Source organism: Niastella yeongjuensis, from assembly GCF_900110245.1.
Classification (GTDB): domain Bacteria; phylum Bacteroidota; class Bacteroidia; order Chitinophagales; family Chitinophagaceae; genus Niastella; species Niastella yeongjuensis.
The window spans coordinates 173,015-334,643 of the sequence record NZ_FOCZ01000009.1 but is presented as its reverse complement, the minus strand read 5'-3'; the positions used below and the strand labels follow the sequence as shown (position 1 = coordinate 334,643).

General features: G+C 42.5%; 136 protein-coding genes (1 of these 136 only partly in view). 90 read left to right on the top strand and 46 right to left on the bottom strand.

What is annotated here, in order from left to right:
• Positions 1-213: 213 nt before the first annotated feature.
• From BMX95_RS23930 to BMX95_RS23920, 3 genes are all read left to right on the top strand, one after another.
• The gene (locus tag BMX95_RS23930) at positions 214-513 is read left to right on the top strand and encodes a hypothetical protein (protein ID WP_090519588.1); all 300 of its coding nucleotides are present in this window, start codon (positions 214-216) and stop codon (positions 511-513) included.
• Entirely contained in the window at positions 510-923 is a 414-nt protein-coding gene (locus BMX95_RS23925) for a VOC family protein (RefSeq protein WP_081203020.1), read from the top strand. Before BMX95_RS23930 ends, BMX95_RS23925 begins: the two co-directional genes overlap by 4 nt.
• A gap of 72 nt (positions 924-995) precedes the next feature.
• Positions 996-2,408, top strand: coding sequence for a hypothetical protein (locus BMX95_RS23920; protein WP_081203019.1), 1,413 nt, complete (start codon positions 996-998; stop codon positions 2,406-2,408).
• A 155-nt stretch (positions 2,409-2,563) separates the two neighbouring features.
• Here BMX95_RS23920 and BMX95_RS23915 read toward each other — a convergent pair whose 3' ends face one another.
• Complete coding sequence (locus BMX95_RS23915; RefSeq protein ID WP_081203018.1) at positions 2,564-2,803, bottom strand: helix-turn-helix domain-containing protein; 240 nt, start codon at positions 2,801-2,803, stop codon at positions 2,564-2,566.
• 114 nt (positions 2,804-2,917) lie between these two features.
• Here BMX95_RS23915 and BMX95_RS23910 point away from each other — a divergent pair, with 114 nt between their 5' ends.
• Positions 2,918-3,811: a hypothetical protein gene (locus BMX95_RS23910; RefSeq protein WP_081203017.1), complete on the top strand. Its 894-nt coding sequence runs from the start codon at positions 2,918-2,920 to the stop codon at positions 3,809-3,811.
• A 100-nt stretch (positions 3,812-3,911) separates the two neighbouring features.
• Here BMX95_RS23910 and BMX95_RS23905 read toward each other — a convergent pair whose 3' ends face one another.
• Positions 3,912-4,157: a hypothetical protein gene (locus BMX95_RS23905; RefSeq protein ID WP_081203016.1), complete on the bottom strand. Its 246-nt coding sequence runs from the start codon at positions 4,155-4,157 to the stop codon at positions 3,912-3,914.
• A gap of 96 nt (positions 4,158-4,253) precedes the next feature.
• Positions 4,254-4,670 (bottom strand): YegP family protein, encoded by a 417-nt coding sequence (locus tag BMX95_RS23900; RefSeq protein ID WP_207631680.1) that lies wholly within the window; start codon positions 4,668-4,670, stop codon positions 4,254-4,256.
• A 679-nt stretch (positions 4,671-5,349) separates the two neighbouring features.
• On the opposite strand from BMX95_RS23900, the gene BMX95_RS23895 reads away from it, so the two are divergent.
• The 4 genes from BMX95_RS23895 (at position 5,350) to pdxR (ending at position 8,590) form a co-directional block, all read left to right on the top strand.
• Positions 5,350-5,793 (top strand): helix-turn-helix domain-containing protein, encoded by a 444-nt coding sequence (locus BMX95_RS23895; RefSeq protein ID WP_165759041.1) that lies wholly within the window; start codon positions 5,350-5,352, stop codon positions 5,791-5,793.
• Positions 5,794-5,801: 8 nt separating this feature from the next.
• Positions 5,802-6,230 (top strand): hypothetical protein, encoded by a 429-nt coding sequence (locus tag BMX95_RS23890; RefSeq protein ID WP_081203014.1) that lies wholly within the window; start codon positions 5,802-5,804, stop codon positions 6,228-6,230.
• A 356-nt stretch (positions 6,231-6,586) separates the two neighbouring features.
• Positions 6,587-7,039: a DoxX family protein gene (locus tag BMX95_RS23885; protein ID WP_081203013.1), complete on the top strand. Its 453-nt coding sequence runs from the start codon at positions 6,587-6,589 to the stop codon at positions 7,037-7,039.
• Positions 7,040-7,126: 87 nt separating this feature from the next.
• Positions 7,127-8,590: a MocR-like pyridoxine biosynthesis transcription factor PdxR gene (gene pdxR, locus BMX95_RS23880; RefSeq protein ID WP_165759040.1), complete on the top strand. Its 1,464-nt coding sequence runs from the start codon at positions 7,127-7,129 to the stop codon at positions 8,588-8,590.
• 7 nt (positions 8,591-8,597) lie between these two features.
• Here the strand turns inward: pdxR and BMX95_RS23875 are convergent, their stop codons facing one another.
• The 3 genes from BMX95_RS23875 to BMX95_RS23865 form a co-directional block, all read right to left on the bottom strand.
• A complete protein-coding gene (locus tag BMX95_RS23875) occupies positions 8,598-9,182 on the bottom strand; it encodes a hypothetical protein (RefSeq protein WP_090519586.1) in 585 nt (194 codons plus the stop codon).
• Positions 9,183-9,390: 208 nt separating this feature from the next.
• Positions 9,391-10,347, bottom strand: a complete 957-nt coding sequence (locus BMX95_RS23870; RefSeq protein ID WP_081203010.1) for an AraC family transcriptional regulator — start codon at positions 10,345-10,347, stop codon at positions 9,391-9,393.
• Between the two features lie 108 nt (positions 10,348-10,455).
• The gene (locus BMX95_RS23865) at positions 10,456-11,193 is read right to left on the bottom strand and encodes an SDR family oxidoreductase (RefSeq protein ID WP_081203009.1); all 738 of its coding nucleotides are present in this window, start codon (positions 11,191-11,193) and stop codon (positions 10,456-10,458) included.
• Between the two features lie 249 nt (positions 11,194-11,442).
• Between BMX95_RS23865 and BMX95_RS35535 the strand changes: the two genes are divergently transcribed.
• From BMX95_RS35535 to BMX95_RS23830, 7 genes are all read left to right on the top strand, one after another.
• A complete protein-coding gene (locus BMX95_RS35535) occupies positions 11,443-15,084 on the top strand; it encodes a sigma-54-dependent Fis family transcriptional regulator (protein WP_242673206.1) in 3,642 nt (1,213 codons plus the stop codon).
• Positions 15,085-15,221: 137 nt separating this feature from the next.
• A complete protein-coding gene (locus BMX95_RS23855) occupies positions 15,222-16,055 on the top strand; it encodes a type 1 glutamine amidotransferase domain-containing protein (RefSeq protein ID WP_081203008.1) in 834 nt (277 codons plus the stop codon).
• Positions 16,056-16,191: 136 nt separating this feature from the next.
• On the top strand, positions 16,192-16,494 hold the full coding sequence (locus BMX95_RS35340; protein ID WP_207631678.1) for an SDR family oxidoreductase: 303 nt from the start codon (positions 16,192-16,194) through the stop codon (positions 16,492-16,494).
• 10 nt (positions 16,495-16,504) lie between these two features.
• Entirely contained in the window at positions 16,505-17,485 is a 981-nt protein-coding gene (locus BMX95_RS23845) for an aldo/keto reductase (protein WP_081203007.1), read from the top strand.
• An 87-nt stretch (positions 17,486-17,572) separates the two neighbouring features.
• Entirely contained in the window at positions 17,573-18,358 is a 786-nt protein-coding gene (locus BMX95_RS23840) for a 2Fe-2S iron-sulfur cluster-binding protein (protein ID WP_081203006.1), read from the top strand.
• A 48-nt stretch (positions 18,359-18,406) separates the two neighbouring features.
• Positions 18,407-19,414: an FAD binding domain-containing protein gene (locus BMX95_RS23835; RefSeq protein WP_081203005.1), complete on the top strand. Its 1,008-nt coding sequence runs from the start codon at positions 18,407-18,409 to the stop codon at positions 19,412-19,414.
• A gap of 15 nt (positions 19,415-19,429) precedes the next feature.
• The gene (locus BMX95_RS23830; protein WP_081203004.1) at positions 19,430-21,589 is read left to right on the top strand and encodes a xanthine dehydrogenase family protein molybdopterin-binding subunit; all 2,160 of its coding nucleotides are present in this window, start codon (positions 19,430-19,432) and stop codon (positions 21,587-21,589) included.
• 169 nt (positions 21,590-21,758) lie between these two features.
• Here BMX95_RS23830 and BMX95_RS23825 read toward each other — a convergent pair whose 3' ends face one another.
• From BMX95_RS23825 to BMX95_RS23810, 4 genes are all read right to left on the bottom strand, one after another.
• Positions 21,759-22,073, bottom strand: a complete 315-nt coding sequence (locus BMX95_RS23825) for an RNA recognition motif domain-containing protein (RefSeq protein WP_081203003.1) — start codon at positions 22,071-22,073, stop codon at positions 21,759-21,761.
• Between the two features lie 196 nt (positions 22,074-22,269).
• Positions 22,270-22,521 (bottom strand): RNA recognition motif domain-containing protein, encoded by a 252-nt coding sequence (locus tag BMX95_RS23820; protein ID WP_081203001.1) that lies wholly within the window; start codon positions 22,519-22,521, stop codon positions 22,270-22,272.
• Positions 22,522-22,571: 50 nt separating this feature from the next.
• Complete coding sequence (locus BMX95_RS23815; protein WP_081203000.1) at positions 22,572-22,856, bottom strand: hypothetical protein; 285 nt, start codon at positions 22,854-22,856, stop codon at positions 22,572-22,574.
• Between the two features lie 108 nt (positions 22,857-22,964).
• Entirely contained in the window at positions 22,965-23,234 is a 270-nt protein-coding gene (locus BMX95_RS23810) for an RNA recognition motif domain-containing protein (RefSeq protein ID WP_081202999.1), read from the bottom strand.
• A 214-nt stretch (positions 23,235-23,448) separates the two neighbouring features.
• Here BMX95_RS23810 and BMX95_RS23805 point away from each other — a divergent pair, with 214 nt between their 5' ends.
• Positions 23,449-24,900, top strand: a complete 1,452-nt coding sequence (locus tag BMX95_RS23805) for a glycoside hydrolase family 130 protein (protein WP_081203002.1) — start codon at positions 23,449-23,451, stop codon at positions 24,898-24,900.
• An 18-nt stretch (positions 24,901-24,918) separates the two neighbouring features.
• On the opposite strand, the gene BMX95_RS23800 is transcribed toward BMX95_RS23805, so the two are convergent.
• From BMX95_RS23800 to BMX95_RS23785, 4 genes are all read right to left on the bottom strand, one after another.
• Complete coding sequence (locus BMX95_RS23800; RefSeq protein ID WP_081202998.1) at positions 24,919-25,938, bottom strand: glycosyltransferase family 4 protein; 1,020 nt, start codon at positions 25,936-25,938, stop codon at positions 24,919-24,921.
• A 2-nt stretch (positions 25,939-25,940) separates the two neighbouring features.
• The gene (locus tag BMX95_RS23795) at positions 25,941-27,023 is read right to left on the bottom strand and encodes a glycosyltransferase (protein WP_081202997.1); all 1,083 of its coding nucleotides are present in this window, start codon (positions 27,021-27,023) and stop codon (positions 25,941-25,943) included.
• Between the two features lie 13 nt (positions 27,024-27,036).
• Positions 27,037-28,245 carry a glycosyltransferase gene (locus BMX95_RS23790; RefSeq protein ID WP_081202996.1) on the bottom strand — a complete coding sequence of 403 codons (1,209 nt, stop codon included), beginning with the start codon at positions 28,243-28,245 and terminating at the stop codon, positions 27,037-27,039.
• Between the two features lie 527 nt (positions 28,246-28,772).
• The gene (locus tag BMX95_RS23785) at positions 28,773-28,961 is read right to left on the bottom strand and encodes a CsbD family protein (protein ID WP_081202995.1); all 189 of its coding nucleotides are present in this window, start codon (positions 28,959-28,961) and stop codon (positions 28,773-28,775) included.
• Between the two features lie 452 nt (positions 28,962-29,413).
• Here BMX95_RS23785 and BMX95_RS23780 point away from each other — a divergent pair, with 452 nt between their 5' ends.
• A complete protein-coding gene (locus tag BMX95_RS23780) occupies positions 29,414-29,713 on the top strand; it encodes an RNA recognition motif domain-containing protein (protein WP_081197982.1) in 300 nt (99 codons plus the stop codon).
• A gap of 51 nt (positions 29,714-29,764) precedes the next feature.
• Here the strand turns inward: BMX95_RS23780 and BMX95_RS23775 are convergent, their stop codons facing one another.
• Positions 29,765-30,217: a hypothetical protein gene (locus BMX95_RS23775; protein ID WP_165758827.1), complete on the bottom strand. Its 453-nt coding sequence runs from the start codon at positions 30,215-30,217 to the stop codon at positions 29,765-29,767.
• 189 nt (positions 30,218-30,406) lie between these two features.
• Here BMX95_RS23775 and BMX95_RS23770 point away from each other — a divergent pair, with 189 nt between their 5' ends.
• Both BMX95_RS23770 and BMX95_RS23765 read left to right on the top strand, forming a co-directional pair.
• Positions 30,407-31,507 carry an AI-2E family transporter gene (locus tag BMX95_RS23770; RefSeq protein WP_081197981.1) on the top strand — a complete coding sequence of 367 codons (1,101 nt, stop codon included), beginning with the start codon at positions 30,407-30,409 and terminating at the stop codon, positions 31,505-31,507.
• The gene (locus BMX95_RS23765; RefSeq protein WP_081197980.1) at positions 31,504-32,418 is read left to right on the top strand and encodes a YihY/virulence factor BrkB family protein; all 915 of its coding nucleotides are present in this window, start codon (positions 31,504-31,506) and stop codon (positions 32,416-32,418) included. The genes BMX95_RS23770 and BMX95_RS23765 overlap by 4 nt, the downstream gene beginning before the upstream one ends.
• Before the next feature lie 60 nt (positions 32,419-32,478).
• On the opposite strand, the gene BMX95_RS23760 is transcribed toward BMX95_RS23765, so the two are convergent.
• Entirely contained in the window at positions 32,479-32,778 is a 300-nt protein-coding gene (locus BMX95_RS23760; RefSeq protein WP_081197979.1) for a hypothetical protein, read from the bottom strand.
• A gap of 174 nt (positions 32,779-32,952) precedes the next feature.
• Between BMX95_RS23760 and BMX95_RS23755 the strand changes: the two genes are divergently transcribed.
• The 4 genes from BMX95_RS23755 (at position 32,953) to BMX95_RS34605 (ending at position 34,635) form a co-directional block, all read left to right on the top strand.
• Complete coding sequence (locus BMX95_RS23755) at positions 32,953-33,558, top strand: YciE/YciF ferroxidase family protein (RefSeq protein WP_081197978.1); 606 nt, start codon at positions 32,953-32,955, stop codon at positions 33,556-33,558.
• A gap of 201 nt (positions 33,559-33,759) precedes the next feature.
• Complete coding sequence (locus tag BMX95_RS23750; RefSeq protein ID WP_081197977.1) at positions 33,760-34,164, top strand: SPW repeat domain-containing protein; 405 nt, start codon at positions 33,760-33,762, stop codon at positions 34,162-34,164.
• Positions 34,165-34,202: 38 nt separating this feature from the next.
• On the top strand, positions 34,203-34,391 hold the full coding sequence (locus BMX95_RS23745) for a hypothetical protein (RefSeq protein WP_081197976.1): 189 nt from the start codon (positions 34,203-34,205) through the stop codon (positions 34,389-34,391).
• Between the two features lie 79 nt (positions 34,392-34,470).
• The gene (locus tag BMX95_RS34605) at positions 34,471-34,635 is read left to right on the top strand and encodes a lmo0937 family membrane protein (protein WP_107686013.1); all 165 of its coding nucleotides are present in this window, start codon (positions 34,471-34,473) and stop codon (positions 34,633-34,635) included.
• A gap of 12 nt (positions 34,636-34,647) precedes the next feature.
• On the opposite strand, the gene BMX95_RS23740 is transcribed toward BMX95_RS34605, so the two are convergent.
• The 3 genes from BMX95_RS23740 to BMX95_RS23735 all read right to left on the bottom strand — a co-directional run bounded on the left by BMX95_RS23740 (position 34,648) and on the right by BMX95_RS23735 (position 35,759).
• Positions 34,648-35,106: a hypothetical protein gene (locus BMX95_RS23740; protein ID WP_081197975.1), complete on the bottom strand. Its 459-nt coding sequence runs from the start codon at positions 35,104-35,106 to the stop codon at positions 34,648-34,650.
• A gap of 99 nt (positions 35,107-35,205) precedes the next feature.
• A complete protein-coding gene (locus tag BMX95_RS34600; RefSeq protein ID WP_107686012.1) occupies positions 35,206-35,361 on the bottom strand; it encodes a lmo0937 family membrane protein in 156 nt (51 codons plus the stop codon).
• 65 nt (positions 35,362-35,426) lie between these two features.
• On the bottom strand, positions 35,427-35,759 hold the full coding sequence (locus tag BMX95_RS23735; protein ID WP_081197974.1) for a hypothetical protein: 333 nt from the start codon (positions 35,757-35,759) through the stop codon (positions 35,427-35,429).
• Positions 35,760-35,916: 157 nt separating this feature from the next.
• Here BMX95_RS23735 and BMX95_RS23730 point away from each other — a divergent pair, with 157 nt between their 5' ends.
• The 4 genes from BMX95_RS23730 to BMX95_RS23715 all read left to right on the top strand — a co-directional run bounded on the left by BMX95_RS23730 (position 35,917) and on the right by BMX95_RS23715 (position 41,200).
• A complete protein-coding gene (locus tag BMX95_RS23730; protein WP_081197973.1) occupies positions 35,917-37,557 on the top strand; it encodes a Na+/H+ antiporter in 1,641 nt (546 codons plus the stop codon).
• 108 nt (positions 37,558-37,665) lie between these two features.
• Entirely contained in the window at positions 37,666-38,226 is a 561-nt protein-coding gene (locus BMX95_RS23725; protein WP_081197972.1) for a helix-turn-helix domain-containing protein, read from the top strand.
• 372 nt (positions 38,227-38,598) lie between these two features.
• The gene (locus tag BMX95_RS23720) at positions 38,599-39,672 is read left to right on the top strand and encodes a fatty acid desaturase family protein (protein WP_081197971.1); all 1,074 of its coding nucleotides are present in this window, start codon (positions 38,599-38,601) and stop codon (positions 39,670-39,672) included.
• A 1-nt stretch (position 39,673) separates the two neighbouring features.
• A complete protein-coding gene (locus BMX95_RS23715) occupies positions 39,674-41,200 on the top strand; it encodes a B12-binding domain-containing radical SAM protein (protein ID WP_081197970.1) in 1,527 nt (508 codons plus the stop codon).
• 24 nt (positions 41,201-41,224) lie between these two features.
• On the opposite strand, the gene BMX95_RS23710 is transcribed toward BMX95_RS23715, so the two are convergent.
• Complete coding sequence (locus BMX95_RS23710; protein WP_081197969.1) at positions 41,225-41,800, bottom strand: helix-turn-helix domain-containing protein; 576 nt, start codon at positions 41,798-41,800, stop codon at positions 41,225-41,227.
• 192 nt (positions 41,801-41,992) lie between these two features.
• On the opposite strand from BMX95_RS23710, the gene BMX95_RS23705 reads away from it, so the two are divergent.
• Positions 41,993-45,364 (top strand): chemotaxis protein CheB, encoded by a 3,372-nt coding sequence (locus BMX95_RS23705; RefSeq protein WP_081197968.1) that lies wholly within the window; start codon positions 41,993-41,995, stop codon positions 45,362-45,364.
• 34 nt (positions 45,365-45,398) lie between these two features.
• Positions 45,399-45,785: a response regulator gene (locus BMX95_RS23700; protein ID WP_081197967.1), complete on the top strand. Its 387-nt coding sequence runs from the start codon at positions 45,399-45,401 to the stop codon at positions 45,783-45,785.
• A gap of 110 nt (positions 45,786-45,895) precedes the next feature.
• On the opposite strand, the gene BMX95_RS23695 is transcribed toward BMX95_RS23700, so the two are convergent.
• From BMX95_RS23695 to BMX95_RS23685, 3 genes are all read right to left on the bottom strand, one after another.
• Entirely contained in the window at positions 45,896-48,229 is a 2,334-nt protein-coding gene (locus tag BMX95_RS23695; protein ID WP_081197966.1) for a T9SS type A sorting domain-containing protein, read from the bottom strand.
• A 319-nt stretch (positions 48,230-48,548) separates the two neighbouring features.
• The gene (locus tag BMX95_RS23690; protein ID WP_081197965.1) at positions 48,549-49,100 is read right to left on the bottom strand and encodes a carboxymuconolactone decarboxylase family protein; all 552 of its coding nucleotides are present in this window, start codon (positions 49,098-49,100) and stop codon (positions 48,549-48,551) included.
• Positions 49,101-49,261: 161 nt separating this feature from the next.
• Complete coding sequence (locus tag BMX95_RS23685; RefSeq protein ID WP_081197964.1) at positions 49,262-50,101, bottom strand: helix-turn-helix domain-containing protein; 840 nt, start codon at positions 50,099-50,101, stop codon at positions 49,262-49,264.
• 482 nt (positions 50,102-50,583) lie between these two features.
• Between BMX95_RS23685 and BMX95_RS23680 the strand changes: the two genes are divergently transcribed.
• From BMX95_RS23680 to BMX95_RS23610, 15 genes are all read left to right on the top strand, one after another.
• Positions 50,584-52,860, top strand: coding sequence for a fasciclin domain-containing protein (locus tag BMX95_RS23680; protein WP_081197963.1), 2,277 nt, complete (start codon positions 50,584-50,586; stop codon positions 52,858-52,860).
• A gap of 25 nt (positions 52,861-52,885) precedes the next feature.
• On the top strand, positions 52,886-56,176 hold the full coding sequence (locus tag BMX95_RS23675) for a SusC/RagA family TonB-linked outer membrane protein (protein ID WP_081197962.1): 3,291 nt from the start codon (positions 52,886-52,888) through the stop codon (positions 56,174-56,176).
• A 16-nt stretch (positions 56,177-56,192) separates the two neighbouring features.
• Entirely contained in the window at positions 56,193-57,689 is a 1,497-nt protein-coding gene (locus BMX95_RS23670) for a RagB/SusD family nutrient uptake outer membrane protein (protein ID WP_244898122.1), read from the top strand.
• A gap of 14 nt (positions 57,690-57,703) precedes the next feature.
• Positions 57,704-59,422, top strand: coding sequence for a fasciclin domain-containing protein (locus BMX95_RS23665; RefSeq protein ID WP_081197961.1), 1,719 nt, complete (start codon positions 57,704-57,706; stop codon positions 59,420-59,422).
• A 24-nt stretch (positions 59,423-59,446) separates the two neighbouring features.
• Entirely contained in the window at positions 59,447-60,988 is a 1,542-nt protein-coding gene (locus tag BMX95_RS23660) for a fasciclin domain-containing protein (RefSeq protein WP_081197960.1), read from the top strand.
• Positions 60,989-61,032: 44 nt separating this feature from the next.
• Positions 61,033-64,194 (top strand): SusC/RagA family TonB-linked outer membrane protein, encoded by a 3,162-nt coding sequence (locus BMX95_RS23655; RefSeq protein ID WP_081197959.1) that lies wholly within the window; start codon positions 61,033-61,035, stop codon positions 64,192-64,194.
• A 29-nt stretch (positions 64,195-64,223) separates the two neighbouring features.
• Positions 64,224-65,921, top strand: coding sequence for a RagB/SusD family nutrient uptake outer membrane protein (locus BMX95_RS23650; RefSeq protein ID WP_081197958.1), 1,698 nt, complete (start codon positions 64,224-64,226; stop codon positions 65,919-65,921).
• Positions 65,922-66,004: 83 nt separating this feature from the next.
• Complete coding sequence (locus BMX95_RS23645; RefSeq protein WP_081197957.1) at positions 66,005-66,787, top strand: MBL fold metallo-hydrolase; 783 nt, start codon at positions 66,005-66,007, stop codon at positions 66,785-66,787.
• 194 nt (positions 66,788-66,981) lie between these two features.
• Complete coding sequence (locus tag BMX95_RS23640; protein ID WP_090519584.1) at positions 66,982-67,779, top strand: hypothetical protein; 798 nt, start codon at positions 66,982-66,984, stop codon at positions 67,777-67,779.
• 197 nt (positions 67,780-67,976) lie between these two features.
• The gene (locus BMX95_RS23635) at positions 67,977-68,294 is read left to right on the top strand and encodes a carboxypeptidase-like regulatory domain-containing protein (protein ID WP_081197955.1); all 318 of its coding nucleotides are present in this window, start codon (positions 67,977-67,979) and stop codon (positions 68,292-68,294) included.
• Between the two features lie 58 nt (positions 68,295-68,352).
• Complete coding sequence (locus BMX95_RS23630; RefSeq protein ID WP_081197954.1) at positions 68,353-69,045, top strand: response regulator transcription factor; 693 nt, start codon at positions 68,353-68,355, stop codon at positions 69,043-69,045.
• Entirely contained in the window at positions 69,045-70,448 is a 1,404-nt protein-coding gene (locus BMX95_RS23625) for a HAMP domain-containing sensor histidine kinase (protein ID WP_081197953.1), read from the top strand. Before BMX95_RS23630 ends, BMX95_RS23625 begins: the two co-directional genes overlap by 1 nt.
• Positions 70,449-70,853: 405 nt before the next feature.
• Complete coding sequence (locus BMX95_RS23620) at positions 70,854-71,105, top strand: hypothetical protein (protein WP_133053860.1); 252 nt, start codon at positions 70,854-70,856, stop codon at positions 71,103-71,105.
• 567 nt (positions 71,106-71,672) lie between these two features.
• Positions 71,673-72,950 (top strand): polysaccharide lyase family 20 protein, encoded by a 1,278-nt coding sequence (locus BMX95_RS23615; RefSeq protein WP_081197951.1) that lies wholly within the window; start codon positions 71,673-71,675, stop codon positions 72,948-72,950.
• Positions 72,951-73,095: 145 nt separating this feature from the next.
• Positions 73,096-73,923, top strand: coding sequence for a polysaccharide lyase family 20 protein (locus BMX95_RS23610; protein WP_133053859.1), 828 nt, complete (start codon positions 73,096-73,098; stop codon positions 73,921-73,923).
• On the opposite strand, the gene BMX95_RS23605 is transcribed toward BMX95_RS23610, so the two are convergent.
• The 16 genes from BMX95_RS23605 to BMX95_RS23530 all read right to left on the bottom strand — a co-directional run bounded on the left by BMX95_RS23605 (position 73,924) and on the right by BMX95_RS23530 (position 95,635).
• Positions 73,924-77,319, bottom strand: coding sequence for a GNAT family N-acetyltransferase (locus BMX95_RS23605; RefSeq protein WP_081197949.1), 3,396 nt, complete (start codon positions 77,317-77,319; stop codon positions 73,924-73,926).
• 80 nt (positions 77,320-77,399) lie between these two features.
• Entirely contained in the window at positions 77,400-78,440 is a 1,041-nt protein-coding gene (locus BMX95_RS23600) for an NAD-dependent epimerase/dehydratase family protein (protein WP_081197948.1), read from the bottom strand.
• A 34-nt stretch (positions 78,441-78,474) separates the two neighbouring features.
• Positions 78,475-79,851 carry an exopolysaccharide biosynthesis polyprenyl glycosylphosphotransferase gene (locus BMX95_RS23595; RefSeq protein WP_081197947.1) on the bottom strand — a complete coding sequence of 459 codons (1,377 nt, stop codon included), beginning with the start codon at positions 79,849-79,851 and terminating at the stop codon, positions 78,475-78,477.
• Positions 79,852-79,887: 36 nt separating this feature from the next.
• Complete coding sequence (locus BMX95_RS23590) at positions 79,888-81,195, bottom strand: nucleotide sugar dehydrogenase (RefSeq protein WP_081197946.1); 1,308 nt, start codon at positions 81,193-81,195, stop codon at positions 79,888-79,890.
• 4 nt (positions 81,196-81,199) lie between these two features.
• On the bottom strand, positions 81,200-82,219 hold the full coding sequence (locus tag BMX95_RS23585) for a DUF354 domain-containing protein (protein WP_081197945.1): 1,020 nt from the start codon (positions 82,217-82,219) through the stop codon (positions 81,200-81,202).
• A gap of 10 nt (positions 82,220-82,229) precedes the next feature.
• On the bottom strand, positions 82,230-83,216 hold the full coding sequence (locus BMX95_RS23580; RefSeq protein WP_081197944.1) for a polysaccharide deacetylase family protein: 987 nt from the start codon (positions 83,214-83,216) through the stop codon (positions 82,230-82,232).
• A 25-nt stretch (positions 83,217-83,241) separates the two neighbouring features.
• A complete protein-coding gene (locus BMX95_RS23575) occupies positions 83,242-84,291 on the bottom strand; it encodes a glycosyltransferase family 4 protein (RefSeq protein WP_081197943.1) in 1,050 nt (349 codons plus the stop codon).
• 11 nt (positions 84,292-84,302) lie between these two features.
• Entirely contained in the window at positions 84,303-85,469 is a 1,167-nt protein-coding gene (locus BMX95_RS23570; protein WP_081197942.1) for a glycosyltransferase family 4 protein, read from the bottom strand.
• A gap of 27 nt (positions 85,470-85,496) precedes the next feature.
• The gene (locus tag BMX95_RS23565; protein ID WP_081197941.1) at positions 85,497-86,651 is read right to left on the bottom strand and encodes a glycosyltransferase; all 1,155 of its coding nucleotides are present in this window, start codon (positions 86,649-86,651) and stop codon (positions 85,497-85,499) included.
• A gap of 31 nt (positions 86,652-86,682) precedes the next feature.
• The gene (locus BMX95_RS23560) at positions 86,683-87,945 is read right to left on the bottom strand and encodes a hypothetical protein (RefSeq protein WP_081197940.1); all 1,263 of its coding nucleotides are present in this window, start codon (positions 87,943-87,945) and stop codon (positions 86,683-86,685) included.
• Between the two features lie 13 nt (positions 87,946-87,958).
• The gene (locus BMX95_RS23555) at positions 87,959-89,092 is read right to left on the bottom strand and encodes a glycosyltransferase family 4 protein (RefSeq protein ID WP_081197939.1); all 1,134 of its coding nucleotides are present in this window, start codon (positions 89,090-89,092) and stop codon (positions 87,959-87,961) included.
• 17 nt (positions 89,093-89,109) lie between these two features.
• A complete protein-coding gene (locus tag BMX95_RS23550) occupies positions 89,110-90,711 on the bottom strand; it encodes a lipopolysaccharide biosynthesis protein (RefSeq protein WP_081197938.1) in 1,602 nt (533 codons plus the stop codon).
• Positions 90,712-90,732: 21 nt separating this feature from the next.
• Positions 90,733-91,809: an NAD-dependent epimerase gene (locus tag BMX95_RS23545; protein WP_081197937.1), complete on the bottom strand. Its 1,077-nt coding sequence runs from the start codon at positions 91,807-91,809 to the stop codon at positions 90,733-90,735.
• On the bottom strand, positions 91,806-94,241 hold the full coding sequence (locus tag BMX95_RS23540) for a GumC family protein (protein ID WP_081197936.1): 2,436 nt from the start codon (positions 94,239-94,241) through the stop codon (positions 91,806-91,808). The genes BMX95_RS23545 and BMX95_RS23540 overlap by 4 nt, the downstream gene beginning before the upstream one ends.
• Before the next feature lies 1 nt (position 94,242).
• Positions 94,243-94,998 (bottom strand): polysaccharide biosynthesis/export family protein, encoded by a 756-nt coding sequence (locus BMX95_RS23535; RefSeq protein WP_242673005.1) that lies wholly within the window; start codon positions 94,996-94,998, stop codon positions 94,243-94,245.
• 133 nt (positions 94,999-95,131) lie between these two features.
• Positions 95,132-95,635, bottom strand: a complete 504-nt coding sequence (locus tag BMX95_RS23530) for a UpxY family transcription antiterminator (protein WP_081197934.1) — start codon at positions 95,633-95,635, stop codon at positions 95,132-95,134.
• A 949-nt stretch (positions 95,636-96,584) separates the two neighbouring features.
• On the opposite strand from BMX95_RS23530, the gene BMX95_RS23525 reads away from it, so the two are divergent.
• Complete coding sequence (locus tag BMX95_RS23525; protein ID WP_081197933.1) at positions 96,585-98,369, top strand: ABC transporter ATP-binding protein; 1,785 nt, start codon at positions 96,585-96,587, stop codon at positions 98,367-98,369.
• Here BMX95_RS23525 and BMX95_RS23520 read toward each other — a convergent pair.
• On the bottom strand, positions 98,363-99,553 hold the full coding sequence (locus BMX95_RS23520; RefSeq protein ID WP_081197932.1) for a gliding motility protein GldB-related protein: 1,191 nt from the start codon (positions 99,551-99,553) through the stop codon (positions 98,363-98,365). The two genes, BMX95_RS23525 and BMX95_RS23520, sit on opposite strands and share 7 nt — an antisense overlap.
• A gap of 61 nt (positions 99,554-99,614) precedes the next feature.
• On the opposite strand from BMX95_RS23520, the gene BMX95_RS23515 reads away from it, so the two are divergent.
• The 3 genes from BMX95_RS23515 to BMX95_RS23505 all read left to right on the top strand — a co-directional run bounded on the left by BMX95_RS23515 (position 99,615) and on the right by BMX95_RS23505 (position 102,446).
• Entirely contained in the window at positions 99,615-100,223 is a 609-nt protein-coding gene (locus tag BMX95_RS23515) for a TMEM175 family protein (protein ID WP_081197990.1), read from the top strand.
• Positions 100,224-100,325: 102 nt separating this feature from the next.
• Positions 100,326-101,606, top strand: a complete 1,281-nt coding sequence (locus BMX95_RS23510) for a MutS-related protein (protein WP_081197931.1) — start codon at positions 100,326-100,328, stop codon at positions 101,604-101,606.
• Between the two features lie 99 nt (positions 101,607-101,705).
• Positions 101,706-102,446, top strand: coding sequence for an alpha/beta hydrolase (locus tag BMX95_RS23505; RefSeq protein WP_081197930.1), 741 nt, complete (start codon positions 101,706-101,708; stop codon positions 102,444-102,446).
• Here the strand turns inward: BMX95_RS23505 and BMX95_RS23500 are convergent.
• The gene (locus BMX95_RS23500) at positions 102,443-103,033 is read right to left on the bottom strand and encodes an RNA polymerase sigma-70 factor (protein WP_081197929.1); all 591 of its coding nucleotides are present in this window, start codon (positions 103,031-103,033) and stop codon (positions 102,443-102,445) included. The genes BMX95_RS23505 and BMX95_RS23500 overlap by 4 nt on opposite strands.
• A 177-nt stretch (positions 103,034-103,210) precedes the next feature.
• The gene (locus BMX95_RS23495) at positions 103,211-103,912 is read right to left on the bottom strand and encodes a DUF4397 domain-containing protein (protein ID WP_081197928.1); all 702 of its coding nucleotides are present in this window, start codon (positions 103,910-103,912) and stop codon (positions 103,211-103,213) included.
• Positions 103,913-104,082: 170 nt separating this feature from the next.
• Here BMX95_RS23495 and BMX95_RS23490 point away from each other — a divergent pair, with 170 nt between their 5' ends.
• From BMX95_RS23490 to BMX95_RS35530, 6 genes are all read left to right on the top strand, one after another.
• Positions 104,083-104,664 (top strand): hypothetical protein, encoded by a 582-nt coding sequence (locus BMX95_RS23490; protein WP_081197927.1) that lies wholly within the window; start codon positions 104,083-104,085, stop codon positions 104,662-104,664.
• 22 nt (positions 104,665-104,686) lie between these two features.
• Positions 104,687-107,239: a zinc-dependent metalloprotease gene (locus BMX95_RS23485; RefSeq protein ID WP_081197926.1), complete on the top strand. Its 2,553-nt coding sequence runs from the start codon at positions 104,687-104,689 to the stop codon at positions 107,237-107,239.
• Between the two features lie 11 nt (positions 107,240-107,250).
• Positions 107,251-108,054, top strand: coding sequence for a sterol desaturase family protein (locus BMX95_RS23480; RefSeq protein ID WP_081197925.1), 804 nt, complete (start codon positions 107,251-107,253; stop codon positions 108,052-108,054).
• Between the two features lie 71 nt (positions 108,055-108,125).
• Positions 108,126-109,394 carry a FecR family protein gene (locus BMX95_RS23475; protein WP_081197924.1) on the top strand — a complete coding sequence of 423 codons (1,269 nt, stop codon included), beginning with the start codon at positions 108,126-108,128 and terminating at the stop codon, positions 109,392-109,394.
• A 68-nt stretch (positions 109,395-109,462) separates the two neighbouring features.
• Complete coding sequence (locus tag BMX95_RS23470) at positions 109,463-112,840, top strand: SusC/RagA family TonB-linked outer membrane protein (RefSeq protein WP_081197923.1); 3,378 nt, start codon at positions 109,463-109,465, stop codon at positions 112,838-112,840.
• Between the two features lie 25 nt (positions 112,841-112,865).
• Positions 112,866-114,395, top strand: coding sequence for a RagB/SusD family nutrient uptake outer membrane protein (locus BMX95_RS35530; RefSeq protein ID WP_081197922.1), 1,530 nt, complete (start codon positions 112,866-112,868; stop codon positions 114,393-114,395).
• A gap of 87 nt (positions 114,396-114,482) precedes the next feature.
• On the opposite strand, the gene BMX95_RS23460 is transcribed toward BMX95_RS35530, so the two are convergent.
• Complete coding sequence (locus BMX95_RS23460) at positions 114,483-114,869, bottom strand: LytR/AlgR family response regulator transcription factor (RefSeq protein ID WP_081197921.1); 387 nt, start codon at positions 114,867-114,869, stop codon at positions 114,483-114,485.
• 546 nt (positions 114,870-115,415) lie between these two features.
• Here BMX95_RS23460 and BMX95_RS23455 point away from each other — a divergent pair.
• The 11 genes from BMX95_RS23455 (at position 115,416) to BMX95_RS23405 (ending at position 138,455) form a co-directional block, all read left to right on the top strand.
• On the top strand, positions 115,416-115,991 hold the full coding sequence (locus tag BMX95_RS23455) for a hypothetical protein (protein WP_081197920.1): 576 nt from the start codon (positions 115,416-115,418) through the stop codon (positions 115,989-115,991).
• A 145-nt stretch (positions 115,992-116,136) separates the two neighbouring features.
• Positions 116,137-116,352, top strand: a complete 216-nt coding sequence (locus BMX95_RS23450) for a hypothetical protein (RefSeq protein WP_081197919.1) — start codon at positions 116,137-116,139, stop codon at positions 116,350-116,352.
• Positions 116,353-116,784: 432 nt separating this feature from the next.
• Positions 116,785-119,184, top strand: a complete 2,400-nt coding sequence (locus tag BMX95_RS23445) for a hypothetical protein (protein ID WP_081197918.1) — start codon at positions 116,785-116,787, stop codon at positions 119,182-119,184.
• A gap of 1 nt (position 119,185) precedes the next feature.
• Entirely contained in the window at positions 119,186-120,301 is a 1,116-nt protein-coding gene (locus BMX95_RS23440) for a hypothetical protein (RefSeq protein WP_081197917.1), read from the top strand.
• A gap of 33 nt (positions 120,302-120,334) precedes the next feature.
• On the top strand, positions 120,335-127,840 hold the full coding sequence (locus tag BMX95_RS23435) for a hypothetical protein (RefSeq protein WP_081197916.1): 7,506 nt from the start codon (positions 120,335-120,337) through the stop codon (positions 127,838-127,840).
• Positions 127,841-127,851: 11 nt separating this feature from the next.
• Positions 127,852-128,568 carry a LolA3 family protein gene (locus BMX95_RS23430; protein ID WP_081197915.1) on the top strand — a complete coding sequence of 239 codons (717 nt, stop codon included), beginning with the start codon at positions 127,852-127,854 and terminating at the stop codon, positions 128,566-128,568.
• A 10-nt stretch (positions 128,569-128,578) separates the two neighbouring features.
• Complete coding sequence (locus tag BMX95_RS23425; RefSeq protein WP_081197914.1) at positions 128,579-129,166, top strand: hypothetical protein; 588 nt, start codon at positions 128,579-128,581, stop codon at positions 129,164-129,166.
• Entirely contained in the window at positions 129,166-136,614 is a 7,449-nt protein-coding gene (locus BMX95_RS23420; protein WP_081197913.1) for an RHS repeat domain-containing protein, read from the top strand. The genes BMX95_RS23425 and BMX95_RS23420 overlap by 1 nt, the downstream gene beginning before the upstream one ends.
• Before the next feature lie 4 nt (positions 136,615-136,618).
• Positions 136,619-136,981 (top strand): hypothetical protein, encoded by a 363-nt coding sequence (locus tag BMX95_RS23415; protein ID WP_081197912.1) that lies wholly within the window; start codon positions 136,619-136,621, stop codon positions 136,979-136,981.
• A gap of 67 nt (positions 136,982-137,048) precedes the next feature.
• Positions 137,049-138,119, top strand: a complete 1,071-nt coding sequence (locus BMX95_RS23410; protein WP_081197911.1) for a hypothetical protein — start codon at positions 137,049-137,051, stop codon at positions 138,117-138,119.
• Positions 138,120-138,176: 57 nt separating this feature from the next.
• Positions 138,177-138,455 carry a DUF7660 family protein gene (locus BMX95_RS23405; RefSeq protein ID WP_242673004.1) on the top strand — a complete coding sequence of 93 codons (279 nt, stop codon included), beginning with the start codon at positions 138,177-138,179 and terminating at the stop codon, positions 138,453-138,455.
• A gap of 52 nt (positions 138,456-138,507) precedes the next feature.
• Here BMX95_RS23405 and BMX95_RS23400 read toward each other — a convergent pair whose 3' ends face one another.
• Positions 138,508-139,041: an NUMOD4 domain-containing protein gene (locus BMX95_RS23400; RefSeq protein WP_081197910.1), complete on the bottom strand. Its 534-nt coding sequence runs from the start codon at positions 139,039-139,041 to the stop codon at positions 138,508-138,510.
• 1,658 nt (positions 139,042-140,699) lie between these two features.
• Between BMX95_RS23400 and BMX95_RS23390 the strand changes: the two genes are divergently transcribed.
• The 15 genes from BMX95_RS23390 (at position 140,700) to BMX95_RS34595 (ending at position 150,472) form a co-directional block, all read left to right on the top strand.
• The gene (locus BMX95_RS23390) at positions 140,700-141,041 is read left to right on the top strand and encodes a hypothetical protein (RefSeq protein ID WP_081197908.1); all 342 of its coding nucleotides are present in this window, start codon (positions 140,700-140,702) and stop codon (positions 141,039-141,041) included.
• 31 nt (positions 141,042-141,072) lie between these two features.
• Entirely contained in the window at positions 141,073-141,306 is a 234-nt protein-coding gene (locus BMX95_RS23385) for a hypothetical protein (RefSeq protein ID WP_081197907.1), read from the top strand.
• 9 nt (positions 141,307-141,315) lie between these two features.
• Positions 141,316-142,302 (top strand): hypothetical protein, encoded by a 987-nt coding sequence (locus BMX95_RS23380; RefSeq protein WP_177193714.1) that lies wholly within the window; start codon positions 141,316-141,318, stop codon positions 142,300-142,302.
• Complete coding sequence (locus BMX95_RS35055) at positions 142,287-142,907, top strand: hypothetical protein (RefSeq protein WP_177193713.1); 621 nt, start codon at positions 142,287-142,289, stop codon at positions 142,905-142,907. Before BMX95_RS23380 ends, BMX95_RS35055 begins: the two co-directional genes overlap by 16 nt.
• Positions 142,908-142,974: 67 nt before the next feature.
• Complete coding sequence (locus BMX95_RS23375; RefSeq protein WP_242673003.1) at positions 142,975-143,556, top strand: JAB domain-containing protein; 582 nt, start codon at positions 142,975-142,977, stop codon at positions 143,554-143,556.
• A 46-nt stretch (positions 143,557-143,602) separates the two neighbouring features.
• A complete protein-coding gene (locus BMX95_RS23370) occupies positions 143,603-143,800 on the top strand; it encodes a hypothetical protein (RefSeq protein WP_081197906.1) in 198 nt (65 codons plus the stop codon).
• A 13-nt stretch (positions 143,801-143,813) separates the two neighbouring features.
• Complete coding sequence (locus BMX95_RS23365) at positions 143,814-144,512, top strand: recombinase family protein (RefSeq protein WP_081197905.1); 699 nt, start codon at positions 143,814-143,816, stop codon at positions 144,510-144,512.
• A gap of 635 nt (positions 144,513-145,147) precedes the next feature.
• Entirely contained in the window at positions 145,148-145,549 is a 402-nt protein-coding gene (locus BMX95_RS23360; RefSeq protein WP_081197904.1) for a hypothetical protein, read from the top strand.
• 27 nt (positions 145,550-145,576) lie between these two features.
• The gene (locus BMX95_RS23355; RefSeq protein WP_081197903.1) at positions 145,577-146,548 is read left to right on the top strand and encodes a tyrosine-type recombinase/integrase; all 972 of its coding nucleotides are present in this window, start codon (positions 145,577-145,579) and stop codon (positions 146,546-146,548) included.
• Positions 146,532-147,419 carry a tyrosine-type recombinase/integrase gene (locus tag BMX95_RS23350; protein ID WP_081197902.1) on the top strand — a complete coding sequence of 296 codons (888 nt, stop codon included), beginning with the start codon at positions 146,532-146,534 and terminating at the stop codon, positions 147,417-147,419. Before BMX95_RS23355 ends, BMX95_RS23350 begins: the two co-directional genes overlap by 17 nt.
• A gap of 40 nt (positions 147,420-147,459) precedes the next feature.
• On the top strand, positions 147,460-147,705 hold the full coding sequence (locus BMX95_RS23345) for a hypothetical protein (RefSeq protein WP_081197901.1): 246 nt from the start codon (positions 147,460-147,462) through the stop codon (positions 147,703-147,705).
• Complete coding sequence (locus BMX95_RS23340) at positions 147,702-147,983, top strand: type II toxin-antitoxin system RelE/ParE family toxin (RefSeq protein WP_081197900.1); 282 nt, start codon at positions 147,702-147,704, stop codon at positions 147,981-147,983. Before BMX95_RS23345 ends, BMX95_RS23340 begins: the two co-directional genes overlap by 4 nt.
• Positions 147,984-148,249: 266 nt before the next feature.
• Positions 148,250-149,371, top strand: coding sequence for an RHS repeat domain-containing protein (locus tag BMX95_RS23335; RefSeq protein ID WP_133053858.1), 1,122 nt, complete (start codon positions 148,250-148,252; stop codon positions 149,369-149,371).
• A gap of 2 nt (positions 149,372-149,373) precedes the next feature.
• Positions 149,374-149,643: a hypothetical protein gene (locus BMX95_RS23330; RefSeq protein ID WP_081197898.1), complete on the top strand. Its 270-nt coding sequence runs from the start codon at positions 149,374-149,376 to the stop codon at positions 149,641-149,643.
• A 136-nt stretch (positions 149,644-149,779) separates the two neighbouring features.
• Positions 149,780-150,472 (top strand): hypothetical protein, encoded by a 693-nt coding sequence (locus BMX95_RS34595; RefSeq protein WP_133053857.1) that lies wholly within the window; start codon positions 149,780-149,782, stop codon positions 150,470-150,472.
• Here the strand turns inward: BMX95_RS34595 and BMX95_RS35875 are convergent.
• On the bottom strand, positions 150,360-150,659 hold the full coding sequence (locus BMX95_RS35875; protein WP_081197896.1) for a tyrosine-type recombinase/integrase: 300 nt from the start codon (positions 150,657-150,659) through the stop codon (positions 150,360-150,362). The two genes, BMX95_RS34595 and BMX95_RS35875, sit on opposite strands and share 113 nt — an antisense overlap.
• Before the next feature lie 89 nt (positions 150,660-150,748).
• Here BMX95_RS35875 and BMX95_RS23315 point away from each other — a divergent pair, with 89 nt between their 5' ends.
• The 6 genes from BMX95_RS23315 to BMX95_RS23290 all read left to right on the top strand — a co-directional run bounded on the left by BMX95_RS23315 (position 150,749) and on the right by BMX95_RS23290 (position 154,936).
• Positions 150,749-151,051 carry a hypothetical protein gene (locus BMX95_RS23315; RefSeq protein WP_081197895.1) on the top strand — a complete coding sequence of 101 codons (303 nt, stop codon included), beginning with the start codon at positions 150,749-150,751 and terminating at the stop codon, positions 151,049-151,051.
• Between the two features lie 107 nt (positions 151,052-151,158).
• The gene (locus BMX95_RS23310) at positions 151,159-151,461 is read left to right on the top strand and encodes a hypothetical protein (protein WP_081197894.1); all 303 of its coding nucleotides are present in this window, start codon (positions 151,159-151,161) and stop codon (positions 151,459-151,461) included.
• A gap of 196 nt (positions 151,462-151,657) precedes the next feature.
• Positions 151,658-152,785 carry an OmpA family protein gene (locus tag BMX95_RS23305; protein ID WP_090519581.1) on the top strand — a complete coding sequence of 376 codons (1,128 nt, stop codon included), beginning with the start codon at positions 151,658-151,660 and terminating at the stop codon, positions 152,783-152,785.
• 173 nt (positions 152,786-152,958) lie between these two features.
• Positions 152,959-153,327: a hypothetical protein gene (locus BMX95_RS23300; protein WP_081197892.1), complete on the top strand. Its 369-nt coding sequence runs from the start codon at positions 152,959-152,961 to the stop codon at positions 153,325-153,327.
• Positions 153,328-153,408: 81 nt separating this feature from the next.
• Complete coding sequence (locus tag BMX95_RS23295) at positions 153,409-154,620, top strand: sialidase family protein (RefSeq protein WP_081197891.1); 1,212 nt, start codon at positions 153,409-153,411, stop codon at positions 154,618-154,620.
• A gap of 10 nt (positions 154,621-154,630) precedes the next feature.
• Positions 154,631-154,936 carry a YHS domain-containing protein gene (locus tag BMX95_RS23290; RefSeq protein ID WP_081197890.1) on the top strand — a complete coding sequence of 102 codons (306 nt, stop codon included), beginning with the start codon at positions 154,631-154,633 and terminating at the stop codon, positions 154,934-154,936.
• A gap of 153 nt (positions 154,937-155,089) precedes the next feature.
• On the opposite strand, the gene BMX95_RS23285 is transcribed toward BMX95_RS23290, so the two are convergent.
• On the bottom strand, positions 155,090-158,440 hold the full coding sequence (locus tag BMX95_RS23285) for a TonB-dependent receptor (RefSeq protein WP_081197889.1): 3,351 nt from the start codon (positions 158,438-158,440) through the stop codon (positions 155,090-155,092).
• Positions 158,441-158,837: 397 nt separating this feature from the next.
• Between BMX95_RS23285 and BMX95_RS23280 the strand changes: the two genes are divergently transcribed.
• The 4 genes from BMX95_RS23280 to BMX95_RS23265 form a co-directional block, all read left to right on the top strand.
• A complete protein-coding gene (locus BMX95_RS23280; RefSeq protein WP_081197888.1) occupies positions 158,838-159,227 on the top strand; it encodes a response regulator in 390 nt (129 codons plus the stop codon).
• Between the two features lie 119 nt (positions 159,228-159,346).
• Positions 159,347-159,937: a sigma-70 family RNA polymerase sigma factor gene (locus tag BMX95_RS23275; RefSeq protein WP_081197887.1), complete on the top strand. Its 591-nt coding sequence runs from the start codon at positions 159,347-159,349 to the stop codon at positions 159,935-159,937.
• 156 nt (positions 159,938-160,093) lie between these two features.
• Complete coding sequence (locus BMX95_RS23270; RefSeq protein ID WP_081197886.1) at positions 160,094-161,137, top strand: FecR family protein; 1,044 nt, start codon at positions 160,094-160,096, stop codon at positions 161,135-161,137.
• 76 nt (positions 161,138-161,213) lie between these two features.
• On the top strand, positions 161,214-161,629 hold the 5' end (the start) of the coding sequence (locus tag BMX95_RS23265; RefSeq protein ID WP_081197885.1) for a SusC/RagA family TonB-linked outer membrane protein. It continues 2,668 nt past the right edge of the window; 416 of the gene's 3,084 nt are visible here — the first part of the coding sequence; it begins with the start codon at positions 161,214-161,216; its stop codon lies off the right edge, out of view.

Here is a 161,629-nt window from a genome sequence, read left to right as displayed (position 1 = left end):
GTAATCGTTTTTCCAGCCATTCTTTGCAGTTGATGTTCAAAAAGCTGCAAAGCAAAACGATTACAGAAAAAGCGCCTGAAGTGGTCAGCATCGCCGGAATGGCAGACGCGTAAAGTCACGATGGTGGTCAACATTGCCGGAATGACATCTGGCAACTTTGTGCACCAGGGTGGTCAGCATCACCGGAATGATCCGGAACAAACCAACAAATAGGTGGTCAACATCACCGGAATAATCAAATCAACTTACTTAGAGAAGGGGTGGTCAGCATGGCCGGAACAAGTGGTCAGCATCATCGGTACAGGTGGTCAGGATGGATCGGATTATACAATAAATCAGTTATACAAACTTAGTAGTACAAGAAAGCTACCAGTATACTCACCAACAGGAGGAAAGATTTATTTTTTGAAAGAAGACCTCGATGAATGGGTTGTTTCTAAACGGAAAGCCACAACAAAAAGTATTCAGGCAAAAGCAATTAATTTACTGACTATAAATACAAACCGGGCATGAAAAAGGGAAAAATTAAATTTAGCGTAGTTAGCCTCTGGGTTAAGAATTTAGATGAATCAATACATTTTTACGGGAGGCTTGGTCTCTTTGAGGAAAATCGTAACGATACATCAGAATACTCCTTCTGTGATATGAAGTTATCTCCTTCTAGTGATTTTGTAGTTCGTTTAAAACAATCTAATGTAATTGGTGAACACGAAGGGAAAATATCAATCGAATTCACCGCAGACGATGATAACGGAATCACTCATGTTGATGCTTATGAAGATTTGCTTTTATATGGGTTTAAATACGTAAACGTAGAACCGCATGACATGTATAGGGGAGTAATATTTAATATCGGTGAATTAAAAGACCCGGATGGTTATTGCTTAGAACTTGTGGATTATGATGAGGACCGCTATTTGTAAAATGCTAAGGAGCCCAATGGAAGGGCTCCTTTTTCTATGAATCGAAAATTGTTTTAAACTTATTGTATTAAAATGAAATACTTTATACCGGCTAATCTTGACATTGATAGAGTGTTACAGGAGTGGCCACCAACAAATATTAAGAGTTTCAAAAAGGAGCACTTATTGTACATTATTCATCTTATCAATTGGATTCCTGCCACAAACAAAGGGCTTGAAACTAGAAGTGGATATGTGCCAATAAATTCCTCGCTATTACAACGAAAGGTACGGAATTACCGCGCTTATTTTGATTACCTGTTGATTCACAAAATTGTTGAAAGTGATAATCAGTATATAATGGGAAAGAAATCGAAGGGCTATAGATTGGTATGGACATATTGCCAGGCAATTAAGGTTGTCCATGGTAGCGACAAGGTGTTGCAGCAATCAGAAAAGAGCGAAAATAAATTAAGCGTTTCAGTAAAAAGGAAATTCAATCACTTACTAAAATGGTATAATCCTGATCTGCAGATAGACTATGACTTGGCGATGGAGTATGTAAAAGAGGATTTGCATAGGAAACTTTCGCGTCCACCTTTGCAGCGTTTACGGGCCAAACATTCTGATAAGAACCCTTGGCAACAGTATAATTGCGCAGTGATTAACATTGAAAAAATTGCCAGCGCGGCTTTTTCGATTTCTATTGATAGTAATGTATGTAGATTACACTCTGTTTTATCTAATATGTATAGTCCTATCAGAAATTGTCTTAGTTTCAATGGATTAGATCTTGTTTCTATTGATATTAATAATAGTCAACCATATCTTAGTACTATATTGCTTAATCCATCATTTTGGGTAGAGGATTGTAATGGTGTGTTAGGTGTAATGGATGTTTATCCTCTATATAAGAAGGATATATTTTCTTCTTCTTGTTCTTTACTTTCTTCTTTCATTATGTTATGCAAAGATGTGAAAACCTGCAATAGTAGTGATTTAAAACTGTATATAGAGTTAGTGAAAAGCGGCAATTTCTATGGGTATATTGAAAAAGAAATGCTCATCGGGGTTAATGGGAAAAAGGCAATAAAGGCATCTGTATTTCAGGTGCTATTTACTGATAATCGATATATTGGGCAAGCTGATGCAGAGCCTAAGCGTTTATTTAAAAAGCATTTTCCAACAGTATATAAGTTATTTAACCTGATAAAAAAACATGATAAAACCAATTTGCCCAGGCTTCTGCAAAGAATTGAAAGTTATTTAGTTCTTCAGGTTGTTACAAAACGTATTGCCAGAGAAAAAAGCAAGCTGCCTATATTTACCATTCATGATAGTATTATAACAACGAAAGGCAACGAGGGGTATGTTCAAATGATTCTTTGTGAGGAAATGGAAAGAGCTATAGGTTTTGCACCAAAGTTAAGTGTTGAACATTGGCGACCAGAGAACTTAAGCTTAAATGAGGCTCTGTTGTATAGAAATAGTCCGATTGCGGCTTAATAAGTATTTAGCGACAAATAAAATAGCTTATAAGCATTGAGAAACCTGAAATTTTCGATTGTTTGACAAAATGAATATAAATATATGGTGAAAGAGATCGTTCAAATTTCAGGAAGCTCGAGATAAATTAGCTAAACTTAAATGAACCGCTTTAATTAAAAGGGTTCTTTTGGTAAGAATTCACGAGGCGAACACTTAAAAATTTTTGCAATGGCATTCAGGTGGTTAATGTTATACTTAGCCCTATAATTCGGGCTTTCTACATTTCCTATAAATCCTTCGGAAACATCTAGCTGACGGGCAAGTTCAGCTTGTGAAATATTCAATTTCAGGCGTTTTTCCCTGATTTTGTCTATTATATATTGTTCAATTTTGCTAGTTGAAGGCTTACTCATTGTACTTATACAGGTGTAAGTACGATATTTGCCATGTTTTTATCACACATACAGGTATGAGTATTGCGTTTTTGTTGGTATTTTTAGGTTAATTAAAACCTAAACACAAATACCATGAAAAGGCATATTATAGCTCTTCTTTTAATTATCTCCTTTAGCGTTACTAACGCTCAAACTCGATTTGCTGGTTATTTGTATACAGTACAAACTGGATTCAAGGAGAAATTTGAATATTCAGCAGTTACAATTTTTTCTGATGGTGTATATAAAACAATATACCGAATCTTCAAGCCAGGGAGCAGTACGAATAGGTATACCATTACTGCTTCACATCTTAAGGATGAGAAAAAAGTTATAGTGGAAGTTAAGGATGAGAGGTATTTATTAAGCGCTATGAATGGTAAAGAGGAAACAACTTATGACTCACCATCATTGAGATTATTCGGGTTTAGGGGTAATCTTGCAGTGTTTGATAAGTCAGCACCGAATCAGCTCGCGGTTAAATTTATCAGCAGTAATTTCTCCTACGTAAAAGTAAGTAGCTTTCTTGGCTCTTATAGTGATAATACATTCCAGTTTTTTGTTTTTAATCAGAGTGATAAAATAATAGAAGCACGAACAAGTAATATTGAAAATTCTAAAAAAGGCAATACTCAATCTGGACCAAAAGCAGTGTTTAAAGGCGTAAATCCTGAGGAGGATTCAGTCAAAAGTAATTCTGGATGGTTTACTGGAACAAGGAAGTTTTGCGGTGAAGGAGATTACTGGTATTATTTAGTCAACATCAGCGATAAAAGCATTACCCTTATATCATATCCGGGTACAAAGAATGATCATTATAAAAATAAAAGCCAAGCCTTATATAAAATTAATGGTTATATACAGGGCAACAAAATTATCACAAACGATCCGCCTGAGTACAGAGCACCGCGTTTTAAATATGAAAATGGAATTCTTTATGAACTGAATAGCGAAGGTGGATACAATGATTACAAAGAATGTGAGTAGGTGGCTAGAGTTATTTCGTAGCTCAACATTACAATGCAGAAAAAGGTAAAGGCTATTAAAATGGAATAGCCTTTACTAACCTTTTAAATTCACAAGTTGATTATCGGTTCTTATCAGATTGCGACAAAATTGAAGCAGCCAGCTTCTTAGTATCTGGGTTGTATTTGCCACTATCCAGAACTTTTGATGCTAACGTTTCCATTCCCTTACCTGTTACATTTCTCGAGGTAACTTGTGAAAGTGCAGAGCCTGCCAGTTTTTTTGCAGTTTCTGATGATTGGTTATTTAATAAAACCTTAGATGCCAATGAGGCAATATTTGAAGATGTTGTTTTTTTGTTAGACATACTTTAAAATTTTTTAATTTTAATTGGTAGAACTTAGTAGTAATGTGCTGTCTATTTAGAATCAATACTCATTCAAGACAGCACATTATTATTTTTTTAGGAAAGATCCTCAGTTGGAGCAGAAGGTGCATCACGTTTAACAGCAGAAATGCCATTTTCTCGGGCTGATATTGACGTATAATTTTCGCTTCGTCCAATTCTTTCTCCGTTCGCGGCTTTTAAATTGAATGTATAATTTGAAATGCCGTCTTTTCTTTCATATCTTGAGTCAAAAGGAGCGTTTTGCTTTACCGATGCAATGGCATTTACGCAGGATTGTTTAGTTGTGTACCCCTCCCCACTCAAAATGGTTTCTCCATTAATTGATTTCAAGCGGTAATAGAACTGATTGTTAGCTGAGCTTTTAAATATCTGAAATTTAGGATTGTTCACTTGATGTAATTTTAATAATAAAAAGGTAATGTGAGAGCTGGCTTTAGCCTTTAAAGCCTTTTTGTTAAATAATGATAACATATACCAATAGGTGATAAGGTTACCATAAAAGACAATTTATGCTTTGGGTGTATTATGTACTATTACTCATGGGATGGAATAAAAGTTGAATAATTCCGCTACTCTTACCCGAGCGATTCAGGTTTTTAACAGTGAGCTTTTGAATTCATCATTTGCAAAAGGAGACTTTACTTCTTAGCAGATGAGTCTTTGACCAGAAGTGGGTTGCCAATATAGATGGAGCGAGATAGGTTGCGAGTAGTTTAAATAACTCTTATCTTTATTCCATCAATAAAAGACACCGGACATTCCGGTAAGCTTTAGCGAGCCGTCTTTGTTGTTAAAGCGTCATGAGGTCCAAGTCATGACGCTATTTTTTTAAGTATCGTTATACATAAAGGCGAATGGGTGTTTCTTTTTTGATACAATACAAAGGTATATTATAATTCGGTTATAATAGAAATAAAAATTTTGTTTTTACTGAATTTTTTTGTAGGTTAGATTATTGTAACTTTGCACGCGCTATTTTTCCAAGTCCTTGATTATCAAAGCAACTCTCATTCAATGGCATGGTTTTTTATGTTTTAACGCAAGCGGCCAGTTTTATTATTACAGAATTTTAAATGATTGTTTTATGTTACCCTTATACAGTCGCAATTCTATGGAATGCAAGGCTTCTTCGTCTGCAAGTCATATCCATATGGACTTTTCAAATAAAGCTGAGTTAATAGCACAGAAAATCGATGAACGAATTAAAGATTTAGGATTAAATAGACAAGAGTTTGCAAGATTGATGGATGTTCAGCCATCTAGTGTTACAAAATGGCTCGGAGGTAAACATAATTTTACTTTAGAAACCATATCCGAAATCGAACGAAAACTTTCTTTATCTCTTTTAGATTTGACGGCAGTCAGACATGAATCTTCAGCCGTTTATAGTATGCATGTTTCATCCTCTGATATACAATTGAATAAGCCAGGTAATATTTTAAGTCATTTAGGAAATACTAATGATGGTGTCCACATTTCAAAAGAGAGAAGTCTTCATGCAATAATTGGAAATCTTGGCGATGAAAATAGTCAGAATGATAACTCGCCTGATATTGATTATTATAGAATGGTTAAACAAGGAAAAAAGCTTTAGTAATTAGCATGGAAGAGAAAGAATCGCAAAGAGAGTATTCATTTAGTCTAAAGAGTGTTACCCTTCTGGAAAAGGCGTTGTCCTTAAAAGCTCCTGTCAATAAAGGGAATGAGTTTGATTTTAACGTATCTCTGCAAATCGAAGGAAAGCCTAAGTCAACTGAGTGTTTTCATGTAATGAACGTGCAAGTTTTAAGAAAGAATGAGAAAGATGTGTTAGGTTCAATCACATTAGGTTGTACATTTTCTATTCCTCTTTACGAAGAATACTTGCATTACAGTGAAGATCACGCATCACTTCCTGAAGAATTAATAAGTCTTTTGAATGCAGTAATAATTGGAACAATGAGAGGTGTAATGTTTAGTGAGTTTAGGGGTACATTCCTTAGTTCTGCATATTTACCTGTTTTAGATCCGCGAAAGCTTATAAAAGAATAATAGTTTATTTGAACAGATTATAACTGCTATTTAAGGAATGAGTAATTCCTATCTAATTTGATTACATTTTGATTTACGCAAAAGGGTTACGAGGTTTGTTACGCCGTTTCTAAAAACGCTGACTGCTTGTAGTTTCTTACTTTCTGTATCGGGAAGTAACCGCTTTTAATAAACAAATATTAAATCATTGCAATACGCGTATAAGCTCCATCTGTTGGGGTTTTTGTCGTTTTGGTCTCTTTGTTTACTTTCTACCCCCAGAGCCTAAGTAATGCTGGGCCGTCTGTTTTGATAGATCTGGGCTAATAAACCAGCCCAAGACCGCAATACCTTTGTTTAAAATTCATACAAAAGATATGGAAGACAAATTTAGGATCCCCCAATTGCTGCTTAGGTGCGCATTAGGCATCACTTTTTTGACACCTGTCTGTGACAGATTAGGGATTCTGGGCAAACCCGGCACCGGAAATATTGAATGGGGCAGTTGGGAAAACTTCATCAATTACACCGCCACGCTGATGCCCATATTCAACAGGCCGTTGGTCAATATCATGGGTAGCATCGCAACGGTTGCAGAACTGCTGATCGCTGTTTTTCTGATCATTGGCCTCAAAACCAAATATGCCGCGCTGGGGGCTTCTTTGGTCACACTCACTTTTATCGTATTCATGACGCTTTCCGTTGGGATACAGAAACCAATTAATTATGGGGTATTTACCGCATCTGCCGCAGGGTTGCTATTATCCTTAATGCCTAATTATAATTGGAGCCTGGACAACCTGTTCAAGGGAAGAAAAATTAAGGAGTAGTGTGACCTTCCGACGCTCAACATGGCTGCTTCTTTTGGAAAAAGGGGGCAGTTTTTCGTTTTTACATTTTTACAATACCATTCATCAATGTTGCCATACAAGACCCTGATACAGCTCAACAGAGCATCGAACGTATCGCTCTACGTGCAGTTATGTAATGGATTTATAAACCTGATTACAAGTGGTACGCTGAAACCTGGTGATGCGCTGCCCAGTAGCCGCGTTTTGTCAACACTGATCGGCGTAAATCGCAATACGGTAAAGCTGGCATATGAAGACCTTACCATTCAGGGCTGGGCAGAATCCTTGGAACGGAAAGGGGTTTTTGTACCTTCAAAACTTCCTGAGGTATCCAGACATAAAGCAGCAGGTATTGCTGCAGATCCCCCGCAACGAACTGGATCTTTTTTATGGAGCAATCCATTTGAGGGTCAACAGGAAAATGCCAATTTCCAAAAGTCTATCCTGACTATCGATGATGGTTTTCCTGATGTGCGCCTGACCCCGGTAGATCTTTTGATGCGTGAATATCGCAGCATATCAAAAAAAATCTATGGAAAGAACTTTCTAAAATACGGCTATCCGAAGGGCGCTGAAAGTCTTCGTAAAGCGCTGTGCCGCTATCTCGCTGATACTCGGGGACTGGCTCTTCACCCTGAGAATATATTGATCACAAAGGGGAGTCAGATGGGTATTTACTTAGCTACTCAGCTGCTGCTGAGCCCCAGGGACAAAATTGCGGTAGGGCTATCCAATTATCGCTCTGCCGACAAAATATTCACGTACTCCGGCGCAAGCCTGGTGCGAATTCCCGTAGACAGGTTTGGAATGGATATAGACGTTTTGGAAGATATTTTAAAATGGGAAACCATAAGAGCTGTATATATAATTCCTCATCACCATTTTCCTACTACGGTGACCATGAGCATAGACAGGAGGCTGAAGTTGTTAAAATTGGCCGCAGAATACCGTTTTGCAATAATCGAAGATGACTATGATTTTGATTTTCACTACAACAATAAACCCTATATACCACTGGCCAGCATAGACAACAATTTCAATGTGATCTATATCGGTTCAATTACCAAAACTTTTGCCCCCGCCCTTCGGATTGGATTTTTGATTGCCGAACCGAAATTTACCGATGCCTGCTCCTCACTTCGACAACTAATAGATAAACAGGGCGACTCGCTGCTGGAGGAAGCATTCTCCAGCCTGTACGACAACGGTGAAATGGAGCGGCATTTCCGTAAATCTATAAAGATCTATCAACAGCGCCGCAATCTGTTCTGTGATATCTTGCGCACTGACTTTAAGGATATCATCTCATTCGAGATACCGGAAGGCGGATTGGCTGTATGGTCTCCATTTGAAAAAAGTATAAACCTTAAAGAGTTGTCACAGCGCGCACTGAAAAAAGGATTAGCGATCGGCGATGGGTCTTTTTATGATAATGAGGTTCACAAGCCCAATGGATTGAGGTTAGGATTTGCCTCGCTAGATGAGTCGCAGATCACCCGGTCGCTGGAACTATTAAGGAATATCATTTAGCTCCTCTCTACATATGCAAACTGTACCCCACCATACACCTCGCCACTTTTTGTTCGTGATCATATGCCGGCATTATCCAAATGGTACTCTCCAATTTAGGAATGGTGTATCTGAAGTTAGGACCAAGACCATGATAACGCCAGTCCATAACCCCTAAGCTTATCTTCTCAGAAAACTGATGGAACATATTGACCTTATAGAGATAATTTTTATATCCGCTACCTAATTCTCCCAGCAGCAGAAATGTGTTTTGGTCCTGCTTCAGCCAAAAGCTGGCTGAATACCTGGGAAGATGCTGCCCATGCTCTATGCCCGCCGAAGCCGAGATACTTATATCGGGCGTTGGCATATAAGAAACTCCTATTAATGCCTGGCTCCATTTCTCGCGCACTAATCCAAAAAATGTGATCGCAAATTTCTCACTTATCTTCTTACTACCATAATAATTGATAATAGGTTCAACAGATCCGTCTGTATTGAATTTGCCATAGAGCTCAAGTTGTGCATGTGCCACCAGCGGTAACAGCATTACGAGCACAGGTGTTATAATTTTTCTGAAACTCTTGTATCGGGTAGCCTTTTTAACGTTCATGTGTCATGCGATCTATTGACACAAAATTAGCCCTACAAAAAAGTTTGTATCTCCCCCAGTTTTAAGAAAGTAGCTGACCCAGCGTAGCCTTGAAAGTAATAATCGCTAATTTCTGTGCGTGCCAATGCCGCCGAAGCAAATGCGTTCGTTAGCTTCACTCCATTTGATAGATTAGACATGTTTATCGCATTTATATTGTTACTAATAGTTAATTGCCTTTGTCAGGGGGGATTTGTTCAAGCAGTTTGTAGTTGAGTCCTTTTCGAAACACAGCCGGAGTGATGCCGGTATTTTTTTTGAAGAAAAGGTTAAAATTAGATTGTTCAGAAAATCCTATGCTGTAAGCAATATCCTGTAAATTCCAGTTGGTATGAAGCAACAGCGTTTTGGCCTCCTCTAAAAGCCTGTTGCGGATATGCACACTTACGTTTTGGCCGGTCTTTTTCTTGAGTAGTACATTCAGGTAGTTCGGATGCATATTCAGGTTGTTGGCGAACTCTTTGGCCGTTCGGATCCGGATTGGATTTGTATAGCTGATTTTTGAGGTTTCCCTTTCCAGCAGCTCAAAGAACTGGTAAATATGCGAACTTTCATAAGAGATCTCATCCGGCTCAAGAAAATGAGCTGCCTTAATACTTTCCACGATCAGCAGTTGCAGCAGCGCCTGTATTGTATCCTCCCGGTAAGCATTACTTAACCGTTCTTCAAGCTCCATCTTTTCAAAGTACTGACAGATGGAATTCACCTCGCTATCATTTAAACAAATCACACTTTTTCTCTTATTCTGGAACAGGTCGAATTTATCCAACATTGCTTTAAACTGTGGATACCTGATCACAAAGGCTTTCTTGAAAAGCGCGTAGTGGGCGCCCGGGTTCATTGAAATGTTTATCCAGGAAATAATTTCATTGGGAGGAACGAACAACATGACCGGATGTTCGATTTGATAAGTATTGCCCCCCATGATTAGCGTACCAGTGCCACTGGTGATAAGCATCATTTGATAAAAGTCCTGCCGGACCGGCGAAATAAAATTATCCGACAGCCAGCGATCGCTGTAAAATGATTTAAATGTCCATGAAGCCCAATCCCTGCGTTCTGTCAGGATAATATCGCATACATCGTGCTTTCCATGGATGAAGTTATTATTAATCGCAGGTTTCATTGTAGAGAGGTTTTAATTCAACTGAAAAATTGTCCGGAACAGGTTTATTGCAAATACTGGTTACAAGCCAGCATTGTTGTACAAGCGCCATCTGGTGATAATCGATAGTTAGTTGGCAGCGCCGCCGTTTACATGCAGATGCTGGCCGTTTACAAAGGAAGATAGGTCGCTGGCAAAAAATTCTGCCGCATTCGCAACGTCCTCCATTTCTGCCAAACGTCCCATCGGGCAACTATCCAATAACTTTTTCCCTAACTCCGGGTGGTTATCAGCTTCAGTAAAAACACCAGCGTGATCAACTGCAAAGGGAATAATGGCATTTACCGTGATACCTTTGTAGCCGATTTCTTTTGACAAAATATCGACAAGGCAGCTGGAAGCGGATTTAGTTCCACAATAAACGGTCATTCCTGTTTCGGAGAATGAAATCATCGTGGAGGCTATGTAAATGATTCGCCCGTTATCGGTCACATTTTTTGCAGCCTGCCGCATTGTAAAATAGGCTCCGGTGAAGTTGGCTCCGTTCTCCCGGCCAAACCGGTCTTCGGTAAATTCGGTTATTTCATTTTCTGCATTGGCTACAACGATATCAATTTTACCGAAAGCTTTTTTTGCCTCCGCAAATAATCGCTCAATTTCGGTCACCTTATTGACGTCGGCCTGCACTGAAATTACTTTTGCCCCCATAGCTTTTATATTGCTCACAACTTCATCAGCCAACATCTTATCACGCGAATAATGGACAATGATGTTGGCGCCTAATGCGGCATAGCGTTCTGCTATGGCTTTACCTAATCCATTTGCTGCACCTGTTATAAGGGCTACTTTGTTTGATAAGTTGTACATGGCTATCTTCTTATTGTTGTGCCTTATAGCCTTAAATCAATTTCATGCCAGTTTATAAACAACCGAATATCAACAGTTTAAAAACAGCTGTATCATTAATAAGAAACGATATACCGTTTTTTTTCGACGCCAGGATCGATATATCGTTAAACACACGCTTTTCGAATTCCATCATTTAGCAATAAAGTGTTACATTTAATTCACCAAACAGATGCTTATCCTGTCATGTAATTTTTAAAATTTAGTGACATGAGCGCTTCCGAGTCATCGCTACATACTGGAGACATAAAAGATGTGTTGTTACAGTTAAATCTGGAACTCTTAAAAATCCGATCGGCAAAACAACTTCATCAATTACTTAATAATCGCCTGAAGAACTTACTTAGCTATAGCTATTCCACCATCTTTTTATTGGAAACAAACAGCGTAGATCTGTTTAACTATTTTTCTGAATTCGTAACAGAAAATCAGCAAGGTCCGTTTTCTCGTTTGGCACGGGCAACAATGCCTGGTGAAGATGCTTACTTGTTGAACCTTGGGGACAGTGAAAAATGGAAAGTGGTGAAGCGGGATCTATATGATGGCGAAAAATTAATGGGCCGGTGGATTTTGCTGTACGGCAAGAATGAAATGGTTAATGAAGACTACCTGAACCATTTGCCCGGATTTTCTGCTTTGATAGGTGCAGCCTTAATAAATATCATGGACTATAAAGAAGTCCTGGCCCACGACATGGAAAACGATATCATCCAATCGTTGAATAATGATTTTGCAGCCATACGTGAAAAAAAGGACCTGCTAAAAATAATCCACTTAAAGCTGAAGAATTTATTCGACTTCAGCGATCAGTTTGTGGCGGTCATCAATGATGATCAATTAACATTGAGTTCCTTTTTGCAGGACACCCGATCCTGGGCGGATGAACATCCTCAATATAAACAGTCGGTTGTAGCCAGATATCCGCTCAACGACGGTATTTTCAATAAAGTGATCTTATCCAAAGAACCTCATAGTTTTGATTTGCCTCAGCAATATGCCAGGGGGAATATGCCCCAGTATTTTCAAATTTTATATGAAAGTGGTATTAAAAAGGTGTTTATGATAGGCTTGCATATGAGAGACAGGATGATAGGGCTTTGGTGCATATGCCAGACTGAAGGTCATACGATGACCAGCGATCAGCTGCAGTTAATTAAAAAGATCTCGAGCCAGCTGTCAATTGCGGTAGAAAACATAAAAGCCAATGAAGCAATAGTTGCCAGGGAAGAAGAAGGACGGCTATTGCTGAGCCTCAGCGAAGACATTGCCAACATCCGTGACAAAAATGATCTGTTTAATGCGATCAACAGGAACCTGAAAAAGTTATTCAGATTTGAGGACATTGTAATTATGGTACTCCATGAAGATCTGGCTTACCAGACTTTTTTATTCTCTTTAAGCCATCAAAGTGCAGGTTATACCCATTATCAAAAAGCTGCGTTGAAAAAGTACATCTATGAGGATTGTTGCCTTCATAAAGTGATGCGCTCAGACGGCATTGTCGTTTTGAATATGAAGCAATTGTACGATGATGAAACAGCGCCTGACTATATCAAATTTGAGTATGAAAGCGGGATAAAAGAGAAAGTAGCAATTAAGCTGAAAGACGATCAGAAAAATATTGGTGTTTTTTTCGTCAACTCGGCAACGTGCGGCTCATACACCGATCATGAGCTGGAATTAATAGAAGGCGTTTCGTATCAACTATCAATAGCGGTTTCCAACATCCTGGCAAATGAAGAAATAGCAAACAGGGAAGAGGAGAAAACCATACTTCTTGCTTTAAGTAATGAGATCGCTTCGCTAAAGAGCAGAGATGACCTGTTCCGTGTAGTTAATGACCGGATAAAAAAAATATTCTCTATCAACCAGTTGGGAATAATGAAAATTAACGAAGACCGGTTGACGCACAGTGTTTTTATGCTGGATTTCGGCGAAACCGCCAGCAATCAAAGTGACTTTGCAAGAGTAACCAGCGTAAAGTACAGTATTACAGAAAAAGTATTCAGCAGCATTATTGCTTCGGATGATCCAGTTGTTCTTGATGTAAAACAGCTTTCCAGTGAGGCGGACTGCTCCGCTTTAATAAAGTTTTGGTCAAAAATAGAATTTCAACAACTTTTATGTCTGGCATTGCGGGTTGGGGGAAATGCCGTAGGCGTAATATTTTTTAGTGTTAACACGCATAAAATAGACTACATAAAAAGCAATTTATTAAAAGCTGTATGTGCACAGTTAGCGGTAGCTATTTCAAATATCCTGGCAAATGAACAGATCGCAGACAGGGAGAGCGAAAGGGAGTTGCTTTTATCAATAAGTACGGACCTGGCAGCAGTCCGAAACCACAAGGAGTTGATCAGTGTCATTACCAGAAGGCTTAAAAATAAATTGGCCTTTAGTCATATATTTATAGGAATTGTCAATGAAGATCAATCGACGTTCAGCACTTTTGTAACTGATCCTGATTCGCAAAGCAAGGGACATCCTGAATACGACGAGGCTATAAGATCTAAATGGCCGATCAATGACGGGATTATGAATAAAGTATCTGCCAGTTCAATGCCTCTTGTATTTAACCTGGAAGAATTAAGTAAACAGCCGGATATACCTTTATATTTTAAGATCAATTATGAGAGTGGTTTAAATCAAGTCATTATCACAAGATTTTCAAAGGGCGGGAAAGTATTCGGTTTCTGGGCTATTTTTTTTGGAGGAAAAGATGTTTTGGATAAAGCAGGACATATTTTGATAGCTGGTTTGGCAAACCAGATCTCTATCACTGTTTCTAATATCATGGCCAATGAAAAGGTAATTTCCCAACTTGAAGTTATAAAACGCTATAAAAAACAATTAGAAGAAGAAAGAATATATCTGAAAGAAGAAATTGAAACATCACACAACTATTCAGAGATTATTGGTAATGGTCCTGAAATGCAAAAAGTTTTTCGCCTGGTATCAAAGGTTGCCCCTTCCGATAGTACTGTTTTAATCCTGGGTGAAACAGGCACAGGAAAGGAACTTATCGCACGTGCTATACATAATAATTCACCGAGGAAGAACAGCTTGATGGTTAAGGTCAATTGTGCGACCTTACCTGTGAACCTGATTGAAAGTGAACTTTTTGGTCATGAGCGTGGCAGCTTTACAGGGGCAACGGAAAGAAGAATCGGAAAATTTGAGTTGGCGAACAATGGCACACTTTTTTTGGATGAGATCGGTGATCTGCCTTTGGAATTGCAGGCAAAGCTGCTCAGGGCTTTGCAGGAAAAAGAGGTGGAGCGGATTGGCGGAAAGGACTCAATTAAAGTAGATGTCCGCATCATTGCAGCAACCAACCGGGACCTCGACAAAGAAACGGCTGAAGGCAGGTTCAGGAGCGACCTGTATTATCGTTTAAATATTTTCCCGATCAACCTTCCACCACTTAGATTGCGAACAGAAGATATCCCCCTGTTAGCAGCTCACTTCATTCAACGGTTTTCAAAAAAACTTGGAAGACACATTGATAAGATAAGTAACAGCGAATTGCAGGAACTCCGGCATTATAACTGGCCAGGCAATATCAGAGAGTTGGAACACCTGATTGAGAGAAGCATAATATTGACAACAGGCGATACGATAACAAACATTCCCTTGCCATCGCCCAAACCAAAGGAATTAAATCAACCTCAGCAGTATTCTTCGCTGAAGACAATTGATGAAAATGAGCGCGACCATATTCTGACCATGTTAAAATACTGCAAAGGCAAGGTCACTGGAGATGGTGGTGCAGCTCAACTATTAGGGGTTCCGAATAGCACTTTAAGCTCAAAGATGAAACGCCTTGGTATCAAAAAGGAACACTTTAAGTAAAAATTGTACAAAAGTCGAAAAGTCATATTTGATATTCATAAAAGCGTAGTTGATATTGATACTAATGGCGGGTGCCATTCTCCTTAGTTTTGTTGGAGGAAAACATCTAACGAAACTCACCTGTCAAAATTAAAATCATGAACACTTCATCTTTAAAAGCTGCCAAAGGAAAAGTTCTTCTTGTAACATCAAGTGTGGATTCTATACTTTTAAAAGACGGCGCCAACGCGGTCGCGGGTTTCTATTTAAATGAACTTACAATACCCATGGAAGCGGTTGTTGCTGCTGTTTATGATATAGTTCTCGCAACTCCCAGGGGAAACAAACCGGTGCTGGACCGCTCATCAGCTACTGCCGCACATTTTGATAACAGCGAAGAAGCACTGCAGAGGGCATTGGAATTTGTTGAGAAATATCCGGCTATGCAAAACCCCGTTACGCTTCAATCCGTTGTGGAAAACGGACTTGACGAATATATAGGTGTATTTGTGCCGGGTGGGCATCCGCCAATGGTAGACCTGATGCAAGATCCGTATCTGGGTGAAATTCTTGAACATTTCCATAACAACGCAAAACCATCCGCATTCCTTTGCCATGGCCCTATATCTATTGCATGCTCAGTGCGCGATGCCAAAGCTTTCCGTGCCGCACTCACAGAAGACAACATAGCAGCAGCGAAAAAGGCATCAGAAGATTGGCAATATGCAGGCTACCGCATGACCGTTTTTTCCAATGACGAAGAACATTATGCAGAAAAGAATGTGTTTGGTGGTCATAAGGCCCCATTCTATGTGGCCGATGCTTTGACAATAGCAGGAGGCAAGCTGGAATTTGCAGAAGGTGGGATCTTCAAACCACACGCGGTGGTAGACCGGGAACTGATCACCGGTCAAAATCCGCCCTCCGCTCCTGAGTTAGCCAGGCTTTTTGTAAAAGCCCTTAATGAAATCAGTGCCAGGGTTGAAGTGTAAAACATTAAATCCTGCATTCCTCCTGCCTACCTATGCCAGAATATTGAGCGGCCCAATGGAAGTCACCTGTATGACCACACTCTGATGAATTCAATTTGTAGCAAAGTGGATCAATGAAAAAAGAAAGGGTAAGGTAGTGTTCAAGTCTTCAATGGGTGGATTGTTTACGCCGGATGGCTATGTCATATATGTATCTACGAAGCACGCGCTGGAAGCCATTGCAGAAGCTATGTCGTCGGAATTGAAGAAGTACAACATTCAGGTGCAACAATTAATCCAGGCGCTTATCTTACCGGCTATAAAGTCGCACTCACAATTTGGAACAGCCCTATTCAATCAGCCCACCGCTCATGAGTTAGCCAGACTTTTTGTAAAAACCCTACTGAAATCAAGGTTAAGGTTGAAGTTTAAAAAAAAGGTTATAAATCAATCGTTGTAATAATAAGATCATGAAATATAGAAAATTGGGTAATACCACGGAACAACTATCCGCTATAGGGCTGGGCACCATGGGTATGAATCATGCCTACGGTGAGCCGGATGATAAAGAATCTATTGCCACCTTGAACCTAGCCATTGATCTGGGCATTAATTTTTGGGACACTGCTGACATTTATGCTAAAGGCGACAATGAGAAACTGGTCTCCGAAGTGTTGGTTCCAAACAGGGACAAAATTTTCATTGCAACAAAATTTGGGTACAGATGGGATGATAACAGGGAGAATTCGTTTGATGCATCTCCTGCTTATCTTAAAACAGCGGTAGAACAAAGCCTGAAACGTTTGCGCGTAAATTATATTGACCTGTATTATGCGCACCGGGTAGATCCGAATGTGCCCATTGAAGAAACAGTGGGTGCTATGGCTGAATTGGTTAAAGAAGGTAAGGTTAAATACCTTGGTTTATCGGAAGCCTCTGTAGCATCGATTAAAAAAGCACACGCCATACATCCGATTGCTGCGCTGCAAAGTGAATATTCGTTGTTAACAAGGAACGTAGAAGCGGAAATACTTCCTTTAACAAAAGAACTGGGTATATCATTTATCCCCTTTAGTCCATTAGCCCGGGGGCTTGTAACCAATACACTCGATGTAAGTACACTTGGGGACGACGACTTTCGCAAGAAATTGCCCCGCTACCAGGAGAAGTATGCCGAAAATAACAGAAAACTGGCGGAAGGGTTTGCTGAAATTGCAGCAGCAAAAAATGTTACACCAGCTCAAATAGGACTTGCATGGGTTTTATATCAGGGTGAAAATATAATACCTATCCCAGGTACAAAGAAAACCAAATACCTGTTGGAAAATGCCGCTGCAGTGGATGTGAACCTGACAACAGACGATCTGCAGGCTATTGATGAATTGCTTAAAAAGTACCCGGATACCGGTGCGAGATATAGCGAGCATCATGAAAAAATGGCAAATATTTAAGTGCCTGTAATCACTTTTTCATTTTGCATAATAAGGAAAGGACAATGATTGATGCGAATCTCTAAATTTTCATAATTCTTATATATTATGAAACGAAGAAACAAACGAATAGATTTAACAAAAGGTGAGAAAGAACTCTTTAAAGAATTCATGCCAGAAGATTTTATTGAGCTTTCAACGTATAGCGTGGAACGGCGGCATTTCCTGAAACTGGTGGGTTTAATGGGTGGAGGAATATTCACTATGCAATTCCTAAGTCAACATTCGATTTTTGCGCAGGACGTAAATGAGTTGACATTATATGAAATGCCCACTGACGTTGAAAATGTTGTCAAAGTAACGTTTAAGGTTAATGGTGCACAAAAAATGCTTGTCATTGATTCGAGAATGACATTACTGGATGCTTTAAGAGAGCGATTAAAACTGACCGGATCCAAAAAAGGCTGCGATCATGGACAGTGTGGCGCATGTACAGTGATTGTGGACGGCAGGCGGGTACTATCGTGCCTGACACTGGCTGCGGCATGTGATAGAATTTCGGTTAAAACAATAGAAGGCATTGGCAGAAGTGAAGAGCTTCATCCCATACAAGCTGCTTTCATTAAGCATGATGGATTTCAGTGTGGCTATTGCACACCGGGACAGATATGCTCTGCGGTAGCATTGATGCAGGAGGCAAAGAATGGTGAAGCAAGTTATATAACTAATAACATTCGTTCCAAAGCATTGCCCATACAACTTTCAGACGATGAGATCCGTGAGAGAATGTCTGGAAATATCTGCCGCTGCGGCGCCTATCCTAATATTATTGCAGCGATCCGCGAAGTACATACTGGTAAAGATGGCGCGCAACCCTGGCAATATAGCAGTTAAAAACAATTACCAATATTCAGAAATGGTAAACAAATAAAAGAGATTAACATGAGGCCATTCAAATATTCACGGGCTGAAGATGTTCATTCGGCCATACAAAAAGTGGCAGCAAATCCTAATGCCAAATTTCTCGCAGGCGGCACTAATATTCTTGATCTAATGAAGGAAGATGTCGAGCGTCCTGATGAACTAATTGATGTAACGAGACTAGACCTGGCAGGTGTTAAAATGAGCTCAATCGGCGTCAGCAAAAAAAGCATAGCCATCGGGGGACTTGGTAAAAACTCCGATACAGCAAATCATCCGCTTATACGTCAAAATTTTCCGCTGTTATCACAGGCGATCCTGTCAGGTGCCTCAGCACAGATCCGTAATATGGCCACAAATGGCGGAAATCTGAACCAGCGAACCCGCTGCTCATATTTTTATGATGTGTCAATGCCTTGCAATAAACGAGAGCCGGGTTCCGGATGCAGCGCACTTGAAGGAATCAATCGGATGCATGCAGTTTTCGGCTGGTCAAAAGATTGTGTAGCTGTTCATCCTTCCGATATGTGCGTTGCACTGGTGGCACTTGATGCCACGGTCAGGGTGCAGGGAATCGAAGGTAAGGAAAGATCCATTCCTATCATTGACTATCATCGACTGCCAGATAATATGCCACAGATAGACAACAATCTCAAACAAGGCGAACTGATCACAGCCATCGATATTCCGGAAAATAATTTTGCAGGTAACAGTTATTATTTAAAAATACGGGACCGTGCAAGCTATGCGTTCGCACTGGTTTCGGTAGCAGCCGGCCTGGAAATAAATGGAGACAGTATTCAACAAGCCAGAATTGCCATGGGGGGTGTCGCGCACAAACCCTGGCGAGCAGCAGAAGCCGAAAAATTTCTTGTTGGTAAAACACCAACACAAGAGAATTATAAAGCAGCAGCCGAAGTGGAAATGCGAAATGCGGATCCGCTTGAACATAATAAATTCAAGATCGAATTAGGCAAACGTGCTATCGTTCGCGCGCTGCAATTGGCCATAAGCAATAATATGAGTTAATTTAAAGAGTTTCAAATGCGGGAGAAACACAAAATTATCGGATCACCGGTAAGTAGAATTGAGGGCCATTTGAAAGTAACGGGAAAAGCCGCCTATGCAGCGGAATTCTCCTTCCCTCATCTGATGTATGGATTTCCTGTTCAAAGTACGATTACTGCAGGGGAAATAAAATCGATTGATGTAATAGCCGCAGAAAGATCACCGGGCGTACTGAAAATTATCACCCATCATAACGCATTAAAACTAATGCCCCGTCCGCCCGTGACACATGCTAACCGAATGACACGTTCAAATCCGGTTTTACAAAATACGAGGATCCATTGTTTTGGTCAATATATCGGACTCGTTGTTGCGGAAACTTATGAGCAGGCACGCTTTGCGGCTCGACTGGTAAAAGTCTCATACAAAACGGAAAGGCCAAAAATTGATTTCGATGAGAATCTGAAAGATGCTTACAAACCGGAGATCCTCAATGCGGGACATCCGACAGATACAAGTTGGGGTGATCTGGAAAGCGGGTTAAAACAATCTGCCGAAATACTCTCGGAAACCTATAATACCCCTATTGAACAACATAACCCGATGGAGCCTCATGCGACGATCGCATTTTTTGAAGGCGAAAGGCTCACAGTTTATGAGTCGACACAAATACTTGGTACTACAAAAGAGGCGATTGCCAATACATTCAATATTCCAAAGGAAAATATCCAGGTACTGGCACCATTTATAGGTGGAGGTTTTGGATCTAAATTGCAACCGCGGGAGCATCTTATGCTAACGGTAATGGCGGCAAAAATGTTGAATCGCCCCGTTAAAACTGCTATTACCCGACAAATGATGCAAACTAACGTCGGTTTGCGCCAGCATAATCGGCAGAAAGTTCGCATCGGCACAGAGAAGGATGGAAAACTTCTGGCTCTTTCCCATGAGATTGTTACACATACTTCCGTAGACGAAGAATTTATAGAGCAATCAGGAGCGATTTCAAGGATGATGTATGAAGTTCCGAATTCGCTGGTTACACATCGCGTTTTTACCACGAATATTCAGGTGCCACGCTGGACCCGGGCGCCCGGAGAAACACCCGGAAGTTTTGCACTTGAATCTGCTATGGATGAAATGGCCCATAGGTTAAAAATTGATCCCATTGAATTTCGAACTAAAAATGAACCGTCAGTTAATCCTGAAAACAAAAAGCCATGGGCATCGCGATCAGTTATTGAGTGTATGAGAATGGGGGCGGAAAAATTTGGCTGGAACATGCGTAATTCTGAGCCAATGAGCACCCGAAACGGCAGATGGTTAGTTGGGTATGGAATGGCGTCGGCATCCCGGGGTGCCCCTTGTCGTGAAGCCAGTGCACGGGTGAAAATAACAAATAGTAATAAAAATATAAGGGCCCGTATTGAGCTGGCCGCTACTGATATTGGAACCGGAAGTTATACAATTATTGCTCAGGTAGCTGCGGAGAGGCTTGGTTTGCCAGTTGAAAAAATAAAAGTTATAATCGGCGATTCAGATCTTCCGCCAACTCCGGGATCAGGCGGGTCCTGGGGCGCGGGAACTTATACCAACGCGGTAGATGCAGTGTGTGAAAAAGCAAAAAATGAATTGCTTGGGAAAAGCAAAATTAAGTTTGTCAACGAACCTGGCATCACCGAATTAATGAAGGCAGCAGCCTTGAACGAGTACCAGACAGAAGGATCTGTGAAGCCTTCAGAAGAATCGGAAAAATATTCCCATTTCAGTTTTGGCGCTCATTTCGCCGAAGTTTGGGTAGATGAAAGTTTGGGCATAGTGAAAATCCCTCGTTTCACATCAGCCATTGCTGCTGGAACAATTTTGAATGAAAAAACAGCACGTTCTCAAATTATTAGTGGAGTAGTATGGGGAATCGGGCAGGCTTTGACTGAAGAAAGTGTTTTAGATAAACGCTATGGAAATTATGTCACAAGAACATTCGCTGATTATCACGTGCCGGTTAACCTGGATATCGGCAATATAGAAGTATATTTTTTGCATGAAGAGGACAAAACCATCAATCGTTTAGGGGTAAAAGGAGTTGGAGAACTTGGAATCACTAGTGTAGCAGCTACAATAGCCAACGCAATTTTCAATGCAACTGGAAAGCGTATTAGGGATCTACCCATCACGCCAGATAAATTGTTGTTGTAAGAAAGTGATTCTATTTAATTCTAAAATTGTGGCACTCCTTCGTCTGGCATTGGTAATAATTTTGCCGGTAACACCCATATTACGTAAACACTAGTTTTCTTAAAATAGCAGCCAAAAAACGGTCAAAAAAAAGCCCCATGCGGGGCTTTAATATAGGCAAAAAGAATATTTAATACCTGTTTTCATTGTAGCTATTCCGGTTATTGAAACCGCTGCTGTCACCGTTCCGGGAAGACCTGTCGTCTTTCGGTTTGGCAACAGATACGCTGATCGACCTGCTTTCAACCGTTTTGCCATCCAATTCTGCGATAGCTTTTTGGGAAGCGGCTTCATCGGTCATTTCCACAAAGCCGAAGCCTCTTGATCTGCCCGTTTCCCGGTTTATAATAACTTTAGCTGAGGTAACTTCTCCGTAAGGAGCAAAAAATTCTTTTAGGTCTTCATCCTGTACGCTGAAGCTTAAATTTGATACATAAATGTTCATTCCGTGAAATTAAAATGATGAATAATTTCTGAGGAAAGCAAGAAGTAAGAAACTAACTATAATGCAGATGTACTAAGCAATGTAATTAATGAATACTAATGCGAGGCTCAAAATAACTATATGAAGGTAGTCTTTATTATCTGAAGTAACTAGTCGAATTTGTTAAAACCCTAAAACTAATCGGTTGTTGAGGTATTTACCATTTACTTTTTATCTGACTTTCTGTGACGGAAACCAGCTTGCCATCAAACATTGTTTGGTTAAGCGATACGATCGCCTGGCGGGCTTCACTGTCAGTAGTCATTTCGATTATCCCATTACGTTTTGACCGGCCGTTTAATTTGTCTTTCACTACTTCAGCCGATGTTACGTTGCCAAAGGATGAAAATAATCTTCGTAAATCACGGTCCTCGGTATGCAAACTAAGATTGAAAATCTGTATGTTCATAATGGTTATTTTTTAATGATATTATTAAGCTGCTTATATAACCTTTCTGCTCAATTGCTATAATATAAGTATATCCCGCGCAACCAGTTAAAAACAGATAGTTCGCTTTTCAATTCTAAGGGGAGTTGCGTTGAAATAAGTTCTTCGAGCTGGCAACCATCTGTAATCGTCAATTTGCCAATTGATTTGCCGAAGTGGTTAATGATAAACAGCACCTGATAACCGTTAAGCGGGTTAAAAGTACGCCGGTTGGGTTCGTTGTTTTCCTTACAATGATGATGCATCACGGCCCAATCGTAATTCTTTTTGCGTAAATGTTCTTTTAAAAATATCATATCTGAATTTAAAGAGCGGATCAATTAGCTCTCCTGTTTCCCGTTAGTATACATCTGCTGTTTGGTTAACTATTTTCTGATAGGCAAGCGTTGCTGATCATATGCAAGTTATGCGTGGCTCTTAAACCTTTTTGATTTGTTAGTCGAAATTGTCTCTTCTACACTGATGTAGTAGTTCATAAACCGGCTGTTATTGAGTTCACTAATAACAATTTGACCTGCTTTATATTCCATTTCTACCAATGCCACCCCCTCTGATAAGCCGTTTTGGGCATTCATCATTATCCTGGCAGACGATACCAACCCAAAAGGAAGCAGAAGATTTGCCAGATGGGTAGCGGTAGTGAATCTGTTTAAATTGCTGATTAATAAGCGCATACTTTTAATTTACTTAGTTAAAGGAAATGACGAGGTAAAGTGTAGGAAAGCAAAAGGTAGGAAATTACACAATAAAAGGTCAGTATTTAAAGATATGCTTATTTGCAGTAACGATCTAATTTATTATTTGTGGTGGTTTAACATGTCTTTTTAAAAGAACAGCGACAAAGGTCAAATGGCATTTGTGTTATTTATTGAACTACCTTCACTGGATATGAAATTACAGGTTAACAGGATCAATGTGCGCTTAAATCCAGATGTCAGAAAAGTAATTCCCCGTTTTTTTAATACAGGGGATGAGCGTTCCCTGACGCTAATTAACAGGGTGATGCAGTTGCCCGACAACCAGGTAAATGAATTATTGCTACAGGTTCAACATGAATTTCATAAACGCTATAGTAATATCCGGCTTGTTTTTGTAAAGCATTTTGAATTAATAAAACACTTGTTAACTGAAAAGGAGTGTCTGGCTTTATCCTTCGAAAAAAAATTGTTGATAGGTTCTTATTTTACCATGGAATATTCACTGGAACATGCAGCCTTGTTTAACCCTTCTATTGTGGAAGATCCGGACCAGTCCGATACTGCAGCAGGAGAAAAAAATGTGATCGTCAGTTTCAGAGCTACAGGGGAAGGTCATATATCATCCCTTGTATTTAAACGGGCAAAACTTGATAAAAATGCAAAGATCCATTTTGAGCCTTCAGGGAAGTATATGAACCAGGGGACGGTAACACAACAGAAAAGGAATAACAAAAAAGCATTTAAGGAGTTACTATCCCAATACCCATTTCCGGAAGGGATTTGCACAGATATTTTAAACCAGTTGAAAGATACGTTTTCTTATAAAGAGATTGAATCGGTTGTAAAAAATGCCCTGCAGCATGTAGGGACCGGTACGGCAAAGAACAAACTTAAATATGATATCCTCAGCCTGGTGAATACCAGTTATGAATTACATTTTCTTCAGGAATCTTTATTGTCAGAACGGGTTATTTTTCCGGTAACGTTTACTGAGAAGAATGGTATTGAGGATGCCAGGTTTATAAAATTTACCGCTGAAGATGGTGCTACCACTTATTTTGCTACTTATACAGCGTACGATGGCTCATTCATTTTACCACATTTAATTGAAACAAAGGATTTTTTACATTTTAAGATGTCGCCACTTCATGGAAAAGCAGCAGTTAATAAAAACCTTGCTTTATTTCCCAGAAAGATCAATGGACAATATGCCATGATCTCCCGCATTGACGGGGTTAATAACTACATAATGTTCTCTGAAGATTTGTATCTGTGGGAAACGGCCACTTTGCTGCAGCAACCGGTGTATCCATGGGAATTTGTGCAGATCGGCAATGCCGGGTCGCCCATAGAAACGGAAGAGGGATGGCTGGTAATTACCCATGGCGTTGGTCCGATGCGTAAATACTGTCTCGGCGCCAGCCTGTTTAATCTAAACGACCCAACCAAAGAACTGGGACGTTTAAAGGAACCGTTATTAATGCCGGATGAAGATGAATGGCACGGATATGTACCAAATGTGGTTTATTCCTGTGGAGCTATATTACATCAGGATTGTTTGTTTATTCCTTATGCCGTTTCTGATTATGCTACCTCATTTGCTACGGTACCTCTGGCCGCATTATTAAATGCCATGAATTAAACCAGTTGATCAGGGACGTTACAGGCTACCAGGTTGCCGGGCCACCTGTTCATACAACTGAATATAATGTCTGGCCATTACCTGACTACCGAATTGAGCCATGGCATGTTCCCGGCAAGCCTGTCTGCTGATCATTTTAATATTATTCAAAGCTGCGACCGCCTCCCCGGTATGTTGAACTATAAACCCTGTTTTTTTATCTATGATCAGTTCCTGCATGGAACCCCGGTTAAAAGCAACCACCGGTGTGCCGCACATCATTGCTTCTGCCACACTGAGGCCGAACGGCTCTTCGAAATTGATGGGGTGTAATAACGCCAGTGCATTTGCCAAAAGCTCATTGCGCAACCCCGGTCCTACATTCCCTTTGTATATTATCGATGTGTCATTGAGGTAAGGAACAATTTTTTCTCTAAAATAATTTTCATCCTGCACCAGTCCGCAAAGGATTAACTTTTTATTTGATTGAGTGGCGATCTGTATAGCTTCATAAGCTCCTTTATGCGGATGAAACCTTCCAAAATACAACAGGTAATCTCCATCACCCTGGCCAAACTGAAATTGTTCTTCATTAATACCATTGTAAACGGTATCGAGATACTGAAGTTCAGGATGGCGGTTGTTGTGGCTTATTGATACATACTGGGTTCGTTTATTATATTTTTTATACACCGGTAGAATTTCTTCAGAAGAAAAACCATGAATGGTGGTTATTACCGGGCATTTGATTAACGAAGAATAGGTCAGCGGGAGAAAATCAAAATGATTGTGTATGACATCAAATTGTGAAGCCTGCTCCATAAGATTGGAGATGTGCAGGCATTCCCAAACTTTTGCATCGGCGGGCTGCTCACCCAATGACGTTTGGCATACCCACTGTAGCTTTGCCTTCGTAACAGAATCCCCAGTGGCAAATAACGTAACATCCATTCCGTTTTTTACCAATGCTTCTGTTAAAACAGAAGCTACCTGCTCCCATGGACCGTAATGCAAAGGTGGGGTTCTCCAGATTATAGGCGCAAGTACCGCTATTTTCATGCTTATAAAGTTGAGGCTACCAACAGGTGCGAGATCCAGTACGCCAGTGTACTCTCTGCACCCTGGTTTAAATTGATTCCTTTGGTATGCAGGCCGTCTGCGCATCCTCCGTTTGAAAAATCGTACAGCGAAAGCCTCAGATCATTATCTCCCAGGAACCATTGATAGCATTTATACATGCGGGCCAGGTACAATTGTTCACCGGTAAGTCTGAACGCCTGTTGGTAATACAGTACCATTGCCATTGCGTCGATGCCCTGCTGATCGAACTGGGCTATTGGGCCGCCCTGTTTATGCCATCCTGCGTTTCCAATGGGTCTGAATGTATCATTATAAAATACCCTGGATTCCAGAAAAGCCATAGATTCAAAGGCGATCGTCAGGTATTCGTCCTGTTGCGTTACTTCAAATGCATTTAACAAAGCAAGTGGCAGCATGGCATTATCATAAGTAAGAACGGGTTCAAACCAATGCCAGTCGCTGCTTTTGCTATCCTTATACATGGCAACCATTTTATCGGCAAGGTGAATTACCATATCTCTTTTCCTGTCATCGGGATAATGGTATTTAATAAACTGGCAGATGCCTACAATGGTATTGGCAATGCCGCGCAGTGATGTAAGTTTACTGGCATGCGGATATGCTTTTATAAATATTCCCTGCGCAGTTCTGATCAATAAATGAGAACGGCCTTCGTTGATCAAATACCCAAGTGCCATCATGGTTCTTCCGAATGAATCCTCTGATCCCCGGTCTTCCGTAGCTGTCATTGTATAACTCAAAAAGTTGCGGAAATATCCATCTTCATTTTGCATGTAATGAATAAAACTCAGGTAAACCAACAAAAGGTCATGAGCAATTTGATCTTTCTTATTGTTCTTACAGGCCCAAACAGCAAAAAGCAAAGCGCGTGCATTATCATCTATGCAATAGCCTTCTTTTCTGTTAGGCATGGAAAACACAGCGTGCTGAATAATACCAGTTTTATCAGTTAAATTACTGATATGCTTGAAGTTTAAAGCCGGCATTTGTGCTTTTGTAAATAAAGCCGGTTGTGATAAAAGCATTGTGTCTTCTGTTTCCATATAAATATATTTTTTAAAATCTGGATATTAATACGTCGGTCAACTCGGTTTTAACAACCGGTTTCTGTAGAATTTTGTCAAACAGTTCCAGGTGGTTTGCGGCAACTTTTTTCCAGGCGGTGTCTTTTGTTTTTAAAGAGGCATGATGCCCCATTTGTATTCTTACGGTCTTATTCTGTAGCAGGTAGATGGCATTTTCTGCCAATGCATGTTCCTGGCCCGGTTCAATGATGATGCCGGTATGTTCATCCAGCATTTCTTTCGCCAGAGCAAATGAATTGGAAATGATGGGGCAGCCTGCGCTCATGGCATATATAAACGTACCGCTTACCGCCTGATCAGGGTCTTTTGAAGTGAATAGGTATATGTCTGTCAATGCCAGGTATTCCATTAGTATAGGGGTCGCTACATATTCATTCACCAGCCGTACATTATTCTGGAGATTATTGTCGTCGATCAATTGTTGCAGGTAATTACGGTATTGTTCACCTTCCTGTTGCAGCAGATTGGGATGCGTAAGGCCCAGAACAATGTAAATAGCCTGCGGAATTTTTTCACTGATCTCCTTCATGGCAAGTATGCCTTTTTCTATTCCTTTATTAGGGCTTAATAAGCCAAAGGTGGTTAGTACCTGGTTATGTATAAGATCATATTTAAGTTTAAGATCACTAGCTCCGATCTTACTATTAGAGGGAGTGCCATGTGGTATGATAATGATCTTTCGGGGGTCCAGCTGATAATCGGCTGTCAATAACCTGGCAGAGTTGGAAGTCATTACGATTATCTTATCAGCCAGTAATGTTATTTTCTGAACCAGTTTTAATCTTTGTTCACCAGGAGCTGGCAATACCGTGTGAAACCGGACGATGAATGGTTTTTCAAGCAGTGCCAGAAATCCCAATAAAAATTCGCCAAGGTTTCCGCCATATAAGCCAAACTCATGTTCTATGCAAACAAGTTCTATGTGCGGGTCCTTGTTAATTTTATTAGCGGTTTCAATGCAGGAGGTTAGATTATAACTATCCATGACCATTGAAACCGGGAGTGGATATGGGTGGCCGGTGTCTTTTTTATCGAGCGCACAAATGGAAATTGAAAAGTCTTCATTTAGCCCGGGAGCAATTGAAGCGGTAAGGTCTTGAGTAAAACTGGCTATGCCACATTTTACAGGCGGGAATGTACTAATAAAAAGTATTTTTGAGCGTGAATGGGAAATTGTCATGCAATTGTTTTTAGAAATGAATAATGGGACAGAACTAACTGGCACAATGCAATAAGATGTTACCTGGAGTGAGCAGGACTACAATTAATTGTTACTTACAAATCGGATGGATCAAAATGAAAGGATCTGTGGGAATATCTTCAAAAGAGTAAGTGAAGGTAGTCTATTTATTTGATTGCAACTATTAAATTACGAATAGCCGGAAAATGCGTGTATCTTTAATAAGCACCCATTTGAGTTTATTAGCACTTTGTAATTGATTGATTGTTTGCTTTCCTTTACCTCCTGCTTTTTCCTCAGATCAATTTTCAATCTTTAAAAAAGCGGAAAGCAGATTTGTTGAAAACTTGGTATCTTTTGATAGCCGATTTAAATTGTAACGTGGTAGAATGAGACCTTCAACAACTTTCCTGGATGATATTTGCTTTGACCATAAACCAACTAGCAAATAAAAAATCCGGAAGCGTTCCCGGATTTTTTCACTCGATAAAATTAAATGGATAGAGTAAGTGTAATTTGGTCATTAGCTAGGATGCATCAATAATTCGTTGCAACTCCTCTTTAGTTTTACCCAGTTTAACCTGCAGTTTTGCCATCATTTCATTCTTCCTGCCTATTTCAAAAAACAGATCCTTATCGGTAAGTGCAGGAAACTCTTTTTTTAACCTGGTCTTTTGTTCGTTCCAGTTTCCACTTGATGTTGTTTTATCTTGCATAATATTTACTTTAATTTTTAATAATAAACTATTGTACAAAAGTGAACTTGTTTTTAATAGGTATTGTTACATCATAAAATAAATAAATTACAACATTCACACTTATATAAAAATTGATAAGGGAAATATTAATTTCCCTTATCAATTACAGGGTCTGGTATCGGTAGGTAAGGTTATTTATCCCGTTTTAGACAAATAATTTTTGCAAGTATAAAGGTGAGATTCTTTTGTATTGAATTGTTATATGATTTTAGAAATGAATTATAAAATTCACACTTTGTAAGGCATTAAGTGTACATGATTAGGAATATACAATAAAGAGTACTACCTTCAGTAGGTTAATTTGAGCCTCGCATAAGTATTCATTAATTACATTGCTTATTTACCTGCATTATAGTTAGTTTCTTACTTCTTGCCTTCCTCGAAATTTATTCACCAGTTAACTTTTACAAATGAACATTTATATAGCAAACTTAAGCTTCGACGTGCACGATGATGACTTGAGAAATATTTTTGCGCCGTATGGAGAAGTTACTTCGGCAAAAGTTATTACAGACAAAGCTACTGGCAGATCAAGAGGTTTCGGATTTGTTGAAATGGCTGATGAAGCCGCTTCAACAAAAGCAATCGCTGAATTGAATGGCACTACAGTAGAAAACAGGACAATCGGCGTAACTGTTGCAAAGCCTAAAGGAGACAGACCTTCTCGTGACTTTAATAGTGGAAAAAGTTATAATGAAAACAGATACTAAAATTATTTTGATTTTTACTGCAGATCAAAGCCCCGTAAGGGGCTTTTTATATTAGTTCTGTATTCTATCGATGGTTGTGCTGTTAGGCCTTTCGTGCTTTATTTTATTTAATTTGGCCTGGTTATTTTCAATTCTATGCTTTAGAGACTGGATATCGCTATGTAATTTGTCCAGGGTTTCTGATTGTGTTATTGCATTCATGGAATCTTTCCAGGCATCATGGGCTGTATTTTTTGCCTTTCTGGCCAGTTTCTTATTATCGGGATCATCACTTAGTTCATCTGTTGCAGTTGAGTCTTTATTTGCGGAATATTGTGCCTTCTTTGAAGCATCTTGCTTTTTATTGCTCTTTTGTTCAAGCTGACTTAGTAATTTGCCTAGTTTTAATTGATTCCTATATATTTCCGATACTAACGAAAGAGAATCTTTCTTTAGCTGCTGACCTGATATTGGTATGCAAAAAAGCAACAAGCCACAAGAGATAAATAAGAACAGTTTTTGCATAATGTAAAGGTGCGATTCTTTCTGTGCTGAATTGTTATATTATTTTTGAAATTTATTATATGATTTACACTTTATAAGTGAGGCGAAGTTGTAATGGAGCGTCTAAATATTTTATTTACAACAATTGCCCACGTAATGCAGTTATTGTAAGTATACTCACTCTTCATTGATCAATATTGAATATGCCATATGAAAGAGATGCCTGTTACCATAAAACGTTCCATTGAGTTGCTGGGACTTTTTTTAATTGGGGCAATACTTGTAATTGGAAAGATTGTTATCATGCCCCTACTCATGTCCTTTTTTATAAGCATTATGCTGTTGCCGGTATACCGCCTCTTCAGAAGGCGAAAGTTTCCTGACGCATTAGCTGTTTTTTTTCCGATATTATTAATAATTATTGTGGTGGCACTCGTTGTATGGCTGTTTTACAATCAGACAAGCTTTCTCCTGCACGATTATCCTCAAATAGAAAAAAATTTAACTACACATCTTAATGCGTTGAGTTTATGGGTTAGCCAGGTGTTCAATTTTTCACCTACAGAGCAATTAAAGTTTATTAAGGACCAAAGCAATAAATTTCTCAGTTATGCAGCCGGCATTTTAAGCGGCGCGGCTGGTTCGGCTACAGGTACTTTGTTATTCTTTGGATTATTGCCCATTTATACCTATTTGTTAATAATGTATAGAAGTATTTTTATGAAGTTCATATTAATGTGTTTTGAACCAAAAGATCATAGAAATATAGAACAGGTTATGCAGCAAATTGAAAAGATGGGAAAAAAATACCTCCTAGGCTTATTAATCCAGCTCGGTTATATTACTGTTCTGTTATGGGTAATGCTGGCTATTTTCGGAATAAAACATGCACTGCTAATAGGAATTATATTTGCTTTCTTGAATCTCATTCCATATCTCGGTGCATTGTTAGGTAATATTTTAGGTGCACTGATTACCCTTGCTTCGTCGGAGAGGGTTGTTGATATCCTGTTTGTACTGGGAGCTATTACAGTGGTACAGTTCCTTGACAATAATATTTTAATGCCACGTATTGTAGGTTCACAGGTTAAGCTCAATCCGCTCATTTCCATCATAGGCATTTTTATTGCCGGGTCCATGACTGGGGTATCAGGTATGTTTCTGGCTCTGCCTATCCTGGCAGTTTTGAAAATCATATTCGACCGTACGGAACAGTTTAAAAAATGGGGGGTGCTGTTAGGAGATGATAGCGCTGCTAAAAAGCCTATGCGTTTCCCGGGGTATGCGGCGACGAAAAAAATAAGCTCATGAAATGGATCCCAACCTTTTTTGCCCGGCTATGGGTTACCTTCAGAACTACTCTTAGGACTTTTATTGCCGAAAATTACCTTCGCTATAGCGCCTCACTTTCTTACTATACAATCTTCGCGCTGGCGCCTTTACTATTTGTTACTATTTCCTTATTCGGATTTTTTTTTGGAAGACAGGCAATGGAAGGAAGAATATTTTCGGAAATAGGATCACAGGTTGGAGATGTTGCAGCAATGCAGATCCGGCAAATGATTCAGCATGTTGTTTTGGAGCATGGTTCTTTTGTGGCAAAGGTTGCGGCAATCATTGTAATAGTGCTTGGTATTACAGCCGTTTTTACAGAAGTGCAGGACGCTATCAATCACATTTGGAAGTTGAAACCAATGCCAAAACTTAACAGGAAAAAATACCTTATAAAAAGGGTGATATCTTTAGGTATATTCAGCGTCATTGGCTTCATACTCGTTTTGTCACTAGTAATCAACTTGCTGATTGATATTTTGGGTAGTTACCTGATCGACTTTTTTGCAGGCGCCGGCGTTTTTATGGCATTTGCAATTAACCGGATATCTATTATCGCTGTTGTGGCCGTATTATTTACATTCATGTTCAAATATGTGCCCGATGGAAAAGTAAAATGGAATGATGCTATAAAAGGAGCAGTCTTTACTTCCTTCTTCTTTATGGTTGGTAAGGGAGTTATAGGTTATTTTCTTAGTCATATCCATACAGCTTCCACCTATGGAGCTGCCGGAAGTCTGGTTGTTTTGCTGCTTTGGATTTACTATTCGAGCGTCATTATATACTTCGGCGCAACTTTTACAAAAGAATACGCGTATCTATATGGGGGAAAGATTATTCCCAGGTCTTACGCAGTTTATTTGGAAACGAAAGAGGTCCTGCCCGGCTAAAAATTAACTCTTCTCCAAACGGCCGCCGCCCCATTCGTTCTGGGGCGGCAGCTTTTAGTTTTATTTCTTTATTATCAATTTATCTTTTTCTATGGGTACCTTATGTCCCTTTTTATCAATCCAATAATATTTTGAATGCTTGTCAATATAAATAGTTTCACCATTGGGACCTACCTTATCCTTGTAAACCTGATCAGTAACTGCTGCTTTCCCTTTTGATGCAACTTCTGCCGTTTTGTTGCCGGCTTTTACCGCGCCGTCTTTAACATCCGTTCCTACTTTACTGGTCGTGCTTTGTGCGTTAACCTGAGAAAATCCTGCTAACAGAACCAGGATTGAAATGCCGATAAACTTTTTCATATTTTCTATTTTGATGTGTGGCTATATAAGCAACACAATGCAAAGGTGCGCCATTAAATTCCAATGACTATTATATAACAGGAGAAATAAGTTATATCATTCACATATTGAACAGGTTTATGCCTGGTCCGGGCTTTGCAACCAATAAGCTGTATTTAAAAACATAATTTACATATGGCGTATACTAAATCAACCAGCGATTCAAAGTCCCGGACCGCAGGTAAATCAAAAAATCGAACATCAGTTTCCAGAGGCGTAGGGAAGAGTAATTCAATATTACAAACGTTCTTTTACGAATCGCTGAAAGATATTTATTGGGCCGAAAAACAATTGACAAAAGCATTACCTAAAATGCAAAAAGCCGCTACAACGCCTGAATTGAAGGCCGCAATAGAGGAACATATTGCCCAAACTAAGGAACAGGTAGGGAGACTAGAGGAAGTATTTCAATTAATGGAACGTAAAGTTCAGGCAAAAAAATGTGATGCTATGGAAGGCCTTATCAAAAAAGGGGAAAGTATTATAGAAGAAACTGAAGATGGAACAATGACGAGGGATGTAGGTATTATTATGGCGGCTCAGAAAGTAGAACATTACGAAATTGCTACGTATGGTGGTTTGGTACAGATCGCCACCGTATTAGGGGAAGACGAGGTTGTTAAACTGTTGAATCAGACTCTAGAAGAAGAAAAAGAAACGGATGCGGGGCTTTCTGAAATTGCTGAAAATAAAATAAACTGGCAGGCAGAACAGGAAGGTGAAGAAAGGGAAGAAGAATAGCATTTAATTCACTGCAGTGCGTAAGTGCAGTAAAAGGGGAGATCAGTGTATGTGATCTCTCCTTTTTTATGTAATATATAAATTCACTTTAAGCCGTATTCTACCACCTGGCGCCTTGGAGCAGGATCTGTTTTAGTCATGTCTGAGTATATTGGGCTGGCATAACTTGTGATGCTTATATAATAATTAAATGTTGATATTATGAAACCAATAAGTACGAAAGTCCATGGATGTATCGATTATATAATGGGTATCTTACTCATCGCAGCACCATGGTTATTTAATTTTGCACGAAATGGCGCAGAAACATGGGTGCCCGTATATTTAGGTATAGCAATCCTTGTGTACAGTTTAATGACAAATTATGAACTGGGTTTATTCCGCCTGATTTCAATGCGCACACATCTGGCCCTTGATATGGTGGGTGGTATTTTACTGGCTGCCTCGCCCTGGCTGTTTGGCTTTGTAAATCATGTTTGGCAACCACACCTGGTATTAGGTATTATCCTGGTATTGGGGGTAGTGATGATGACAAGGCGTGACCCGGTCGAAAGACATGCACCTTTTGATGGAAATATACACAAGAGTACAGCAACCGGACTTTAACCCGATGAATCATTATTGAAGAATTAAAATCTAATTTTATGTCAGTTAAAGAATTGGTAGAATCAACCGCTGAAACGGCAGGTAGACGTATGTTTGGTAATGGACCAAATCGTGCGATTCAATCAGTGCCAAAGCAGCACAGTAAGATCAGAGGTATCTTGATGGTGGCTACCGCAATCATGCTGATCTCCTCTGGGTTAAAAATGTTAAAGAACAGAAACAACTAAAACCATTAAAAATCAAAGTAGGAAAAATCACCATGATTTTTTAATGGTGAATTTTTCCTGCTCTGTTAAAACTTAATTTATGCGTAATATAATCTATATCGTTGCCGTTATTTTTGTCATCGTTTGGCTCGTTGGTCTTATCGGATATCACATGAGGGGCGCCATTCACCTGATGCTTGTGTTTGCAGTTATTGCCGTTCTTCTAAACATTATGCAGGAAGTCTCTGTAGAAGTGAAAAATTGAGTATAACATGCGTTACAGCTGCGTACGCAGTGAATCGGAGGCTGTTCGTTTAGTGGTTCCGTTTTTTATATACTTATCTAATTTGACTTGATTGTTAGATATTCGTTTCTCCAGTTCATGGATATCCTTATTCAATTGGTCCAGGTTTCCCGATTCAATTCTTGCACTCTTCGAATCTTTCTTGGCTGCACGGGCTTCTTTCTTTGCTTTTTTGGCCAATTTCTTATTATTCGGTTGCTCACTTAATTTGTCTGCTGCAGTTGAATTTTTACTGGCAGTATTTTGTGCTTTCTCTGAAGCATCTTGTTTGTTGTTCGTCTTTTGTTCCAGCTGATTTTGCAGTTTGCCCAGTTGCAACTGGTCCTTGCTGATCGCCGACACCAACGAAAGAGAATCTGTATTCACCTGGCCGGACACTGCCATGCAAAAGAACAACAATCCACTCGAGGTTAAAAATAATAGTTTTTTCATGTTGTAAAGGTGAGCTTATTGCTACGGCTTATATTATGCATTTATAGAAAAGAATTACATGATTCACACTTGTTTGTAAGATAGACAACAAAAGAACGCTTAATGAATATTTTTTTTCGGAATCATGCTTAAGGCAACTGTAATGAATGCAAACACAAGCATCAGGTGAAAGAGGCCTCCGGCGTTAAAACCAAAAATACCTATCACCCATCCAATAATGAAAATAACACCAATTATATAGAGTAAGTTTCTCATTGGTTATTATTGTCTGATCATGCGAACCCATTGTTGTATTCGATCAAAGTTTAGCCGATAAAAAATCAACTTCTTCCCGTCAGAAGTTGTCTGCCAATGTATTCTTCAAGATCCTTTAGAAAAATGTTATTGTTGCGGCCGGATTCAAATAATGATTCCAAATGCGATGTTTTGAAAAAACCTGATGTAACCAGTCGGGTAAGTACAGGATTTGCATCAATCCAGGGTATGGGCAGGGTGTGGTTTTTTAAATAAGATATAATGATCTCAACTTTGAAATAATTAGAGGTATCTGATATCCCTGATCGTAAAGCAGCCAATTCTCTCATCGCATTGGGAAAGTTTGCAGGATAAAACTGCTCGGTGTTAATAGTGATATTGTTGGTATTGTTTGACATAAAATCTGCCGGATTGAAACATCCCTGAACTTTTTCATTGATTCCCTGTTTGAATGGAATAATTACATGAATCAGAGTACAAAACTGAATCTTTTAAATCAAATAATAGTTACATAATTGGAGAATTGATTTATATTATTCACAGATCGAAAGAAAGATGGAAAACTTTAAGATCATCATTTTTATATTAGTAGTGTTGATCAGTTTATCGGCTCTTATTGATAAACTCAGACTTCCAAATCCCGTCTTTTTGGTGTTGGTAGGGCTGATCATTGGTTTTGTACCTGTATTGCCTGATCTGGTTATGGACCCGAATGTTGTATTCCTTGTTTTTTTACCACCCTTGCTCTATGATGCCGCTTTCCGTACTTCCTGGCATGAGTTTAAAACCAATATAAAACCGATCTCAGCCTTAGGCATCAGTCTTGTTTTTATTACTACGCTCGCTATTGCCGTAACAGCCCATTATTTCATTCCCGTGTTTAGCTGGCCGCTGGCCTTTCTTTTGGGCGCTATCATTTCTCCGCCTGATGCAGTAGCTGCGACCGGTATCATTAAAGGGCTGGGATTGAACACAAAAGTCATCAGTATTCTGGAAGGGGAGAGCCTTGTTAATGACGCTTCTGCTTTAATTGCCTACCGGTATGCACTGGTGGCAAGCATTACGGGAAGTTTTCTGCTCTGGGAGGCCGGGTTACAGTTTTTGTATGTGGCGGGGGTGGGCATAATTATGGGTTTGCTGATTGGCTTTGTATTAATATTTATTCATAAAAGGATCGTGAACCAGTCTATAGTGGAGACAAGCCTCACCCTGTTGACTCCTTTTATGTCCTATTTAGCTGCTGAGCAGATCCATGCTTCCGGCATCCTGGCTGTAGTAAGTACCGGACTTTTACTGGCATGGCGTTCTCCGGAAATCTTTTCTTATCAGACAAGGATCCGGACAAGAGTGGTTTGGGATACATTGATGTTCTTGTTGAATGGCTTTGTATTTATTCTCATTGGCCTGCAATTACCCGGTATTTTAAAACAATTAACAGACTATAGCTTATCTGCGCTTATAGGTTATGGATTGATCGTTAGCGTGGTGACAATTCTGGTACGGATGATATGGGTTTTCGGGGGTGTCTATTTATTCAGGATGTTTAACCGGGATAAAGGAAATAGTAATGGTGTACCGGCAGATCAGGAACGGTTTGGCGATTGGAAAAATGTGTTAATAGTTGCCTGGACAGGAACAAGAGGAGTAATATCCATGGCGTTGGCTCTTGCACTGCCACTTAACCTGTATAATGGAAATACCTTCCTGCAAAGACACCTGATCGTATTTGTTTGCTTTGTGGTGGTTTTTGTAACGCTGGTGGTACAGGGATTTTCCCTTCCCCTGTTGATCAGGTTGCTTGATGTGAAGCCTGTTATTAGTGAGGATAAGGAGGAAAAAGAACTGCAATTGTATATAGTGAACAGCACGATGCATTTTATTGACTATGAATTTTATCCTCAGCCGCCCGAACGAACCAGGATAGAGTTAAAAAAGAAGTTCGAGCAGGTAGCGGCGAAGCTGGTCAATGAGATCAATATACATACCAGAAACGAAAGCGAGGAAGAACAGGTAGCTGTAAGAACACTTACCGACATGCAAAAAGCCCAGCTGGAGATCGGGCGGTTTCAACGGGAACTGCTGTTAAAACTTCATAAGGAAGGCCGGTTCAGCGATGCGGCAATAAGGACGGTGGAAAGGGATATGGATATAGCGGAACTGAAGCTGAATCAATCGCTTCCTAAAAAAGATGAATAAGCAAGTTTTTACGTATATTTAGAACCAAACGCCGTCATACCCCATGTTATCTTTCTGTATTGGTAATAAAAACATAATCCCGCATGAAAATTTCTTAAATATGCTCCTGTGATCCTGTATATAAAAAATATGGTATGCCTTCGCTGTAAGATGGTCGTGAAAGAGGAATTGACAAAGCTGGGCATTCATTTTACGACAGTAGAGTTAGGCGAAGCGGAAGTGGTGGAGGACATTTCAGCCGAGCAACATGATCAAATAAAGGCTGCGTTATTGAAATCAGGCCTCGAATTAATGGACGATAAAAAGAGTATTCTGATCCAGAAAATAAAAAACGTTATTATTGAATCGGTCCATTATTCACAAGAACCATTGACAGTAAATTTTTCTGAATATTTAAGCCAGAAATTGAACTACGATTATACCTACCTCGCCAATCTCTTTTCAGAAGTACAGGGTATCACCATAGAAAAATTCCTGATCGCCCACAAAATTGAACGGGTAAAAGAACTACTCGTATATAATGAGTTAAATCTAACCGAAATCGCTTACCGGATGCATTATAGCAGTGTGGCGCATCTTTCTGCTCAGTTTAAAAAAGTAACCGGTCTTACTCCTTCACATTTTAAACAATTAAAAGGCAAACGAAGGTCTATGCTGGACGAAATGTGAATCTATCATTTTATCAATGGAAATAATACCCCATATTGAACGGTTATCTAAATGTGTGAATTATGTAATGTATTTTATAAACTGTATAACAGGAAGAAAAAGGCAGCCTATATCTTTGTTATGGTTTTTCATAGGATATTGGATTAATGAGCAGGGCTGGATTTCTATCCGGGCCCTTTTTTGTTAGATAAATCAATGACAGTCAACGCCCGCCAGCGACTTAATGATGCCCGTCATGATGGACTGTTCCCTTCTTTAATAATGTGTGAATAATATAAGAGTCTCTAAGAAGCATATAACAGTTTTTCTGTGAAATTCAGGCAACTTTGATGAAAGCAGTTTTACTACTTTTTATCATAAGTCGATTTGTGTATGCCTAAAATAACATTTAACAACAGGGACCATTTGTTTTTCCGGTCTGTTAAAAATTCCGTGGAAGCTTATTTTCAAAACAACCGCCTCAAAAAAACCGGAAACTGGAAATTGTATTTAAAAGCAATAATACTGATACCAATGGGGATTACCACCTATATCTGGTTGTTGGTTGGAGATTATAGTTGGCCGGTGGGGATATTGCTTTCAGTGTTTTTTGGATTCACCCTGGTTTGCATCGCATTTAATGTGATGCACGATGCCTGTCATGGCAGCTATTCCGGTAAAAAATGGGTCAATGAATTCATGGGATTAAGCATGAATGTTTTAGGCAGCAATGCGTTTATCTGGAAGATCAAGCACAATATTATTCATCATACCTATACCAATATCGACGGGGTCGATGATGACATCGCCAATGGCCCGTTATTAAGGCAATGTATTACCCAAAAATGGATGCCTATACATCGTTACCAGTTCATCTATATGTTCCTGCTGTATTCTGTAAGCACCATTGCCTGGATGTGGGGTACTGATTTTTATAAATACTTTGCAAAGAAGATCCATACAACCGCTATTAACAAAATCGGTGCAGGGCAGCACTTCTTATTCTGGGTTAGTAAGGTACTTTATGTTTTCTTTTATGCTGTGGTACCTGTTTATTTTTTAGGATGGCAGGCATGGTTAACCGGCTTCTTAATTCTTCATGTTACAATGGGACTTGTTTTATCTGTCGTATTTCAATTGGCTCATGTGGTAGAGAAAACTTCTTTTGATGCTGTTGCAAAAAATAATAAGATAATAGCATCGGAATGGGCTGTTCATGAAGTAAGAACTACTGCCGATTTTGCCCCCCGGAATAAAGTGGTCAGCTGGTTAGTGGGCGGACTGAATTTTCAGATAGAGCATCACCTTTTTCCGCATATCAGTCATGTGCATTACCCGGCATTGAGTAGAATAATACGGAAGCAATGTGAATTATTTGGGTTGCCCTACCATTATTATCCAACCCTGCGGCAGGCCATTTACTCGCATGTACGGCTCATGAAACAATTAGGAAGAAACTATAAATAATATGCAAGCTCTTAAAATAGGAATAATTGATCTGGTATGTAAAAGTCCATCCAAATCATTATGGGGAAAGATCATGCATGCTAACCTGGCCAGTATAATGCCTCAGGTAATAGCTACGTGGTGCGAGCAGGAAGGACATACCGTCACCATGATCTGCTATACAGGTAACGAGGATTTGATCAGAGAGCTTCCAAATGACGTAGACCTTGTTTTTATCAGTTCATTTACCCAGGCGGCACTTCTGGCCTATGCCGTTAGTAACTATTTCCGTAGCCATGGTGTAATAACCGTTTTAGGTGGGCCACATGCACGGTGTTATCCGGATGATGCCACTCAATACTTTGATTACGTACTGGGTTTTACCAACCGGCAAATAATTGCGGAGCTTTTAAATAATTGTACCCGCCAACGCCCCATAGGAAAAAAAATGTGTGCCGGTAAGCAGCCGGCAATTTTATGCAGCATACAGGAACGATGGAAGTTTATTGAAGCTACTTTAAAGAAGGCGCCTTTTCTTAAGATGGTACCTATCTTGGGAAGTGTCGGTTGCCCCTATACATGCCCGTTCTGTATTGACTCAACGGTTACTTATCGGGCATTGGATTTTCAAACTATAAGTTCTGATCTTAAATTTTTACTTACAAAATATAAAAGGCCGTGGATAGGATGGCATGACCCGAATTTTGGTATCCGGTTCGACGAAACTATGCAGGCCATCGCTTCGGCAGCTCCCCCTAAAAGCTTTCATTTTATTGCGGAGAGCAGTCTGTCAGTTTTGACAGATGATCACCTGAAAAAATTAAAGGGAAATGGGTTTACTGCCCTGCTGCCAGGAGTAGAATCATGGTATGACCTGGGTAATAAATCACGGTCTTCCCATATTACCGGAGCTGAAAAAGTAAAACAGATCTCCGACCATATTAATAATGTTTTTCATTATGTGCCATACGTGCAAACAAACTTCGTGCTGGGTCTCGACAGTGATGCGGGAGCTGAACCATTCGAACTAACCAAACGGTTTATTGATAATTCCCCAAGTGCGTTCCCTGGGTTCTCTCTCCTCACTGCTTTTGGTGAGGCTGCACCATTAAATCTTGAATATCAGAAAGCGGGACGGGTTCTCCCGTTCCCTTTTCATTTCCTTAATAATCACTTGGCCATGAATGTGAAACCTAAAAATTATGATTGGGTCGACTTTTACGACAAAGTGATTGACCTCACAGAATATGCGTTTTCACCAAAGGCGATTTACCGGCGGCTTATGCATACGCGAGGTTTTAACCCCAAATGGATGAACGTGATGCGCGCTATTTCTTCTGAAGGATGGGGCCGGTTAAAATTTTACCGGCAGATAAGGCAAAACCTTATTCAGGACCGCAGCTTCAGACAATATTTTGAAGGGGAATCCCAGCAATTGCCTGAGTTCTATAAAAACATTATTGAAAAAGACCTCGGGGGGTGGTGGAAATGGCTGCCGGCCGGCGCCCTATCACATAATGCATATGCTTACCTTCAGAAAACCAGTTAATTGTTTGCGAAATGTAAGTCGCGGCTATTTGAGGTCCCGGCAAACGTTTTCAACGACTTCACGTTTATTGCCCATGTTTTGTTTGAAGTGAGTAGGGGTAAGACCCGTGACTTTTTTGAACTGGGCCGAAAGATGCGCTACACTGCTATAATGCAAATTGAAGGCTATATCCGTTAAGGAAAGCTCATCGTACATGAGTAATTCCTTAACCCGCTCAATTTTATGGCAGATATAAAATTTTTCTATGGTAATGCCCTGTACACTTGAAAACAGGTTAGCCATATAGGTATAATCATAATGCAATTGATTACTCAGGTATACAGACAGGTTTTTGATTAACGGTTCGTCTGAATGGTAGATGAGTTTAATGATGAGGGTCTTAATTTGTTGTACCAGGATCGTTTTTTTGTCTTCCAGTAACGCCAGGTCTAACGATAATAGTGCGGATCTGAGCTGAGTAAGCTGGGCCTCGGATGGGTGACCTGTTAGGTCAATCTCCCCCAGGATTACTTCATTATACTGGATCCCAAGCTTCTCCAATGCATCCTTTACAACAATGATGCAACGGCGCGTAACCATATTTTTTATATAGAGTTTCAAGTAAGTTTATTTTCAAAGCTCTCCCAGGGGTTAGGATGTTTGATCATTTGGCATGGAAATTCATTTATGCCATAATTATACCAGCTCTGCTAATGCTTCTTGCTGAAACGCTTGAATGCGATTTGTAAACATAGCGTTAATAAACGTACCTTGGAAAGGTTTTTTGATCATAATTTCAGCAAATGCTAGATCATGTCTGAATTGCATAACAAAGGTAAAAATAAGGATCATTCTGATAATCTTTTTCCGGTAGTTGGCGTGGGGGCTTCAGCAGGAGGCCTGGATGCGTTTAAAAGGCTCATCAGGGCCATACCTGAAAATTCCGGAGTGGCTTATATTCTGGTACAGCACCTGGAACCATCGCACGATAGTATGCTGGTAGAGATTCTGCAAAAGATCACGGCAATACCTGTGCAGGAGATCACCAATAACGTATGGGTTGAACCAAATCGGGTGTATGTGATCCCATCAAATAAATTGCTGACGGCAAATGATGGCCGCCTTGAATTAAGTCCCCGGGGGCCGAAAGGGGAGAAAAATATGCCCATCGATGTGTTTTTCACTTCTTTGTCTGAAGTTCACCAAAGCCAGGCGATCGGCGTGGTTTTATCCGGCACCGGTACCGATGGCACCAATGGTTTGAAGGCGATCAAGGAGCATGGGGGCTTTACTTTCGCCCAGGAACCACAATCTATTGCCTTTCCCGGAATGCCACAGAGCGCTATCGATGCAGATGCTGTGGATTTTATCCTTACACCCGAAGAGATTCCCTTGCAGCTGGCCAGGATCTCGGAGATCTTCAGAAATGGCCTGGAGGTGGACAAAGAAGAAGGTAAATCGGCCAGGGAAGAGGCTTTCCGTCAAATAATTGCGTTATTACGGCTGCGGAAAGGGAATGATTTTACCTATTACAAACAAACTACCATCCGCAGGCGTATCGTTCGCAGGATGGGCCTGAACAAGATTGAAAATATCACTGATTACCTTGCCCATTTCATAGAAAACATTAGTGAACAGGACCTGCTGTATCAGGACCTTCTTATCCCCGTAACAGGTTTTTTTCGCGATCCTAAAGTTTTTACCGCTCTTTATGAATCTGTATTCCCAAATATCTTAAAAGATAAAGATGAAACCAATCCGTTGCGCATTTGGATAGCGGGTTGTTCAACCGGGGAAGAGCCTTATTCAATTGCCATATGCCTGAGTGAATATCTGGGAAACGGGATAGTTGACTATAAGGTGCAGGTCTTTGCAACGGATATTTCTGAAAAATCAATAGCCAAAGCCCGTACAGGCATCTACGCCAAAAAGGAAATGGGCGGATTGAGCGCTCAACAGATAGAGAAATATTTTACAAAAGTAAATGGTGGCTATCATGTCAATAAGGCCATCAGGGATATGTGTGTGTTTGCCTGCCACAACTTTTTAAAAGACCCGCCCTTTGCAAAGATGAGCCTGATCAGTTGCCGGAATGTGCTGATCTATTTGGAGACATTCCTTCAAAAGAGGGCGCTGACCACCTTCCACTACGCACTAAATGAGCATGGATTTTTATTATTGGGCAATTCCGAAACTACTGCGCCTGCGGCAGAGTTATTTGCCACTTATGGTAAAAGTGAAAAGATCTATACCAGGAAAAGCGTTCCTGGCAGGTTTTTACACCTGGCTTCCGGCAGAACGGAAAATAGTCCGAAGGGAAGTGGGAACGCAGGTAAAAAGGAACCGTGGCGCGACGATTTTCAACGGAGCGCCGATGAGGTGATCCTGGCAAAATTTTCCCCTTCCGGGGTAGTGATTAATGAAGAAATGGATATTGTTCAGTTCAGAGGGGGCGTGGGCGCCTGGCTGGAACCGTCGCCGGGAAAAGCGAGCCTGAACGTGTTGAAAATGGTAAAGCCGGGGCTGGCCTTTGAACTGCGGAATGCCCTGTATAAAGCAAAAATTGATAATGTACCGGTGGTGAAAAAAGGCATTGCTGTTACGGCTCCCGGAAAACAGCAGTTGGTGACCATTGAGGTGATCCCGCTGCTGAATACAATAGAACGTTTTTACCTGGTCCTTTTTGAGGATGCAATGGCTAACCTGGACCAGGACCAGGAAGGGGTAACCAGAGAAGCCGGGAATAGAGAACTGGCAGAAAGCGAACGGAACAGTCAATTGGAATGTGAGCTGGCGCAGTTACGTGAGGATATAAGAAGTATTACAGAAGATCAGGAAGCGGTTAATGAGGAGCTGCAAAGCGCCAACGAAGAATTGTTGTCAGGCAGTGAGGAGTTGCAAAGCCTGAATGAAGAATTGGAAACCTCGAAGGAGGAAATCCAAAGCACTAATGAAGAGCTGACTACTCTTAACCAGGAATTGTTAGACCGGAATGATCAATTGAACACTGCCCGTTTATACGCCGAATCAATAATAGCTACGATCCGCGAACCACTCGTTGTGCTGGATAAGGATATGAAAGTAAGAACAGCTAACCAGTCCTATTATAAAAAGTTCAGAACATCTGAGGAAGAAACGGAAGGGAGATCCTTTTATCAACTTAGGAATGGCTTATGGAATATTCCTGCCCTCCGATCTGCCCTGGAAAATAGTTTGTTAACAGATGGCCGAATTGTTGATGTGGAGGTCAAACAACAATTCGAAGACCTTGGTGAAAGGACCTTGTTGTTAAATGCCTGCCGCATCGCCAGAAATGACAATGCCGAATTATTGATCTTACTGGCTTTTGAAGACATAACAGATACCAGAAACCGGGAAAGTGGTTTGATCAACTTTTCACGTGAATTGGAAAGTAAAGTGGAAGAACGCACCCTTTCGCTTAAAGAAGCCAATGCCTTGCTTAAACAGTCAAATGACAGCCTGGAACAATATGCAACCATTGCTTCCCATGATCTGCAGGAACCCTTGCGAAAGATCCAGACCTTCTCGGCCCTTATTAATGAACGGTTTGGTAAAGACATAACAGGTGAAGCCGCGGAACTGATCGATAAGATAAGCCTGGCTGCACAGCGGATGTCAGGGCTGATCCGCGATGTGCTACATTTTTCAAAGGTATTGGACTCCAATATTTATGAACAGGTAAACCTGAACGCTATTTTGCAGAATGTCAGGGAAGATTTTGATATGATGATCGAGCAGAAAAAAACCATTATAACACAGGATGAGCTTCCGGTTATTAAAGCGGTACCCTTACAAATGAACCAGCTTTTTTTCAATCTGCTCGGCAATGCTATAAAGTTTTCCAGACCAGATGTAACGCCGGCGGTCCATATTTCCTGTAGAATGCTAACCTCCGATGAAGTGCAAACGCATCCGGCGCTCAATAACGCCTTGTCTTATTGCGAAATTATTTTTTCAGACAATGGGATTGGGATCCATGAGGAATTTAAGGAACAGGTCTTTCACATATTCCAGCGATTAAATGCAAGGGACCGTTTTGAAGGAACAGGTATCGGCCTGGCCTTGTGTAAAAAGATCGTGTTAAATCATAAGGGGGAAATTTATGTCCGCTCAAAAGAAGGGGTAGGAACGGAGTTCCATGTGCTGCTTCCTTTAAAGGGTTAAGAGTTCATTATTCAATTACTTCAAACGAAAGCCCATGACTATTTTGCTGATCGATGATGATGAGGATGACAGGAAGTTGTTCTTTGAGGCAACTGCAGATTACGATGATACCATTAAATATGTTGCTGCGGCTGATGCGCGGGAAGCAATGGGGTATTTGAATGATGCTGCGAATGCCTTGCCGGATTTTATTTTCCTGGATTTAAGAATGCCGGGTCAGAGCGGGGAGCAATGCCTGATAGAAATTAAAAAAGACCCCCGGCTGGCAGCTATTCCGGTCATCATTTATACAACTTCAAGGGATGAAAAGGATTCTGTCAGGTTAAAAGGGCTGGGTGCGGCACATTTTATGAGCAAACCGGTTTTGCCGGACGATGTGTATTATATGGTGTCTTTTGTACTCGGCGAAAAATGGACTTGAATTATATAATCTATGTAAAATTCCGGATAATTGTGTCATTGCTGACGTCCCCGGTATATAAATCGGAAAATACAATTATTGGGGCAAGTTGTGACTCGGTTATGCTGCACTTATTGTTTTATCACATTGATGAAATACCTCTTTGTTGTTTTAATCTCTACATAATACATACCTGATGCCAGCCCTGAAAAATTCAGATCCAGGGATTGACTACCAATAGTCAATTGCTTTTCCAATACCTGCACTACTTTTCCTGCTACACTCAAAATCCTGATTTTTGCTTTATTTTCTTCGCGTTCATTTAATGTTATATGCAGAAACTGGTTTACCGGGTTAGGCCCTACCTGTATTTCATTTGTTTTTGTTAATACCGGTAGCAATATTTGCTTACTAAAGCTTTTAGAACCATTTGCACTTATGGCACTTATCCGGTAATAGTATTTCGACGCGGATGATGGGTTATGAAGGTATTCGTATGCTTGTTTATCCCGCTCATATTGAATTTTTGCTGTGTTTGAATAATAGATACCATCTTTACTAAATTCTACTTCGAAAAGTAACAGTTTATCAGTTGGTGCAACCTGCCAGGTGAGTTCATTACCTGCATTTGAAGTAGTGCCTGAAAAGGAAAGGAATTTGATTATAGGAATACTTTCTTTTACTAAAACGCCCAATGTATCCCCAAGCCAGAATGGATATCGTATACTATCATCAAAGGTTGATGAACTTCCACATTTGTTATACAGTACATCAGTTTTCGGCAAAAAATAATCAGTTGTGCTGAAAGTCCCATTCATTCTGCTTTGCAACGCCTGGACAGGCTCGGCTGAAGAACCTGATTCATATCCTGCCGCTTTAATTTTGTCTAAGTCAGATAAAGTGGGATTTGATCCCCCTCCCCATTCAATTTTTAAAGGTCGCCCACTATCTTGTTGTGTGGCATAATGATTATTTTCCGACAGGATGGTTGTTTTTGAAAATGGGTCAACAGAAAAAAAGCCAATTATCCATCCTGTATTCAGATTGGCAACCAGGTTCCTTTCCATAATTAAATTACCTCCGCCCGAATTAAAATAAACCATAAATAAATCATACGGGCAATCACAAATAATAGTATTATCTGTAATGCGCGTCAATTGAGGGGCACCTAATGCCAGTTTTGCCCCAATGTGGCTCACACCGGGCATATAAACTTTGTTATTTACAAATACAATGCTGTCCACGGCATTATCGCTTCCAATGGCAACTGCATTGTGGGCTAAAATTATATTGCTGTTCTTTAATGTAATGCTGCCGCCTAATTTGGAAGAAGCAACCAGGTTATTTATAAAAAATGCACTATCTATAAATAAGTCTTTGATCTCACCAGATACACCAACGGAAGTGTTAGCAAAAACGCCGCCTTTTACCCTGAGTGACCGATAAGGAACACCTGCTGTATGTGCATACAATCCGATAGCGCCGTATTGAAATGTATCAGTGGTATTTCTGCCGGCGATAGCAATACAATTTTTATAAAGCACATCCATCGTGTCGGCAAATTGACTATCGGTAAATGATATAAACAGTGTATTACCTCCAAATACCACAGGATCATCCGATTTCCATGCCATGCATTTTTCTGCCGTGCCTGAACCCATGAAAAAATTATGTTTAACCCCATCTTCTGCCAGTATCCCATAAACATAACAGCCATTGCCGGCCTCGAATGAACCGTTGTTACTCGCATTGCGTCTGGTATGCATATTATACACGCGGCTGTTGTCGCCAACTTGAATTCCCATGGGCCGTCTGGTAATTTCATATAGGCGGTTGTTTGAAGACGGTGCATCTGAATTGCGGCTGTGTACGGTTATAACATCTGTTCCGTCAGATTGTGAAGCTACCGGGGCATAAAAGCTTCCGGCTGTGCTCTCGCATTCACTCAAAGACCCGGCTCTCTTTAATCGCCATCCATCTTCCCATACACTGTATTGACTCACGTCCGTACCATCCCGAAAGGCATTTTGCCAGGATATTTCATATAAACTCTGATAGCCGGCTTTTTTTGTAAAGAGATTATTGTTGGCAGAATCTGCCGCATCAAACACTGGCCTGGCTCCTGTTCCATAGTCCCTGATTGTAATATTGCTTACATGTAGGTTCTTTAAATCCAGAAATTCCCGGAAAGAACTTCCTCTTGCAACCAAAATGGTATCCCCATTTTGTATACCTAAAGAAAGTAAACGTCTAACTGTTTTAACCGGAGTTTCTCTTGTGCGGCCGTCGTTAACATCATTCCCATTAACCCCATCCAGGTAAAAAGACTGATTAAGGTATAAATAGTCAATTAATAAAAAGGGAATTCGCTCAGGTGTACAATTGCTCCGATGATTTGAGCCTGCATACAGATAAAAATAACAGAAAAGGGATAAGATAAGTACAGGTAATCTATAAACATTCATAAAATGGCTTTTTGGCAGTTAGTGCAATAAGGAAAAACAGCTGTGCTATACAGCTATTAGCCCTGATTATGGGAAATTTAGCATGCCTCAATGATGCATTAATTATTCCAAATAGTTAATGCTTGTTTATTGTAGACGAATATTTGTGATATATGTGTTTTCGTGTATTTTATCTTTGTCCGATACACAATTGAGGATTGTTCTCAACACTTGTTAAGTGAAACGCTAAAAAGAAAAGGCGGCTTCACTGGTTACGGTGAAGCCGCCTTTTCTTATCCCGCCACCCCGGTTTTCTTCGGGTATATTATTGTCATCATGTTTATTGATGATGGTTTTGAATGACTTCCTGCACCGGCCAGTCAATTACTGTTTCTGCAACAATATTAATGTAGTTGGTAAAAATGTAGAAGCTCGTTTTGGCTACTATTTCAATGATCTCTGCGTCATTGAACCCTGCGGCTTTAATAGCTGCAATAGATGCATCTGAAACGTGTCCTCTTTTATCAAGGATTTCTTTAACAAATTGTAACGCGGTTTTTATTTTCGGGTCAGTGGATGTTCCCAGGCGGGCGTTGTCTATAGTGGTGTCATCCAGGCCCATTTTGGTGCTAAAGTAAACATGCGCTGCATCACAATAGTCGCAGCCGTTTTCGTTGGCTACAGCTAATGCGATCAATTCTCCCAATTTATTGTCTATCGAAGCGCTGTGTAGTGCCGTATTGAAACTCAGGTACCCATTGAGTACGGCAGGTGAATTGCCCATGATTCTCATTACGTTGGGCACCATACCCATTTTACCTTTTACCAATTCAAACAGGTCTTTTGTCTTTCCGGTTGCTTCGTCCGGATTTAAAACTTTAAAACGTGCCATAACAATTTAAATTTTTAGACTTTATTGCTTTAATACTGATGACACAAAATTGAGCGATAAAAGGCAGGCGCTGTTAGGCAGTATTTCCTGATGAGTTGGCAATTCTTCCTGTATGCTTAAGCACAGCAGGGTTATGCAATAAACTTGTTAAAATGGATTGGTTAGTTCAATGACAGGCGATTCTTTTCCCTATACCGGGCTGGTGATATGCCTTCCTTGTTTTTAAAAAACCTGCTGAAAGCCTGCACATCTTCATAACCCAGCTCGTAGGCAATTTCTTTAATCGAAAGGGTAGTGTAATTGATTTGCATGCGGGCATGAGCCATGATGCGGTCGTGGATAATGGTCAGTGGTTGGCGGGTACGTGCAATCGAAAATAGATTAGAAAGGGTTTTAGGAGATTTATTCAGCCTTGAAGCATAAAAAGCCACGTCATGATGTTCGGAGAAGTGTTCTTCAACCAGGTAATTAAACTCTCTTATCAGGTCTACCTGGCTTTTTTCAAGTTTGTATAAATTGTTTGATTTTATCAGGATCCGTACAGAAAGGATCAGTAATCTTTTTAGTATGGATTGCAGCATGTCTTTCTGAAGAATATCGCTTCGACGCATCTCATTGCTGAAAATATCCCAGGTAACCTGGAAATCTTTGGCATCGCTTTCGTCAAGCGAAATAAGAGGAATGCCGGTGGCTCCAAAAAATAACAGGCCTTTGCTTCCAATCTCATTGTCATGGTTGATGATGCAGTAAAACGCCCGGTTAAAGCGAACCATTCTGGCGGTTTCAAAATCCAGGGAGTTTATTTTTTGGTATTCGGTCAGAAAAATAATCTGGTTTTGAACCAATTGATGTGGAATATAATCAATACTTATGTTCATCTGCTTTCCTGTATTCCAGATGAAGGTCATATCTGTTTCATGAACATCGAAAACAGCGTTGCTGTTCTCTTTATTTAATTCCATTACCCGCAGGCGTTCATTTGTATTATTTTCAAAAAACATAGTAAACCTTAAAAAACTATATTCAAATATAAGAATTAAGGTTACTCTCCACTTTCAGTTGGAAATAACCATCAAATGAGTGCTTATTTTTTCTCCCTTCGATAAGTTAGGTGCAAGCACGCAAACTCACTCATTAACAACATATTCAATTTATTATACCCAGTAATACAGGTATTACCGGGAACGATTGCGTAAAAAAATGAAAATTTTCAGGACGCCTCAGGACAGTTGAGCCTACAGTCCATCTTATTTTACTATCGATTGCTTCACAACCCAAAACCAAACGACTGCCATGAATTGCCATATTTATTACCCCAATCGCGTCTACATACCAACGCTTTTTACTGTAGTCACTTACGCTGAAGATTTTACTTACACAGAAGATTTCTCCTAACATATTAACATACTGATCTGCGGTCAGGCTGTTCCTGCCGTGTTTTATCTCCAGCTTCCCTGGTGATGATATTTAACCTCCTTACATTATGAATAATAAGGTTATACCTAAGCTATTGTCTATTTGTATCCTGCTGCTTGTGATCGCGGGCTGCCGAAAAAAGGCCTGGGATGAATTTTATAACCGTCCCGATTCGCTGGCTGATCCCATCTATGCGCAGCTAAATAATAAGGGAAATTTCAAAAACCTGCTGGCCCTCATCAATAAAAGCGGTTATAAGCAGGTGCTAGCCCTCGGCGGCGGTTATTGGACCCTGTTTGCTCCCAATGACGAAGCATTCGATAAATACTTTAAGGACAAGGGCATTGAGGATGTAAGCGCCATAGATTCCGCCACCGCCCGTGCGATGGTACAATTCTGCCTGGTATATAACAGCTTTGAAAAAAGCAGGCTGGATGATTATCAGGCAACGGCAAATAACCAGGGCTGGACGCCTTCTATTGCATTCAGACGTACCACGGCCTACTATACCGGTTTTTATAAAGACACCGGATTAAATAATAAACCTATTACTGCTATTGCCAGCAACCGGAATAATACCCCGGAATCGCTTACCGGCAACTATGTATTGGGCGATGATAATAATAAGTACATCACTTATTTTACCGACGATTTCTTTAACAGTGCAGGCCTTTCCGCCAGTGATTATAATTATTTCTATCCTAATTCTACCTATACAGGATTTAATGTGGCGGAGGCCAAAGTGGTTACCAAAGACATCCCGGCTGAAAATGGCGTGATCCATGAAATAGACCGGGTGATCAGCCCACTGCAAAGCATTGACGAGTATATCCGCACGAAGCCTGAATACAGCAGTTTCAGGGCTTTACTCAACAGGATGTACGCCAATAATACGATCCAGTTTATTTACAATACAGATGCTACACACCGGTACCAGGTATTGACAGGTAAAAATGATTCTGTGTTTGTGAAAGCCTATTCGCCATTGCTTTCATTCTCGCCTAACAATGAGAATTTTTTAAAGCTGGAAGAAAACGACGGCCAGAAAGACTGCTGGACTATGTTCATTCCCAATAATGCGGCGGTAGATAATTATGTAAAGAAAGTGCTTTGTGAGTACTATCCCTCGCTCGACCAGATGCCAATAGAGATCATTGCAGATTTCCTGAACGCGCATCTATTTGCTACGGCGGTATGGCCCAGCAAGTTTGCGGTTACCCGCAATAAGTTTTCTGAGCCGGCCCGTTTCGATCCGGTTACCGATGTATTTGATAGAAAAATACTAAGCAACGGGATTGTCTACGGTACTACCAAAGTAGAGGATGCTGATGTATTCAGTACTGTATATAGCAAGGCATACCTTAACCCGGCCTATAGCCTGATGACAAGGTTACTGAATGCAACAGGATTGAGACTGATGATTGGCAGTTCGAGTGTGCCGGTGAATGTATTCCTGATATCTGACAAAGCCTTCGCAGCTGCAGGTTATAGTTTCAACGTGTCAAAAAATCAGTATGAGTATACAGCTCCCGGCAGTGCCGCCACAACAAATGGAGTGGCCGACAAGCTGAAACGCATAGCATTGACCTGTGCATTTTTTGATCCATACAAATCAGCTGTGGATGACCTTTCGGGGGCAGATATTGTAAAATCAGGTACTGCAGGTATCGAAGGCGATTTTATAAAATTCAATAACAATACCATAGTGACGGGTGGTCTTCAGGATGACGGTAAAACTGCGATTGTGGACAGTGTGAAAACGGCCAGCAACGGTAAAGTATATTTCATCAGCGATTTGCTTACCTATTCTGAAAGACTGGTAGGCTCACATATAAAAGACCTTGGTACTGCTTCCTCCTCCGAGTTTAATTATTTCTGGCAATATCTCAGTAATTCTTACATATACAATACTGCTACTACAGATATACTTGGTTTAACAGGTTTCAACACGGTATTTGTTCCAAACAATAAAGCTATAGTGGCGGCCGTGAACGATAGCTTATTACCAGGTACAGGTACTGTGCCCAATATGGTGCCCAACTTTAACCCTTCAGATCCAAAAGGTAAGGACCTGGTTCGAAAATTTATACAATTCCATATCATTTACGGCCATACGATCGTACCCGACGGTAATGTTTCGGGCAGCTTCGACACTTATCTGAAAGACACGGTAGGCAACAGCGTGAAGATCAACGTCGTCAACACCAAAGGCGCTCTGTATATACGGGATAATTCTCAAAGGCCGGACCCTAAAAATATCTCCCGTTTATTAATGCCCCAGAGCAATAATTTGTCGAACAGGTGTGTGATCCATTTGGTGGACAACTATTTTAAATATAACTGATAACTGACTATTATAACTTCTTGCTATGAGGATTCTGACCCGCCGTATAATACGACTTTGCCATGCGGTTATCTTTTCTGCCATTGTAATGGCGGCGCAGGCACAAAACCCCGTGGTAATAACGGGTAAGGTAACGGACAAGAAAAATCACCCGATTTCAGGTGTGTCTGTTACAGAAACAGATGCAGATAAGCGCATTCTGCATGGAGTAGCTACGGATGTAAATGGAAATTTTTCACTGCGCATAAGTGATTCGCGGAACCGGGTATCATTTTCTTTTATCGGGTATAAAAGCCAGGAAGACCTGGCTGTTAATTCACGCAAGGTGTTTAATATAACACTTGACCAGGCAGCCAAAGATTTTGATGAAGTGATAGTGGTAGCGCAAAAGAGAACAGACAATGGCATGCTGCCGGTGGCTGAGCGCAATTCCACCCTGGCCTATTCAAAGATCAGTGCAAAAGAGATGGAAGAAATGCAGGCTACCTCTATAGACCAGGCCCTGCAGGGCCGGATGGCAGGTGTAGACATCGCTGCCAATTCGGGCGACCCGGGTGCCGGTATGCAAATCCGGATCCGCGGTACCTCTTCAATCAACTCTTCCAACGACCCATTGGTAGTGGTAGACGGGATGCCATATGAGACCCAGATCCCTACTGATTTTAATTTCGGCACCGCCGATGACCAGGGATATGCCTCGCTGTTGAATATCGCACCCTCCGATATAAAGGATATCACCATATTAAAGGATGCGGCGGCTACCGCTTTATGGGGTTCACGCGCTGCCAATGGCGTCATTGTGATCAATACAAAAAGAGGTACAAGAGGAAAACCTACCCTGTCATATACGTTTAAGGGGTCTGTTGCCATGAAAACAAAACCCATTCCTATGCTCGATGGCGCTAAGTATTCTGATCTTATTCCCGAAGAGTATATGAACAGGAATGGGATCCCGCTTAGCCTGCAGGCCATCAATGAATTCAAGTATGACCCTAACAACCCTTATTATTATTACAACTACAGTAATAATACCGACTGGGTGGATGCAATTGCACGCACGGGCTTTACACAGGACCATAATATATCTATGACGGGTGGTGGGTCCAAAGCCAGGTATTATGCATCACTGGGCTACCTCGATCAAAAGGGTGTAACAGTGGGAACAGACCTTCGGCGCATCAGCACCCGCATCAATCTTGATTATATTGTATCAGACAGGATCAGCATCAGAACAGATCTTTCTTATTCGCATACAGGCAACAATAAGAATTATGCGGACAACGTACGCAATATTGCTTACAAGAAAATGCCGAATATGGGTATTTATGAGTACGATGAGTACGGCAATCCAACACCTAATTATTTTTCACCTGCCTACAATGTCCAGGGTTTTTTTCAGGGATTGAAAGACAACGATATCGTCGGTACGGTAAACCCTGTGGCTATGGCAAATGCCGCCAGGAACAATGTGATAACAGACAGGGTCATTCCCAAATTCAATATCCAGTATATACTCAAACCTCAGGTGCTTACTGCTACGGTAGATGTACAATTCGATATCAATAGTTTAAAGAATAAAAGTTTCCTGCCGCAGATCGCTACCGGGTTGCTGTGGACAGATAACACCGTAAACGTGGCTTACGATGGAGATAATGATGGATTTAATGTGCAAACCAAAACCTCGCTTATTTATACCCCGCAGTTAAAAGACAGCAGACATACTTTCCAGGGGCTTTTCAATGTAATGACATACGATGGCAAAAGCGTTTCTTATCAGGCAAGAACATCTAACACCCCTTCTTCTGATCTGCAGGACCCTTCTGTGCCTTCAAGGACCAATGGCGTCAATTCCGGTTTGACAGCAAGCACCGGCCAGACAAGTACCATGAGCTCATTAATTGACGGCCAGTATGGGTTCGATGATCGCTATTTTATAAATGCAAGTTTGAGAGGAGATGCTACCTCGCGTTTGTCTTCGAGCCAGCGGTATGGCTTGTTCCCGGCGATCTCGGGCCGTTGGAGAATTTCAGGCGAGAAATTCATGAGCAAACTCAATTTCAGCAAGTCGATCGATGACCTGAGTGTTCGGGGAAGCTATGGCCGCAGCGGTAATGCCCCCAAAAAGGATTATATGTACTATAACCGCTACGACAATCTTGACTGGAACTACCTGGGCGAAGCCGGCGTGTATTCAGCCAACATGGGCTTACAGAAATTAAAGTGGGAAACGGTGATCGGGACAAACCTGGGTTTTAACCTGGTAATGTTCAGAAACAGGCTGAACCTCGATGTGGAAGTGTATAAAAACAGAACGAAGGACCTTTTCTTTTATGGACTACAAATAGCTTCTGTAAGTGGTTTTAATAGTGTAGATATGAATGTGGGTACCATGGATAATCGGGGATGGGAATTAAACCTGAATGCCACGCCACTCAAATCAAAAAAATGGCAGGTTGATTTCAATTTCAACATAGCCCGCAATGAAAACATCATCCGGGAAATTTCAGAGTTTTATCCCGTTGAAAAAGGAAATATTACCACGAACGGGCAATACAAAACATACATGCAGGTAGATAACCCCTTTGGCTCTTTTTACGGGTTCAGGTACCTGGGCGTTTATAAAGACCTTGATGATACGCGGGCACGCAGTGCAGATGGTAAACCAACCGTGCGTCCCAATGGCGAGCAGGTATATATGCGGTTTAACTATCCGGCAGTGGATTACACCTTCCAGCCGGGTGACGCGAAATATGATGACATCAACCACGACGGTACTATCGATTACCGCGATATTGTTTATCTCGGCAACAGCAACCCCATGTTTACCGGAGGCTTTGGTTTCAATGTGAGTTATAACAACCAATGGCGGTTTTCTACCTTCTTCAACTTTCGTTATAAATATGATATCATCAACGGCACAGAAATGAACACCACCAATATGTATGGCGTTGACAATCAAAGTACGGCTGTATTGAGACGTTGGCGCCGGGAGGGTGATGTAACTGATATGCCAAGAGCCCTGTTTAATTCAGGATATAACTGGCTGGGTTCATCGCGGTATGTGGAAGACGGTTCGTTCCTGCGCTTCAGAACAATGACCCTGCGATACACTTTTTCAAAAGGACTTGTTGACAGGATAAAGATAAAAAACCTCAGTGCTTATGTTACGGCTGAAAACTTATTAACGTTCACCAGGTATACCGGGCAGGACCCCGAAGTAAGCGTGCGGGGTAGTGATCCTTTCAGGGTGGCTACTGATAATTCGATGACGCCTCCCGTAAGGATGATCACACTGGGTTTAACAGCTTCTTTTTAATAAAGCATGATAAAGAATGAAAATGCGCTATACATTATTACATACAATCTATTTTTTCTCATTGGTATTACTGGCGTCGTGTACTAAACGACTCGACCAAAAGCCTTCCGATGGAATTATCCGGGAAGATTACTGGAAAACAAAAGAACAGGTAAAGGCTGCCGTAATTGGTTGTTACGGGTCCATGCTGGGAGATCCTACCGGAGATGGAACTTCCTTACCCGAACTGCTTTTTCTTTGGGGAGAACTGCGTGCCGATATGGTGGCACCTTCGCTGGGCACCACTGCCGGTCAGTTTGAGATCATGAATGTAAATACTACCTCCACCAACAGTATCGTAAACTGGCGGCCGGTATACCGTACCATTAACTATTGCAATACTGTCACTGACTTTGCGCCGGGAGTTTTGCAGAACGACAAGACCTTTACCCAGGAAGCGCTGGATGCTTATGTGGCAGAAGCAAAAACAATCAGGGCATTACTCTATTTCTACCTGGCAAGAAGTTTTGGCGATGTGCCTTTAAAACTTATCTCTACTTCAAGTGATGAAGAAATAACAAATACTGCAAAAAGCTCGCAGCAGGAAGTACTTGACCAGGTTATTAAAGACCTGAATGAGGCAGAGACCGGCGCGCCGCTTACCTATGGAAGCGCTGCCGCCGACAAAGGCCGTATTACCCGCTTTACCATTAATACCATACAGGCAGACGTGTATTTGTGGATGGATAAATATGCAGAGGCCATTGCCGCCTGCGACAAGGTCATCAACTCAAAACGTTTTGGCCTCATAAGTTCAAGCGCAGCCTGGTTTACTACCCTGTATCGTACAGGCAACTCCAACGAAGGCATTTTTGAGTTACAGTATGATGCCCAAAAACTGAATACATTTTATAACCTGTTTGCCGTGCCAGGCAAACAATTCATTGCCGCTAACCGGGTAATGGACGTGGTATATACTACCGATGAGGTTAACAATCTTAAAGACGTTCGTGCAGACGGTGCTTCTGTAAGGGCTACTGACGGGCTTATCTGGAAATACGTAGGGAAAAACAGCACGGACCTTACAGCACAAAGCGATTCGTACACGCACTGGTTTGTATACCGGTATGCAGATGTATTATTAATGAAAGCAGAGGCCCTGGCCCAGTTGGACAGAGGAGCGGAAGCGCTGGTGCTTGTAAACAACATCCGTACAAGAGCGCAGGCGCTGGAGGGTACAAACATCCGCCCCGATCCGGCCAATAAAATAGAAGTTTCCCGCTTTATACTGGAAGAAAGAGCAAGGGAATTTATGTTTGAAGGCAAACGGTGGTATGACGTGCTCCGGTATGTAAAGCGGAATAATTATGCACAACTCGATTATTTGCTCGATATGGTGGCCGGCATTGTGCCTGCTAACACCCTGCGTACCACGCAGACAAAATTGAAAGATCACAACAGCCATTACTTCCCCATATTTGAGTATGAGCTGCAAACAAATAAAAACCTGGTTCAAAACCCGTTCTATAAGTAAACAATTGCGCGATCATGAAAAAATATATATTTATCCCGCTGATTGTTTTTACAGTAATTGCTGTTTTTCTCAGCAACTGTAAAAAAATGAATTTGCGTGAATCCACCACGCAGGACCCGAACATCCTGGAATATCTTCAGAAAGATTCCCTGCACCGATTTACAAAGCTGGTAGAAATTATAGATCGGGCCGGATACAGCTCAGCCATGAGTACTTACGGTACTTATACTTTGTTCGCACCAACCGATGACGCAATTGATGCCTATCTGAAGCAAAAGAATATTGCTTCCATTGACCAGATAAGCGAGACCGAAGTGCGGGAAATGATCCAGTTCCATTTGCTGGAAGAGGTAGTACAAACCGGTGAATTTAACGATGGTAAACTTCCGTCGGTAACCATGCTGGGACAATTCTTAATAACAGGCGTGGTGAATGAAGGCGGTGCTTCTTTGTTCCGGATTAACAGGCAGGCCAATGTGACCCAGCCAAACATAATAATGGGGAATGGAATTATACAGGTGATCGACAACGTGCTTACTCCTACCATATTTACAGTAGCCAAACTGGTGGAACAAAATCCTGAGTATTCTATTTTTACCCAGGCGTTGAAAGAAACAGGTTATTATGATACGTTGAACAGCGTCAAAAATGCCGATGGTACACCCAGGTGGGTTACGCTGATAGCAGAAACTGATGAGGCATTGAAAGCTGCAGGTATTGCAGATTATGCAACGCTTAAAACAAAATATAATAAAAATAATGGCAATCCTAAAGATGCAACAGATAGCCTGAACATATATGTTGCTTACCATATTCTCCCCGATGTAAAATATCTCGCAGATATTGTAATGGCTTCCTCACACGAAACAAAGGTGCCATTGGAAGTGATCACAGATAAACTGGTAGACGGTAAGAAAGTGCTTATTAATGATGATGAGTACGCCACTCTCGACAGTGTAGTGCATGAGCGGGGGGCTGAACTGGACCAGTCTAACAGCGACGTATCTGCTATCAACGGTGTATTGCATCGGGCTTTGACGCATTTTAGTGTAAAAGTGAGACAGCCCTTTGCTGTATACTGGGACCTGTGTTCAACGGTGTCTGAACTTACGAGATTGAGCAGCATATACCGGAAAAAAACTTATTTGTTTGATTACGGTGATGGTACAACCTTAAAGGATATAAAATGGGAAAAAAGTTGTCTTAAATACAGAAATGGTGTACAGGGTTACCTGGGCGATTACTGGCAAGTGGGCCTTGGCACAAGTGGCAGCAATACAGATGCCCTCGGCTCCTGCTCAGGAAATAGCTGGATTGAATTTACCACCCCTTTGCTGGTAAAAGGAAAATACAAAGTATGGTTTTGTTATTTTGAACAAAATCCTGGCAAGGCCGTCGCTGTGCAGGGATCATTCGATTCTATACCACTTACCAGCGCGCTGATACAATTTCAGGAAAAGATTTCTACTGTTGATACTGCCAAGATTGGAGAAATGGAAGCACTGGGCTGGAAATGGTGGGCTGGTGCAAAAAAGAAAGCTGGAACTACTGCGAGCCGCATGTTAGGACTAATAGATGTAAAAGTTACTGGTAGACATAAAATTCGTTTTAATCTGATATCGGGGAGCAATTCTGACTGCAATTTCGATATGATCCATTTTATTCCATTGGGAGAAAACCAGACGCGCACAAGATTTAACCCTGATGGAACTATAGAAGTAACGGATAAATAATAAACACGAAACAATTTTTGAAGCATGCGCTTAATGAAGAAATACCTGTTGCTGGCTGGTTGTCTTGCAGTCACCGGTCTTAGTTGCAAGAAATGGGATGATCATGTGGCTGTAAACGAGCAGGCACTTAACCAAAACCTGCAGGAATATATCAATACGCAACCCAATCTGAGCAAATTTAGCGAGTACCTGGTGAAAACAGGGCTCGATAAAGTGATCAGCTCATCGAAGAATTATACGGTATGGGCACCTACCAATGATGCATTGACCAGTCTGCCACAGAATGTGGTTAACGATACCGCAAAGCTAAAGAGCTGGTTGTTGAACCATATTGCCGGCCAGCTTTATTTTACCAGGATGGCAACCGATACCCTGCGGGTGGCCATGCTGAACGGAAAAAGGATCTATTTCTTTAATAATAAGTTCGACGAGGCAAGTATACAACAGGCAGATATCTATGTAAGGAATGGTGCATTACATATAATAGACAAGGCCATTGAACCCCTGCCAAGTATCTGGGAGTATATAGAAAGCACGAAAACAACCTATAATCAAAACGAGTATTTGACTTCACTAGATTACCTGGTGCAGGACTCTGCCAAGGCAGAACTGGACAGTATTAATCCGGTTAATGGCCAGCCTGTATACAAGCCCAATACAGGCGTTGTAAGGGTAAATTCTTTCCGCACCAAAGTATATGATGTAGGGAATGAAGACAGCCTGTATACTTACGTGGTGCTGACCAACGCAGCGTATGCCACGGAAACCGATAAACAGAAGATCTTTTTCAAAAGCTCAAATGCAAATCTTACCGATAGCAATTCCAAATGGAATGTAATAAGAGACCTGGCGATTAAAGGTGTTTATTCGCCCGACAAACTGCCTCCGGTGTTGGTGTCGAAGTTTAACGTGCATATTCCTATCAGCAGTACTGCTATTATAGAAACAAAAAAAGCAAGCAACGGGATCATATACGTAGTGAACGCAGCTGCGGCTCCTATTGAGGAAAAAGTACCCGTGGTAATTGTACAGAGCGATAGTCCGGTCTTATATAAGTCAAAGGAAGATAAATACATGACCAATGTTTTTCACCGGCAGCGAAAGAACCCGCTTACAGGCGAGTTGTTTAATGATCTTTATATTAACCTCGGTTCAGGGGGATCCAGTTATTTTGTTGATTTTGTAACCAGCGGACTGTATGCAACGAAATATAAAGTATACTGGGTAGCATTAAACGATAAAAGTGTATCGGGGCAGAGTGATGGCACCTATGGTACCGATTCTGCCCTGCAGCAGATCTTACAAATTTTCCCGGATACTGCTACCATGTTCCCTCCCGGGTTTTTTAATATACAGACAAAAGTGAAGCCATACGATTATACCGAAGTGTTTTTGGGCGAATATACCAACGATAGCTATAACGCACTATTGTCGGCTGCCGCCGATGACCCCAGGAACGTGTACGCCGCACGCCGCCTTCGGTTACAGGCGCCTGCTACTACACCTAATAAGGAAACTCCCTTTAACCTTACTCTGGATTATATAAAATTCGTTCCGGTGTTTTAATTATGTTATACATGTGCATACAAACAACCATACTACGCAGCATTATGAGTAAAAGGATTGTATTTGCCATTTGCCTGGGGCTGTTTTGCGGCCAGCTACATGCGCAGGATTCTACCAATGCAGTAAATGGCGATTCTATTATAACGGTTAACCCTTTCCCTAAAGGATCAGTAGATGTAAGAGGAACTATTGCCGATGCGGTAAGCCGTAAACCTTTGAGCGGCGCGAGGATCACTTATAAAAATGTGACTGCAGCCATTACTGATAGCCTGGGCAACTTCCTGTTGAAAGTACCTGGTTATAATGTCTCCATACGGGTAGAAGCAGATGGGTACCAGGCAAGGGAGCTTGCGTTGCAGGGAGCTGCGGAGGTAAAAGGGTTTTTGCATGAAGGTGATTACAGGTCCTTTTATGATGATATTACCACGCCGTTGGGAGTAGCAACGCAAAGCCAGGTCACCAATGCAGCAGTATCTGTGCACACAAAAGGCAACTGGCAGGGCGTACCCGAAACGCCGGATGCTTACCTGCAAGGCAAAGTGGCGGGGCTGAATGCCATCCGCCGTTCAGGTACTCCCAATATAGGAGCCAATCTTTTTTTACGTGGTTTTTCCTCTCTGTATGCCACTAACCAGCCATTGATAATTGTAGACGGGGTCTTCTTTGATATTGGTAATTATGGAAACCCACTGAATTCCGGTGCGTACAACAACCCACTGTCCTTTATCGACGGTAAGGATATTGACAATATTACCGTGTTAAAAGATGCCACCTCTATATACGGAGCCAAAGGAGCAAACGGCGTAATCCTTATTACTACTGCCCGTGCCAAACAGGAAGCTACCAGAATTGATGCCGCATTGTATGGCGGGATAAACTTTACGCCCACCAATATACCTGTTATGAATGCTGCTGATTACCGGGTGTATTTATCAGAAATGCTCCAGTCTAAAGGTGTTGCCGATAAAGACATGCAGGCACTTCCTTATATGAATGACGATGCCGCCAGCCTCGACTATTACCGTTTTCATTATAACAACAACTGGCAGAAAAAAGTGCTCGACAACAGTTCTATGCAAAACGGTTACCTGAAAATTACCGGTGGCGATAACATAGCAAAATATGCGTTGTCGATGGGCTTTTTAAAGAATGCAGGTGTTGTCAAAAATACGGGGCTTACCAGGTATAATATGAGATTCAATGCCGATCTTAATCTCAGCAAAAGGCTTACCGCTTCCGCTAACCTCAGTTTTCTCTATTATGAGCAGAAGTTGAAGGACATGGGACTAAGCCCTACAACGAATCCCATTTATACGGCCTTGATAAAAGCGCCCTTTTTACCGGAAAATGAGGTGGCTGATAATGGTATAGAATCGCCTTCACTGGCCGATAAAGACTCATTTAATATAAGCAACCCCGGCGCGCTTATCGGGAATATGCAGGCTCTTAATAAAAGCTACCGGTTCAATGGTACTGTAAAATTCAATTACCTCCTTACTAATAACCTGTCACTGGCCTCCACCATTGCCGTTACCATGGATAAAATGCGGGAAACCTTTTTTGTGCCTGAAATGGGGATTGTAAGCGATACACTTGATAATGCCATCGCCTTCAACCGGTCGGGCGCACAGGTAATACGCACCTTTACCGTTTTCAATGATACCCGGCTTGCCTATAACAAAACATTTAGCCATATTCACCAGTTCGATGCCCAGTTGGGCGCGCGGTATGTAAGGGTGAATGCGGAACAGGATAATGGTTTTGGCTTTAACGCTGCTACCGATCAGTTAAAAGGGGTAGGGTATGGCATTAATTCATTGCGCCAGATAGGTGGCAGCCTTGGCGAATGGGCATGGCTGAATACCTACCTGCATGCGGGTTATAACCTGGCAGGCAAGTATTATCTTGATGTAGACATGGCGGCAGATAACTCTTCGCGTTTCGGAAAAAACAGTCCTTCACTGGCCATCTTTCCTTCCGTGCGGGGCGCCTGGCTTATTTCATCTGAAAAATTTATGGCGCCAATCCATTTTGTAAACCTGTTAAAAGTAAGAGCATCCGCAGGGGTAACCGGCAACGACGATATCGGCAACTTTACGGCCCGTAAATATTATGTACCGCAAAACCTGCTGGGAGTGTCTGGCCTCGTACGTGGCAATATCGGCAATGAACAACTGCAGTGGGAAAAGGTGACAAAATTAAACACAGGGGCAGACATAGCCTTATTGAATGAGCGGGTGAATATAAGTGTAGATGCATACCGCCATACTTCCGATAAAATGATTTTATATACGCCAGCACCTTCTACGAGCGGTATGAATTATGTAGTTACCAATTCTGGTGGCATGCGTACCAATGGGTGGGAAGCAGCAGTACAGGTGTGCGTTATTGATCATAAGACCTTTAAATGGGACGCAGGGTTCAATATTGCACAATACAAATCGAAGATTACAAAATTGCCGGCCGGAACAATTCTGACTGATTTTGCCGGTGGCACCATTATCACAGCCGAAGGCAGTGCACCCAATCTGTTTTATGGTTATAAGACCGGAGGCGTATACGGCAGCGATGCAGAAGCTGCTGCTACAGGATTATATACTAAAAATGCCAATGGAGATCTTACCCCTTTTAGCGGTGGCGATGTACGTTTTGCAAATACAAACGGCAGCGATAATGTGATCGATGCAAATGACCGGCAGGTAATAGGTAACCCCAATCCTGATTTTTACGGTGCTATAAACAGCCGCCTGGTGTACGGCAACTGGTCGCTCGATGTATTGTTTACCTACAGTTATGGCAATGATATTTACAATTATACCCGCCGGCAACTGGAATCGATGAGCGGGTATGCCAACCAAACCGAAGCAGTACGCAACCGGTGGAAAACAAATGGTCAGGTAACGAATATGCCTAAAGCTACCTGGGGCGACCCAATGGGCAACAGCCGTTTTTCAGACAGGTGGATAGAGGATGGCTCTTATTTAAGATTAAGGACCCTGTCTCTTGCCTACAACATACCCATTAAACCAGGTGTAGTGAGATACATTCAGGTATATGGTACGGGCAATAACCTGTGCACGTTTACAAAATACCTGGGCTACGATCCCGAATTCAGCGCAGTCAATGGCGTATTCGGCCAGGGAGTTGATATAACGCTGGAGCCTCAATACAAAGGCGTTCAGGCAGGCGTACGAATTGGTTTATAATTTATTTACTTCAAGCAACAGAAGATATTATGCAAATAAGGGTATCAATAGTATACAGTGCTGTATGTAGTGTATTGCTGCTGGCGGCATTGGCATCTTGCAAAAAGTTAGTAGAGGTAGAACCCAAAGACGAGCTGGACGAAAAAAACATGTATAGGAACGTGTTTGATGCAGATGCAGCAGTAATAGGTGTATATGGCAAATTTATGGGCCTTGCTGAACAGTATATCGTGTTGAATGAATTGAGGGGCGACCTGACAACTGTTACCGCCACTGCAGATGCTAACCTGCAACAAATAGATGCACACAAGGTGCAGGATGGCAATCCGTATGCCAGCCCTAAGCCGTTTTACGAAGTAATACTCAATTGTAACGACGTCTTGCATAACCTGGGCATCATGCTGGCCGATAAAAAGCTGAAGGTAGAAGAATATAACATGCGCTATTCAGATATAGCCACGCTCAGGTGCTGGCTCTACCTGCAACTGGGCATTCATTTCGGGAAAGTGCCTTACGTAACCGATGATATTGCCGATGTGTCTGCGCTGGATGCAATTCGAAACCTGCCACGTTTTGAGTTTAACCAGTTATTGGATACACTCACCAGGCAAATGGAGTCGCTGCCCTATATGCAGCCATACGCATCTTCTGCCAGCCTGGTAACAACAGTAGATGGTTATGTGACCAACAAGTTCTTTATCAATAAGCAAATAATGGAGGGGCAGCTTTACCTGTGGAAAGGCGATTATCGCAAAGCTGCAATTGCTTTTAAAACCGTAATGGAAGTGGGCGGTACCGGCGATCTGAATACAAACCGGATAACCTATGGCTCAAAAGCAGATAACAACGATATTGCCGTAGGATATATCAGATTCCGCGAATGGGATGAAAATATGCTGGTAGATAACAACAGCCAGGGCTGGCGTTCCATTTTTGCCCGAAGCGAGGATAAATTGTTCAACTACGAATGGATCTGGTACCTGCCTTTTAATAAGAGCTTTAAACCGGTTGATCCTTTTATCAACCTGTTTTCCAACAAAGGCGGCAGTTACCTGTTGAAACCATCGCAATATGCCATTGATAAATGGAACAGCCAGGTGCAGAAAAATGACTTTACTTATGATGCAAGGGGAAAGGTATTTAGCTGGCGTATGCTCAACAACCAGCCGGTAATTATGAAATACCTGTACAATTACCTGGATGAAAAAAGCTTTGCACCCGTTAACGTGTTTGAAAAAAACGGAAAATGGTTCTTGTACCGGGCAGCTTCCCTACATCTCGATTTTGCGGAAGCCGCTAACCGCGATGCGCACCAATCACTCGCATATGCCCTGGTAAACCAGGGACTTCCTACTGTCGCCAATATGATACCAACTGAAGGAACCCCTTATAACTTTGATGCACGCAAAAGCGATAACCCAAAAATTGTCGGCGACTGGTGCGCAAACGCGGGTATTCGGGGAAGAGCTAATTTGTATTCACCAGCTGTTACCGGCGATAGCACCCTGTTTATTGAAGACCAGGTAATCGGCGAAGCAGGTCTTGAACTGGCTTATGAGGGCAGGCGCTGGCCCGATCTGTTGCGTATTGCATTGAGAAGAAACGATCCTGCTTTCTTAGCCGATAAAATATACAACAAATTGGTAGCAGAACATAACCCCGCAGCGGCAGACGTAAGGGCCAGGTTAATGAATAAGGAGAACTGGTACCTGCCATTTAGATGGTAAGTATTTTGTATTTGAAATAACGTAAAAGCATTCCGTCACATGACGGGATGCTTTTTTTTATGGTACCTTTAAAGTAAAAGGGTATGAAAGTTTCCTTCACACAGATCGACACCGCCTGCATGGTGATCAATCTCAATGGATTTGTCATTGTAACTGATCCTGCTTTCGACGCAGCAGGCACCGTATATGAAGGCCCCCGCACTTTGTATAAAACGGGCTCACCAAAACTGCAGCCGCAGGACATTGGCCCGGTAGACCTGGTGCTGCTCAGCCACGATCAGCATAAAGACAACCTCGATAATGCCGGCCGTGAGTTCATTAAATCTGTAAAGCAGGTTCTTTCTACGCCGGGAGCTGTTGAACGGCTGGCGCAGGGTAATGTAAGAGGTCTTTATGAATGGCAAAGCGTTGACATGGCAACCGATAAAGTACCTGGCCTGCGCATCACCGCTACACCCTGTCAGCATGCACCTACGCAGGAGCAAACAACAATCTCAGGTCATGTCATTGGTTTTATGATCGAATGGGATGGTCAGCAACAGGGTGCGCTCTGGATATCCGGAGACACTGTATACTTTGATGGCATTGAAGCCATTGCAAAACAATTTAAAGTGCATACGGCGGTGCTGCATGTAGGTAAGGCTGGTTTCCCCGAGATCAATTACATGCCGGTGACTTTTACCACAGAAATGGCTATTCAAACAGTGCGATTGATGAACGTAGAGAAATTTATTCCTACACACATCCAGGGCTGGAAGCATTTTAATGAACAACCTGAATACCTGCATGATCAGGTGAGCCATTCAGATATAAAAGAAAAATTAATTTGGTTGCAGCCAGGGGTACCAACTGACATAGATATCTAACTAAAAATCCCTCCCGGTACATCGGGAGGGATTTTTAGTTAAGGAGGTATTTTTACTGGAAGGACAAATGAGCATTGTCACCATTGTTATGGAAGTAGGGTATATAAATGCCACGGATGAATTAGCGGGAATTACAATTAATAATTGTATAACAATTGGCTGCTTATCTTAGCTGTTATTAATTCGACCCCGCTATGAAAAAATTGTACCCATTGGCTTTATTTACATTACTGATAGCAATGATTTCTTCCTGCTCCAAAACAATAACAACTGAATCCTACAAAGATGTTTACGGTTATACGGATGCGCTTACCAGCCATACCTGGGTTTACCGGGAATATTTCAGGTATTTCAATGATACGGCTGCTGCATTGGTTTACAAAGACTCCCGGCCCTGGAATTCCTTTGATCTCTCCTTGAATCAAGCCACGTATTATAAGGATGGCACCTATACCGAGATAGACAATCAGGGCAAGACTTATAATGGAACCTGGGGTTTTGTGAACAACGGCAGGGACCTTGAGGTAAAAAATAGTGCCGGTACATTTGTGTCTACTGTTCAAATGATCACCAATGAGCGGTTCGAATGGTTAGGACCTGAAAGTACCTATGGGGTTATGCTGCCTGCATACCAGGTGCCGGATCCTACCAGCACGTTACAATTACTGACTTCCAGATCGTGGGTTTACGATGAGTATTTTTTAGATTACGATTATGACGAACCCTGGCTGGTATGGAAACCTAATAAAAGCACCAGTTTTTATGATCTGTCGAGAAGTGAAATTAAATTTAATAGCGATGGAACTTATGCGGAGACCAGCGATGATGGTTCTACCGACCAGGGTAACTGGACGTTTTTGAACAATGGAACGCGGATCAGGGTTGCTACCCCCAATATAACTTTTGTTATCACAATTACGAGTCTCACCAAAGACAGGTTTGAGTGGCTGAATGTTGATGGGACCGAGTATGCAGAAATGGTTCACAAATAAGGTCATATTTTTAAATAATTATATAAAGACAGGCTTTCAAAAGGAGCCTGTCTTTTTGTTATAACTACATAGCATCTATATTAAAACCTTATTAAAATCATTTATTAATATATCATTAGAACTCGGCTACTGGTACCAGCATGGCATAGTAGTTGAAAAATGGGGGCAGATATTCTTAACCCAAAAACTGTATAAAAATGAAATTTAAATTCAATCTCCTCCCCCTGTTAATGGTCCCTGTTATTGCATTGTTTTCTTTCACCGTACATTTTGCCGGTGGTGTTAAAGGCACCATCGATCCTGCTGCAAATGCCGGTGATGTTTGGGCTATTAATGGTAATGACTCCACTAAAGTTACTCCACTTCAGGGCGTATTCCAGATCAGTGATTTGAAAGCTGGTACCTACAAAATTGTAGTGGAAGGGAAAGCTCCTTACAAAAACTTCGTAAAAGAGGGCGTAGTGGTAAAAGATAGTGAAACACTCGATCTCGGAAAAATAACATTAAACCAATAAATTTGTTGGTTTTCTACGTGAGTGATCAGGGCAATGTTCTTGCCCTGATTTTTTAATTATGAAACAAGGCAGAATTCTGATCGTCGAAGACGAAAGAAGCATGGCTGATGCGCTCCACGCCGGGTTAAAAGACGCTGGATATGAGGCGGTCTCAGCTTATTATGGTGAAAATGGTTTCGAGCTTTTTCGGCAGGAACATTTTGACCTGGTATTGCTGGATGTTAACCTGGGCGACGTGAGCGGCTTTGATCTTTGCAGACGGATACGGCTTGCCGATATTTCCGTTGGCATCATCATGCTTACCTCCCTGCATGAACTATCCAGCAAAACCATAGGTTACGATGCAGGGGCCGACGACTATATTGTAAAGCCCTTCGATTTTCAGGAACTGTTGCTGAAGATCGGCGCGCTGTTAAAACGTACCATGAAAACTGCAGCACCTGTATCCATTCTCAAATGTCTCAACCTGGAAGTAGACCTGAATAAAAAGGAAGCCAAACGCGGTGATATCAAGATCAATCTTACCGCAAAAGAATTTCACCTGTTGGAATTCCTGATGCGGAATAAAGATCGTGTGGTGTCCCGTGCAGAAATAGCCATGCATGTATGGGGTATTGATTTTAATACCAATACCAATGTCATAGATGTGTATATTAGCTACCTTCGCAACAAGATCGATCGTGACTTTAACCCTAAGCTGATACATACGCATTTTGGAATGGGGTTTATGCTTAAAGAAAAAGAAAGCTGATGCCTGTACGACTTAGAATAGCCATGCTGTTTACCCTCCTGGTATTATCCATTCTGCTTACCGTGGGGGGCGTGGTTACTTACATCTCCTATCGTAACCGGCTCGAAGCGGTAAAAATGCGCCTCACCGGCAGGGCAAATAATATTGCCAATTTCCTGCGACAGACAGAAACTTTCAGCAGCCAGCTGATCCAGAAGATCGATACCTCTACCGCCGGTTCAGGAAGAGATAAGGAAGTGCTGGTATATGATAACAACAACAAGAAGGTGTACGCCTATAGCGACCGGGTAACCGATACCCTGGTAATCGACACGTTGTTGTTAAGCAAAGCCCGCCTTAAAAAAAAGCTTTATTTTAAACGGGGGAAGAAGGAAGCCATCGCCATCTACGATAAAGAGAATGAACTGGTGATTGTTTCGGCCACCTTCGATGAACAGGGCAGAAGACAATTGGGTCAGTTGGAGATCACTTTGTGGTTCAGTTTATTGGGCGCTGCATTGATCTCCTTTGGGGGCGGGTACCTTTTTGCCGGCCGGCTGTTACGGCCTATAAAAGAAATAGCCAGCGAGGTAAATGACATCTCTGCTAAAAACCTGTTGCAACGAATTCCTACCGGTGAAGCAAAAGATGAATGGCATTACCTTTCCAGCACCCTCAATTTGCTGCTCGACCGCCTGCAGCAAACACTGGATATGCATCGCCGTTTTATTTCAAACGCCTCACATGAACTCTCTACCCCCCTTGCTTCTATCACCAGCCAGATAGCAGTGTTACTGCAACGCGACCGGGAAGCGGTTGAATACAAGAATGTATTGACAGGCGTTCATCAGGATGCCCTGCATTTAAGTAAGCTCATTCAAACCCTGCTGGAGTTTTCAAAAGCTTCGGGTAGCGAGAGCGGTCTCGAAATACAGCCTGTACGCATAGATGAAGTGTTGCTGCGATTGCCGGCTGAGCTGGCAAGAACCAATAAAGAATATGTGGTCTTGCTTGGGTTTGATGACCTGCCCGAAGATGAAGACCGGTTGTTTGTATTCGGTAATGAAGAATTGTTATTCACTGCTATCAAAAATATTGTTGTCAATGCCTGTAAATACACTACCGGCCACCGGGCTCTTGTAAGAGCAAGTACCAGGAACAATGAGATCCATGTTGAAATAATTGACAATGGACCAGGTATGCGTCCGGAAGAACTGGAGCAGATCTTTCAGCCATTTTATCGGGGTGGCACAGTAGGAACATTACCCGGTTTTGGCCTGGGGCTTCCCCTGGTTAAAAGGATCATCAACCTGCACAAAGGAAGAATACAGGTAGAGTCGGATATAAAAACAGGTACCACTTTTTTAGTGACCCTTCCCGCTGCATTTAAGAAAACAGAGCCGGAACAACTTCCCCACAGCTGATCGATCATTATAAAACGACATTTGCGACATATTTCACTAGAATGATAGAATAGAACTGGCCTTTGGTTTTTATTAAAAAAGCTGTCCCAAATTGCAATGGGGCAGCTTCTTTTTTTTTACCTTTTTCAGCTGCTATCAAACCCAATACAGACTAGCATCAATTGTATAATGAACATTAATTTTTTTGTGCTAAAAATGTAAGCGATTACCCTTATTGTATTTTATAATAAATTGACTACATCGCAGCCATTTTGATGCAATAGAGTTTCATTCAATCAAAAAGTTTGTTGCTTTGCATCATCGTACTCGTTGATCGCTATTTGATATATGTCTAATTCTTTTAAAAACTATTGATTCGAAAATTTCAGGCACCATGTTTGTGTTTGAATGGCTCAAATACTCTTTTTGAAAACATTTAATATCCTTATGATGAACACGAGCAAGAAATTCCTCAAAGATGCCACTAACATCTTCTCATCTGTACCAAAAACCGGAAAACTGATTATCCGTACTATCGCTGCAGAATGCGCACTGAAATTCAGCTACGCGCAGCTAGTATCAATCCCAACTAATCAAATCGGAAGAAGAACAGCCATCGCCAGACAAGGCGGTATGGTTTCATCAAATGTTCTTCATGATTCACATCAAATCGACTGATGGTTTAGTAGTTATTTACAAATCAGCAAGCAATAAGGAAGGATTTGTAAATAATTAAATAAACCCAACAGGGAAGGTTTGCTTAACAGTGACTCACTGCAAATGACAGGTCTGGATACGCCACTCCAGCACTGATGGCACACTGTTGTGTAAAAATCATGAAGTCATTTTTGAAGAGGAATTTCTATGGATGTATTTGAGCACGGTCTTAATTCAATTGTCCGGATCTTATTTTAAGTTAGGTTCTAATCCGTTTTCCATCACCCTTTTGTAAGCTCCTTATCTATAACCTTGTCTATATTCTCTTATCTGTACTCTATGAAATGTTGACCTTGGCTTTCCGGGTCACCGGAAATGATGCGACAGAACAAAGCTTTTGTATCTGTCTTCAGAAATGATAAGAGAGGGATCACCTGTTACATGCCGCATGGCGCGGCGTGGCAGACATGTAACGCATCGCAGGTAAAAAAAAAGTACTTGCAATGTGAATGGGGAAGTTCTATGCGTAAGCAAGACGTTACCGGCAATTGAAAACTGTTTTTTAAATCTAGTAATTAATAACCTAAAATGAAAACTCTGATGCACAAAAGAGGCAATTTGTTACGTGGAAATCAGCGCGTGCTGACCGTTTCCCTATTACTGGCTACATTAGCTGCTTGTCAAAAAAATGTTGAGAAACCAGATGCTGCTGCCAGTGAAGAACTGGTATCAACACAAGCTACCTCAGGTGGAAATATCATTTGGTCTGAAAATGCAGATGGCAGTAGTTTTTTAACTAGCGGTTTAAGTTTAAGCATTCAATATGCAACAACTTATGGTATTACTGCTTCTACCGCCGAAGCTTTCAGCGGTACAAAAGCAGCTCGTTTTGAAATAAGAGATACCGATCCTGAAAGTCATAGTGGTACAAGGGCAGAAATATCTTTCCCTACGCCTACCACCAATAATTTCTGGTATTCTTATGCATTGTATATGCCCAGCGCTCAATACAAAGACGAGACTGATGATGAAGTGATCACCCAGTGGCATGGTGGCGGCGGTATCACCCCGGCTATCTCTATGCGCGTAACAAATGGTCATCTTGTTATGAGAACACCAGATGATGCCAGAACTGACCTTGGTACTATTGAGAAAGACAAATGGCATACTTATGTATATCATATCATTCACTCTGCAGGTTCTGATGGTTTGATCGAGATCTGGAAAGACGGTCAAAAACTTGTATCACGTAAAGGAGCCAGTATGTATGCCCTTACAGGTGATTTCCACCTGCCTAACTGGAAAATGGGTATCTACAAATCTGACTGGAACGGTACTAAAACTACTTCTACCAACCAACGCGTACTGTATTTCGATGAAATTAAATACGGTAAAGCAACTGCAACTTATGATGAAATGTTGCCTGTTGGTAAAGGCGGTTCTACCACTCCAACCAACCCTGGTGATGGTTCTACTACGCAACCAACACAACCAACATCACCTGCTAATGGTTTAAGTGTTAGCTCTTTCACTCTGGTGAATGCAGCTACTGAAAAGGATGTACAAACAATTGCAGATGGCTCAACAATCAGCCTGAGCAAATTGAGCCTTAAAACTGCCAACGTTCGTGCGGTTACTGCCGGAACTGTTGCCAGCGTTAAGTTTGAATTGAGCGGCGCTCAAAGCAAATCCTACACAGATGCAGCTGCTCCATTTGCATTGCATGGTGATGATGGAAGTGGTAACTACTATTATGGTAACTGGAATCCACCAGCAGCAGGTACTTATACGCTGAAAGCTACCCCCTATGATTCAAAAGGTGTAGCTGGTACAGCAAAGACTATCAAATTTACTATCGCGAAATAACTTTGAGTAATTGATATAGATGGGTTAAAAAAGGCGCTCCGATACATCGGGGCGCCTTTTTTATTTAATTGAATAAAAGAGCCTAAATTTATAGGAATAAAATTGGGTGCAGGTGAAACCAAAAAAGCCTATCATACTAATCATCGTGTTAGTCTCTGCAATCATGCTTTATGGCTATATAAAAGTATTTCATGGCAAAGCAGACAATGCAGACAACACCGGAAATACCGGAAACGCCACCAGGGCCAGCCACACCGATGATCCCCAACCCACACATATACTTTACCAGCTGGGGTTTGAAGATAATGATCCTTTCCCTTCCTTTTTATCGAAACAGGTAGCCAGCCAATATGGAATAGAAATAGTGGAAAGTCCCGTATATCGGGGGAGGAAAGCCGCCCGTTTTGAATTAAGGTGCGGTGATGCTGAAAATAACAACGGTACCCGGGCTGAAATCTCATTTCCCCAACCTGATGACCAAAGCAACCTCGAACGCTGGTATGCATTCGCCCTTCTTTTCCCCAAAGAAGATTATGAGCCAGATAACACAGATGATGTAATAACCCAATGGCACCAGGGGGGTAAGGTTAGTCCCGCTATAAGCCTCAGAACAAAAGACGATAAACTGTACCTCCGCATTAAACCCGACGTAAAAAGTAAAGACAAAATAACGTTAGGTGATGTGGAAAGAGGCGACTGGCATTTCTATATTTTCCATATTAAACACTCATCCGGACCGGACGGCCTGATTGAAGTCTGGCGCGACGGAAAATTGATGGGCACATACAATGGCTCCAATATGTATGATTTGGACAATAAGGATTTTCATGCCCCGGCCTGGAAGCTGGGTATTTACAAATCAAACTGGAATAAAGGCAAGGTTACCAATACCACCAAAAGGGTTTTATATGTCGACGAAATAAAGTGTGGTGATGAACGGGCAACCTTTGCCGACATGATGCCGAAAAAATAACTAGGCAGTAGCAATTTGAAAACCGGCCACCTTCATAGCCTTACATACTTTCTTATCTGTTGCCAGCAATTGAACAGTACTATCTTCTTTGTTATTTCCCAGTTCGATGATCATGTTTTTCAGATAAGCCGGCAGCCATTCCTTTGCCGAGGCATGACGGTAACAGTTTTCTATTACAATCGCATCTTCTCCGTAACTCACCCAAATACAACAAACCAACCGGTCATTTTCGAGCCAGGTAAAACAATGCTGCCCTTTTTCAAGTCGGTACATGGCGTCTGACAGGAATTTCCACCTGGAGATACCAGCCTTGTCATCTGAATTAATTTCAAGCAAATGCGCCAGGTTGTTTTTCTGCCAGGTTGTTACGGTCGCTTGTTCAAGCGTGGATTTATTTATTACATACCGTTGTGGTGTCTCTTGTTTGTGTAGTTTTTTTGACAGTCTCATTAACGCTGGCGCCGGATGCCAGTGCTTTAAATCATAACGATATTTTTTAAAGTTAAGCTCCGCGGTCATTGGCCGTATGCCACGGGCAACCATTCTGGCATGCAGCCATTTTCTGAATTGTCTTTTTACGCGGAAGCCTTTGGCATTGCTGACGATCAGTTCCTGAACTTCATCCTGCTGCGTGGCCAGTTCTTCCTTATAGGCATCATATCCCGGTGACAGGTCTAAGTATTGAACGCCTTCTTCCACCAGTAGTTTCGTTAACAAAACAAAATGTATATAACCGGGTGAATTACTACGGGCATTTAAAGGGGAATGACAAACAAGACCCGATAAGTAAACCCAGTTGTTTCTTATTACACCAATTACCGCTGCAATTATTTTGTTATTGACCTTAAATACGGTTGTATGAAGCAGCTGCTGGTCATATAACGCCAACAGAAAGGCTTTTTTAGCCGGGTCTTCACTAAAAGGGTTTTTATTGAACAGGGCGCCCTGTCTGAAATCGAGCAGGGTGGCCATTTCATCCAGGCTGCTTATAAATGTTTCCCGGTCCTTTATTTTTTCAAAACATACGTCACCCGTTTTTTTGAACTTGTTCAACTTGTTATTGAAATGCTTGCCCACCTTCACGTCTGCCGGCGTATTGTAATGGATCAGTGGACGGGAATAGCTTTGTACAATACTGTTGTCGCGCCACTTCTTATCTTCCTGTACCCAGTTTAACGGGGTGCCTGGCGGAATGAAACGCAGGGAAACAGGATGTCCCGGGAATTGTTTCATCAATTCGTTCAATGCTTTTTGTATGAACACATTTCCGTCTGAAGGTGCAGTCAGCCAAACCTGGTATTCCGCTTCATAATAGCCGGCACCTGTAAGTTTACCGCCTTTCGCATGTCGGTCCTTCCGGGTTACATTTAATAATGTCATTGGCAGTATGCCTTTCAGTTTATCTTTTTTAACTGCCTTTACAAGAATGGGTAAATGATGATCCCGGTATGCGTTGTACCAGGCCGTAACAAACCGGTGACCCTGATAAACGGTGGCCCAGGGACAGGAATCAAACAACTGGTCCCAGCTTTTTTGGAAGGCGGGGTCCTGTAACAACTCAGTTACTGCTGAACCTGTTACTATTTCTATGGTGTATTCCGGATCTGTTTTTCCTTCGCCAGGTCCTTTGTTATCGGTAATTGCCTCCGTTTTGGATTTAGCTTTTTCGGTGGCCTGAAGGTCTTCAAAATACAGTTCCGGCGTTTCCACTGAGTTGAACCCGGCCTTTTCAAAAATGCGTTGGTCGTTGCTGTTATTAACGATGTAAAAGGTTTCGTAGATCGTATCGGCTGCCAGTTCTGCGGCAACTGATTGTAGAAAAACGGACAGCCTTTTACGTCCTTTCTGATGGTAGTATAACCCGGTCAGTGATATGAACCACCCTTCCGTTTTACCGGCGTCGTATTCGGCAGTAGCGTGTTTGCCGTTTGTTAGCCAGGCGCAACCCAGCAGTTTTCCGTCTTCAACCCAGCTGTAACAATGTTCACCACCTTCCTGTCTGCGCATGGCTTCTGATAAATACTCCTGTTTGCTGTACCAGGTTTCATGGCTGTCGAATTCAAGCAGGTCATGCAGATTGTCTTTTTGAATGGGCAACAGGTTGGTTGTTGGCAGGGTATTGTATTGAACGATCCAGCATTTTGATACTTCGCTGTGCCGTTTTAATTTATCGACAAAACGGGCACTCATGGCGCCTAAACCGGCAGGCGTTATGTTCCTGAGTTTTGTTTTATAAATAGAAAGATCGCGCTGTACCTTTTTTAGAGTTTGGGCTTTTATGCCAAAACCAAGCGCTTTATTTTTTAGAAATTGTTGAATGCCGTATTTCAACCGGCCCGAAAAACCATTGAAGTTGTTGCCAATACTTAACGTGGCAGCCTTGGTGTGTTCGGTAGCCAGCATATCCTTATAAGGATCAGCTCCGGGGGTAAGGTCAAATACTTTCACGCCCTCATCAGCCAGCATTTTACCCAGCATCAAAAAATGAATAATGCCGGGTGAATGCCGGGCGTAGGCCGCATCAAAGGAATTGATGCCCTGCAGATGCACCCGGTTGGGGCCCTGCATACTTACATTGGAGGCAATTATTTTGTCATTGATCTTTAATACGGTTGCATGAATGTCATTTTGCTCAAATAAGGCCAGCAGAAATTCTTTTCTTAATGGATCGTTTTTAAAAGCTATTTTATTATACATCGCCCCTTTTCTGAAATCAGACTGAACGGCCAGTTCATCAAAGATCGAAGCAAATTCATCGTAATCGTGAATGCGTTCAAATAATAAATCTCCCTGTCTGCTTAACCTGTTGATCTTTTCTTTCCTGTTTTTCTTTTTGAGCTCACTGGCGAGGTGTGTACCGTTAACGATCATCAAAGGGTGGGAGGATGTTTTTACAAAACAACGCCGGCGCCATGTTGAATCATTTTCTGTCCAGCCCAATGATACTTCAGCAGGAATGTATTTGAGCTGGATCTTTCTGCGGGGGAATGCCCGGCGTACTTCAAGGAGGGCGTTTTTAATAAACTGTTCATCATGTGCATCTGCCGTTAGCCATACCTGGTATTCTGCCTGGTTTGCCCCGGCTCCGGTTATCAGGCCATTCTTGTCTGCAGCCAGCGTTAACAATCCGGTAATCTTTCCTGCATGTACTGTCCTGATTAAAACAGGAACGAAATCCTTTCGGTAAATCCGATACCACGTGGCTACAAAAGAAGGGCTCTGAAAAACCGTAGCCCAGGGGCAGGCTTTCCATAGTTGGTTCCATTCACCCAGGAACCGGGTATCTTCTAACAGTGTAAATACTTTTTCTCCCGACAACAGCTCTATGCCTTCAATATCATGCTGAAAAAGCGATACTACTGTTTTTGATTTAGTTGGTGACGCTGTGAATGACATATGCAAATTATTTTCAGTCTTGAAATACCCGACATTCTACCAGGTAGAACGTCGGGCCTAAGTGCATGGAAGAATATAGTTTATGCTGAAAGTGCGCTGGTCAGCTGCGTGCGATGGCTCTTTTCTTCGATCTCTTTTTTACACAGGGGCAGGTACGCCCAATACCAGCTTACAGATTTTAATAAGCCATTTCGCAGGGAATAACCGGGGGTATAACCCAGCAATTTCCTGGCTTTGTCCATAAAGGATGCCGGATGCAAAGAATCGTTCAACTTATATTTCTGCGCTATTTGAACATTGTTAATGCTTATATCAAAGGCGCTCAGGTATTCCCTGAGGCAGAGGGCGAGCTGATCTAATGACGTTCTTTCATCAACCCCTATATTATATACCTGATTAACTGCCTGGGGGTTGCTGGTGAGCAGGGCCAGGATATTGGCTTGCACTACATTTTCTACATAAGTAAAATCGTGCGCATTTTCGCAGGTCCCATTGATAGCCGGCGTTTCATGCCGCATAAACTGCATCACAAATTTGGGAATATCGGCTGCATACTCGCTTTGCGGATCCTGTCGCTGGCCAAATACATTGAAATACCGCAGTCCGATGGTTTCCATTCCATAGAGCCGGGTGAAAAGCGCTGCATATTGCTCATCGATATAAGTTTCTCCTGTTTTCTTTTCTGTTTTAGGCGTCTCTTCACTCCCGTATGTGCAGAAACTTGAGGCATATACAAAACGTTTTACTTTTGCTTCATAGGCCGCTACCAGTATATTTAAAAAACCGCTTGCATCTACACTTCCGGGCGTAATGGCATCATTCATGGGTATTGTAATGGGCCCTAACGTTGCCTCCTGGATAACATAATCCATTCCCTGGCAGGCAACACGGCAGGTATCCACGTTACAGATATCCCCTTCAGCAAATTCGAAATGGGAGTGGTTGGCAAAGGGCGCCATATTTCGAAAATGTCCCGTTGACATGTTGTCAAGTACACGCACTTTACGGGCGCCGGCATTCAATAAGAACTCGGTAATATGCGACCCAATAAAGCCAGCTCCTCCTGTAACCAGATAGGTAGAGCCCGCAATTTTTTCGTATTGTGCGGCTGTCAGTTTCATAAACTACATGTTTAAAGGTTGTAAATATGGATTATCAAAAAGCAGCTTTGTGTGCTTTGGGGCTGAAGATGGTAAGAACGATAATTTTTATATCCAGGCGGAACGACCAGTTCTCGATATACCAGAGATCGTGCAGGGTGCGTTGCCGTTTTTGTTCTTCTGTATCAGTGGGTCCCCGCCAGCCGTTCACCTGTGCCCAGCCGGTTAAACCAGGCTTCACGTATTGCCGCAGCATGTAGTGATAAACATTTTCCTGTAACTGGCGATTCAAAAATCTTCTGTGTGGCCGGGGGCCTACCACGCTCATGCTTCCCCGCAGTACATTAATAAATTGAGGCAGTTCGTCGATGCTGTATTTTCTTAGTATCCTGCCCAGGCGGGTGATGCGGGGATCGTTGCATTCAGTGGAGCGGGTGCCGCCGGAGCAGTCATCATTTTCCCGCATGCTTCTAAACTTGTACACTTTAAAGGGCTTGCCGCCTTTTCCTATGCGGATGGGGCAATAGAAAACAGGACCGGCTGATTCTAATTTTATAAGGAGCGCAACAACCAGAAATATAGGCAACAGGCAAATAAGCGCTATGGCTGCAAATACTTTATCAAAACAGTTTTTAAAGAATCCGGCCATTTTTCCATCAATGGGTAACTCTCTTATATTCACTGTATCAACCTGCCCCATTCGCGTGATCTTATAATGGTTGCCAAATAATTCATGATAGTCCAGCACATATCTCACGCGGATGCCGTAATAATCGGCAATAGACAATATCTGTAGAATATTCTTTTTCTGATCATCCGGCAGGGCAATTACAATTTCATCGATGTCGTTGACCTGTAGAAATTGATTGATATTGTCCAGGTTGGTCAGCACTTTTTTACTTTCAATCACACATTCTTCCAATTGATCGCAGCTGATAAACCCTTTCAGGTGATAACTGCTGTTATGGCTGGCGCTCACCTGGTCTTCAATGATCTTTGCTTTATTACCCGTGCCGGCTACAATAACATATTTCTGGTTGGCGGCATTAACACTTATGATCTCGATGATCAGGAAGTTGATCACGAGGTCAAGGCCGTAAACACCGAGCGTAACGGAGATGAGGTGTTTATAGAAAACGGCAGGCGCCGGTAGCAGCCAAAGTATGGCACATTCAATTATGAGCAGGGTGAGATACGCCTTGAAATGGCTGGAGATACGGTCCTGAAATTTCTGGTACGAACCGGAGAACCGGTGTTTTCCCATGTATTCGATCAGGCACCACAGAAAAGCGATAACTGATAAAGTGATCCATTCGCCCTTTGAATATTTGAAATCCCTAAAAAAGTAGTGGGCGAGGGGTAAAATAAAAAAGAGTGGGAGCAGGTCTATCGCCAGATATGGGATATCCTGCTTTATTTTTTGACCAGGCATGGCCGCAAGCTTTAAATGGTTAATAAGAAAGACTGATTACCAGCAAATACCTTCATAATTGGATAAGGTCTCCAACTCATGAATTCTTGCCAGGTCTATTATTGCTGTTTTCTCCTGCAATAAGTGGCGGTAGGTTTTTGCGTCAAAATTCTTATGGCTTATGATCACCACGTCATTTTCAGAAATAGCGGATTCAAGATTATAGGTGAGGTGTTCAGATAAATGCGGCAATCGCTCATTGATGTAAGCCTTGTTGGCGCCGATCAGTTTTGACAGTCGTACATATTCATCATAAATGGTAACATGGTATCCTTTCCCAATAAGGGTTTCTGCCAGTTCAACATATGGACTGAACCGCAGGTCGTCTGTACCTTCCTTAAAACTTAAGCCTACCAGGCAAACGTTTTTCTTGCCCTTGCTGCTTACCAGTTCGAAGGCTTTTTTCTTGTGCTGTTCATTGCTGGAATTGATCATAGCCAGCACGGGTGTGTCCAGGTAATTATCGTGGCCCATGGTCACCAGTCCCTTCAGGTCTTTGGGCAGGCACGAACCGCCATAAACAAAACCCGGTTTCATATAAGCCGTTGAAATGTTCAGTCTGGTGTCTTTGCAAAACAGGTCCATCACTTTAAACGGATCGATGGTCAGCGCCTTGCAAATGGTTCCTATTTCATTGGTGAATGCGATCTTCAGCGCATGGAATGAATTGTTCACATACTTGATGATCTCTGCTACTTTAACATCGGTTATTTCAATGGGGCAATCGAGGCAGCTGTAGATTGAAGCCACTTTTTCCATGGCATAACTGTTGTCGCCGCCTATTACGGTAACTGAAGGATGATAATAGTCGTGTACTGCTGATCCTTCGCGTAAGAATTCCGGGTTAGAGACCACCGAAAAATGTTCTCCTCTTTTCTTTCCGGAAAATTCTTCCACGATCTTGCCATAGCGATAGTTGGTACCCGGTACCACAGTGCTTCGGATCACTATGGTGTGAAAGCTGTCTTTTGTTTTTAGTGCTTTGCCAATTTGCTCGGCTGTTTTGAAAATATAGGATAGGTCCAGGTGCCCGTTTGCAGAGGGGGGAGTGCCTACGCAGATAATACTTACTTCCGAATTGTTCACTGCTTCTTCAGGGCAATCGGTAGCGGAAATGCGGCCATTTTCAAAGCCATCCCGGATGATGTCGTTAATGTCTTTTTCAATGATGGTTGGTTTACCCTGGTTGATGAGGTCAACCTTGAAACTGCTTACATCCACACCTATCACTTCATGCCCGTTTTTGGCGAGACACCCAAGACTAACGCATCCTACATATCCTAGTCCAAAAATTGAGATTATCATAAACTTACATTTTATAGCGAGTGATCTGCTCTTTCATGAATGCTGTCATGTCATCCCATTGATCGAGCAATTTGTTTCGAACCCGGGTTTGGTTTTCCACATTGAATTTTATCTGTAGTGTCTTGTTTATAAAAGGCAGTGCGCTGTCAGTTGGTAAATGTTCCAGCATGCCTAGTTGTACCAACAGATCATTCGCCTTCATATGCCTGATGCCACAGTATACGCTTGGTACGCCCAGCATGCCGCCTTCCCTTGCCATGCTATCGCCCGATGATAGCACCATCCTGGAATAATAGATCAGGGAGTGAATATCGTCAACCGGCTCCTGCAAAATGGTCCAGTGTTTCGGGTACCTGCCGGCCAGGCTTTTATCTTCGAGTGATAGAATAACTTTTGTGTTGGATTGTATCCGGCCGGCAAAACTTCCGATGATCCCATCCTGCTGGTTATAATAGTTAAATGACTTATTGCTTACTTCCCTTACGAAAATGTAATCATAGGGAATGAGCCCGTGTTTCGCTGGTATAGCTTCGTTTGGCTGGAACCGTTTCGGGCTTAAATAACTCCATTCTTTCAGACAGTTAAAAACCGATACTTTATGGTTCTTTTTTACAATGGGAGGAAAGAACAACTGGGTCGACAGGCGGGCATTGATCTGGTTCACCTGTTTACGCTCGGGATCGTCGTAAAACTGAATGATGGGGATACCGGCAATTTTACAGGCCAGGGCCAGTGGTATACTGCTTGCTGCCACACAGATATTGAAATTCTCCTTTTTGATCAGATCGAGGAAAGCCAGTGTACGTTTTATATTGCCATTCCAAAGTATCGACCAGCGGGTACCGTGGCTGCTGCCTACCGGCACGAGTTGAAAATTGGGATATTCCCTTTTTATGATGTTGGGCAATTTCCCTCTTTCCAGATAACAGATGGTTACGTCCCAGTTTTCTTCCCGCAGCTCATTGGTGAGCCCTTTAAATAAATTCAGCTGGGCGGGATGTTTTATGTCGAAAAGGATTTTCATACCCCTTGTACTATAAGTCTAATTTCTGTATGCGGTCTTCGCCAAGGAACAGGTCCTTGAACCACCTTTTGTCTTTTTTCGGTTGTGCATCACCCCGGTACGTCAGTTTGCGCATCATAGGCTGCCAAACCCCTGTCATGCGGCAGATGTTTTCTGCACTGGAGGCGCCTTCTAAAAAGCCAAACCTTGGGATGGTAAAACTTTCATTCAGTAAGGCCGGGGTCAGGTATTGGGGTTGCGCAGAAAATGCCAGCCGGTAATTCAACGTTTTCAGGATCTTTATTTCGCGCCGGCTGTAGTCGCCATTGGGATAAGCAAAATAAACCACCTCTTTGCCTATCCATGATTCCAGCTTTTGCCGTGATCCCTTCAGCTCTTCGTACACCTGCATTTCCGGACAGTTGATCAGGATCGGGTGTGTTTGGGTGTGGGAGCCGATGGTCACATAAGGCGAGTTGGCCACCATTTTAACCTGATCTACCGTCATGGCATCGCGGCCGGGGTAAATCATCTGTTTAATATCCTTTAGTATTTTAAGCCGTTCTTCTTCCGGCATTTTTTTCAACGCGTGTTTTGAAAAGCTGGTCAATCCCTGGCGCTTTGCCTGGGTTACATACGACCACCAGTAGGTACCCTCTTCTGCGGGGGTGGTTGAAACAAAAATGGTAACGGGCACCTGGTTTCTGTTGGCCACTTCCACTACATTGGTCACATTGGTTTGCCAGCCATCGTCAACAGTGAGTAGTACGGCTCCTTTAGGAAAAGGTATTTCCCTGTTCATTACTCTTTCCAGATCGTGGGGGCTAATGAAATTGAACCCCTGGCTCTTTAGCCATTTGATGCTGAACTCAAATTCATCTTTTCCTGGTTTGTGATAATACAGGGAGAGGATGCATTCAGTGTCTAGCGCTTTTCTGGTAGCTTGTTTTACCCGGCCTGTCAGGATCAGTGTATTGGCCGCCAAATACCCAAGCATGTTTCTGAGATTTTTGTTCATAACAATCGTAATTAGGGGTCATAAATCAATTTTTTATTGCCATTTTCTCCGGTTTCGCCGGTTTAACATGGCTGTTAGGAATACTGGAAAACTCATAGGTGCCTGAAAGGGCTCTTTTGTATACGTCAACGATCCGCCGGGCAACTGTATCCATATCCAGTCCAAGATCAATAATGCGTTGTCTGCCGTTGGTTCTGCCATTGTTTAGTGAAACATTCAATGCCTGGTTGATCTTATTGGCGAAATCTTTGGGGTCAAAGGAGGCGATGTAACAGCCGGGAGTATTACCAAACACCCATTTAACATCACCCACATCGGTAGAAACAATGGGGCAATTACAAGCCATGGCTTCTTTAATAACATTCGGTGAACCTTCCATAAAAGAAGGGAATACCAATAGATCTGCCTCATTCATATACCAGGGTATATCTTCATGCGAAACCGGGTAGGGCGAGATCAATTCTATATGCTCCATACCTGGTTGTTGAACCGCTGCCTGCGCTAATGGGAAATTCTTTCCGGTTTTGGTTCTGCTGCCCAGGAACAACACTTTCTTTTTCCCGTTGGCAGCTAAATGGCCGTTGTTCTCATCGGCAGGCAGCGGTTTGAATTTCTGAAGGTCTACCCCGTTGGGAATGATGTACGACTTCTCTTTTTTGTACACCGATTCGGAAATATTCGACGATTTGGAAATAACCGCGCTTACGAAAGGCTGTATTAGCCAGGTAAGAAAAGACGAGATCCTGCTTTTCAACACCACTTTGTTTTTCCCTTTGTACTCGCCATTGGCATCGGTGCCCATGAGCGACAATACAACGGGTAATTTTCTTCCGGCCCCTATCAGTGCAGTCCAGCCACAATAGGTGAAGTGTGCATGTATGAGGTTGTAGCGTTTCTTATCCAGCAATTTGCGAAGTCGGAAACCGGCTTTTACATAACCCCACAAACCCTTTCCAACAACCGGGAAATAATCAACCTGTACGCCTTCGCCTTTCAATGACTCGCCCTGGTCCTTAATAAAGGGAATAATGTCGAAATCTTTATTATTGCCGCTGCAAACAAATAGCACTTTCATAAATCAAAATATCATGGTAATAAAATACTGGGTTTCCCTTCTTTTAAATCCTCTCCCGATAGAACATCCTGGTAGGTTTGCATAAATGCTTTTCCCATTCTGTTCAGGGAAAATGATGTTTCAATGATCCTTCTTCCTGCTTTCCCAAATGCGGCGCATCTTTCAGGGTCATCTATCAAACCGGTGATCAATGCGGCAATCTCTTTTTCCGTATGATCGGCAATCAGGTATCCATTCAGCTGGTCGTGTACGATCTCTTTTGTACCACCGGCATCATTTGCGATTACAGGTTTGGCCAGGCTCATGTATTCAATGATGGAGTTGGAGATCCCTTCTCCGCTTATCTTATTCGAAAAAAGCACGCCAACGGTACAGCAGTTCACCAATGCTTCTACATCACTGATCCTTCCGGTGAAGATTATCCTGGTATTGCTGGTTAACTGCCCCTCGTATCGCTCCACATCCGCCAGGTTGGTACCATCGCCCACTGCCACAAAACTGATATCGTCTCGCGTTCGGGTAATTTGTTCAGCTATGCTGAAGAATAATGGATAATCCTTTTTATCCGAGAACGAGGCCACCATTACTACGGCATAGGGAGTACTGATGCCATATTTTAGTTTTATCGATTCCAGGGCACACAGGTTTTCAAAACGGGAGAGGTTGATACCGTTATAAATTACCCGGGTTTTCCGGACCGGTGGATTGAAGGCATTCAACCCTGCCTGTGAGTTGGAGAGAACGATCTTTGAAAAGAAAAAATTGATCTGATCGATGATGCCGTTTAACGACCACCTGGTAACGTTGGATGGGGCACCGGTTATCTGACTGTTTACCAGCGGTATTCCCTGTCCTACGGCAGCCGGGATGGCGAATAGGGATTGCATTCGCCCCCAGGTATGAATGATGTGTGGTTTAAATTGTCTGCATTTTTTATAGAACTTATAAAAAACGCTCAGGTCGTTCTTTTTCCACCATTTTCGAATAACCTGGTAATTGATGTTTAGTTTGTAAAAGGAAGGATATTCAATCATGGGATCTGTCACTACCACCATTAATTCATATTCTTCTTTTTGTTTCAGATAAGTAAGCAACTCTATAAGTCGCCTTTCTTTGCCGCCCCCTTTTATACTGCCTATAAAGAAAAGTATACGGGTCTTTTGATGGTTTGGTTTCATGTAATGAAATTTTCTTTGTAAAGTATACTAGGCAGGAGCATTAAGGTAACTACTACTGGTGATGGGCTTATCCGTCTTCGATAGATAAGTAAGTAATTGCTGGGTTACTATTCTGTAACCATGATAGTGGGTTACATATTGCCGGGCATTCTCAGACATCAGCTGGTACTGTTCCTTCGTCAGGGTAGCATGTTGTCTGCTCAAATCAAATACATCGGTATACACTATGCCAAGCTGGTGATTGGAAATGATTGAATCGGGGTTAACGTTAACGGTCGACATAACAGGTGTGCCAACCGCCCACGATTCCAGAAAGGTATTGCTGAACCCTTCGAACCGGGACGTATTCAATAAAAATTTTGCTTTAGCCAAAAAAGGAAGCACCTGTGTTCTTTCTAAAAAACCTGGAAAATGTACATTCGGTAACTTCTTTAGTTTTTCCAGATAGGTGGTGGTTTCTTCATCACTGTTTGAACCGGCCTTTCCTGCAATCCAAAACTGTTCTTTTTTTAAAAGGCTGGCAACCTGAAATAACAGCTTAAGGTTTTTGGGATACCTGTACAAGCCAAGCCACGCGATATAACCTGAAGCGTGTTCATTGGCGGGTAGCTCCTGATGGTCTAAGTAATGGGGATTTAAAATCTTTATGGCCGATTTGTTCGGAAACTTCTTTTTGATCTTTAACAGCTGGTAATTGTTCTGGCATAAAATATGGTGCGACATCCTGAGGCCCCAATACAATATAAAATGCTGAATGGCAGAGTATGTATCGCGGTACCGTTTGTCGAGGTGTGCGTCGCTGGAGATGCGCTGAATGTATTTAACATGCAGTATCCGGCAGGTCATTGTCAGCAACAGGGTGGTCCAGCCTGCAATCCCCGAATAAAGATAATCTGGCTTGGCGCGTTTAATTTTTTTATACATATGCGGCAGCCGGTAATAGATCCAGCGGAACCAGCGGATGCCTTTGTTGAAATCATACATCGGAACGATCTTAATGTTCTTGCATTCTTCTTTCAATACCGTTTTGCTATCGATCCTGGTCATAACCTGTACTTCCTGCCCTTCTGCTATAAGGCCCAGGATCCAGCCATAGGTTTGAACGGATGAACCGCCTGTCGGTTTTTCGTTCACCTGCATTAGGTTAATGATCTTCTCATCGATAAATAAGAACCTTGCCATTGCTTTTGAATTTGAGAATGAGGATTTGAGTTTACACGATCTCTGGTTGTTTGAATAGGTAAGGTTGCTCATCAGGTACGGCAGCGTGTTTTGCCGTGGGAAGCAAAAGCACTAATACCTGCAATACGGATGCGGCGCCTTCGGTATACCGGCCGCTGCCGGTATAGGCCAAAAATGTGGCACAGCAAAATAGAATGATCAGTTTCTCCTGGTAAGTGCTCGAGGCGCGGAAAGATTGAAAAAAGGCCGTACCCATCATAAGCAGGTAAAGGGTTACGCCTATCAGGCCACTGGAGTGAATGATGTTGGTTAAATCGCCATGCAGGCTTCTGTCGCCTAAGATGCCATTTCCATAGTTGCCGGAGCTGTTGAACAGGTCGTAGCCGGTCCAGGGACTGTAGGCATGATAAACAAACATATCGGTATATAAAAGATCGTATTCGAGGAACCGTTTTTCTTCAGCCAGGTCACGGTCATCGAGTTTGCGAAGTTCTACCCGTTGTTTAAATTCGCCCATGAAATCGGTTTGACTGTAAACGAAATAACCAATGGCTCCTAAAACAACTAAACCCACTATTAACACTTTTGCTTTTTCCCTGGTTAGCATGGTCATCAGGTTTATAAGAATGGCCAGCGCACTTAAACCCATTACGGTGCGGCGCAGGGAGAGCAGCACCAGGAAAAAGGCAACGATACTTACCCCGAGGTAAAGCAGTTTTCTTTCATTAATACCCCTGTTGAACCCTAAAAAAATGGCAAACGGCAGTGTGTTGAAGGCAGCGGCATACAGGTTGCCATATAAGATCCCCGACTTGATGCCATACATTTGGGCAGGTGCAAACTTATACACGGTGGCTGCCATTGAATTCATGATAAAAAGTATAAGGATCAACAGCGCTGCCTGCGACAATTCTTTATATATAACTTCCGACGGGTAATTTTTATAAAGCGCAGCTACAACAGGCACCGAGGCAAAAAACCAGACAACGGAGAAAACATATGGCCGTATAAGTACCAGGTCATTCGACCTGTTCAATAACAACAGAAAGTATAAGATCAAAAGAATTGCCCAGATGTTTTGCCGGTAGAACGAATTGTGCCTGATCATTGATACCAGAATGATCATCGATACAACTCCGTAATAAAGAAAGGCAGGTGAAACGTCGCTGACAATTTTTTCGGTAAAGAAGATCACCGGCAAATACATGATACAGAACTCACTCTTTTTGAAGAGCAGGTATACCGTAAGCCCAAAGATGAACACCACTTTTGCAACCAGAAAAAACGAGTCCATATTGATCTTTTTATCAGTTCATGGTAATTGAAAAACGTTCGCGGATAACCTGGGCGAATGTTGAATAGAATGCATCGCCCGACAAATTTTCCCCGGCATATTGCAGGGTCTGTAACCGCATTTGGTACAGGTTGTTATAATTGGATAACAGCGCTTCCAGGGAGGTGGTCAGTTCTTCAACGCTGTTTGATTTGATCACAAACCCGTTAACCCCGTTGTAAATATTGAACCTGGTGCCGCAGGTATCGGTACAGATCACGGGTAAACCGTAGCCCATGGCTTCACTTACCGAAATAGAATAAGGTTCATTGATGGCGGGTAGTACAAAAATGTCATGTGAAGCATATAGGTCCGCCATTTGGGTAAAAGGAACGTTTTGTTTCAGGTCAACCTGGTCATTCAATTCGAGGTCTTGTGCGGCAGCTTTAATTGTCATAAACCTGGTTTGTTGTTCCTCGTTGGCGCATTCACCGGCCATGGTTGCCTTGAACCGGTACTTTTTTTTAAGATTCCCCAGTGCCTGCAGAAAAAGCATATGTTTCTTCCTTTCCTGGTGGTATTTGCCAATCATTAAGATCCTGGGTCCTTCCGTTGATATGTCTTTTCTGCAGGCGTCGTCTGGAGTGATACTAACCGGCAAGGGAACGTGATACATGTATCTCGGCCAACCTTTATTGCCTGGTGAGTTGGTGCTTTTGATCGGTGTTATCCAGGCTGCCCTGAAAAACTTTATAGTTAATTGTTGTTTTAGTCGCAGTTTCCATGATCTGGGGCGAAGCAGGTCTTCCTGCGTATAGAAGATGATCTTTGCTTTTGTAAGCAGGGCAAAAAAAGCTGCCAGCAGGGAAAACAGTTTGTAGGGATCACGGATCACAACGATCTGCGGTTGTAGTTGCCGCATGGCCCGCCAGTAAGAGCCAGAACCCGGAAAATAAAAGCGCTTGTTTGCCTGGCCTTTGTCGAATTTCTTTTCAATGAACCGGCTTAGTTTACTTTGTTTATAACAAACCGGTTTTACCAGGCTGTGGTCTTCGGTTTTACCAATAGTGGCTACATGGAAAAATACCTCGTGCTTTTTTTTCAGCAATATTTTTATGATCTCAACCTGGTTGGTATGGAACCGGGGCGCCACAAAAAGAATTTTCATGAGCGTTGTTTTGGGTGCTAGTTTTTGCTGAAGGACTTCTCAGACTTGAGAAACTTTATAGAGGTTATCGTATGCCGCAATTCCTGTCGTTCGGTTTTGCTCAATCCCAAAAAGTAAAAAGTACCTAACGTGGTCAAAAAAACCGTGGGTGCCAGCAACATCAGTTGATAGAGTGTAACAACGCCGGTAAAGGTAGCCAGCCACACTGCCATGCCCAGTAAAACAAAAGAGGTTACAAATGGCCGGTAGTTGGTGATGAACTCGGCTTTTGCTGCCGATTGCATAATGCCGGCCAGTATTTTTCGTTGTCCTATAAACAAGAACAGGCGGCTTATGATCAGGGCCATGCAAAGACCAACAATGCCCAGTTTGCTTGCCAGCAGAATACCAAAACCTGCAAACAGGGCGCCCGAGATCAGGGTAAGAAAAACTTTCTTCTTAATATCGAGGGTGGCGTTGATGATACAGGCGTCATTTTTTACAAAGGTGTCCTGCATGATGGTGATCATGATCATCACATTCGCCAGCTGGCCTGCAAAATGTTCCTTGCCAACCCATACTTTTAAAAAGGTATGATTGAACATAATAACGGTGGCACCAAAAGCAGTTGTCAGCAGCAATGTAACGCTGTTTATCTTTTTACGAACGCTGTTTATTTTTTCATATTCTTTCAGTCCCAGCAGCTTGCCCACACCCGGCATAATACCCAGTATCAGCCTGTTTATAATGCCCTGTAATGCCATGGGAATAAACTTGGTAAGGGTGTAGTAGGTAACGGTTACAGGACTGGTAATAATGCCCAGTAAAAGTTTATCGCTGTTGTTGTTCACTACATTGGCACCGGCATCGGCCAGGTACCAGGCGCTTAATTTTCCAAACCGTAAAATATTCGCGCGGGTAGGTCTTTTTATTCCGAACCAGGGAACACTTCTTTTTACTACTATGTAAAAGGAAATGCCTATGAGCAGGTTGTCGAACAATTGAATAGCAGCCAGCGCTGCCAACCCATACCCCATTGTAATGGCCAGTACTTTTAATCCGCCGCCTATGATCACGATGCCTGCGCGTAAGCCCATCCGTTTAAAGGAGAGGTTCATGCCCCGCAGGATCGCTTCAAACAATTCAAATGCTTTGAAAACAATAATGGAGAAAGCCAGTATCGAGCAGGTAACCCTGATCAGGGTGTAATGGGCTTTGTCGGCGTGTGTAATGATCGGGGCATACCAGGAAATAATGCTGCCGCCGATCAGAAGCACCGGCATTACCAACAGCAATACGGTAAAGGCGGCGCCGGCCTCACTGCGCAATTCATCAACAGTGGCTACATCCTTCTTTTGAGCAACCGTCCATTTAAGAACCTGTGAAGCCCGGGTATCGGTAATATTAATGTACCCGGTTAACTGGCCAAGCATTTGCCAGATGCCGAATAAGGAAGTTCCCAGCCCGGCGACAATAAATGGATTTACAAAAAAACCGGTAAGCCGGTTGGCTATGTAATCCAGCATGCTGGAAAGCGTATTCAAATAGGCACGTTGCTTCAGGTTTTCTTTTTTGCCTTCACTTTTCTTACCGGCAACGATACCTTCCGCTGGTTCATTTACCAAAGGTTCAGTGATCATGGTATAAGTGTTTAATGGTCGTTACATATGAGCCATTTCCAGGTGTTCAATGGCATAAAATGTCTTATACCACGTAATGAATTCTTTTATGCCTGTTTGCAGGGAAGTGGAGGGTCTGTATTGAAAGTTGGTGGCAAGCTGGTCTATATCTGCCCAGGTTGTTTGCACTTCACACCGCTCACCGGTCTTCATTTCTATTTTGGCATTCTTTTCGCAATTCTTTTCTAGTTCCTTAATAAAATCCATTAACTCAACCGGGTTGTCATTGCCGATATTATAAATGCGATAAGGCGCTATGGAGCTGGAGGGATCGGCTTGCAATGGACTCCAGTCGGGATTGGGCGTTGCTGGTTTGTCCAGCACGCGCACAATGCCCTCTACTATGTCATCGATGTAAGTGAAATCCCGCTTCATTTGCCCGCCATTGTAAACCGTAATAGGCTGGTCGTTCATAATGGCATTGGCGAATAGGAAATAAGCCATGTCTGGCCGGCCCCAGGGGCCATACACGGTAAAAAAGCGCAAGCCGGTGGTAGGGAGGTTGAACAAATAGCTGTATACATGCGCCATCAGTTCATTCGATTTTTTGGTGGCCGCATATAAGGAAATGGGATGGCCGATGCTTTGGTCAACGGCAAACGGCATTTGTTCATTCAACCCATATACACTCGACGAACTGGCATACACCAGGTGTTGTATGGAGTGGTGACGGCAGGCTTCCAGAATATTCAGAAATCCTACTACGTTCGATTGAACACAAGCATCGGGGTTGTTAATGGAATACCGTACACCTGCCTGGGCTGCCAGATGAACTACCAGGTCGAATTTCTCCTTCCTGAAAAGACTCATCAGCATTTGTTTGTCTTCCAGGCCCAGTTTAATAAAACGGTAATTGTTATACCTGGTGCTGCTTACCAGTTTATTCCATTCTATCTGGTTCCTGTTTATGCCATTCTCAGCCAGCCGGGCATATTTTAGACTGGTATCGTAATATTCATTGATGTTATCAAGACCTATTACTTCGTCTCCCCGTTCCAGTAATTTCTTCGTGAGAAAATAGCCAATGAACCCGGCGCTTCCTGTTATCAGTACGTTCATACCCTAATTTTTTTATCTTTTTTGGATGGAAAATGAAAGATCTTCTGGAATTTGGATCTTTTGTTTTCGCGATCGCGATATACGTTTTCGTATCCATAGCCATAACTATAACCATACATGCCTTTCAGAATGCCTCTGGATCTGATACCGTTGAACACGATGCGTGGATTTTTCAGGGCTTTGAACTTATTGTTATTGTCGAGTATTTGCACCATGGTTTTGGGGGTGCGGTTATGCCTGATCACAAACAGGGTAATATCACAGAAATCGGAGAATGTATAAGAATCTGAAACCGGATCAATAGGGGAGGCATCCAGCACAATGTAATCGAAGGTGTCGTGGAGATAAGCGATCAGGATGTCGAGCCTGCCGCTCAGGATCAGTTCCCGGGAGTTATCTTCACCCCGCCCTGCGCTGACAACAAACAGGTTATTTACTTCGGTGTTGGTAATGATTTCCTCTGGTGTTTTTGACCCGTCAAGAAACTCGGCCACGCCTGCCTGTTGGTCTATACCCATGATGGCGGAAGTTCTGGGCTTTCTGATATCGAGGTCAACCAATACCACCCTGTTGCCGGCCAAAGCCAGGCTGGTGGCGAGGTTGGTACTGATATAGGTTTTGCCTTCACTGGGAATGCTGGAGGTGATCAGGATCCTTTTTATATTGATCTCTTTTTTGCGGCCAAACAAGCCAATAGCGGCCCGCAGGTGTCTGAACTGTTCGGCAACGATTGATACTTTGGAGTTGCTGTGCAGCAGGGACTCTTTATCCTTGTTCACTGAAATTTCCGCAATTACCGGTACACTGGTGAGCGATTCAATTTCAGACCTGAACAGGATCTTCTTGTTCATCATTTCCTTGAGCGATACAATGCCGATACCCAAACCACCAAAAAGAGCCAGTGCCCCAAAGTAGGTCAGCATTTTCTTGGGACTGACCGGGGTTATGGAAGAACTGGCCATATCTATGATCTTGCTGTCTGAGTTGGCGCTTGAACTGGCCAGCGCAGTTTGTTCGCGTTTTTCGAGCAGGTAACTGTAGATACCTTTTTTTATCGCCTGCTCGCGGCTGATGCTCATCAGTTCCCGTTCTTTTTGTGGAATGGTGCGCAGCTCTGAGTTATAACCACTGCTTATGGATGCCAGGTTTCTTTTACCGGCTTCCAGACTAAGGCGGTAATTCTTTAATTTTTCCAGAACTAACGGCCGCAGCTGTTCAATCTCTTTGGCTACGCCAACAGCGTATGGGTTATTTTCTGCAGTGGTCTTCAGCAGGGTTTCATATTCTACTTTTTTATTGTAAAGTTTCTGCATCAGATCGCTCAGTACCGGATCGGTGATACCCAGCGTAGCAGGTACAAGGTCGCCCTTGTTCGATCTGGAGGTCACATAATTTTCCATTTCATCGAGGGCAGCCTTTTGCATACTCAGATCGGCTATTTTCCGGTCGTTGTCACCCACATTTTCGAGGTACATTTTGCTTTGTTCGCCCAGATCTACTACTCCTTTGTCAGTTCTGAAGGTTTGCACCACGCTTTCTATGGAGTCCAGTTCCCTTTCCACTTTTAGCAGGCGTGCTTCAATAAACTCAAGCGTATTGGCTGCCATTCCTTTCTTTTCTTCAATGGATTGAAGGTGATAAGCGATCAGCAGTTTATTCAGAATGTCTTCGGCCCGTCTTGGGATGGGATCGCGTAAGGTAAGGTCAATGGTGGTTGATAGTTTATTGGGTGAATTCACCTGCAGGTTGAGCAAAATACCGGGGGCTACATCTTTAGGTTTGTTCAGTTCGAAAAACAGGGGCCCCACGGGCGCAGTTGTTTGCCGGTCGTTGGGAATAAACTTCAGTTCGCCCCAGCGGGTGTTGCACCATACCCTAAGCGGATATTTTCTGTTTTCGATGACCACCTCTTTTACTTTGTCTTTATATACATTGGTGGCTGCCCGCCGTTCTTTATCAGTATAATAATTTACGCTCATCACAATATCAGTGTCCCCGGTCTCAATCAACTCGTCTGGGTCCTTTGCCACAATAGAGACCGGAGAACTGACGTAGGCGGAGGTCTCATTAAATTTTCCCATGCTGTATTCGGGCCCTTCATTGATAGGCGCGTATAACAGCAATTGCACAATCACTTGTTCCATCAGTTTTCGTGAATGAATGACCTCTATTTCATTTTCGGCTATGTTTTTAGTGGGATAAATTTGCAGTGCTTCCATGGAGCCCGATTCATCTACACCCTTCTTTTCATCTTTCACCATAACGGTGGCATTGGTTTCATATACCGGCACTGCAATAAAGTGCAGGTATGCCCAGGCAGATCCCACGCCTACAATAATAAGAATCAGAAATAAAGGCCAGTATGGCAAATACCAGTTAACAATTAGTGAACCGATATTCTTTTCGTTTTTGGTATTTATATTCGGTTGCATATTAATTTCTTGTGACGTGGTCAACAATAACGACAGTTAAAGAAAGCGCACTAAGCAGGGCGGGCAGCCAGGTTTTGGCATTACCTGTAGCATTTACCTTGGCTTTGTTGGGCTCTACGTAAATGATGTCGTTTGTTTTGAGGTAATAATAAGGGGAGCGAAGCACCCCATCTGAATTCAGGTCAAGCCGTTTCGTAATACGTTTTCCGCCTTCTTCGCGTATCAGTACCACATTATCCCTTTTGGCATATACGGTCATATCTCCGGCAAAACCCAGGGCTTCCAGGATATTTATTTTTTCGTCGGGTACATTGATCACCATGGGCTTGGCTACTTCGCCCAACACCGTTACTTTAAAATTCAGGTACCTTACCGACACCACCGGCTGCATGAGGTATTTATTGTCGATAAGAAGATTGGTTATTTTTTCTTTCAGCTCCTTTTTGGTAAGCCCGGCAGCTTTTATCCTGCCAAGCATAGGAACGTCTATGTAGCCATCCTGATCAACCAGGTAGCCCGTTGCCTGGGTGCTGGTGTAGCCTACCACCTGGGTAGATACCATTACGGTTGTATTGAACGGTTGGCTGGCCGTTGCATTCGGGCTGGTGACCGTTATACTAAGCAGGTCATTTCTTTGAATAACAGGTTCCAGTTTGTCGATAATGCTGGTTTCCGAATCCTTTGCGTCTTTCAGATATACAACATTTTTCGTGTTGGCACAGGATGAGATCAGGAGACCGAACAACAGAACTGCCAACGCAGATCTGTAAAAACAGCTTGGTTGGGAAACCTTGTTAATACTTGGTAATTTCTGAGCGTTCACGGTTAAAATAATTGAAATGAAAAAATGGGAGTTACGGCTGTGGAAGAATTGATTTGTTATTTAGCGTTTATTTTTTAACTACTTCAACGTGCGATTTAGGTAATTCAGCTACCATTATATAACCTAAAGAAGGTAATAAAACCCTTACCGTTTTATCAAGCACTTCAATCACTTTACCTTCCTGTTCAATGAATATTCCATACTTAACGCGTATGGTATCATTGATACCAACTTCAAATTTTTCCAATCGTACATTGATGTGATCGATAAGGAAGTTTTTGATCAACTCAATCTCTGAATCACGGATCACAGCGGGTTTACCCATCCAACTCACATAATTGAGAACGCCTTCAGTTTGCAGCACGGTTACACGTTCTTTGCCGGTTAGTCTTACAAATACATAACAGGTGAATAAGGGTTCATAAACTATTTTTTTTCTGTCACTCCATTGTCGTTCTACCCGGTTAAGCGGACAATAGTTTTCAATTTTTTTTCGGGTCAAAAGATCAGCGACCTTTTTTTCCCACTTGGCATGGGTATATACCGCATACCAGTTTTTGGCCGGTTCCATAAGTAATAATTTTGTGAAGGTTGTACGATACCAGTATTATATATAGCGCTATTTCGATATCATCCTGTTCAGACGAACAAAAGGCTTCGCCTATCATAACCCCAGTTTACCTGAGATCCAGACATAACAATGCTTGTTCCTTTTTACAGGGAATGATTATTTTGTTTATACAGACTTACGGGGTTGGGTATGGGAAAAAATGCAATGTGATGGATAATGGACCGGTCGGGACTGCTGGTACAGTATGCAGGATATTTAAATAACTAAGTGTATTGGATTAATAATAGGAATAGCATACTTATATCACCCAATAGCCGGGTGAAAAAAGGGCTTCGCCAATCATATTCCCATTGTCTGGAATTTGATAAACTACATTTTATGTATTTGAATGCAATAATGGATAAATGGATCAATACCGGGTAGTGGAAAAATTAGTACGAAATGCGGATAATGGATAGAAGAATTACAATACGCAGGAAGACATTTGCTAAAAATCAAGACCGACTTATATATATCAGGGATTAATTAAGAAGCTATTTTATTTACATTCTTTTGGGTCTAACGATCAAAACTGTGGTAACCTTATTTATTCAATTGGTGAATACCTTTCTATAAATCCGAAGTAAATTTAAAGGTATTTATTCAATACTTCGTAAAAAAAAGTCAAGTTAATCTGACAAATATTTTTGAAATATACATGCATTATCATCGCTATAACATTAAATTACTTATTCTATACACTGTATCAATTGGTTCTGCTTAATTGATAAATATCAAATTGCCAAAACTTCCCAATAATTCATAGGCTTGATAAATTGATTGGAAAAAGCAGCCGGCAGAAGACTGACGGCCGACAGTAAACCACGAATGAAGGTAACGTGTAAGGCTGACGGAATATTGAAATGAGCTAACGGATTAAAGAACTAATTTTGTTTTTCAATCATGAGCGATGCCAAAAAATCCTTACCTGTCATTGTTGCGAACGGCCTGGACTTATGCCCGGCAGGAGCGAAAGAAATATCTTTTAACCTATGCCATGTTCATTCTGGCCAATTTCATTTCGGCGCTTGGGCCTATCTGGCTGGGTTGGTTTGTGAATAAGGTGCAGCACGATACGCAACAGGTATGGCATTATACATTAATATATGTGGCAGGCTATTTCTGCATCCGGTTTTTTGAATGGAGCCTGCATGGTCCTGCCCGTATCATGGAGCGGAACCTGGCCTTTAATATGAGCCGCAATTTCCTGCAGGAAAAATACCACCAGGTACTGCACCTGCCTGCCAAATGGCACCAGGACCATCACAGCGGCGCCACCATCAACCGCATTCGAAAAGCTTATGAGGCACTGCGCCAGTTTTTCGATCAGGGGTTTATGTATTTATATACGCTCACCAAATTCTTTTTCTCGGTAATAGCCATGTTGTATTTCTCACCATTGTTCGGTGGCATTGCCGTATTGATGGGCGTGCTGGATATCATCATCATCCGCAAGTTTGATAAACCCTTTATCAAAACGCTCGACCAGGTGAATGAAAAAGAACATGTGGTGTCCTCTACCTTGTTCGATACACTTTCCAACATCATGACCGTGATCACGCTGCGGCTGGAAAAAAGTATGGAGTCGGGGTTGTTGCATAAGGTACAACAGATAAGGGCGCCTTTCCGCAAAAATGCGCTCATCAATGAATGGAAATGGTTTGTGGCCGATATGCTGCTGGCGCTTATTTATTGCGTAGTGGTAGCCGGGTTCATTTACCAGAACTGGCAGCCCGGACAAACCTTCTACATTGCCGGACTGGTAACCTTACTGGGTTATGTAACCCAGTTCACCGGGGTATTTCAAAATGTGGCCTGGCAGTATACCGAGGTAATGCAGTTCAATACGTATATTCAAACAGCCAGTAATATTAGCGACGCCTACACGCAACAGCACCGGCCCGAAGAACCGGATGAACTGCCTGCCAGCTGGCGCGAGATCCAGATCAGGCAACTGAGTTTTTCACACCGGGCTACCTATAACGAAGCGTATACCCCAAGCAGTTTGCACCACTTACATGTCCGCATTAAGCGGGGGGAAAAAATCGCGCTGATAGGGGAGAGTGGCAGCGGAAAAAGTACCCTGCTGTCTTTATTACGCGGGTTGTATATGGCCGAACCGGGCGTGGAAGTTTCGATAGATGGTAAACCCTTTGAAATTGATTCGCTCAATGAATCGGTTACCCTGTTTCCGCAGGAGCCGGAGATCTTTGAAAACACCATTGCTTATAACATCACGCTGGGGTTGCCTTTTCCCGAAGAAGAGATCATGCAGGTTTGTGAAAGCGCACACTTCACCGATGTGGTGATGCAATTGCCCGATAAGCTGGCCTCCGACATCAGGGAGAAAGGCGTGAATTTGAGTGGCGGGCAAAAACAACGGCTGGCATTGGCCCGGGGTATTCTGGCCGCCCGGGAAAGCGAAGTGATCTTGTTAGATGAACCTACCAGCAGCGTGGACCCCAAAACGGAGGCGATGATCTATGAAAAGCTGTTCGCCGCGTTTGCCGATAAAGCGATCGTATCTTCCATGCACCGCCTGCATTTGTTGCCCCAGTTCGATTACATTTATGTATTGCACCACGGGCGCATTGTGGCCGAAGGCAATTTCGAACACTTACGCACTAATAGTGCCGCCTTTCAGGAATTGTGGCGGCACCAGCAGGAAACAGGGATGGGGCGCATAGATCATTGACCATACCCGCTCAGCTCAAAGAATTTTTTAAAGTCCTGGATGGTGAGAATATCCTGCACCGCCTGCTTTTTGTCGGCGGCCTTATTGTAATACGCTTCACATATTTTGAACCCGATATAATAACCCAGATCGGCCGGAACGCCGGGCGGGGTGTTTTGGCCGTTGTATAACCAATCGGAATATTGGGTGCCATCCATTTGTTTTTTGAACGCTGGCCACAGCTCTTTTTCGTGGGCATTTCCATACACATGCATCTTGCTGTTGGAATTAAAGCCCAGTACCAACTGCGAAACAAAATCAGCTGCTCCTTCATTAATAGCCCGGTCAAGTAAAGTTTTGGGCGCCAGGGTGCGCTGCTCAACATGGATCAGCTCATGGATAATAATACCCAGCAATTCGGAAGAATCGGAAATGTTGGAAGCGCGCCAGGCGTTCAATTCATCTTTCACCACGGTGTTGGTATCACAGATAAATTCAGCGCCAATAAGGGAGCCGGCGCCACCATCGGTAGTGCCAAAGGTGTTGAAAATACCAATAAGAAAAGTGGTAGGCGGAAAGATGGCCGGGGGATAAAGTGCTTCCAGCTTGTTGGCGGCCGCAATAATGCCCGGTTTAAAACGCTGCAGGTTTTGAGAAACCGGGCGAATGCTTTGCAGGTATTTTTTATGCGACCGCATAAATTGAATTACCTGTGTAACACTGCTGTTCATGCGTACATCAAAAAAGGTACGCAGGCCCATTGTACCCTTCAGAATATATTCTTTCATGATCAGTTGTTCTATGCCCGGCTGGCTGCGCCGGTCAAAGATCTTCCAGAAATTATCGATGTCGCTGGTGATGATCTGCATATTACGGGGATCGTCATATACAGCCCGGGTATGGGCTATTTGTTGGGCAATGATTTTCCACTGCGGCGTTTGGGTAATAAAACGCATTTGAGGGAACGGGATCAATAAGGTAGTATCATACACGCCGGTGGCGGCGGCTTCTTTCAACAGGCTGATGGCGCCCAATGAATCGCCCGCTTTCATTTTCTCCACGGCTGTATTGATCAATACAAAGGGCGTTTGTAAAAAAAGATTGTTCTTATAATAGAAATAATCATCGTACCGGAAATTCGATGATTGGGCAAGACAGGAAAAAAAGGGCAGCAGTATTAGGAGAAGGGAGGTGATTTTTTTCATAATCAGTTTTTTTTACATATTTAAGGGCATTCCGGTAAATTTACTTTCTTTATTTACCTGTATGAAAAAAAAGCCGCCAGCCGAAAAAGAGAAGGACATACACGAGTCAACGCCGGAGCGCCTCAATGCATTTTCCGACGGGGTTTTTGCTATTGTAATCACCATTATGGTATTGGAATTGAAACGCCCTTCCAACCCCACAATCGGGTCGCTATTGCAGGACTGGCCAACCTGGATCAGTTATTTCGCGAGTTATATCTTTATTGCGGTAGTGTGGATCAATCACCACTTCCTGTTCAAATATGCAACCGTGGTAAACCTGCGGTTGGTCTGGGCAAATTTTGCGCATCTGTTTTCAGTTTCCCTGATCCCTTTTGATACCGACTGGATGGCCGAAACAAGATTAGAACCCGTTCCCGTTGCCATGTATGGTTTTGTATTCATGTTGGTGAACATCACTTATCGGTTATTGATGAGGGAAACTATAAGCGCCCGTAAGCAACCAGATCAGCCCGCTACCCGGTTGTTTCGTCTCCGGTCAATATCAACCATTCTCGTTTTTGGTATCGCCATGGTGGTTGCCTTGTGGCATCCGTACATTGGCTTTGGGATCGACTGCGCCTGTTTGGCGTTGTACCTGCGCCCGGATTTGCGCGGGATCAGGTCCTGATTTTTAGAAAGCTTTAAGGTTTGCTGATACCATTCAGTTGCCACAATGTAATAGATTTGAGTAACCCCTTGTCAGGTGTATTATTAATTAAAATAATTTGACTTGAACTTTTCAGATCTTAATATTGAATCGGAGATCATTCCTTTCTTCGATGATTCACTAAACCGGCATTCCCGCGAAGCGTTAACGTTGCTTTTTCACAGCATGCCCAAAAGCATAACGGAAGCGGCGGAGCGGCAACAGGTGATCAAAGGATTCACGGCAAACCTGGCTAACATAAAAAATCTGTATTCTTATAAAAGAGACCTGGAAGAAGCCTATGAGTTTTGTTGCAGGCTGGAAAGCCAGCTTCCGGCAAGTAAAACCAACCTTCGGGAATTTAAAATGACCTTGTTGTTCTCCCGGAGAAAAAAGGAGCAGTTGTTTTCCAGGTCCATTCAATTGTTGACGCTGTTCGAAAGAATATACCGGCATTATTGCTCGCGGCTCGATCTTAATGAATTTCCGGTATCGTATAAGGCCTCCATTCTCACCATTGCCGATACCCTGAACGGTTTTGAAAAGGAATGGACGTTGTTAAGTGAAAAAAGAAACGGTCTTTCAGCCGGCGAAGTAGCTGCTTTTATGCACCGGTTATATGTGTTTTTCAAAAGCGGACAACTATTAAAATGCTGGAGTGAATTGTTTCTGTTTGAAGCGTATTTGTCCATTGCGGTTGTTGCTCAAAAAGCAACATTCGTTCCGGCACAGTTTATTGATAAGGGCATTATTCTTACTAACTTTTTTCATCCCCTGCTTAAAGCCCCGGTAAAGAATTCTATTCACCTCGACAGGAATGTGCTGGTACTAACGGGTCCGAACATGTCGGGCAAATCAACGCTGCTTCGGTCTATTTCATTATGTGTGTACCTGGCAAGACTGGGGTTGCCGGTACCGGCAGCCGAATGTAAGGTGGTGTTTGTCTCAGCTATTAATGTATACATCAATTCCCGGGACACCCTTCATAGCGGATATAGTCATTTTATGACGGAGGTTTTAAATTTAAAAGAAAGTATTATCGCTGCCCGGGACGGGAAACAGGTGTTTACGGTTTTTGATGAATTGTTCAGCGGAACGAATGTTGATGATGCATTGAATATGTTGAGGCTCACGTTAAACGGGCTTAAAAAATATTCCGGGTCTTATTTCCTGTTGTCTACCCATTTTTACAAACTTAAAGAGCAACAGGTAGAAGCCATGGACCATGCCGCATTTTATTATATCGATTCATTTCTTGAAGAAGGGACGCCGAAGTTTACTTACCGGCTGAAAGAAGGTTGGTCGGATGTAAAATTCGGTACCCTGCTTTTTGAAAGGGAAGGACTGGTGCAGCTGCTTACGTAAAATCTACAATCGCCTGTTCGTCTACCCCAAATGCCTGTTGGGCGAGTGCCAGGTTGTTTCAGCAGGAGAAGCGGATAATTTTATTCAAAATTCTAAAAAATGAAACCGATACTGGCATTGCTGCTTTTATTGCTGCAGATACATACAAATGCACAACCTGCTGGTAAAATAAAGAATGTGGTGCTGGTACATGGCGCCTTTGTAGATGGATCAGGCTGGCAGTCTGTGTATAAGATCTTAACAGGCAAAGGGTATCATGTAACAGTGGTACAGGAACCGTTGACTTCTTTTGAGGCAGATGTGGCCGCAGTAACCCGGGTTTTGCAACAACAGGATGGGCCTTGTATACTGGTGGGACATAGTTATGGCGGCGCGGTGATCACCACGGCGGGCAATGATACGCATGTGGCCGGATTGGTATACATAGCCGCTCATGCGCCCGATGAAGGTGAGTCGGAAGCTGATAACGGCAAACGTTATCCACCCGCTTATAAATCGTTGGTGAAAGGCGCCGATGGTTTTGATTACATAAACCCCAACCAGTTTGCTGCTGATTTTGCTGCCGATGTACCCAAAGCAACGGCTAACTTTATGGCCAATGCACAGGTACCTACAGCCGATGCGGGGTTTCATGCCATCATTCACAACCCGGCCTGGAAAAAGAAACCCAGCTGGTACCTGGTAGCCAAATCCGATCGTATTATAAATCCCGACCTGGAACGGTTATACGCCAAACGGGCCAACAGCACCACGGTAGAAATTACAGGTGCCAGTCATTCGGTGTTTATGTCGCGTCCGGGAGAAGTCGCTGAATTAATTTTGAAGGCGGCGACACACTAACTTCTTGCTTTGGCAAACAGTAATAATAACAGCATAATGTATTTATCGGAAAAGCGCAAGCGCAGGTATGACAGCGCTTTAGCCTTGTGTTCTTTTACGGTGAATATAGAAAGGCTCAACTGTTGCGCGATCTCAGCATTCTTCATGCCTTCTATGAAGGCCATTTTAAATACTTCACGCCGTTTTTCGGGCATCTTTTCAATTTCATTGTAAATCTCCTGCATCAGTTCAAGCCGGATCAGTTGATTCAGCATCAGCTCATGGCCGCGGTCGCTTTCAAGATAGGCAAGTTCTCTGTGCACCGTATTTTTCACTTGTTCATGTCGAAGCGAGTTTAAACAGGCATTGCGTGTAGTAATGTAAAGAAAGGATTTTATGGCTTGGGCATTGTCGAAATCCGCATACTTACCCCAGAGTTTAACAAAGCTATCTTTAACAATATCTTCCGCTTCAGATAGCTCTGTTACCAGCTGGGCAGCAAAATAACATAATGGTCGATAATGCAGCCTGAAAATTGAAGCAAAAGCCTGTTGATCGCCTTGCCTGAAATTTTCTATAATTTCCTCATTCATTCCCGGATGCTCCATGTGAAATAGACAGTTTTTAACACCGAACGTTTGTTCTTTTTCTTACAGGAAACAATCACGCTCCACAGGAGCGTATTAAAACTAATTATAATTGATTGTAAGAACAAAAAAAACGCAAAAGACCATCCCTATTAAGTGGGACAGTCTTCCTGATTGTAATCATGGCTATACGAACTATCAGTAGTTTTTTACCTGGAATATTTTTAACGCTACTGGTTTCCCCGTATTCACCGCTCCTGAAAATACCAATGTATTGTTTTTAAAGCGGGTATAACTCCAGGTATAGGTAACCAGTAAACTGTCATTGGCCTGGTCGCGTATTTCAAAAATGTACCGGTTGCCGGTAATAGCTGCCGTGGCCAAATATGGTTTAAAGTCAGAGATTTGTTTATAACCGATGTCGCTGAAGTCTGGTTTTGAAATAGCTGTTCCCTTAACATTTATTTTGATAGGGCCACTGGCCGGCGATAAATTTATAAAGCGAACACCGGCGGTACTGTCAGAATAAATAGGAATTTCATCTCGGGTAAACACCGCTTCTGGTTTACTGGTATCGCCTGCAAAGAATAAGGAATATATGCCTCCAGCTGCAACATCAATCTCGCTGTCATAGATGCGGTTCGTAGTGTCGGTGTTTTTTGCTAAATAAACCGGGCGCAGGCCACCGGGTAAACTATAAATGGCTGCGTTTCCAAAGGTTACCGTTTGAGCCGCTTTAAAATATTCAATGGCATCGCTGCCGAATACCGGAATAATTGGCTTTCCATTGGCAATGGCGTGCACAATGTTTACGGTAGCCGGTACCGGGAATGAATCGTTTTTTTTACAGGAGCATACCCATAATACTACCCCGGTAAATACTGTCAGGTATTTTAACATAAGCAGGAAATAAAAGTTAGTAAATGGTTAGGCGCGCGCCTGCGACATAAACACCCGGGCGGGAAAAAAGAACTAGTGGGGTAGGGTATTTTTTAAAAAAAATATAATATCCGGATAGTTCTTTCTTTTAATTGAAGTGTTTATGTGGCTCACTAACTGCCACATTATTTATGCTACAACAGCTCAGATTGTTTCGACGGGGTGTTTTACTGGTTGGCCCCATGCTTCTGTTATATGCGTGCTCCGGCGGCGCACCCAAACCGCAAAGAAAGAAAATGCCTGGATTGAACAACCTTAACTCCCAGTGGGAGATCCCGTATACTACCCAGCAGCAAGTTTTTAATTTTCCGGTCAGGACCGACTATGTGGACCTTCTACAGGAAGGAAAAGCTGCCACCTTTTTAGCAGTGAATTTTGCAGATGATAATTTCGATTCGCTCGCCCTGTCGCTGGCAAACAGTTATAAAGCAATGGCGCCCGCATTACTGGAACAATGGGCGCAACAACAGGGCACCGGTATCCTCATAGATCTGCGGCAACCGGCCTCCACCAACACCCAGCGTAGTGAGTATTTGCTGGAAAATGCGGGCTATTCTATCCCCCTCATTTTTTTGTATGACCAGGCATCGGCCAGCCGCGCCAATACTTTTATGACGGTGCTGCAATCCGTTCCGTCAATCCACTGCAAGCTGACCAACGCCACCCATACCGACAAAAACGGCGTGCGGTCCGATTGTTTTTCAAATTATTAATATCGAAATACGGAAAATATTTATGCGATCATTTATTGTTTTTGGGATAATTGTTTTTGTAGCATCCTGTACCATATATAAATACCCACCACCATCCAATACCGCTAATACCGGAAAAGGTAAAAAGCATGCGGCGGTTGCTGCCAATGCCAGTCCGGCTAATGCAGCCCAGGAGGCCGCTAAACGCGACAGCATCCTGCGTTCTTTCAAACAACGCGTAAAACCATATGCGTCCATTATATCCAAAGATTTTACTTCACAAAAAGGATTGTTTACGGTCCACCAGTCAAAGGACTCCCTATATTTCGAGATCCCCGATTCCCTGCTTAACAGGGATATCATGGTGATCAATCGCATCGAAAAAGGACCGGGTGGTTATGGCACATATGCAGGTGAAGAATTGGATGAAAAGACCATCATTTTTGAAAAAGGTCCAAACGAGACAATTAATATCCGCTACGACCTGGTGATCAGTGAAGCCGATTCTACCAATGAGATTTATAAAGCTGTAGTTAAATCGAACCTGAATCCGGTAGTATATACCTTCCCTATCAGGGCTTATGGTAAAGACTCCGCCAGTTATGTTATTGAAGCCGATAAATTCTTAAAGGACAGGAATTTTGTTAACTCACTGGAGAAAAGCCAGCTGTCTAAACAGGTAGATATAAATCTCCTGAAAGACATGAATATTGAATACATCCGTACGTACCCAATGAACGTAGAACTATGTATCAGCAAGAATGCAACGGCCCGGGCTGCTGTGCCAAGCCCTGGCGGGATAAGTACTGGTGGTCCTGCCGGACCGGTTACGCTGTTTACGCATACTTCGTTTATAATATTGCCCAAAACGCCTATGCAACGGCGGTTCTTTGATCCGCGTGTAGGTTACTTTGCTGATTATTATTATCCTTATGCAGATGATCAGCAAAAAGTAAAGGCAACCCAGTTCATTGTTCGCTGGCGCCTGGAACCAAAAGAGGAAGACCGTGAGAAATGGAAAAGGGGAGAACTGGTAGACCCAGCCAAACCCATTGTATTTTATATAGATCCCGCTACACCCAAACAATGGCGTAAATACCTGATCATGGGGGTGAACGACTGGCAACGCGCCTTTGAGCAGGCTGGTTTTAAAAATGCTATCATCGGGAAGGAATGGCCCGAAAACGACACTACCATGAGTATGGAAGATGCGCGCTATTCCATGATCCAGTATTTCCCTTCAGAGGTAATGAATGCCTATGGGCCGCAGGTGCATGATCCCCGCAGTGGTGAGATCATTCAAAGCCGCATCGGCTGGTATCACAATGTGATGCAGTTGTTGCAGAAGTGGTACCTGGTTCAAACGGCCGCAGTAGATCCTAAAGCCCGCACCGCTAAACTCGATGACGAAACCATGGGCCAGCTGGTACGTTTTGTAAGCAGTCATGAAGTGGGCCATACGCTGGGGCTGCGTCACAATTTTGGCAGCAGCAGCCAAACACCCGTTGATAGCCTGCGCAGCAAAACCTGGTTGCAAAAACACGGTCATACCGCCAGTATCATGGACTATGCCCGCTTTAATTATGTAGCACAGCCTGAAGATAAACTGGAGCGGGAAGACCTGTACCCGCGTATTGGCGAGTACGATCGTTGGGCCATTGAATGGGGCTATAAAAATTCAGGTGCCGCCAATGCGGAGGACGATCGGAAACTAATGAACAAAAGGATTACCGACAGCCTTGCACACAATCACCTGTTGTGGTTTGGCGACGGTGAATCAAAAAGAGGCGTTGACCCACGCTGTCAAACTGAAGATCTGGGTGATAATGCAGTAAAGGCCAGCCTCTATGGTATTAAAAACCTGCAACGTATAGTGCCTTCCCTGCCTTTATGGACCTATGAACAAGGTGGCCTGTATGAAGGACTTACCGGCATCTATGCTTCGGTAAAAGATCAGTATTTCAGGTATATAGCCCATGTTCAAAATTATGTGGATGGCGTTTTGCTGACTGTAAAAAGTGAGGACACCAAAGGCGATGTGTTTGCCCCGGTTCCACGCACCAAACAAGAAGAAGCAATTGCCTTTTTTAACGAACAGTTGTTCACTACTCCTTACTGGCTTCTGAATAAAGAAGTGATCAACAAAACAACTATACCCGGGCCTGTAGATTTTGTAGAAGACACGCAGGTGCGTTTGCTGAATTCATTGCTCGATATGGAAACCTTCGGCAAGCTGCTGGCAAACTCACGCCGTTTTGGTTCAGACAAATCTTTACCTGTAGAAGATTACCTCGACCTTATTCATAAAGGGATTTGGAAAGAATTGAAAAGCCCGGCTGTTTCCGTATCAGACCCATACCGCCGCACCTTACAGAAAACGTATGTAGGCGCCCTGTTGGAAATACTGGTATCAGGCTCGTCTGAAGTAACGGAAAACGATGCGTTCAGTACTATCCGCGCCGATATGACCCAATTGTACTCGGAGATTGGAAATGCATTGCCAACCGCCAAAGACAACGCCAGCAGATATCATTTGCAGGATCTGTATGAAAGGATCAAAAAGTGGATGCTATCGTCCCGTACACCAGGATTATAAAACCTATTGTTATGTTCGACCATATTCCTTTTGCGTATATCGTTGCCAGCATTTTATTAAGGTACCTGGTTATTGCCGGCATTGCCTATGGCCTCTTTTATTATTGGCAGCGGACAAAATGGTACCATCGGAAAATTCAGCCCCACTTTCCCAAACCGGCAATTGTTCGTCAGGAATTCCTGTATTCGCTTACAGCCGTGGTGATCTTTGCGGTGGTCGTACATCTTGTTTACACAGATCCGGTTAAAAAGTATACAAAGGTTTATACAAATATTCATGATCATTCGATGGGTTATTTTTTCATTAGTGTGGTGTCGTGCATTGTTATGCACGACACTTATTTTTACTGGTCGCACCGGTTAATGCACTGGAAGAAAATATTCCGGTATGTGCATCATATTCATCACAAAAGCCATAACCCTACCCCCTGGGCGGCCTTTTCTTTTCATCCTGTTGAATCACTGGTAGAGGCAGGCATTGTTCCATTGGCGGCCTTTACTATGCCCATTCATCCGCTGGCCTTTTCCCTGTTTGGCCTGTATATGATCATAATGAATGTGTTGGGTCATTTAGGATATGAATTGTTTCCGGCAGGTATGTTGAAGAATAAATGGTTGAATTGGCACAATACCTCTACGCATCACAATATGCACCACCATTACAGCAAATGCAATTACGGACTGTATTTCAACATCTGGGACCGCATCATGAAAACCAATCACATTCGCTACGAAGAAACATTTGAGAAAGCAGCTTCCGGACAACAGGCCCTTGCCATTAATCAGAAATCTTCCATTATTTATAAAACGGAGTAGTTCTTTTTTTTCGTTCGCGTGTTTTAGTTTTTGAAAGTATATAAACCAGAAAAGAAAACTAACCATTAACCATGTCACCAAGCGACCAGCAGATAATACAAACAATTGAGCATATAAGCAGCCTGTTGCTGAAGAAAACCAAAGAGGAGTTGAACGCAGAAGAGCAGGCTGCTCTTAATGACTGGCTAAGCCAACGGCCCGAAGCCGACATTCGTTTTTTTGATACCGCAACCGATCTTGATGAAATTGAAAAGGTATTACAATATATGTATGGGATCGATGAAGAAAGGGCGTTGGCCGATGTGCTCAATACCATACATCCGGTACCTGTACAGGTGATTCCGGTAGTGCCGGTTCGTAAGGGACATTTTGGTAAAAAAGTTCTTTTAAAATATGCAGCTGCAGCCATTGTTACCGGAGCCATCGTAACCACCGCGGTATTTGTCTTCAACCGGTCGAAGCCCAATACCAGCGTGGCTGCTTTACCTGTGGAGCAACGGTATCATAATGATGTGCAGCCTGGTAATGATAAGGCCGTTCTGCAACTCGCCGATGGCCGCAACATTGTTTTAGATACCAGTCAAAATGGAAAAATAGCCAGCCAGGGCAATACGGCAGTAAATAAACAGGATGGGATCGTGCTGTATAATTCCAATCAACATAGCAATACTACTGCTATTGCCTGGAATACATTACGAACGCCAAGGGGTGGCCAGTACCAGTTGCAATTGCCAGATGGCAGTAAAGTATGGCTGAATGCCCAGTCATCCCTGCGGTTCCCGGCATCCTTTATGGGGAATGAACGCCTGGTAGAACTTACCGGCGAAGCTTATTTTGAAGTAGCTAAGGATGAGCAAAAACCCTTTAAAGTTATTTTCTCCTCCCCCAATGGAGGAGGCCGGGAGGGGGCTGTAGAAGTATTAGGCACGCATTTTAACATCAATGCCTACGATGACGAAGACGCCATGAAGACAACATTACTGGAAGGAAAAGTAAAATTGTCATCGTTTAAAAATGACGGGTCCGCCATCCTTAAACCCGGCGAACAATCATCTCTGTCCCAAACATCCCGGATCTCTCAGCCTATCCCGGTTCAGACAGAAGAGGTCATAGCCTGGAAAGATGGCCTGTTCCGCTTCCAGGACGCCTCCATAGAATCCATTATGCGGCAGGTAGCCCGCTGGTATGATGTGGAAATTGTGTATGATGGAAAAATAGAAAAACAATTTATCGGAACAATTCCCCGCCAGGTACCGGTATCAACCGTGCTGAAAATACTGGAGTCAACCGGGTGGGTGCATTTTGTGATCGATGGAAAAAAGATCACAGTAGCCCCATAGAAAAAAACCTTATCTGTATTCGCTAGACCGCAACATTTATAATACAACCAAGACTAAACGAGCACTGTATGATTCGCAACATTACAACTGCTGCACGCAGTTGCCGTAAACTGCTATTGATCACGGCGCTGACAGCTTTCTTATTTTTCAACCAGCTGTTACAGGCAGGCGCTTTCCTGTACTCGCAAACAGTAACGTTATCGGTACACGATATGCCGTTGGAGAAAGTGTGCAGGGAAATTGAAAAACAAACCGGGTATTATTTTGTATATGCAAAGGACCCGGATGAAAAAAAACATTTGATAAGCCTGCAGGTAAAAAATGAACTGGTCACTTCGGTACTGCAAAAAGTTTTTTCCGGATTACCCTATTCTTACTCCGTTATTGACAAGGTGGTTGTAATAAATACCGTTAAACGTACCACGCCTGCAGTACCGCCTGTAACAAACAGCACAATGGCTGATACCATGAGTGTACAGGGCCGGGTGGTGAACAGGCAGGGGGAGCCGCTGGTGAATGCTTCGGTTATGACCTCCAATACAAAAAAGTCAACTATTACTGATCTTAAAGGAGCGTTTAAATTAAAAGGATTGAATGAGGGCGATGTGTTGCTGATCAGTTATGCCGGTTACAAAACGCAAATGGTATCGCCCAAAAAACAACCGTTGTTTGTGGTGCTGGAGGTCACGGATAATGAACTGGATAAAGTAGTAGTACAGGCGTATGGCACCACCAGCCGCCGGCTTACCACCTCCAATATTGGCGTGGTAACGGCTAAAGATATCGAACAACAACGCACCATGAACCCGCTGCTGGCTTTGCAGGGCCGGGTAGCCGGTTTGGAAATAACTCCTCAAAGCGGTTACGAGTTAGGGCCTGTTAAAGTGGAGATCAGGGGCCGCAACGTAGTGAACCCCAGCTTCACCTCCGATCCTTTATACATTATCGACGGCGTGCCCCTGACAATCATGGATGTGGGGGGTACAAATAAGATCTCCACAAACGGTAATAGTGTTTCGTATGGCATGGACCAGTCAAAAACATTGTTTACCGGCGGCCTGAGCCCGCTCTTCAATGTGAACACGTCTGATATTGAATCGATTGAAGTATTGAAAGATGCCGACGCTACCGCTATTTATGGCAGTCGCGGCGCCAATGGCGTTATTTTGATCACTACAAAAAAGGGTAAACCCGGAAAAAACAGGTTTGGCGTTAACTTTTCACAGGGAGTGAACTTTATTACCCGCAAATGGGAAATGCTCAATACCAGCCAATACCTGGCCATGCGGCGCGAAGCGTTTAAAAATGATGGCATAACGCCTACGGCTGCCCCGGGTACCGGTTATGCCCCGGACCTGTTCCTGGCCGATACGACCAGGAATGTTGACTGGCAGGAATACTATTGGGGCAAAAAGGGACAGTGGACCAATGCCCAGGCTGATTATTCCGGCGGTACCAGTCAGGTTAATTTTCGCATCGGCGCAGGGTACAACAAGTCGAAAGACATCACCACCACCAGTGGCGCCTCTTCTAAAACTTCTTTTGCAGTGAATTTAAATACCCACAGTTTCGACAATCGCTTCAATCTGTCGTTAGGGGCCAATTATAACTATACTGCTGCCAATCTCATTAATATAAGCGGTATTGGTACGGTACCGCCGCTGGCCCCACCGGTGTACGACGATCAGGGAAACCTGAATTTTATAGGTTGGAAGGCGGTGGGCCTTTCCTTTCCATTTGCCGGTTTATTGCAACCTTATACTACAAACGCCAGTTTACTGAACACCAGTCTTGAATTGAGGTATAATATCCTGACAAGTCTTACAGGCCGTGTTTCCCTGGGTTATAACAGTTCAGACAATACCAGTAATTCCTACCGGCCGTTTGCTGCCCAGGACCCTACGGCTACAAACAGGATCGCTTCTACCAGCATGGGCATCAACAAAGCTAATAACTGGGTAGTAGAACCGCAGTTGGAATACAACCTGAGTACCGGTATAGGCCGGTGGAATGTGCTGATAGGCGGTACTATTCAGAACAATGCTACCAAAAGTTTAAGTGTAGGCGGACAGGGGTATGCCAATGACGCCTTGCTGTACACCATTTCCAATGCCCTTACGGTAACCAGCACCGAGCAGTACGGCAAGTATAAATATGCCGGTGCGTTTGGCCGCATCACCTATAATTATGACAATAAATACATCCTTAACCTGAATGGCCGCCGCGACGGAAGCAGCCGCTTTGGCGCGGGTAAACAATTCGGTAATTTCGGATCGGTAGGGGTGGCCTGGATCCTCAGTGATGAAACCTTTATCAGAAAGAACCTGCCCGGCCTTATCAGTTTTATTAAGCTGCGCGGCAGTTATGGGTTGACCGGTAGCGATGCAGTAGGCGATTACCAGTATTTATCACAATGGGGCAACCTGTCACCGATACTTACCCCCTATAACGGCGTGGCTCCGTTAACGCCGCAAATACAATCGAACAGTAATTTTCACTGGCAGTCGAACAAAAAGGCGGAAGCAGGGCTCGACCTTGGTTTCATAAACGACCGTATCAATTTGCAGGTGGTATATTATAACAACCGGTGCGACAACCAGCTGGTATCGTTTCCTACGCCCACGTTCACAGGCTTCGGAACCGTGACCGCCAATTCACCGGCCAATGTGGAAAACAGCGGCTGGGAGTTTACGTTAAATGGGAGCATTATCAATAAAAAAGAATTTAGCTGGAATGCCAGTTTCAACATCAGCTTCAATAAAAACAAGCTGCTGTCGTATCCGCTGTTTGATCAATCGCCCTTTTATTCCAAATATAAAATAGGGGAATCTTTGAATACCTTGTATGTGCTGAACTATCTGGGGGTGGATCCGCAAACGGGTAACTATGCGTTTGAAGACCATAACCACGATGGAAAAATAATAGCCAATACCCAGGTACAACCAGGCTCCCATGACAATGACTTTTATGTTGGCATCAGCCTGTCGCCTGCTTATATGGGTGGAATGGGACACCAGTTCCGTTACAAGAACTGGCAGCTGAGTACTTACTTCTCTTACAAAAAAGGAATGGGCCTCAATTCCCTGCGCGGCATTTACGGCGGTACGGCCAATTCCTCGCTGTGGGAATACAACCACCGCTGGCAAAATCCGGGCGACATCAGCGAGGCGCCCAGACTGACTACTGCAAGTACCGTAACCAATTTTGGTACTTCCAGTGGCGGTATGACAGATGCCAGCTTCATCAGGCTGCGTACGGTTGGTTTGTCGTATAACCTGTCTGATAAAATAGCCCGTAAGGCGCGGCTCAATAACCTGGCTGTAAACATCAATGCGCAGAACATTTTTGTGATAACAAAATACAGAGGCGGCGATCCGGAGGTGACCAATTTTAGCGCTATGCCGCCTACCCGCACCATCACAGCCGGCATCAGCTGTTCATTATAATTTTTATCACTCAAACCAACACATCATGTTCATCAACTATATACGTAAAGGAAAGCACCTGCTGGCCATCACCTGTTTTGCCTGTATAACAACCCTTGTTTGCAGTTGTAAAAAACTGGTAGATGTGGGTGAACCACTCACTTCCCTTACCACCACCAAAACCTTCAGCACCAATTCCCTGGCCAATGCAGCTGTTGCCGGCTTATATTCCCAAATGATGACCAACAGCGGTTCTATGCTGTTCAGCAATGGTTCCACCACTATTTACGCGGGTTTGTCGGCCGATGAACTCATCAATTTTTCGGGAACTACCGCGCCGGAAGAATACCAGTTTTTCAGCAATCAGCTTTTTAAGGATAATTCGATCGCGTATAATGCTTTCTGGCAACCGGCCTATAAATTGATCTATGGCGCCAATTCCGCCATAGAAGCAATCGAAAAGTCTACTTCAACCCAGTTATTCGATAGCACCCGAAAAGTATTGACCGGGGAAGCGAAATTCATCCGGGCATTCTCGTATTTCTACCTGACCAATTTATTTGGGGATGTGCCACTGGTAACAACAAGCGACTTTACCCAAACGGCTTCCATGAAAAGAACGTCGCAGGCGGAGGTATACGATCAAATGGTGCTGGACCTGAAAGATGCCCAGCAGTTGTTGCTGAGTGATTATTCCACTGCCAAGGGCGAGCGGGTGAGGGTGAACAAATGGGCTGCCACCGCTTTACTGGCAAGAGTATACCTGTATCAGCAGAACTGGGCGGCGGCAGAAGAAGCAGCCGGTGCAGTGATTGGTAATGGCCAGTACAGCTTGTTGAGTGATCTGTCGAAAGTGTTCCTGAAAAACAGTACAGAGTCTATTTTGCAGTTACAACAAGCCAATACAGCGGCGATGCCCCGGAACATTACCTGGGAGGGCTTTAATTTTGTGCCAGACATCCGCATCTCTGGTTTTCCCCCGGCTGATAAAGCGGGTTTGTTGGATTCCGCTACTTTTGTTAGCTATGTGCCTTTTCTGATACCCGCTTATTATTTAAACCCTTTGGTGGTGAACGACTTTGAACCCAATGACCAACGGAAATTAATATGGGTCGATAGCACGCCTACACCCAACGTTAGTCCATATTATGGAGCGGCCTATTATTTTGCAACAAAATATGTTGCCCAGGTGGCCACGGGCACTGCGATCACTGAGTATTATATGTTATTGCGTTTGGCCGAGCAATACCTTATTCGTGCGGAAGCCCGGGCGCAACAGAATAAAACAGCAGATGCCGCAGCTGATCTGAATGTGATCCGCAAACGGGCAGGCCTGCCAAACACCACTGCATCTTCACAAACCGATCTGTTGAAAGCCATTGCGCATGAACGCCGGATTGAACTGTTTGCCGAGTGGGGCCATCGCTGGTTCGATTTGAAAAGAACGGGAAAGGCAAGTGAAGTGTTGAGTGTACTCCCAACCAAGCAACCCTGGTCTGATAATTCATTATTGTTCCCCATATCCTCCCTTGAATTGACCAATGGCCCCGGACTGGGACAAAATCCGGGGTACTGATAAGCTTGAGATTTAGTGTAGAGTTTTAGCGAAGATCCCGTTCCGGTTTAACCGGAGCGGGATTTTCGTTTGAACGAAATAGATATACTAGTCTTTTCTATTCCGCACATTAACTATTTTCTTTTTTCCAGTCTCGAAGTCGGCTGAATCGAGAATGATAAACTGTTTTGTAATGGCTGTGTAATACATTCTTGAAACGGGTACTTCGGCGTCTATTGTTGCCAGTCGAATGGCATCTCTTTTTACTGCTTCAATATGATCGGTTGCTACTGCATAAGACCGGTGTACCCGTAAAAATTTATCTTCCGGCAAAACTCTCATTGCCTCCACCAACGTTATGCGAGCGAGGTGGAATGAATCGAGTGCTGTATACAGTCTGGTATAATTCTTTTGGGCCGCCAGGAAAAAGATGTCATCGAGGTTTACTTTTATCAGTTGCCTGTCTTCCCTGAAGAAGAATGTTTTTTTATTCATATGGCACAGCTAAGGTTAAATGATTAATAAATATCCAACATTACGAATATACTAATTTTATATATGTTGACCGAATTTAGCCGGTATAACTGTCAACCCTGTGTGAACCTGGCCTCAGTCATGTGTGAACCATGTGTCAGATGTTATGTCTCACCAATGGCGCACACATGTTTCACACATGGTTGACACATGGTTGAGGTATTTTTTGTACCAGGCTGCGGTGTTTTTAGCTTTATGATTGTCATTCGTCCCTGAAATTTTGGTGTTCGTCCCAGGTTTTTGGCCTCTCCAGATACTTTAAAACGATAGTTACGTATAGAGAATGTCATTCGTTACAGGTTTTTCCGAAGCCCGTCCCAGGTTTCGGAGAAGCTGGTTCCATTTCCCTGCCGCGAGTCTTCTTTGATGGTATTTTTGAGTTGTTAATCGTTGCTGATGGGGCCTCGCTTAATGCCAGACGAGAGGAGCGACTTGAAAGGCATTCTTCATCAGCGATCGTTAACAAGGTTTCTAAACATGATTATTTAAATTTTTAATGCTTTTTATATGGCAAAGATCAAGGATAACTTGCTGGTTCGCGGTGCAAGTGGAAATGTTGGTAAACAGTTTGTTTATCGTAAACGCGGAGAAGATACATTCATAACCCGTATGCCTTCGATTGATGAAAATGCGAAACCTACGGAAAAACAGGAATTGGTACGGGAACGGTTTTTTGCAGCAGCCGGATATGCTACAGGTGCTATTGCTGATCCAAACATCAAAGCCCAGTATCAGAAAAGGGCAAAAGCGAAATCAGGTGTTACTGCTTATAACGTCGCGTTCAGGGATTTCCTGAAAGCGCCCGTGGTGAAGCAGATAGATACTACAAAGTATAACGGTACACCTGGCTCAACAATCGTTATTAATGCAACAGATGATTTCAGGGTAATTGAAGTTGCCGTTAGTATAAAAACCGCTGCCGGCGTTTTGGTGGAAGAAGGCAATGCCATTCTGAATCCCATCAACAGGAATGAATGGACCTATGCAGCTACGCAAAACAATGCAGCGCTGGCTGGTAGTATCATTCTTGCTACGGCGAAAGACCTGCCTGGTAATAAGGGCACGTTGGAGGCTACGGTGTAGTCAGACCCACTAGCTCTATGCGCTTTGTTTGTTGTAAGCAGGCATGCATATAAAGAAGCTTCCATGCCTGTCTTAGGCAAGCAAGTAACACAGACAACTGGCCGGTAGAAATGGTAGTTAATTGTTAACCACTAAAAAATTCAATATGAATAATATCATCAATCGAGTTCAGAATACTACTCCGAAGTTCTTTCAGATAGTTCGCAATATTGGGTTGGTGCTGGCGGCGGTAAGTGCTGCAGTGTTGGCAGCTCCGGTAGCGTTGCCTGCGATCATTACCAACATTGCAGGTTACCTGGCGGTGGCCGGCAGTGTGATGGGTGCCGTAAGTCAAACGGCGGTGCTTAATGAAGAAGAATAGCAGTTGCGTCTTCTGTTAAAAAAAGCCATCCCGTCCCGGCTTAGCCGGGACGGGATGGCTTTTTTAGTTAGTTTCATCCTTTGTTAATCGGGACCGGGTTTTGAGATGTTTGAGCGATAAGATTTTTTCCAGAATCGGAACACGTGGAAAACACCCTTTCTTTTCAATCAGGAATTATTTCTGCATCAAGTACTAAATAAAAGTACTTAGTGTTAAACTTTATTTTGAAACGGTTTAGTACATTTTATTATTTCGGCTGTTTTAACTAGATAGAACAGTGCGAGTTTACCGTTAGAAGTTTATTTACTAGCGGGCCATCCAATTTCTTCTTGATTAATTACAAAAAGCTTACTTCCAGTAAGGAAAGACTTTCGTGATGTTATCAATGTCACGGTACCCTATTATTTATTATGTACCTTAAACTAAATCGGCATGGAAATCCCGTTCCCATGTTACCGGTACCTATTGCCCTGCATAAACCTGATTGTAGCATTTCTGCTGTGCGGATTTGCTGCGAATGCTCAATTGCCGGTTGATACATCTGCGAAGGGAGTGAGGAAATTCAAACAGGAAATACATACGTCCATTAAGACCGATAGCACATTCTTTAGAAAGGATCCTTTGAGGATAAGTATACCTCACCTTTCAAAAGATACGATTTCGCCTATAGCGATCAACATAAAAACCAATTTTCAGGCCGGTGTTAATGCACAAAAAAAACGGGTTCTCGCTGGTATAAATGAACAGCGTAAATCGCTATTGACATCTTTGAAGCTCCCCAAAACAGATTCCATTACTATTGATGTTAATAATCATTTCAAGAAGCTATTTGACACCCGGCCCATTCTTAAGATAAACAGCGGCATGGTTTGTTATAACGCTAATTACAGGTCGTTCATCGATACGCCGTATTTAGAAAACGGCATTCTGCAAAATAATTTAACAGGTCGGTTGAACCTTACTGTTGCCGGCGTTTTTCCTTTACAGTTAAATTTCTGGTTACGCCAAAGTAATTCTCATTTCTTTAAAAATATCTACGATGTGCAGATAGCCTTTAATGGGGCTGCATTTCAGGAAAAATTGAGAACAGGGATCAGGGAGCGGTTGCTGGCATTAGCGCCTGCTATCAAAGATCCCAGGCTGGAAAAATTATACATGGATAAACTATCTGCGTTGATAGATCAGGAGAACGTACTTAAAACAATATTTAATCCACAAAAACTTGTTGAGGCAAATGAAATAATTAAAGTACCTAAACTTACCTGGGATGGAAATCTCCCAGACAGTGTTAATGTTCGCCGGGAGGATTCGTCGAAGAAAGCGGCCAGGTTTTTCCTTAGCGGTTACGATTCTACCAAAAAGGTATTTGAACAGGTCCGAAATCAGGTGGATTCCTTAAAGAATAAGTACGAGGATGTTAGACAGCGGGTTCGTCAATATCAGCAACTAGTTAATGGCAATTGGAATGACCTACAATCAGAACGCGACTGGAAGAATAAATTGCAGGAATATGGCCTTTCAGATATAAAACTACCAGCAAAATACAGGTGGTTATTAGGGCTTCGAAGTTTTAGTCTCGGACGAAGTCCGGTTAATTACAGCGAATTGACCGCCAAAAATGTAAGTATAAATGGGATCAGTGTAGAATATAACAGTTGGTATTACCTGGCACTAACTGCGGGTATGGTTAATTATCGTTTCCGGGATTTTGTCGTAAACAATGTAAACAGAAAACCCCAGTACCTGGGCATGGTGAGGGCAGGACTGGGAAGACTGGAGAAAAATTATTTTATACTGTCTGCGTATAGAGGACGAAAACAATTATTTGCTTCGAGTGCTACAGTCAATTCAACCATTACTATAACTGGCTTAAGTGCAGCAAGCCGGTGGGCCATTAACCGCACCTCCTATCTCACAGCGGAAGTGGGCAAATCAGTGACACCTGACTTTAGAAATAATCCACCGAACGCGGGCGGCAGCAATGTACTAAAGCTTTCAGACAAGGATAACCAGGCCATTGCTTTTCATTTGTATTCAGTTATTCCTATTACTAACACGAAAATAGAAGCCGCCTATAAAAAAACAGGGGCCAACTATCAATCGTTCAGTAGTTACTCGACCAATGCTGCCATGGAAAGCTGGTATATAAAAGCCGACCAAAGTCTACTTAAAAGAAAATTAAGAATAGCGGCTTCATTACGGAAAAATGAATTTGTGAATCCCTTTATTGTGCAGGATTATAAAGGCAGTACGCTTTTTAAAAGCCTTACAGGCACGTTACGAATTAGAAAATGGCCATTGATCATTATTGGTTATCAACCGATGTCTCAATATACAAAAGTAGACGACCTGGTAATGGAGAACCGGTTCCAAACGTTCAATGCCACTTTGTTCCACAATTATACTGTACATCAATTAAGGATGGCTACCACCATCATGGTGAACAAATTTTATAATCACAACACAGATACCGGCTTCGTGTATTATAACGCTACCAATAGCTATTTCACCCAGCATTTTTATTTCAATGCATTTACAGCCAATGCAGGCATTTCTGTTACAAAGAACAGCAGGTACACCCTGCAGGTGCTGGATGGTGGTATTCAACCCAATATCCCGCGGTTTGGTACCATCGGTATAGGCATCAGGATCAATAACTGGAACAATTCCGAAATCAAAGCCGGGGGTTATATGTCAGCGAACATCCGACTTTGGAAACAGGATATGGTATTTCTTAATTACGAGCATGGGTATTTACCCGGTAATAAAAACCAGCTGGTGCGAAATGAGATGGGGACTGTTCAATTTATAAAGACTTTTAATTTCAAGTAGTATGAAGCAAAAACTATTACTTATCCTGGTATTATTGACAGGAGGGCACCTGCAGGCGCAGGTGGTTATAAACCTGCAATTGCCACCGCTCGGACTTACCATTAAACCTCACTTATGGAATATGTCGCTGGTTAACACCACAGGTGGTTCCATGGATGTGGAATTGCAAATGGTAATGACAGACGTCGGTACCGGGCATACGGTGCTAACTGCCACTACACCCTCCTTTATATTGCCGGCTGGTGTTAAGGCAGTTACGGCCAGTACGGTATCGCCCGTTATCTATACGGCTGGTGCCGGTTATACCATCGACGCCAACCCGAATGGTTTTTTACCGGTGGGGGTATACAACATCTGTTATACATTAACCCGGTGGACAAACGATATTTCTGATCAGTTAGCCGATGAATGTATAACAACAGAAATAGAACCAATCAGTCCGCCACAATTGATACAACCAGCCGACAGCGATCAGGTAATAACCCGCCGCCCCTTTTTTACCTGGCTGCCTCCAACGCCTTACAATTCGTTTAGTAACCTTTTGTACGATTGGGTTTTAGTAGAGGTGCAACCAACTCAAAGTGCGGCAGATGCCATCCAGCAGAATGTGCCCGTGTATTTACAATCGAACCTGTCGTTTACCAGTTTGCAATATCCTTTATCCATGCAGGAACTGGATACTGGCAAAAACTACGCCTGGAGGGTGACGGCAAAGAATAATGTGTCGCCCATTGCTAACAGCGAGGTGTGGAGTTTTAAAATTCAACAATTCATAACTGATACTTTCCACGCAGCCTATAAAGGATATTATGCACAAATGAGAAGGGAGCAGGACGCATCATATGTTATATCGGGCGACAACCTGCGATTTCTATACCTGCATGAAATCAATACGCCTACGGTACAGGTTAAAATAACCGACATCAGTATGCCGGCCCATCAGGATGTGGAGTTGGATTCTACGACCCAGGGAGTAAAATATGGGTTGAACTACCTGAACCTGGACCTGGGCAATAACGGTTTGGTAAACCGGCATATGTATTTGCTTACTATCATCAATGAACGGAACGAAAACTGGTTCCTGAAGTTTGAATACAGAAAAAGCCCTGGAGAATAACCTTAACACTAAGCCTAAGAAAATAAAACTATAATGTTACAGACATTAGCCCGCCACCCCAAGTTTATTGCCTGGTTCTTTGTAGGTATCTTTTATTTGCAATTGGTGTTGGTACCCCTTGCTGCCAAAGCGAATGTACGACCGTTGCCTGCCAGGATGCCGCTTGTTGAATCCGAAAACTGGAAAATAAAACCAGCTGAGCCGCATCCATTCACTAATAAAATTGATCATAATATGCCGGTTAAATTACCGGCAACGATCCGCCATAAGCGAGCAAACAGCTCCGATAGTACGCAGGAGGCGACTACAACAGGTCCCACACAACCAGAAACGCAAAGTTTTCAGTCAGTGAATAACAATAACCTGGTTGACCTTTTTACTGGCGATTTTTCTTACAACATCCCTTTGCTTGATGTGGGTGGTTACCCGGTAAATCTTCATTACCAGAGTGGCATAACTATGGACCAGGAGGCGAGCTGGGTAGGGCTGGGCTGGAACATCAACCCGGGTGTGGTGTCGCGCAACATGCGTGGTTTGCCAGATGATTTCATGGGTCCGGAGGACAGTGTTAAAAAGATCATATCCATTAAGCCTAACAGGACCATGGGCGTTGCAATAAGCGCCAACGCTGAATTGTTGGGATTTTCAAAAGTGGGGGCATCGCTTGGGATCTTTCATAATACCTATCAGGGCTGGGGTACCGAGTTTGGACTGAATGCCAATATCAATGCCGGTAGCGCGGCAAAAGGACCGCTTTCTGCAGGCCTGGGCATTACGAATAACTCACAAACCGGGTTAGACGTGAGCCCTTCTTTAAGCGTAAAAATGGGTAAGGAGGATGCAAAAACAAAAGGCAATATTACCATTGGTACCAATTATAATTCCCGGGTGGGTTTGCAAAGCTTGCAAATGTGTGGTGAAGTAAGACAAAGCATGAACGATAACAAAAAGGGCTGGACGGCTGGCGTGTCGCATACAATGGCAATCGGATTTGCCAAACCTTCTTATACGCCCACTATTAATATACCCTATACAAGCGGACAATTTTCATTAACAGTCAAAGGTGGTTCCGAACATTGGGCTTTCCATCCCAACTTTTATATAAGAGGCTATACTTCTATGCAAAAGATAGAAGAGCCCGATAAAATACAAGATCTGCCTGCATATGGCTATCTATATTATGACAAAGCGGGAAATAACAGGCATGTGCTGCTTGATTTTAACCGTGAAAAAGATGTACCATTCACTGATAATTCCCCGCACATTGCTGTACCAATTTATACGTATGATACCTGGTCAATATCAGGTGAAGGGACAGGAGGTAGTTTCAGGGCTTACCGGGGAGATATCGGGTATGTGTTTGATCATTCTATGTCCACCAAAAGCGACAGTAAAAAATTTAGCCTGGACCTGGGCTTTGGCGCCATATTCCATGGCGGAATAGATTTTAATTCAGTAGATGCCCTTACTAAAACCAATCCCTGGGAAGCCGATAACAGTTTTACAACTGTAGTACCTTTTAAGCAAACAGATACCAGTTTTGAAAGTGTGTATTTTAAAAACCCAGGTGAAAAAAATTCTGTTAACAAGGCTTACCTGCAGGCTATAGGTAACGATAGCCTGATGCGGGTTGACCTGTCGCCTGCCCAGGAAAGCCAGCCAAGCCGGGTATTGGCTACTACGCATGTTTCGCTTTTCCAGAACGCCAGGGCAGTAGCCTCGAGAACATTAAATGCCAGTTCCTTTAAAAAAACGAGAGATAAACGTACACAGGTAATAAGTTATTTGAATGCAAAGGAAGCAGATTATGTGGGATTCGATCGCGTCATTAAATCCTATCACATCAACTCCTTCCCATCTACTTCCTGTACCGATAATTATGACCAATTACCAAGGATAGATAATAATAGAAAATTGCACCATTTATCCGAGATCACGGTGTTGAATGCAGATGGCAGGCGTTATGTGTATGGTATCCCTGTATATAATAGAATGCAAACAGAGGTAAGCATGAGCACATTACCTGGGAGTAATAGTACCGGGCTTGTTCAATATACGAAAGCAAATAAATCAATTGAGAACACCGATGGCAAAGATGGTTACTATAACCGGGAAACCCTGCCACCTTATGCACATTCCTTTTTATTGTCAGGGATTTTATCAAACGATTATGTAGATATAACCGGTGATGGTATTTCTGAAGATGATAATGGCGATGCTGTGAAATTCAACTATACACGGATATACGACCTTAGCCAAACCAACACTTACAGATGGCGGGCGCCTTATCAGGATAGCATGGCCTTTTATAACGAAGGCTTGAAAACAGATAGTCGTGATGAAAGGGGCAGTTTTACTTATGGTGAGCGCGAAGTCTGGTACTTAAATTCTATCGAATCAAAAACCATGATCGCCACCTTTGTGCTGGAAACAGATTCAACGCGGCAGGATAGCTATGGAGTAAAGAGTGAAGATGGCGGCCGGGATGCTTCCCAAAAGTTGTACCGTTTAAAGCAGATCAATTTATATACGAAGGCCGATTTTTTAAAGAATGGTTCAACAAATGCCAAACCAATAAAAACGGTACACTTTGACTATAACTATGAGTTATGTAAGAAAAACCCCGGTTCGCTGAGTGACTCCGGTAAGCTTACTCTGAAAAAGGTTTGGTTCAGTTACAACAAAAATAACAAGGGCAAAAAGAACCCTTATGTATTTACCTATAATGCAACTAATCCTGAGTTTTCACAAAAGTCAGTTGACCGATGGGGCAATTATAAAAACCCGGGCGACAATCCCGGCCCCTCAGGTCAGGAGCTATCCAATGCAGATTATCCTTATGCTTTACAAGACTCAACAAAGGCAACGAATAATGCTGCGCCGTGGACACTGTCTCAAATAAAACTACCTTCCGGTGCCTTACTTAAAGTAACGTATGAGTCAGATGATTATGCGTATGTGCAGAACAGACGGGCCATGCAGTTTTTCGCCATAGCCGGTTTTGGAAACGATGCTAATGCCACCATTTCTTCTAAGCTCTATACTGACGGGCAAACTAATAGCGATTATCATTATGTTTTTATAAATGTGCCGACAGCTGTAAACAGCAAGGCTGATATTGCCAGCAAATACCTGGATGGGGTGTCCCAGTTATTCTTTAAGCTGGCGGTGAATGTGCCGGCAGACCGCTGGGGAAAAGGTTTCGAGTTCATTCCTGTTTATTGCGAAATAGAAGATTATGGCGTGCGCACATTCAGCAGTAATAAAACCATATGGATAAAAGTAAAATCAATCAAAAGTAATGAAAGCCCCTTTGCCACGGCTGCGCTGCAATTTCTACGGATGAACCTGCAGTCAAAGGCATATCCCTTTTCAGAACCGGGCGATAACCTGGATATAAAAAGCCTGATGGGAATGTTTGCGTCTATTGCAGATAATGTTAAAAACACCGTCAATTCGTTTAGCAGTGAGGCCCGGAAGAAAAACTGGTGTAATAGTATCGTGGTGAGTAAATCCTTTGCGCGGCTCGATAACCCGGTATACAAAAAACTGGGCGGGGGCCTGCGCGTGAAAAAGGTGGAGGTTTATGACAACTGGAATAAAATGACCGGTCAGTTGGAATCTAAATATGGGCAAACCTATACGTATACTGACACGACACAGATAAACGGAGTAAAGACGTGTATAAGCAGTGGGGTAGCGTCCTATGAACCAATGATAGGAAACGATGAAAACCCATTTCGGGTGCCACAAAAATTATACACAGAAAAAGTGGGTGCTTTGATTCCGGCAGATTATATGTACACGGAGGAACCATTTGCCGAAACTTTCTTTCCCGCTCCTATAATAGGATACGGTAAAGTAAGCGTCCAATCCATTCATAAAGACAAGAAATCAGCCAATGGATTTGAAGAAACTGAATTTTATACCTCCAAAGATTTTCCAGTATTGATAGAATACACCCCCATCGACAATGAATCCAAGAAAACATACGACCCAAAGATCAGGAACTTTTTAAATTTTTACGCCCGTCACTATGTTACCCTCAGTCAGGGTTTCAAGATTGAGCTGAACGACATGAATGGTAAGTTGAAAGCACAAGCAAGTTATTCGCAAAACGACCTGGGGCATCCTATTTCTTATACGTACAATTACTATCGGGTTAAAAATGACAATGCCGCACAGGCAAGACTCTCAAACACGGTTGCGGCAATAGATTCAGCAAATGGAAAAATAGATACGACCGCAGAAATGGGGAAGGAAGTGGAATTGATGATCGATGTAAGGGAAGAAACATCCAATACAGTAAGCAAAAGCCTTGAAGTGAATGGAGATTTTGTGCATCCATTCCCGCCCATTGCATTTTTCACCGGTATTCCTCTGCCATCGATGGAAACCAATCGATATCGGGCAATAGCCGTTTTGAAAATAGTGAACCGATATGGATTGCTTGATAGTGTGATCCATATTGAAAAAGGCAGTCGGGTTACTACACGCAACCTGGTTTACGACGGGGAGACCGGCGATGTGCTGGTAACGCAAACCAATAATGAATTTGATGACCCGGTGTACAATTTCAACTATCCGGCACACTGGGCTTATAGCGGCATGGGACCGGCCTATAAAAATATTGGAGTCGTTATGAATGGGGTATATTTCCGAAATGGTACCATGTATGACTCCGTTGGTAACCAGGTGCAGGCGGATCGTTATTTCGAAAGTGGGGATGAACTGCTGGTGGTAGCCAAAGATTTCCGTGACCCGCGAAATGACGATTATTGCTCTCCAGACTATTATAGGTTCGCTAATAACCTCATTTCAACCAGGAAGTTATGGGCGGTTGATATAAGTAAAGTAAAGCAAGGGAAAAAAGGCATTTATTTTATTGACCGGGATGGCATTCCATATTCTTCTGGGAGCGCCTCTATAAAAATTGTTCGTTCGGGTAAGCGCAACATGCCGGGTGTGCCGGTGGGCAACATTACGTCCCTGCATTCACCAATAAAAAGGGTGAATAACATTCCACGAATTGTTTTTGACTCTACAACTGGTGTGGTGGCCGCCAGCGCCGCCCGATTTAAAGACCTGTGGAAAGTAGATAGTACCACCTATGCAAGAGATACGCTGATTTATGTCGCTCATAAGATGGATACTGGATACCAGGTATTAAACCCGGTTGAAAATATTACCATCTCCAAAGGGGTAAGCCCGTTAATAACCGTTTATGTAGCACGACCGAATTCGTTATTTGAAGCGTTCTCCCAATATCACTTTCCTGTTTTAGAAGAAAGAAAAAGCTGGTTGAAATTCAATTTTGCATCAATTCCCCAAAGCGCAATAATTAAATCGGCTACATTGAATTTATACGGAAGTGCAAATTCTCCACATTCAAATATGCGATCAAGCAATGCGTGTTATATTGAACGGTTGAAAGGAATTTGGCCCTCAGCATTAACTGACGTGTATGCTCCTGGCGTTTTGCCTATTTTAAGACAGTATTTTAATGGAACTGATTTTGGTATCGTAGAAACAGGTAACAGGGTTACACTTGGTGAAACAATGCCCAATACAACTGAAGTTAAGGGTGCAACAGTAGACATTACCAGTATGGCCAAGGAAATGCTGGATGATTATTATAGTTCGTTTATAGTACATGATCCTGCCATAAGAATAAGTCTGATTGATCCGGGAGGCCTGAATAATGGGAATATTAGCAGTCAATCTTATAAAACAAATGAATCAGGAGAATGTCCTTCTTCATTTGAATTCAAGGTAGGTTGTCTTCCCTCACTTACTATTTCTTATTATCTTCCTTGTCAGGATAACACACCTCCATTTTACTCTTCTACACCAGACCCCGGTTATTATTGTTCAGACTTTCCCGTTGATTCATTCGTTTGCAAACCAAACATCAATGATACGGCCGTAAACTATTACCGGTTTGGCATATTGGGTAACTGGCGGATGGACAGGGTGTATACTTATTACAGCAAACGGGTGCAGAGCAATCCGGCAGATACCACCAATGTTCGCAGTGATGGCGAAATAAAAGATTTTGCCCCCTACTGGTCATTTACCAACGCATTGATGACGGCTTCTATGGATACCACCCGCTGGGTTTGGAACAGCGAAACAACCCTTTTCAACAGTAAGGGGTATGAAATAGAAAACCATGATCCGTTAAACAGGTACAATGCGGGTCAGTATGGGTATAACCAATCCCTGCCTGTTGTGGTGGCTCAGAATGCACGCAACCAGGAAATAGCCTACGAGGGATTTGAAGATTATGGCTATAAAACAGATACCTGTAAAAGATGTGATGTAAACCGGCATATTAACCTCGGCGCCGGCAACACGCTGGTTGATTCCGTTAGCCATTCCGGTAAATACAGCCTGCGGGTGCCGGGGGAGCAAACGGTATCAAAAATATACAAACTGGGAAACGCCACAGATATACTCGGTTCCTCGCCATTCATGAAAGAAGATTCGATTGTGCTGGCGGTGCATCCAAGGGCAGCATCAGGTACGGGCACCGGCCTTACCGGTATTGCAAGCCCCTGTTCGGGTACTTCGTACAATACCAATGTCGATTTTCCCAGGGGAGTACCTTTCCCGGGTTCCTGTACGGGGGCCAATACCGTTGAGTGGAATGGCTATATACAACCACGATATACTGGCACGTACCAATTCTGGGGCACGGTAAACTTTATCATGTCGGTACAGATCACACGTAATGGTGTAGTTAAAAACCTTACCGCAGGTACCCTCTTAGAGGTTCCACATGTTTCTATACTGGATATACCCACCGATACGATTGAATTGCAAGCCGGCGAGTTGTATGAGTTCAGGGTGGTCTGGACCCTGGGCGCTTCCCGGGTTAATCAAATTCAGCTGAGTTGGTCAAGCGAAGGTTTGCAACCGCAAAACAGGGAAGTAGTACCTATAATGCAGCTATATCCTGTGGGGACAGATATTTCAGCGGTAAGGAATAGCACAGTCACATCCGACACCACCTGGTGTACGCATTTGAAAAATCCAACAGTAACCCGGGGTACCATAAAACGGTTCTCGCCGTTGCCCGGCAAAAAAGTTATAGTAAGCGCCTGGGTAAAAGAAGAGGGCCAGTGCATCACTGGCAGTTATGAAAATGCACAACTTAATGTTGCTTTTGACAATGAAGCCGGCACCAATCTCTTCCAGTTAAAACCGGCTGGCAATATTATAGAAGGCTGGCAACGGATAGAAGATACGCTCACTATTCCGTATAATGCCACCAACATAACCCTCTCAATGGTTGCGGTATCCGGTACTCCGGTGTATTTCGATGACATCCGCATTCAGCCTTTTAATGCCAACGTTAAATCGTTCGTGTATAATCCGGTTAACCTGCGGTTGATGGCGGAACTGGATGAAAACAATTACGCCACTTTTTATGAATATGACGATGATGGAACGTTGGTTCGGGTGAAAAAAGAAACGGAACGTGGCATTAAAACCATCAAGGAAACCAGAAGCGCCTTACTAAAGAATAATGATTAATACAACTAACTATGCGAAATATAACTATTGTACTGCTCATCATTCTGGCTAGCTGCCAAAAAGGAATGGCGATGTACAACCCCATTGATACCTCCAATTTGTGGCGGGAAATCCTAAAGCTGGAAGCGGTATTCCTCGATACAAGCCACCTGGGGTTTAATGCCACCATTTACTTTGCTGATGTAGATACCGTAACCGTTCGTGACACCATTCAGGCCGTGTATAAACTAAGCAAACAGAAGTACCGGATTGAAATGGACAGCACGGTGATTGTGCAAAATGATTTTTATCATTTAACCATTTATAAAGAACAGGACATCGCAATATTGAACAGGCCTGTTCAGTTTGGGATCAATCTTTTTCAGGTAAAACTTATAGATCCTGATTTTAGCCAATTCCATATCCAGCGACTGCATGCAACCGATTCGGCAGGGTATCGCAAACTAAGTGTGGACTTTAAAACAGGCAGCCCCTATACCCAATATGAAATATTATATGACACCAGTAATTATCATATCAGCAGGGTAGAATATGATTTGAAAAAAGACCTGGTTACTCCCGGCGCCACAGACCATTATAATGTACGGATTGTTTGTTCCGGGTATCAAACCGGGACATTTAATGATACGGTATTTTCAACCAACAACTACTTTATTCGCAAAGAAGGGACGATTAACCTGCAGCCTCCCTATACCAGTTATGAACTCATCAACTCCCTAAATCAATAAACCGAACAACATGCAACGTTTTATTATCCGGTTATTGCTTGTATGTTTTTTGATTACCAGTTGTTTTTCAGCAAGCGCTATCGATGAGCGGTATGCAGCGCCGGAACTCCGGGGTAACCAAATAGCGGCTGATTCAACCAGTATGGTTATGGATACGGTGTATTTCAATCCGTCATTAAAACCATTACAAACGACCCTTTTTGTTAAAAACCTCATTACCTTCCAGATAGATGAAGCATATCGTCATTTGTTGCCTGATGAGTTTGATGTAACGGTTACATTTAAAGTACATTATACCATAGATAACAATGGCACACCTGAAACCGGCGTTACCGATGACCTAAGCCTCAATATTGGCTATAATAAATTTAACCGGTATGATTTTAAAGCAGTTTACATTGCCGAAGTCTGGTGGCGCAAGGCTGAGGTAGAAATTATAAGTATTGAGGCACATGAAGCCGACTTAAACGATATCAAGGATGCATTGGTCTTGACTAATGAAATCCTCATCAACAGGAATACGATTTCTCCTGCACCAATAATGCCATCCAAACTATTAATGACAGTACAGGCTATGTGGGTACAAAAGGCGAATTAATGGTGTATTGGTCGCCACAACGGGTCGCAGATGAGTATGACCTGGAATGGACTTATGTCGACAGTGCCGCGTTAGATAATTACAAAAAAAGCGGTGACCCTTCGCATTTTGATCCTAAAAAGATCTTTCCCGGCAATGCTACCCGTGTAAGCCTGGCAAAAGAGAGATACCTTATCCCCTTGTTGTTTGAAGGGAGCGGCACTCTTTTTTTTAGGGTAAGGGCCGTGCAAGTGAAACAAAACGGCCAGCGGATTGAATCAGTATGGAGTTCTGATTATAGTACCGGGCTAGGGGAGTACAATTTCAGGGGGCATGACACTACTTTGAACTGGCAGGCCTCAACCAGCTTTGCAGAGGAAGGAAAAAGAAAATCGGTGGTGCAGTATTTCGATGGCTCGTTAAAAAGCCGTCAAACGGTTACTAAGGACAATACAACAGATACAACGATCATAGCCGAGACCTTTTATGATAACCAGGGTCGGGCGGTGATACAGGTAATGCCGGCACCCTCTTTAAGCAGCATGATAAAATATACGCCTGCATTTAACCAGCTCAACGGTGCAGAATACGCTAAAGATGCCTATGATGGCCTATTGGCGGATACTTGTAAATGCAGGCAAGGTGCACCGGTCATGGATACCGATAAAGGAGCCGCCCGTTACTATTCACCAAATAACCCAATGGCGGCAAGCAGCTACCACAAGTATATTCCGGATGCCAAAGGGTTTGCGTTCGCAGAGACACGATATACACCCGATAACACAGGCCGGATCAGCATACAGGGAGGGGTGGCCGATACTTTTCAAATTGGCCGCCGCCATGAAACCATATATACCTACAATGCAGCCGACCAGGAGGAACTGGATGCCTTATTTGGCACCGAAGCAGGAAATTCCAGCCATTATTTTAAAAATACCGTGCAGGATGCAAATGGGCAGGTAAGCATCAGCTATGTGGATATGCATGGCCGTACCATTGCTACCGCTCTGGCCGGAAAACCGCTGACCAAACTCGATACATTAGCGGCTAAAAAATCCATCTGGATCACTAAGAAACTACTCGATAGCAATTCCAATGTGGTGAAAGGAATGGTAATAGAGAGCAGTAAGGGCCTGGTAGTGACCGAAACCGGTGATCACCATTTTAAATATTCCTTATTGCCGGACAGTGTTCGGATAACCGATTGCCATGATAGTACCATATGCTATGATTGTATATACGATTTGGAAATAACAATTTCTGAAGAATGTAACGATACCAGTAAACTGGTGGGCAATCCAATTATAATAACCCGGACAAACAATCACATAGACAATATTTGCGATAGCCTTGCCCATTTGCCGGTAGTGGATACCACCCTGGTGCTGCCTGTGGGAAGCTATCTGGTGACCAAAAAGTTAACCATCAACAGGCAGGCGATGGATTATTACCGGGACAGCATATTCCTCGTCCGCAATTCCTGCCATACCCTGGAGCAGATCATTCAACAGCAAAAAGAATTACTGCGTACAGCCATTAGTTGTGAAACAGTATGTGATAGCTGTGATAACTTAGGACTGCAACGGGATATCAGGCAACAAATGCTGGCTGATGTTACGCCGCCTTTTGGCCAATACGCCAATCCCGACAGTATCGATCAGTTCTCGGTTTTCTGGACTTCCGGCATCGATCCGGAACCTGCTTACAAAATAGTGTCAGGTGATTATACAGATGGAAATGGAATTTCCGACCCCTTGCACCCCAAAACATTAAACCAGGCTTCCTTTGTTAACGAATTTAAATCCTCCTGGGCAGAAACGCTGTTACTACTACATCCTGAATACCCGAAGTTGTTAAAGCTGGAGCAACTGGCCGCAAGCAACAACTGGGATGTACGGTTTCAAAATACACCAACCTTTCAGGCTGCCGTTGACAGTGGCTTTTTAAATCCAGGTGATTTTGCAACCCATCCGGCAGGCAGCAATTTTAATTATATCGCAGCGCATGGTGATCCCTTATTTGGGATGATTGCAGACAGTTTCAAAGTACATATGCAGGATAGTCTGTTGGAAAAAGCGCATGACACCAGTAATAATGCGATAAGCATGTGGTCGCTGGCTACCATTATGGCCCACTGTCCCGATCGTGATAACAGTTGTCTGTATCGATACAAATCAATGGACAGCGCCTTTGCCATTGGCGCGGGATGCAGCGCTGACCAGGATATTGCCTGGCAATATTTCCGAGAAATGTACCTGCAGGAAAAACGGGAGATAATAACGCAAGTGCTGAACGAAGCACAGCGACAACCCGGCAACCGCTTCCCGGATTTGAAAGAACTGGTAGATAACCATACGCCTAATTTCTTTGACCCTGCCATGCCGCCACCACACCTGGAAGATATGCCAGATGGAGAGGCACGCGGTCAGGATAGCCTCAACACCTTTATTAATGACAATTGTACCGCTTATGTAAACCAGTGGTGGCAGGAATTAAAGCCTTGTGATTTAAATACGGATGATAGTCTATGGATCATGCCAAAGTTGATAGAAGTGTGCCGGCAAGGGGGCGATGCTGAGCATTTATTCGGCGCCAGCACGGTGAAACCCACGAGTACTTACACCTATAGAAGCTTTGAAGAAGTTATAAAAGCGTACCGTACCATTACTGGCAAAAGTTATGACGCCACCTGTAATGTATACCTGATCAGTGCGCCATTGCCTTATGATCAGCAGCCGGTATACTATGACAAACCAGTTTATCAAAAACCGGATAGTTGTGAGTGCACCACCATCGGTGAATTATACAATCAGTACCAGGCAGCTAATAAAGACAGCAGTTTTTCTGATTACCTGTACCGGACAACAGGCGCCAGAATATATCAGGGAGTGTTGGACACCCTGCGAATGGCTTGCAGCGGACAGATCAATTGCAGTTTTTTAAAAGAGCCGGTAACCTTGCCGCCGGTATTGCAATGTGGGGTAAAGGAGGTATGTGCAGGTTGTCAGCAGGTAAACACGCTTTATAAAAGATATATTGCCGAATTCCCGAATGCCATTCCTCAGTATGATGATACTGACAGTCTTCAACATGTCAGGAACCAGTTATTCGGGCAATATATGAATACCCATTTAGGTTTTGGCAAGAGCACTACAGAATACCTGGCCTTCATGGATATCTGTGAAATTACAAGGGGTGCCCAGGTATACAATAGTAATGAAGACAGTATTCTTTTGTACGTGAAGAACGAGTTTTTGAATGAGTATTTTAATTATGGTCGTAAATATGATAGTGATGGCAGTGATACCAATACCATCAAGTTCGATTTTCACGGTAGTATCAATAATACAGGCGTTCCTCATAAAGATATTATCAGGAACGGGTTAATGCAGTATCCCGATACGCTGATACCAGCGAGACCTCATGGTTTTGTAGATATGGACCTGGTGAGGTCAAGGGATTCTGCCTGTATTGGTGGCTATATGAATATGCAGATCAGGATGAAGGATTCTATTGGTTCCTGGGAGACAAACCATGGATTTGTACTTGATCTTGGTTTTTCAACATCAGGTAACAAAAGGTATTACATAAATTTTGACCACTTCGACACGCACTGGAACTATATACAGGCAATTGGAGGGAGTGCTTTGGTGTTTGATCTGGCCGGGTTCCAACAAAATTTCAATGGCTGGCACACCCTGAACTTCGAGGTGGTTGACAGTTTAGTGAAATTTTATTATGATGGAGATCTAAAACAAACTGTGACTTTTCCAGGAGTTTTCAGGGAAAGGTTTTATGGTTATACTTTTGAACCTCGTGCTGATAGTAATCTGGCGCCCCAGGTCGATTACATCAAATGCTATGATCGAAATGGAAAGGTTTTTTATTTTGAAGATTTTAATGATCGTACAAGTCCCAGCGTTTTCGAACAATATATCCAATGTCCGCGGCAACCCTGTACAACCGCATTTACTGCCTATTATAACCAACAACGGCAAACCAGCTATTCCTGGTTGCAGCTTGATAGTATTTATGGGGTTCATAATATATCACTAAGATTCTGTGATTCAACAAACCTTACACTGTGTGGGAAAACCGGGCCTGTTTTTGCCCCCGTTGTTGTTCCCCAACATGCTGCTTGTGACGATACAACTTTGTTTGCGAATTCAACCGGCACACTGATCCAGGACGCTTACAGAGATTCCCTGATCAATAGCTTCAACGACCGTTACCTGGCCAAATGTTTAAGTGCCCGCTACCATGAGACCTTTACGCTGGAGCAGCGGATCAGTGAATATCACTATACGCTTTATTATTATGATCAGGCAGGGAACCTGTTAAAGACCATTCCGCCGGCGGGTGTAGATGTTAGCAAATTTGCCTGGGCAAGTGCGTGGCGCGATTCAGTAACAACAGCCCGGCGTAACCGGCAATGGTTAACACCACACCATACGCAGCCCACTCAATACCGGTACAATACGTTAAACCAGGTAGTGGCACAGCAATCGCCCGATGGCGGTTTAAGTGAGTTCTGGTACGACCGGTTGGGCCGGCTGGTAGTAAGCCGCAATGCCCGTCAAAAAGGAGCCAGCGCATCTGAAGAGGGCAGGTTATATAGCTATACCCAATACGATACCCTGGGCCGGATCACAGAAGTAGGACAGGTTAGTAATACCAGTGGCAATGGCGCCATGACCGATGCGATCAGCCGGGATCCCAATTTATTGAGTAGCTGGTTGCTCACACTTACCAACCGGCGCGGACAGATCACCAATACCGTATATGACCTGCCATACCCTTTTGATGGGGGCGATCCCCGGCAGGTTATAGAACAAAAGAACCTGCGTAACCGCGTAAGCTATACCACCATTACAGATACCGGCACCAGCAATGCATTTAACCAGGGCACTTTTTACACCTACGATATTTTAGGTAATGTAGATCATCTGCTGCAGGACTATGGCCACAGCGGTTACAAGCCTAATGTAATGAACAAGTTGGGCAACCGGTGGAAAAAAGTGAGTTATCAATATGATCTGATCAGTGGTAAAGTTAACATGGTGATGTACCAGCATGACTGGGATGATGGCTTTTTCCACCGCTACAGTTATGATGCAGAGAACCGATTAACGCTTGTAGAAACCAGTCGTGACAGCTTAATTTGGGAAAAAGACGCCCGGTATGAATATTACCGCCATGGACCGCTGGCCCGGGTTACGCTGGGCGACCAGCAGGTGCAGGGGATTGATTATGCCTATACGTTACAAGGCTGGTTAAAAGGCATTAACAGTACCAGCGGCACAGATTCCTTTGATATGGGCGGAGATGGCCGTACAAGCAGTTTAAACCGCTATACCGCAAGGGATGCCATTGGGCTTACCCTGAACTATTTTGCCAATGATTACACGGCCATTAATGGGCAGCCTTTCCCGGGATACAGTGCTTATCTGCCGTCAGGCGCCTACCGGCCTTTGTACAATGGTAATATCAGCAGTAGCAGTGTGTACCAAAAGAAGTTTGACTATGACAATTCACCCGGTGGGCCGTTGATCTTTTACAATTACAGGTATGACCAGTTGAACCGTTTAACGGGGCAGGATGCATATAATGGATTTAGTGCCGATTCCAACAGTTGGAAAAACATAGCCGTAATGGGTGAAAACCTGAAAGAAAGGATCACTTATGATGGCAATGGTAATATTTTAAAGTATCTGCGTAAAAGCATTGAAGGCGCCGATGCGTTTATGGACAGCCTGAATTATTTCTATTATTCGGGGACCAATAAGCTAAGACGGATCACAGACAGTATTCCGGCTAATACCTATACCAGTAAGCAGGATAATTTAATCCTTGATATAGATGGCCAGCTTGATAGTAATTATTGTTATGATGCTATTGGTAATTTGATTAAAGATCGTCTTGAACAAATAACCAGCATAAAGTGGAATGTGTATGGTAAGATCCAGGAGATAAACCGGGTAGCGACCACGGAAGTCCCTGTAACCAATATCAAATACAGCTACGATGCATTGGGGAACAGGATCAGCCAGATTGTTACTACTACCGATAATAAATATTACACCTGGTATGTGCGGGATGCGCAGGGAAATATTTTGAGCACCTATACAGCGGAAGGCGATGATGAGGACCTGGAAAATCTTCCCTTTAAACACGCAGAGAACTTCCTGTACGGCAGCAGCCGGTTAGGCAGCATGGCTGTAGGAGAGCCAATGACTGGCAGTCCGAGCCCTATGCAATATTATTACCATAACAAATATTATGGCCGTGGTTATAAGCAATATGAACTCACCAATCATTTAGGCAACGTACTTGCTACTGTCTCAGATCGTAAATTTGGCGTATCTTCAGGCGGCAGTTCTTTGATTGATTACTACGAGCCGGATATTGTTACAGCGCAGGATTACTATCCGTTTGGGATGATGTCACGGGTAGCCCTGCCTAATAATGATGTGCCTTATAAGTTTGGGTTTAATGGGAAGATGAATGATAATGAGGTGAAGGGGTTGGGAAATCAGATTGATTACGGAGCAAGAATTAGTGACCCAAGAACTGGGGGGCGATTCTTTAGTATTGATCCATTGGCAAGAACATTTCCTTATTATTCGCCGTACCAGTTTTCAGGAAATAATCCTATTAGATATATTGATTTAGACGGAGCTGAACAATTTGATCCACAATCAGTGCCTAAAGGTGTTGCACATTTATCAATGGCAACTGCTCCCGGTGTTGTTCAACAAACTAAGTCAGTTCAGATAGGGAATTATGAATTAAGAGGAGTAGTCGGAGAAAACGGGGAGGCATACTGGATAGCGAGGTATCATTATAAGGAAGGCCGTTTTAAAGGCATGTATAATGATGAATGGGTAGTGGGGACAGATGGAGTAAAAGTTTTAGCAAAAGACCCCGAAGGTTATCACAATAGATCAGAGTGGATTGGAGAATTTGGTGGTAAGCCTTTTAATGTAAAGTCGATAGTTTCAGGATGGAAAGAAATAGTTTCAAATCCTGTAAATTGGGTGGCTGGAGCAGGAATATTTGCAGGTAGCTTCGGCTCAATAACCAAACTAAAGCCTTCCTTAATTAGATTTTCACAACGTACAGTTAATGGCGCAGTATTAGAAGATGTAGCGGAATCTATGAAGGCCAATGGATGGAAAGGTGAGGCAATTGATGTTGTTAAAATGGAGGATGGAATTTATACTTCCTTTGATAATAAGCGATTGCTGTCAGCTAAATCAACGGAAACTGATGTTATAGCAATAGTACATGATTATACTGAAACACTAGATGATGCTATGAAACAGAGAATTAAAGGGCAGTACGGTGTTGATGCTGAGACATGGGGTGATGCAGTAAAGTTGAGGGTAAAAAATCAAGGCAAGAAATTTAGTACTGCAAATCCAAACGGTAGTTTTGATCTCCCGGAAGCAAAATCAAAAAAACAATAGTTACATGAATATCTTGAATGAATCCTATTTGAAGTTTCAGTTTGTATACCCTCAAGAATTTTCAAGAATTGTTGAGCTTGGACTGATAAATATACAACCATGGGAAATACTAGTTGATGAGCGAGCTAAGCTAAGATACGAAGGACTCAAAAGTAGATACCCAGACAGAAAGATTATTCCTTTTGCGCAAAGAAGAGATTGTGATGATGTTGCTTGTTGGGATTTGAATAATGAAGGCAAACTGGTGATTATTCACGATTATGCTTCCGTGGGGTATGAGTTTGTTAAAGAGTATAATACATTTTGGGACTGGTTCCGGGAAGCTGTTGATGATATGATCGATTTTGTAAATGATGAAATTGTGTAATATCTCAAAAGAAGCAAAGCGAGCAAATTTGAATTGTGTTTATTGGCAATAGTAAAGTATAAAGCAGATGATTAGGGCAGACAAAATCAATCGTAACTATTTTTATCCTGACCAGTTTAGGGAAAGCGCAGCCGATTTTCTGACGGCTTACAAATTAGAGAAGGAAATTAGTTGTCCAGATAGTAAAAATAAGGAGGGATTGAAAGACAAGAGAAGCAGGGTTTGTAGATTCTGTCACAGAAAGTATCAGCATTCAATTGTTACTTTTTCAAATGACGCGCATGTGTTTTCTGAATTGTTAGGCAATAGATATTTAGTGTCAGATTTTGAATGTGATGAGTGTAACTTTATATTCAGTAAGTATGAAAGTGATCTTGCAAACTTTTTAGGCATTGTAAGAACCGTTCAATCGGTAAAAGCAAAGAAAATCCCAAAATTCAAATCTGCAGATAAGAAACTCGAAGCAGAAAGCACTCAGGATGACAATGAAGGAAATATTATTAAAATAAGGCGTTTTGATGGCCTTAATACCGTTTTCCAATTTGACGAAAAAAAGCAGGAAACTATAATCACCTACGAGAAAAACCCCTTTACGCCATTGAATGTCTATAAGTCAATTCTAAAGATGGCATTGTCAATTGTTGACGATAGGCATTTAGAGGACTATAAGTTTGCATTTGAATATTTAAGAACTAATAACCATGATGATAAATATTCTGGTTTTGCATTAATTAATAGCTATTCAATGCCGTTGACATTTCAATATGAGCAGCCAGCAGGAATGTTGTTTAGAAAGACGAATAACAATGATAATTTATTTACACATGTCTTCTCGTTTTCTGCATTAAATCAAATTTTTCAAATCGTATTGCCTTTTAATAGACAGGATGTTCCGCATTATACAGTTCCCGGAGGGGTCAATGTATTGTGGTGTCCACCATTGTTTGACGAGGATAATGAAGCTGCTATAAGATCTATTCATTGTAATTTGCATAATCTAAATTCAACAGAACGCCTTCGCCATCAAAAGGAATCATTTGTACTTCCGGGGCAAGCAACTTATGGAGAAAGCTTTGACGGCAGTAAAATCATAGGGATTGATTTGATTCGAGAAGAAGATAATGAGTGTGAGGAATAGCTTAACATCTAGTTTGTAAGTTAAAAGAGTGAGCGACATTAATAGGTTTAAATCAAGTTGATAATAGAAGTCGTATTAAATGAATCATCTAGAAAAATAGCAAAAAATGTAAACTCTAAGGAAGACTTTATACGCTTCATGGATGCTTTAATGAATGATTTTAAAATTAATTCTAATCAATGGGAAAATAATACCCTGACTGATTATTTAGCAGCAGTTCAAAATTGGACTGAAGACATTGAAGGGTACTATATAAATAATAATATTCCAATGCCTGAAAATATTAGCTGGAAAACCTTTGCTGATATTCTTATGGCGGCAACAATGTATGAGTAAAGTAATTTACCAATATAGTTGGTGGATGAAAAAGGATAAGGTGTTAATTCTGTTAAGCCGCATATTGCAAACATGTACGATTGGGGCTATGGCCTGACAGATAGTTTCTGCATGTAGCATAGTTGATGTTGAGATGAACAGCGGCTTTCTTGATAGAAGTGTATGTTTCTCCGGTACAGGCGTCCAGTATTAGCCGTCTTTTACGCTCGTTGGACTTGTATAAGCCGGTTTTATATGCGTGGATGGCATTTTCGGAATACGTCACCGATTCCAGATTTTCAATTGAATTATCCAGCTTATTGCCGTTTCGATGGTTGATGATAGGCTTGTTATAGGGATTTGAAATAAAAACCAAAGCCAGTAATCTATGTACATAATGTGTGGTTGATTGGCCGTATTTGCTTAGTGTAACAGATAAGTAGCCCTTGTTACTGATCCGTTGGGTGATAATTCGTTCCTTCTCGGGCTTATAATAGCCGGATTTGGTAAGTATGCGCCTGTTAATGCTGCGGATAGTTCCGAGAGTGTTTATTTCGTAGAATTGTTCATAATTGGGAATGGGAACCCGATGTTCCTGTGTAGTCATTTAATCATTCGTGGTGAATTTGAGAAACTGTTCGAGAAATGCCCTGAGAGGCTGAGGCACACGAGGTGCCAAGGGGAAAACGTAGGTGGTAGGTGTTTATCAATAGGTCTTAGTAGGCTATAGATCAGTTCTTGTAAGAAGGCGTAAAAGTGCTGCTATTCTTCTAATCTTAGGCGTTAATTCATTTTCCAACTATTGCTCACTGCTTCACTACTGTAAAGGGCTTACTTATCATCCCTTCTTACCAGAGTAGTAATTATCAACTAAACACACAAAGTCCCCATGTGAGTTTATTCAGTATAGAATCCAATCACATTAAAAACCTTATTCTATGTATAAGGCGTCAAATTATGCCTTTACTTTCAGTTGCTCCGTTTCAAGCCTCATAATATGGTAAACTCCTTCACCATATTACCCCGGTAGCTTAAACTGTTGTTCTCGTCATTTCGAGACCCCTACGACATACGCCGTAAATGGAAGGGTAATGCTACCAAGCAGCAACCTTATATAAAGAACTTTCGCTCCCCGTAGATGACATAAACTATCCCTTATGTTTCCCTGTTTGACAGGGCAGGGTTTACAAACCTACTGCCAATGGTGCTTCGCCTTTTCATCAGCTGCCTCCCATCGTATGGCCCCACTCCTCCGTGGAACCTATAGAAGCTATACAAACTTACGAAAATATAGTGACTTTTCCAAATATGGAAAGCGTATATAACTGAGATTCATTACTTTCTGAGGGTTGGTGCATGATAGTAATAAATCCTCCTACTGAGCGTTATAGGATCGCTTCACAAATTCAGTCAGGGTGAGCATTTCCTTTTACTTTCTGACTATTTGCATACTTCACAAATCAGTTCAGCGATACTATACAGCTAATAAGCTATCTCAGCCGCTAAATTCCGAGCAACACACGCCGGTAGAGGGCTGAATATTTTAACGCCCTCTTATCAGAAAATTATTACCATCAAATACTACAGTCGTATGAAGAAATGTCTATTGTTCCTCGGATTCTTGTTATTCTTGTTTAATTCATATTCACAGGACACTTTTATCAGCATTGAACAAGCTAATTATGTTCGGGGTGACGACCTTCATTGTGTTGGAGGATCACATTATTTGATTGAGATTACTTTCAATCTTAAAGCCAGATATATATTACTCAAAAATAAAGATACTGGGCAAGAGAACCGCTTTATTAATGTCGTACCCGGTGAAATCTCCAATTCATGGAGGGGGTATTCTAAAACTACCAAACAGGCTTTACTTTTTACCATTCTAACCAATAATGGTAGGGTGTGCATTTCTGTGGATGATAAAACAAGTGTTACATTATTCTTGGTTAATGGGGTGAAATCCAATCCTACCAAAAATCAGCATAAACAATAAATGCAATAGTGCGTTTAATTCACGACTGAGTCTGCTTACCGGCATCAAATTCAAATCTCAATCCCACTGAAATAGTGCCTTCCATCTATTAATACTATGGCATTTCTACTGTAATCGGTATGCTGAAATTCACGATATATGAGAGAAAGGATACCAAGTATTAACACCTCCGCCCCATGCCTCTGACGCTGCCAATACTCCCCGTACTTCCTACTTATCGAATTTTAATAGGGGAAGCTGGCTATTACAAATAATCAAAATCATTTAAAATGGTTACTATTTCCAATTATTTTATTCGTCAGAATAAAACAGGCGAGTCTTTTATTTCTCTGGAACTTACTGGTGATATTGAGTTTATTCAATCCTCCACCACAGGTAAATTCTATGCCTCAGCTAAACGTTGTTCTATTTCCTCGGTGTTTACTGAAGAAGTCGCAAAAACACTTGTTGGCAAGCAGCTTCCCGGAAGTATTCAGCGGGTAGAGTGCGAGGCATACGAGTATACAGTTGAGAAAACGGGAGAAACGATGTTGCTCTCCCATACTTACACTTACGTGCCTGATGAAAACCAACCACAGGCTACAAATAAGCCTGCTACTGTGGCAGGGTAGGCTTTATCAGGCTTTAATCCCTTTTTCTATTATGGATATTAAATACTGTGATTCCGGCAGCATTCTGTTAATTAATTCATCCGGGGTAATAAAAAGATTGTTCTGTCCTTTCCTTGTAAGAAGCAGGGAAGGGGCAGATTTATTTAAGCCGGGATTGTTGTTAAGGGTGGAAGAAGTAAGCTCCAATCCACAGGATGAGCTGCTGTACCTGATCTTTAATAAACCCTACCATCATTATTTATTTGAAATTACCGCCACTTTCTAAAATTGACTTATGGCTACAAACCTCGATACGACCAACCCGGCGTATATCACTTGGCAGTATCAGGAATTGAATTTTGGGCTTCTGGGAGGGCTTAAAATTGAGGGATTGGAGCGCATGCGTGTTACTCTGAAAGTAGAACACAAACAACAGGCTGTACGGCATAATCTCGATCTGTACAATAACGACAGCCTTGACAAGCTGGTAAGGCGCTGCGCTGAACGGTTTGCACTGGGTACCAGTTATATTTCTTCAGCTTTTGCCACCCTGATAAACCTGTTAGAAGCATACCGGTTGGAGCAGTTAAAGCAGCTGACGAAAGAGAAGGAACAAGTAAAGCAGCTTACTGAGCCTGAAAAGAAAGAGGCTGAGGCGTTCCTGAAACAGCCTGATCTGTTACAACGAACCAATGAACTGATTGGGCAAAGTGGGGTGGTAGGGGAAGAAAACAACCGTATTCTGATGTATCTGGTATTTACCAGCAGGAAACGAGAAGAACCATTGCATGTAATCAGTTTGGGCAGTAGTGGTACCGGTAAGACACATTTACAGTCAGGTGTGGGTGAACTTATACCACCGGAGGATGTAATTCAGATCACCAGCCTGTCAGAAAATGCCTTGTATTATTTCGGCAAGCAGGAACTTTCCCATAAGCTCATTTTGATAGAAGATCTCGATGGAGCAGGTGAGGTACTTTACCCGTTACGTGAACTGCAAAGCAAAAAGGTAATCACCAAAACGGTTGTTTATAAAAATCAAACAGGCGAAGCACAAACAGTTCATTTACGGGTGGAGGGTCCAATTTGTGTAGGTGGTTGCACTACAAAAGAATCGGTATATGAGGATAACAGTAACAGGAGCTTTCTATTGCATTTGGATGAAAGTAGCGAGCAGGACGAAAAGATCATGCATTATCAACGACTGAAGAGTGCTGGAAAGGTTGATTTCAAAGAGCAGGCAAGGGTAAGCAGCTCCTTCAGAATGTGCAACGGGTATTAGTGCCTGTTTCTGTGAGGAATCCATATGCAGAACTATTACAACTGCCACCCTGTGTATTTAAACCGAGAAGAACCAATGCCCACTATCTGGCATATATTGAAGCGATCACCTTTTACCATCAGTTACAAAGGGGGTTGAAAACAGATGAGCGTACTGGCACACTTTATATTGAAACCACCATTGAGGATATAAAGGAAGCTAATAAGTTACTAAGTGAAATTCTATTACGTAAGAGTGATGAATTAACCGGAGGTTGCAGGGGGTATTTAGAACAGCTTAAAGCCCTATTACAGAGGCTGGAACAAACCACCTTTACTAATAAAGATGTTCGCACTCATTTAAGACTACCCGGTACTACTGTACGGCGGTACAACCATGAATTACTTCAGAACGGATATATTAAATTGCAGGAGAAGGACAAGCATCAGGGCTATATTTACGAAATTGCCAGCTACGAAGAATATCAGCAGCTACAGAAGTCAGTAACTAATGTATTAAATGAAGTATTAATACGCCTGCAAACTGGGGAGCCACCCATGAGCCAAACCACCACTGGCTCAACCAAACCCAAGCCAGATAAGAAGAAGGACTCAGCGAGCCAATAAACCACCGGAAAGGGTACATCTACTTTATGCCATCGGATAATCATATTAAAAAATGTAGACTGGGATAATGAGTGAGTTTCACTCATTACGTGGTGGGAGTTTTTCATGTGCCATTCCCCCGCTGGGTTTCCACCCGGCGGGCTTATTTTTTATTTCTAAACACCAAATCAATCTTATTGCCTTTATTATGGAAAAGCAGCTACCACAACTTACAGCGACTGAAGTTCGCCTTGTGTATAAGACAAAAGTAAAGCCATCTGACAGGGTTCAATTAAGCAATTCAGTAGAAACGTATAAGTTTCTTATATCAACATGGGATGAGGAAAAACTTGAATTACAGGAACAATTCAAGGTCATACTTATGAATTGCAAGAATCGCGTATTAGGAATATATGAATTATCAACTGGAGGGATGACAGGCACAGTAGCAGACCCCAAATTAATATTTATGGCAGCCCTTAAAGCCAACGCCAATACAATCATAGTTGCTCATAACCATCCTTCCGGCGATCCGAATCCAAGTATAGTGGACAAAAATTTAACCAAGAAAGTTAAAGACGCCGGTCAACTGCTGGATATTTCTGTTCATGATCACATTATTGTCACCAGAGATTTCTATTATTCATTTGCTGACATGGGGCTTATGTGATTCAGTAGGGATTCTATTTACTGTTCACACAAAATTCAATCAAATTATGAAACTAAAGCAAGAGGTGTTGAAGACCATTAATACACCCCAAACCAGACGGCGATTAATGGATGCACTGGGCTGTACTGAATTTACCATTGCCCGGTACATTCAAAGGAAAAGCGATAACCTTACTAAAGCAGCAGCTCTAAAGGTTATCCGGAAGGTAACTGGATTGCCTGATAACGAAATTCTGGAAGAATAATTTAACTCATCACATGAAATTAGTAATTGCGTACTACCGTATTTCGACCGAAAAGCAAGGGAGAAGTGGATTAGGGCTTGAATCTCAGAAACATTCTGTTAGGCATTACTGCGAATCAAATGGATTTCAACTGCTGATGGAGATTCGGGAAGTAAAGTCAACGCGTAAAAGGAGGATATATTTAGAAAATGCTTTTACACTTTGTCAGAAGCACAACGCGGCTTTAATTGTAGCCCGGCTTGACCGTTTAGGTCGTGATGTTGAAGAAATCGCACATAATATTAAACTGCCTGTTGATATTATTGTTGCAGACAATCCCCATGCAAACCGTTTTACTATTCATATTCTGGCAGCAGTAGCTGAAGAACAACGCCGCACAATAAGTGAGAATACAAAATTAGCTTTACAGGCAGCAAAGAAAAGAGGTGTATTATTAGGCAGGAATGGTATTGCCCTTGCTGAAAAGAATAAAGAAGCGGCAAATGTATTTGCAAAGAAACTTCAACCCACTATTTTAAAAATCAACGCGGAAGGAATTCGCAGTACAAGAAGAATAGCCAGTGAGTTAAACAGGCTGGAAATACCAACATTTAGAACAGGTGGCAGATGGCATAGAACAAGCGTCTATAATTTACTGTCGAGGTTAGGAATAAAAGCCAAGTACCGGGTTAAACCATCACCAGCATTGCAAGACCCGGCTTCAATCCGGTAAATAGGTGTGGCGTCAAAGCGCCCCTGAAGTAAAAATGCCGCCAGTTTTGCCCCGCACAACGCCATTCAAAACTGTCACCATTTTTCCACCCTTCGCTTTGCACCACTCCGCCCCGCATTCCATCTGCCATGCCTGCACACAATGCCAGACTATGGCATCTGGCGGGGCTCCACCTTCTTGTTATGCTGCACCGGCGACCACTGCGGACTTATTCAATAAGTGAGCCTTCCGCCACCCATGCCACCACACAAAGCTATTGGGGCGGCTACAGGCGTTTAACAAGGACTTACAGCGGTTAAATGGTGCTTCCGTATAGCTTCCACTACACAGGGCTTCCACACAGCTATACTTCCAGCCCCATTATCCGCAGGTGGTATGCAGCGGTGCAGCGCCAGCAGTAACGCTTCTCAACCGTTGTTTATAGCCACCATCATCGTTGCCCTGATCAACTTCATTAAAAGTGCAGGGTGCAATCTGCCGCCGTGATGGGCTATTGAACAATTCCCATCTACAGTAACACGTTGGCTTCAGCAATGCCAATAGAATGATGAATGAGCAGCAAAATTACAGGCAATTGTAACATTTCATCATTCTATTGTCATATGCTGTAACATTTATTAATTAAACAATCAAATATGAACAAAAACAAAAGAGACAATCCCTTTGCCCGGCAACAACAATTTGATTTTATGTTGCCAATGCAGTTTTTACTGATATGCCGGTTACTTCAGGTGAATCCCCGAAAGGTGTTGTATCAATTTATGGTGGACCTTGCTCATGAATCCTACGCCACAGGTTCCGAACAGAAGATAGCAGCGAAAGATTATTTCATGAGCTGCGGGTACGGTTTGGAGCAATACACTGACGGAGAAATTGAACAATTATTCGACGAGTTGGATAACATCGCAGCATTATGGCCAAAGAATGGACCTCCTAAACTTGTTAATCTGCACGCTAGGTGGCGAAAAAGATATTATAAATATTGGTATCGGAAGTGGTATGGTCGATTCAGAACAAAGGTGGTGAAAATACAGTAGGCTTTTATTTATCATTAATTCAGCTTTATGAAAGGATTACCGCTTCAATCAGCCCATTACCTGTACTGGTTACAATCTTATGAACAATGGTTACAAATAATCGGATATTCTGAATCTGCTATCAAAAACTGGCCTGTACATGTACGGGAATTATTACATTTTCTGGAAAGTAGACATATCCATCATATTTCCCTGATCGATAATCTTCACATCAACCAGTTTATCGGGCATGTGAAACACAGAAGTAATACCATGCGGGAGGGCGCATTAAGCAGTAGCGCAATAAATGCTATTATTAATTCCGTTAATAGCTTTACCGGGTATTTGAACACCACAGGTAAGTTTGCACTCGACTATACAGTAGAGCGGGCTGAAGATGATATAAAGCTGCCTACTGTCCTTTCTATTCAGGAAATAAAACAGTTATACGATGCTACTTTTCTACCCCATAGAAATAAGAGCATTGCATTGGGACAGAGAGACAGGGCTATCATCGCCATATTTTACGGCTGTGGCTTAAGAAAAATGGAAGGTACAGCGCTCAATCTGGATGATATTGACCTGAATAAGAAGCTGGTATTTGTAAGAAGGGGTAAAGGAGGGAAACAGCGGTATGTACCTATTGCCACTAAACACGCCGATGATATACGCAGTTACATAACAGAAGGGCGGGAGTGGTTTCTATATGAACATTACGCGCGAGATTACAACAATAAGTATGCAAAAAGAAAGCAGGTTCCAGATGACGGAGCCTTTTTTATTTCCCAGCATGGTGGTAGAATGACTGTTTTTTATAAACGCCTTACTCACCTGAAAGAAAAGGCTGGTATTGAAAAACAGTTCGGCTTACATGATCTCAGGCATAGCATAGCCACCCATTTACTGCAGAGTGGCATGCCCATAGAAGAAATATCCCGGTTTCTGGGCCATAGCTCCCTTGATAGCACCCAGATATACACCCATTTAACAAACAACTTAAACCATGAACCAGATGGATGAGTTTGAACGGTATTTGCAGACGACGAAACTGAGTGCCACAACTATTACCAGCCATAGTTACAATGTGAAGCTGTTCACCCAGTGGCTGGAAAAGGAAAGTCATCTCGATCCTGCCAGTGTAGGATATAATGACCTGCTCACCTATATTCAGTATGAGAAGCAAAAGAATGTAAACCCGGCAACCATTAATCTACGGCTGGCTAGCATTACCTATTATTTCGACTACCTGAAAAAACAGGGCGACGTAAAAAATAACCCTGTAAAACAGCTACGGGTAAAGGGGACCGTGAAACGGGTTATTGAGAATCCTTTGAGCCCGGAGGAACTACAGGCCCTATACGATCACTATAGGCTATTAAAGAAGGCTTCCCAGCACCAGCATAACACAGACCTTGTCCACCAAAGAAACGTCGTAATAGTGGGTTTAATGGTGTTTCAGGGGATACACAGTGGGGAGCTTCAGAAGATGGAGGTGAAGGATGTTTCAGTAGATGCAGGAACGATATATATCCCATCCACTGGAAGGAGTGCCAGTAGAAGCCTATTGCTGCAATCAGCGCAGATTCTGCCCATCCATGAGTATCTACAGGATACCAGACCCCAGTTAAAGCCCAAAGGGGAGGAACTATTTCCCGGTAGCCTTTCTAACATAGTTACTCGGCTGCAACAGGAGCTACAGGGCATTAATCCGGCATTAACCAATGCCCTGCATATTCGGGGTTCTGTATTCATAAACTGGGTTAAACAGCATAATAAGCGGCAGGTTCAGTATATGGCAGGTCATAGGTATATCAGTAGCACAGAAGTCTATGCAATGCAGGAAATGGAAACTTTGCAGGACGAATTGAGCAAACATCACCCATTTGGATAATAACTAAAATTCATTAAATTTGTTGAAAATCAATGTATTTATGACACCAGCTAATATTCGTCAGAAACTACATCAGTACATAGATAAAGGGGATGAGAAGTTATTAAAACTGATGTACGCAGTGGCAAAAGAATATAACGAGGAGGATGATTTCGAATATGAGTTCAGTGAAGAAGAAATAAAGCTTTTTGAGGAACGAAGAGCTAAACGTTTAAGCGGTGAAAGTAAAACCTATAATTGGAAAGAAGCCAAGGATATGATTACTGGTAAAAAGAAGCCGGAATGAGTTATGAGATAGTATTACAGTCAGAAGCTATTTGGGATTTACAAGAAGCTTTTGACTGGTATGAAAATCGAAAGAAAGGATTAGGGTTTGAGTTTATTGAAGAATTGGAAAGTGGCTATTTGAAGATCAGCGAACACCCTTTACGTTATCCTCCGATTAATACTCAGTTTAGAAGAATAAGAATTAACCGTTTCCCTTACTTGGTTGTTTATGAAGTAGAAGGTAATAGTGTTATAATTAACTCGGTAAGGCATGTAAAAAGAAAACCGAAATACTGAACTGTAAATACAAAGCTGTGTCAATTTGATGCAGCTTTTTTATTTGGTTAAGGCGAAGGAGAGAGTAATTCAAAAAACTGAGGAAGGGAATCACAACTAGATTGTGTAGTTATTTCAATTGGTAATTGAGCTTAATCAATAAATAGTTTTTCGTTTCGGGCATGCCGAAAGGTGATAATCTTCTAAAATCCTTGTCCTATCTCACTTCTACTAAGAACTCAAAAACTGCTGAATAGGCAAACCATTTAGGTAATGTACTCGCTACGGTGTCAGATCGCAAATTCGGTGTATCTTTAAGCGACACAAGCTCTTTGATTTCTTACTACGAGCCGGATATTGTTACAGCTCAGGATTATTATCCGTTTGGGATGATGAGCCGTGTAGCATTGCCGAATAGTGGTGTGCCGTATAAGTTTGGATTTAATGGCAAGATGAATGATAATGAGGTGAAGGGGTTGGGATTGCAGCAGGATTATGGGATGAGGATTTATGATAACAGGGCGGGGAGGTTTCTTTCCGTAGACCCACTTACAAGGGATTATGCAGAATTAACACCCTATCAATTTGCAAGTAATTCTCCAATTCAAGGAATTGATTTAGATGGTGGTGAACTACAATTGGTGACAGACTGGCTTGCAGATAAAGCAAAAGCCAGTGGCCATCCTACATTATCTGGATTTGTTCGAGGTCTCGGTGCTTTAGATATAGAAGCCCAAAAAGCTCACCTTATGGTAAATTCCGCTACAGGTAATTACAGGGCTGTAGCAAAACAGTTGTACGGGTATAGTCTCAAAGGGATGGTCGATAATTTAGAGGCAACAACTAAAAGAGCTATCAATGATAATGACCAAGAGGCATATGGGGAATTATATAGTTTTGTCTTTTTAGGTGCATTGGGTGATGCAGGAATGGGAGAGCCACCTGCCATTGAAGGATTTAAATTCTCAGAGCACCCTGTTGCTAAGACAAATAAGCTAGCTATAGAAGCTCATGGTAATGTTGAAGCCATAGAAGGTAATGCTGCAAACACAACCACTAATAGGGTCAATGCAACGGGTAAAGAAGGGTCATGGTCTTCTTCAAGTGGTGGGCAAACGATTAATTCGAAGAATTTAAAATTAGGACATAAAGAATCTACAATTACTAGTTCTTCTTCATATCAGAAAATTAAAAAACTGTCTGACAAAGAATTAATTGAAAGCGTTCTTCATCCCAATGAATATGATCCTGTAAGAATTAATGCAAAAACAGGTACACTTTCGGATGGTAATACAAGAATATATGAGATACAGCGGAGAGGCTTGAGTGTGGATGTGCCAGTAAAGGAGTATTATCCAGATGACTCAATGTTTCCAACCCCCAAAGAACCACCAACTAAAAAGCAATAATTATGGAAAAGAAGTTTTTATTGTATGTATTGTATATTACTCTTATTGAGATAAGAGAGCGTAGTTATGAAAGTAAGGATGAAAGAATATATGGGCTATGCGATTTGTTACATAATATTCCACTACGGCTGGACTCTGAAAAAGGGATAAAGGAAGCGTATGAAAGGCTACTTGAAGATGTCGAAACATTAGGGATATACGATTGGCTCAATGCACGTAAGCAGGAATTTTATCAAAGTTATCCTGAATACGAAGAGGGTGACAATGCATAATGTTTTAATCTAGTTGGTGATCGAAAAGTAAAATCAAAAGTATATAACCGGGCACACCACTGGTTTTTAAAATAATTCATTGAAGGAGGTCAGCAATTGCCTCCTTTTTTATTTCACCCCATTAAAACTCTATTACATGACAGTACTCAATACTGAAAACCGGGAATACATAACCTGGCAGTATCAGGAATTGAATTTTGGGCTTCTGGGCGGCCTTAAAATAGAAGGAATGGAAAGAATGCGTGTAACCCTGAAAGTTGAATACAAACAACAAGCGGTACGCCACAACCTGGATTTGTACAACAATGAAAGTCTGGATAAATTGGTACGCCGGTGTGCTGAAAGGTTTGCACTTGGTACCAGCTACATTGCTTCGGCTTTTGCCACCCTGATAAACCTGTTAGAGACGTACCGGTTGGAACAATTGAAATTATTGGCCAAAGAAAAGGAACCTGTAAAGCAGTTAACCGAATCAGAAAGGAAGGAAGCTGAAGCATTTTTAAAACAGCCTGGTCTTTTACGCCGAACCAATGAGCTGATTGGGCAAAGTGGGGTAATTGGTGAGGAAAACAACCGGTTACTAATGTACCTGGTATTTACAAGCAGGAAACGGGAAGAACCATTGCATGTGATCAGCCTGGGCAGTAGTGGTACAGGTAAAACCCATTTGCAGGAAAAGGTGGGTGAACTTATACCGGTAGAAGATGTAATCCAGATCACCAGTTTGTTAGAAAATGCATTTTACTACTTCGGTAAACAGGAATTGAAACATAAGTTGATCCTGATCGAAGATTTAGACGGCGCAGGAGAGGTGCTATTAGATCGTTAGTTAAATGGGTGTAGATTTGGGTGGAATCAAGGGAGCTATGGCCCAGGAATCGGGCAATTTCCTCTATGGGCATACCACTTTGCAATAAATGGGTAGCAATGGAATGACGCAGGCTGTGTAATCCGAACTCTTTCTCAATGCCTGCTTTTTCTTTCAGGTATTCCAGGCGCTTATAGAAAACTGTCATCCTGGTTCCATGCTGGGCAACTGGGCAAAAAAGACCAAGAAGTATTAATCGAAAAACACATTCCTCAAAGCAATATCAAAACCGAATCAATGATACAAGAACTGATTGAACAACTAGAGTCAACATGGGAAGTTGATACGGGCTTTTTCTATAAACTTCGTCAAGGCATATTTGACAGAAACCTTAATAATGAATTTCTTAATTTACTTAAAACAATTTCCTTTGAGGATGATGAAATGATTTCAAGCCGTGTAGTTTCATTGCTATGGTATATACCATTATTTATGGAATGGCAAAAGGAACGAGTGGGGAAAACCATGGGTATTGAAGAATACAATATGTTAAAACAAAATATTGAAAATGAATTGGAGAGGATACTTGGCGTTCCATAGTGGTAAAGTCTTAATCTGGCAATGCCGGTAATGTATCATTCTAATTGGAGAACGAAAAAAGTAAAATCAAAACCATATAACCGGGCGCACCCTGGTTTAATGAAAATTTGATCGAAGGAAAAAGGGGAGCAAGTATTGAAAGTAGCGTTTCGGATGCCTGGCCATGGAAATATGAATTGATGTCATCGGAAAAAGTAACTAAATTGATCCAGGAACAGGATAGCCATTATCTTCTGCTAATTCCTATGGTGTCAGATATAGCAGCCAAAATTGAAGTGTATGATCTGGCCAGTATGAGATCAATTATAGCAATTGAAGGAAGTGCAGGTTTAAAAAAATACTGGGTTCGCAATAAGGAAATCCAAAAGCTGGTAGACAAAATTAACGGTGATAATACAAACAGAAGATAATTACACTGCAACTTCCACGAACTTTAGGCCATGCTATAAGCATGGTGAGTAATGGGGCATTGAATCCAATCTCCTATCAAATACCTGGGTCCGCTTTCCTGGAATTTCCACTCACAGTTTTTTTTTATTGGTTTCGGATCAAATGCAAGAACTGATTTTAAAAGATACGGGATATTAATTCAAAAAATTGTAACTGGTGAGATTTATATTATATATCCATCTCGCAATAATAGTATTGCCCCCATGTTTTACATATGGGCAACAAACAAAGTATACCAAAACTCCTGCAGTTGGTATTCATTTGGAGCTACTCAGTTTTAAAAAAGCAGATACTTCCAGTTTTTTGGAAGGTACCCCCCAGTTGGGTGTCGGCATCCAATATCAAAACAACATTTCATCACATATAGTCTTTACTTCTGCTCTGTCCGGCGCCTTTATTGAACAGGCTCAAAGAAAAGATGGGAAGAAGGATTTATTCCTGGAGGCAAACTTATCACTCCGGGCAAATTGTTTTAAGCAGGATAAAATATTTAATCCATACGTGCTGATGGGGGCGGGGTTGTCAAAATATAAGGATAGTTATAACCTCAGTACGCCTGCCGGTATTGGCTGTCAGATAAATTTGAGCGCAAACGTGTTTTTATTGATCAACTCCCAATACCGTTTCGCTTTTACTGATAGGCAATACAATCACTGGGTTAACAGTATTGGAATCGCAGGGGCTATCAACCGGAAAAAGGTTAGTAAGATAAAGCAAGCTTCCATACCAGTTACAACAATCACCAGTCCGATAGACTCAGACGGCGATGGTATCATTGATAATGAGGATTCATGCCGGCTAGTGGTTGGAGTAATCAAATACCATGGATGCCCGCCACCTGACCGTGACCAGGATGGTGTTGAAGATTCCTTGGATAAATGTCCTGATAACGCAGGTAATGCTCGTAACGGTGGCTGTCCTGAAGTAACAGCCGAAATAAAGCAACAAATAAATGGTACAGCAACAAGGATCTTCTTCGAAACGGGTAGCTTTAAATTATTGCAACAATCCCATGGCCCGTTAAATGAACTGGCGCAGATTTTAAAGGAAAACCCTCAAATACATCTACTGATAGAAGGGCATACGGACAATGCTGGCACCCCTGCCAGTAATCAGCTGTTGAGTGAAAACCGCGCCCGAACGGTATTCATCTATTTAACAGGAGTCGGCATTAGCAACAACCGGCTTCAATATCGGGGATTTGGCCAGGATAGACCAATATCCGACAATGCCACTGTGGAAGGCCGGGCTAAAAACAGGAGAGTGGAATTGAAGGTGTTGTAACGTATCCGTTGTACCGGAAATAATTGCTGATATTGGTTTGGATGCTGCTGATAGGCTTTGTGATCAAAATAATAAGCCCCCAATGGGTCGTATAACGAAAACCATGCCTTCGTCGACTTTTACTGATTTTTCTCATAAAATACCAGCAATTTGCTTCTATCTTTGCACTCGTTTTGAAACATGTCGCTATCATATTAGTGTTTTTGGGTCTGCTGGTGCAATCGTTCAATAAGCTGTTTATTGTATTAGACCTCCAGCTGAACAGCAGCTTTATTGCCAAAAACCTGTGTGAGAACAGAGACAAGCCCCAAATGCATTGTAATGGGAAGTGTCACCGGATAAAGGTGATGAAACAGGAACAGAAAAAAGACCAGGACAATCCAGAACGCAAAGCGGAAAATAAATTCGAGCTCATTTGTTTTGCTCAACAACAGGCAAAACTGGTCCCTGCCTTTAACTACACGACTATTTACTATCCACGTTTAAAGGAGACTATTTATTCAGGTTTCTCCACGACCGCCTTTCACCCTCCACAGGTATAATGTTTTATTGTAATTGAATGGCCATTCAGGTAAAATACTGATATGGTGAACGTATTATGCACACTACTTTAAGAAAGGCAAATGAAATACCTGATAGTTATTATCCTGGCTATATACTGTACCAGTTGCGCTAATACTGCGCCTAAACAATTAATCGCGCCGGAGCAGGCAATACAAATAGATTCAATTCCGGGTCAATGTCCATTCCTTACCAAAGATGAAAATGGCAACACTGCCATGAGCTGGGTACGAATGGTAAACGACAGTACCTCCGCTTTTTGCTATGCTATCTGTAAAGATGGAAAAACGTTTGGTACGCCGGTTGTAATTCCCAACAGCAGTAACATTCAACCGCATGGCGAAAACCTGCCCAAGATCATTTTCAAACCATCCCATGAAATAATAGCTTTATGGGGTGCGGCCAATCCAAATCCTAAAAACAAGTATTCCGGTTTGGTATTTTATGTGCAGTCGTTTGATGCCGGAAAAAACTGGACGGCCCCCAAACCGCTGGTCAACGATACCGCCAGTTACGATCAGCGATATTATGACATCGCTTTATTGCCCAATGGCGAAGCGGGTATTATCTGGCTCGATAACAGAAAAACAATCCCCAATGAAGGCTCGGCCTTGTTTTTTGCCACCACCCAGGGGCGCAATGGTTTTGAAAATGCCCGGTTGATCAGTCAGCCTTGTTGCCAATGCTGCCGCACCGATCTTTTTATTGATAAAAAAGGAAGTATGCATGTGTTGTACCGGGGTATTATCAACGACAGCATCCGTGATATGGTGCATATGGTATCAACCGATGCGGGAAAAACTTTTACGGCGCCTGAAAGGATCAGCAACGATAACTGGGTGTTGAATGGTTGTCCGCATACCGGCCCGGCCATGACGGAAAACGCAGACGGATTGCATTTCTCCTGGTTTACCGGCGGAAAAATAAAGGGTTGTTTTTATACGAGATCTACAGATAATGGAAAAACATTTGTTCAGCATGACAGTGTAAGTGCACAGGGCTCTCACCCCCAACTAGCCTCCTTAACAAATGGAACGGTGGTGATTGTTTGGGATGAATCGAAAGTGGTGAATAGTAAGCTCAATAAAAAGATCGGCATCCAGGTAAGAGACAAGGACGGAAAAAGTGAGGGGCTCAATTTTTTAACTGCCGATAGCGCGTCTGCCAGCTTCCCGGTTTTGTCAACAGTAAACGACCACCAATCGATGGTAGCTTATACATTGAACAACGGTGATAAGCCATATATAACCTATCAATTGGTTACTATAAATTAAAATAAACCGAATGAAACTCAATTTATTGTTTGCCCTGTTTTTATCAACGGTATTGTTTGCCTGTAAGAACTCGGGTAGTAATACCGATACAGTAGAAACTACTCATAAAGATTCAGTGGCTGCTGTTCCCAAACAACCTTTTGAAGGCGTTGAATTTGCCAGTAAAAAAGACGTGGCCTGTGGCATGATGCTGACTGCAGGTGTAACCGATACCGCCCATTACAATGGTAAAGTCTATGGCTTTTGTTCAAAAGAATGTAAAGCTGATTTTCAAAAAACACCAGACGCTTTTCTGGCGTCGAAGTACAGGCAGTAATCAAAGAAAATGGCGAGATATATCATGTTATATCTCGCCAAAACAGGCTAAAAAAGGCGATTTTGGCAGCATATAATTATTACGTATTCATAATTAACTGAAATTCAGTTAATATAACCGCTCTGAGGCAAATTTGCTGGCAGCGATGCAAATTTAAAAACTATATTTTACTCCCAGCTGTCCCTGCCAGCGGGAGTTAATAGGATCAAGCGTGTAATAATGTCCGTTAATACCGGTTGGTTTAACAAAATTAAAAGTAGGTAAATAACCACTCGATGGTAAGCCAACTGAAAACTGCGGTGTGCCGCCGCCAGGCACGGCTACCGGCTGGCCATTGCCTTCGACATTGTAATTCGCAAACTTCAGAAAGTTGACCGTGTACTGGTTTACATTGGTAACAAAATTTACATGCCCCCAGTCATTGTTAAGCAGGTTCAATACATTGAAAATGTCCAGGCTCACCTGCACGGCATGTTGTTTATTGGTAGTACTCAGTTTGAATTCATGCATCAGTTTCAAATCAAGCTCATGGATCCACGGTGTACGCAAACCGTTTCTTTCGGCATATTGTCCTCTTCTTGTTTTCAGGTAATTGTCATCATTGATAAAACTGTTCAGGTCCTGCCACTGCTGGGCAGCAGAATATTCCTGGCCGTTTAACGTATAAGCTACTAACCTGATGTCGTTTTGGTCTTTAGAAATGTATGGCAGGGGCGTGTTGGTGCCACCAGTACCGGGGGCCGACTGATAAATAAGACTGTAAGGACTGCCCGACTGTCCCTGATAGAAAAAAGATAGAGACGTTGTATTTTTAGGATCCCAGTGAAAATAGGCGCCAATGCTGGCAACAATTCTATGGCGAAGATCAAAGTTGGAAAAACCCATGGTAGGACTGTTGGCAACAATAGTGGGGTTTAAATTAAAATTACTTTCCCACGAGTTACGAATTCCATTACTTACATCCTTGCTGTAGCCATACGTATAAGCCACGCTCCAGTTCAGGTCTAACGTTTTAACGGGACCCAAACGCATGTTATTGGTGGCTTTACTAAGCTGTGCCGTCAGGTTGTACCGATAGCCATCTTTGGTGTTGGTAAGAAAATAAACATTTGAATATACACTGTTGTATTTGCCATTGGCTCTTCCGTTTCTGCCAACATATACCGGTGTTTGTGTGGGGCCCGTTGAAAAATACTGTACGGAGTCGAACAGGTTGATCTGCTGGAATTTGATGTCGTACAACGTTTTTGTATACAGCACATCAACGGTCAGTTTGTATCCCTTCCCGAATTTGTAGTCAACCGCTACATTGCTGCGCCAGACCCGGGGCAATTTAAAATCATTATCAACCACATCTATTTCCCGGGTGTTCGCCTGGTTGCCTGCGCCATACAGCGCTGCATATTTTGCTACCGTGTCTTTTAACCCATAGGGGTTGATGGCCAATGGAACTTTTTGTGAAGCTGTAGGACCATTCCAGTCGACATTGCCATAGGTGTAACCATTCAGGGTATAACCATAACCCATCCAGGCAAAAGGTATCCGGCCAATAAAAATGCCCGTACCGCCGCGAATGACTACCGAGCCGTTTCCTTTCACATCAAACGTAAATCCTAATCTGGGTGAAACGCCCACCTTCCCCAGGTATTTGTTCTCTAATTCATTAAATGGCGTGTTTGTATACGTTGGTGGATTATACCGCGAATCGGCTACCGTGTTATGCAGGTTTGAATCCACGCCGGGTTGGGTGCCAACTGTTGAATAGTCGAACCGGATGCCCGGGGTTAATTTAAATTTTTTCGACAACGTGATCTCATCCTGGGCATATAAACTCAGCAGGCTAACGGTAAATGGGTTGGGCGGGTTGTTGTAGATGGTCTCCCGGTCGTTGGGCAGTTTATCGGGATTGCTGGAAAATGCACCCCGGATGCGGCTGGGGTTATCGTTAAGAAAACTCGATACACCCCGCGCATATTCCCAACGGCCATTCCACGAGTTGATAAAACCGTAAGTAAGGTCATAGATCTCATTGTGTGTACCGATGGTGAATTTATTGATGCCTTTGATGAAAGTAAGGTTATCACTTATCTCGTACGTTTTCTGCTTCATATTATAAATGGAAGCTTCGCGCCAGGTGCCTGCCCAAACTCTGCCATTGTCGATATCAATAAAAGGCGCCAGCGGTTGCGGAAAGTCGCGGTACTCGTGTACATCGATAAAACTAACATTCAACTGGTTGCTGATGGCGTTGTTTATTTTGGTTTTCAACTCAGCTACCAGGTTCCAGTTTTTGGTATGTTGGGTAAAGTCGGTACTTCCAAACTGAAAGTTGGTGGAAGAACGTTCCAGGTTATTGCCCCAGCCATTGGTGTAAATGGCCCGGAAGGTAAGCGTGTTTTTCGCATTGATATTAAGATCGAAACGGGCAAAGAGTTTGTCGCTGTTGGTAAATAATTTATAGGCTTCCATATAACTTCCTGCCTGATATCCTTTCGATTGCAATTGCCCGGCAATTTCCTGTGCTTCTGTCAATGTAATAGCTGCGCCGGGATCGCCCACATTGTAGAAGGTGGGTTCCTGCCGGCGGGTCTGCTCAAAGTTCACAATAAAGAAAGCTTTGTTTTTTATAATCGGTCCGGATAGTGTAGCCCCATATTGGTAATCATGAAAGTCGGAGCCAATTTTTTTCTTCTGGCCATCTACACTTTTTCCCATCAGGGCCTGACTTCGGCCATATCCGTATATAGAACCATGAAAATCATTGGTGCCGCTTTTGGTGACTGCATTTACACTGCCGCCGGTAAAATTACCCAGCTTCACATCATAGGGTGCCAGTTGTACCTGCACCTCCTGGATAACATCGAGGCTGTAGGGGTTGGTGCGGGTACCGGACCCTGCCGCGCCCGACTGGCCGCCACCGCTCACACCGCCAAAAGAGTTGCTGAAGCCGATGGCATCGTTGTTAATAGCGCCATCAACGGTGAGGTTATTATAACGGAAATTGGTACCTGCAAATGAGTTGTTGTTCGATTGGGGGGTGAGTCGCGTGAAATCGGTGATGCTTCTGCCCAGGGTAGGCAACGTAGTTAACTGTACCCGACCCACTGTTGTTCCGGCAAGCAATGTTCTGCGTCCTGTAGAGGTAACCACCACTTCAGTAAGTACCTGGTCTTTTTGCGCCAGTACAATGCTACCGGCTGCATTATTTCCCAGTGTAAGATTTACATTGGTTAACGTGTCTGCTTTAAAGCCTGTTGAAGAAATAATGATGGTGTATGGGCCGCCCGGTTTTAAGTTAGGCAAAATAAAAATGCCTTTGTTGTTGGCTTGCGTGGCAGAAACATAACCGGTGGGCTCGTGTTTTACTGAAATAGAAGCGTTGGCAAGTGGTACGCCCTGAGCATCTGATACCAGTCCGTTTAAGGTGGCAGTAGTTTCCTGTGCCTGTAATTGCGTGCAGGAAATGAAACAACATGCCAGTAGTTTAGGCAGGAACCTCTTCATGGCAATCGAGTTTGTCGATAAAGGTACCCGGGTAGTATTACCGCTATATTACCTTTTAGTTAAGGGGCGCATTTAACTGTTAAATGAAAATTGGCTTTCAACTCTGCATTGGCCTTTTCGAGCAACTGGTATTTTTCTTTTAGGGCAAAGTGTAATTGCTCCAGCTTTCTTTCTGAATTTGAATGTTTTCGTTTTTTTTACGAAATATTGATTTAATGTTTTAAAAGATAGTAACTTTAAAACACTGTCGTAATACTTGTTACGATCAGCTTATACATCATTACTTTCTTTCGCTTTAACCCACAGCCGGCAGCATTTCCCTATAAAGATTATCCCACAACATTGACCCTTCTCCCAATGAAACCAGGTTTTCGGTAGTAACACTTAAAAAATTGGTATGACCTTACATGTTTTTATTATTGATGATGATGAGGACGAGCTGATGGTAATCTCAAAAGCGCTTGAAAGTTTAAACATTGCTTTTACCTGCACCTGGGCAACAAACGGAGAGCAAGGTTTAAAACAACTGCCTAATTTAAGACCGGATATTATTTTTGTCGATTATCAAATGCCCGGAATGAATGGCCTGGAATGCGTACGTGCTATCAAGAGGTTGTCGCATTGCAAGGCTACACCGGTAATCTTACACTCTACTATAATGGAACAGCGCATTAAAATAATTGGTCTTAACCTGGGCGCTGCAGCCTGTATGAATAAATCAGAATCAGTTCCGCAATTAACTCATTTTCTGGACAGCTTTTTACACGAACATGCATTGATCGTTTGATGGTAATACAAGGAAATAATTCATTTATAAAGTATTAGCGCATTAAAACGACATTAACGACGGATTTTACAATTTTATAATATCAGCAAACAGTTTACAAAAGTAGTTTTGCCCCGTAAATGAAAACTGCTTTTGCTGATACACAGATATTGGATCCGGTAGATCTGCAACGGTTCGATGAATTGTATTTCCAATACAATCAGGCCGTATTCGCTAACATACTGAAGCTGGTGCATCAATACGATGTAGCGGAGGACCTGTTGCAGGAAGTATTTATGGCCCTGTGGGAACATCGCCATAAACTCGATGGAGAAAAAGTATCAGGCTGGTTATTTGTTACCAGTTATAACAAGTCGCTAAAATATTTGCAACGGCAAAAAAAGCAGGCTACCACTGCTTTATCAGACACCACCGTCATAGAGAACGAATTCGCTACAGACGATACGCCCTTAGAAGAAGTATATAATATGCGGCTTTCCATGATAGAAGAAGCCGTGAACCTGCTGCCCGAACGCAAGAAAAAAGTATTTATGTTGTATCGCTACGAAGGTAAATCCATGGAAGACGTAGCGGGCATGCTCAATATTTCCGTTCACTCCGTTAAAGACTACCTCAAACAATCGAACCGCTTTATCAGAAATCACATCGCCCGCCAGCACATCGAACAGGGCATTGCCATTTCTGCTGCCTTACTGGTGTATTTTAATTAGGATTTTTTCGCCCCACCCATCCTCTCCGCCAGCCGGCGGAAGGAGATAGATGCATTTATCTCCCCCTCTATTGGAGGGGACGGGGGGAGGCGATAACAATTCCGTAATACAAAACGGCATCCCCTTTTTTGTGAAACCGGGTATTTAGGGGGAACAATGCAACTAATCATCACCATACAGAAATCGCTCAAACGGCAATACCGCAAATGTCACCGGTTTATTAAACACAAAGGACAGCTGCGTAAAGCGCTGCTGGCAATTGTGTTTGCCCGCAACGCCAGAACAAGAACGGGATTATTGGCGGAAGGAAGATCTGAACACATTTTGCAATTGTTACATGCCCGCATTGGCGCTACGTATGCGGTACCACAGCAGGCGCCGGTAAAACGAATGTGGACCGCATCGCGCGTGGCGGCAGCAGCCATCCTGATAATACTGGCTGCTACAGCGGTGACTTATAACTACTGGCATCGTTCGCCGCAGCTGGCTGCCAAACAGGCGTCGACGCCCATCAATCAGGTGATCGCTTATGTGAATGAAAAGAAGGAACCGCAGTCATTGACACTACCCGACAGCTCACGAATAAAAGTATGGCCCGGTAGTTCGGTAACCTACTACAAACAGTTCACCACTACCAGCCGCACCATTAGCCTAAAAGGAAAAGCCATTTTTGAAGTGGCAAAAGACAAAGCAAGACCTTTCACCGTTTTTGCCGGCGATATCAGTACCACAGCATTGGGAACGGTGTTTATGGTAAACACGCTGGAGCCGCGTAAAGTGCAGGTGCAACTGTATGAAGGAAAGGTGATGATCCGTTCGGCTTCAGAAAAAATCGCTATGCACGATGTATACCTGAAAGCAGGGGAGCAGTTTGAAATAAATAAATTACTGGGTGCAGTTTGCGTGTCGCCGCTTGCCGACAGCAATACCATTGCTGCTGATAAAAATACTAAACCGCTAAGGAATGTAAATAACAGCGTACTTGAATTTAATCAAACCCCACTTGCCAACGTACTGGCCAGCGTTGGTGAGCGGTACCATGTTCGGTTCAAATTCAGGAACGGGGATTTTAACCAGATGTACGTAACGGGGAAATTTCTTCCAACCGACTCATTGCCGGTAGTTCTAAATATGCTTGGAACTATGTATCAATTGAATTTTAAGAAACAGAATAACACAATAGAAGTAACCGGCAGGTAATACAGTTAACCATAATCACCATGTGTCATGTGCCCTAAGGCAACATGCTGGGTACTTATTGTCTAAAAAAAATTATATGATGGCTTTCAAATTTTCGAAAACCAGGGGGTGGCTGCTATTGATAATACTCCTTTGGTCGTGTTCACTAAATGCCCAAACGGTATCGGGTATTGTTACATCCGAAAAGGGCGAAGCTTTAGGTAGTGTAGTAATAGAAATAACTATATCCGGTTCATCGGAAAAACAAATGTCAACCACCGATGAAAAAGGACAATTTACCACGCCGGCATTAAAGGCAAATAACAAATACCAGTTCAACTTTACGCATGTTGGTTTCGAACCCTATATCGTCTCCGGGTTCAAAGTAAAAACCGGCGACAAAAATTTACTCATCGTGCGCATGAAGGAAGCTGCTTCGAATATGAATGAAGTGGTGGTAGTGGGGTATGGTTCCGTGCGCAGGAAAGATGTTACCGGCGCCATCAGTACGAT

What these genes read in the sequence shown, in the direction of transcription:
- BMX95_RS23555 (WP_081197939.1), bottom strand. Translation starts at nt 89,092, where the DNA reads ATGAAAATTCTTTTTGTGGCGCCCCGGTTCCATACCAACCAGGTTGAG.
- BMX95_RS35530 (WP_081197922.1), top strand. Translation starts at nt 112,866, where the DNA reads ATGTTCATCAACTATATACGTAAAGGAAAGCACCTGCTGGCCATCACC.
- BMX95_RS23365 (WP_081197905.1), top strand. Translation starts at nt 143,814, where the DNA reads ATGAAATTAGTAATTGCGTACTACCGTATTTCGACCGAAAAGCAAGGG.
- BMX95_RS23770 (WP_081197981.1), top strand. Translation starts at nt 30,407, where the DNA reads ATGAAAGAGATGCCTGTTACCATAAAACGTTCCATTGAGTTGCTGGGA.
- BMX95_RS34605 (WP_107686013.1), top strand. Translation starts at nt 34,471, where the DNA reads ATGCGTAATATAATCTATATCGTTGCCGTTATTTTTGTCATCGTTTGG.
- BMX95_RS23705 (WP_081197968.1), top strand. Translation starts at nt 41,993, where the DNA reads ATGTCTGAATTGCATAACAAAGGTAAAAATAAGGATCATTCTGATAAT.
- BMX95_RS23865 (WP_081203009.1), bottom strand. Translation starts at nt 11,193, where the DNA reads ATGTACAACTTATCAAACAAAGTAGCCCTTATAACAGGTGCAGCAAAT.
- BMX95_RS23480 (WP_081197925.1), top strand. Translation starts at nt 107,251, where the DNA reads ATGTTCGACCATATTCCTTTTGCGTATATCGTTGCCAGCATTTTATTA.
- BMX95_RS23390 (WP_081197908.1), top strand. Translation starts at nt 140,700, where the DNA reads ATGGTTACTATTTCCAATTATTTTATTCGTCAGAATAAAACAGGCGAG.
- BMX95_RS23280 (WP_081197888.1), top strand. Translation starts at nt 158,838, where the DNA reads ATGACCTTACATGTTTTTATTATTGATGATGATGAGGACGAGCTGATG.
- BMX95_RS23665 (WP_081197961.1), top strand. Translation starts at nt 57,704, where the DNA reads ATGAAAAAATATATATTTATCCCGCTGATTGTTTTTACAGTAATTGCT.
- BMX95_RS23295 (WP_081197891.1), top strand. Translation starts at nt 153,409, where the DNA reads ATGAAATACCTGATAGTTATTATCCTGGCTATATACTGTACCAGTTGC.
- BMX95_RS23640 (WP_090519584.1), top strand. Translation starts at nt 66,982, where the DNA reads ATGAAAAAATTGTACCCATTGGCTTTATTTACATTACTGATAGCAATG.
- BMX95_RS23755 (WP_081197978.1), top strand. Translation starts at nt 32,953, where the DNA reads ATGGCGTATACTAAATCAACCAGCGATTCAAAGTCCCGGACCGCAGGT.
- BMX95_RS23615 (WP_081197951.1), top strand. Translation starts at nt 71,673, where the DNA reads ATGAAAACTCTGATGCACAAAAGAGGCAATTTGTTACGTGGAAATCAG.
- pdxR (WP_165759040.1), top strand. Translation starts at nt 7,127, where the DNA reads ATGTTGCCATACAAGACCCTGATACAGCTCAACAGAGCATCGAACGTA.
- BMX95_RS23460 (WP_081197921.1), bottom strand. Translation starts at nt 114,869, where the DNA reads ATGAATAAAAAAACATTCTTCTTCAGGGAAGACAGGCAACTGATAAAA.
- BMX95_RS23760 (WP_081197979.1), bottom strand. Translation starts at nt 32,778, where the DNA reads ATGAAAAAGTTTATCGGCATTTCAATCCTGGTTCTGTTAGCAGGATTT.
- BMX95_RS23820 (WP_081203001.1), bottom strand. Translation starts at nt 22,521, where the DNA reads ATGAACATACAGATTTTCAATCTTAGTTTGCATACCGAGGACCGTGAT.
- BMX95_RS23360 (WP_081197904.1), top strand. Translation starts at nt 145,148, where the DNA reads ATGAACAAAAACAAAAGAGACAATCCCTTTGCCCGGCAACAACAATTT.
- BMX95_RS23915 (WP_081203018.1), bottom strand. Translation starts at nt 2,803, where the DNA reads ATGAGTAAGCCTTCAACTAGCAAAATTGAACAATATATAATAGACAAA.
- BMX95_RS23910 (WP_081203017.1), top strand. Translation starts at nt 2,918, where the DNA reads ATGAAAAGGCATATTATAGCTCTTCTTTTAATTATCTCCTTTAGCGTT.
- BMX95_RS23355 (WP_081197903.1), top strand. Translation starts at nt 145,577, where the DNA reads ATGAAAGGATTACCGCTTCAATCAGCCCATTACCTGTACTGGTTACAA.
- BMX95_RS23905 (WP_081203016.1), bottom strand. Translation starts at nt 4,157, where the DNA reads ATGTCTAACAAAAAAACAACATCTTCAAATATTGCCTCATTGGCATCT.
- BMX95_RS23625 (WP_081197953.1), top strand. Translation starts at nt 69,045, where the DNA reads ATGCCTGTACGACTTAGAATAGCCATGCTGTTTACCCTCCTGGTATTA.
- BMX95_RS23545 (WP_081197937.1), bottom strand. Translation starts at nt 91,809, where the DNA reads ATGAACGTACTGATAACAGGAAGCGCCGGGTTCATTGGCTATTTTCTC.
- BMX95_RS23650 (WP_081197958.1), top strand. Translation starts at nt 64,224, where the DNA reads ATGCAAATAAGGGTATCAATAGTATACAGTGCTGTATGTAGTGTATTG.
- BMX95_RS23645 (WP_081197957.1), top strand. Translation starts at nt 66,005, where the DNA reads ATGAAAGTTTCCTTCACACAGATCGACACCGCCTGCATGGTGATCAAT.
- BMX95_RS23825 (WP_081203003.1), bottom strand. Translation starts at nt 22,073, where the DNA reads ATGAACATTTATGTATCAAATTTAAGCTTCAGCGTACAGGATGAAGAC.
- BMX95_RS23740 (WP_081197975.1), bottom strand. Translation starts at nt 35,106, where the DNA reads ATGAAAAAACTATTATTTTTAACCTCGAGTGGATTGTTGTTCTTTTGC.
- BMX95_RS23600 (WP_081197948.1), bottom strand. Translation starts at nt 78,440, where the DNA reads ATGAAACTGACAGCCGCACAATACGAAAAAATTGCGGGCTCTACCTAT.
- BMX95_RS23855 (WP_081203008.1), top strand. Translation starts at nt 15,222, where the DNA reads ATGAACACTTCATCTTTAAAAGCTGCCAAAGGAAAAGTTCTTCTTGTA.
- BMX95_RS23590 (WP_081197946.1), bottom strand. Translation starts at nt 81,195, where the DNA reads ATGATAATCTCAATTTTTGGACTAGGATATGTAGGATGCGTTAGTCTT.
- BMX95_RS34600 (WP_107686012.1), bottom strand. Translation starts at nt 35,361, where the DNA reads ATGAGAAACTTACTCTATATAATTGGTGTTATTTTCATTATTGGATGG.
- BMX95_RS23920 (WP_081203019.1), top strand. Translation starts at nt 996, where the DNA reads ATGAAATACTTTATACCGGCTAATCTTGACATTGATAGAGTGTTACAG.
- BMX95_RS23895 (WP_165759041.1), top strand. Translation starts at nt 5,350, where the DNA reads ATGGACTTTTCAAATAAAGCTGAGTTAATAGCACAGAAAATCGATGAA.
- BMX95_RS23330 (WP_081197898.1), top strand. Translation starts at nt 149,374, where the DNA reads ATGGAAAAGAAGTTTTTATTGTATGTATTGTATATTACTCTTATTGAG.
- BMX95_RS23560 (WP_081197940.1), bottom strand. Translation starts at nt 87,945, where the DNA reads ATGGACTCGTTTTTTCTGGTTGCAAAAGTGGTGTTCATCTTTGGGCTT.
- BMX95_RS23425 (WP_081197914.1), top strand. Translation starts at nt 128,579, where the DNA reads ATGCAACGTTTTATTATCCGGTTATTGCTTGTATGTTTTTTGATTACC.
- BMX95_RS23350 (WP_081197902.1), top strand. Translation starts at nt 146,532, where the DNA reads ATGAACCAGATGGATGAGTTTGAACGGTATTTGCAGACGACGAAACTG.
- BMX95_RS23730 (WP_081197973.1), top strand. Translation starts at nt 35,917, where the DNA reads ATGGAAAACTTTAAGATCATCATTTTTATATTAGTAGTGTTGATCAGT.
- BMX95_RS23890 (WP_081203014.1), top strand. Translation starts at nt 5,802, where the DNA reads ATGGAAGAGAAAGAATCGCAAAGAGAGTATTCATTTAGTCTAAAGAGT.
- BMX95_RS23735 (WP_081197974.1), bottom strand. Translation starts at nt 35,759, where the DNA reads ATGTCAAACAATACCAACAATATCACTATTAACACCGAGCAGTTTTAT.
- BMX95_RS23750 (WP_081197977.1), top strand. Translation starts at nt 33,760, where the DNA reads ATGAAACCAATAAGTACGAAAGTCCATGGATGTATCGATTATATAATG.
- BMX95_RS23845 (WP_081203007.1), top strand. Translation starts at nt 16,505, where the DNA reads ATGAAATATAGAAAATTGGGTAATACCACGGAACAACTATCCGCTATA.
- BMX95_RS23885 (WP_081203013.1), top strand. Translation starts at nt 6,587, where the DNA reads ATGGAAGACAAATTTAGGATCCCCCAATTGCTGCTTAGGTGCGCATTA.
- BMX95_RS23435 (WP_081197916.1), top strand. Translation starts at nt 120,335, where the DNA reads ATGTTACAGACATTAGCCCGCCACCCCAAGTTTATTGCCTGGTTCTTT.
- BMX95_RS23785 (WP_081202995.1), bottom strand. Translation starts at nt 28,961, where the DNA reads ATGCAAGATAAAACAACATCAAGTGGAAACTGGAACGAACAAAAGACC.
- BMX95_RS23345 (WP_081197901.1), top strand. Translation starts at nt 147,460, where the DNA reads ATGACACCAGCTAATATTCGTCAGAAACTACATCAGTACATAGATAAA.
- BMX95_RS23695 (WP_081197966.1), bottom strand. Translation starts at nt 48,229, where the DNA reads ATGAATGTTTATAGATTACCTGTACTTATCTTATCCCTTTTCTGTTAT.
- BMX95_RS23450 (WP_081197919.1), top strand. Translation starts at nt 116,137, where the DNA reads ATGAATAATATCATCAATCGAGTTCAGAATACTACTCCGAAGTTCTTT.
- BMX95_RS35535 (WP_242673206.1), top strand. Translation starts at nt 11,443, where the DNA reads ATGAGCGCTTCCGAGTCATCGCTACATACTGGAGACATAAAAGATGTG.
- BMX95_RS23715 (WP_081197970.1), top strand. Translation starts at nt 39,674, where the DNA reads ATGCAAGCTCTTAAAATAGGAATAATTGATCTGGTATGTAAAAGTCCA.
- BMX95_RS23475 (WP_081197924.1), top strand. Translation starts at nt 108,126, where the DNA reads ATGTCACCAAGCGACCAGCAGATAATACAAACAATTGAGCATATAAGC.
- BMX95_RS23630 (WP_081197954.1), top strand. Translation starts at nt 68,353, where the DNA reads ATGAAACAAGGCAGAATTCTGATCGTCGAAGACGAAAGAAGCATGGCT.
- BMX95_RS23580 (WP_081197944.1), bottom strand. Translation starts at nt 83,216, where the DNA reads ATGAACAAAAATCTCAGAAACATGCTTGGGTATTTGGCGGCCAATACA.
- BMX95_RS23515 (WP_081197990.1), top strand. Translation starts at nt 99,615, where the DNA reads ATGAAAAAAAAGCCGCCAGCCGAAAAAGAGAAGGACATACACGAGTCA.
- BMX95_RS23505 (WP_081197930.1), top strand. Translation starts at nt 101,706, where the DNA reads ATGAAACCGATACTGGCATTGCTGCTTTTATTGCTGCAGATACATACA.
- BMX95_RS23575 (WP_081197943.1), bottom strand. Translation starts at nt 84,291, where the DNA reads ATGAAAGTGCTATTTGTTTGCAGCGGCAATAATAAAGATTTCGACATT.
- BMX95_RS23790 (WP_081202996.1), bottom strand. Translation starts at nt 28,245, where the DNA reads ATGACAATTTCCCATTCACGCTCAAAAATACTTTTTATTAGTACATTC.
- BMX95_RS23805 (WP_081203002.1), top strand. Translation starts at nt 23,449, where the DNA reads ATGAAATTACAGGTTAACAGGATCAATGTGCGCTTAAATCCAGATGTC.
- BMX95_RS23370 (WP_081197906.1), top strand. Translation starts at nt 143,603, where the DNA reads ATGAAACTAAAGCAAGAGGTGTTGAAGACCATTAATACACCCCAAACC.
- BMX95_RS23870 (WP_081203010.1), bottom strand. Translation starts at nt 10,347, where the DNA reads ATGAAACCTGCGATTAATAATAACTTCATCCATGGAAAGCACGATGTA.
- BMX95_RS23570 (WP_081197942.1), bottom strand. Translation starts at nt 85,469, where the DNA reads ATGAAACCAAACCATCAAAAGACCCGTATACTTTTCTTTATAGGCAGT.
- BMX95_RS23795 (WP_081202997.1), bottom strand. Translation starts at nt 27,023, where the DNA reads ATGGAAACAGAAGACACAATGCTTTTATCACAACCGGCTTTATTTACA.
- BMX95_RS23780 (WP_081197982.1), top strand. Translation starts at nt 29,414, where the DNA reads ATGAACATTTATATAGCAAACTTAAGCTTCGACGTGCACGATGATGAC.
- BMX95_RS23550 (WP_081197938.1), bottom strand. Translation starts at nt 90,711, where the DNA reads ATGATCACTGAACCTTTGGTAAATGAACCAGCGGAAGGTATCGTTGCC.
- BMX95_RS23430 (WP_081197915.1), top strand. Translation starts at nt 127,852, where the DNA reads ATGCGAAATATAACTATTGTACTGCTCATCATTCTGGCTAGCTGCCAA.
- BMX95_RS23875 (WP_090519586.1), bottom strand. Translation starts at nt 9,182, where the DNA reads ATGAACGTTAAAAAGGCTACCCGATACAAGAGTTTCAGAAAAATTATA.
- BMX95_RS23445 (WP_081197918.1), top strand. Translation starts at nt 116,785, where the DNA reads ATGGAAATCCCGTTCCCATGTTACCGGTACCTATTGCCCTGCATAAAC.
- BMX95_RS23415 (WP_081197912.1), top strand. Translation starts at nt 136,619, where the DNA reads ATGAATATCTTGAATGAATCCTATTTGAAGTTTCAGTTTGTATACCCT.
- BMX95_RS23800 (WP_081202998.1), bottom strand. Translation starts at nt 25,938, where the DNA reads ATGAAAATAGCGGTACTTGCGCCTATAATCTGGAGAACCCCACCTTTG.
- BMX95_RS34595 (WP_133053857.1), top strand. Translation starts at nt 149,780, where the DNA reads ATGACAGTACTCAATACTGAAAACCGGGAATACATAACCTGGCAGTAT.
- BMX95_RS23775 (WP_165758827.1), bottom strand. Translation starts at nt 30,217, where the DNA reads ATGCAAAAACTGTTCTTATTTATCTCTTGTGGCTTGTTGCTTTTTTGC.
- BMX95_RS23900 (WP_207631680.1), bottom strand. Translation starts at nt 4,670, where the DNA reads ATGTTATCATTATTTAACAAAAAGGCTTTAAAGGCTAAAGCCAGCTCT.
- BMX95_RS23690 (WP_081197965.1), bottom strand. Translation starts at nt 49,100, where the DNA reads ATGGCACGTTTTAAAGTTTTAAATCCGGACGAAGCAACCGGAAAGACA.
- BMX95_RS35875 (WP_081197896.1), bottom strand. Translation starts at nt 150,659, where the DNA reads ATGACAGTTTTCTATAAGCGCCTGGAATACCTGAAAGAAAAAGCAGGC.
- BMX95_RS23285 (WP_081197889.1), bottom strand. Translation starts at nt 158,440, where the DNA reads ATGAAGAGGTTCCTGCCTAAACTACTGGCATGTTGTTTCATTTCCTGC.
- BMX95_RS23680 (WP_081197963.1), top strand. Translation starts at nt 50,584, where the DNA reads ATGAATAATAAGGTTATACCTAAGCTATTGTCTATTTGTATCCTGCTG.
- BMX95_RS23745 (WP_081197976.1), top strand. Translation starts at nt 34,203, where the DNA reads ATGTCAGTTAAAGAATTGGTAGAATCAACCGCTGAAACGGCAGGTAGA.
- BMX95_RS23470 (WP_081197923.1), top strand. Translation starts at nt 109,463, where the DNA reads ATGATTCGCAACATTACAACTGCTGCACGCAGTTGCCGTAAACTGCTA.
- BMX95_RS23495 (WP_081197928.1), bottom strand. Translation starts at nt 103,912, where the DNA reads ATGTTAAAATACCTGACAGTATTTACCGGGGTAGTATTATGGGTATGC.
- BMX95_RS23485 (WP_081197926.1), top strand. Translation starts at nt 104,687, where the DNA reads ATGCGATCATTTATTGTTTTTGGGATAATTGTTTTTGTAGCATCCTGT.
- BMX95_RS23275 (WP_081197887.1), top strand. Translation starts at nt 159,347, where the DNA reads ATGAAAACTGCTTTTGCTGATACACAGATATTGGATCCGGTAGATCTG.
- BMX95_RS23605 (WP_081197949.1), bottom strand. Translation starts at nt 77,319, where the DNA reads ATGTCATTCACAGCGTCACCAACTAAATCAAAAACAGTAGTATCGCTT.
- BMX95_RS23810 (WP_081202999.1), bottom strand. Translation starts at nt 23,234, where the DNA reads ATGCGCTTATTAATCAGCAATTTAAACAGATTCACTACCGCTACCCAT.
- BMX95_RS23420 (WP_081197913.1), top strand. Translation starts at nt 129,166, where the DNA reads ATGGTGTATTGGTCGCCACAACGGGTCGCAGATGAGTATGACCTGGAA.
- BMX95_RS23655 (WP_081197959.1), top strand. Translation starts at nt 61,033, where the DNA reads ATGAGTAAAAGGATTGTATTTGCCATTTGCCTGGGGCTGTTTTGCGGC.
- BMX95_RS23815 (WP_081203000.1), bottom strand. Translation starts at nt 22,856, where the DNA reads ATGATATTTTTAAAAGAACATTTACGCAAAAAGAATTACGATTGGGCC.
- BMX95_RS23455 (WP_081197920.1), top strand. Translation starts at nt 115,416, where the DNA reads ATGGCAAAGATCAAGGATAACTTGCTGGTTCGCGGTGCAAGTGGAAAT.
- BMX95_RS23490 (WP_081197927.1), top strand. Translation starts at nt 104,083, where the DNA reads ATGCTACAACAGCTCAGATTGTTTCGACGGGGTGTTTTACTGGTTGGC.
- BMX95_RS23660 (WP_081197960.1), top strand. Translation starts at nt 59,447, where the DNA reads ATGCGCTTAATGAAGAAATACCTGTTGCTGGCTGGTTGTCTTGCAGTC.
- BMX95_RS23530 (WP_081197934.1), bottom strand. Translation starts at nt 95,635, where the DNA reads ATGGAACCGGCCAAAAACTGGTATGCGGTATATACCCATGCCAAGTGG.
- BMX95_RS23595 (WP_081197947.1), bottom strand. Translation starts at nt 79,851, where the DNA reads ATGCCTGGTCAAAAAATAAAGCAGGATATCCCATATCTGGCGATAGAC.
- BMX95_RS23830 (WP_081203004.1), top strand. Translation starts at nt 19,430, where the DNA reads ATGCGGGAGAAACACAAAATTATCGGATCACCGGTAAGTAGAATTGAG.
- BMX95_RS23835 (WP_081203005.1), top strand. Translation starts at nt 18,407, where the DNA reads ATGAGGCCATTCAAATATTCACGGGCTGAAGATGTTCATTCGGCCATA.
- BMX95_RS23635 (WP_081197955.1), top strand. Translation starts at nt 67,977, where the DNA reads ATGAAATTTAAATTCAATCTCCTCCCCCTGTTAATGGTCCCTGTTATT.
- BMX95_RS23400 (WP_081197910.1), bottom strand. Translation starts at nt 139,041, where the DNA reads ATGACTACACAGGAACATCGGGTTCCCATTCCCAATTATGAACAATTC.
- BMX95_RS23440 (WP_081197917.1), top strand. Translation starts at nt 119,186, where the DNA reads ATGAAGCAAAAACTATTACTTATCCTGGTATTATTGACAGGAGGGCAC.
- BMX95_RS23700 (WP_081197967.1), top strand. Translation starts at nt 45,399, where the DNA reads ATGACTATTTTGCTGATCGATGATGATGAGGATGACAGGAAGTTGTTC.
- BMX95_RS23565 (WP_081197941.1), bottom strand. Translation starts at nt 86,651, where the DNA reads ATGGCAAGGTTCTTATTTATCGATGAGAAGATCATTAACCTAATGCAG.
- BMX95_RS23290 (WP_081197890.1), top strand. Translation starts at nt 154,631, where the DNA reads ATGAAACTCAATTTATTGTTTGCCCTGTTTTTATCAACGGTATTGTTT.
- BMX95_RS23720 (WP_081197971.1), top strand. Translation starts at nt 38,599, where the DNA reads ATGCCTAAAATAACATTTAACAACAGGGACCATTTGTTTTTCCGGTCT.
- BMX95_RS23685 (WP_081197964.1), bottom strand. Translation starts at nt 50,101, where the DNA reads ATGTTTTTTGAAAATAATACAAATGAACGCCTGCGGGTAATGGAATTA.
- BMX95_RS23385 (WP_081197907.1), top strand. Translation starts at nt 141,073, where the DNA reads ATGGATATTAAATACTGTGATTCCGGCAGCATTCTGTTAATTAATTCA.
- BMX95_RS23525 (WP_081197933.1), top strand. Translation starts at nt 96,585, where the DNA reads ATGCCAAAAAATCCTTACCTGTCATTGTTGCGAACGGCCTGGACTTAT.
- BMX95_RS23675 (WP_081197962.1), top strand. Translation starts at nt 52,886, where the DNA reads ATGAGGATTCTGACCCGCCGTATAATACGACTTTGCCATGCGGTTATC.
- BMX95_RS23840 (WP_081203006.1), top strand. Translation starts at nt 17,573, where the DNA reads ATGAAACGAAGAAACAAACGAATAGATTTAACAAAAGGTGAGAAAGAA.
- BMX95_RS23585 (WP_081197945.1), bottom strand. Translation starts at nt 82,219, where the DNA reads ATGAAAATCCTTTTCGACATAAAACATCCCGCCCAGCTGAATTTATTT.
- BMX95_RS23270 (WP_081197886.1), top strand. Translation starts at nt 160,094, where the DNA reads ATGCAACTAATCATCACCATACAGAAATCGCTCAAACGGCAATACCGC.
- BMX95_RS23380 (WP_177193714.1), top strand. Translation starts at nt 141,316, where the DNA reads ATGGCTACAAACCTCGATACGACCAACCCGGCGTATATCACTTGGCAG.
- BMX95_RS23925 (WP_081203020.1), top strand. Translation starts at nt 510, where the DNA reads ATGAAAAAGGGAAAAATTAAATTTAGCGTAGTTAGCCTCTGGGTTAAG.
- BMX95_RS23410 (WP_081197911.1), top strand. Translation starts at nt 137,049, where the DNA reads ATGATTAGGGCAGACAAAATCAATCGTAACTATTTTTATCCTGACCAG.
- BMX95_RS23520 (WP_081197932.1), bottom strand. Translation starts at nt 99,553, where the DNA reads ATGAAAAAAATCACCTCCCTTCTCCTAATACTGCTGCCCTTTTTTTCC.
- BMX95_RS23375 (WP_242673003.1), top strand. Translation starts at nt 142,975, where the DNA reads ATGAGTGAGTTTCACTCATTACGTGGTGGGAGTTTTTCATGTGCCATT.
- BMX95_RS23765 (WP_081197980.1), top strand. Translation starts at nt 31,504, where the DNA reads ATGAAATGGATCCCAACCTTTTTTGCCCGGCTATGGGTTACCTTCAGA.
- BMX95_RS23340 (WP_081197900.1), top strand. Translation starts at nt 147,702, where the DNA reads ATGAGTTATGAGATAGTATTACAGTCAGAAGCTATTTGGGATTTACAA.
- BMX95_RS23540 (WP_081197936.1), bottom strand. Translation starts at nt 94,241, where the DNA reads ATGCAACCGAATATAAATACCAAAAACGAAAAGAATATCGGTTCACTA.
- BMX95_RS23500 (WP_081197929.1), bottom strand. Translation starts at nt 103,033, where the DNA reads ATGGAGCATCCGGGAATGAATGAGGAAATTATAGAAAATTTCAGGCAA.
- BMX95_RS23315 (WP_081197895.1), top strand. Translation starts at nt 150,749, where the DNA reads ATGATACAAGAACTGATTGAACAACTAGAGTCAACATGGGAAGTTGAT.
- BMX95_RS23670 (WP_244898122.1), top strand. Translation starts at nt 56,193, where the DNA reads ATGAAAATGCGCTATACATTATTACATACAATCTATTTTTTCTCATTG.